The 228,434-nt window shown below is 61.9% G+C and carries 209 protein-coding genes, 11 tRNA genes and 1 pseudogene (2 of these 221 cut by a window edge); 81 read left to right on the top strand and 140 right to left on the bottom strand.

Annotated features, from left to right (window positions below):
- The 3 genes from NQL71_RS04315 to NQL71_RS04305 form a co-directional block, all read right to left on the bottom strand.
- On the bottom strand, positions 1–1,026 hold the 5' portion of the coding sequence (locus NQL71_RS04315) for a TonB-dependent siderophore receptor (RefSeq protein ID WP_274642317.1). Its footprint begins 1,455 nt before the window's first position; only the first 1,026 of its 2,481 coding nucleotides appear in the window; the start codon lies at positions 1,024–1,026; its stop codon lies beyond the left edge, outside the window.
- Positions 1,027–1,121: 95 nt separating this feature from the next.
- Positions 1,122–2,081, bottom strand: coding sequence for a FecR domain-containing protein (locus NQL71_RS04310; RefSeq protein ID WP_274642316.1), 960 nt, complete (start codon positions 2,079–2,081; stop codon positions 1,122–1,124).
- Positions 2,078–2,599, bottom strand: coding sequence for a sigma-70 family RNA polymerase sigma factor (locus tag NQL71_RS04305; protein WP_046817094.1), 522 nt, complete (start codon positions 2,597–2,599; stop codon positions 2,078–2,080). The genes NQL71_RS04310 and NQL71_RS04305 overlap by 4 nt, the downstream gene beginning before the upstream one ends.
- Positions 2,600–2,761: 162 nt before the next feature.
- Here NQL71_RS04305 and NQL71_RS04300 point away from each other — a divergent pair, with 162 nt between their 5' ends.
- Positions 2,762–2,923, top strand: a complete 162-nt coding sequence (locus NQL71_RS04300) for a DUF2986 domain-containing protein (RefSeq protein ID WP_077185950.1) — start codon at positions 2,762–2,764, stop codon at positions 2,921–2,923.
- On the opposite strand, the gene NQL71_RS04295 is transcribed toward NQL71_RS04300, so the two are convergent.
- The 20 genes from NQL71_RS04295 to NQL71_RS04200 all read right to left on the bottom strand — a co-directional run bounded on the left by NQL71_RS04295 (position 2,910) and on the right by NQL71_RS04200 (position 21,929).
- Complete coding sequence (locus tag NQL71_RS04295; RefSeq protein ID WP_179092183.1) at positions 2,910–3,083, bottom strand: hypothetical protein; 174 nt, start codon at positions 3,081–3,083, stop codon at positions 2,910–2,912. The genes NQL71_RS04300 and NQL71_RS04295 overlap by 14 nt on opposite strands.
- An 83-nt stretch (positions 3,084–3,166) precedes the next feature.
- A complete protein-coding gene (locus tag NQL71_RS04290) occupies positions 3,167–4,207 on the bottom strand; it encodes a 3-ketosteroid-9-alpha-monooxygenase, oxygenase component (protein ID WP_046817093.1) in 1,041 nt (346 codons plus the stop codon).
- 175 nt (positions 4,208–4,382) lie between these two features.
- Positions 4,383–5,759, bottom strand: a complete 1,377-nt coding sequence (locus tag NQL71_RS04285) for a DUF1329 domain-containing protein (protein ID WP_248686445.1) — start codon at positions 5,757–5,759, stop codon at positions 4,383–4,385.
- Positions 5,760–5,860: 101 nt separating this feature from the next.
- Positions 5,861–7,063, bottom strand: coding sequence for a helix-turn-helix transcriptional regulator (locus tag NQL71_RS04280; RefSeq protein WP_077185952.1), 1,203 nt, complete (start codon positions 7,061–7,063; stop codon positions 5,861–5,863).
- Positions 7,064–7,138: 75 nt separating this feature from the next.
- The gene (locus NQL71_RS04275; RefSeq protein WP_274642315.1) at positions 7,139–8,347 is read right to left on the bottom strand and encodes an acetyl-CoA C-acyltransferase; all 1,209 of its coding nucleotides are present in this window, start codon (positions 8,345–8,347) and stop codon (positions 7,139–7,141) included.
- 7 nt (positions 8,348–8,354) lie between these two features.
- Positions 8,355–8,825, bottom strand: coding sequence for a MaoC family dehydratase (locus NQL71_RS04270; RefSeq protein ID WP_274642314.1), 471 nt, complete (start codon positions 8,823–8,825; stop codon positions 8,355–8,357).
- A 10-nt stretch (positions 8,826–8,835) separates the two neighbouring features.
- Positions 8,836–9,621, bottom strand: coding sequence for an SDR family oxidoreductase (locus tag NQL71_RS04265; protein ID WP_274642313.1), 786 nt, complete (start codon positions 9,619–9,621; stop codon positions 8,836–8,838).
- A 230-nt stretch (positions 9,622–9,851) separates the two neighbouring features.
- A complete protein-coding gene (locus NQL71_RS04260) occupies positions 9,852–10,730 on the bottom strand; it encodes an SDR family oxidoreductase (RefSeq protein ID WP_046817088.1) in 879 nt (292 codons plus the stop codon).
- 60 nt (positions 10,731–10,790) lie between these two features.
- Positions 10,791–11,942 (bottom strand): acetyl-CoA C-acetyltransferase, encoded by a 1,152-nt coding sequence (locus NQL71_RS04255; protein WP_180204168.1) that lies wholly within the window; start codon positions 11,940–11,942, stop codon positions 10,791–10,793.
- A gap of 3 nt (positions 11,943–11,945) precedes the next feature.
- Positions 11,946–13,004 carry an acyl-CoA dehydrogenase family protein gene (locus NQL71_RS04250; RefSeq protein ID WP_077185954.1) on the bottom strand — a complete coding sequence of 353 codons (1,059 nt, stop codon included), beginning with the start codon at positions 13,002–13,004 and terminating at the stop codon, positions 11,946–11,948.
- Positions 13,005–13,013: 9 nt separating this feature from the next.
- Positions 13,014–14,177, bottom strand: coding sequence for an acyl-CoA dehydrogenase family protein (locus tag NQL71_RS04245; RefSeq protein WP_274642312.1), 1,164 nt, complete (start codon positions 14,175–14,177; stop codon positions 13,014–13,016).
- 9 nt (positions 14,178–14,186) lie between these two features.
- On the bottom strand, positions 14,187–14,939 hold the full coding sequence (locus NQL71_RS04240; protein ID WP_046817084.1) for an enoyl-CoA hydratase family protein: 753 nt from the start codon (positions 14,937–14,939) through the stop codon (positions 14,187–14,189).
- On the bottom strand, positions 14,936–16,048 hold the full coding sequence (locus NQL71_RS04235) for an NAD(P)H-dependent flavin oxidoreductase (RefSeq protein ID WP_046817083.1): 1,113 nt from the start codon (positions 16,046–16,048) through the stop codon (positions 14,936–14,938). The genes NQL71_RS04240 and NQL71_RS04235 overlap by 4 nt, the downstream gene beginning before the upstream one ends.
- On the bottom strand, positions 16,045–16,953 hold the full coding sequence (locus NQL71_RS04230; RefSeq protein WP_077185956.1) for an enoyl-CoA hydratase: 909 nt from the start codon (positions 16,951–16,953) through the stop codon (positions 16,045–16,047). Before NQL71_RS04230 ends, NQL71_RS04235 begins: the two co-directional genes overlap by 4 nt.
- A 16-nt stretch (positions 16,954–16,969) precedes the next feature.
- The gene (locus NQL71_RS04225) at positions 16,970–17,767 is read right to left on the bottom strand and encodes a CoA-transferase subunit beta (protein WP_077185957.1); all 798 of its coding nucleotides are present in this window, start codon (positions 17,765–17,767) and stop codon (positions 16,970–16,972) included.
- A gap of 12 nt (positions 17,768–17,779) precedes the next feature.
- A complete protein-coding gene (locus NQL71_RS04220; RefSeq protein WP_046817130.1) occupies positions 17,780–18,655 on the bottom strand; it encodes a CoA transferase subunit A in 876 nt (291 codons plus the stop codon).
- 12 nt (positions 18,656–18,667) lie between these two features.
- Positions 18,668–19,558: a VOC family protein gene (locus tag NQL71_RS04215; RefSeq protein WP_274642311.1), complete on the bottom strand. Its 891-nt coding sequence runs from the start codon at positions 19,556–19,558 to the stop codon at positions 18,668–18,670.
- Positions 19,559–19,771: 213 nt separating this feature from the next.
- Positions 19,772–20,407 (bottom strand): nuclear transport factor 2 family protein, encoded by a 636-nt coding sequence (locus NQL71_RS04210; protein ID WP_274642310.1) that lies wholly within the window; start codon positions 20,405–20,407, stop codon positions 19,772–19,774.
- Positions 20,407–21,180, bottom strand: coding sequence for an SDR family NAD(P)-dependent oxidoreductase (locus NQL71_RS04205; protein ID WP_046817078.1), 774 nt, complete (start codon positions 21,178–21,180; stop codon positions 20,407–20,409). The genes NQL71_RS04210 and NQL71_RS04205 overlap by 1 nt, the downstream gene beginning before the upstream one ends.
- A 14-nt stretch (positions 21,181–21,194) precedes the next feature.
- Entirely contained in the window at positions 21,195–21,929 is a 735-nt protein-coding gene (locus NQL71_RS04200) for an SDR family NAD(P)-dependent oxidoreductase (protein WP_274642309.1), read from the bottom strand.
- Positions 21,930–22,183: 254 nt separating this feature from the next.
- On the opposite strand from NQL71_RS04200, the gene NQL71_RS04195 reads away from it, so the two are divergent.
- The gene (locus NQL71_RS04195) at positions 22,184–23,017 is read left to right on the top strand and encodes an alpha/beta fold hydrolase (RefSeq protein ID WP_046817075.1); all 834 of its coding nucleotides are present in this window, start codon (positions 22,184–22,186) and stop codon (positions 23,015–23,017) included.
- 200 nt (positions 23,018–23,217) lie between these two features.
- On the opposite strand, the gene NQL71_RS04190 is transcribed toward NQL71_RS04195, so the two are convergent.
- The 5 genes from NQL71_RS04190 to NQL71_RS04170 all read right to left on the bottom strand — a co-directional run bounded on the left by NQL71_RS04190 (position 23,218) and on the right by NQL71_RS04170 (position 30,141).
- Positions 23,218–24,447 (bottom strand): NADH:flavin oxidoreductase, encoded by a 1,230-nt coding sequence (locus NQL71_RS04190; RefSeq protein WP_077185963.1) that lies wholly within the window; start codon positions 24,445–24,447, stop codon positions 23,218–23,220.
- A gap of 74 nt (positions 24,448–24,521) precedes the next feature.
- Complete coding sequence (locus NQL71_RS04185) at positions 24,522–26,168, bottom strand: DUF1302 domain-containing protein (protein ID WP_178134461.1); 1,647 nt, start codon at positions 26,166–26,168, stop codon at positions 24,522–24,524.
- Positions 26,169–26,218: 50 nt separating this feature from the next.
- Complete coding sequence (locus NQL71_RS04180; RefSeq protein ID WP_274642308.1) at positions 26,219–27,835, bottom strand: FadD3 family acyl-CoA ligase; 1,617 nt, start codon at positions 27,833–27,835, stop codon at positions 26,219–26,221.
- Positions 27,836–27,851: 16 nt separating this feature from the next.
- Entirely contained in the window at positions 27,852–28,874 is a 1,023-nt protein-coding gene (locus NQL71_RS04175; RefSeq protein ID WP_248686437.1) for a ferredoxin--NADP reductase, read from the bottom strand.
- 79 nt (positions 28,875–28,953) lie between these two features.
- On the bottom strand, positions 28,954–30,141 hold the full coding sequence (locus NQL71_RS04170) for an acyl-CoA dehydrogenase family protein (RefSeq protein ID WP_046817071.1): 1,188 nt from the start codon (positions 30,139–30,141) through the stop codon (positions 28,954–28,956).
- Positions 30,142–31,040: 899 nt separating this feature from the next.
- Here NQL71_RS04170 and NQL71_RS04165 point away from each other — a divergent pair.
- From NQL71_RS04165 to dmpG, 4 genes are all read left to right on the top strand, one after another.
- A complete protein-coding gene (locus tag NQL71_RS04165; RefSeq protein ID WP_046817070.1) occupies positions 31,041–31,814 on the top strand; it encodes a glucose 1-dehydrogenase in 774 nt (257 codons plus the stop codon).
- Positions 31,815–31,889: 75 nt separating this feature from the next.
- The gene (locus NQL71_RS04160) at positions 31,890–32,681 is read left to right on the top strand and encodes a fumarylacetoacetate hydrolase family protein (RefSeq protein WP_274642307.1); all 792 of its coding nucleotides are present in this window, start codon (positions 31,890–31,892) and stop codon (positions 32,679–32,681) included.
- A 31-nt stretch (positions 32,682–32,712) separates the two neighbouring features.
- Entirely contained in the window at positions 32,713–33,639 is a 927-nt protein-coding gene (locus NQL71_RS04155) for an acetaldehyde dehydrogenase (acetylating) (RefSeq protein WP_077185967.1), read from the top strand.
- A gap of 10 nt (positions 33,640–33,649) precedes the next feature.
- Positions 33,650–34,678, top strand: a complete 1,029-nt coding sequence (dmpG, locus tag NQL71_RS04150; protein WP_046817067.1) for a 4-hydroxy-2-oxovalerate aldolase — start codon at positions 33,650–33,652, stop codon at positions 34,676–34,678.
- Positions 34,679–34,800: 122 nt separating this feature from the next.
- Here dmpG and NQL71_RS04145 read toward each other — a convergent pair whose 3' ends face one another.
- The 11 genes from NQL71_RS04145 to NQL71_RS04095 form a co-directional block, all read right to left on the bottom strand.
- Complete coding sequence (locus NQL71_RS04145; protein ID WP_046817066.1) at positions 34,801–35,634, bottom strand: SDR family NAD(P)-dependent oxidoreductase; 834 nt, start codon at positions 35,632–35,634, stop codon at positions 34,801–34,803.
- Between the two features lie 12 nt (positions 35,635–35,646).
- The gene (locus tag NQL71_RS04140) at positions 35,647–36,414 is read right to left on the bottom strand and encodes an SDR family oxidoreductase (RefSeq protein WP_274642306.1); all 768 of its coding nucleotides are present in this window, start codon (positions 36,412–36,414) and stop codon (positions 35,647–35,649) included.
- 133 nt (positions 36,415–36,547) lie between these two features.
- Positions 36,548–37,783, bottom strand: coding sequence for a helix-turn-helix transcriptional regulator (locus NQL71_RS04135; protein ID WP_046817064.1), 1,236 nt, complete (start codon positions 37,781–37,783; stop codon positions 36,548–36,550).
- 148 nt (positions 37,784–37,931) lie between these two features.
- Positions 37,932–40,364 carry an efflux RND transporter permease subunit gene (locus tag NQL71_RS04130; protein WP_046817063.1) on the bottom strand — a complete coding sequence of 811 codons (2,433 nt, stop codon included), beginning with the start codon at positions 40,362–40,364 and terminating at the stop codon, positions 37,932–37,934.
- Between the two features lie 14 nt (positions 40,365–40,378).
- Positions 40,379–41,365 (bottom strand): WD40/YVTN/BNR-like repeat-containing protein, encoded by a 987-nt coding sequence (locus NQL71_RS04125; protein ID WP_166622040.1) that lies wholly within the window; start codon positions 41,363–41,365, stop codon positions 40,379–40,381.
- Between the two features lie 288 nt (positions 41,366–41,653).
- The gene (locus NQL71_RS04120) at positions 41,654–42,604 is read right to left on the bottom strand and encodes a bifunctional OB-fold nucleic acid binding domain-containing protein/MaoC family dehydratase (RefSeq protein WP_046817061.1); all 951 of its coding nucleotides are present in this window, start codon (positions 42,602–42,604) and stop codon (positions 41,654–41,656) included.
- A 4-nt stretch (positions 42,605–42,608) separates the two neighbouring features.
- Positions 42,609–43,820, bottom strand: coding sequence for a thiolase family protein (locus NQL71_RS04115; protein WP_046817060.1), 1,212 nt, complete (start codon positions 43,818–43,820; stop codon positions 42,609–42,611).
- A 93-nt stretch (positions 43,821–43,913) separates the two neighbouring features.
- The gene (locus tag NQL71_RS04110) at positions 43,914–45,581 is read right to left on the bottom strand and encodes a DUF1302 domain-containing protein (RefSeq protein WP_077185973.1); all 1,668 of its coding nucleotides are present in this window, start codon (positions 45,579–45,581) and stop codon (positions 43,914–43,916) included.
- A 67-nt stretch (positions 45,582–45,648) separates the two neighbouring features.
- Positions 45,649–46,734 carry an MBL fold metallo-hydrolase gene (locus NQL71_RS04105; RefSeq protein ID WP_274642305.1) on the bottom strand — a complete coding sequence of 362 codons (1,086 nt, stop codon included), beginning with the start codon at positions 46,732–46,734 and terminating at the stop codon, positions 45,649–45,651.
- Positions 46,727–48,580, bottom strand: coding sequence for a long-chain-acyl-CoA synthetase (locus tag NQL71_RS04100; protein WP_274642304.1), 1,854 nt, complete (start codon positions 48,578–48,580; stop codon positions 46,727–46,729). The genes NQL71_RS04105 and NQL71_RS04100 overlap by 8 nt, the downstream gene beginning before the upstream one ends.
- Positions 48,577–49,662: an alkene reductase gene (locus tag NQL71_RS04095; protein ID WP_274642303.1), complete on the bottom strand. Its 1,086-nt coding sequence runs from the start codon at positions 49,660–49,662 to the stop codon at positions 48,577–48,579. Before NQL71_RS04095 ends, NQL71_RS04100 begins: the two co-directional genes overlap by 4 nt.
- A gap of 254 nt (positions 49,663–49,916) precedes the next feature.
- Here NQL71_RS04095 and NQL71_RS04090 point away from each other — a divergent pair, with 254 nt between their 5' ends.
- The gene (locus tag NQL71_RS04090; RefSeq protein ID WP_046817055.1) at positions 49,917–51,245 is read left to right on the top strand and encodes a spinster family MFS transporter; all 1,329 of its coding nucleotides are present in this window, start codon (positions 49,917–49,919) and stop codon (positions 51,243–51,245) included.
- Between the two features lie 234 nt (positions 51,246–51,479).
- Positions 51,480–51,914 carry a nuclear transport factor 2 family protein gene (locus tag NQL71_RS04085; RefSeq protein ID WP_274642302.1) on the top strand — a complete coding sequence of 145 codons (435 nt, stop codon included), beginning with the start codon at positions 51,480–51,482 and terminating at the stop codon, positions 51,912–51,914.
- A gap of 71 nt (positions 51,915–51,985) precedes the next feature.
- On the opposite strand, the gene cysQ is transcribed toward NQL71_RS04085, so the two are convergent.
- Positions 51,986–52,750 (bottom strand): 3'(2'),5'-bisphosphate nucleotidase CysQ, encoded by a 765-nt coding sequence (cysQ, locus tag NQL71_RS04080; protein WP_178134575.1) that lies wholly within the window; start codon positions 52,748–52,750, stop codon positions 51,986–51,988.
- Between the two features lie 438 nt (positions 52,751–53,188).
- Here cysQ and cysD point away from each other — a divergent pair, with 438 nt between their 5' ends.
- From cysD to NQL71_RS04040, 8 genes are all read left to right on the top strand, one after another.
- On the top strand, positions 53,189–54,781 hold the full coding sequence (gene cysD / locus NQL71_RS36660; protein WP_343228863.1) for a sulfate adenylyltransferase subunit CysD: 1,593 nt from the start codon (positions 53,189–53,191) through the stop codon (positions 54,779–54,781).
- Positions 54,781–56,694: a sulfate adenylyltransferase subunit CysN gene (gene cysN / locus NQL71_RS04070; RefSeq protein ID WP_046817053.1), complete on the top strand. Its 1,914-nt coding sequence runs from the start codon at positions 54,781–54,783 to the stop codon at positions 56,692–56,694. Before cysD ends, cysN begins: the two co-directional genes overlap by 1 nt.
- Positions 56,695–56,763: 69 nt before the next feature.
- Complete coding sequence (locus NQL71_RS04065; protein WP_274642301.1) at positions 56,764–57,876, top strand: DUF1214 domain-containing protein; 1,113 nt, start codon at positions 56,764–56,766, stop codon at positions 57,874–57,876.
- The gene (locus NQL71_RS04060) at positions 57,873–59,060 is read left to right on the top strand and encodes a sulfotransferase family protein (RefSeq protein ID WP_274642300.1); all 1,188 of its coding nucleotides are present in this window, start codon (positions 57,873–57,875) and stop codon (positions 59,058–59,060) included. The genes NQL71_RS04065 and NQL71_RS04060 overlap by 4 nt, the downstream gene beginning before the upstream one ends.
- A gap of 31 nt (positions 59,061–59,091) precedes the next feature.
- Complete coding sequence (locus tag NQL71_RS04055) at positions 59,092–59,808, top strand: EthD domain-containing protein (RefSeq protein WP_274642299.1); 717 nt, start codon at positions 59,092–59,094, stop codon at positions 59,806–59,808.
- A 21-nt stretch (positions 59,809–59,829) separates the two neighbouring features.
- Positions 59,830–60,285, top strand: a complete 456-nt coding sequence (locus NQL71_RS04050) for a nuclear transport factor 2 family protein (protein ID WP_274642298.1) — start codon at positions 59,830–59,832, stop codon at positions 60,283–60,285.
- Positions 60,286–60,305: 20 nt separating this feature from the next.
- The gene (locus tag NQL71_RS04045) at positions 60,306–60,773 is read left to right on the top strand and encodes an SRPBCC domain-containing protein (RefSeq protein WP_046817048.1); all 468 of its coding nucleotides are present in this window, start codon (positions 60,306–60,308) and stop codon (positions 60,771–60,773) included.
- A 40-nt stretch (positions 60,774–60,813) separates the two neighbouring features.
- Positions 60,814–61,605: an SDR family oxidoreductase gene (locus tag NQL71_RS04040; RefSeq protein ID WP_274642297.1), complete on the top strand. Its 792-nt coding sequence runs from the start codon at positions 60,814–60,816 to the stop codon at positions 61,603–61,605.
- Positions 61,606–61,766: 161 nt separating this feature from the next.
- Here NQL71_RS04040 and NQL71_RS04035 read toward each other — a convergent pair whose 3' ends face one another.
- From NQL71_RS04035 to NQL71_RS03990, 10 genes are all read right to left on the bottom strand, one after another.
- The gene (locus NQL71_RS04035) at positions 61,767–63,149 is read right to left on the bottom strand and encodes a DUF1329 domain-containing protein (RefSeq protein ID WP_178134576.1); all 1,383 of its coding nucleotides are present in this window, start codon (positions 63,147–63,149) and stop codon (positions 61,767–61,769) included.
- Positions 63,150–63,241: 92 nt separating this feature from the next.
- Positions 63,242–64,924 (bottom strand): class I adenylate-forming enzyme family protein, encoded by a 1,683-nt coding sequence (locus tag NQL71_RS04030; RefSeq protein ID WP_274642296.1) that lies wholly within the window; start codon positions 64,922–64,924, stop codon positions 63,242–63,244.
- 284 nt (positions 64,925–65,208) lie between these two features.
- On the bottom strand, positions 65,209–66,351 hold the full coding sequence (locus NQL71_RS04025) for an acyl-CoA dehydrogenase family protein (protein ID WP_274642295.1): 1,143 nt from the start codon (positions 66,349–66,351) through the stop codon (positions 65,209–65,211).
- Complete coding sequence (locus NQL71_RS04020) at positions 66,348–67,553, bottom strand: acyl-CoA dehydrogenase family protein (RefSeq protein ID WP_248686421.1); 1,206 nt, start codon at positions 67,551–67,553, stop codon at positions 66,348–66,350. The genes NQL71_RS04025 and NQL71_RS04020 overlap by 4 nt, the downstream gene beginning before the upstream one ends.
- A gap of 65 nt (positions 67,554–67,618) precedes the next feature.
- Positions 67,619–68,788: an acyl-CoA dehydrogenase family protein gene (locus NQL71_RS04015; protein WP_274642294.1), complete on the bottom strand. Its 1,170-nt coding sequence runs from the start codon at positions 68,786–68,788 to the stop codon at positions 67,619–67,621.
- A gap of 10 nt (positions 68,789–68,798) precedes the next feature.
- Positions 68,799–69,977: a lipid-transfer protein gene (locus tag NQL71_RS04010; RefSeq protein ID WP_046817041.1), complete on the bottom strand. Its 1,179-nt coding sequence runs from the start codon at positions 69,975–69,977 to the stop codon at positions 68,799–68,801.
- Between the two features lie 17 nt (positions 69,978–69,994).
- Positions 69,995–70,414, bottom strand: a complete 420-nt coding sequence (locus tag NQL71_RS04005; RefSeq protein ID WP_046817040.1) for a MaoC family dehydratase — start codon at positions 70,412–70,414, stop codon at positions 69,995–69,997.
- The gene (locus NQL71_RS04000) at positions 70,386–71,519 is read right to left on the bottom strand and encodes an acyl-CoA dehydrogenase family protein (protein ID WP_274642293.1); all 1,134 of its coding nucleotides are present in this window, start codon (positions 71,517–71,519) and stop codon (positions 70,386–70,388) included. Before NQL71_RS04000 ends, NQL71_RS04005 begins: the two co-directional genes overlap by 29 nt.
- Before the next feature lie 9 nt (positions 71,520–71,528).
- Positions 71,529–72,497: a bifunctional MaoC family dehydratase N-terminal/OB-fold nucleic acid binding domain-containing protein gene (locus NQL71_RS03995; RefSeq protein WP_274642292.1), complete on the bottom strand. Its 969-nt coding sequence runs from the start codon at positions 72,495–72,497 to the stop codon at positions 71,529–71,531.
- Between the two features lie 56 nt (positions 72,498–72,553).
- Positions 72,554–73,339, bottom strand: coding sequence for an SDR family oxidoreductase (locus NQL71_RS03990; protein ID WP_046817037.1), 786 nt, complete (start codon positions 73,337–73,339; stop codon positions 72,554–72,556).
- 140 nt (positions 73,340–73,479) lie between these two features.
- Between NQL71_RS03990 and NQL71_RS03985 the strand changes: the two genes are divergently transcribed.
- The gene (locus tag NQL71_RS03985) at positions 73,480–74,265 is read left to right on the top strand and encodes an enoyl-CoA hydratase (RefSeq protein ID WP_046817036.1); all 786 of its coding nucleotides are present in this window, start codon (positions 73,480–73,482) and stop codon (positions 74,263–74,265) included.
- A 162-nt stretch (positions 74,266–74,427) separates the two neighbouring features.
- Here the strand turns inward: NQL71_RS03985 and NQL71_RS03980 are convergent.
- The 7 genes and pseudogenes from NQL71_RS03980 to NQL71_RS03950 form a co-directional block, all read right to left on the bottom strand.
- A pseudogene (locus NQL71_RS03980) lies at positions 74,428–74,664 on the bottom strand (DUF6124 family protein); the annotation flags it as partial.
- 55 nt (positions 74,665–74,719) lie between these two features.
- The gene (locus tag NQL71_RS03975; protein ID WP_248686420.1) at positions 74,720–75,502 is read right to left on the bottom strand and encodes a glucose 1-dehydrogenase; all 783 of its coding nucleotides are present in this window, start codon (positions 75,500–75,502) and stop codon (positions 74,720–74,722) included.
- A complete protein-coding gene (locus tag NQL71_RS03970) occupies positions 75,499–77,199 on the bottom strand; it encodes an FAD-binding protein (RefSeq protein WP_274642291.1) in 1,701 nt (566 codons plus the stop codon). Before NQL71_RS03970 ends, NQL71_RS03975 begins: the two co-directional genes overlap by 4 nt.
- Positions 77,200–77,207: 8 nt before the next feature.
- Complete coding sequence (locus NQL71_RS03965; RefSeq protein ID WP_274642290.1) at positions 77,208–78,917, bottom strand: FAD-binding protein; 1,710 nt, start codon at positions 78,915–78,917, stop codon at positions 77,208–77,210.
- A 2,150-nt stretch (positions 78,918–81,067) separates the two neighbouring features.
- Positions 81,068–82,636: an amidase gene (locus NQL71_RS03960; RefSeq protein WP_274642289.1), complete on the bottom strand. Its 1,569-nt coding sequence runs from the start codon at positions 82,634–82,636 to the stop codon at positions 81,068–81,070.
- Between the two features lie 160 nt (positions 82,637–82,796).
- Positions 82,797–84,449, bottom strand: coding sequence for a methyl-accepting chemotaxis protein (locus NQL71_RS03955; RefSeq protein WP_046818012.1), 1,653 nt, complete (start codon positions 84,447–84,449; stop codon positions 82,797–82,799).
- Between the two features lie 54 nt (positions 84,450–84,503).
- Positions 84,504–86,000, bottom strand: a complete 1,497-nt coding sequence (locus NQL71_RS03950) for a coniferyl aldehyde dehydrogenase (protein ID WP_274642344.1) — start codon at positions 85,998–86,000, stop codon at positions 84,504–84,506.
- Between the two features lie 138 nt (positions 86,001–86,138).
- Between NQL71_RS03950 and NQL71_RS03945 the strand changes: the two genes are divergently transcribed.
- The 5 genes from NQL71_RS03945 to NQL71_RS03925 are packed head-to-tail and all read left to right on the top strand — an operon-like array spanning position 86,139 to position 91,389.
- Positions 86,139–87,122, top strand: a complete 984-nt coding sequence (locus tag NQL71_RS03945) for a flavin reductase family protein (RefSeq protein WP_046818004.1) — start codon at positions 86,139–86,141, stop codon at positions 87,120–87,122.
- Positions 87,119–88,447: a spinster family MFS transporter gene (locus NQL71_RS03940; RefSeq protein ID WP_077185474.1), complete on the top strand. Its 1,329-nt coding sequence runs from the start codon at positions 87,119–87,121 to the stop codon at positions 88,445–88,447. The genes NQL71_RS03945 and NQL71_RS03940 overlap by 4 nt, the downstream gene beginning before the upstream one ends.
- 29 nt (positions 88,448–88,476) lie before the next feature.
- Entirely contained in the window at positions 88,477–89,154 is a 678-nt protein-coding gene (locus NQL71_RS03935) for a TetR/AcrR family transcriptional regulator (RefSeq protein ID WP_077185475.1), read from the top strand.
- Positions 89,155–89,199: 45 nt separating this feature from the next.
- On the top strand, positions 89,200–90,330 hold the full coding sequence (locus tag NQL71_RS03930) for a carbon-nitrogen hydrolase family protein (protein WP_077185476.1): 1,131 nt from the start codon (positions 89,200–89,202) through the stop codon (positions 90,328–90,330).
- A 3-nt stretch (positions 90,331–90,333) separates the two neighbouring features.
- Positions 90,334–91,389: an AraC family transcriptional regulator gene (locus tag NQL71_RS03925; RefSeq protein ID WP_046818000.1), complete on the top strand. Its 1,056-nt coding sequence runs from the start codon at positions 90,334–90,336 to the stop codon at positions 91,387–91,389.
- 347 nt (positions 91,390–91,736) lie between these two features.
- Here the strand turns inward: NQL71_RS03925 and NQL71_RS03920 are convergent, their stop codons facing one another.
- The 11 genes from NQL71_RS03920 to NQL71_RS03870 all read right to left on the bottom strand — a co-directional run bounded on the left by NQL71_RS03920 (position 91,737) and on the right by NQL71_RS03870 (position 102,174).
- A complete protein-coding gene (locus NQL71_RS03920; protein ID WP_046817999.1) occupies positions 91,737–92,576 on the bottom strand; it encodes a DUF2242 domain-containing protein in 840 nt (279 codons plus the stop codon).
- Between the two features lie 201 nt (positions 92,577–92,777).
- Entirely contained in the window at positions 92,778–94,649 is a 1,872-nt protein-coding gene (locus NQL71_RS03915; RefSeq protein WP_274642288.1) for a SurA N-terminal domain-containing protein, read from the bottom strand.
- Between the two features lie 232 nt (positions 94,650–94,881).
- Positions 94,882–95,154, bottom strand: coding sequence for an HU family DNA-binding protein (locus tag NQL71_RS03910; protein ID WP_002552737.1), 273 nt, complete (start codon positions 95,152–95,154; stop codon positions 94,882–94,884).
- Positions 95,155–95,303: 149 nt separating this feature from the next.
- Positions 95,304–97,700 carry an endopeptidase La gene (gene lon / locus NQL71_RS03905; RefSeq protein WP_046817997.1) on the bottom strand — a complete coding sequence of 799 codons (2,397 nt, stop codon included), beginning with the start codon at positions 97,698–97,700 and terminating at the stop codon, positions 95,304–95,306.
- Between the two features lie 161 nt (positions 97,701–97,861).
- Positions 97,862–99,145 carry an ATP-dependent Clp protease ATP-binding subunit ClpX gene (gene clpX / locus NQL71_RS03900; RefSeq protein WP_046817996.1) on the bottom strand — a complete coding sequence of 428 codons (1,284 nt, stop codon included), beginning with the start codon at positions 99,143–99,145 and terminating at the stop codon, positions 97,862–97,864.
- A 112-nt stretch (positions 99,146–99,257) separates the two neighbouring features.
- Positions 99,258–99,893, bottom strand: coding sequence for an ATP-dependent Clp endopeptidase proteolytic subunit ClpP (gene clpP, locus NQL71_RS03895; protein ID WP_007951559.1), 636 nt, complete (start codon positions 99,891–99,893; stop codon positions 99,258–99,260).
- Positions 99,894–99,986: 93 nt separating this feature from the next.
- Positions 99,987–101,297, bottom strand: a complete 1,311-nt coding sequence (tig, locus tag NQL71_RS03890) for a trigger factor (RefSeq protein WP_046817995.1) — start codon at positions 101,295–101,297, stop codon at positions 99,987–99,989.
- Positions 101,298–101,693: 396 nt separating this feature from the next.
- Positions 101,694–101,769: transfer RNA gene (locus tag NQL71_RS03885), tRNA-His, on the bottom strand.
- A 78-nt stretch (positions 101,770–101,847) separates the two neighbouring features.
- Positions 101,848–101,932: transfer RNA gene (locus NQL71_RS03880), tRNA-Leu, on the bottom strand.
- Between the two features lie 57 nt (positions 101,933–101,989).
- A tRNA-His gene (locus NQL71_RS03875) sits at positions 101,990–102,065 on the bottom strand.
- Between the two features lie 32 nt (positions 102,066–102,097).
- Positions 102,098–102,174, bottom strand: a tRNA-Arg gene (locus NQL71_RS03870).
- Positions 102,175–102,449: 275 nt separating this feature from the next.
- On the opposite strand from NQL71_RS03870, the gene folD reads away from it, so the two are divergent.
- Positions 102,450–103,304 (top strand): bifunctional methylenetetrahydrofolate dehydrogenase/methenyltetrahydrofolate cyclohydrolase FolD, encoded by an 855-nt coding sequence (folD, locus tag NQL71_RS03865; RefSeq protein ID WP_046817994.1) that lies wholly within the window; start codon positions 102,450–102,452, stop codon positions 103,302–103,304.
- Between the two features lie 238 nt (positions 103,305–103,542).
- The gene (gene pbpG, locus NQL71_RS03860; RefSeq protein WP_046817993.1) at positions 103,543–104,481 is read left to right on the top strand and encodes a D-alanyl-D-alanine endopeptidase; all 939 of its coding nucleotides are present in this window, start codon (positions 103,543–103,545) and stop codon (positions 104,479–104,481) included.
- Between the two features lie 58 nt (positions 104,482–104,539).
- Here pbpG and NQL71_RS03855 read toward each other — a convergent pair whose 3' ends face one another.
- From NQL71_RS03855 to NQL71_RS03845, 3 genes are all read right to left on the bottom strand, one after another.
- The gene (locus tag NQL71_RS03855; RefSeq protein ID WP_046817992.1) at positions 104,540–104,755 is read right to left on the bottom strand and encodes a hypothetical protein; all 216 of its coding nucleotides are present in this window, start codon (positions 104,753–104,755) and stop codon (positions 104,540–104,542) included.
- Between the two features lie 17 nt (positions 104,756–104,772).
- Positions 104,773–104,979: a DUF6021 family protein gene (locus NQL71_RS03850; RefSeq protein ID WP_274642287.1), complete on the bottom strand. Its 207-nt coding sequence runs from the start codon at positions 104,977–104,979 to the stop codon at positions 104,773–104,775.
- 88 nt (positions 104,980–105,067) lie between these two features.
- Positions 105,068–105,796 carry a peptidase C39 family protein gene (locus NQL71_RS03845; RefSeq protein WP_077185480.1) on the bottom strand — a complete coding sequence of 243 codons (729 nt, stop codon included), beginning with the start codon at positions 105,794–105,796 and terminating at the stop codon, positions 105,068–105,070.
- 167 nt (positions 105,797–105,963) lie between these two features.
- Here NQL71_RS03845 and NQL71_RS03840 point away from each other — a divergent pair, with 167 nt between their 5' ends.
- On the top strand, positions 105,964–106,131 hold the full coding sequence (locus NQL71_RS03840; protein ID WP_274642286.1) for a hypothetical protein: 168 nt from the start codon (positions 105,964–105,966) through the stop codon (positions 106,129–106,131).
- A 71-nt stretch (positions 106,132–106,202) separates the two neighbouring features.
- Here NQL71_RS03840 and NQL71_RS03835 read toward each other — a convergent pair whose 3' ends face one another.
- Positions 106,203–106,952: a TerC family protein gene (locus NQL71_RS03835; protein WP_046817989.1), complete on the bottom strand. Its 750-nt coding sequence runs from the start codon at positions 106,950–106,952 to the stop codon at positions 106,203–106,205.
- Between the two features lie 29 nt (positions 106,953–106,981).
- Positions 106,982–107,224 carry a hypothetical protein gene (locus NQL71_RS03830; RefSeq protein ID WP_046817988.1) on the bottom strand — a complete coding sequence of 81 codons (243 nt, stop codon included), beginning with the start codon at positions 107,222–107,224 and terminating at the stop codon, positions 106,982–106,984.
- Positions 107,225–107,359: 135 nt separating this feature from the next.
- Here NQL71_RS03830 and nhaR point away from each other — a divergent pair, with 135 nt between their 5' ends.
- Positions 107,360–108,259, top strand: coding sequence for a transcriptional activator NhaR (gene nhaR, locus NQL71_RS03825; RefSeq protein WP_046817987.1), 900 nt, complete (start codon positions 107,360–107,362; stop codon positions 108,257–108,259).
- Between the two features lie 4 nt (positions 108,260–108,263).
- Here the strand turns inward: nhaR and NQL71_RS03820 are convergent, their stop codons facing one another.
- Positions 108,264–109,418 carry an MFS transporter gene (locus NQL71_RS03820; protein WP_046817986.1) on the bottom strand — a complete coding sequence of 385 codons (1,155 nt, stop codon included), beginning with the start codon at positions 109,416–109,418 and terminating at the stop codon, positions 108,264–108,266.
- A gap of 314 nt (positions 109,419–109,732) precedes the next feature.
- Between NQL71_RS03820 and sstT the strand changes: the two genes are divergently transcribed.
- Positions 109,733–110,965 (top strand): serine/threonine transporter SstT, encoded by a 1,233-nt coding sequence (sstT, locus tag NQL71_RS03815; protein WP_046817985.1) that lies wholly within the window; start codon positions 109,733–109,735, stop codon positions 110,963–110,965.
- Between the two features lie 126 nt (positions 110,966–111,091).
- On the opposite strand, the gene NQL71_RS03810 is transcribed toward sstT, so the two are convergent.
- From NQL71_RS03810 to NQL71_RS03800, 3 genes are all read right to left on the bottom strand, one after another.
- Positions 111,092–111,601, bottom strand: coding sequence for a DUF1993 domain-containing protein (locus NQL71_RS03810; protein ID WP_046817984.1), 510 nt, complete (start codon positions 111,599–111,601; stop codon positions 111,092–111,094).
- 76 nt (positions 111,602–111,677) lie between these two features.
- Positions 111,678–112,871 (bottom strand): acyl-CoA dehydrogenase family protein, encoded by a 1,194-nt coding sequence (locus NQL71_RS03805; protein WP_274642285.1) that lies wholly within the window; start codon positions 112,869–112,871, stop codon positions 111,678–111,680.
- On the bottom strand, positions 112,868–114,040 hold the full coding sequence (locus NQL71_RS03800; protein WP_046817982.1) for an acyl-CoA dehydrogenase family protein: 1,173 nt from the start codon (positions 114,038–114,040) through the stop codon (positions 112,868–112,870). The genes NQL71_RS03805 and NQL71_RS03800 overlap by 4 nt, the downstream gene beginning before the upstream one ends.
- A gap of 172 nt (positions 114,041–114,212) precedes the next feature.
- Here NQL71_RS03800 and NQL71_RS03795 point away from each other — a divergent pair, with 172 nt between their 5' ends.
- A complete protein-coding gene (locus NQL71_RS03795; protein ID WP_046817981.1) occupies positions 114,213–114,860 on the top strand; it encodes a YceH family protein in 648 nt (215 codons plus the stop codon).
- Between the two features lie 19 nt (positions 114,861–114,879).
- Here NQL71_RS03795 and NQL71_RS03790 read toward each other — a convergent pair whose 3' ends face one another.
- Positions 114,880–115,707, bottom strand: a complete 828-nt coding sequence (locus tag NQL71_RS03790) for a shikimate 5-dehydrogenase (RefSeq protein WP_248686411.1) — start codon at positions 115,705–115,707, stop codon at positions 114,880–114,882.
- A 244-nt stretch (positions 115,708–115,951) separates the two neighbouring features.
- On the opposite strand from NQL71_RS03790, the gene NQL71_RS03785 reads away from it, so the two are divergent.
- The 3 genes from NQL71_RS03785 to NQL71_RS03775 all read left to right on the top strand — a co-directional run bounded on the left by NQL71_RS03785 (position 115,952) and on the right by NQL71_RS03775 (position 117,016).
- Positions 115,952–116,338, top strand: coding sequence for a hypothetical protein (locus tag NQL71_RS03785; protein WP_046817979.1), 387 nt, complete (start codon positions 115,952–115,954; stop codon positions 116,336–116,338).
- Between the two features lie 168 nt (positions 116,339–116,506).
- Complete coding sequence (locus NQL71_RS03780; RefSeq protein ID WP_046817978.1) at positions 116,507–116,701, top strand: hypothetical protein; 195 nt, start codon at positions 116,507–116,509, stop codon at positions 116,699–116,701.
- Positions 116,702–116,824: 123 nt separating this feature from the next.
- The gene (locus NQL71_RS03775; RefSeq protein ID WP_046818011.1) at positions 116,825–117,016 is read left to right on the top strand and encodes a hypothetical protein; all 192 of its coding nucleotides are present in this window, start codon (positions 116,825–116,827) and stop codon (positions 117,014–117,016) included.
- Here the strand turns inward: NQL71_RS03775 and NQL71_RS03770 are convergent.
- The 3 genes from NQL71_RS03770 to NQL71_RS03760 form a co-directional block, all read right to left on the bottom strand.
- Positions 117,013–118,071: an AI-2E family transporter gene (locus NQL71_RS03770; RefSeq protein ID WP_046817977.1), complete on the bottom strand. Its 1,059-nt coding sequence runs from the start codon at positions 118,069–118,071 to the stop codon at positions 117,013–117,015. The genes NQL71_RS03775 and NQL71_RS03770 overlap by 4 nt on opposite strands.
- Before the next feature lie 197 nt (positions 118,072–118,268).
- Entirely contained in the window at positions 118,269–120,077 is a 1,809-nt protein-coding gene (gene oadA, locus NQL71_RS03765) for a sodium-extruding oxaloacetate decarboxylase subunit alpha (RefSeq protein WP_046817976.1), read from the bottom strand.
- Positions 120,078–120,088: 11 nt separating this feature from the next.
- On the bottom strand, positions 120,089–121,504 hold the full coding sequence (locus NQL71_RS03760) for an acetyl-CoA carboxylase biotin carboxylase subunit (RefSeq protein WP_046817975.1): 1,416 nt from the start codon (positions 121,502–121,504) through the stop codon (positions 120,089–120,091).
- 189 nt (positions 121,505–121,693) lie between these two features.
- On the opposite strand from NQL71_RS03760, the gene NQL71_RS03755 reads away from it, so the two are divergent.
- Positions 121,694–122,656 (top strand): LysR family transcriptional regulator, encoded by a 963-nt coding sequence (locus NQL71_RS03755; RefSeq protein ID WP_046817974.1) that lies wholly within the window; start codon positions 121,694–121,696, stop codon positions 122,654–122,656.
- Here NQL71_RS03755 and NQL71_RS03750 read toward each other — a convergent pair.
- From NQL71_RS03750 to uraH, 3 genes are all read right to left on the bottom strand, one after another.
- On the bottom strand, positions 122,598–122,810 hold the full coding sequence (locus NQL71_RS03750) for a PA3496 family putative envelope integrity protein (protein WP_046817973.1): 213 nt from the start codon (positions 122,808–122,810) through the stop codon (positions 122,598–122,600). The two genes, NQL71_RS03755 and NQL71_RS03750, sit on opposite strands and share 59 nt — an antisense overlap.
- A gap of 175 nt (positions 122,811–122,985) precedes the next feature.
- Entirely contained in the window at positions 122,986–123,852 is an 867-nt protein-coding gene (hexR, locus tag NQL71_RS03745) for a transcriptional regulator HexR (RefSeq protein ID WP_008056956.1), read from the bottom strand.
- Positions 123,853–124,118: 266 nt separating this feature from the next.
- Positions 124,119–124,472, bottom strand: a complete 354-nt coding sequence (uraH, locus tag NQL71_RS03740; RefSeq protein ID WP_017339772.1) for a hydroxyisourate hydrolase — start codon at positions 124,470–124,472, stop codon at positions 124,119–124,121.
- Between the two features lie 444 nt (positions 124,473–124,916).
- Between uraH and puuE the strand changes: the two genes are divergently transcribed.
- The 8 genes from puuE (at position 124,917) to NQL71_RS03700 (ending at position 133,038) form a co-directional block, all read left to right on the top strand.
- On the top strand, positions 124,917–125,843 hold the full coding sequence (puuE, locus tag NQL71_RS03735; protein ID WP_046817972.1) for an allantoinase PuuE: 927 nt from the start codon (positions 124,917–124,919) through the stop codon (positions 125,841–125,843).
- Positions 125,840–126,355, top strand: a complete 516-nt coding sequence (gene uraD / locus NQL71_RS03730) for a 2-oxo-4-hydroxy-4-carboxy-5-ureidoimidazoline decarboxylase (RefSeq protein WP_046817971.1) — start codon at positions 125,840–125,842, stop codon at positions 126,353–126,355. Before puuE ends, uraD begins: the two co-directional genes overlap by 4 nt.
- Before the next feature lie 89 nt (positions 126,356–126,444).
- A complete protein-coding gene (gene alc / locus NQL71_RS03725) occupies positions 126,445–127,440 on the top strand; it encodes an allantoicase (RefSeq protein ID WP_046817970.1) in 996 nt (331 codons plus the stop codon).
- A gap of 135 nt (positions 127,441–127,575) precedes the next feature.
- Entirely contained in the window at positions 127,576–128,079 is a 504-nt protein-coding gene (locus tag NQL71_RS03720) for an ureidoglycolate lyase (protein ID WP_007898831.1), read from the top strand.
- A 51-nt stretch (positions 128,080–128,130) separates the two neighbouring features.
- Positions 128,131–129,435 carry a urate hydroxylase PuuD gene (locus NQL71_RS03715; protein WP_077185489.1) on the top strand — a complete coding sequence of 435 codons (1,305 nt, stop codon included), beginning with the start codon at positions 128,131–128,133 and terminating at the stop codon, positions 129,433–129,435.
- A gap of 138 nt (positions 129,436–129,573) precedes the next feature.
- Positions 129,574–130,932, top strand: coding sequence for a nucleobase:cation symporter-2 family protein (locus tag NQL71_RS03710; protein ID WP_274642284.1), 1,359 nt, complete (start codon positions 129,574–129,576; stop codon positions 130,930–130,932).
- Between the two features lie 160 nt (positions 130,933–131,092).
- Complete coding sequence (locus NQL71_RS03705; RefSeq protein ID WP_046817967.1) at positions 131,093–131,878, top strand: outer membrane protein OmpK; 786 nt, start codon at positions 131,093–131,095, stop codon at positions 131,876–131,878.
- Positions 131,879–132,252: 374 nt separating this feature from the next.
- Positions 132,253–133,038 carry an outer membrane protein OmpK gene (locus NQL71_RS03700; protein WP_046817966.1) on the top strand — a complete coding sequence of 262 codons (786 nt, stop codon included), beginning with the start codon at positions 132,253–132,255 and terminating at the stop codon, positions 133,036–133,038.
- An 82-nt stretch (positions 133,039–133,120) separates the two neighbouring features.
- On the opposite strand, the gene NQL71_RS03695 is transcribed toward NQL71_RS03700, so the two are convergent.
- Positions 133,121–134,293 (bottom strand): patatin-like phospholipase family protein, encoded by a 1,173-nt coding sequence (locus NQL71_RS03695; RefSeq protein WP_046817965.1) that lies wholly within the window; start codon positions 134,291–134,293, stop codon positions 133,121–133,123.
- A gap of 35 nt (positions 134,294–134,328) precedes the next feature.
- A complete protein-coding gene (locus NQL71_RS03690; RefSeq protein ID WP_274642283.1) occupies positions 134,329–135,261 on the bottom strand; it encodes a lipid A biosynthesis lauroyl acyltransferase in 933 nt (310 codons plus the stop codon).
- Positions 135,262–135,379: 118 nt separating this feature from the next.
- Between NQL71_RS03690 and minC the strand changes: the two genes are divergently transcribed.
- From minC to NQL71_RS03650, 8 genes are all read left to right on the top strand, one after another.
- Entirely contained in the window at positions 135,380–136,117 is a 738-nt protein-coding gene (minC, locus tag NQL71_RS03685) for a septum site-determining protein MinC (protein ID WP_046818010.1), read from the top strand.
- A gap of 200 nt (positions 136,118–136,317) precedes the next feature.
- Positions 136,318–137,130, top strand: coding sequence for a septum site-determining protein MinD (minD, locus tag NQL71_RS03680; RefSeq protein ID WP_046817963.1), 813 nt, complete (start codon positions 136,318–136,320; stop codon positions 137,128–137,130).
- Between the two features lie 3 nt (positions 137,131–137,133).
- Positions 137,134–137,388, top strand: coding sequence for a cell division topological specificity factor MinE (gene minE, locus NQL71_RS03675; RefSeq protein WP_007974947.1), 255 nt, complete (start codon positions 137,134–137,136; stop codon positions 137,386–137,388).
- A 98-nt stretch (positions 137,389–137,486) separates the two neighbouring features.
- A complete protein-coding gene (locus tag NQL71_RS03670; RefSeq protein WP_020800410.1) occupies positions 137,487–138,122 on the top strand; it encodes an RluA family pseudouridine synthase in 636 nt (211 codons plus the stop codon).
- 143 nt (positions 138,123–138,265) lie between these two features.
- On the top strand, positions 138,266–139,357 hold the full coding sequence (locus NQL71_RS03665) for a hypothetical protein (protein WP_166620358.1): 1,092 nt from the start codon (positions 138,266–138,268) through the stop codon (positions 139,355–139,357).
- 87 nt (positions 139,358–139,444) lie between these two features.
- Entirely contained in the window at positions 139,445–140,734 is a 1,290-nt protein-coding gene (locus NQL71_RS03660; protein WP_046817960.1) for a M18 family aminopeptidase, read from the top strand.
- Between the two features lie 147 nt (positions 140,735–140,881).
- On the top strand, positions 140,882–141,058 hold the full coding sequence (locus tag NQL71_RS03655) for a hypothetical protein (RefSeq protein ID WP_162837837.1): 177 nt from the start codon (positions 140,882–140,884) through the stop codon (positions 141,056–141,058).
- Positions 141,059–141,135: 77 nt separating this feature from the next.
- Entirely contained in the window at positions 141,136–143,292 is a 2,157-nt protein-coding gene (locus tag NQL71_RS03650) for a mechanosensitive ion channel family protein (RefSeq protein ID WP_077185492.1), read from the top strand.
- Between the two features lie 78 nt (positions 143,293–143,370).
- Here the strand turns inward: NQL71_RS03650 and NQL71_RS03645 are convergent, their stop codons facing one another.
- Positions 143,371–145,044: a DEAD/DEAH box helicase gene (locus tag NQL71_RS03645; protein WP_007973525.1), complete on the bottom strand. Its 1,674-nt coding sequence runs from the start codon at positions 145,042–145,044 to the stop codon at positions 143,371–143,373.
- 420 nt (positions 145,045–145,464) lie between these two features.
- Here NQL71_RS03645 and NQL71_RS03640 point away from each other — a divergent pair, with 420 nt between their 5' ends.
- Positions 145,465–146,256, top strand: a complete 792-nt coding sequence (locus NQL71_RS03640; protein ID WP_046817958.1) for a crotonase/enoyl-CoA hydratase family protein — start codon at positions 145,465–145,467, stop codon at positions 146,254–146,256.
- 137 nt (positions 146,257–146,393) lie between these two features.
- Here NQL71_RS03640 and NQL71_RS03635 read toward each other — a convergent pair whose 3' ends face one another.
- Positions 146,394–147,149 carry a spermidine synthase gene (locus tag NQL71_RS03635; RefSeq protein WP_077185493.1) on the bottom strand — a complete coding sequence of 252 codons (756 nt, stop codon included), beginning with the start codon at positions 147,147–147,149 and terminating at the stop codon, positions 146,394–146,396.
- A gap of 160 nt (positions 147,150–147,309) precedes the next feature.
- Here NQL71_RS03635 and NQL71_RS03630 point away from each other — a divergent pair, with 160 nt between their 5' ends.
- Positions 147,310–148,656, top strand: a complete 1,347-nt coding sequence (locus NQL71_RS03630) for a class II 3-deoxy-7-phosphoheptulonate synthase (protein ID WP_046817956.1) — start codon at positions 147,310–147,312, stop codon at positions 148,654–148,656.
- Between the two features lie 80 nt (positions 148,657–148,736).
- Here the strand turns inward: NQL71_RS03630 and NQL71_RS03625 are convergent, their stop codons facing one another.
- The 3 genes from NQL71_RS03625 to NQL71_RS03615 all read right to left on the bottom strand — a co-directional run bounded on the left by NQL71_RS03625 (position 148,737) and on the right by NQL71_RS03615 (position 150,657).
- Positions 148,737–149,966 (bottom strand): winged helix-turn-helix domain-containing protein, encoded by a 1,230-nt coding sequence (locus NQL71_RS03625; protein ID WP_274642282.1) that lies wholly within the window; start codon positions 149,964–149,966, stop codon positions 148,737–148,739.
- A gap of 67 nt (positions 149,967–150,033) precedes the next feature.
- The gene (locus NQL71_RS03620) at positions 150,034–150,273 is read right to left on the bottom strand and encodes a DUF1127 domain-containing protein (RefSeq protein ID WP_046817954.1); all 240 of its coding nucleotides are present in this window, start codon (positions 150,271–150,273) and stop codon (positions 150,034–150,036) included.
- Between the two features lie 162 nt (positions 150,274–150,435).
- Positions 150,436–150,657 (bottom strand): DUF1127 domain-containing protein, encoded by a 222-nt coding sequence (locus tag NQL71_RS03615; protein WP_046817953.1) that lies wholly within the window; start codon positions 150,655–150,657, stop codon positions 150,436–150,438.
- Between the two features lie 95 nt (positions 150,658–150,752).
- On the opposite strand from NQL71_RS03615, the gene NQL71_RS03610 reads away from it, so the two are divergent.
- On the top strand, positions 150,753–151,607 hold the full coding sequence (locus NQL71_RS03610) for a LysR substrate-binding domain-containing protein (protein ID WP_046817952.1): 855 nt from the start codon (positions 150,753–150,755) through the stop codon (positions 151,605–151,607).
- On the opposite strand, the gene NQL71_RS03605 is transcribed toward NQL71_RS03610, so the two are convergent.
- On the bottom strand, positions 151,597–152,346 hold the full coding sequence (locus NQL71_RS03605; RefSeq protein ID WP_166620360.1) for a sulfite exporter TauE/SafE family protein: 750 nt from the start codon (positions 152,344–152,346) through the stop codon (positions 151,597–151,599). The two genes, NQL71_RS03610 and NQL71_RS03605, sit on opposite strands and share 11 nt — an antisense overlap.
- Before the next feature lie 111 nt (positions 152,347–152,457).
- Between NQL71_RS03605 and NQL71_RS03600 the strand changes: the two genes are divergently transcribed.
- From NQL71_RS03600 to NQL71_RS03590, 3 genes are all read left to right on the top strand, one after another.
- Positions 152,458–153,414: a LysR family transcriptional regulator gene (locus NQL71_RS03600; protein ID WP_046817950.1), complete on the top strand. Its 957-nt coding sequence runs from the start codon at positions 152,458–152,460 to the stop codon at positions 153,412–153,414.
- Positions 153,415–153,483: 69 nt separating this feature from the next.
- Positions 153,484–153,945: a MarR family winged helix-turn-helix transcriptional regulator gene (locus tag NQL71_RS03595; RefSeq protein WP_046818009.1), complete on the top strand. Its 462-nt coding sequence runs from the start codon at positions 153,484–153,486 to the stop codon at positions 153,943–153,945.
- Between the two features lie 267 nt (positions 153,946–154,212).
- Positions 154,213–154,632, top strand: coding sequence for an organic hydroperoxide resistance protein (locus NQL71_RS03590; protein WP_046817949.1), 420 nt, complete (start codon positions 154,213–154,215; stop codon positions 154,630–154,632).
- 178 nt (positions 154,633–154,810) lie between these two features.
- Here the strand turns inward: NQL71_RS03590 and efp are convergent, their stop codons facing one another.
- Both efp and earP read right to left on the bottom strand, forming a co-directional pair.
- Positions 154,811–155,380 (bottom strand): elongation factor P, encoded by a 570-nt coding sequence (gene efp / locus NQL71_RS03585; protein WP_008057003.1) that lies wholly within the window; start codon positions 155,378–155,380, stop codon positions 154,811–154,813.
- 48 nt (positions 155,381–155,428) lie between these two features.
- On the bottom strand, positions 155,429–156,571 hold the full coding sequence (gene earP / locus NQL71_RS03580) for an elongation factor P maturation arginine rhamnosyltransferase EarP (RefSeq protein ID WP_077185499.1): 1,143 nt from the start codon (positions 156,569–156,571) through the stop codon (positions 155,429–155,431).
- 125 nt (positions 156,572–156,696) lie between these two features.
- Between earP and NQL71_RS03575 the strand changes: the two genes are divergently transcribed.
- Both NQL71_RS03575 and NQL71_RS03570 read left to right on the top strand, forming a co-directional pair.
- Positions 156,697–157,107: a hypothetical protein gene (locus tag NQL71_RS03575; protein WP_046817947.1), complete on the top strand. Its 411-nt coding sequence runs from the start codon at positions 156,697–156,699 to the stop codon at positions 157,105–157,107.
- Between the two features lie 2 nt (positions 157,108–157,109).
- On the top strand, positions 157,110–157,592 hold the full coding sequence (locus NQL71_RS03570) for a GreA/GreB family elongation factor (protein ID WP_046817946.1): 483 nt from the start codon (positions 157,110–157,112) through the stop codon (positions 157,590–157,592).
- 33 nt (positions 157,593–157,625) lie between these two features.
- Here NQL71_RS03570 and cysB read toward each other — a convergent pair whose 3' ends face one another.
- The 5 genes from cysB to NQL71_RS03545 form a co-directional block, all read right to left on the bottom strand.
- Positions 157,626–158,600, bottom strand: coding sequence for an HTH-type transcriptional regulator CysB (gene cysB, locus NQL71_RS03565; protein WP_008049066.1), 975 nt, complete (start codon positions 158,598–158,600; stop codon positions 157,626–157,628).
- A 116-nt stretch (positions 158,601–158,716) separates the two neighbouring features.
- Positions 158,717–159,220: a universal stress protein gene (locus NQL71_RS03560; RefSeq protein ID WP_274642281.1), complete on the bottom strand. Its 504-nt coding sequence runs from the start codon at positions 159,218–159,220 to the stop codon at positions 158,717–158,719.
- 94 nt (positions 159,221–159,314) lie between these two features.
- The gene (locus NQL71_RS03555) at positions 159,315–160,220 is read right to left on the bottom strand and encodes a 5'-nucleotidase (protein WP_274642280.1); all 906 of its coding nucleotides are present in this window, start codon (positions 160,218–160,220) and stop codon (positions 159,315–159,317) included.
- Positions 160,221–160,245: 25 nt separating this feature from the next.
- Entirely contained in the window at positions 160,246–161,202 is a 957-nt protein-coding gene (locus tag NQL71_RS03550) for a putative 2-dehydropantoate 2-reductase (protein ID WP_274642279.1), read from the bottom strand.
- Positions 161,199–161,585 carry a YbbN family protein gene (locus tag NQL71_RS03545; RefSeq protein ID WP_077185501.1) on the bottom strand — a complete coding sequence of 129 codons (387 nt, stop codon included), beginning with the start codon at positions 161,583–161,585 and terminating at the stop codon, positions 161,199–161,201. Before NQL71_RS03545 ends, NQL71_RS03550 begins: the two co-directional genes overlap by 4 nt.
- On the opposite strand from NQL71_RS03545, the gene NQL71_RS03540 reads away from it, so the two are divergent.
- Positions 161,584–162,027, top strand: coding sequence for a PilZ domain-containing protein (locus NQL71_RS03540; protein ID WP_046817941.1), 444 nt, complete (start codon positions 161,584–161,586; stop codon positions 162,025–162,027). The two genes, NQL71_RS03545 and NQL71_RS03540, sit on opposite strands and share 2 nt — an antisense overlap.
- A gap of 127 nt (positions 162,028–162,154) precedes the next feature.
- Positions 162,155–163,231: a 3-deoxy-7-phosphoheptulonate synthase gene (locus tag NQL71_RS03535; RefSeq protein ID WP_046817940.1), complete on the top strand. Its 1,077-nt coding sequence runs from the start codon at positions 162,155–162,157 to the stop codon at positions 163,229–163,231.
- A gap of 72 nt (positions 163,232–163,303) precedes the next feature.
- Here the strand turns inward: NQL71_RS03535 and NQL71_RS03530 are convergent, their stop codons facing one another.
- Positions 163,304–163,588, bottom strand: coding sequence for a GNAT family N-acetyltransferase (locus NQL71_RS03530; RefSeq protein WP_046817939.1), 285 nt, complete (start codon positions 163,586–163,588; stop codon positions 163,304–163,306).
- A gap of 639 nt (positions 163,589–164,227) precedes the next feature.
- Here NQL71_RS03530 and oprI point away from each other — a divergent pair.
- Entirely contained in the window at positions 164,228–164,479 is a 252-nt protein-coding gene (gene oprI, locus NQL71_RS03525) for an outer membrane lipoprotei OprI (protein ID WP_003183784.1), read from the top strand.
- Positions 164,480–164,602: 123 nt separating this feature from the next.
- Here oprI and NQL71_RS03520 read toward each other — a convergent pair whose 3' ends face one another.
- Positions 164,603–165,574 carry a L,D-transpeptidase family protein gene (locus NQL71_RS03520; protein ID WP_046817938.1) on the bottom strand — a complete coding sequence of 324 codons (972 nt, stop codon included), beginning with the start codon at positions 165,572–165,574 and terminating at the stop codon, positions 164,603–164,605.
- A 217-nt stretch (positions 165,575–165,791) separates the two neighbouring features.
- Between NQL71_RS03520 and NQL71_RS03515 the strand changes: the two genes are divergently transcribed.
- Positions 165,792–166,067, top strand: coding sequence for a hypothetical protein (locus NQL71_RS03515; protein WP_274642346.1), 276 nt, complete (start codon positions 165,792–165,794; stop codon positions 166,065–166,067).
- 510 nt (positions 166,068–166,577) lie between these two features.
- Here the strand turns inward: NQL71_RS03515 and NQL71_RS03510 are convergent.
- Both NQL71_RS03510 and NQL71_RS03505 read right to left on the bottom strand, forming a co-directional pair.
- A complete protein-coding gene (locus tag NQL71_RS03510) occupies positions 166,578–166,871 on the bottom strand; it encodes a hypothetical protein (protein ID WP_008055299.1) in 294 nt (97 codons plus the stop codon).
- 56 nt (positions 166,872–166,927) lie between these two features.
- Entirely contained in the window at positions 166,928–167,533 is a 606-nt protein-coding gene (locus NQL71_RS03505) for an arylesterase (protein WP_046817937.1), read from the bottom strand.
- 10 nt (positions 167,534–167,543) lie between these two features.
- Between NQL71_RS03505 and NQL71_RS03500 the strand changes: the two genes are divergently transcribed.
- From NQL71_RS03500 to greB, 3 genes are read left to right on the top strand one after another with little or no spacing between them, the layout of a single operon-like run.
- Positions 167,544–168,227, top strand: a complete 684-nt coding sequence (locus tag NQL71_RS03500; protein WP_046817936.1) for an ABC transporter ATP-binding protein — start codon at positions 167,544–167,546, stop codon at positions 168,225–168,227.
- Positions 168,227–170,731 carry an ABC transporter permease gene (locus NQL71_RS03495; RefSeq protein WP_166620724.1) on the top strand — a complete coding sequence of 835 codons (2,505 nt, stop codon included), beginning with the start codon at positions 168,227–168,229 and terminating at the stop codon, positions 170,729–170,731. The genes NQL71_RS03500 and NQL71_RS03495 overlap by 1 nt, the downstream gene beginning before the upstream one ends.
- Before the next feature lie 36 nt (positions 170,732–170,767).
- Positions 170,768–171,265 (top strand): transcription elongation factor GreB, encoded by a 498-nt coding sequence (gene greB, locus NQL71_RS03490; RefSeq protein WP_046817934.1) that lies wholly within the window; start codon positions 170,768–170,770, stop codon positions 171,263–171,265.
- A gap of 18 nt (positions 171,266–171,283) precedes the next feature.
- Here greB and NQL71_RS03485 read toward each other — a convergent pair whose 3' ends face one another.
- From NQL71_RS03485 to NQL71_RS03460, 6 genes are all read right to left on the bottom strand, one after another.
- Complete coding sequence (locus NQL71_RS03485) at positions 171,284–171,592, bottom strand: hypothetical protein (RefSeq protein WP_020795467.1); 309 nt, start codon at positions 171,590–171,592, stop codon at positions 171,284–171,286.
- A gap of 272 nt (positions 171,593–171,864) precedes the next feature.
- Positions 171,865–172,836 (bottom strand): XdhC family protein, encoded by a 972-nt coding sequence (locus NQL71_RS03480; RefSeq protein WP_046817932.1) that lies wholly within the window; start codon positions 172,834–172,836, stop codon positions 171,865–171,867.
- A 1-nt stretch (position 172,837) separates the two neighbouring features.
- The gene (locus NQL71_RS03475) at positions 172,838–174,070 is read right to left on the bottom strand and encodes a c-type cytochrome (RefSeq protein ID WP_046817931.1); all 1,233 of its coding nucleotides are present in this window, start codon (positions 174,068–174,070) and stop codon (positions 172,838–172,840) included.
- 2 nt (positions 174,071–174,072) lie between these two features.
- Positions 174,073–174,612, bottom strand: a complete 540-nt coding sequence (locus tag NQL71_RS03470; protein ID WP_046817930.1) for a (2Fe-2S)-binding protein — start codon at positions 174,610–174,612, stop codon at positions 174,073–174,075.
- The gene (locus tag NQL71_RS03465) at positions 174,605–177,436 is read right to left on the bottom strand and encodes a xanthine dehydrogenase family protein molybdopterin-binding subunit (protein ID WP_248686402.1); all 2,832 of its coding nucleotides are present in this window, start codon (positions 177,434–177,436) and stop codon (positions 174,605–174,607) included. The genes NQL71_RS03470 and NQL71_RS03465 overlap by 8 nt, the downstream gene beginning before the upstream one ends.
- A 175-nt stretch (positions 177,437–177,611) precedes the next feature.
- A complete protein-coding gene (locus NQL71_RS03460; protein ID WP_046817928.1) occupies positions 177,612–178,553 on the bottom strand; it encodes a LysR family transcriptional regulator in 942 nt (313 codons plus the stop codon).
- 124 nt (positions 178,554–178,677) lie between these two features.
- On the opposite strand from NQL71_RS03460, the gene NQL71_RS03455 reads away from it, so the two are divergent.
- From NQL71_RS03455 to aldA, 4 genes are read left to right on the top strand one after another with little or no spacing between them, the layout of a single operon-like run.
- Entirely contained in the window at positions 178,678–179,973 is a 1,296-nt protein-coding gene (locus NQL71_RS03455; protein ID WP_046817927.1) for an MFS transporter, read from the top strand.
- 32 nt (positions 179,974–180,005) lie between these two features.
- Positions 180,006–181,190, top strand: coding sequence for an L-rhamnonate dehydratase (rhmD, locus tag NQL71_RS03450; RefSeq protein WP_274642278.1), 1,185 nt, complete (start codon positions 180,006–180,008; stop codon positions 181,188–181,190).
- A 14-nt stretch (positions 181,191–181,204) separates the two neighbouring features.
- A complete protein-coding gene (locus NQL71_RS03445) occupies positions 181,205–182,005 on the top strand; it encodes an aldolase/citrate lyase family protein (RefSeq protein ID WP_274642277.1) in 801 nt (266 codons plus the stop codon).
- 19 nt (positions 182,006–182,024) lie between these two features.
- Positions 182,025–183,458 (top strand): aldehyde dehydrogenase, encoded by a 1,434-nt coding sequence (gene aldA / locus NQL71_RS03440; RefSeq protein ID WP_046817924.1) that lies wholly within the window; start codon positions 182,025–182,027, stop codon positions 183,456–183,458.
- 218 nt (positions 183,459–183,676) lie between these two features.
- On the opposite strand, the gene NQL71_RS03435 is transcribed toward aldA, so the two are convergent.
- The 19 genes from NQL71_RS03435 to leuC all read right to left on the bottom strand — a co-directional run bounded on the left by NQL71_RS03435 (position 183,677) and on the right by leuC (position 202,793).
- Positions 183,677–183,753, bottom strand: a tRNA-Asp gene (locus tag NQL71_RS03435).
- A gap of 92 nt (positions 183,754–183,845) precedes the next feature.
- Positions 183,846–183,922, bottom strand: a tRNA-Asp gene (locus NQL71_RS03430).
- A 53-nt stretch (positions 183,923–183,975) separates the two neighbouring features.
- Positions 183,976–184,051 (bottom strand) — tRNA-Val (locus NQL71_RS03425).
- A gap of 232 nt (positions 184,052–184,283) precedes the next feature.
- Positions 184,284–185,057: an SDR family oxidoreductase gene (locus tag NQL71_RS03420; RefSeq protein ID WP_046817923.1), complete on the bottom strand. Its 774-nt coding sequence runs from the start codon at positions 185,055–185,057 to the stop codon at positions 184,284–184,286.
- Positions 185,054–186,265, bottom strand: coding sequence for an O-succinylhomoserine sulfhydrylase (locus NQL71_RS03415; RefSeq protein WP_077185509.1), 1,212 nt, complete (start codon positions 186,263–186,265; stop codon positions 185,054–185,056). Before NQL71_RS03415 ends, NQL71_RS03420 begins: the two co-directional genes overlap by 4 nt.
- Before the next feature lie 73 nt (positions 186,266–186,338).
- Complete coding sequence (gene purF, locus NQL71_RS03410; protein WP_020795479.1) at positions 186,339–187,844, bottom strand: amidophosphoribosyltransferase; 1,506 nt, start codon at positions 187,842–187,844, stop codon at positions 186,339–186,341.
- A gap of 41 nt (positions 187,845–187,885) precedes the next feature.
- Entirely contained in the window at positions 187,886–188,446 is a 561-nt protein-coding gene (locus NQL71_RS03405) for a CvpA family protein (RefSeq protein WP_046817921.1), read from the bottom strand.
- A gap of 98 nt (positions 188,447–188,544) precedes the next feature.
- Entirely contained in the window at positions 188,545–189,213 is a 669-nt protein-coding gene (locus NQL71_RS03400) for an SPOR domain-containing protein (protein ID WP_077185510.1), read from the bottom strand.
- Positions 189,197–190,504 carry a bifunctional tetrahydrofolate synthase/dihydrofolate synthase gene (gene folC / locus NQL71_RS03395; protein ID WP_046817919.1) on the bottom strand — a complete coding sequence of 436 codons (1,308 nt, stop codon included), beginning with the start codon at positions 190,502–190,504 and terminating at the stop codon, positions 189,197–189,199. Before folC ends, NQL71_RS03400 begins: the two co-directional genes overlap by 17 nt.
- Positions 190,501–191,421 carry an acetyl-CoA carboxylase, carboxyltransferase subunit beta gene (accD, locus tag NQL71_RS03390; RefSeq protein WP_046817918.1) on the bottom strand — a complete coding sequence of 307 codons (921 nt, stop codon included), beginning with the start codon at positions 191,419–191,421 and terminating at the stop codon, positions 190,501–190,503. Before accD ends, folC begins: the two co-directional genes overlap by 4 nt.
- Positions 191,422–191,606: 185 nt before the next feature.
- Positions 191,607–192,233 (bottom strand): phosphoribosylanthranilate isomerase, encoded by a 627-nt coding sequence (locus NQL71_RS03385; protein ID WP_046817917.1) that lies wholly within the window; start codon positions 192,231–192,233, stop codon positions 191,607–191,609.
- Positions 192,234–192,296: 63 nt separating this feature from the next.
- Complete coding sequence (truA, locus tag NQL71_RS03380; protein ID WP_033039317.1) at positions 192,297–193,121, bottom strand: tRNA pseudouridine(38-40) synthase TruA; 825 nt, start codon at positions 193,119–193,121, stop codon at positions 192,297–192,299.
- Positions 193,122–193,421: 300 nt separating this feature from the next.
- Positions 193,422–196,106: a motility hub landmark protein FimV gene (locus NQL71_RS03375; protein ID WP_274642276.1), complete on the bottom strand. Its 2,685-nt coding sequence runs from the start codon at positions 196,104–196,106 to the stop codon at positions 193,422–193,424.
- A gap of 188 nt (positions 196,107–196,294) precedes the next feature.
- Complete coding sequence (locus NQL71_RS03370; RefSeq protein ID WP_077185513.1) at positions 196,295–197,305, bottom strand: aspartate-semialdehyde dehydrogenase; 1,011 nt, start codon at positions 197,303–197,305, stop codon at positions 196,295–196,297.
- Positions 197,306–197,497: 192 nt separating this feature from the next.
- Positions 197,498–198,610 (bottom strand): aspartate-semialdehyde dehydrogenase, encoded by a 1,113-nt coding sequence (asd, locus tag NQL71_RS03365; protein ID WP_007975660.1) that lies wholly within the window; start codon positions 198,608–198,610, stop codon positions 197,498–197,500.
- A gap of 68 nt (positions 198,611–198,678) precedes the next feature.
- Positions 198,679–199,761 (bottom strand): 3-isopropylmalate dehydrogenase, encoded by a 1,083-nt coding sequence (leuB, locus tag NQL71_RS03360; protein ID WP_274642275.1) that lies wholly within the window; start codon positions 199,759–199,761, stop codon positions 198,679–198,681.
- A gap of 52 nt (positions 199,762–199,813) precedes the next feature.
- Positions 199,814–200,581 (bottom strand): class I SAM-dependent methyltransferase, encoded by a 768-nt coding sequence (locus tag NQL71_RS03355; RefSeq protein WP_248686397.1) that lies wholly within the window; start codon positions 200,579–200,581, stop codon positions 199,814–199,816.
- Positions 200,582–200,718: 137 nt separating this feature from the next.
- The gene (leuD, locus tag NQL71_RS03350) at positions 200,719–201,363 is read right to left on the bottom strand and encodes a 3-isopropylmalate dehydratase small subunit (protein WP_077185516.1); all 645 of its coding nucleotides are present in this window, start codon (positions 201,361–201,363) and stop codon (positions 200,719–200,721) included.
- An 11-nt stretch (positions 201,364–201,374) separates the two neighbouring features.
- Positions 201,375–202,793, bottom strand: a complete 1,419-nt coding sequence (gene leuC / locus NQL71_RS03345; protein WP_046817911.1) for a 3-isopropylmalate dehydratase large subunit — start codon at positions 202,791–202,793, stop codon at positions 201,375–201,377.
- A 148-nt stretch (positions 202,794–202,941) separates the two neighbouring features.
- On the opposite strand from leuC, the gene NQL71_RS03340 reads away from it, so the two are divergent.
- From NQL71_RS03340 to NQL71_RS03295, 10 genes are all read left to right on the top strand, one after another.
- Positions 202,942–203,832 (top strand): LysR family transcriptional regulator, encoded by an 891-nt coding sequence (locus tag NQL71_RS03340; protein ID WP_046817910.1) that lies wholly within the window; start codon positions 202,942–202,944, stop codon positions 203,830–203,832.
- A gap of 66 nt (positions 203,833–203,898) precedes the next feature.
- Positions 203,899–207,174 carry a PAS domain S-box protein gene (locus tag NQL71_RS03335; protein ID WP_274642274.1) on the top strand — a complete coding sequence of 1,092 codons (3,276 nt, stop codon included), beginning with the start codon at positions 203,899–203,901 and terminating at the stop codon, positions 207,172–207,174.
- A gap of 162 nt (positions 207,175–207,336) precedes the next feature.
- Complete coding sequence (locus NQL71_RS03330) at positions 207,337–208,800, top strand: PAAR domain-containing protein (protein ID WP_274642273.1); 1,464 nt, start codon at positions 207,337–207,339, stop codon at positions 208,798–208,800.
- Complete coding sequence (locus NQL71_RS03325) at positions 208,797–209,411, top strand: hypothetical protein (protein ID WP_274642272.1); 615 nt, start codon at positions 208,797–208,799, stop codon at positions 209,409–209,411. Before NQL71_RS03330 ends, NQL71_RS03325 begins: the two co-directional genes overlap by 4 nt.
- Before the next feature lie 127 nt (positions 209,412–209,538).
- A complete protein-coding gene (locus NQL71_RS03320) occupies positions 209,539–210,180 on the top strand; it encodes a CDP-alcohol phosphatidyltransferase family protein (RefSeq protein WP_274642271.1) in 642 nt (213 codons plus the stop codon).
- A complete protein-coding gene (locus NQL71_RS03315; RefSeq protein WP_046817895.1) occupies positions 210,173–211,927 on the top strand; it encodes a bifunctional alpha/beta hydrolase/class I SAM-dependent methyltransferase in 1,755 nt (584 codons plus the stop codon). The genes NQL71_RS03320 and NQL71_RS03315 overlap by 8 nt, the downstream gene beginning before the upstream one ends.
- Positions 211,927–213,270: a phosphatase PAP2/dual specificity phosphatase family protein gene (locus NQL71_RS03310; protein ID WP_248686393.1), complete on the top strand. Its 1,344-nt coding sequence runs from the start codon at positions 211,927–211,929 to the stop codon at positions 213,268–213,270. The genes NQL71_RS03315 and NQL71_RS03310 overlap by 1 nt, the downstream gene beginning before the upstream one ends.
- Positions 213,260–213,715 (top strand): hypothetical protein, encoded by a 456-nt coding sequence (locus tag NQL71_RS03305; RefSeq protein ID WP_046817893.1) that lies wholly within the window; start codon positions 213,260–213,262, stop codon positions 213,713–213,715. The genes NQL71_RS03310 and NQL71_RS03305 overlap by 11 nt, the downstream gene beginning before the upstream one ends.
- 9 nt (positions 213,716–213,724) lie before the next feature.
- Positions 213,725–214,345: a lysophospholipid acyltransferase family protein gene (locus NQL71_RS03300; RefSeq protein WP_046817892.1), complete on the top strand. Its 621-nt coding sequence runs from the start codon at positions 213,725–213,727 to the stop codon at positions 214,343–214,345.
- A 1-nt stretch (position 214,346) separates the two neighbouring features.
- Positions 214,347–215,279 carry a phosphatidate cytidylyltransferase gene (locus NQL71_RS03295; RefSeq protein ID WP_077185521.1) on the top strand — a complete coding sequence of 311 codons (933 nt, stop codon included), beginning with the start codon at positions 214,347–214,349 and terminating at the stop codon, positions 215,277–215,279.
- 59 nt (positions 215,280–215,338) lie between these two features.
- Here the strand turns inward: NQL71_RS03295 and NQL71_RS03290 are convergent, their stop codons facing one another.
- The 10 genes from NQL71_RS03290 to gltX all read right to left on the bottom strand — a co-directional run bounded on the left by NQL71_RS03290 (position 215,339) and on the right by gltX (position 221,324).
- The gene (locus NQL71_RS03290; protein ID WP_046817890.1) at positions 215,339–215,785 is read right to left on the bottom strand and encodes an Hsp20 family protein; all 447 of its coding nucleotides are present in this window, start codon (positions 215,783–215,785) and stop codon (positions 215,339–215,341) included.
- A gap of 122 nt (positions 215,786–215,907) precedes the next feature.
- The gene (locus NQL71_RS03285) at positions 215,908–216,867 is read right to left on the bottom strand and encodes a tRNA dihydrouridine synthase (protein ID WP_046817889.1); all 960 of its coding nucleotides are present in this window, start codon (positions 216,865–216,867) and stop codon (positions 215,908–215,910) included.
- A gap of 168 nt (positions 216,868–217,035) precedes the next feature.
- The gene (locus NQL71_RS03280) at positions 217,036–217,485 is read right to left on the bottom strand and encodes an acyl-CoA thioesterase (RefSeq protein WP_046817888.1); all 450 of its coding nucleotides are present in this window, start codon (positions 217,483–217,485) and stop codon (positions 217,036–217,038) included.
- Between the two features lie 49 nt (positions 217,486–217,534).
- On the bottom strand, positions 217,535–218,368 hold the full coding sequence (locus NQL71_RS03275; protein ID WP_274642270.1) for an alpha/beta fold hydrolase: 834 nt from the start codon (positions 218,366–218,368) through the stop codon (positions 217,535–217,537).
- Positions 218,369–218,398: 30 nt separating this feature from the next.
- On the bottom strand, positions 218,399–218,938 hold the full coding sequence (locus NQL71_RS03270) for a TetR/AcrR family transcriptional regulator (protein ID WP_008056330.1): 540 nt from the start codon (positions 218,936–218,938) through the stop codon (positions 218,399–218,401).
- Between the two features lie 184 nt (positions 218,939–219,122).
- Positions 219,123–219,198: transfer RNA gene (locus tag NQL71_RS03265), tRNA-Glu, on the bottom strand.
- A gap of 81 nt (positions 219,199–219,279) precedes the next feature.
- Positions 219,280–219,355 (bottom strand) — tRNA-Ala (locus tag NQL71_RS03260).
- A gap of 53 nt (positions 219,356–219,408) precedes the next feature.
- Positions 219,409–219,484: transfer RNA gene (locus NQL71_RS03255), tRNA-Glu, on the bottom strand.
- Between the two features lie 79 nt (positions 219,485–219,563).
- Positions 219,564–219,639 (bottom strand) — tRNA-Ala (locus NQL71_RS03250).
- Positions 219,640–219,842: 203 nt separating this feature from the next.
- Positions 219,843–221,324 (bottom strand): glutamate--tRNA ligase, encoded by a 1,482-nt coding sequence (gene gltX, locus NQL71_RS03245; RefSeq protein ID WP_274642269.1) that lies wholly within the window; start codon positions 221,322–221,324, stop codon positions 219,843–219,845.
- Positions 221,325–221,566: 242 nt separating this feature from the next.
- Between gltX and NQL71_RS03240 the strand changes: the two genes are divergently transcribed.
- Positions 221,567–222,655 (top strand): HlyD family secretion protein, encoded by a 1,089-nt coding sequence (locus tag NQL71_RS03240; protein WP_248686391.1) that lies wholly within the window; start codon positions 221,567–221,569, stop codon positions 222,653–222,655.
- Positions 222,645–224,195 carry an MDR family MFS transporter gene (locus NQL71_RS03235; RefSeq protein WP_507189788.1) on the top strand — a complete coding sequence of 517 codons (1,551 nt, stop codon included), beginning with the start codon at positions 222,645–222,647 and terminating at the stop codon, positions 224,193–224,195. The genes NQL71_RS03240 and NQL71_RS03235 overlap by 11 nt, the downstream gene beginning before the upstream one ends.
- Positions 224,196–224,303: 108 nt before the next feature.
- Here NQL71_RS03235 and uvrB read toward each other — a convergent pair whose 3' ends face one another.
- Positions 224,304–226,319, bottom strand: coding sequence for an excinuclease ABC subunit UvrB (gene uvrB / locus NQL71_RS03230; protein WP_046817883.1), 2,016 nt, complete (start codon positions 226,317–226,319; stop codon positions 224,304–224,306).
- 353 nt (positions 226,320–226,672) lie between these two features.
- Here uvrB and NQL71_RS03225 point away from each other — a divergent pair, with 353 nt between their 5' ends.
- Together NQL71_RS03225 and NQL71_RS03220 are read left to right on the top strand one after the other, a co-directional pair.
- On the top strand, positions 226,673–227,869 hold the full coding sequence (locus NQL71_RS03225) for an amino acid aminotransferase (protein WP_046817882.1): 1,197 nt from the start codon (positions 226,673–226,675) through the stop codon (positions 227,867–227,869).
- 238 nt (positions 227,870–228,107) lie between these two features.
- The gene (locus NQL71_RS03220; protein ID WP_046817881.1) at positions 228,108–228,311 is read left to right on the top strand and encodes a hypothetical protein; all 204 of its coding nucleotides are present in this window, start codon (positions 228,108–228,110) and stop codon (positions 228,309–228,311) included.
- On the opposite strand, the gene NQL71_RS03215 is transcribed toward NQL71_RS03220, so the two are convergent.
- On the bottom strand, positions 228,308–228,434 hold the 3' portion of the coding sequence (locus tag NQL71_RS03215; RefSeq protein ID WP_046817880.1) for a hypothetical protein. The gene runs 104 nt beyond the window's last position; only the last 127 of its 231 coding nucleotides appear in the window; its start codon lies beyond the right edge, outside the window; it ends in the stop codon at positions 228,308–228,310. The two genes, NQL71_RS03220 and NQL71_RS03215, sit on opposite strands and share 4 nt — an antisense overlap.

The raw sequence follows: 228,434 nt of genomic DNA, 5'->3' as shown, positions 1-228,434 counted from the left end.
GGGGCTCAGGTCAAGGTCGAGCGCGCCGTAATACACCTGGTCCTTGCGACTGGCGTCGTCGACGAAGTAATGCCGGCTCTGTTCGGCGACCACGGCCCGGCCACGCAAGGTGCCGGATTCGTTCAGCGGGCCACCGGTGTCGACCTGTCCGCGATAATTATCCCAGCTGCCCCCGGACAGGGTGATGTCCGTGTGCGCCGAGGTCTGGCCGCGCTTGCGCACGAAGTTCACCCCGCCTGCGGTACCGCCTGCGCCTTTCATCATGCCCGCGGCCCCGCGCAGGATTTCCACCCGGTCGTAATACGCCATGTCCTGGCTGAAACTGTCGGCCTGGACATAAAGGTTGCCCATGTCCAGGGGCACACCGTCGTACTGGTACTGGCCCGACATGCGAAAGCCACGGGAATAGAAATACTTGCCGCCCATGGTCGAGTCGTAGACGGTGATGCCCGGGGTCTTTTCCATGACCTGGTCGATGGTGTTGAGGTTCTGGTCATCGAGCATCTTGCGCGTCATCACCGTGACCGATTGCGGCGTTTCCCGGAGCGAGTGCTCGCCCTTGCCGAGGGTGACTGCACCCGTGGTGTACGAGCCGCTGTATTCGGTGGTCGCGCCCAGCACCTGGCCATTGATGTTGGTCGCACCCAGTTCCAGCGCCGAACCGACAATCGGCACCGGCCGCAGCACATAAGTGCCGTTGGCCTGGGGTTCGGCCTGGAGGCCGCTGCCGCCGAGGATCCGCGCAAAGCCTTCGCTGACAGCAAACGCTCCCCGCAGACCGGGAGACTTCAACCCATCCGTTTGTCGCGCATCGAACGACAGTGCCGCACCCGCCGCACTGGCGAAATGACTGAGGACTTCGGTCAGACTGCCGCCAGCAATATCAAAGGACTTGACCGAGTTGTGCTGTTGCACTGGCGGCTGCGCCGCCAGGGTCACGCTTGACCAGACGCCCACCGTCGTTGCCGCCAATAACCCGACTTTTACTGCGGTCGTCAAACGACCCGGCTTGTACACCCCAAACATGCTTGCCCTCCCCCAAAACAATCGCTAAACACTCATTGAGGGATGAGCCGAACGTTGCGTATGAAAAGTGCAAAGGCAGACAAACTTTTTTCAACTCACGGTGAAAGCGCACCGGCAGGCGCCGACACATCGACCCAATAACGGCTGTAGCGGATGATCCGCAGCGAGAAGCCACTCTCCAGCGCCGCCAGCGCCAGGTCGGTGTCATCGATCGGGAATGCGCCGGATACCTTGAGCTGGGCAATGCGCGGATCGCAGCGCAGCACGCCGCTGCGATAGCGCGAAAGGTCGGCCAGCAACTCGCTCAAGGGACGATTGATGGCAATGATGCTGCCCTGTTGCCAGGCGCCCACCGACGCATCGTTGCGCTGTACTGCCCCCAATGAGCGGCCATCGAAGTCCAGGGACTGACCGGCCTCCAGACGCACCATCGAGCCCGCGGAACGGACCTCCACGGCCTTCTCGAGCACCGCCACCCCACCGCTCTGTTCATGGGCGCGGACGATGAAACGCGTGCCGAGGGCCAGCACCTCGGCATGACGGGTGAGCACCTTGAACGGCCGCTGCAGGGGATCGGCTGCAGTCGTCACCCGGATCTCACCGCGCAACAGTTCGAGCACTCGTTGACGCCCGTCGAAACGCAGGTTGACCGACGTGTCGGTGTTGAGCAGCAACGCGCTGCCATCGGCCAGGCGAAACTCGCGGCGTTCGCCCACGGCGGTGCGAAAATCGGCCAGCAGGTTCTGTGAGGTTTCACTGCGCCAGCCCAGCCAGCCCAGAGTACCGGCTGAAGCGAGCACCAGCACACTGCGCAACACCTGGCGCCGGGAGCGATCGGCGCCGCGCAACGCAGGCGACGCCAGGGAGCCCGGTACGCTCGCCATCTGCTCGCTGACGTCGACCATGCGTTGCCAGGCCTGGCGATGGGCCGGATCGCCGGCCAGCCAGGCGTTCCAGGCGGCCAGGTCGGAATCGCTGGCAATCCCCGAGCGAAGCCGGGCATACCAGCGGGCGGCGTCGCCAATCGCCTGCAACTCAGGGGGCGACAGGCTCATGCCAGTTGCAACTGGATCTGCATCAGGCAGCAATGCTCCATGGCCTTGGCCATGTAGTTGTTGACCGTGCGGGTGCTGATATTCAAGCGCTCGGCAATCTGCGGGTAGGTCAGGCCGTCGAACTGGGACAGGATGAACGCCTGCTTGACCTTGGTCCCCAATCCTTGCAGCAGGCGGTCGATTTCCACCAGCGCTTGCAGCAGGATCGCCTGTTCCTCCAGCGAGGGCTGCTGCCATTCGGGCATGGCGGCCAGGGCTTCGAGGTAGGACTGTTCCAGCGAGCGTCGGCGAAACAGATCGATCAGCAAGCCCTTGGCGATCATCGACAGGTAAGGTCGCGGTTCGCGAATCTCCAGCGCGTTTCGCGCCTTGATCACCCGCACGAAGGTGTCCTGCGCCAGGTCCGCGGCATCGAACGCATTGCCCAGGCGCTGGCGCAGCCAGCCATTGAGCCAACCGTGGTGCTCGCAATACAGATCATTGACGGCGCTGCGCAGGGATAAGTCGTTGGCGGACATGACGATGGAATAATTCGCGAGTGATAATGACTCGCATTGTCAGTCGTGCGCAGGGTAATTTGCAATAGCCACAACGGCCAACCTGCCCCACCCCACCGGAAGGTAGGGCCAGGCAGGGGCTACGCTGATATCATTCAAGTACTTACAAGCCGGGTGGAAAACATGAACCGTCAAAAAAAGCTGCAGCAGCTGTTCAAGGAAAAGGCCAAGAAGGCCAGCGCCAAACTGGCACCGAAAAAGCCGAAATACATCAGCAAGGCTGACCGGTTGAAACTGGCGGCTGAAGCCGGTGACGCCTCGATCACCCCCCCTAGCGAAAATTGATCCAATTCGGCGCACCCGTACTCATCGCCACACAACTCGCGTAATGCTTGCAGGCCTTGACGCTGGCGGGCTCCGGCGGCACCGACAGCAGCACGGTCAACACCAGGAAAAACAGGATCAAAAACGGTACGTAATAGGCGAGATGACTTTTTATTTTCATTGTCAGTACTCTCATGACCTTTGGATTGAAACTGCGCTGGCAACAGGGCGCCTTCGAGTGACCGAAGGCGCCCTGTCACGCTGTCAGCGCTCGTCCACCGTGATGAACTCGCGACGCTCTGCCATGAATGCCGGCACGTCGTCCTCATCGGTGAAGAACTGCTCGTACCACTCGCGCAACTGATAGACCGGACCGTCGGTTTCCGCCAGCACCGGCTTGTCGATGCGGATCTTGTGTTTCCAGATCACCACGTCCTGGTAGAACGAGTCGCGGTTGCCCTGGACGTAGGCCCTGGCCACTTCCTGGTTCTGTTCTTCGGTCCAGCCCGGCACCCGCTTGACCATGCAACCAAAACGCAGGTCGAAGCTGTTCGGTGTCACCGGCACGTGACTGTTGAGCAGGATGGCGTGGATGCGCACGTCGCCGAACATCGAGCTGATGTGGGTGAAGTGGGTCGCCGGCCCGTAGTAGGCCGACGGCGCGATCAGGTCGCCGCCCAGGCGCTCGGAGTCGCCATGGAAAATCTGGTGGCCGATGTGTCCTTCGAAAACGTTGGCGAAGTACTTGGTCGGGGTGCCGTGCACCGGTCCGAAGTGCTGGGCGTCCACCAGGTTATCGACCAGCTCCCGTGGGTTGGTCTCGATGTGCATGGTGTCGATGTTCCAGTCATGCACCCAGTCCGGATCGTCCATCTCGGGCAGGTGTGGAATGACCACGCCCTCCTTTGGCGCACGACCTTCGGGGTTGTTCCAGACGAACAGCAGGTTGTTCTCCTCGCAGGTCAACCAGCTGCGGGTCTTGGCCTTGGGCGGGATGCGCTTGCAGTAAGGGATCTCCACGCATTTGCCGCCGGTGTCGTACTTCCAGTGGTGGAACGGGCACACCAGCCGGTCGTTCTCGATGGTGCCCTGGGACAGGTCCGCGCCCATGTGCGGGCAATAGGCATCGAGGATGCTGATGTTGCCCTGGCTGTCGGCAAAGGCCACCAGGCGGGTGCCGAAGATTTCCAGGGTATGGGGCTTGCCATCACGGTAGTCGCTGGCATTGCCCAGGCAGTGCCAGCCGCGGGCGTAACGGTGGCTGCGCTGGGCGTTCTCGATGTTGATTTCAGCGAGTTTGGTCATTGTTATTGTTCCTCGGTTGCAGACTTGGGCAGGCAATGCCCCCAAGAAATACAGGGTGATCCCATGGCCGACATCATTGGGTAGCCGCGTCGGCAGGTCATCCTTCAGTTGGACTAGATCAAACGCGATCCACTCTCAATGGCGCCCCTGTCACCAGGGGCGCCGCGCTTGACGGTTACTGGCCGAAACGCCGGGCAGCTTCCGGGCCGAAGTCCCGTGGGCTGAAGCCGGGTTTGTTCAACAGGTAGCCGTTGCGCTGCTCGTTGATCAGGTTGAACGCCAGGTAGCTGCCGGCATTGAGGTCGTAGTACAGGCCGACGCCCGCTTGCGGCCGCTGGGTTTCGTAGGCGTAGAAGTAATTGAGCATCGAGGTGCGCCACAGCTCGCCACGGTTGTCATAGTTGTCGGCGAGCATCGGGAACCAGGTGTCCTCGTCGATATACAACTTGCGCTTGCCATACAGGTGGCGATAACCCGGCTTGAGGGTGCCTTCGAGCTCCCACACCCGATGGCGCTCATAACGCATGGCATCGGGATTGATGTGGCCCGGCGTCAGCAGATCGGCGTACTTGAGGTTGGCCGCGTGCAGGCGGTAGGTGTTGTAGGGGATGAACATCTCGCGCTTGCCGACGATCTTCCAGTCGTAACGCTGCCCGGAACCGTTGAACAAGCGCACCTCGTCGACGGTGATCGAGCCACCGCTGCCAGGGAACGACATGTCGAAACCATAGCCCGGCGACTGGCGCACACGCCGGGTGCCCGGATCGTAACGCCAGGCCTGGCGCGGTTCGGTCTTGTCATTCCAGAACTCGGTGCCGGTATTGATCTCGCCCTTGTCGCGTTGCGGCAACAGGGTTTCGTTGAGGTAGAACGACGAGTTGCCGGTGGTCTCGCCAATCTTGCCGGGTTCCAGCGCCGGCGCCAGGTTGCGCGAATGCACGCGGCCCCAGTTGATGTTGCCATCCTTGAGCACGTAGGCGTTGTCGGAGGTGTATTCCTCGGTCCAGGCACGCAGGGTAAAAGCCGAGGCGTTCTTCAACAGTTCCAGGCCGCTGCGCGGTACCGGAAAGGCTGTGCCACCGGTTTTGCCCACCACCCCTTCACCCTCATCCACCAGGCGAGCAATGCTGGCGTTCTCGCGGGTGGCTTTGCAAACCGCGTCGTCGAAGCGGAAATCCCGGTGCGAGGGGTAGATCGGCATCTTGTAGGTGCCCGGGAACAGCTTGAACAGGGCTTTCTGGCCGTCGGACAGGTAGTCGTTGTACTGCGCGATGTTCTGCGCGGTAATCACGAACAGCGGTTTTTCGTCCGCGTACGGGTCGACCGGGTGGTTACCCGTGCCCTTGAAGTCGACGTGGGGTGGCGCGCCCAGCCATTTGCCGCTGAACGCTGGAATGCTGCCGTCGGCGTTGCCGGCTTTTTCCGCGCCCACGCACGTCAAGTCTGTGCCCAGGCGGGAGGCATCTTCGGGTGCGGCATTCACCGTGCCGATGGCACAGCAGCTCAATAACAACGCCAACGCCCAGCCAGGGGACTGATTACTGCCGGTCATTTTTATTCTCCTTAGGTTCGACAACGGTGGCCCAGTATCGACAGCCCGGGAACCCGGCAGCATCGTCCGCACGGACTAACGCATTTTGCCGCGCACCCGCTTCATAGCCGCGCCGTCGCTGGCTGCGGCGCGCCCAGGGCGACCACACTGTTGAGCATGATCCGCACCAGCTCCGTCTGGCGTCGCACACCGGTCTTGGAAAAAATCGAGCGCAGGTGCGCCCGCGCGGTATTGCGGCGGATATTCAGGAATTCCGAGGCTTCCTCCAGCGACAGGCCGTTGGCCAGTTCCAGGGCCAGCGTGGTTTCCGCCGGCGTCAGGTTGTACAGTTGCGACGTCAGCACCGTGCTCACCAGCGACTTGCTCACGGCATCGCGCACATACACCACCACCGTGGGCTTGCCGTTGCCTTCGAGCAGGTCCCCGGACGGAATCAACTCCACCACCACGCCCAGGCTGACCTGCCCCGAAGGGCGGGAAATCGAGGTCGCCTCGGCCACCTGCACACCCCGGCTGGCGCCTTGTCTGGCGCGCTGGAAGGCATTGCGCACCAGGCGCGCCAGCTCGCGATTGTCGCTGGGATAAGTCGCTTCCAGCCGCCCGCCGACCACCTTGAGGCCGTCCTGGCTGTCGAGGATCTCCCGGGCCACGGGATTGAGTTGCACCACGGTGCCGTGCTCATCGAGCACAATGGTCGCCACCGCCAGGCGGCTGATCGTCTGTGAATACAGGCTGCCCAGCGACTCGCTGCGGTCGAGCAGCGAATACATGTGCAAGGCCCGGCGCAGATGGGGCAACAACATGGCGCACATGGCCCGCTCGGCGTCACTGAACCGTGGCTGGGCCCGGGGTCGATTGATCCGGAAACGCACGGTGCCGCCATCCGGCATGCGGATATCGGCACCGAGCATGTGGTAGCAGTCGTAGGGCTGGCAGTACAGCAGGTAAAACGCCGAGCTGGACCATTCGCTGTCGCTGATCAGCTCATCGACGGTGAACACCGTGTCAGTGGGCAGACCATCGAACAGGGTGGATTTGGCGTAGTAGGCGTAATGGTTGATACCGCCCTGCCCCAGTTCGACATCGCCGGCGACCACCATCGGTGACAACAGCGGCTCGTCCTGGACCCGCAGGATCAAGGTGACGAAATTGGCCTTGAACAACGTCCGCACCTCGCGCAACGCGTCGCTCAAGCTGCGGGTATCCATTGCCGAATCGTAGATATTGCCGATAATCCGTTCGTACTCGTCCAGCTCCAGGCCCATGTGCGCCAGGACCTGTGCATTGGGCATACCACTTTGCATAACCATTCCCCAGCAGAGAGGCCCGACCTGCGGGCCCCATGGATTAATCGACAGGTCGGCACTGCCCCGCTCGCCTCATGGCAGCTCGAACAGGCCGGCGGCGCCCATGCCGCCGCCGATGCACATGGCGATCACCACATACCGAACACCGCGCCGCCGCCCTTCGAGCAAGGCGTGGCCGACCATCCGCGCACCGGACATGCCGAACGGGTGACCGATGGCAATCGCCCCGCCGTTGACGTTCAGGCGATCGGCCGGGATCTGCAGCGCATCGCGGCAATGCAGCACCTGGCTGGCGAAGGCCTCGTTGATCTCCCACAGGCCGATATCCTTCACGCCCAGGCCAAAACGCTTGAGCAGCTTGGGAATCGCGATCACCGGGCCGATGCCCATTTCCTCAGGCGCGCAGCCGCCCACGGCAATGCCGCGGTAGATACCCAGTGGCGTCAGCCCGCGGCGCTTGGCCTCGGCTCGACTCATCAGCAAGCTGGCCGCGGCACCGTCGGAGAATTGCGAGGCGTTGCCGGCGGTGACGAACTCGCCGTGCTCGACCCAGGCGCCGTCCTTCCACACCGTTTTCAAGCCCGCCAAGTCTTCCAGGCGCGTATTGGGCCGGTTGCACTCGTCTTTCAGCACCTGCACGCGTTCGTGGCCATTGGGTTGACCATCGGCGGCGAACAGCAGTTTATCCACGCTCAGGCCGACGATTTCATCGTCGAACAGGCCGTCTCGCTGCGCGGCGGCGGTGCGCAACTGGCTGTGCAGCGAATACTCGTCCTGGGCGGCGCGACTGATGCCATAGCGACGCGAGACGATCTCGGCGGTCTCGATCATCGGGATATAGGCGCTGGGCATCACCTGCAGCACGGCTTCGGAACGGGCGCGATAGGCATTCTTGTGCTTGGTCTGGGTCAGCGACAGGGACTCCACGCCACCACCGATGGCAATGTTCATCTCGCCGGTCATGATGCCCTTGGCGGCCATGCCAATGCTCATCAGGCCCGAGGCGCACATGCGATCCACCGCCATGCCCGGCACGCTGTCCGGCAAACCGCCGGTGTAGGCGCAGAGCCGGCCGATGTTGAAGCCCTGGGTGCCCTGCTGCACCGACGCGCCCATGATCACATCCTCGACCTCGGCAGGCTCGATGCCGGCGCGCTCGACCACCGCGCGCACCACATGGCCGCCCAGCACCGGGGCTTCGGTATCGTTGAACGATCCGCGAAACGACTTGGCCAACGCGGTACGGGCGGTGGCGACGATGACGACTTCATTCTGGTCCATGGCTAACTCACTCGGAAATGGGGTTGAAGGTGTAGCGGCTGATGGTGTCGATCACGCAGCCGGGGCGTGCCTGGCCTTCGACTTCCATGGTCATGCGCACCACCAGTTGCACGGCGTCGCCCAGTTGTTCGGCGCGCAGGATCTGGCCGCTGCCGCGCACCCGCGAATCGACCTTGACCGGCGCCGGGAAGCGCACCCGGTCGCTGCCGTAGTTCACGCCCATCGCCATGTTTTCAAGGATCAGCAACTGCGGCATGAACAGGTTGGCCAGTGACTGGGTCAGGTAGCCGTGGGCAATGCAGGCGCCAAACGGGCCGCTGGCGGCGCGCATCGGGTCGACGTGAATCCACTGGTGATCGCTGGTGGCTTCGGCGAACAGATCGATGCGTTGCTGGCTGATGGTCAGCCATTCGGTGTGGCCCAGATCCAGGCCCTCGGCCGCCAGCAACGCCTGGGCACTGTTGAATACGTGGCTCATGTGCACATCCTCAAGCCTGTTGTGAACTGACGGACAGCACTTCGCCGACCATGTAGGAGGCATAATCGCTGGCCAGGAACATCATCACGTTGGCCACCTCCCAGACTTCGGCGGCACGCCCGAACGCCTCGCGCCCGGCCAGGCTGGCGAGCAACTCTTCGCTGGAGGCTTTCTTGAGGAAATCGTGCAGCGCAATCGACGGCGACACCGCGTTGATGCGCACGCCGAACTCGGCGGCTTCCAGGGCACTGCAGCGGGTCAGCGCCATCACCCCGGCCTTGGCGGCGGCGTAATGGGCCTGTTCCTTCTGCGCCCGCCAGCCGAGCACCGAGGCGTTGTTGACGATGGCCCCGGCGCCACGGCGCTGCATGTGCGGCAACATCGCCCGGGTCATGCGGAAGGTGCCGGTCAGGGTCACATCCAGCACCCGCAACCATTCTTCGTCGCTCATATCCACCACGCGTTTCTGGCCACCCAGGCCTGCGTTGTTGATCAGCACATCGACCCCGCCCAACGCTTGCTCGGCTGCTGCCACCAGCGCCTGGACTTCGTTTTCGTCCGTGACATTGCACAGCTGGCCATAAATCGCCTGCAAACCCGTCTCGGCCTTGAGACGCTCCACCGCCTCCTCCAGGCGCCGCGCATGCACATCGGAAATCATCAATGCCCGACAACCTTCCTCGGCACTGCGCCGGGCCGCCGAATAACCGATACCGGCACCGGCCGCCGCGGTAATCAACACCGACTTGCCGGCCAGCAATTGATGCCCGGGAACATAAGGGGGGGCTTGTTTCACAGCGTCTACCTCCGAAGAAATCAATACGCTGCAGTTGTACGGAGGGAGCGATGCGGGCGCATCGTCAAAATGGGGTATGAAGGTGGAGAAACAGCAAGACGGCGGCGGGCACGACGCGCCTCTGCAGGAGCCGGCTTGCTGGCGATGCGATGGTGGCCGTTATGCCGCCATCGCTGGCACGCCAGCTCCTACAGGGGATCGGGTACGGCCGCGAGTGAATGGTCGAGGCTTCAGCTTCCCCAGACTTTCTGTGCCTTGGGTGCTTCGGCGAGGATGGCGTCCACCGCCGCGCCGATCTCTTCGACTTTCCACAACGCGCCCTTGTCGCAGGTCACGCCTGTGCGCCAACCGTCGCCCAGGGAGATGCGTCCGCCCTGGCTTTCGAAGACCTGGCCGCTGACGTGGGCCGAGGCCGGGCTGCCCAGCCAAACCACCAGCGGCGCGACGTTTTCCGCGGCCCAGGCATCAAAGCTGCCGTCCTCGGGTTTTTTCACCACGTCGGGCATGGCGCTCTCGGTCATCGAGGTGCGTGCGGCCGGCGCCAGTGCATTGGCGGTGACGCCATAACGGGCCAGTTCCGCCGCTTGCACCAGGGTCAGCGAGGCGATGCCGCCCTTGGCCGCCGAATAATTGGACTGGCCCACCGAACCTTGCAGCCCGGCGCCGGAGCTGGTGTTGATGATCCGTGCGTCCACCGGCGTGCCGGCCTTGGCCAGGTCGCGCCAGCGGCGGCCGAGGATGTTGGCCAGGCAGTAATGGCCCTTGAGGTGAACGCGCATGACCATGTCCCAGTCTTCTTCACTGAGGCTGATGAACATGCGGTCGCGCAACACGCCGGCGTTGTTGATCAACACATGCACTTCACCGAACGCCGCCAATGCCGCATCGACGATGCGCTGCGCGGTGGCCAGGGTGGTGATGTCGTCGCTGTTGGCGATGGCCTGGCCACCGTTGGCGCGAATCTCCCCCGCCACATCCTCTGCGGCGTCGGCGCGAATATCGTTGACCACCACGTTGGCCCCTTGCGCGGCGAACGCCAGGGCGTAGGCGCGACCGAGTCCGCCGCCGGCCCCGGTGATGATCACGGTGCGGTCTGCACAGATAGCCATGTTTGACTCCTTGAAATGGTGAGTGGCCGCGCGCCCGAAGCGGCGGCCCCGCATGGAAAATTACAAGCGTTCGATGATGGTCACGTTGGCCTGGCCGCCGCCTTCGCACATGGTTTGCAGGCCATAGCGACCGCCGCTGCATTCCAGTTCGTTGAGCAGCGTGGTCATCAACCGTGCGCCAGTAGCGCCCAATGGATGACCCAAGGCAATTGCGCCGCCGTTGACGTTGGTTTGCGCCGGGTCGTAATCCAGCTCCTTGGCCCAGGCCATGACCACCGAGGCGAAGGCTTCGTTGATCTCGACCCGGTCGATGTCGGCCATGCTCAGGCCGCTCTTGGCCAGGGCCCGGCGGGTGGCGGCAATCGGTGCGGTGAGGTGCCAGATCGGATCGTCGCCGAGCACCGTCAGGTGATGAATCCGCGCCCGAGGGGTCAGGTCGTAGCGCTTGAGCGCCGCCTCGGACACCACCAACAACGCCGCCGAGGCGTCGCAGGTCTGGCTGGACACCGCGGCGGTGATCGATGGGAACTGCGGGTCCACCGGTTGCAACTCGGCCATCTTCGCCAGGCTGCTGTGGCGCGGCGTTTCATCCACCGCCAACCCTTGGCAGCTGACGATTTCCCGGGCAAAGCGGCCGCTGGCGATGGCCGCCAGCGCACGTTCGTGGCTCTGCAGGGCAAAGGCTTCCATCTGCTCGCGGCTGATCTGCCAGTGATCGGCAATCCGTTGCGCGGCGTAGAACTGGTTGACCGGCTGCTGGCCAAAACGCGCGCGCCAGCCGACGCTGCCCGAGAACGGATCGGCAAAACCCAGGGGCTGGCCGGCCAGCATCGCCGAAGAAATCGGGATCTGGGTCATGGTCTGCACCCCGCCCACCGCGACCACATCCTGGGTGCCGCTCATCACCGCCTGCGCGGCGAAATGCAGCGCCTGTTGCGACGAACCGCACTGGCGATCCACGGTGGTGCCGGGCACCGTCAGCGGCAAACCGGCGGCCAGCCAACTGGTGCGGGCGATGTCGCCGGCCTGGGAACCGATGGTGTCGACGCAACCGAATATCACGTCGTCGTAGTCCTCGGCGGGGATCACGTTGCGCGCGACCAGGGCCTTGAGCACATGGGCGCCCAGGTCTATCGCGTGGATCTCGCTCAAAGAGCCCTTGCGCTTGCCGGTGGGGCTGCGCAGTGCATCAACAATGTAGGCCTGGGCCATGACTCATTCCTCGAAAGTATGCCCTGGCTCCAGGCCAGTGGCGTCGGCGAACAGGTAGTCGCTGACTCGGGTTTTGTGAAAGCCGCGGTCGCCCCAGGACGCATCGAGGGCCCAGGCGCGCTTCATGAACATCTGCAGGTCCACTTCCCAGGTGTACCCCATCGCCCCGTGCACCTGGATGCCCTTGCGGGCGGCGATCCAGCTGGCCTCGTTCGCCGCCAGGCGCGCTTGCGAGACCCGGACCCCGGCGTTGACGTCGCCCCGGGCCAGGGCGTGGGCGGCGCGATAAAGCACCGGTTTGGCCTGCTCGATGTAACGGGCGACATCGGCCAGGTGATGCTTGACCGCCTGGAAGCTGCCGATCGGCTTTCCGAACTGTTTGCGCTGTGCGACGTAGTCCACCGACAGGTCGAGCATGCGCTGCGCCAACCCCAGCAGTTGCCCGGCCACCGACAGCGCGCCACGGTCCAGCAGGCGTTCCTGCAAGGCCCGGCCCTGTTCGCCACTGGCAATGCAGGTGGCCGCCGACGGCGTCCAGGTCACGTGGCCCAGGCGGCGTGAGGCATCGATGCTCAGGTGGTTGTCCACGTTGACTTCGCAGCGCGGCACCACATGGATCTCATCGCCATGGGTGAGGATCAGCACTTCGGCCAGTTGCGCGTCGCTGACCAGGGCATTGACCGGATGACCGATCGCCATGCGCAAGCTGCCGTCGGCAATCCGTGGCAGCAGGTCGGCACGCGCCGGATGCATCGCAGGCAAGCCGGCGAGCAAGCCGGTGGCGACATAAGCGGTGTCGGCCAATGAGTCGGGAATGGCGTAGTAGCCCAACTCCTGGGTCATCAGTGCCCAGGTCACATCGTCCATGCCCAGACCACCTTCGGCCTCGGGCACCGACAAGGCGGTCAGGCCCTGCCCGGCAATCTTGTTGCGCAAGTCCCGGGAGCGCCCGGCATCGGTCTCCCAGATTTCCCGGAGCATTTCCGGCGCGGCTTCGGTCATCAGGAAACGACTGATGGCTTCGCGGAACGCCAACTGGTCATCGTTAAAAGTGAAGTCCATGGCGGTTCCTTATTTCGGCAAACCGAGCATGCGCTCGGCGATGATGTTGCGCTGGATTTCGTTGGTGCCGGCGTAGATCGGCCCGGACTGGGCAAACAGGAAACCCTCCAGCCAGCCCGCCGCGTCGCCCGCTTGCGCGCCCTTTGCCACCAGCTCGCCGCGTGTGCCGAGAATGCGCATGGCGGTCTCGTGCATCTTCAGGTCGAGCTCCGACCAGATGATCTTGTTGATGCTCGACTCGGCGCCGATCTGCTCGCCGCGGCTCAAGCGCCCTACGGTGTAGTAAGCCGACATCGCATAGGCCTCGGCGCACATCCAGGTCTCCAGCACGGCATCGCGCAGGCCAGGGTCGCGGTCGGCACTGACGCGATAGGCCTTGTACAGTTCAACCAGCTTGCGTGCCGTGGACTGGAAGCGCGCCGGTGAACGCAGCAACAAACCACGCTCGAAGCCGGCGGTGGCCATCGCCACGTGCCAGCCCTGCCCCTGGGTACCGATGAGGTTGTTCACGGGGACCCGAACGTCATCGAAAAACACCTCGGCGAAGGCTTCCTTGCCGTTGAGTGCCTTGATCGGGCGAATGCTCACCCCTGGCGTGTTGAGCGGCACCATGATGAACGACAGGCCGTGATGACGGGTTGATCCCGGCTCGCTGCGGAACAGGCCGAACAGCCAGTCGGCGAAGTTCGCCCGGCTCGACCAGGTCTTCTGCCCGTTGATCACGTAATGGTCGCCGTCGAGTACCGCCTTGCTGGTGATCGCCGCCATGTCGGAACCGGCGTTGGGCTCCGACCAGCCTTGTGCCCACATGTCCAGGCTGGCCGCCATGCGTGGCAAAAAGCGCTGCTTTTGCTCCTGGGTGCCAAACTCCATCAAGGTCGGTCCCAGCAACAGTTGGCCATTCTGGTTGATGCGCATCGGCGCCCCGGCGCCGTAATACTCTTCCTCGAAGATCAGCCACTCGATCAAGTCGCTGCCGCGACCGCCCAGTTCGGCCGGCCACATCACCATCGACCAGCGGCTTTCGAACAGCTTGGCCTCCCAGGCGCGGTGCTGTTCAAAACCTTCGCGACTGTCGTAACTGGCAAAGGGCTCGCGTGGCAGATTGGCCGCCAGCCAGGCCCGTACTTCGGCACGGAAGGCGTTTTGCTTGGGGGTGTAAGTCAGGTCCATGGCGATCTCTCAGAACTTGGCGTCGCGTTTTTCGACGAAGGCCCGGCGCGTTTCCGCGGAGTCCGGGCTGCTGTAGGCCTGCATGGTGAAACCCTGCTCCCAGCGGTATTTGTCTTCCAGGTTGCCGTCTTCGATGCCGTTCAAGGCTTCCTTGGCGATGCGGATCATCGCCGGGCTCTTCTCGGCGATTTTCGCCGCGATGCCCAGGGCGGTTTCGCGCAGCTGGTCCTTGCTGACGACGCGCTCGATAAAGCCGTATTGCAGCGCCTCGGGAGCGCCGATGCTGTCGCCGGTAAAGAACAGGTAGCGAACTTTTTGCACCGGGAACAGACGCTGCAGATGCGCTCCGCCGCCCATGGCGCCGCGGTCGACTTCCGGCAGGGCGAAGGTCGCGCAGTCGGAGGCGACGACGATGTCCGCCGCCCCGGTGATACCGATACCGCCGCCCAGGACGAAGCCATGGACCGCGACAATCACCGGCACCGGGTTGCGGTGCACGGCCTTGAAAGTGGCGTAGTTACCGGCGTTGACCTCGACGATCCGCTCCGGGTATTGGTCCAGCTCCTTGATGTCGACGCCGGCGCAAAAGCCGCGGCCTTCGGCGCGAATCACGATCACCCGCACCTGCGGATTGGCACCAAGGGCTTCGATCTCCCGTGCCAGGGCGAGCCATTGCTGGCTGTCGAGGGCATTGACCGGGGGTTTGGCGATCACCAGTTCCGCGATCCCCTGATTGAGTTGTGTGGTAAATGCCTGGTTCATAGGGGTTCTCCAATGCTGGCGGGACGATTCGATGGGAGGGTCTGGCTGCGGGCCAGGAGTGCGTCCAGGCATTGCTGGGCCTCACTGGCAATGCCTTCGATGACTTCGCGGCAACTGAGCAACTCGCCGATGGCCGCCGCGACCTGGCCGCTGGGCAGGATGCCCTCGTCCGGGGCGCCATCGATCATCGAGCGCTGCAGCAGCACCGGCTGGTTGGCGGCCATCACCACTTGCGACAGCTGCGACGGGTCTTCACGCAACGCACGGATAAAGACAGAAGCCATGTGCCCCAGGCTCATGCCGGTCTGCTGCTTCCACTGCCAGGCGCTGCCCAGGGCAATGCGCAGGCGGCCGAAGGGGCCCGCCTGCTCGAGGTGATTGATGAAGCGGTTTTCGATCATGCGGTGGCGCATGCCATCCACTGCCGTGGTCACGCGCACCAGCTGCGGATCGTTGACCTTCAGGTAGCGTTCCAGTGTCGCGGCCGGGGTCGGCGATTCACGGGTCATGAGAAATCGCGTGCCCATGGCGATGCCGGCGCCACCGGCGGCCAGCACCGAGGCCAGGCCACGGCCGGTGGCAAAGCCGCCGGCCGCAATCACCGGTACCTTGACCGCCGCCAGCACCTGGGGCAGCAGGATCGAGCTGGGCACACCGCCGGTATGACCACCGCCCTCGCCACCCTGGATGGTGATCAGGTCGGCGCCCAGCTCCACCGCCTTGAGCGCATGCTTCAAGGCACCGACGGTGGGAATGCACAGCACCTTGGCCGCCTTGAAACGCGCGATGGTCTGTTTGTCCGGGCCGCGCCCGTAACTGACGGCACGCAGGCGGTACTTGATCGCCAAGTCGACGCACTGGGCGGCGTTGTCCTGGAACATATGGAAGTTGAGACCGAAATTGCTGCCACCGGTGGCGTCAATCACCTTGCAGATTTCGCCTTCCAGTTCAGCCGCCGTAATGGTCGCCCCGGCGAGGAAACCGAAGCCCCCGGCCTGGGTCGAGGCGATCACCAGGTTGGCGTCGGCGACCCAGCCCATGGCGGTCTGTACGATCGGGTAACGGCAACCAAGGGCCTCGGTCAGAGGCGTATCGAGCCAGCGGTTCATTGGCTGTTGTCCTCGGCTTGCTTGTTGGCCCGGGCCATGCCCTTGGCGTCGAAGCCGCCCAGCTTGTCGCCGGACAACAGCTCGTTATGGGCATGGGCAAAGTGGTGCCAGGCGAACACCGCATCCATCGCCGTGCGCTTGCCTTGCAGGTCCTCGACGTGGTTGATCGCCTGCTTGGTCAGGGCCAGGCCCATGCGCGGCTGACGGGCAATGCCCGCGGCCAAGGCATAGGTGGCCTGCTCCAGTTCATCACGGGGCACCAGGCGGTTGACCATGCCCACCTGCCAGGCTCGGCCCGCGCTCATGCGATCGCCGGTGAAAAGGAATTCCTTGGCGATGCGCGGGTTCATTTCATAGGGATGGGCAAAATATTCCACCCCCGGAATGCCCATGCGCACCACCGGGTCCTGGAAGAAGGCGTCGTCACTGGCGACGATCAGGTCGCAGACCCAGGCCAGCATCAGGCCACCTGCGATACACGCGCCATGGACCATGGCGATGGTCGGCTTGGGCAGTTCGCGCCAGCGCCGGCACATGCCCAGGTACACCTCCTGTTCGCGGGCATAGAGTTGCTCGCCACCGGGCTTGTTGGTGTGGTCCCACCACAGGTGCGCGCGTTCGAACGGCTTGTCGATATCGCGCCCGGGGGTGCCGATATCGTGGCCCGCCGAAAAGTGCTTGCCGTTGCCGCGCAGGACGATGACCTTGACGCTGTCGTCGTTCACCGCCTGGCGAAAGCAGGCATCCAGGGCGTAGGTCATCTGCGAGTTTTGCGCGTTATTGAAGGTCGGCCGGTTCAGCGTCAGCGTGGCAATACCCTCGGCCACGCTGTACAGCACCGGGGTGTCCGTCTCGTAGACGGCGTTGTCCTGGCGGACGATGAATTCACTGTCGCTGCTGTGCATGGTCGCTGTCCTTGGCTCAGGCCGTACGGATGCCGGGCGGGTTGCCCTTGATCGCCGTGGCGCGGTAGTCGTGGGGATCGAGTCGGCGGATCAGCGCCAACTGCTCAGGAGTGGGATGCGCGGTTTCGTGCAACTGTGCCGACTTGAGCAACGGGAAGCCGGTGTTGTCCTGGACCTGCTCGAAGCTCACGCCGGGGTGCAACGAACGCACTTGCACCGCACGGTCCGGGCCGTTGAAATCGAGGACGCAGAGGTCGCTGACCACGCAACGGATGTCCATCAGGTCGCGACGCGCGCCTTCGGGCCAGCGCTCGGCCTTGAAGCCGACACCGGAGACCATGTCCACTTCGCCGCTGACGAACACCCGGCTGTTATGGCTGGGCACGAAAAACGAGTTGAGGTGGTTGATGCTGTTGCCCGGCAGGCCGCGCACGCCGAGGATCGCCGTCCTGGGTTTTTGATAGTCGCCGACGCAGGACAGGTTGGTCTGGCCCCAGCGGTCGATCTGGGTCGGCCCGATCATTGCGTGACGGCGCCCGCCCCACACGCATTCGAATACTCGTTCGAACGACATGTAACCCGAATAACGCGCAACGTAGTCGCCACGCGGGCCCAGCGGGATCGGTTCTTCGACGAGGAACGCCTCGCTGTCGGTCATCAACAGTTCCGGGCTGTGGGTCAGTTTGGCCAGGCTGGCGCCCAGGCGCGGGATCACGCCCAGGCCCGAGGCAATCACCTCGCCATTGCCACGCCAGGCCTCGGAGGCGGCGACGATCATCAGTTCAGCCAGGGTGAAATCACAGGTTGCAGACATGCTCGGTAATCCTCAGAACACGGGAAGGGGCAAGGCGCCCATGGAGTCGGCACCGCCGTTCTGTGCCTGATAGGCCTGCTCGCCACCGGCGATCCAGGTCTGCACATAGTCCTGCCAGCCGTTTTCCGCCTGGCTGCTGGCGACATAGCCCTTGAGGTGCTTCATGTCCCAGCCGTAGTCAGGGGCGCAGAGCGTCGGGTGCGCACCGAAAGGTGCATGCACCACACCGCTCACCAGATAGCGCTCGAAGGTATTGAAGCGGGCCTGCTCGGCGGTCAGCGCCAGGCGTTCTTCCAGACGCTCGCACGAGACGAAGCACTGCTGGGCGGCGCGGGCGAACAGGTGGTCGAAATACGGGTCTGGCCCGGTCACCAGGCAGTTGCCAAGGCGGTCGGCGACGTTGACGTGCAGGAACGCCACGTCAAGGTTGAGCGCCGGCATCGCCAGCAGCACCTCGCCATCGGCATAGGGTGACTGGATCGTCTTGAGTGCCGGGTTCAGGCGCGTCACGTCAGTGGCCAGGCCACAACGAGTGGGCAGGAACGGCAGGCGCATGCCGGCGGCGCGCAGGCCCCACTGGAACATGCCTTCGTCGAGTTCCATCAGCTCCAGCTCGCCGGCTTCGCGGGCCTTGCGGTAGTAGGGTTCCAACGGAATGGCATCGAGGGTGGCGAAGCCGAACACCAGTTTCTTGACCTTGCCGGCCGCGCACAGCATGCCCACTTCCGGGCCGCCGTAGGCGACCACGGTGAGGTCCTTGACCGGTGAGCGCAGGATCTCGCGCACGATCGCCATCGGCTTGCGCCGCGGGCCCCAGCCACCGAAACCGATGGTCATGCCATCGCGCAATTGAGCGACCGCATCGGCCGCTGTCAGTTGTTTGTTCATCATGACAATTCCTTAGTGCTGGCCGACCGAAAAGTCGTGCCCCCAAATGCTCACGCGGGTGAACTCGAAGGCCGAATGCTCGGCCCAGTCGACTTGCAACCCGCCAAAGCCGTATTCCAGATCGAAGCCGGACGGTGTCTTCATGTAGAAACTGGTCATGCGGTCGTTGAGGTGCTGGCCGAGGGTGGCCGACAGGTCCACCGCATGGGCGTGCAGACGGTCGTGGGCGCGGCCGACTTCGGTCATCGAATCGACCTCGACCATCACGTGCACGCAACCGGACGGCACCGGGTACTCGGCCAGCGCCAAGCTGTGGTGACGGGCGTTCTGGCAATGCAAAAAGTGAATGCGCACCGGTGCTACGGACGGGTCGGGACGGAAGTTGAAAATGTCCGACAACTCAAAGCCCAGCACATCCTTGGCGAACGCCAGGGTGGCGTCGAAGTTCGGCGCCGGCAGCACCGTGTGGCCCAGGCCCATGTCGCCAGTGATGAAACGCGGCACGCCCTGGGGAGACACGAACGGCAGGCAATCGGAGCGATGGCCCCAGCTCAGTTCATGGCAGTTGCCCGACGGGTCGGTCACCTTGACCAGCGCCTGGACGCCGCGCTGCTCGATCTCGGCGGCGCAGCCTGGCTGCCATTCGATACTGGCAGCGCTCAGGTGCTCGAGGGCGGCCTTGAAGGCCGTCTCGTTGGCCAGCTCCCAGCCAGAGGCCAGGTAACGCGCCTCGCTGCCTTCGACGATCAGCATGCGAAACGGACGCTCGTCCATTTTCACGTACAAGCCACCGCCCGGTGCCGGGTTCACTTGCATGCCCAGCACGTCTTCGGCGTAACGCTGCCAATGACTGAGGTTTTCGATCTGCGAGACGAAATAGCTCAAACCGCGAATGTCGATCATGCCTGGGTCCTCGTTGGCTGAAGGGCTTTTGTGACGAGCATTGTGCAAAGCGCCGACCGAGGCTTCATCGTCCGTTGAGACTAAGCAGGCAAAGGCGTGGGGCAGATGCCACATTGGCGGGCAGGATGGACGCCCACTGTAGGAGCTGGCTTGCCAGCGAAAGCGCCGGGTCAGGCAACCATGAGTTGGCTGGACGGACGCCTTCGCTGCCGTTCAGCGCACGCGAATCTTCGGGTCATCCGCCCCGCGACGCAGGGTCTTGAGGAAGCCCTCCAGCGGTGCGGGTTCGGCGATCTGCGGCAAGGCGTCCTTGTCCGGGCGTTGCGCCCAGAAGGCATCCCAGGACGGAAACAGTTCGTGGAAGCTGCCCGCGTAAGGCTCGCGCCCCGGCCAACGCATTTTCAGGCCGCCGATCGGTGGTTTGTTCAGGTCGGTCGCGTACCAGTAGCACGGCAAGCGGCGACGGAAGCACCAACGCCCGTCGATCCGCTCGTAGTCGTCCCAGTACAGCATCTGCATGATCACCCACTCGGGACCGGTCTCATGCTCGTTCTTCGAATAGACCACGCCGGTGGCGTGATCGGCATCGCTGAACTCGATGATGTGCTGCCCCAGGTGATGGGCGGTGCCATGGAACTGCGTGCGCATGGTTTCGTCCAGCCACGCCTTGAGGTGCGCGCGACCACTCTTGTCACGGCCCACGCGCACGTCCGGGGCGAAGCAGTTGGCCATGGCATCCATGTCGCGCATGTCCAGGGCCAGGGCGTATTTGCCGGCCAGTTGGCGGATCGCGTCCAGCGACTCCAGGCGGTCGATGCGCTCAAGCAATGCGTTGGTTTCGTGGCTCATCAGTCGAGCACCGTGTACAGGTCCGAACCCCGTCCGCCATCCACCGCCAGGCTGGCACCGGTGACATACGAAGCCTCGTCGCTGGCCAGGAACACAATGGCGTTGGCCAGCTCCACTGGCAGGCCGACCCGTTTCATCGGGATGACTTTTTCAGTGTTGCTGCGGGTCTTGGCATCGGCCAGCATGCCGGCCGTGGCCGGGGTGTCGACTACGCCGGGAATGATCACGTTGCAGCGGATGTTGTGCGGTGCGCCTTCGCTGGCCGCCGCCCGGCTGAAGTTGATCACCGCCGCCTTGGCCGCCGAATAACCGGCCATCCACGCCGTGCCGAACAGGCCGCAGATCGACGCGATGTTGACGATCGAACCGCCGCCCTGGGCCTTCATCAACTGCATGGCGGTGCGGGTGCCCCAGAAGGTGCCGTCCACGGTAGTGGCGAAGTTGGCGTGCCAGTCGGCGGTGGTCATGCTGTCGATGCCGCCCCAGGTGTAGGCCATCGCGTTGTTGACCAGGATGTCCAGGCGCCCATGACGTTGCGCGGTGGCTTGCAGTGCACCGACGTAGGCCTGTTCATCGCTGACATCGGCCACGGCGATCTCCGCCTGCCCGCCTTGGGCCTGGATTTTTTCCTGCACGCCTTGCAGCGGCTCGATGCGCCGCCCGCACAGCACCACCGTGGCGCCCTCTTCGGCGAACCGCAGCGCGGTGGCTTCGCCGATGCCGGAACCGGCGCCGGTGACGAAGGCGATTTTTCCTTGTAGACGTTTGCTCATGGGTGACTCCCTGCTCAGATAAAGGCCATGCCGCCGTTGACGGCGATGTTCTGCCCGGTCATGAAACTGGCGTCTTCGCTGGCCAGGAACACCGCGACCCGGGCGATCTCGTCGGTCTCGCACATACGGCCCAGGGGCACGTTTTTCAGCAGCGCCTGCATGTAGTCATCAGGGATGCCGGCCATCATCGGGGTGTTGGTCGGCCCAGGCACCAGAGTGTTGACGCGGATGCCGCTGGCGGCCAGTTCACGGGCGATCGAGCGGGTCAGGCCCATGACACCGGCTTTCGAGGCGCAGTAGTGGCTTGGGCCTTCGCCGGTCAGCGCGGCGGTGCTGGAGAGGTTGATGATCGCGCCCTTGCGGCCACCCTTGACCATCAATTTGGCGCCTTCACGGCAGCACAGGAAGGTGCCGCCCAGGTTCACCCCGATCACCCGCGCCCAGCTCTCGTCCGGGGTTTCGAGGAAGCTGTCCAGCCCGCCCACGCCGGCGTTGTTGACCAGGATGTCGAGGCCACCGAAGTGCTGCTCGGCCTGGCCCATGGCATCGGCCACGGAGGCACCATCACCAACGTTGCAGGCCAGGGCCAGCACCTGGTCGCCCAGGTCTGCCAGGCTCTCGGCCAGGGCCGCCTGGTTCAGGTCGACAGCCACCACCTTGGCGCCTTCGGCGACAAAACCACGCACGATGGCCTGGCCCATGCCCTGGGTGGCACCGGTCACGAAGGCCACTTTATCGAGTAACTTCATAGCAATCTCCAAGTGTGCGAATACGCTGCGGCCCGCTGCAATGGAGCCGTCACTTGCATGATTGGCGGCAAGCCCCCGTGCACACATCGTCCGATAGGACTAGCGCCGCGTGGTCTGAACGGACGATGTGAATGACGGCGTCAGCGCCCAGCATTCGCTTGGCGCGCACCACGCCAGGCGCGGCATTCCCCTTCAATTCGCTGCAGCGCCTGGCGCGGTTGTGCTTCATGAATCCGCCATCAATGGAGAACCCCATGAACCAACCTGTAGACCTGCCCTTGCCCGTTGGCCATTACGCAACCCTGCCCAACGGCCTGCGCCTGCACTATCTGGATGAGGGCGCCGGCCCCGTGGTCCTGTGGCTGCACGGCAGCGGGCCGGGCGCCAGTGGCTTCAGCAACTTCAAGGGCAACTACCCGCAACTGGTCGCCGCCGGCTATCGCAATATCGTGCTGGACCTCCCGGGTTTCGGCCGCTCGGACAAACCCGAGGACGTGCAGTACAACCTGGAGTTCTTCGTCGATTGCGTGGCGGCGTTCTTGGAGTCCGTCGGTGTGCGACGCTGCACGCTGCTGGGTAACTCGCTGGGTGGTGCAATCGCCCTGGGCCTGGCCCTGCGCCTGCCGCAACTGGCCCAGAGCCTGATCCTGCTGGCACCGGGCGGTGTCGAGGAGCGGGAAACCTATTTCAAGATGGAAGGCATCGTGCGCATGGTCAGCCTGTTCAGCGCCGGCCCCATCGGCATGGAGGAAATGCGCAGCATGATGAGCCTGCAGCTGTTCGATGCGTCGATCCTGCCGGAAAGCCTGCTGCAGGAACGCGTGGCGGTGGCGGTGACCCAGCCGAAGAACCTGTTCAGCACGATGATGGTGCCGAACATGGAAGCGCGCCTGGGCGAAATCCAGTGCCCGATCCTCGGGTTCTGGGGCAGCAACGATCACTTCAACCCGATCAGTGGCGCCCAGCGCATCATCGACGGCACACCGAATGCGCGGTTCATCGTGCTCAACCGGTGCGGGCATTGGGTTCAGGTGGAGCACCGCGAATTGTTCAACCGTAGCTGCATTGAGTTTCTGCAGCACGGTTGAACCAGGCGACGCGGTGGCGGCATCCGCTTCGCCACCGCTATCGCCAGCAAGCCGGCACCTACAGATGTGTGTCACGCCACAAACCCCACATACCCCCGCAAACCTGTAGGAGCTGGCTTGCCAGCGATGGCGGCATAACGGCCACCATCGCATCGCCAGCAAGTTTGCTCCTGCAGGCGAACCAAGCGCTGGTGTATCTGTCAGCCCGCCGCCTTCTGGCTGTTCAACACGGCATCGCCGGGCTTACCCAGTACGCAGGAAGTGCCGCCGGGCGTGTACATCATGGCCACGCAGCGGTTGCACGCGGTGCAGATCGAATCGCGGCTGGCGCCGCTGGCGAGTTTGTTGACGTAATCATTTTCGGCCAACAACACCCGCCCCATGGCGACCAGGTCAAAGCCCTCGGCCATGATCTTTTCGATGCTTGCCAGGCTCTTGGCACCGCCCAGATACGCCAACGGCATTTTCACCGCCGCACGCACCTTGCGCGCATGTTCCAGCAGATACAGCTCGCGGAATTCCACGGTCGGCTCCTTGCGACGCTGGATGGCCATGGCCAGGGCGATGATCTTGTTCTTCTGCTGCACGCGGTTTTCCTTGGGGAAGGAAGAGCCGAACATGGTAGTGATCGACTCAGCGTTCATACCGGCGCTGAGCACCAGCAAATGCGCACCCTCCTCTTCGAGCATGCGCGCGATCCGTGCCCCGTCTTCGGCGCTGTTACCGGCGCGCACGCCTTCGGTCACGCTGTATTTGCAGATGACCGCCATCTCCTGGCCGACCGCATCCAGCACCGCCCGCAGCACCCGGCGCGGAAAGCGCAGGCGGTTTTCCAGGCTGCCGCCGTATTGGTCGCGGCGCTTGTTGTACATCGGCGAAATGAACTGGCTGAGCAGGTAGCCGTGGCCCATGTGGATTTCCACCGCGTCGAATCCCGCCTGGCGGGCCAGGCGCGCGCCTTGGGCGAATTCGCGCACCACTTGTTGCATGTCGGCCTCGTTCATCGCCTGCTTGAGGAACATGCCGCTCATCAGGCCGATCTTGTTGAAGCCGCCGCTGGCGGACAGCGGACGCTTGGTCGAGCGCTCGCGGATGAAGGTGAAGCAGCCGCCGTGGGTAATCTGCGCGCTGGCCAGGCCGCCGGCCTGGTGCACGCCGTCGGTCAGGGCCTTGAAGTGCGGCAGGCTGGATTGGCTGAGGGTCAGCTGGTTGGGCAAGGTGCGTCCATCGCTGCTCACCGCGCAATAGGCCACGGTGGTCAGGGCGGTGCCGCCGGCGACCAGGGCCGAGTGCAGCTTGACCAGTTGCTTGGAAGGCACGCCCTGGGCACTCATGCCCTCGTTGGTGGCCGCCTTGATAAATCGGTTTTTCAGGGTCAACGGGCCAATCGCGATAGGGCTGAACGGTGATGGGGTCGGACGAGGATTCATGACAGGCCTCTCTTTATTTTTATCAGGCTAAAAACAAACGACTGCGGCGCTGGATCGCGACGCAGCCATGATCTTCAAAAGGTGTATTTGGCGTTGAATGACAGGTAATCGCGGTCAGCCAGCAACCGGCCCTGGGCGACATCCGGGGAGCTCAGGTAGGCGACATAGGTCATGCCGACCTGGAAGTTGCCCAGGTACTTGAAGTCGCCGCCAACGGTCAGGCGTTTTTCGTCTCGACCCAGGCCCTGATAGGCGCTGCCGTCGACGTTCTGCGTCCAGACCACCTTGGTGCTCAGGTCCAGGCCCGTGGCGATGGACGGGTAATCCATGTAGGCGCCAATGCCCAGCAGGGTCGAGCCTCGGGTCTGGGTCTTCGATTCAAACTGGTCGAAAGTGCCATCCACGCCAGCGCCGCCGCCGGTGATCGTCAGGCTGTCCACCCCGTCGATGTGTTGATGCACCACTTCGCCCATGAAGGTGGTCTGTTGCGCGAGCAGGCTTGGGCCGAGGATGTAGCTGGCGTTGAGGTTGCCTTGCCAGATCTGCCCGGTGGTCGGTGCGCCGTTGTTGAGGTAGACCGAGGCGCCATCGCGGTAGCTCAGGTCACCGGCGTACTGCACCGAATCGCCGACCTTGGAGCTGAAGCTGACACCCGTCAGCTTGACGTCTTCGAAGTAGCCCAGGCGATAGGACGGCGCGGTGCCGTCATGCCCGATACCCTTGAGCGAGGAGTATTGGGTGGTGCCGGTGAAGTCGAAGAACAGCGAGCCGATGCGTTCGTTGTAGCGGTAATGGAACAGCCCCACTTCGGTGTTCTCGGTGATCCGGTAGCGCACACCCAGGCCCCATTGGCCGCTGTCGCTGGCGTCTTTCTCACCGGCGTAACCAACCGCCAGGCCGTTGGGCAGACGGTCGACCTGCCCGGCGCCCAGACGGAAAAACTCGGCACCGGGACCGAAGGTATCGCTGCCGAAATAATCGCCCACCGGGTTGAGCTGGGTCTTTTCCCACTCGTACTGGTAGTAGCCCACCAGCGCCAGGTCTTCATTGAGCGACCACGACCCGGACACCTGCCCCACCGGCAGGTAGGAGTCCTTGGCTTCGGTACCCGGCACGTTGAACTTGGTCGCATCCACCGGGGCCTGGCCCTGACTGATGTTGGCCCAGAACAGGCTCTCGCCCCACGCCACCAGGTGCCGCCCCGCCTTGAGTGACAGGTACTGGGTCTCGCCGAGCTCGAAGTTGCCATACACATAGGCATCGAGCAGGCGCGCCGCGCTGCCGCTCAGGCGACGGGTTTCGTCGCTGAAGCCGTCGTTGTGGCCGGTCTTGTTCACCGTCTGCGGCGAGTCGTTGGCGTTTTTCTGGTTGTAGACGTCATCGTAGAACTGGCTGCCACGCAGCACCGCGCCGAGGTTGTCGTGCCGAAGTTGCAACTCGCCGAACAGGCTCAGGCGGTTGTTGATCAACGAACCGCGCTTGAAGGCGCGCGTGCCGTCGTCGTTGTTCGGATCGTTGAGGTATTGACTGGCCTGCTTGGCGGTGCGCATGGAGGCGGTGTAGTTGACCGTCAGCGACGAATCCAGGGTGGTGTTTTCCCCCAGCTGGATGCTCGGTGCGGCGCTGGCCGTGGCACTGGCAATGGTGATGGCCGTTGCCAACAGGCAGCGGCCACCGCTCAGGTTCCGTGAATGGCGCGCGACAGTGATTCCCGTGAACATGCTCCTCTCCTTTTGTTGTTGTTTTTTTCGTGTTTCGACACCGCTGCGCCTCACGCCGGAACGCTGCTGGCCAGCATCGCGCGCAGTTCGTTCTTCGCTACTTTGCTCGATGGGTTGAGTGGCAAGGCGTTGAAGAAATGCACCCGGCGCGGCACCTTGTAATTGGCCATCTGCTCACGGCTCCAGGCGATCAGTTGTGCTTCGTCAAGTTCGCGCCCTTCACGCAGCACCACACAGGCACAGCCGACTTCGCCCATGCGCTCATCGGCGATACCGATCACCGCCACCTGGGCAATGGCCGGGTGCCTGATCAGCGCCGCTTCGATTTCCGCCGGGTAGCAGTTGAAACCGCCGACGATGTACATGTCCTTCAGGCGGTCGGTAATGATCAGGTTGCCCGCCTCGTCCAGGCGCCCGACATCGCCGGTGTGCAGCCAGCCTTGGGCGTCGATGGCTTCGCGGGTCGCTTCGGGGTTCTGGAAATAGCCCTGCATGATGTGAAAACCGCGCAGGCAGATCTCGCCGGTCTGCCCGGCCTCCAGCGCCTGGTTGTGCGGATCGCGGATGCTCACTTCGGTGCCGGCGATCGGCCGTCCGCTGGTGCCGGCGATCACTGTTGCCGAGTCTTGTGGATCGCAGATCGTCGCCAGCCCGCCGCATTCGGTCAGGCCGTAGGCGGTGGTCACCACGGCGAAACCCAGCTCGGCACGCATGCGCTCGATCAGGCTCGGCGGGATGCTCGCCGAACCGGTCACCGCGATGCGCAGGCTCGACAGGTCGGTCTGCTTGAGCTGCGGATGGGCCAGCAGCGAGAGGTATAGGGTCGGTGCACCTGGCAAGACGCTGATGCGCTCACGGGCGATGCGCTGGAATACGTGTTCGGCGTCGAACACCGCATGGGGCAGGATGGTCGCCCCGCCGATCAGGCAGGTTAGCCAGCCGGCCTTGTAGCCAAAGGCATGGAAGAACGGGTTGACGATCAGGTAGCGGTCTTGCGGCAGCAGGCCGATAACCTTGACGTATTCGGTGAAGGCCCGCAGGTTCTGGCCATGGCCGCTCATCACGCCCTTGGGCTTGCCGGTGGTGCCGGAGGTGAACAACAGGTCGCACATGGCCTCGGGGCCGATCGCCATGGCCCGACGCCTGGCACTGTCGGCATCAATGGTCGCCGCGCCGAGCAGGAACTGGGCAAGGGTCAGGTCCGACGGCAACCCGGGGGTGTCGCCCTCGAGCATCACCAAGTGTTCGAGACTGGCCGGCCGATGGGGCGCGAGCAGCGCCGGGTAGTCGACGTCGAGAAAACGCTGCTGGACAAACAACACTCGGCAGCCGCTGCGCTCCAGCACATCGGCGGCCTCTAGGCCCTTCATGCGCGTGTTGATCGGCACCAGTACTGCGCCGGCGCACTGAATGCCCAGTGCCGCGAGGATCCAGTCACCGCTGTTCGGCGCCCAGATACCGACCCGGTCGCCGGCCTGGATACCCAGCGCCATCAAGCCCCGGGCAAAGCCCATGACGCGCTCGGGCAGCTCGGCGTAGTCGATGCACTGGCCGTTGTCCTCGATGGCGGTGCGCCCGGCAAAACGTTCGGCACTGCTGAAGACCAATTGGGCAAGGGTAACAGGGGCGGCGCTCAGCGGCGCGGCAAGGTTCAGGCTCTGATTCATCGTGGGCTCGGGCTCATCAATCGGGGAAGCGGATACGCAGTTGCGCGCTGGTGGGCACCGCCTGGCAGGCCAGGATCCAGCCTTCGGCCAGGTCGCCCGCGTCCAGTGCATCGTTGTGCAGCAACTCGACCTCGCCGCTTTCGAGGGTGCACATGCACGAGGCGCAGCCACCGACGCGGCAGGCACTGGGTGGGTTGAGGCCGGCACGCTCCATGGCGGCCAGCACGGTCTCGCCACTGTCGCAGGCCAGCTGGTGATCCTCGCCATCGAGGCGCACCGCCAACTGCGCGGCCACGGCCGCCTCACTGCTGCTCACCAGCGCCAGTTCGCCCTCACCGGGCAGGGAGACGAAGCGCTCGACATGCACCCGCCGGTCCGGCATGCCCAGGCCCTTGAGCGCACTGACTGCCGCATCCATGAACGGGCCCGGGCCACAAATGAATGCCTGGGCATCGATGAACGGCCGCGCCAGCTCCGCCAGTTGCCCGATGCCCGGGATGCCCTGCACCGAATCGAGCCAGTGGATGATTTGCAGTCGTTGCGGATGAGCGCTGGCCAAGGCCTTGAGCTCATCCTTGAAAATCACCGAGGACTCATCGCGGTTGGCATAGATCAGCAGGACCCGGCCGGTTCCGGCGAGCAACGCCGAACGCAGGATCGACAGCACGGGGGTCACGCCGCTGCCGCCGCCGAACAACAGCAAGTCGCCGTCAAGGCTGCGCGGCACGAACACCCCGGCCGGTGGCAGCACCTCCAGGGTCTGGCCGGCCTGCAACTCGCCGCACAGCCAGTTCGAGGCGCGGCCCTCGTGCACGCGCTTGACCGTTACCCGCAGCGGCTCATCCAACAACGGCGTGCTGGACAAGGAATAACAACGGGGCAACCAGCCGCCCTCGAAGGGCACGCGCAAGGTCAGGAACTGGCCCGGTTGATAGCGAAAACGTTCGCCCAGATGCTCCGGCACGTCGAAGACCAGGGAACGCGCATCGGCGGTTTCCTCGATCACGCGTGCCACGCGCAGGGCAAGATAATTGTTCATAGGTCAGCTACTCATGACCACCTGGCCGTTGATCACGGACAGGTGTAAACCCAGGGGTGTCGAATCGCTCGCCATGGCCTCAGACGTAAGGGTCCGGGTTGGGCAGGCCGAGCAGCACCGCGCCGTAACTGCGCCCATAGGCCATGTAGTTGTTGGCGATGTGCCCGCGGGCCTGGTGCAGGTCGCGAAACAGCCGCGCCACCGGGTTGGTGTTGTACAGGCCCGAGGCGGCCATGCTGCGCAGCAGGTCGTTGGCCCGTTCGGCGCAGATGTTGGTCACATAGGCCGACTGGTAGCGATACAGCAGGCGGGTCTCGGTGTCCGGGTAATCGCCGGCACGGGCCAGGCTCATCAGGTGTTCGTAGTTGCGCTCGAGCACCAGGCGCAGGCTGTCGACGGTGATCATCGCTTCGGCCACGGCGGTTTGCGCCACCGGATCTTCAGCGGTACGGGCGCCGTGCTTGCCGATGTGCCTGGCGGCGTTGTCGCGGAACTCGTTGATCGCGCCCTGCAGGGCGCCGAGGGCCGAGGTCGAGACGGCACGGGAGAACACCTGGGCGAACGGGATCGCGTAGATCGGGTTGCTGTTGACCAGGCGCCCCGGCGTCGCTTCGAGGGTGCAGTTGTTGGTGCGTTGCACGCGATGGGCCGGGACGAATACATCTTCGACCACGATGTCATGACTGCCGGTGCCGCGCAGGCCCATTACGTCCCAGTTGTGTTCGATCTGATAGTCGCTGCGCGGCAGCAGGAAGGTGCCGTGCTCGGCGGGCATGTCGCCATCGGGCGGCAGGATGCCCCCCAGGAACACCCATTGGCAGTGCTCGCTGCCGCTGGAGAAACCCCAGCGCCCGCTGATGCGGTAACCGCCCTCGACCACCGTGACCCTGGCCGCCGGCATGTAGGTCGAGCAGATCAGTGCGCTGTGGTCATCGGCCCAGACTTCGCGCTGCGCTTCGATCGGGTAACGCGCCAGTTGCCAGGGGTGAACCCCCATCACGCCGTAGATCCAGGCCGTGGACATGCAACCCTCGGCGAGGATGGTCTGGATTTCGAAAAAGGTTCGCGGGTCCACTTCATAACCACCGAACGCCCTTGGCTGCAAGGCCCGCAGCAATCCGGCGGACTGCAACTCGAGGACGCTCTCCACCGGCACCTTCAAATCCTTGTCGGCCTGCGCCGTGCGCGCCTTGAGTGCCGGCACCAGGCTGCGTGCACGTTCAAGCAGATCACGTTCGTCCTGGGTCTTTTCTCGCATGCTGTGCATCACTCAATTCTCCCGATCTCACTGCGCCACTGCGCGAGTTGAGACGGATCATCGGATCGAGCGGGCAATCCTTCATCGTCAAAGCGGACTAGGGGTGGGGGGGGTTAGGTTTATCGGGTACATATCCGTTTCTTCGGTAACGGCCACCTATGGTTCCGCTTTTACAGCGGGTCACTTTTGAAAGAGCCGGAATGCCGGCCCAGCCAAAAGTAACCAAAAGGCTCTTGCCCCACCACTCGGTGCCTCGCCTGGGCTCGGCATGCCCTCACTCCGGCATTGCTCCGTGGGTCGCCGCGATGGGCCATCCATGGCCCAGCGCGGCTAAACCGGCGTCCTGCCGGTTTACCCACTACACAATGCCTGCGTTCGGCCATCGTGGTTTAACGGGGCGCCACGATCAAAAACAAAACGAGGCGGCCTGACAGCCGACCTGTTCCTGGTGAACACGTTCTCCTGTAGGAGAGATGCTTGCTTCTACAATTGGATCGCGGACAGACCTGCAATCAAGTCGGCTGTCAGGCCGCCTCGCTTTTGCTTTGGCTTTTGATTTTCTTGCCCCATCGAGAGGCCGAGTGGAGGTTCTGCGCAGTGGGCAACCCGGCATGGATGCCGGGTTAGCCGCGCTGGGCCAAGGATGGCCCATCGCGGCGGGCCCACGGAGCAGGACCGGAGCGAGGGCATGCCGAGCCACAGCGAGGCACCGAACGCCAGGGGCAAGAGCCCTTGGTTACTTGGGGCTTTTCCAAGTGACTCGCCGTAAGGGCGAAACCATAGGCGGCCGTTACCGCAGAAATGGATATGTACACCCCCCCCCCCGCTAGTCCGTTGAGACGATGCCCAACCCGATCACCGCAGCGATAGTAAACCCATCCAAAGTCGACCCCACGGAGCAAGGGCCCATGAGTATTTTGCAGCGTTTCCAGATGCACGGCAGCGTCGCCATCGTCACCGGCAGCGGCCGGGGTATCGGTCGGGCGATTGCCCTGGCGTATGCCGAAGCCGGCGCCGATGTGGTGTGCTCGGCGCGTTCGCTGGACGAGGTAGAGGCCGTGGCCGAGGAGGTTCGCGCCCTCGGCCGACGCGCCCTGGCCGTCGCCTGTGACGTCAACGATGCCGGGCAACGCCAGGCACTGGTGCGCCAGAGCGTCGAGCACATGGGCCGCCTCACCCATCTGGTGAACAACGTTGGCGGCGGCGGGCCCAACGATCCGCTGGCCATGACCCCTGAGCAGTTCGCCCAAGTGCTGAATTTCAACGTGACCACCAGCTACGACTTCTGCCAGTTGTGCGTGCCGCTGATGCGCGAGGCCGGTGGTGGCAACATCATCAATATCAGCTCGGTGGCCGCGCGTTATGCCCAGCGTCATTTCAGCGCCTACGGCACGGCCAAGGCGGCCCTCAGCCACTTGACCCGCTTGCTGGCCCAGGATTTCGCGCCGCAGATCCGGGTCAACGCCGTCGCCCCCGGCCCGACCCTGACCGAAGCGCTGAACGGCGTGATGCCCGCCGCCATGCGCGAGGCCATGCAAGCCAATACCCCGCTCAAATGCCTGGGCACCCCGCAAGACATCGCCGCCGCCGCCCTCTACCTGGCCAGCCCCGCTTCGGCCTGGGTGACCGGCAAGATCATCGATGTCGATGGCGGCGCCGACTCGTCGGTCTGGCCCGGCTGACCCACTCCTTTGGGCTCGCCCCTGATGATGTCGGGGCGGGCCTTTTTTTTCTCCCACCCCACTGGAGCCCTCGCCATGGACGCCCATTTGATCAACGCGCTCGGTGACGAGCTGTTCAACGCCCTGCGTAGCCGGCAGACGCTGGCCCCCCTGACCCGCCGTTATCCGCAGATCACCCTGGAGCAGGCCTACCGGATTTCCCTGCACTTCCTGCAACGCCGCGAAGCCCTCGGCGAGCAAGTGATTGGCAAGAAAATCGGGGTGACCAGCCGCGCCGTGCAGGAAATGCTCGATGTTCATCAACCGGACTTCGGCTTCCTCACCAATGCCATGCAGGTCGAGGATGGCTGCGATGTCAGCCTGGCCCGCTACAACCTGATCCAGCCGCGGGCCGAAGGCGAAATCGCCTTCATCCTCGGCGAAGACCTGCAAGGCCCGGGCATCAGCGCCGAAGACGTGCTGGCCGCCAGCCAATGGGTCGTGCCGTGCTTCGAGATCGTCGACTCGCGGATTGACGATTGGCAGATCCGCATCCAGGACACCGTGGCCGACAACGCCTCCTGCGGCGTGTTCGCCCTCGGCACCCAGCGCATCGACCCACGCTCGCTGGACCTGGCTGCCGTGCACATGCACATGAGCAAGAACGGCCAACCGGCTGGCTCGGGCCTGGGCTCGGCGGTGCAGGGCCATCCCTGCGCGGCAGTGGCCTGGTTGGCCAATACCCTGGGCGAGCTGGGCATCCCGTTCCGCCGCGGCGAAATCATTCTGTCCGGTGCCCTCGCGCCGCTGGTGCCCGTGGCCGCCGGCGACCATATCAGCCTGTCCATGACCGGACTGGGCGAAACCAGCCTGCGTTTTGTCCCGTGATCGCCCTTCCCTTTCCAGGAGCCAGAAAAACATGAGCAAGAAGATCAAATGCGCGCTGATCGGGCCGGGCAATATCGGCACCGACCTGCTGTACAAACTGATGCGCAGCGAGGTGCTGGAGCCGGTGTGGATGGTCGGCATCGACGCCACCTCCGAAGGCCTTGCGCGAGCGCGTGAGCTGGGCTTGAAGACCACCGCCGACGGCGTCGATGGCCTGCTGCCCCATGTCCTAGAAGACCAGATCCAGATCGCCTTCGACGCCACCTCGGCCTACGTGCACGCGCAGAACTCGCGCAAGCTCAATGCCCTGGGCGTGTTGATGATCGACCTCACGCCGGCGGCCATCGGACCGTACTGCGTGCCACCGGTCAACCTCAAGGCGCAACTGGGCCTGGGCGTGATGAACGTGAACATGGTCACCTGCGGCGGCCAGGCCACCATTCCTCTGGTGGCCGCGGTGTCCAGCGTGCAGCCGGTGGAGTACGCCGAAATCATCGCCACCGCCGCGTCCAAGTCGGTCGGCCCCGGCACCCGCAAGAACATCGACGAATTCACCCGCACCACCTCAAGCGCCGTGGAGAAAGTCGGCGGCGCGAAGAAGGGCAAGGCGATCATCATCATCAACCCCGCCGAGCCGCCGCTGATCATGCGCGACACCGTGCATTGCCTGACCGAGAGCGAACCCGACCAGCCGGCGATCACCGCCGCCATCGAAGCCATGATCGAGCAGGTGCAGCGCTACGTGCCCGGCTACAAGCTGGTCAACGGTCCGGTGTTCGACGGCAACCGAGTGTCGATTTTCATGGAAGTCGAAGGCCTGGGCGACTACCTGCCCAAGTACGCCGGCAACCTCGACATCATGACCGCCGCCGCAGCGCGCACCGCCGAAATGTTCGCCGAGGAAATCCTCAAGGGCGAGCTGGTGCTGCAAGCCACCGCCCAACCCGCCCACGCATAAGGAGCCGACCATGGATCTTCGCGGCAAAAGCATCACCGTTCACGACATGTGCCTGCGCGACGGCATGCACCCCAAGCGTCACCAGATCAGCCTGCAACAGATGAAAGACATCGCCTGCGGCCTCGACGCGGCCGGCGTGCCGCTGATCGAAGTCACCCACGGCGACGGTTTGGGCGGCAGCTCGGTGAACTACGGTTTCCCGGCCCACACCGACGAGGAGTACCTGTCGGCGGTAATCCCGCTGATGAAAAAGGCCAAGGTTTCGGCCCTGCTGCTGCCGGGCATCGGCACTGTCGATCATCTGAAGATGGCCCATGAGCTGGGGGTCAACACCATTCGCGTGGCCACCCATTGCACCGAGGCCGACGTCAGCGAGCAGCACATTTCCCACGCCCGCAACCTGGGCATGGACACCGTCGGCTTCCTGATGATGGCCCACATGAACAGCCCCGAAGGCCTGGTCAAGCAAGGCTTGCTGATGGAGAGCTACGGCGCCAACTGCATCTACCTGACCGACTCGGCGGGCTACCTGCTGCCCCACGACGTCAGCGCCCGCGTGACGGCGATGCGCGCGGCCCTCAAGCCGGAAACCGAGATCGGCTTCCATGGCCACCACAATCTGTCGATGGGCGTGTCCAACTCCATCGCCGCGATTGCCGCCGGGGCCAACCGCATCGACGCCGCCTGCGCGGGCCTCGGTGCCGGCGCCGGCAACACACCGATGGAAGTGCTGGTGGCGGTGTGTGACCGCATGGGCATCGACACCGGCGTCAGCGTGTTTGGCATCCAGGACGTGGCAGAGGACCTGGTGGTGCCGATCATGGACTTCCCGATCCGCAGCGACCGCGATGCCCTGACCATGGGCTACGCCGGGGTCTACGGTTCGTTCCTGCTGTTCGCCAAGCGCGCCGAGAAGAAATACGGCGTGTCGGCCAGGGAGATCCTCGTTGAAATGGGTCGCCGCGGCATGGTCGGCGGCCAGGAAGACATGATCGAAGACACCGCGATGACCCTGGCCCGGCAACGGCAGCAGGCTTAACGCCGCACAGCCCTTGTGGGAGCGAGCCTGCTCGCGAAAGCGATAAACCCGTCAACATCGTTGGCGACTGGTCTACCGCTATCGCGAGCAGGCTCGCTCCCACAGGGGGGGATGGAAAGGGTTTAACGCCAATCGGCGACGATGCCGTGCTCCAGCGCAAACGGCTGTGCCGCAATGGTCCGCCGTTGAAACGCCGGTGCCTGTTCCGCAGTGGCCAGCCACAACATCACCGCCGCCGGTACATGGGGCGGCGCACTGCCCGCACGCAGGGCGATCAGGCCTTTGTCGCCGATGGTTGCCTTGAGCGCCTCGGTGGTGACCACGCCAGGATTGAGGGTATAGGCGCGCACGCCAGCCTCGCCCAGTTCCGTGCTCAGCACCCCGGACAACCGCGACACCGCCGCCTTGCCCGCGCCGTAGGCATAACCCCATCCGCCCTTGCCCGCCGCCACCGGTGGGTCGCTTTCGCCGGCGCCGGACGTGACGTTGATCACCACCCCGCCACCGCGCGTCACCATGTGTTCAGCCACTGCCCGGGTCAACAGGAACGGCGTGAGGATGTAGCCCTGGAACATCCGTTCCAGGGTCTGGGCCTGCAGGTCCATGAATCCGGCATTGAGATCACTGCCCTGGTAGATCGCGTTGTTGATCAGCACGTCGATGCGCCCGTACTCGGCCAGTACCGCCTGACAGGCGTGCAGCGCCGAATCGCTGTCGAGCAGGTCCATCGGTACCACGAGCACTCGGCAACCAAGCTCGCGCAGGGCCTGCGCCGTGCCGTTGAGGCTGCCGGCCAGTGGTGCCCCGGCGGCGTCGCGCAGGGCATGTTCATGGTGTTCGCCCTCATTGAGGGTACGGGCGCTGATCGCCAGGTCGAAACCGGCGCGGGCGAACGCCAGCGCCGCCTCGCGACCGATACCACGGCTGGCGCCGGTGATGAATGCCACCTTGTTCATGCAAGTTCCTTTTTAGAAGCGCGGGGCGCGGACCATGGCGTCCATGCCGCCGTCGACGAACACGACGCTGCCATGGACAAACGATGCCTGCGGCGATTGCAGGAAGGCTACCACTGCGGCGATCTCGTCAGGGTGACCAGCGCGGCCCAGGGGCGCGACGAAATCGCGGGTCGCCTGGCCAAAACGGGCATCGTCCAGTGAGGCCTGGTGCAATGGGGTTGCTACCGCACCCGGCGCCACCACGTTCAAACGCAGGCCCTGCTTGCCCCAGCTCACCGCCAGGCTGCGCACATGCTGGCTGATGGCATATTTGGAGGCGGCATAAGCGACGTGAGGCTGGCCGAGGGTGTCGGCCAATGCCAGCGCCTGGGCCTCATCGCCGGCGATCATCGCTTCGATCTGCGGCTGGCCGTCGGGGCCCGAATGGGTCGCCGCGACAGAACCGATCACCAAAGCCGCCGGTTGTTGGCCCTTGATCAACGCCCCTTGCAGGCCGTCGAGCAACTGGCTGACGCCGAAGTAATTGACCGCCAGGATCAGGCCGCAGTTTGGCGCCGTGACACCGACCCCGGCGCAGCAGACCAGCCCGTCGAGGACCCCGCCACTGAGTTCAAGCACTTGCCCGATGGCAGTGTCACGCCCTGCGGCAGTGGAGAGGTCGGCGATGACTTCGGCGTTGCTGCGATCGATCCCGATGATCTGGTGGCCGGCGGCGCGCAGGGCGGCGGATACGGCGGCGCCGATTCCCGAGGCACTGCCGGTGATGGCTGTAATTGGCATGGTGGTTCTCCGTGATGGGTCCGCCCAGTATCGACAGGGCGATCACGGGACGGCATCGTCCGTGCGGACTAAAAACAAGTGGCGTCAACAACCACGCCGCAGGGCAGGATGGCCCGGCGGCGGGTTTGCAGGATCAGGCCTGGCGATAGATCGGCACGGCCAGTTGCAGGGGCGGCACCTTGATTTTCTCGGTCATTTTCAACGCCAGTTGCGGCTTGCCCAAGGCCACCACGCTGTTGAGCATGATGCGCACCAGTTCGGTCTGGCGTCGCACGCCGGTCTTGGAGAAGATCGAGCGCAAGTGCGCCCGCGCCGTATTACGGCGGATATTCAGGACCTCGGCGGCTTCCTCCAGGGACAAGCCGTTGGCCAGTTCCATGGCCAGGGCGGTTTCGGCCTTGGTCAGGTTGAACAGCTGCTTGGTCACCACTTCGCTGGCCAGGGACTTGCTCGAGGCATCGCGGATGTACACCAGCGCCGCCGGCTGGCCCTTCTCCTCGGCCCAGTCCAGGGACGGGATCGATTCGACTACCACACCAAGGTTGACCAACCCCGAAGGCCGCGTTACTGACATGGCCTCGGCGCTTTTCGGCGCGTCCGGGCAGAACGCGCCGCGAATCAGGCGCTGCAGTTCACGGTTGTCGCTGGGATAGGTGGCTTCCAGGCGCCCACCCACCAGCTTCAGGCCATCGGAGCGGGCCAGGATTTCCTGGGCCACCGGGTTGATCTGCAACACGCTGCCGCTCTCGTCGAGCACCAGGGTCGCCACCGATAGCCGGCTGATGGCCTGGGAGTACAACTCGCTCAGCGATTCGCTGCGGTCCAGCAGGTTATGCAACTGCGAGGCACGCCGCAGGTGTGGCAGGAAACTGGCGCACACCGCCCGGTCATGCGCCGAGAAGTTGGGAGCCCGTTTGGGGCGGGTGATGCGAAAGCGCAGCTTGCCCCCGTCCGGGGTGGAAATGTCGGCCAACATCAGGTGGTACACGTCATGGGGCTCGCAAAACGTCTTGAAGTAGCCGTTCTGCTCCCACTGCGTGGAACTCATGATGTCGTCCACGGTGAATACATGGTCCAGCGGCTGATTGGAGAAAGGCGAATTGGTCTGCGGGTAGGTCATGTAGCAGACATCACCGGCACCTTCGATGTCGCCGACGATGATCATCACACCGACATCGGGTTGATCCGGCACCCGCAGGATCAGGGTGACGAAGTTGGCATCGTAGAGCTTGAGAAAACTCCTGAGGGCCGTGGCCATCAGTTTCGGATCGAGGGCGCCTTCGTAGATTTCGCCCACCAACTGGTTGTAGCGCGTGAGGTCGAGGCCAAGACTGGCCAGGGCTTCATGGGTCAAGTCAGCGTTCTGCATAGTCTTATCTCGCTCGGGTAAGGACTGCGCCCTTCCCTTGTTATTTTTATAATTTCGGCCGGGGGAACCCAGGGTTCCCCCCTCTCGACTGCTACTTGCCTGCCAGTTTTCACCAGCGCCTGCGGACTCCACAAGAGGTCCGGCAGGTTTATTTCTCGTTCGCGGTATCACGCGCTGCCGGGCTGTTTTTCAGGCGGAACTGCCCTTGTGCCGGCGCAGGCTGACGCACCCTTTCGGTCACCAGTGGGCGCCCGCGATTGAACCAGGCGGCCAACGCCGGCAGGAGAAAAATCGCCCCCAACACGTTGACCAGGAACATGAACGACAGCAGCACGCCCATGTCGGCCTGGAACTTCAGCGGGGCGAAGGCCCAGGTGCAGACGCCGATCGACATGGTCACGGCCGTGAACACCGCGGCAGTGCCGCGTTGACACATGGCCTCGTAGAACGCCTCACGCAGGTTGGCGCCGCGCAGCATTTCGTGCTGGATCCGTTCGTACAGGTAAATGCCGTAGTCGACGCCCACGCCCACTCCCAGCGCCATCACCGGCAGGGTTGCGACTTTCAGGCCGATCCCGAGCAAGGTCATCAGGGCGTTGCACAGGATCGCGACAATCGCCAGCGGCACCAGAATGCACAGCACCGCGCGAATCGACAAGAAGGTCAGCCAGCAAAACAATGCCACCGATCCGAATAGCGCCCCGAGCATGATCACTTCAGCGCGCTTGACCGCCTCGTTGGAGGCCGCCATCACCCCGACGTTGCCGCCGGCCAGGAGGAATTCGACTTGCGGCGAGCTGACCTCGGCAATGATCCGCCTGGCTTCGGCGATCGCATGGCTGACGGTGCTGCCTTCGTGATCGGCCAGGAACACCAGGATCTGCATCTGCTGGCAGCCATCGGTGACCAGCCCGTCATCGGGCATATAGGCCCGCGCACCCTGGCTCAGGCCCCGGGGCGAACCCGGAATCGCCGCCCAGCGCGGGTTGCCTTCGTTGTTGCCGGCGATCACCCGCTTGCCCATGTCCGCCACGCTCTGGATCGACTGCACGCCGGTGACCGTGCGCATGCGGAAATCGAACGCTTCCACCGCACGCATCACCGCAGGCGACAGGCAACCTTCTTCGACGCCATTGACCTGGACGAACACCGACATCACATCGAGCCCTATGGAGTAGCTGCTGATGATCCTGGCGTTGTCCTGGTTATAACGCGAATCGGCCCGTAGCTCCGGCGCACCCGCGCCGATATCGCCCACCGCCAGGTCGCGGGCCTTGTAGGCCCCGGCCGCCAGCAGCAGCAGACTGACCACAAACACCCCAAGGGCAGGTCCCGGCTCGGCCAGCGCCGACAGGCGCCACCACAGGCGATGCCTGCCCGCCGGCCGCGATTGCGCCCGACGCAACAGCGCAGGCTCCAGGCGCAGATAGGAAATGATCACCGGCAGCATCAGTTTGTTGGTGATGATCATCAGCATCACGCCGATGCAGGCCGTCACCCCCAGTTCGTGGACGATGGGAATGTCGATCAGCATGATCACCGCGAACCCCAGGGCGTTCATCAGCAAGGCCAGGGAACCGGGGATGAAGATCTTGCAGAACGCCGAACGCGCCGCGTCCTTCGATGTACTGCCAGCCAGCACGTCCTGCTTCCAGGCGTTGGTCATCTGCACCGCATGGGACACGCCGATGGAGAAGATCAGGAACGGCACCAGGATCGACATCGGATCGATGCCCAACCCCAACAGGGGCAACAGCCCCAGCAGCCAGACTACCGGCAGCAACGCCACCAGCAGCGCCACCACCGTCAGGCGCAGGGAGCGCGAATACAGCCACAGCAGCAACCCGGTAATGACGAAGGCCACCACAAAGAAGCCGATCACCGTGTTCAATCCTTCGACCACATCCCCCACCAGCTTGGCGAAACCGACGATGTTGATCTCGATATCCGGGCTGTTGTATTTGGCGCGGATGTCTTCCAGGCGCTTGGCGATCTCGACATAGGACACCGGCTGGCCGGTCTTGGGGTCGATGTCCTGCAGGTCGGCGCGGACCATGGCCGACTTCAGGTCATTGGCCACCAGGCGGCCGACCTGCCCGGAGGCGGCTGTGTTGCTGCGCACCTGCGCCAGGTCCTCGGCGGTACCGCTGAAGCGCGGTGGCACCACCACGTCGCCGAAGAAACCTTCCTCGGTGATTTCGATGTAGCGCACATTGGCGGTGAACAGCGACGTCACGCTGGGGCGGCTGACCCCGGAGATGAAAAACACATCGTCGGTGACCTTGCGCAGGGTCTCCAGGTACTCGGCGTTGTAGATGTCTCCTTCGCCTTTCCAGCGCACGCTGACCAGGAAACGATTGGCGCCGGTGAAGTAGCGGCTGAACTTGAGAAAATTGATCATGTAGTCATGGCGCACCGGGATCTGTTTGTTGAAACCCGGATCCAGTTGCGTGTGGGTGGCGCTGTAGCCCAGGCCCAGCGTCACCAGAACGAATAGCGCCAGCAGTCCCTTGCGCCAGGCCATCAGATGATCCGCACAGGTTTCGACGCAGTGCGTCACCCAATGTTTACCTTGTTTCATTGCCCGCCTCTCATTCACTGGGTGGCCTGTGTGGCCATTTGGGCAGCGACGCTGCCACCTGAACCCTGCAATACGCCGCGCTCGCCTCCGACCAGCAGCCGCGAGCCGACCATCGTCGCCGAGGTCAACGTACCGAGCCCGGCCAGGCGTCCGACGCCGACCAGCGCACCCTGTGCATCCAGGCGCACCACCGAGCTGCCGGCACCGACGATCACCAGGCCCGACTGATCGGGCAGCAGTACATGGCCGTACAGCGGCAGTTGATTGCCGACCTTGACCTGGGTCCAGCTGTCGCCGAAGTCGTGGCTGACGAACACGTGCCCGCGCATGCCATAGGTCACCCAGTTGTTCGCGCTCAGGCGCACGATGCCGAACAGCGAGCCGCTGTAGAACGCCGGCAAGCTCTGCCAGTGTTGGCCGGCGTCGTTGGTGCGCAGCACCAGGCCCTGCTCGCCCACCAGCATGCGACGGCCATCGTCGCCGCCGGCCATGCTGTTGAGGTGGGCGTTGTCGATGTCCAGGGACTGCGGCGTCCAGGTCTTCCCGGCGTCAGCCGATTGATAGAACTTGCCGAAGCTGCCGAACGCCATGACGCTATTGCCATCACTGGTCCAGATGCCCAGCAGCGGTTCGCCCAGGTCGCTGTCGTAGCGCATTTCCTGCCAACTGCTGCCGGCATCCTCGGAGCGCAGGATCCAGCCGTCATGCCCGACGGCCAGCAAGCGCTTGTCATCCAGGGCCACCACGGCGGTCAGGGTGGCGTTGCGCTGGGTGGCGACGGTCGCGGGCTGCCAGCTGACGCCCTGGTCATCGCTGAGCAGGACACTGCCACGCTCGCCCACGGCGACCACGCGCGCGCCAAGATTGAACAGGCCATTGATCTGCACCCGGTCCGGGCGCGTGGCCAGCAATTCCGCTTGTGGGGGGGATTTGGGGGAGAAGGTGTAGCCAATGGTCAAGGCGACCACCAGGCAAACCGCGTAGCCGATCACCGAACGCATGAGTAACGCTCCTGTTCGGGGGTGGCGTGGATAGGGCAAGTCATAGGGCCGATCCTCTTGTTTTTGTCACGCGCCAGGGCATGCGAGGCAATCGAGATGGGCGTTGCCTCTGGGGCAATAGTCGGCGCAAGGGAGGGGGGACACATCGTCCAAATGGCTTATGCAACTGTGGGAGCGAGCCTGCTCGCGATGGCGGTAGACCAGTCGGCATTGATGCCGACAGGAATGGCCTCTTCGCGAGCAGGCTCGCTCCCACAGGAGATCACCGCTCATGGGCTTGCGTGGGGATCAGGCCATGTACAGGATCACCAGGTCGTTGATCACCGAGGGCCGGTCCTGGCCCACCACATGAATGTTGAGTTCCAGGGTCAGCTGGGTTCCCCGGGCGAGGATTTCGACTTTTTTCACCCGGGCTCGCGAATGAATGCGCGAGCCGGCCGGTACCGGCGCCGGGAAGCGCAGGCGATCGGAGCCGTAGTTGATCTGGGTGCTGAAACCGCTGATCTCGAACCCCAGCGCCAGTTTCATTCGCGACTGCAGCACTTGTACCAGCGCACCGTGGGCGATGGTGCCGCCGAACGGACTTTGCAGGCGCGCCCGCTGCGGATCGGTGTGGATCCAGTAATCGTCGCCCGACAATTGGGCAAAGGCATCGATCAGTGCCTGGTCGACCACCACCACGTTGCTCCAGTCGCTGTACTGCTCACTGACCAGGGCCTGCAAGGCCGGCCCATCGTTGAGGTCGACCTGCAGGGCGACGGGTTGCTGCGAGGTCGCAGGCGCCGGTTCGCTGTCCTGTGCAGGGAGCGACTCGAACGCCGCTGCATCCTTGTCCACGCCGGTAAAGCGCAGCAGGCGGTTGCCCTTGGCGTCGACTTCGGCGAACACCGGCTGCAGGGGCATGCCGATACGGATCTCGGTTTCGTCGAGGCCGACCAGGTTGGTGTTGATGCGCACCCCTTCGGCCAGTTCGACCACCGCCAGCTTCTGCGGCATCTCATCCATGAAGTCGGGCAAGGTGGCGATGCGCGTCACGGTGTAGCTGTACAGCGTGGCGGCGCCGTCGACTTCGCGCCAGGCCAGGTCGTGTTCCAGGCACACCGGGCAATGCCGGCGCGGGTAGAAGTTCCAGTGCGCACAGGCGTTGCATTGCTGGATCAACAGGCGGCGAGCCTTCAGGCCCTCCCAGAAGGGCGCGGAGATCGGCGTCGCGACCGGCATCGGTTTGTTGTTGGACATGTGCTTATGCTCCCTGAAGTATCAATGCGCCCTGCTCGCTCATCACGCCGCCAGTGCCGGAGACGTAGACGCTGTCGCAGCGGCCCAGTTGGCGTTCACCGGCGGTGCCGGCGATCTGCGTCACCGCCTCGATCACCTGGCTCATGCCACCGGCCGAGGCCGACTGGCCGAAACTGAGTTGCCCGCCATGGGTGTTCATCGGGAAATCGCCACGCCAGGTCAGGTCGTGTTCGCGCACGAACGCCATGCCCTCGCCCTTGCCACAGAAACCGGCGTCTTCCAGGGTCAGCAAGGTGGTGATGGTGTAGCAGTCGTAGATCTGCGCGGCATCGACATCTGTGGGTTTGAGCCCGGCCATGGCAAAGGCCCGCTGGGACGCCGGACCGATCGGCGTGTGCAGCATGTCTTCTGCATAGGACGGCGACTTGAACGCCAGGTGCTCGCCAAACCCGGTAATGAAGGCTGGACGCTTGCGCGCCCGCGCCGCCACTTCCTTGTTGGTGATGATCAATGCGGCGCCACCGGCCACCGGCATGACGATTTCCAGGACGTGCAGCGGGTCGGCGACCATTTTGCTCGCCAGCACCTGCTCGATGGTCAACGGCTGGCCGTAAAACATCGCTTGCGGGTTGGCCAGGGCATTGGTGCGCTGGTCGACGGCGATCTTGGCCATCGCCCGCTGGTCATAGTCGTACTGCGCGGCATAACGCTGGGCGATCATGGCGTAGCCGGTGTTCTGGCCCATGTGCCCGTAAGGCAAATCGAACTCGGCTTCGGGCGCGCCGAACGCCGTACTGTGACCACCAAAACGCATGGACCGGGCCATCCAGCCAGGATCCTCGTCGGGACCCAACGGCGCCATGCGGGCGGGGATGACGCACAGCACGGCCTGGCACAACCCCAGTTCGATGGCGGCGGCGGCGCGCCAGACCATGCCCACCGACGTACAGCCGCCAAGGTCGACCACTTCGGCGAAGTTCAGCCGCAGGCCCAGGTATTCGGCGGCCATCGCCGGTACGAACACCGAGGCTTCATGAAAATGCGGGCCGTTGATCACCAGCCCGTCGAGGTCCGAAGCCTTGAGCCCGGCATCGCGTAGCGCCTGGGCCGCCAGGTCGGCGACTTGTTCAAGGTGAAACATCTTGGGCGCGGTGGAGTACTTCTCCGGTTTGTACTGTGCGCTGCCAACAATGGCCGCATGCCCTTTGAGCCCCATAGTGCCTCCGTGCCGAAGCGTTACGCCGCGGCTTTTTCCAAGTTGTGTTTAAGGTCCGGGCGCCATCAAGCGCCGCGGAACTCGAGTGGTCGGTCAGAAGGTGTATTTCATCGAGAACGTGGCGTAATCGCGGTCGGCGAACGGACGGTCGATCGCATCGGCCTCACCCAGGTAGGCGATGTATTTCAAACCCAGTTCCAGGTTGCCCAGGTACTTGAAGGTCGTGCCCGCGCTCAGGCGTCGGTCGCCGGCGACGCCGGAGATGCTTCCGGCCATGGGCGTGGAGCCGCTGAAGACGTTGGAGAAGCTGAAGGGGACTTCCAGATCCCAGCCTTGGAAAACGCCCGGATAACTGAACGATGCGCCCACGGTGTAGGCACTGGAAGACTTGGTGCGGTAACCCGCGGCTGTGCTGTAGGTATAGTCATCGGAAGGAGCCACCAGGGGTGCCAGGGAGGGTAATAGGTTGACGCCTTGCAGGTTGGGCGCCGCCGAAGTGGACTCGACGCTGTCGACCTGCACGCGGATGATTTCGGCGGTCAGGCTGGTCTGGCTGGCCCAGGGACGATCCCCCAGGATACGGATCGCCGACAGCTGCATCTGCTGGCCCTTGCCCTTGGCTGGCACCGCGCCAAGGCCGGTATTGACCATCACCGGCGCACCGTCGCGGTACGACCATTCGGCGCCGACCTGGGTGTCGCCGATCTTGGTCGAAGCGCTGATGCCGGTCAGCTTGATGTCTTCGAAGTACTTGATCTCGTAACCATTGCTGACGAAGGCGTTGCGGCCACCGCCCACTGGCAGCGGGTCGTAGCCAACCAGGGCGGTGGCCGGGTTCTTGTCGTGGTAGTTGACGTGAAACAGCGACAGCTCGAGGGCCGGTACCGGGCGGTAGCGCATCTGCACGCCCCACTGACCACCATCACTCGGCTTGTCGGTGCCGCGGTAGGCGATCTTCTGGCCGTTGGCGTAGATAAACTCGCGCCCTGGCCCAACCACGTCGCTGCTGGACAGGTAGCTGCCCACCGGCGGCAGTTCGGTGCCCTTCCATTCGTATTGCACGTAGGCACCGAAGGTCAGCTGGGGGTTCAGTCGGAACGAGCCGGAGAACTGGCCCACCGGCAACAGGACTTCCTTGACCTCGACACCCGGCTGCGACGCTTTTACCGCGTCAGACGGGTTTTGTACGCCGTTCACACCCGGGTAGAACAGACTCTCGCCCCAGGATTCGATGTGTCGCCCGGCCTTGACGTCGAGCATGGTGTCGTTGTCAAAGCGCCAGCCGCTGAACGCATAGACGTCCAGCAGTTTGCTGCGGCCGCCACTGTAGTAGCGGGTGTCACTGGTGAACTCGTCGTTGTCGCCGTTCTTGTTCACGGTGGCAGGCGAGTCGTTATCGTTCTTGCGGTGGTAGACGTCGTCGTAGAAGGTACTGCCGCGCACCACGGCGCCGTAGTTGTCCTTGCGCAGGATCATTTCCGCCAGCGCGCCCACGCGATTGGTGGTCAGGCTGCCCTTGTCGAAGTTGCGGTTGGCATCGTCGGCGTTGACCGTCAGCAAGCGATCGCTCTGACTGCCAGTGCGCACACCGATGCCGTAGCTGGTGGTCACCGACCAATCCATCGTCGCGCCGTTGTCGAACTCGATCGTATCGCCAGCCCACACCGGTGTGGACACCAGCGCAATGGCTGCCGCCAGGCTGGTGAGCTCAAACGCACGCGAACCGATGACCGTGGAGTTATTGTTGTTCTTGTTGATCACACTGACTCTCCTCTATGACAACCGGCTGGCTGCCTGGAATGTTCAACACTGCTGCCGTGCCGCCCGCTCAAAACACCCTGAGCGGGTTAACAGCGCACGCTCCCCTTACAGCACGCCGGTAGCGGTATCGCCCCCGGTCCTCTTCACGCTCCAGCGACCCTTCGGCCACCAGATAGTTGGCATGGGCCAACGTTTCGCCCAGCGCCATCAGTTCGTCGAAACGACCCGACAGTTTGGGAAACAGCAAGGCCATCAGTTCGAGCACGGTGCGCGGCTCGTCACAGGCGGCCAGCATCTGCGCCAGATGCCCTTGGTGATGGGCTTGCAGTTGATCCAGGCGCTCATGCAAATTGAAAAACGGCCGCTCGTGCGCCGGCAGCACCAGTACGCTGTCGGGCAAGCTGCGCAGGTGCTCGATGGAATCGAGCCAGTCGCGCAGTGGGTTGGCCAACGGTTGCGTGGCATGCACGCCGACGGTGGAAGTGATGCGCGGCAACACCTGGTCGCCGGAAATCAGCAAGCCGTCATCGGCGGCATACAGGCAGGCATGCTCCGGCGAGTGCCCGCGGCCGATGACCACCTGCCAGTTGCGGCCACCGATGTGCAGGCAGCTGCCTTCCTGCAGACGGCGGAAATGGTTCAGTGGCGCCGGCAGGAAATGCGCGTTGCTCATCACCGCGAACATCTCGGTGCTGTGCTCGTCAGTCACCCCAGCCTTGCGGTAGAAATCGAGGAAATCCCAGCCCGGTGGCTGGTCGGCGGGAAACCTCACATGCAACGACTGGAACTCACTGGCGGTCATGTACACCGGGCAGTGAAAACGCTCGCTGAGCCAGGCGGCCACCCCGGCATGGTCGGAGTGAAAGTGGGTGCAGACCACTGCCAGCACCGGCAGCCCGCCGCACACTTCGCTGAGCACCCGATCCCAGACCTCACGGGTTTGCGCGGTGTTCATGCCGGTGTCCACCACCACCCAGCCATCGGTGTGGCGCAGCAGATAGAGGTTGATGTGGTCCAGGCGAAACGGCAGCGGCATGCGCAGCCACCACACGCCCGGCGCCACTTCACGCACCTGCCCGGAGTCCGGTGCCTGCGGCCAGGGATACCGCAGGCCGCTGCGCAGTTCGTGACCGTTGGCGTCGAGATCAGCCATGGTCGGCCACCGTGAAGGGCGTCAGGCCAGCCCGCGCCAGGGCTTCTGGCGAGTAGGGCACATAGCTGCGGGCCTGCTCGTCGCGGATGAACAGCGGATCGCTGCATCGAGTCGGGCAATAACCCTGGCGCTGCAGATCGACCTTGCGCAGCTTGTAGCTGGCCGTCAGGTCTGCCGACTGGGTGACCCGCACGAACACCGGGGCCGCATAGCGCGGCAGGCGCGCTTCGGTCAGGGCGTACAGGGCGGCGGGATCGAATGCCTGGCCCGCCTGCATCAGCACCGCGGCCATGCCGGCGCGGCCTTCATGGCCCGGCACCAGGACGCCATAAATGTTGATCAGTTCCAGCCCCGCCAGATCGCCCAGGGCATCGGCCACTTCCAGGGTCGAAACGTTTTCGCTCTTCCAGCGATAGGTATCGCCGATGCGGTCGACGAAGTAGCAGTAACCGTCGGCATCCTCGCGCATCAAGTCGCCGGAGCTCCAGTAGGCATCGCCTTCGCGAAACACATTGCGGCGAATCTTGCTCTCGGTCGCCTCAGCCGAGGTGTAACCCTCGAAGCGTCCGCCACCGATCTCGGGGTGATCGACGATAAAGCCCATGGCCTCGCCCACCTCACCCACTTTGCAGACTTGATAGAAACCGTTTTCGTCCCGCGGATGGCAGTCGTTTTCGATGTCGTAACGCACCAGCCGCAAGTTGGTCTTGTTCCAGTCCGGTATCCGTCCGCAGGAACCGAAATAGTTGTCGACGTTGATCACGGCGGAGTTGGCTTCGGTGGCGCCCCAGCCCTCGAACACCTGGATCGGGCCGAAGCGCTCCAGCCAGCGCTGCCAGGAGTCCGGCGACAGCCCGGCGCCGAGCATGCAGCGCAGGCTGTGCTCGCGCTCGCCGGCGCGCATCGGCTGGTTGAGCAGATAGCGGCAGATCTCGCCGATGTACTGGAAGATGCTGATCTGGTGGCGCGCCACATCGTTCCAGAACTCGCGCACGCTGAACTTGCGGCGCACCACGATGGCGGCACCTGCGCGCAGTGCGGTGGAGGTCACCGAGGTGGCTGCGGCGCCGTGGTACAGCGGCAGGCAGCAATAGAACACATCCTTGCAGGTAGCGTTCAGGGTGACTTCCATCACATCGCCCGAGGACATCCAGCGCATGTGGCTGTAGCGCGCCGCCTTGGGCAAGCCGGTGGTGCCCGAGGTAAAGATCAGCAGCGTCGCGGCCTGCGCTTCGATGTGCGCGCGGATATCCCGGGGAAACGGCGTGCGCGGAGCCTTCTCCAGGCGCGCGGCGAAATGCCCGTCGATGCCCTTGGGCAGCGGGCCGCTCCAGGGATTTTCCGCGTCACGAATCAGCCAGCATGGCAGGTCTGGAAAACCTTCGGTGGCCTGTACATTGGCCAGGCATTCCTCACCAATCACCAACGCCTTGGCATCGGTGGTTTGCAATGCATGCAGCAGCGGGCGGCCGGTGACCTGGGTATTGATGAAGGCCACCACCACCCCGAGCTTGACCAGGCCGAACCAGGTGCAGAAGAACGCCGGACGGTTTTCCATGGCCAGGGCGCAGACATCGCCGGCGCGCAGGCCATTGGCATAAAAGGTGTGAGCCATCTGGTTGGCCCGGGCATCGACCTCGGCGTAGCTCAGGGTCTGCTCGCCGTAGATCAGGAACGTGCGCTCACCCTGCTCGCGCGCCTGATGTTCGAGGCGGTCGGCGAGGGTGTAGCGGTCTTTCGGCTTGATCAGCCCGGCGGCGGCCGCGCGCTGGTCGAGCAGTGCCTGGGTCTGTTCCCGTGGAACCACGCGGGTCGGCAGGCCGTGACTGAGGTCATTCAGGTTCATTGCGCCACCTCCTGGGCATTGGCTTGATAGGCGCTGTAATCCGAGTAGCCCGCCGGGCCCGGCGTATACAGGGTCTTGCGGTTGAAGCCAGTCAAAGGCAGGCCACGCTGCAAGCGCTCCACCAGATCGGGGTTGGCAATAAAGTGACGGCCGAACGACACGGCAGCCCCCTCGCCCGACGCGAGAGCGGCACTGGCCGAAGGGCCGTCGAAACCATCGTTGAGGATCAAGGCGTGGGGGCTGTGCTTACGCGCCAGGGCGAAGGCATCGAGCTCGGCCAGGGGCGAGCGCATGATGTGCAGGTACGCCAGGCTCAACGGCGCCACGGCTTCGCACAGGGTGGCGGCCGTCGCGACCGGGTCCTGATCGTCGATGTCGTTGTAGGGGTTGCCGGGGCATAGGCGAAAGCCGACACGGCCGGCGCCGATGGCACTGGCCATGGCCTCGATCACGTCCTTGGCGAAACGCACTCGCCCGATCACGTCGCCGCCGTAGACATCGCTACGCCGGTTACTGCCGGAGGCCATGAACTGCATCGGCAGATAACCGCTGGTGCAATGCAGTTCGACACCGTCGAAGCCGGCCAGGCGCGCATTCAGTGCGGCCTGGCGATAGTCTTCGATGACCTCGCCGATGCCTTGCAGGGTCAACGCCTGCGGCTCGTCAGTGTCCACCAGCCCGGCAACGTCGCTGAACACCTGGGTACGTGCACGCAGCGCCGAAGGCGCCACCGTGGCCGCGCCTGCCGGCTTGTTGTGGCGACTGGCGGCGCGGCCGACGTGCATCAGCTGCAAAACGATGCGCCCGCCCTCGGCGTGCACCGCCTCGGTGACCCGCCGCCAGCCGACGACCTGCTCGTCGCTGTAGATCGCCGGGGTGCGACAATAGCCCAGGCCGCTGGCGGACGGCGCAGTGCCTTCGGCCACGATCAACCCGGCACTGGCCCGCTGGCGGTAGTATTCGACCATATCGCCGCCGGGAATCGCATCGGCAAGGGCGCGGCTGCGCGTCATGGGAGCCATGACGATGCGGTTGGCCAGTTGAAGCTCGCCCAAGGCGACCGGCTCGAACAAGACGCTCATTTCAATTCCTCAGCTTCTTATTGTTTTCAGGCTGTCGCAGGGCTTGCCACAACGTGGGCAAACGCTGGCATGGCAGCGGATACGGGCTGAATGATTGACGTTGAGCGCGAGCGAAACATCGTCCGACAAGACTAGGTTTGCCAAGGTGCAGGGCGGCTTGCCGGCAAAGCCGAAAATGGTCTGAACGGACGATGAAAAAAACACTGTGCACGTAGAGCATCGCGCCAACTAGAACAAAACCGGGAGCACCCGCAGTGAACCAGTCCACCCCCGTCACATGGCGAACGCACTACGCGCTGTTCGTGCTCGCCAGCATCTATGTGTTCAACTACATCGACCGTCAGTTGATGGCGATCCTGATCGAGCCTGTAAAGCTTGAATTCGGCATTTCCGATACCGGCATCGGCTTGCTGTCGGGGGTGACCTTTGCAGTGTTCTACACCGTGTTCGGCTTTCCGCTGGGGCGCCTGTCGGACCGCATCGGGCGCAAGCCGGTGATCGCCTTCAGCTGCATCGCCTGGAGCCTGATGACCATGCTCTGCGGCATGGCCGGCAACTTCCTGACCCTGGTGCTGGCGCGGATTGGCGTGGCCGTGGGCGAAGCCGGCGGCACGGCGCCGTCGGTGGCGATGGTCTCGGATTTGTATCCGCCCAATCGCCGCTCCACAGCCCTGGCATTCCTGATGCTCGGCTCCAGCCTGGGAGCGGTTGTCGGCCTGGGGCTGGGCGGCTGGATCGCCCAACACCATGGCTGGCGCTACGCCTTCCTGTTGATCGGCGCTCCGGGCATTTTCCTCGGCCTGCTACTGCTGTTGACTGTGCGTACGCCCAAGCGGGTCGTACCGCTGAGCAGCGCCACATTGCAACAAGACGGCTGGCTCAAGACCCTCACTGAGCTGTTTCGCATGCCCTCGTTCCTGTGGCTGGTACTCACCGGTGGCGCGGCGGCGATTGCCGGCTACGCCATTGGCACCTGGAGCCCGAGCTTCCTGATCCGTTCCCACGGTCTCAACATGCAACAGGCCGGATTCCTGGTCGGCGTGGTAGGCGGCGGTGGCGCGGCCATTGGCACCCTGGTCTGCGGCATGCTCACCGACCGCATGGCTCGGCGCGATGTCGGCTGGCAAATCGGCGTGCCGCTGCTGGGCACGCTGATCAGCATTCCCTTCGCTCTGGCGTACTTCCTCTGGCCCCAGGGCACGGCGTTCCATATCGGCAGCACTGCCGTACCGCAGGCGTTCCTGTTCTACAGCGCATTCGCCTTCTTTGGCGTGTGGTGGGCAACACCATGCCTGAGCGCCATTACCCACCTTTTCCCGGCGACCCGCCTGGCCCAGGCCACGGCGATTTTCGTCATGTCCATGACCCTCCTGGGCGTGGGCATCGGGCCGCTCTTCGTTGGCATGCTCAGCGACTTCTTCGTGCCAACCCTGGGCAGCGAGTCGTTGCGCTACGCCCTGGCCTCATCGGTGTCGATGCTGGCGCTGGCCAGCGTGTTCCTGGCCCTGGCGCTGCCACGTTATCGGCAACAGATGAAGAACCCCGCTGCGCCCCTCGCGGCGATCCGGCCAGTGACTGCCTGACCGCTTTCGCACATCACCATGCCGCTGCAACCCTTACCGGGTTGCAGCGGCTTTTTAATGGTTCTTCATGCATTTGCGGGGAAACATGGATGACGCAATTCCTGTAGGAGCCGGCTTGCTGGCGATGCGCTGGCAAGCCAGCTCCCACAGTAGATCGGGTACGGCCGTGGGAGATGGGTTGGCTGTCAGGCCGCCATCGCCAGCAAGCCGGCTCCTACAAAAAAGAGGATCACCATGAGCACCAGCGCCATACAGATCAGCAACCTGCTCTACCGTTACGGCGAATACCTGGACAGCGGCCAACTGATTGAAGCGGCCGAGCTGTTCCGTCATGCCCGCATCAAGCTGCAAAGCCAGGACACCTTCGCCGATCACAGCGCCTTGCTGGGCATCTGGCAGCAACGGATCAAGCGCTACCCCTGCGGCACACCCCGCACCCGGCACATCATCAGCAATCCGATCATCGACCTCGACGAAGCCGCAGGCACCGCGTCGGTTCGTTCCTGCTACACCGTGCTGCAAGCCACCGACACCCTGCCCCTGCAACCCATCGCCAGCGGACGCTACCTCGATGAGTTCGTACGGATGGACGGGGTCTGGCGCTTCAGCTTTCGCGATTACTCGCACCTGGACATGATGGGGGACTTGAGCGCGCATCTGTCGATGTAGATCACGAAATCGCCAACAAAAAGGGCCTGCTTCCATCCCCGGAAACAGGCCCGTGCGCAAGTGTGCAGGGTCTATAACCCGTGAGCGTAGAAATGCGGGTTGTCCAGGCCGGGCTTGCCATAACGCAGCACATCGCCGCCAAGGGTGCGGATCTGTCCACCGGCAGCCACCAGCACCGCATGCCCCGCGGCAATATCCCATTCCATGGTGCGTCCCAGGCGCGGATAAAGGTCTGCCTCTGCGCAAGCGACCAGGCAGATTTTCAGCGACGAGCCGGCGCTTTTCAGTGACCGCACCTGGCGCCCGTCGAGGAATTTATCCAGCGCCTGGGCATCGCCATGGGAGCGACTGGCGACAACGTCCAAGCCTTCTTTCGCCGCTGCCCGGCAGTGGATGGGCTGGCGCTGCCCGGCTTGCTCGATAAAGGCGCCGCAACCACGGGCACCGGCGAACAGTCGCGCAAGCGCGGGCGCGAGCACCACCCCAAGCACCGGTTCAGCGTTATCGATCAGGGCGATATTGACGGTGAACTCGCCATTGCGATTGATGAACTCCTTCGTCCCGTCAAGCGGGTCCACCAGCCAGAAACGCCTGCCGAACTCGGGCACCAAGCCGGCGGCGGCAGCCTCTTCCGATATCACCGGAATCTGCGGCGTGAGCGTCGCCAAGGCTTGAAGTATCAAAGCCTCGGCACGCTCATCAGCTTCGGTCACTGGCGACGCATCGTCCTTGCCGCGCACCTCGAAATCCGAACGGTACACCTCCAGCACCAGCTCACCTGCCTGGCGGGCAATACCGATGACGTCTTCAAGCAGAACAGTCATTGACTCGTTCATGGCAACTCTCCTGTTTTTTGTTCTTCACATGGTCCATTCGGCCTATGCGCGATTTTGCGGATCCGGGAACAGTACAGGCATCCACTCCAACGCCACCGCGCAAATGGATGTTTAACAGGAGCTCCCGTGTCCCACGGCAATCAGCTGTCCGTTGCACAGATCAACACGCTTCGCCTGCGCGCCGTGAAGTTGCGCATCGCCGGCAGCACGCTCAAGGCCATCAGCCAGGACACCGGACTCTCCTCGCCGACCATCATCGCTGCCTACAAGGCGTGGCAAGCCGGCGGCTGGAAGGCGGTGCCCGTGCGCGAACGCGGGCGCAAGCAAGGCGAAGGCCGCAGCCTGTCCGCCGAACAGGAGCAGAACATCTACCAGCTGTTGGTCAGCACGCCGCCGGAACGGCACCAGTTACCGTTCCTGCTCTGGCACCTGGAAGCGATGCAGGCACTGGTCAAGCGCCTGCACGACATCGACTTGCCCGAGCGCACCGCCACCCATTATCTGCAACGCTGGCAGCTCAATGCCGAGCGCCCGGCCAAGCGTGTCGCCCATGCTTGCCTGGCGGTACAGCGCTGGTATCGCAGCACCTACCGGGACATCCTCGAACAGGCGCGTACGCAGAATGGCGAGATCCACTGGATCGATGACTACGGTGCCCGTAACGATCAGGGCAAGCTCAGTCACGGGGTACTGCGCGCGGTCAGCAATCGCGGCAAGGTGCTCTGGCTGCCTTACGAAGACGGCTTGCGCGCGCCCCACCTGCAAGCCTTCTTCGACCGCCTGCATCGCTCGGCCGAACGCAAAGTGTTTGCCCTGCTCTCGGGCATGCACTGGCAACGCGCCGCGACCTTCATCACCTGGGCCGGCGAACGCGCTGAGCGGCTGCAGCTGTTTCATCTGCCCGAAGCCAGCGCAATGCTCAGCGGCGCCCGCGAACTGGCGACCCAGATCGGTCAGCAAGCCGCTCATGTCAGCCCTGACGATGTGCCTGCCGCAGTCGCCACCACCCTGCCCCGCGACCCCATGCTGCAGATGCTGCGCCAGATGTTAAAACATCAAGTCGCGCAAAAGTCCGAATCGCAGCGGTTGTACGTTGATAAACGACAACAACAAAAAGCGAGAGGCAAATCTATGACGCTTACCCATCTGCAACGACTGGAGGCCGAAAGCATCCAGGCAATGCGCGAGGTTGTCGCCGAATCGGACAACCCGGTCATGCTCTACTCCATCGGCAAGGACAGTGCGGTCATGCTGCACCTGGCCATGAAGGCCTTCTACCCGGCCAAGCCGCCCTTCCCTTTGCTGCACGTCGACACCACCTGGAAGTTCCAGGAGATGTATCGCTTCCGCGATCAGATGGTGGCCAAGCTCAACGTCGACCTGCTGACCCACACCAACCCCGAAGGCATTGAAATGGGCATCAGCCCGTTCAAGCACGGGTCGCAGATCCACACCGACATCATGAAGACCGAGGGACTGAAACAGGCGCTCGATCACTACGGTTTCGACGCGGCCTTCGGCGGCGCACGCCGCGACGAAGAAAAATCACGGGCCAAGGAGCGGATTTTCTCCTTCCGCTCCGACCAGCACCGCTGGGACCCGAAGAACCAGCGCCCGGAGCTCTGGCACCTGTACAACACGCGTAAACACAAGGGCGAGTCGATCCGCGTGTTCCCCCTGTCGAACTGGACCGAGCTGGACATCTGGCAATACATCTACCTGGAAAACATCCCGATCGTGCCGCTGTATTTCGCCGCGCCGCGCCCGGTGGTGGAGCGTGACGGGATGCTGATCATGGTCGATGACGCCCGCATGCCGCTGAACCCGGGTGAAGTGCCGATGATGCGCAACGTGCGCTTTCGCACATTGGGTTGCTACCCGCTGACCGGTGCCGTCGAGTCCGAAGCCGACACCCTGCCCAAGATCATTCAGGAAATGCTCCTGACCCGCACGTCCGAGCGTCAGGGGCGAATGATCGACCACGACGCGTCCGCATCGATGGAGAAGAAAAAACAAGAGGGGTATTTCTGATGGCACACGTATCCGACCTGATTGCCGAGGATATCGGGCAATACCTCAAGTCCCACGAGCACAAGAGCCTGCTGCGCTTCATCACCTGCGGCAGCGTCGACGATGGCAAGAGCACGCTGATCGGACGCCTGCTCTACGATTCGAAAATGCTCTTCGAAGACCAGATGGAAGCGCTGGAGGCCGACTCGAAAAAAGACGGCACCCAGGGTGGCGAACTGGACTTCGCGCTGTTGGTGGACGGCCTGGCCGCCGAGCGCGAACAAGGCATCACCATCGACGTGGCCTACCGTTTTTTCTCCACGGAATTGCGCAAGTTCATCGTTGCCGATACCCCGGGCCATGAGCAGTACACCCGCAACATGGTGACCGGGGCCTCCACCGCCGACGTGGCCGTGGTGATGATCGACGCCCGCCGCGGCGTGCTGACCCAGTCCAGGCGTCACAGCTACCTGGCTTCGCTGATCGGCATTCGCAAGGTGGTCCTGGCCGTCAACAAGATGGACTTGATGGACTACTCGGAGAAAGTCTTCAACGCCATCGTCGATGACTACCGCGCCTTCGCCAAACAGATCAATCTTCACGATGTCACCGCGATCCCGATGTCCGCGCTGCGCGGTGAGAACATCACCGAGCAGAGCGAGCACATGCCCTGGTACCGCGGCACCACGCTGATGGGCTACCTGGAAACCGTCGAGATCGACGAGGCGCACCAGCAGAAACTGGCGTTCCGCATGCCGGTGCAGTGGGTCAACCGCCCCAACCTCGATTTCCGTGGATTCACCGGCACCATCGCCAGCGGCATGATTCGTCCCGGCGACCGCGTGCGGGTATTGCCGGCCGGGCAAGAGAGCCGGATCTCGCGCATCGTCACCCTCGATGGCGACCTGCAACAGGCCGTGGCCGGCCAGTCCATCACCCTGACCCTGACCGACGAAGTCGATTGCAGCCGTGGTGATGTCCTGTCCACCGCAGAAGAGCCGGCCAGCGTCGCTGACCAGTTCCAGGTCAGCCTGATCTGGATGCACGAGCAGGCCATGCTCGCCGGCCGCCCCTACCTGATGAAGATCGGCGGCAAGACGTTGCCGGTCACCCTGGCGGTGCCCAAGTACAAGATCAACGTCAACACCATGGAACACCTGGCGGCCAAGGAACTGGCGCTGAACGAGATCGGCGTGTGCAACCTCTTCACCAGCCAGCCGATCGCGTTCGATCCCTACAAGGACAACCGCGAAACCGGCAGCTTCATCCTCATCGACCGCCTGACCAACGCCACCGTCGGCGCCGGCCTGATCGAGTTCTCCCTGCGCCGTTCGCAGAACATCCATATGCAGCACGTGGACGTGAACAAGAAGGCACGCGCCGAACAGATGGGCCAGCAGCCGGTGCTGCTGTGGTTCACCGGGTTGTCGGGCGCCGGCAAGTCGGCCATCGCCAACCTGCTGGAAACCCGCCTGTATGCCCGCGGCCGCCATACCTACCTGCTCGACGGCGACAATGTGCGTCACGGCTTGAACCGCGACCTGGGCTTCACCGACGCCGACCGGGTCGAGAACATCCGCCGGGTGGCCGAGGTGTCCAAGTTGTTCGTCGATGCCGGGATGATCGTGCTGACCGCCTTCATTTCGCCGTTCCGCTCCGAGCGCGAGATGGCGCGCGGGCTGCTGCAGGAAGGCGAGTTCATCGAGATCTTCGTCGACACGCCGCTGGCCGTGGCCGAGGAACGCGACCCCAAGGGCCTGTACAAGAAAGTCCGCCGCGGCGAGTTGAAAAACTTCACCGGCATCGACTCGCCTTATGAGGTGCCGACCAGGCCGGACATCCATATCCAGACCAGCAAGCTGACGCCGGAAGGTGCCGTGGACCGGATCATCGAGGTGCTGACCGAGCGCGGTTTCATCGGCCAGGAACGCTAGCCCCGACGCCCGGCTCACGCCTCTGCGCCGGCGCTCGAGCCGGGCTCACCCCATCAAGAGAGTCCAACAATGACAATTAGCTCTATTGACGAACAACAGCTGTCGAGTGGCCAGACCTGGGCCACGTTCTGCGATCACCTCAAGCGCTGCGGGGAGCAGATTCTGCGTCCCGAAGCACCCGCGGATACGGCCACCCGCGCCGAAGGTTTCCGCTACCTCACACGCCTGCTGCGCATCGGCCTAGAAATGCACATCGAATTTGCCGACCCGGCGTTTCCCAGTTTCTTCAAGACCTCCCACGAGACCGCAAAGATCGGTGCCGACAACCCGGACAACCTCTACGAGTACTCGCGCCTGGACGGCTCGCTGGACTATCGCATCAAAGGCCAGCGCGGCAGCGTCGCCTACCTGAGCTTTGGCACCCAGAAAGGCGGTTATGAAACCGACGGCACCCTGATCCAGACCGGGTTCATCGACGCCAGCGAGCTACAAATCGATGACCAGGGCAATTTCGACATCATCCTCAGCCGCGAACCGCAAGCGGGCAACTGGCTGAAAATGGAAGGCGCGACCAACGCCTTGATCGTGCGCCAGACCTTTCTTGACCGGCGCTGCGAAGTGCCGGCCAAGTTGAGCATCGAGCGAATCGGCACCGATGCCAAGCCACAGCCCCTTGACCCGGCGACCTTCCAGCAAGGCCTGGCGCGGGTCGCAAGTTTCGTCGAGAACACCGCCCGGCTGTTCGCCGACTGGAGCCAAAGCTACCTGCCCCACAGCAATCAGTTGCCCCCCGCCAACCAGGCACTCTGCCAATCGGTGGGCGGCGATCCGAATATTTTCTACTACCACTCGCACTGGGCGCTCGCCGAGGACGAGGCGCTGGTGATTCACATCGATAAGGTGCCGGACTGCGACTTCTGGAACTTGCAGATCAACAATTACTGGATGGAGTCGCTGGACTACCGCTACCACCAGATCTGCTTGAACAAGCACCAGGCCCGCTACGACGACAACGGCGGCGTGACGCTGGTACTCAGTGAGCGGGACCCCGGGGTGAGCAACTGGCTGCAAACCGCCGGCGTCCGCCAAGGCACGCTCTGCCTGCGCTGGGTCGGTGCCCAGGAGCAATGCCACCCCACCACTCACGTGGTTAACGTCGCTGCCGTCGTGGAGGCCCTATGAACGCGCCCACCCGAATTGAAAACCTGACCGTCGACAATCTGTTGGCCAGCGCCGTCGCGCGCACCCACGGCCTGAGCTATTTTGGCGATGATAATTACCGTGCGTCCCTGCAGGCGCTGCTGGATGCCCTGGCCAGCGAAGCCGGGCTGTCGCAGACCGGCCTGCACCTGCTGGAAGAAAGGCTGGTCGGGCAACTGGTCAACCGCCTGGTGATGGAAGATTACCTGAGCCGTTATCCGGAAATAACCCGGATACCCATCGACGATCCGCTGGTCATCGTCGGCCTGCCGCGTACCGGCACCACCATGCTGCAGCGCACGCTGGCGGTCGACCCACGTTTCTACTCCGCCGCCTGGTGGGAGACCCGCTTTCCGGCACCGCTGACGGGTGAAACCCTGGCCGCGCCGGCCAAGCGCATCGCCCAGGCCAAGGCAGAGGTCGATCTGATGGCCGAGGTGATCCCGCAGATCCTCGCGATCCACCCGCTCGATGCCCTGCTCTGCGACGAAGAGTTCATGCTCATGGAGCATTCCTTCATGTGTGCCATGGACGCCTACGTCAACGTGCCCAGCTACACCCGTTGGCTGGATCAACAAGACCAGCGGCCGGTCTATACCCAACTGAAAAAAATGCTGCAGTTCTTGCAGTGGCAGAAGCAACAACGGGGTGTGCCGGCGGGCCAACGCTGGCTGCTCAAGGCGCCACAACACCTGCACACCCTGGATCTGCTGCTGGATGTCTTCCCCGGCGCGCAAGTGATCCTGACCCACCGTGAACCGGCCCAGACCATCCCGTCGATGGCCAGCATGGCCCACACCCTGTGGCAGATGTACAGCGACAACCCGGACCCGAAAGCCGCGGGTGAGCAGTGGAACCACCGCATGGCGCGTGGCATCCGGCACACCATGCAGGTGCGCGAGCAGCATGCGCCCGAGCGTTTTCTCGACATCCACTTCGCCGACACCGTGAAGCAGCCGCTGCAAGTACTGGAGAAGGTCTACGCCTTCGCCATGCTGCCGTTTACCGATAAAGCCCGCGCCGACGCACAGGGCTGGCTGGCGCAAAACAGCCGGGAAAAACGTGCCAGCCACGACTACAGCCTCGAACGTTTCGGCCTGAACGAGGCGCAGATGACCGAGGACTACAGCGAGTACCGCGCCCGTCACCTGGGCGTCAATCACTGAGCGTCAATACTGAACACGTGCTGGAAAACTCATGGAAAAAATCATCTTGACCCTGTGGAAACCGGCGCAACTCAACGCCGGGCAATGGCGTGCGGATTTGCTCGGCCTGCGCGACGCCCTGGTTGCCGCCGGTGCAAAAAACATCCGCGTCATGCTGGTCGATGAGGCGGTGGCCGCCGCATCCGCGCAACGCATCACCAATAGCGCAGCACCCCTGGACGGGATGCTCTCGTTGTGGCTGGACAGTGCCTCGCAGTGGCCCGCGATCAAGACCCTCGTGGCGCCGTTGACCAGCCGCCTGGAGGCGTATCTGGTGGTGGAATCCGAGCCCTACCCCGAGGAACGCCAGGCCCGCTCAGCCCTGTACCAGGTGCCGGTCGGCCAGCGCACACCCGGCATGAACCAGGTGGCGCTGCTGCACAAGCCAGATCGTATGAGCTACGAGCATTGGCACGACACCTGGCGCAACGGGCACGGGCCTAATGCCTATCCACTGCAATCGATCTTCGGCTACCGGCAGAACACCGTGGTACGGGCGCTGACCTTCGGTGCACCGGTGCTGCACGCCATCGTCGAAGAGAACTTCCCGCCCGAGGCCATCGGCAATCCGCAAGGTTTTTTCGCCGCCCTGGGCGACCCGGAAAAATGCGCGCAGCGCCAGCAGGCCATGTACGAATCGACCAGCAGGTTCATCGACTTCGAGAAGATCGACTGCATCCTCACCAGCGAGTACCAGCTCAGTGCCTGAATGGCCCCAAGGAGGCTTCACATGTTGGACCTGCAAGCAATCGAGCTGATCAAACAGCTCAAGGCGCGTTATTTCCGCGCCATCGACACCTGCAACATCGAGATGCTCCAGGGCATGCTCACCGAGGACGTCGCCCTGTCGTTCAAGAGCCCTGCCTACGAGTTCCACGTCAACGGCCTGGGCGATGCGCTGGACTTCTACCGCAGCTCATTCACCAAGACCCGCCTGGCCAGCCACAACGGTCACACCCCGGAAATCGAAGTCGCTGGCGACCAGGCCACAGCCCTCTGGTACCTGAGCTACGTGTTCATCAACCTCGAGGACAACACCCACATGCACGGCAGCGCGATCTACCAGGATCGCTACGTCAAGCGCGACGAGCGCTGGATGATCGCCGAAACGGGCTACGAAACCCTGCTCGAGACTCTCCAGCCCTTGAGCGAACAGCTGCAGATCACCTCCAGACCCATCAACTGAATGCACAACAGGAGACTGTCATGGCCAGAGCAGAAAACATAGTGACCTCCCACACGGTGGAAATCGATGCCCCCGCCCGGGTGGTCTGGGAGGTGCTCATCGATCTGGACAATTACCACCAGTGGAACAGCTTCTGTCCGCACATTCGCTGCGGCCTGCAGATCGGTGACGAGGTGCATATGCAGGTGCTTTCCCCCGAGACCGGCGAAACCGTTCCGGTGTTCGAATACCTCGTGGCCTGCGACCCCGAGCAACTGTTGTCCTGGGAGCAACGCCCCGTCCCGGAGAACATGGACGCCGCCCGCCGCGACCAGTACATCACGGCCATCGATGCCAACCGTTGCCGCTATTTCACCACGGATATTTTCCTGGGCCTGAACCAGGACACGATCATGCGCGAGCACGGTGCCTGGGTAAAAACCGGCTTCGACCAGATGGCCCTGGACCTGAAACGACGTGCCGAAGCACTGCACGCCAGTCGCACCTGAACGACCCATTCCCTACCAGAACAATAAGAAGGTGATCACCATGTTGCTCAAAGATAAAGTCGTCATCATTTCCGGTATCGGCCCAGGCCTTGGCATCAAGCTGGCCGTGCGTGCCGCGGAGTATCAGGCCAAGGCCGTGGTGTTGGCCGCACGCACCCCGGCCAAGCTGGATCAGGCCGAGCAAGCGGTCCGCGACGCGGGCTACAGCACCCCGATCCTTAAAGTCCCCACCGACATTTCCCTGGTCGAGCAATGCCAGGCGCTCGCCGACCTGACGATCGAGCACTTCGGCCAGATCGATGTACTGATCAACTCCGCCTACGCCCACGGCGCCTGGGGCAGTTCCTCAGAATCGTCAATGGCCGACTGGCGTAACGCGATGGACGTCAACCTGTTCGGCACCATGCACATGACCCAGGCCGTGCTGCCGCAGATGAAGAAACAGAAGTCGGGCAGCATCGTCATGATCAACACCATGGCCACTCGCACCCCCAACCAGCTGGAATCCGGTTATGCCGTTTCCAAAGGCGCGTTGAAAACCGCCGTGCAGTACCTGGCCCAGGATCTCGGCCCGTTCGGCATCCGCGTCAACTCCACCTTCATGGGCTGGATGTGGGGCGCACCGGTGATCGGCTACTTCGAGAGCGAAGCCAAGCGCCTGGGCGTCCCGATGGAGTCGCTGGTCGAGCAGGTCGCGCAACAGATTCCACTGCGCAAGATTCCGCAAGACAGCGACTGCGCCATGGCCGCCCTGTACCTGGCCAGCGACTTCGCCAAGGTCATTACCGGCGCGCAACTGGACGTCAACGGCGGCCACTACCTGCCCTGCTAAGCCCTTCAAGTCGACAAACCTGCGTACCGGCTACAAACGGCTGCTGGAGATGATCGGCCACGGGACCCCCAATGGTCGATCACCTCTGCGCCGATTAACTGAAGCAAAAAAAAGCCCCATCGGATACCGATGGGGCTTTTTTCATTGCAACGACCCGGCGCTTACCGCCCGATCGCCCGCGCCGCATCCGCGGTGTATTGGTCCGGGGTGAACTTGCCTTCGTTTAGGATCGGCCCCTTCTTCGCTTCGTTGGTCATGCCGTAGCCGGTGTACTGGCCGGAGTTCAAGTCCATGAAAAACTGCGAACCGGCCTGCCAGCCGCTCATGTCAGGGTGGTAGTAGTAGTTGATCATGGCGTGCTTCCACAGCTGCCCACGGGCGTCGTAGTTGTCGGCCAGGACCGCGTTCCAGGTGTCTTCGTCGATGAACAGCACGCGCTTGCCATAGACATGGCGATAGCCTTCCTTCAAGTCCGCTTCCAACACCCACACGCGACGTAATTCATAACGCATCAAATCGGGATTGGGATGGTTGGGGGTCAGCATGTCGGCGTGCTTGACGGTGCCGGCGTTGGGCTTGAAGGCGTTGGCCGGCGTGTAGATCTCGCGCTTGCCGATCAGCTTCCAGGTGAACCGCTCTGGCGAGCCGTTGAACAAACGGTCTTCGTCGATGGTCATGGTGCCGTTGGTGCCGATCATCGGCTGATCGAAACCGTAGCCCGGCAGTTGCCGTACGCGCCGGGTCGATGGGCTGTAGGTCCAGGCCTGGCGCGCATCGGTGCCGAAGTTGTAGGGTTCATGGGAAATACTGATGGTGCCGTTGTCCCGGGCCGGCTTGAGGGTCATGTTGTTGCTCATGGCCGCAATCTTGTCTTCGGTCTTGGAGTCGGCGGCCGGTGAGTTCCCCAGTGCCAGGTTTCGCGCGTAGGCTCGCCCCCAGCCAATGCTGCCGTTGGGCAGGACCGAGGCCAGGTCGGAGGTTTTTTCCTCGGTGTAGGCACGTGCCGGCAGTTGGTGATTCCACAGCAGTTCCATGCCGTTCTTGGGGATCGGGAACGGCACCTGGCCGATCCCGGTGAAACCGGCACCGTCGTTGACCAACTGAGCGTGCAGCGCATTGTCCATCACCCGACGGCAGACGTAATCGGGGTAGCGGAAGTCCCGGTGGCCGGGGTAGATGTTCATCTTGTAGGTGGTCGGGTACTTCTTCAGCAGGGCCTTCTGCCCTTCGGTCAGGTGCGCCTCGTACTGGCTCATGTTCTGCGCGGTGATCACCAGGATCGGCTTCTCCGCCGCATAGGGATCCACCGGCTGGTCGCCGGAGAATTTCACATGATTCCAGCCCGGTACTTCACCCAGGTATTTGCCGGTGTACGGCGGAATGGTGCCCTCGGCGTTGCCAGCCTGCTCGGCGCCGACACAGGTCAGCTCCTTGCCCAGCTTGGCCGCTTCCTGGGGTGACACCGCCGCGTGCGCATAACCCATCAGCCCGCTATTGGCTGTGACTGCGACCGCGAGCATGAGACCTGTTCTTGTTATTTTCATGTGATGCCTCCTACGCTGATAAGGCTGTGTGGAATGGACCCATTGTTCGTGTTCTGCCGGCCCGGACATCGTCCGGAAAGACTAAGGCGGTGTTACGCGCCCAACTTTTCTTGCAGCTGTGCCTTGAGCACCTTGCCGGTGGCATTGCGGGGCAAGGGTTCGCGAACCCGAAAGACCTGCGCCGGCACTTTGTAAGCGGCCAGGCGCTCGGCGATGAATGCGCAGATCTGCGCCTCCTGGGGCAGTGTCGAGGCCTGGCCATGCACGGCCAGCCCTACCGTCTCGCCCAGCAGCGGGTCGGCAATGGCGAACGCCGCCGCCTCCAGGACTCCGGGCATATCGAGGACGCAGGTTTCGATTTCCGCGGCGGAAATCTTCTCGCCACCGCGGTTGATCAACTCCTTGACCCGGCCGGTGATGTGGAGGAATTGCTCTTGGTCGAGGTAACCGATATCGCCAGTGTCCAGCCAACCGTCGCGCAGGCTTTGCGCAGTGGCTTCGGGCAGGTTCCAGTAGGCGCTCATCAAGGTTGGGGAACGCAACCAGATCACCCCGCGAGTGCCCGCCGCCTGGGGCTGATCAGGGCTGTCACCGATACGGATATCGACGATCGGCAGTGCCCAACCCGCTGCCTGCGGCTTGTACACGAACGGATCGCCACCGATGGCCGCGCCGATGCCATTGCTTTCGGTCAGGCCATACCCGGCACCGCCGATGACGTCAGGCTTGAGCTTGAGCATGTCGTCCAGTACCCCGGCGGACGACGCTGCGCCGCCCAGTCCGAGACCGAACAGGCTAACGGTTTGCTCGCCGCCAAAACGGGGTGACGCCAGCAGTTGCTGCATCATCACCGGCGCCCCATTGAACTGGGTACAGCGCTCATCGCGAATGAGGTCGATGGCACGTTCGACATCCCACTTGTACATCAGCATCAAGCGCCGACCGCCGCGTAATGCCGACAAAAACTGCGCATGCAAGCCGCTGACATGGAACAGCGGCACAGCCGCCAGCGTGGTGGGTGGATAGCCGCTGTTGAGCACCACACCGATACGCTCGGGCGAGCTCATGGCGCAAAACGCGCCTTGGAAATCCAGGGCAAACAGCGCCTGGCAAATGGCCCGGTGACTCGACACGGCGCCCTTGGCGCGGCTGGTGGTGCCCGAGGTGTAGAGGATCAGAGCCGGCGCGTCAGGATCGATTTCAAGAGTGGGTACCGGTAGTGCCGGAGCGCTGATCAAGTCCTCGAAACGCAGGCAGTACTCGGGCAACGTTGCTTCCTCGGCCCCGACGACGATGGTGGCGCGCTGCTCGCGGGCCAGGTCTTCGTGCAGGGTTTTCAGACGCGCTTCGTCGCACAACAACAGGCGCGAACCGCTGTCCTGCAACGCATACTGCAACTCGTCGCGCAGGCCCCAACTGTTGAGCGGCACACACACCGCGCCACAGCGCACGATCGCGGCGAAGGCCACCAGCCACGCCGGCTGGTTGCGCATGGCAATCGCCACCCGCTCGCCCGGTTGCAGGGTAAAACGGGCGACCATCTGCCCGGCCAGGCGGTCGACCTGATCGAAGAACTGGTTGAAGGTCAGGCGCTGTGACTGCCAGACCAGAAATTCACGGTCACCGTGAACCCGACCGGCGTCGAACACCTGCAGCAAGTCGTGCGCGGCGTGACGAAAGTAACGTGGAGCGCCGTCATCGGGCGTTACCACTTCAAACGGAGCACCGGGGGCGATCAGTTCGCGCCACGCGGTTTGCCAGCGTTCAATGCTCATTTTTGTTTTCTCCAGGACAGCCGAAAAACCTGTGGGAGTGGGCGCCTGACACTCAGCTATCGCGAGCAGGCTCGCTCCCACAGGGGTGTTGCGTCGTACTCAAATGCCGGGTACCCCTCCGATTCCATGTGGGAGCGAGCCTGCTCGCGAAGAGGCCGGCACATTCAACATCCTCGTTGCCTGACACCCCGCTTTCGCGAGCAAGCCCGCTCCCACAGGGTGGTGAGTCGTACTCACCTGTTGGGGACACCAGCAACCCTTGTGGGAGCGGGCAAGCCAGGCTCCTACGCGTTAGTGGCGTAGCGTTCGCAATGGAAATCCCGGTCGCCCAGGCAGCTCTGCGCCACGCGCACGCGCTTGAGGTACAGGCCGACATCCAGTTCATCGGTGACGCCAATGCCGCCGTGCATCTGCACCGCTTCGTTGGCGACCTTGATCGCCGTGTCACCGGCTTTCCATTTCGCCAGGCTGACCAGGCGAGCGCGGGCCCCGGCATCGAGGCTGGCGTCGTCCAGGGTCGCCAGCGCGGCCATCAGGGCGCTGCGGCTGAGCGCCAGGTCGACGTACAGTTGCGCGGCGCGGTGTTGCAGGACCTGGAAGGTGCCAATCGGCGTGTCGAACTGCACGCGGGTCTTGAGGTACTCCAGGGTGGTTTCGAACAGTTGCTCGGCCATGCCCAACAGCTCTGCGGCCAGACAGGTGCGACCTCGGTCCAGGACGGTTTCCAGCGCAGCCCAGCCCTCACCCAAAGTACCCAGCAGCGCATCGCTGCCCAGTTGCACGCCGTCCAGTTGCAGGCGCGCGCAGTTGCGCGAATCGATCAGCGCCAGCGCGCTGACGGTCAAACCCTTCGTATCGGCCGGCACCAGGAACAGACTGATGCCCTGGGTCTCACCCGGCTGACCGGAGGTGCGCGCCGCCACCACATAGGCGTCGGCACCGAGGCCGTCGACCACCCAGAACTTGTCGCCGTGCAAGCGATAGCCCTGCCCTTCGGCCTTGGCCTCAAGGGCAATGCGACGCGGGTCATGGCGCGACTGTTCGTCAACGGCCAGGGCCAGGCGCTGTTCGCCACCGATCAGCGCTGGCAACCACTGCGCCTGCTGCGCCGAATTGCCTGCCAGCTGCACCAGCGAACCGCCCAGTACCACGCTGGACAACAGTGGCGTGGCCGACAGATTACGGCCCATGGATTCGAAGATCGGCCCAAGGCCCTTGCAACCGAAATCCAGGCCACCGAACGCTTCGGGAAAGGCGATCGCACTCCAGCCCAGCCCCACCGCGTCACGCCACAGTTGCGGGTCGAAACCCAGGGCTACCGCCTCATCGCGCAGTCGACGCTGGGCACTCACTGGGCTGCGGGCGGCGAGAAAGTCCCGGGCGCTGTCGGCCAGCAGGCGCTGGTCATCGTTATAACGCAGGCTCATGGGGTGACTCCTTTTTTTGCGTCGGGCAAGCCCAGCACACGCTTGGCGATGACGTTCAACTGGACCTCCGAAGACCCACCGGAAATGGTCAGCGCATAGCTGTTCAACCAGGAGCGGGTCACCGCCAGTTGCTGCTCGCTGAACGTCGCACTTTCCCAACCGAAGGCATGCCCGGACATGGCATCGAGCAGCACTTCGAACTTGTCGCGCTCCTGTTCGGTGTGCGTAAGCTTCATGATCGACATCAGGCCGCCGATGTCATCGCCGGCCCGCGCCTCTTCACCCATGCGCTGTACAGTCAGGTTGTAGGCCTGCTCGTTCATCGCACAGGCCGTGGCCCGCGCCTGCAAAGCGTGCTCGCTCTGACTCTGTGGCGCCGGCACGTACTCGCGCATCAGGGCCAGCAGGTCGAAGTGCGACGGCAGGCTGAATTCGCCGAATTTCGACATCGCCTTGCGTTCGTGCTGCAGCAGGTACTTGGCCAGGTTCCAGCCACCGTTCAACGGCCCGATCAACTGGCTCTTGGGCACCTTCACGCTGTCGAAGAACACCTGGCAAAACGCCGACTTGCCGCTGATCAGATCGATCGGTTGCGGCTTGACGCCGGGGCTGCGCATGTCCAGCACGATCAGGCTGATGCCCTCGTGTTTTGGTGCGCTGAAGTCGGTGCGCACCAGGGCATACATCCAGTCGGATTTGTCGCCGTAGGAGGTCCAGATCTTGCTGCCATCCACCACAAAGTGGTCACCGGCATCGCGGGCGGCCATTTTCAGGCTGGCCAGGTCGGAGCCGGCGTTCGGCTCGGAGAAGCCCTGGCACCAGCGCACTTCACCGCGGGCAATTGGCGGCAGCAGGTCGCGTTTCTGTTGCTCGCTGCCGTAGGCCAACAACACCGGGCCGAGCATCCAGATGCCCAGGTTGATCTGCGGCGGCCGGCACTTGAGGCGGCGCATCTCGCTTTCCAGCACCGCCAGTTGTTCATCGCTCAGGCCCGCGCCGCCATATTCCTCGGGCCACTCGGGGCAGAACCAGCGCTTGTCACGCATGCGTTCGAACCACAGGCGCGCGTCTTCACAGGGAAACTGCGGGTTCTGGCTGCCCCACACCACATCGCCTTCAGCCATGCCGGTGCGCATCGACGGCGGGCAGTTGGCCTCCAGCCAGGCACGGGTGTCCTGGCGAAATTGCTCGATAGTGCTCATGAAAGTCCCCTTCGACCCGCCCCGGAGCCGGGGCGAGTACGGTTCTTGTTGTTGATGGACGAGCGTCAGCGTTGGGTGCGCGGCATGCCGAGGCCAAACTGGGCGATCAGTTCGCGCTGGATCTCATTGGTGCCGCCGCCAAAGGTCAGGGTCGTTGCAGAGCGCAACTCATACTCCAGGTCACCCTCCAACAGCGTCGCCGCCGAACCGCTGCGCATCGAGCCATTGGCACCGACGATCGCCGCCAGCTTGCGCAGGATCTCGATGGCCGACTCCGAGCCGAACACCTTGGTGGTCGAACTCAGCGCGACGCTCATGCGGTCGAGCTCGAGGTCGGCGGCGATGCGCATGTTGATCAGGCGCATCGCCTCCAGGCGCGCATAACACTCGGCCAGCGAGCTGCGCACCCAGGCCTTGTCCATCGCCCGACGGCCCTGTTCATCGCGGGCCCGCGCCCACAGGTAGACCCGGCGAAACAGCGCCACCACCTTGTCCGACCAGGTACCCAGGCCCAGGCGTTCGTGGTTCAACTGCGAGGTGATGAGTTTCCAGCCACCGTGCAACTCGCCCACCAGCATCTCGTTGGGCACCCGCACGTTGTCGTAGTAAGTGGCCGCCGTCGGATTGCCGACGGTGTGGATCAGGGTGTGGGAGAAACCCGGCGTCGTGGTATCGACGATCAGCAGCGAAATGCCTTTGTGCCGCGCCTGGGTCGGATCGGTACGGGCCGCCAGCCAGACGAAATCGGCCGATTCGGCGCCCGAGGTCCACAGCTTGTTGCCATTGACCAAAAAGCCTTCTTCGTCCTGGCGAGCGCTGGTTTTCAGCACCGCCAGATCGCTGCCGGCGTCGGGTTCGGAGTAACCGATGGCGAACATGATTTCGCCCGCGGCGATCCCGGGCAGGAAACGCTCTTTCTGCAGCTCGCTGCCATGGGCCATCAAGGCAGGGCCCACGGTACTGATGGTCACGAACGGCAGCGGTGCACCGGCGATGTTGGCTTCTTCGAAGAAAATCAACTGTTCGGTGGCGGCGTAGCCCTGGCCGCCATGGGCCTTGGGCCAGCCGACCGCGAGCCAGCCGTCGCGGCCCATCTGGCGGATGGTCTGGCGATACAGCTCGCCGCCTTCCTTGCCGCGCAACTGCTCGCGCATGTCCTTGGTCATCAGGGCCTGGAAATAGTCCCGCACCTTGTGGCGCAGGGCATGTTGTTCGGGAGTGAGGTCGACGAACATCTGCTGCTCCTTAGGCTGCGCCGAGAATCAGGCCGCTGGTGGGTACGCCGGTACCGGCGGTGACCAGCACGTTCTGCACATCTGCCACCTGGTTGACGGCCGTGCCACGCACTTGGCGCACCGCTTCGGCGATGCCGTTCATGCCGTGGATGTAGGCTTCGCCCAGTTGCCCGCCGTGGGTGTTGATCGGCAGTTTGCCGCCACGGGCATGGTGCCCGGCGCGGATGAATTCCTTGGCCTCACCGCGTTTGACGAAGCCGAACTCTTCGAGCTGCGGCAGCACGAACGGGGTGAAGTGGTCGTAGATCACCGCGGTCTGGAACGATTCAGGGCCCAGGCCCGACTGGCGATACAGCTCGCGGGCGACCACGCCCATTTCCGGCAGCCCGGTGATGTCGTCGCGGTAGAATGAAGTCATGCTCTGCTGGCCGTGGCTGATGCCTTGGGAACCGGCCTTGATGCTCACCGGTTTCTGCCGCAGGTCACGGGCGCGTTCGGCCGAGGTGATGACCATCGCCACGGCGCCATCAGACTCCTGGCAGCAATCAAGCAGGTGCAGCGGTTCGCAGATCCAGCGCGAGGCCTGGTGTTCTTCCAGGGTGATCGGCTTGCCGTGGAAAAACGCCTGGGGGTTGGTCGCGGCGAAATCCCGCGCAGCCACCGCGATCCGGCCGAAGTCTTCGCTGGTGGCACCATAGGTGTGCATGTAGCGCTGGGCGAACATGCCGACCCAGGCGGCCGGTGTATGGAAGCCGTGGGGCATGTACCAGCCGTAGTTGACGTTGTCGAAGATCGGCGACGCCGCGAAGCCGTAGTTGCCGGTGCCGAAGCGATACCAGGAACGCTCGTTCATGGCCCGGTAGACCACCACCACTTTCGCCACCCCGGTGGCCACCGCCATCGCCGCGTGCATCACCGGCCCGCAGGCCGCGCCACCGCCATGGGGTACCTGGGAGAAGAACTTGACGTCCTTGCAGCCGAGTAAACGGGCGATTTCGTACTCCGGGACCTTGTCCACCGAGTAGGAGCTGAAGCCCTCGACCTCGGACGGGTCGATGCCGGCATCCTTGAGCGCACTCAAGGTGGCCTCCATGGCCAGGCGCAGTTCGGTGCGTCCGGAGTTCTTGGAAAATTCGGTCGCGCCCAGGCCAACGATCGCGGCGCGCCCGGAAATCGATGAATCAGTCATCTGTGTCTCTCCGGCTGTCAGGGCAGGACCAGCGCGACCGTGCCGGTCACGTGGTTGCCCATGGAATTTTTGCCGCTCAAGGTGATTTCCACCGAGCGGGTATCGGCGTCGAGTGCGCTGACGCTGCCGTTGAAGGTCATGCAGTCGCCGGGATAATTCGGCGCGCCGAGCTTGATTTTCAGCGCGGTGAACTGCGCCAGCGGCCCGGCCCACTGCTCGATGAACCGCTGCACCAACCCGTTGGTGGTGAGGATGTTCATGAACACGTGGGGCGAACCCAGGGCACGGGCCGCCTCGGCGTCGTGGTGACCGGGGAAGTAGTCACGGGTGGCAATCGCGCCGCCGTTGATCAGGGTCACCGTGATTGGCACCGCGAGCTCCGGCAGTGCTTCGCCGGGGCGCACGTCTTCAAAGCGCTTGGTGTTCTTCGAGGTCATATTTCCATCCCAGCTTGTCGTTATCGTTGAGCCAGTCGCCCAGGCGTTCCAGGTTTGCCGCCGAGCCACCCAAGGCAAGGGACAGGCCGCGACTCCAGTAGAGAAAACGGTGGATCGGGTACGTCAGGTCGACGCCGATGCCGCCATGCACGTGCTGCGCGATATGGCCGATGCGGTGCCCCGCTTCACAGGCCAGCCAGGCCGTGGCCAGTGCTTCACTGGGCGCCGGCAAGTCGGCATCGATGCGGTAGGCCAATTGCCACAGCGTGGTGCGCAAGGCTTCGACGGCGATATGGGTGTCGGCCATGCTCATCTGCACCGCCTGGAAGCTGCCGATGACGCGCTCGAACTGCCGGCGCTCGCTGACATAGGCCACGGTGCGACGAATCTGCTCTTCGCTAACCCCCAGTTGCAGGGCTGCCAATGCCGCTGTGCAACGCAGCTCCAGCCAGGCGACGGCCTCGACCGGCAACAACGCGGTGGCGTTCACGGTCAAGCCTTCGATGTGCAGGTCCGCGGCGGCTTCGCCATGGGTCAGCACCGCCGACACCCGTCGAATCTCAGGGGCCGCCAGGTCGAGCAACAGCAGGCGCGGCTGCCCTTCGGCCTGTACCAGCACCAGTGCAGCGCTGGCCTGGTCACCCAGGGACAAGGCCGCGACCCGGCCATCGATCGACCAGCCCCCGGGGTTCGCCTGCGCCTGCAACTCAATGCCCCGAGCACTGCTCAAGCCATCCACGGACAGGCTCAGCAGCGCCTCGCCGGACGCCGCCTTGGCCACCCACCCGGCACTGTCGCCCGCGCCGAAACGGGCCAGGGTCGCGGCCGCCAATTGATGGCGCCACAACGGCACCTGGGCCAGGGCCTTGCCCTGAGCCTGCAGTACCAGCATCAGCTCGGTCATGCCCAGGCCGCTGCCGCCGTGCTCTTCGGGAATGGCCAGGGCGTGCAGCCCGGTCTCGATGCACAGCGCCCACAGAGGCGCCATCATCGATTCGCCGCTGGTGTCCCACTGGCGCATGTACTCGTCATGGCAATGGTCGACAAACAGGCCGTCGGCCATCTGCGCAATGGCGCGCTGGTCTTCGCTCAATTCGAAATCCATGGATGGCTCCTATGCCTCTACCGGCCGGAACATCGGCAGGGTCTGTTGGTCATCGAAGGTCTGGAACTCGACCTGCAAACGCTGGCCGATCTGCAGTTGGTCACGCTCGACACCGACCAGACCGGCGATCAGGCGCACGCCCTCCGCAAGCTCGATCAGGCCGATCGGGTTGGGGTAATCGAACGGCGGCACTTCGGGGTAGTGCATCACCACGAACGAATACAAGGTGGCGCGGCCGCTGGCCTCGAGGGTGTCCCAGTCAAAGCTGTGGCACTGGATGCACACGGGGGCCGGTGGATGGCGCAGGGTCTGGCAGGCGGTGCAGCGCTGGATCAGCAACTGACCCTTCGCGCAGCCTTCCCAGAAGAACCGGGTGTCGTCGCTGATGCCCGGCAGCGGGCGCTTGGCCTTGGCCGGCGCCGCTTCAACCTTGGCCGGTGCCTGGGCATTGGCCGCGCGGAACTTGAATACACGAAACAGCAGCTCGCCCACCGGCTCGTCGCCGCCGGCTTTTTCGACGAAGTGGCTCATCACCAGGGTGACGAAAAAGCCAGTGCCCAGGGCGGTGGTTTTCTCGTCGCCCACCGAATCCAGGCGCGTGGTGTAGTAAAGCTTTTCCCCCAGGCGCAGCGGGCGGGTGAAGCTCAGCTCGGAGTTCACCGCCACCGTGGAGGCGTAGCCGTAGGCTTCCATTTCCTTGAGCACCTCGTAAGGGTTCTCGTCGGTGGAGCCAGGCGGATAGTTGTTGGCGTGCAGGCCTTCCATGGTCCACACCTGCAGCATCGCAGGCGGCGCGATCAGGTCCTCATGTTGGGTGCCCAGGGCAAAACCTGCGTCGGTGTACAGCGGGTTGTCCACGCCCATGACTTCGCACCACTGGCGAATCATCGGGGCATTGACCTCGTCCCAGGCGTACACGCGGCCGTACTCGCGCCCCACCAGGGCGCGCACATTGGATAGCAATTGTGGATCAGCCAAAGTCGTCTCCTTCACATTGAAGGCGGCCACCGAACCCGGTCGCCGCAATAGGTCGATCAGGTGGGCAGCACCTGCGCGGCGCCGAGAAATGCCGGGCGTTCACCACCGCCATGCAGCAACAGGTTGCAACCGCTGGCGTAACCGGCCAGCGGTGATGCGATGTAGAGGCAGGCGTTGGCAATGTCTTCGGCCACCGCCATGCGCCCGGCCGGAATGCCGGCAGCGACGGCGGCGATGCCGGCTTCGGAGCCGTAGTGCAGATGTGCCTGATCGGTCAGCACCAGTCCCGGGCTGACCGTGACCACCCGCACCTTGGGCCCCCACTCCACCGCCAGCGATTGCACCAGCGCCAGCACCCCGGCCTTGGCCGCGCCGTAGGCGGCGGTGCCTGGTGAGGAACGCAGGGCACTGATGCTGCCGATGAAGACGATGCAACCGCCCTGCGTCTGCGCCTGCATCAGCCGGTTGGCGTGCTGGGCGACATTGAGCGGCGCGATCAGGTTCAGGCCGATGATGCTTTCGTGAAACCGCGGCGAGGCCGTGGCCGCGTCGGTGGCAGGGCTGCCGCCGGCGTTGTTGATCACCACGTCGAGGCGGCCAAAGTCGCGTTCGATGGTGGCGAACAGGCGTTGCAGGGAATCGTGGTCGCGCACATCAGTGGCAATGAAGGTTGCGCGCTTGCCACCCACTGTCGGCACCTGCTCAGGTTCGCGCCGGGCACAGACGATCACCCGTGCGTTCGCAGCGAGAAATCCCAGCGCGATACCGGCGCCGATGCCTTTGGTGCCACCGGTGATCAGCACCACCTTGCCGCTGTAATCAAGACCCGAATGCAGCTCCATCATGTGCTCCTTTTCTACTGACAAGAGCCACTCTAGGGACGAACCTGGGGCTAAACTACGTCTGAACGGACGATGAAAATTCAGCGCCGTGAACAGGACACTGGCGCCATTCACACCTTGCCTGGTCTTCGAAGATGCCCATGTCCGACTCATCCGCTGCACCGGTTCTGCTCGAACGTCCCCTGCCCGGCGTGGCCCTGCTGCGGCTCAACCGCCCGCAAGCGACCAATGCCTTGAGCCTGGAATTGCAGGCGCTGCTGTCGCGGTATTTCAGTGAGCTGGCGATCGACCCCGACGTGCGCTGCATCGTCCTGACCGGCGGTGACAAGGTGTTCGCCGCCGGTGGCGACATCAACAGCATGGCCGGGGTCGGTGCCATCGATATCTACAAGCGCCACACCGAACGGGTCTGGGGGCCGATCCAGCACTGCCCGAAACCGGTGATCGCGGCGGTCTGCGGCTACGCCTACGGCGGCGGTTGCGAGCTGGCGATGCACGCCGACCTGATCGTCGCCGGGCGCAGCGCACGCTTCTGCCAACCGGAAATCCGCATCGGCATCATGCCCGGCATCGGCGGCACCCAACGCCTGGTGCGCGCGGTGGGCAAGGTCAAGGCCATGCGCATGGCACTCACCGGGCAACCGATCAGCGCCGAGGACGCCTGGGTCGCCGGCTTGGTCAGCGACCTGGTGGACGATGACCAGGTCCAGGCCCACGCCCTGGAACTGGCGCGCGTCATCGCCGCGATGCCGGCCCTGGCTGCCGAACAGATCAAGGAAGTGATCCTGGCTGGCATGGATGCGCCGCTGGAGGCTGGTTTGGCTTTGGAGCGCAAGGCTAATGCGCTGCTGTTTGCGTCACGGGATCAGAAGGAAGGCATGCAGGCGTTTATCGAAAAACGTCCGGCGCGGTTTGAGGGGTACTAGCAAAAAACCTGTGGGAGCCGAGCCTGCTCGCGACGGGGCCAGCCATTCAACTTCTCTGTTGGCTGACCCACCGCCATCGCGAGCAGGCTCGCTCCCACAGGGGTTTCTGCAGGTTTTGCGTTCCCCTGCAGGAGCTAGCGCAGGCTGCGATCTTTTGATCTTCTAGACAGCCCGATCAATCCGATCCAGCGCCCGATTCACCGCCAGTTCCCCCAGCATGATGACCTGGGCAATCCCCAGCAGGGAATTGCGACTGGTCCCTGCCATATGATCCGCCAGATCCAGCGTCATGACATTGGCCGAAGCCAGCGACTCACAGGCGTGGGCCAGCAAGGTTTCGGTATCGAGCTCCGGGTTGACGATGAACATGGTGCAAAGCTTGCGAGGTTTGACTGTGACACCGCGTCATCGTTCTTCGCCGGCAAGCCTGGCTCCCACGGGGCCACCTAAGCCGCTAGATACTCATCACCATCTGCCCACTATCAACACGCAATTCAACACCATTGATCGCCCGAGCCTCATCGCTGGCCAGGAACAACACGCTGGCCGCCACGTCTTCGGGGCGGCACATGCGGTTCATTGGGTCGCTGTCGATAGTCAGGCGGTTGGGGTCGACGCCTTCGGGGAAGCCGCCGCGGGTCATGTCGGTGAGTACGCCGTCGGGGTGCAGGGTGTTGCAGCGGATGCGGTATTTGCGCCGCCGGCACATCACCGCCACCGAGCGCGACAATGCCGCCACCGCCCCTTTCGAAGCGCTGTAGGCCAGGTAATCGTCGCGCCCGGCCAGGGCCGCGATGGACGACAGGTTGATGATCGAACCTCCGCTGTCCTTCATCAACGCGATGCCTTCACGGCAGCCCAGGAACACGCTGTCGGCGTTCACGCGCATTACTTTGTGCCAATCCGCCAGGCTGGTTTCCTCGATCGAGCCGGCGATCAGGATGCCGGCGTTGTTGACCAGGATATCCAGGCGACCGTAGCGCTCGCGCACATGGTCGATGACCTGGCGCCACTGGTCTTCGCTGCTGACGTCGTGGCGGATGAAGGCGGCCGTCGGTCCGATTTCAGCCGCCAGGTCCTGGCCGGCCTCGACGTCCAGGTCGCTGATCAGCACCTGGGCACCTTCGGCGGCCAGCAGGCGCGCGCTGGCAGCGCCGATACCCCTGGCGCCGCCGGTGACCAGTGCAACCTTGCCGTGGACCCGTCCGTTCTTGTTGGTTTGATCGAGGGTCATCATGTTATCTCGTGTGCGTGGGTGGTTTGCGGTTGCTGGTTGTGCGCGCGGGCGACGGCGGCACCGGCTCGACGGCCGGAGAACACGCAGTCGGCCAGGGACAGGCCACTGATGTACAGGTGCGAAGGGATGCCCAGGGCGCTGCGACCGGCCGCGTACAGGCCACTGATGGCCTGGCCTTGCGAGTCCAGCACCGCGCCGCTGCGCTCATCCACGCGCAAGCCGCCCAGGGTCAGGGCGCCCAGGGGGAATACCGGATTGGTCACCGAGATATCGCAGGCATAGAACGGCCCCTGTTCAAGCACCTGGCGCCCGCCCTCGGACTTGCCGAACGGCTCCGGCGCCTCGCCACGGGCGGCGGCGTTGGCGGCCAGTACCGAGTCGCGCAGCACGGCGGGGTCCATGGACGTCGCACTGGCCAGCTCGGTCAGGCTCTTGCCCTTGCGCACCTTGAACAGCATCAGCGCCAGGGCCGGGAAACTCTGGAACCACCAGTAGCCGCCGAACAGCGCTTCGCGGATGGCTTTCTTGCGCAGCGGTGCATCCAGCACCAGCCACGCCTTGCCGCCCTGCTCTTCCATCAAGGGTTGGCCGAGGGTGGCGCCGTAGACTTCTTCATTGCAGAAGCGCCGGCCCTCGCGATTGACCACAATGCCTTTGTGCCAACTGTATGGCGGGTTGATGAAGCGCCATGCCGATACCCGCTCAAGCCCGCGGCCCTGGCCGCCTACACTGGCGCCCAGGCGCAAGCCGCTGCCATCGCAGCCGGTGGCGCCGACCTTGAAATTGCGCCGGAACTTCGGCGCGTGCTGTTCGAGCAACTGGCGATTGAAGATGAAACCGCCGGTGCTGAGGATCACCCCCTGGCGCGCCCGCACCCGGCGAGGCTGGGCGAAATCCCGTTCCAGTTGGCAGACCTTCTGGCGCAGTTTGTTGCAATAGCCGGGGGCGAAGTTCTGCAAGCGTTCGGCGCGGGTAGCCAGTCGCGCATGCAGCTGTGCTTCCTTGCTGGCTTCGGGCATGCACCAGAACTCGGCGCCCAGTACCCGCCCCTGGGCATCGGTCACCAGTCGTCGCGCCGCCGCCTGCAACAGCGTCTTCGCTCCGGCCTTCAGGCACGCGGCCTTGAGATGGGCAAACAGCACCGCGCCGCCCTGCCCCTTGCCCACGGTGCGATGCCCTCGTGGTGCAGGCGGCAAGGGACCGCCGTGGTCGGGCACCAATTCATTACCCGAGTAATAGAGGAAGTAGCCGTCGGGCGGGTATGAGGTCTTGCCCCCACCGGGTGGCATCTGGTGGGCGTAGGGTGCGCCGTGGCTTTCCAGCCACTGCAGGTTGCTCACGCTGTCGGCACAGAAGCGCCACAGGGTATCGTCACTGACCACACCCCGGGTTTCGTGCTTGAGGTAATCGAACATGGCTTCGGGGCTGTCGTTGAAACCCGCCGCCTGTTGATGACGCGTGCCGCCACCGGCGTACACCACCCCGCCGCTCTTGGCGCTGGCGCCGCCGCCGGTGAAACGGTCGGCGATCAGTACGTCGGCACCCTGGGCGCGAGCCTCCAAGGCGGCGCAGGCACCGGCCGCACCCCAGCCGACGACCAGCACGTCGCATTGTTCATCCCAGGTCACACTGTCGCCATCGGCCACTTGCAACGGCGGCAACACGTCGGTGCTGGGGAGGTTATCGGACATTGACATGCTCCCTCCTATCGCTGGCTGGCCAGGTGGTTGGCGGCGACATAAGCGAAGGTCATCGCCGGCCCCAGGGTGCCACCGGCGCCCGGATAGCTGGTGCCCATCACCGACGCCGAGCAGTTGCCGATGGCGTACAGGCCGGCGATGGTCGAGCCGTCATCGCGCACCACCTGGGCATGTTCGTTGGTCAACAGGCCGCCCTTGGTGCCGATGTCCCCGGCGTCCAGGCGCATGGCGTAATACGGGCCTTTGCGCAGCGGCGCCAGGCATGGATTGGGCTTGATGTTGCAGTCGCCGTAATAGCGGTCGAAGACGTTGCCGCCACGGGCGAAGTCGAGGTCCACGCCGCTCTCGGCATAGCCGTTGACCTTGTTGACGGTGGCCTCCAGGCCAGCGCTGTCGACGCCGATCTGCCGGGCCAGGCCGACCAGGGTGTCAGCCTTCCAGTACAGGTTGTTGAGCCACTCTTTGCGCAGGCGGCTGTCGGGCATGATCTGGCCCGGCATCAACGGACCCATGGCGTAGTTGAAGCGGAAATGCGCGTCGAAGATCACCCAGGCCGGCACCGACTTGCCGCCGGTTTTCTGGTTGTCCTGGTGCATGGCGTCGACGAATTCGAGGTACGGCGCCGCTTCGTTGACAAAGCGTTGGCCCAGACCGTTGACCACGATGGCGCCGGGGAACGCACGTTCGGCGAAGATCCCCCGGGGTTTGTCTTCTCCCGGCACGGCAATGGTCGGTGCCCACCAGGCCCAATCCATCAACGCGGTGGCCGCGCCCTGGGCGATGCCGGCTTCCAGGGCCGCGCCTGTGTTATTGCCCGGCGGCGTCGCGCTCCAGGCCCTGCGGGTCGGCTTGGGCAGGTACTGGTCACGCAGGACCTGGTTTTGCTCAAAGCCACCGGAGGCCAGGATCACCCCCAGGCGCGCCTGCAGTTGCAACTCGGCGTCGTCACGCCGCACGGTGACGCCGCTGACCCGACCGTTATCGGTGACCAGGCCGCAGAAATCGGTGTTAAGCCACAGCGGTACGTCGCGGTCCATCAGCGAGCGGCGCAACGAAGCCACCAGCGAACTGCCCAGGGATGCCCGGCGATCCATCTTGCTCTTGCGCCGCCATTTGAAGTCCAGCTTGTAGCGCAGCATCAGTTTCATGATCAAAAGGCGCCAGCCAAAACTGCGGGCCATGGCCTTGTGCGCATCGCGTGCGGTCCAGGCGATGCACCCCATCAGCAGGGTTGAAGGCGACGGCTTGCGCAGGTTCGCCAGTTCCTCACCCAACAGGCTGGTGTCGAACAGCTCCGGGTCGAGGGTCCGCCCACCGGGCAGCGCCCCCGGCAGGTGCGGATAATAATCAGGGTATTTCGCCGCCACCGCGTAGCGCACCCGGCTGATTCGGGTGAGCTGTTCGATCATCTTCGGCGCGTTGTCCAGGTAGGCTCGCAAGCGCGTTTCATCGACATGCTCGCCTGCCGCGGCCTTGAGATAGGTCAGCGCCGTGGCGTAGCTGTCGTTGCCACGCTGGCGAGCGAAGTAGTGATTGTTGGGGATCCAGATACCGCCCCCGGAGATCGCCGAGGTGCCGCCGTATTGGTCGCTTTTCTCCACCACCAGCACGCGCATACTCTGGTCGGCGAGGAACACCGCCGAAGTCATCGCACCTGCGCCCGAACCGACGACGATCACGTCGTAGTGGGTCTGAGACTGAACTTGAGCCGTCATTGTTGTTATGCCATTAGCTGAGGTCAGGAAGAAACCGCCGACCACGCAGGGTGCGCTGGCGGAGTGCAGCCCATGATCGGGGCTGCGGGGGGACGGGCTCATCGTCAAAGTGGACTAGGGGGTGGGTGGTCGTGCACACCCTGTCAATCATGCGCTCCGCTGTGGAAGCGGGCTTGCCCGCGAAAGCCAACATCTCCCACGCCTGACCTCCCAGTAAACCTGTAGGAGCTGGCTTGCCAGCGATGAGGCCGACACAGCCAACATCTCCATCGCCTGACCCACCGCCTTCGCCGGCAAGCCGGCTCCTACAGAGGATTAGGCCAGACGCAAATTCCGCCAGCGCCCAGTAAACCTGTAGGAGCTGGCTTGCCAGCGATAAGGCCGGCACAGCCAACATTTCCATCGCCTGACCCACCGCCTTCGCCGGCAAGCCGGCTCCTACAGAGGATTAGGCCAGACGCAAATTCCGCCAGTGCCCAGTAAACCTGTAGGAGCTGGCTTGCCAGCGATAATGCCGGCACCGCCAACATCTCCATCGCCTGACCCACCGCCTTCGCCGGCAAGCCGGCTCCTACAGAGGATTAGGCCCGGCGCAAATTCCGCTAGCGCCCAGTAAACCTGTAGGAGCTGGCTTGCCAGCGAAGAGGCCGGCACAGCCAACATCTCCATCGCCTGACCCACCGCCTTCGCCGGCAAGCCGGCTCCTACAGAGGATTAGGCCCGGCGCAAATTCCGGCAACCTGTAGGAGCTGGCTTGCCAGCGATGAGGCCGGCACAACCAACATCTCCATCGCCTGACACACCGCCTTCGCCGGCAAGCCGGCTCCTACGAGGATTAGGCCAGGCGCAAATTCCGGCAGCGCCCCGGAAACCTGTAGGCGCTGGCTTGCCAGCGATGAGGCCGGCACAGCCAACATTTCCATCGCCTGACCCACCGCCTTCGCCGGCAAGCCGGCTCCTACAGAGGATTAGGCCAGACGCAAATTCCGCCAGCGCCCAGTAAACCTGTAGGCGCTGGCTTGCCAGCGATGAGGCCGGCACAACCAAGATCTCCATCGCCTGACCCACCGCCTTCGCCGGCAAGCCGGCTCCTACAGAGGATTAGGCCAGACGCAAATTCCGCTAGCGCCCAGTAAACCTGTAGGAGCTGGCTTGCCAGCGAAGAGGCCGGCACAGCCAGCATCTCCATCGCCTGACACACCGCCTTCGCCGGCAAGCCGGCTCCTACAGAGGATTAGGCCCGGCGCAAATTCCGCTAGCGCCCAGTAAACCTGTAGGCGCTGGCTTGCCAGCGATGAGGTCGGCACAGCCAACATCTCCATCGCCTGACCCACAGCCTTCGCCGGCAAGCCGGCTCCTACAGAGGATTAGGCCAGACGCAAATTCCGCCAGCGCCCAGTAAACCTGTAGGAGCTGGCTTGCCTGCGAAGAGGCCGACACAGCCAACATCTCCATCGCCTGACCCACTGCCATCGCCGGCAAGCCGGCTCCTACAGAGGATTAGGCCAGGCGCAAATTCCGGCAGCGCCCCGTAAACCTGTAGGCGCTGGCTTGCCAGCGATGAGGCCGGCACAGCCAACATTTCCATCGCCTGACCCACCGCCTTCGCCGGCAAGCCGGCTCCTACGAGGATTAGGCCAGACGCAAATCCCGGCAGCGCCCAGTAAACTTGTAGGCGCTGGCTTGCCAGCGATGAGGTCGGCACAGCCAACATCTCCATCGCCTGACCCTCCGCCTTCGCCGGCAAGCCGGCTCCTACAGTGGATTAGGCCAGGCGCAAATCCCGGCAGCGCCCCGTAAACCTGTAGGAGCTGGCTTGCCAGCGAAGAGGTCGGCACAGCCAACATTTACATCGCCTGACCCACCGCCTTCGCCGGCAAGCCGGCTCCTACAGTGGATTAGGCCCGGCGCAAATTCCGCCAGCGACCAGTAAACCTGTAGGAGCTGGCTTGCCAGCGATGAGTCCGGCACAGCCAACATCTCCATCGCCTGACACACCGCCTTCGCCGGCAAGCCGGCTCCTACAGAGGATTAGGCCAGACGCAAATTCCGCCAGCGACCAGTAAACCTGTAGGCGCTGGCTTGCCAGCGATAAGGCCGACACAGCCAGCATCTCCCTCGCCTGACACACCGCCAAGTTCGGGGGTGGGTTAAAGCGTGGCGCGTCTGGCGGCCCACGGGTGAGCCTGCTCAAGCTGGCTGGCCAGGCGCAGCAGGACGTCTTCGCCGCCCAGGCGCGCGGTGAACATCATGCCCATCGGCAGGCCGTCGTCGCTCTGGCCCAGGGGTAGCGAGATGGCCGGCTGGCCGCTGACGTTGGCTATCACGGTGAAACCGGCGCTGCCCATGGCCTGGTGGGCGTAGCTGTCCCAGGGCTGGTCAAGCGACAACAGACCCAGCTTCGGGGTCAGGCTGCTCGTGACCGGGGACAGGATCACGTCGTAACGTTCGAAGTGCTGCTCCATCGTCGCGCCAATACTCTCGAACGCTTGACGCGCGCGGTAGAGGTCTTCGCCGCTGGTCGCTTTCGAGCGTTCGAGATTGACCAAGGTGATCTTCTCCAGATCCTCAACCGTGGCAGCCCGCCCCAGCACCTGCTCGCGGTCACGGATCTGCACACGCAACGCCATGCCGAGCGCAGTGCCATGGGCACCGAACAACTGGCGCGGATCGATGCCCAGCGTCAATTCGTCGAGTTGATGCCCAAGGCCCAACAGTTGCTGGATGGTCTGTTCCAGCGTGGCGGCAATCGCCGGGTCCAACGGGGCGCCGGTCAGCGATTGGCGTACCACGGCCACGCGCAATTTGCCCGGATCACGTTGCAACTCTTCCACATAAGGCCGAATCAACGGTGGGCACCAATAGGCACTGCCCGCCTCATGACCCTGGCCAGCATCGAGGAACAGCGCGGTATCGCGCACCGTGCGCGACACCACATTGGCTGCGCTGGCGCCAAACGAACCTTCGAAATGCAGCGGCCCACTGGGGGTGCGATAGCGCGTCGGCTTGAGCCCGACCACGCCGCAGTACGAAGAGGGAATGCGGATCGAACCGCCGCCATCCGTGGCATGGGCCACCGGAACGATCCCCGCCGCCACCGCAGCGGCCGAGCCACCGGAAGAACCGCCTGCGCTCATGGCCAGGTTCCACGGATTACGAGTCTGGCCCCAGGCCAGGGATTCGGTGGTGGTGGTCAGGCCGAACTCGGGAGATGAGGTCTTGCCGAACGGCACCGCACCGGCCTGCTCGTAGCGGGCGATCAGGGTACTGGTGCGGGCAGCGGGCGGTGAATCCTTGAACATCCGGCTACCGTTACTGGTGATCGTACCTTGTAGCGTGGTGTTCAGGTCCTTGAACAGCAGCGGCACACCGGCCAGGGTGCCCTGGTTGTAGGTGCCGGCGGCGCGGCGCTGGGTGAGCAAGGTCCGCGCGTAGGTTTCATGCAGCATGTTCACCGCATTGACCCTGGGGTTGACCTCGTTGTAGCGGGCCAGCGCCGCCGCCAACAGGTCCTCGGCACTCAGTTCGCCGCTGCGGATCGCCTGGCTCATGGCCCAGGCGTCCATGGCCTGATAGTCGCTGGCCGACAGTCCCACCGCGCGAGCGTCGGCAAAACGCCCCAGAAGCCCGACGCCGACCGCCACGGCACCGGCCTTGAGCACGCTGCGGCGCGGCCAGCCGGTGGTGGAGTTGAGTGGTGCGTTTTCGTGGTTATCCATGGTAGTGATCGCGCCCTGTTTGTGGGTTTTTAAAGTGTTCAGGTCTTACGCCCTGTGGGAGCGAGCCTGCTCGCGAAAGCGATGGATCAGTCAACATTGATGTTGATTGTGGTGACCTCATCGCGAGCAGGCTCGCTCCCACAGTGAATGCGGTGTCTTTTCAAGCAACATTGAAACGTGCCGACAACTGATCCAGAGCCCGCGCCAGTTGCTCCAGGTCCGCGGCGGCCACCGCGCTGCGCCCGGCATTGGCCGACAGCGCACCGGTACCGCTGGAAACGCTCTCGACCCTGATGACCATTTCCCGTGTAACCCGCACCTGTTCGGTGATCACCGTAGCGATGGTGTCCACACTGCGGATCACATCATCGGTGCCGCTGCGAATCTGCGCCATCGAATCGCCGGCCTCATGGGCCAGGTTGACGCCGTCACGCACCCGGCTGACCACCCGCCCCATGCCGTCGACCACCGCCAGCGTGCCTTCCTGGATGCGCTGCACGGTGAGGTCGATTTCGCCAATCGAGCTGGCGGTGCGCTGGGCCAACAGGCGAACCTCGTCGGCGACCACGGCGAACCCACGTCCCGCCTCCCCTGCCCGCGCGGCCTCGATGGCGGCGTTCAGCGCCAGCAGGTTGGTCTGCTCGGCAATGCTGCGGATCACCTTGAGCACATGACTGATCTCTCCGGAGAATCCTTCAAGCTGGCGGATATGCACGGCAGTGTCGCTGATCACATCGCTGATGCGGTTCATCTCCTGGGCCATGTCGCGAATAAATTCCTCGCTCTTGCCCGAGCGCCGCGCCGAATGCTGGGTGATGTCGCGGGACACGCCGACATGATTTTCCACTTCGCTGATCGACCCCGACAGGTCCTCCACCGCCCGGGAAATCCCGCGCACCGCGTCCGCCTGCTGTTGGGTGGCCGTGGAAGCCGACTCCGCCGATTCGGCCATGTGCGCCGCTTCGCGGCTGACCCGCTGCACCAGACCGCGCATTTGCGAAATGAGCCCGTGCAAACCGTCACGCATCAACGCAATGTCACGCAGCATCAGCGCGAATTCGTCGCCGCCCTTGATCTCGATTGGCTGCGCCAGATCGCCACTGGCGATGGCCCGCACGCAGGCACCGGCCTGGGCGAAGGCACGCTTGAGCCGGCGCAGAGTGGAAAACGCAGTCAGGCTGCCCACCAGCCCGCCCACCACCGCCAGCGCCAGGTAAGCCAGCAACGTCGAGCGATAGCGATACTGCGCCGACTCGTAGGCCTGCGCTGCGCGAACCTTCTGCAGTGCCTGCAGCTTGCTCAGCTCGGCCACGGCGGCATCGCCCTGAGGCTCAGCCATGCGCAGAAAGGACAAGATGCCCGGCAGGCGAAAATCGCCGACGCGAAAGGACTCCAGAAGAATACCCAGCTCGTCCTGCCACGCCTGGTAATGCCGCTCGAACGCATCAGCCGCCTGCTGCTCTTCCCCCCTCAATGAGCGTTGACGATAGCTCGCCCAGATCTGCGCCAGTGCCACATTGTTACTTTCGATGGCACTCAGGGTGGCTTCCACCGGACGGTCGAACGCCGCCACCAGCGGGCCTTCCGGGTCTTGCTGGATCGCCAGCAAAACCTGGCGACGACTTTCACCGAGGCGATGTTCGATGTCACCAAACATCAGCAAAGTCGCCAAGTTGTCCTCGTTGATGGCCCGCAGGCTGTCGCGCGCCTGCTGCAGACCATAAGCGCCCAACAGCACCGCCAGGGCAAACAACAAAGTGGCCAACAGCGCCCAGAGCCAGAGGCGCTGGGCAATAGTAATTGCCTTGAACATGATCAATGGCCTGTCTCATGCAGCGGATGGGGCGCGAGGCACCCCACGCTGGATTTAGTCGCGAGTGACCCCGGCCAGCATCGCCGCCAGATAGTGCTCGCCATAAGGTGGCAACAGGCCCCATTCACGGCGCGGGTCGTGGGCCGAGGCCTTGAACACCGTGCGCAGGTGACTGAATTCGAGAAAGCCTTCGCGGCCATGGTAATGGCCCATGCCCGAGGCCCCGATACCACCGAACGGCGCATCGTGCAGGGCGGCATGCATCATCACATCGTTGAGGGTGACCCCGCCGGACAGCGTGTGCTCCAGTACATGACGCTGCTCCTGCGCATCCTCGCCGAAGTAGTAAAGCGCCAGCGGACGTGGCCTCGCGTTGATCTGCGCGATGACCTGATCAAGGGCGTCATAGCCCAGCACGACCATGGCCGGACCGAAGATTTCCTCGTGCATGATCAGGCTGTCCGGCGCCGGATCGACCACCACCCGCAACGGACGACGACGGTCTTGGGCATCCACGGCCAGGGGTTCGGGCAGGCACTCGATGCGCGCACCGCGTAATTGCGCGTCCTCGACCAGACCCTCGACCCGCTCAAGATGGCGCTGGTTGACCACTGCCACCACATCCGGGTTGCCGGCCACCGTCGGGTTGAGGTCACGATAGGCACTGCGCAGCGCATCGAGGAAGGATTCGAGACGGGCCTTGGGCACATACACAAGGTCCGGGGTGATACAAATCTGCCCGCCATTGCCGGCCTTGCCTACGGCGATGCTGAAGGCGGCCTTGTTCAGGTCAGCGCTGGACGAGACGATCACTGGCGATTTGCCGCCCAGCTCCAGGGTCACCGGCACCAGGTTCTTCGCGGCATTGCCCATCACCCGCCGGCCAATCGCCGTGCTGCCGGTGAATACCAGGTGATCAAAAGGCTGGCTGCTGAACGCCTCGCCCAGCTCCGGGCCGCCATTGACCACCGCCACCACCAGCGGGTCGAGGTGTTCGGCGCACAGGCGCGCTACACATTCAGCGGTGCGCGGCACCACTTCCGACGGTTTGAGGATGGCCCGGTTGCCCGCCGCGAGCGCAGAGGCCAGGGGGCTGAACAACGTGTACAGCGGCGCGTTCCAGGTGCCCAGGATGCCTACCGTACCTTTGGGCTGGTGCATGACCCAGGCCCTGGCGCCAAGCTGGTCATAGGGGGCAAACATCTCGCGCGGTTCGTCCTGCATCCACCCTTGCAGATGGTCGCGGGCATATTTGAGCGAAGCCAGGGCGCCGAGCACGTCATTCATCAGGGAAAAGCCGGCAGGCCGTCCGCCAAAGTCCTGGTCGATCGCCGTGGTCAATGCTTCATGGTTGTCGACCAACAGGTCGATCACTTGCTGCAGGCGCTGGCGACGGGTGTCGGCGCTGACTCCGCCGGCGCCGGCAAAGGCTTCTTTCTGGCGTGCCAGCAGGCTGGAAAGGTCGCGGACCGAAGACGTGGCTGAACTCATTGTTATCCCCTTTGCAGGTTGGCTCGATGGCCGGTGAGCGCCCGATGCGCCTGGCGCCACCCTAGCCTCGCGCACGCCTGTGCCGCCTCGTCCAATCGGACGAGGCCGTGCATTAGCGTTAGTCCGTTGAGACGATGTTCAAGGCCTGCAAACGCCCAATACTGGCCATACGAAAACCTCCACCCCATGAGGCCAGTCATGGCAACGCAAAATATCAGCTTCGATCCCCAGGCATTCCGCGCCGCACTCGGCACGTTCACCACCGGGGTGACGATCATCACCACCCAGACCGAAGACGGCTCGCCCGTGGGCATCACCGCCAACAGCTTCAACTCGGTGTCGCTCAACCCGCCGCTGGTGCTCTGGAGCCTGTCCAAGCAAGCGCGCAGCCTGCCGGTGTTCAGCAGTGGCAAGCACTGGAACGTGCACGTACTGTCCACGGAGCAGGAGACCCTGTCAGGGCGTTTCGCCACCCAGGGCGAGGACAAGTTCGCCGAGATCGAACTGGACAATGGCATCAGCGAGGCACCGCTGCTGCAGGATTGCACGGCGCGCTTCCAGTGCCGCACCGCGTTCCAGTACGAAGGCGGCGACCATGTGATTTTCGTCGGCGAAGTCCTCGCCTTCGATCACAGCGACCGCGCACCGCTGGCGTTCCAGAGCGGCCAATATGCCCTCGCCACGCGCAAACCCCGTAGCGAGCTGCGCCTGGCCACCACGCCGCCGCCACCCGAGTGCAGCTACACCGAGGACTTGCTCGGCTACCTGCTGGGGCGTGGCCATTACCAGGCACTCAATGCCCTGCGCCAACTGCTGAACAGCCAGCAGCTGGACGAACAGACGTTCTTCGTGTTGTCGATCCTGTGTATTCGGGACAACATGACACTCGAGGAAATCAACACCTTCGTCACCTACACCGGCCGCGAAGTGACGCTGGCCAGCATGCGTTTTCTCGAACGCCAGCGCCTGGTGGCCTTCGAGGGTCCGGCACAAGCACCACGATTTGTCCTCACGGCTCAAGGTCGCGAAGTTTCATTGCATCAACTGGCGCTGGCCAAGGCCGTGGAAGAAGACCTGTCGGCCAAGCTCGGCGCTGCCGATGCACAAGCCTTGAAGGTGTTGCTCAAGCGTCTGATTCACGTGAGCGACCCGGGCTTGCCCGACCTGTGGGCTCCGCGATGACCGCTCGCGCGGGTGCGTTGCCGGCGGCCACGGTCGGCTGGGGCAGCCATGGCCTGCTATTGCTGCTGGCCATGGTGTTTGCCGATAACTTCGTCGGGCGCCAGATACTCGCGGTCATGGTCGAACCGATCAAGGCCGAATTCGGTGTCAGCGACACGGCCATCGGCTTGATCTCGGGCCTGGCGTTCGCGGCCGTCTATGCCCTCATGGGCCTGCCCGCCGGGCGACTGGTGGATCGCATGCCGCGTATCCGCCTGCTGGCGATGTCCTGCCTGCTCTGGGCCGTGGCCACCATGGCGTGCGGGCTGGCGGGCAGTTTCCTGGCGCTGGCCATTGCACGAATGCTGGTGGCCATCAGCGAATCACCGACCACTTCGGCCTCGCTGTCGCTGATCGCTGACCTGTATCCACCCCAACGACGCTCATTCGCCATCAGTTGTTTTACCGCGGCGCCGACCTTTTCCTCAATCATCGGCTTGAGTATCGGCGCCTGGGTGGTCGAGCAGTATGGCTGGCGCAGTGCGTTCATCGCGCTGGGTTTGCCGGCCCTGGTGTTTTGCACCCTGCTGGCCTTTTTCGTGCGCGAGCCGCAACGCGGACGCTGGGACCTCACGCCCCACTCCCACACACCGCCTGCGCTGCTTGGCATGGGCGCCGAAGCCCGCAAGCTCTGGGCGCTGCCGGCCTACCGGTGCCTGATCCTCGCGGGCGGCCTGACCACGCTCAGCTCCTATGCCATTGCCATGTGGAACACCAGTTTCCTGGTGCGCTCCCACGGCTTGTCACTGCAACACGCCGGCTTGCTGGCGGGGGTGATCTGCGGGACCTCGGCCGGGATCGGTGGCCTGTTCAGTGGCTGGTTGAGTGATCGCCTGTGCCGCCGCAATCCGCATTGGCAGGTGTCCATTCCCATCGTCGGACACCTGGCGGCGACTTGCGCGCTGGTCCCCTACCTGCTGTGGTCCGACGCCCTGCTGATGCGACTGGGCGATGTGCCGATCCCGAGCGCCATGCTCTGGTGTGCGCTCTATTCCTTCTTCGCCGTATGGTGGGTCGCGCCCTCCTACAACCTCGTCACGCAACTGGTGCCTGCGGGAAGACGCGGTACCGCCATGGCGCTGCAAACTATCGTCAGCACGCTGCTCGGGATTGGCGTCGGCCCATTGTTGACCGGCTTGTGCAGTGACATGTTGCTACCGCTGTTTGGCCAGGAGTCATTGCGCTATGCATTGCTGCTGGTGAATCTGCCGGTGATTTGCGCGGTGCTGCTGCTGATGCGCACGGCGCACCATGCGCGCAGGACAGATTATCGCCACGCGGGATAGATCTATTTTTCCAGTCGACGGGACCTCCCATGCCAAGCAACAGCGCATCAGCCAATCCAGTACACAGCGCCCGCGATCGCCTGCTCGACGCGGCGCTCGAACTCTTCGCCACGCATGGCTACCAGGCCATCGGCTTGCGAGACCTGGCGAGCTACCTGGGACTGCATGCCGGATCGCTCTATCACCACATCGAAAACAAGCAGGCCCTGCTGTTCGAGCTCATCGAGTCGGCCTTGTCGGACCTGCTGCTGGACACGCAGCGACGATTGAAAGGCGCACGCAACCCACGCGGACGTCTTCGCCTGTTCATCCAGGCCTTCGTCGCTTTCAACGCCGATGAAAAATACAAACTGACCCTGGTCACCCGTGAATTCACCAATCTGAACGAAGAACAGAAGCAGCAGGTTGTCCAGCTGAAAAATCGCTACGCCGCGCTTTTGAACGCCATCATTACTGACCGCTACGGCGAGAAAGGCGCCCTCAGTGGCGACATGTGCCCGACCACCAGTGCGGTCATTGCCATGCTGTTTGGCCAGTCACAGTGGTACAGCCTCCAGACCAGCGCATCACAGCTGACAGAAACACTGACAGACATCGTGACATGCATTATCGCCAACCACCTGCAGGCCAAGGCACCTGCGACGCGGCCAATTACGCAGCGCGCTGTCAATTTTCCCCACCCACCGCCTGATTCGCTTTATCCTTGACGCAAACCGATGACAAGCCTGTAGAGGGCTACTGACTGTTCCCCCATGCGCAAACTTTTGTACCTGACGTTCTCCATGGCGCTGATCGCCGCCCTTACGACCTACGCAATGTGGGCCGCGGATCGCCCGACGGGGCTTTACCTTTCCGATCTGCGGATTGATGTCGCCGTCGACCAGGGCACGCCCGCGGACCGCGGCAATTTGCTGGGTATCCAGCCCGAGCTGTTCCCCACCGACTACCAAAGCCCCGGGCGCTTGCACCGCAAGCTCGCCGCCTACCTGCAGAAAGCCCGGGACCAAGGGCTGCTGAATGAAAAAACCATCGTCGTCTTGCCGGAGCATGTGGGCACCTGGTTGATGGTCAGCGGCGAAAAGGACGAGTTGTACCAGGCCACCACTTTCAAGGAAGCCATGAACTGGCTGGCCGTGAGCAACCCCCTGAAGTTCGTCCGCGCGCTGATTGGCGCCGAGGGCGAGAGCCGTGTCGACGACGCGCACCTGCGCATGAAAGCCAAGGCCATGGCCAAGGATTACCAGGCGTTGTTCGGGGGGCTGGCCAAGGAATTCCATGTCACCCTGGTGGCGGGCACCATCGTGCTGCCTGAACCCAGCGTCATCGACGGCACGCTGAAAATCGGCCGTGGCCCGCTGTTCAACAGCAGCGTGGTGTTCGGCCGCGATGGCCTGCCCATCGGCCAGCCCCAGCGCCAGATGTATCCAGTGTTTGAACAGCAGGAGGCGATCAAGGCCAACGGCGAGCACACCCTCAACGTCGTCGACACCCCGGCCGGGCGCCTGGGCGTGCTGATCGGCAGTGACAGTTGGTACCCGGACAACTACCGCAAACTCGATACCCAACAGGTCCAGCTGGTCGCCGTTCCGGCGTTTGTTGCCGGCCGCGGTACCTGGGACCAGCCGTGGCGTGGTTACAAGGACTCGTCGATACCCCGCTCCGCCAGCCTCAAGGCCGGGGAAGTCAGCGAAGGCCAGGCTTGGCAGCGGCTGAACCTGAGCACCCAAGTTCCCGCCAGCCGGGCCATCGCCGGCATGAGCGTATTCCTGCGCGGACAGTTCTGGGATCAGGGCAGCGCCGGGCAGAGCTTTCTCAGCAGCAACGGTCAGCATTTCGTCGATGGCAAGGCCCGCGGTGCGCGCCTGCTGAACCTTTGGCTGTAGGCCATGAAACCCACGCCCATGCGCCTGGGAGATCTGTCGGTGGGCTTCGTTCACAGCCTGGCCGACGCCGTGCGTAGCCACGGCTCAGACCCGTTGCCACTGCTCGAGCAATACGGCCTTGACGCCGCCCGACTGGGTGAAGCCGGTGCTCGTCTCTCCATCCCGCGCTACATGCGCCTGGGCCACGCAGCCATCCAGTTGACCGGCAACCCGGCGCTCGGGCTACAGATGGGCCAGCTCAGCCGCCTGAGTCAGGCCGGCCTGGCCGGCGTCACTGCCGCCCAGGCACCGACGGTGCGGGAGGCAGCGCGCTGCCTGATTCGATTCGAAGCCTTGTATGGCTCCAACTATCGCGGTCAATCGAGTTTCCACGAGGATGCTCAGGGTGCCTGGCTGCGCTTCTACTCCATCAGCCCCTACAACGGTTACAACCGTTTCGTGGTGGATTCGATCATCGGCGGCTGGTTGCACCAATTGTCCAGTCTCAGCCCCGCCCCGTTGCGCGCCGAACGCATCGACATCGAGTTCGAAGATCCCGGTTACCGCGCAGCCTACGCCGTGCTCGGCGACTGCCCGATACAATTTGGCGCCGAACACAATCAATTGCGCCTGAGCCTGACCAGCCTTGCCCAGCGCAACCCAGAGCATTGCCCCAGCACCTGGCGCCACTTGTTGAAGTTGTGTGAGCGGGAGCTGGAGCAACTGACACGCACCCGCAGCCTGGGTGAACGCATCACCCGGTTGCTGGGGCCGTTGCTCAGTGGTGGCCGGGAACCCGACCTGGAAGAAGTGGCGGCACGCCTGAAGCTGCCCGTGTGGACCTTGCGCCGCAAGCTCGCCGAGGAAGGCACGCAATTTCGCGCGATCCTCAACGACACCCGTCGCGATCTGGCCATGACCTACATTCGCGATACGGAACTGGTGTTTGGAGAAATCGCCTATCTGTTGGGCTTTGCCTCAGCCGAAGCCTTTCAACGGGCCTTCAAGCGCTGGACCGGGCAGACACCCGGCGAGTTTCGCCGGAGTCGCAGAGAGGCAGCCATAAGCAGCAAATTTTAAGCTGCAAGCTAAAGCTCGGTCGCGTCTTCGGCCGGTTCCAGTGGGTCCAGTTCAAACGCCTGATACTCGAGCAGTTCTTCTTGATAATCGTCCATTTTCGAATCCCCCACAGCTCATTGAAAAAACGTCTGAATAAATGACCAGCGCCTTGAGCCTAAAGTGCCCGCGTGAAAGAAAAATGACGCGGACACGACAGTTCGTCGCCTACAGATAAAACGTAGCAGGCAGAAAGGAATTTATCACAGGATTTTTTTGCTGCAGACCGCAGGACGGCGGTCTGGTTGACGCGGATCAAGTTTTTCCGCGGTGACGGGGCCGGTGCGATATCGCCTGGCCCCGTGGCGCCATCACTGGCCTGAGATGGGCATCGCCGGGATCGGTTCCGAAGGTGGCGCCATGTCGCTCGGGTTGGCCGGGGGCGTGATCGTTTCTGCGGAAGGCGCTGGCTCAGTGCTTGGGGTCGAGCTAATCGGTGCGGCCTCAGGCGGCGGAGCCACTGGCTCGGAAGCGGCTGGAGCAACCTCGGCCGCCTTGGCTGCCTCTGGTGCAGGGGCAGGCTCTGCCGACGATTCCGGGGTCAACGGTGCCGGCGCCGCCTTGGGCTCGGGCACCCCCAGGTCGGTTTTCGGCTTGTCGGGGATGTGCGCCGCGGCTTTCACTTCCTTGGGCAGGAATAGTTCGACCAGGGCGAAGAAACGCTCGTAGAACTTGGCCGATGTAACGGTTTCGCTCGCGACCTTGACCATCGAGTCGTCCGAGGAGCCGATCGGCATCGATACCGAGCCCAGCACGCCAACACCGAGACTGGCCGAGTTGTTGGTTTTCTTCAGCGCGTACTTGTCCTGCAGGGCGTTGGCGAACACGGTGGCATGGTGCGCCGTAGTGCCGTCTTCGGTGCAGACCACGCTGAAACTGATTTCCATGTGGTTTTCGCCGGTCTGCTGGAAGCTCTTGTGCCCACTGACCAACTTCGGATCGCTGCTGGTGATGATATAGCCCTGGCTCAGCAAGGCTCGACGAGCCGCTTCACAGGAAGCCGAATCGGTCACCGGATAGTTGCGGGAAAACGTTCCGGAATCATCGAAGTTCTCATGCTCGTAGATGGCGGCTTTCTTCGACGAACAACCGGCAGCAGTGGCCAGCACCAAGGCCAGCCCGACAACCCGCATGGGAATAGATTTAAACATTGAACATCCTGAGAGAAACGGTTCGGGGCGTATTGTGCAACAGATCGATGCTTAGCGGCGTACCGATTGTGTCTTAAAACAGTTACAGGGGTGTTGACCCGATGGTCGGGAGAAAATTGCCGCCATTTCGCAATGAAGACGAAAAAAAACCCCGGCCTTGCGGCCGGGGTCTTCATTTCACGCAGAAAACACGGACAGGGTTCAGAATCGCTTGATCTCGGCCTGGCTTTCCAGCTGCTTGCGGTAAGCCGCGAAGTCTTGCTGGCCAACGCGCGAAGCGAGGAAGCGACGGTATTGAGCCTTCTCTTCTTCGGTCGGCGTTGCGGCCTCGTTCACGCCGTTCAGGCGCACGATCATCAGGCTGCCATCAGGCAAGGTGACGCTGCTGAAAGTCGGCTTGTCCTTGGCCGCAGGCTTGGGCATGCGGAACAGCGCCTGCAGCACAGTCGGGTCTATGCCTTCCTGAGCGCGGGTCGCGGCTTCGGTAACCTTCCAGCTCTGACCGTCGACCGGCTTGTCCAGAGGGGTCTTGCCATCGCGCAGGCCGGCAATCAGCTCATCAGCGCGGGTCTTGGCGGCAGCACTGGCGTGCTCCTTGGCCAATTGCAGGCGGATCGGGCCTTCGACCTTTTCCAGTGGCAGTTGCGCTGGCTTGAGGTGTTCTTTGGCACGCAATACGACCACAGTATCGGGGTCGAGCTCGATGGCGGTGCTGTTGGCACTCTCATCCAGCACTTCCGGACTGAACGCTGCGGTGATCACGGCACGGTTGGCCGCGATGCCTTCGCCCCCTTCACGGCCGAATGGCGCGGAAGTATGAACGGTCAGATTCAGGTCTTGCGCCGGCTGGACCAGATCGGACGCTTCGAACGCAGCGTCTTCCAGTTGCTTGGTCGCTTCGACGAAACGCTGCTCGACCTGCTGGGCCTTCAAATCGCGGGTCAGCTTGTCTTTCAGGCTGGCCAACGTCGGCACTTCAGGCGCTTCCACGCCCAACAGCTTGATCAGGTGGAAACCGAAGTCGGTGCGAATCGGCTCGGAAACCTGATCCTGGGCCAATGCATACAGGGCTTTCTCGAACGCCGGGTCATAGACGCCAGGACCTGCGTAGCCCAGGTCGCCGCCATTGTTCGCCGAACCCGGGTCCTGGGAGAACTCCTTGGCCATGGCTTCGAACTTCTCACCCTTGTCCAGGCGGGCCTGGATCTCTTCGATCTTGGCCTTGGCCTGTGCTTCGGTGGTCTTGTCGTTCACTTCGATCAGAATGTGCGCAGCCCGGCGTTGTTCGGCCAGGTTCGCGGTTTCTTTCTGATACGCCGCTTGCAGGTCCTCGTCCTTGACGCTGACCTGATCAAAGAAGGAAGCCTTCTTCAACTCCAGGTAATCGATGACCACCTGGTCCGGCGTCATGAATTCCTTGGCGTGCTCGTCGTAATAGGCCTTGACCTCTTCGTCGGTCACCTTCACGGATGACGGGTCGACCTTGATGTTCAGGGAAGCGAAATCGCGGGTCTGTTTTTCCAGACGGGCAAAAGCCAGGACCTGTGCATCGGTGACGAAACCGCTACCCGCCAAACCGGCGCGCAGTTGTCCGATCAGCATTTCCTGGGCCAGCATCTGGCGGAACTGCATGCGGCTGTAGCCGAGTTGACGAATCACCTGATCGAAGCGCTCAGGGCTGAACTTGCCATCCACCTGGAATTCGGGTGTTTGCAGGATGACCTGGTCCAGCGCCGCTTCGGAGAAAGCGAATTTGGAGTTTTCTGCGCCTTGCAGCAGCAGCTTGCGGTCGATCAGGCCTTTGAGGGCCGATTCGCGCAGCATTTTTTCGTCGAGCAAGGAGGCATCGAAATCCTTGCCCAGCTGTTGCATGAGTTGACGGCGTTGCATATCGACCGCCTGGCTCAGCTCGTTCTGGCTGATTTCTTCACCATTGACCTTCGCCGCTTCGTTCTTGCTCGTCGTGGCCTGGAAAATGGCGTCGAAACCGGTCAAGGCCATCAGTGCAACGATGACCCCGATAATGGTCTTGGCAATCCAGCCTTGTGAATTGTCCCTGATATTTTGCAGCATGCGTCCCCCATAAACGGTTGAACTTCAAATTAGGCAACCGTGGAGCGTGGGTAGAATCCGGATAGAAGAAAGGCGCATCCGAGGATGCGCCTTCTCGTAACTGGCGGAGCGGACCGATGACTCGACTGTGCGAGCCTCGGCGTCTCGGACCGGCAAACTGCCGACTGGACTACCGCTCCGCTGCCAGGTCAGGCATGACCCCGACCCGGATAGGCAAAAACCTGAATGGAACTTAGTTGACAGCTTCTTTCAGTGCTTTACCGGCTTTGAAACCTGGTTTTTTGGCAGCTGCGATTTCCAGCGTCTTGCCGGTCTGTGGGTTACGACCGATGCGAGCTGGACGATCAGTTACGGAGAAAGTACCGAAACCAACCAGAACCACGGAGTCGCCGGCCTTGAGAGCGCCAGTGACGGATTCGATTACAGCGTCCAGCGCACGGCCAGCAGCAGCTTTCGGGATATCAGCGGATGCAGCGATAGCATCAATCAGTTCCGACTTGTTCACTCTAAGTCCCCTTATATCTATTTGAGTATGATTCTAAGTTTTTTTGGTGAAAGCAAAAACGAGTGCTGAATGGCCTACAGACACTTAAGAGCCGCTTTATAACAAGGGCTCTAAAAAGCTGTCAAGGAAGCCCCCCAGGCAAATACGTACTAATGCGTGCTAATTCTTTCCTTAGAATCTGCGTCACGTTTCTCATCCTTCGCGACTATCTCCGGAGCCACATCCGGTAAGGGCTCCGGGGCGTATTGCAGCGCAATTTGCAGGACCTCGTCAATCCATTTAACTGGTTTAATCTGAAGATCTTGCTTGATATTGTCCGGAATTTCCTTCAAATCGCGAACATTCTCTTCAGGAATGATCACGGTCTTGATTCCGCCACGATGCGCAGCAAGCAGTTTTTCCTTCAAGCCACCAATCGCCAATACCTGGCCACGCAGGGTAATTTCACCCGTCATGGCGACATCCGCACGCACAGGGATGCCGGTCAATGCCGAGACCAATGCCGTGCACATGCCCACGCCAGCGCTAGGGCCGTCCTTGGGGGTCGCCCCTTCCGGCATGTGGATGTGCGTGTCGCGCTTCTCGTGGAAGTCCAGGGGAATGCCCAGGCTCTTCGCCCGGCTGCGCACAACGGTCAGGGCCGCGGTGATCGATTCGACCATCACGTCACCCAGGGAACCGGTCTTGATCAACTGGCCTTTGCCCGGAACGACAGCGGCTTCGATGGTCAGCAATTCACCGCCCACCTGGGTCCACGCCAAGCCGGTTACCTGACCGATCTGGTCCTGTTGCTCTGCCAGGCCGTAGCGGAATTTACGCACGCCCAGGAAGTGTTCCAGATCGTCCGCAGTGACCTTGACGGAGAAGCGTTTTTCCAGCGCATGCTCTTTGACCGCCTTGCGGCAAACCTTGGCAATCTGGCGCTCCAGGCCCCGTACACCGGCTTCGCGTGTGTAATAGCGGATGATATCGCGGATCGCTTCGGCGTCGAATTCCAGCTCGCCTTTCTTCAGGCCGTTGGCCGTGATCTGCTTGGGCGAGAGGTACTTGACGGCGATGTTGATCTTCTCGTCTTCGGTGTAGCCGGGCAGACGAATCACTTCCATCCGGTCCAGCAGTGCCGGTGGAATGTTCATGGAGTTGGAGGTGCACAGGAACATCACATCTGACAGGTCGTAATCGACTTCCAGATAGTGATCGTTGAAGTTGTGGTTTTGCTCGGGATCGAGCACCTCCAGCAACGCCGACGCTGGATCGCCACGCATGTCGCTGCCCATCTTGTCGATTTCATCGAGCAGGAACAGCGGGTTGCGCACACCCACTTTTGTCATTTTTTGAATCAATCTTCCTGGCATCGAACCGATATAAGTACGGCGATGACCACGAATTTCCGCTTCATCGCGCACGCCACCGAGGGCCATTCGCACGAATTTACGGTTGGTGGCGTGTGCAATGGACTCCGCCAGCGAGGTTTTACCCACCCCTGGAGGACCTACCAGGCACAAGACCGGACCACGAATCTTCTTCACGCGCTTCTGCACGGCGAGGTATTCGAGAATGCGTTCCTTGACCTCTTCGAGGCCATAGTGATCGGCGTCGAGAATGTCTTCTGCGCGGGCCAGATCAAGGCGTACCTTGCTCTGGGCCTTCCACGGCACCTGGACCAGCCAGTCGATGTAGGAACGAACCACTGTCGCTTCGGCAGACATCGGCGACATCTGCTTGAGCTTGTTCAGCTCGGCAGTGGCCTTGGCGAGCGCGTCTTTCGGCAGGCCGGCGGCATCGATGCGCTTTTTCAGCTCTTCGACTTCGTTATGCCCTTCGTCGCTGTCACCGAGTTCTTTCTGAATGGCCTTCATCTGCTCATTCAGGTAGTACTCGCGCTGACTGCGCTCCATTTGCTTTTTGACACGACCGCGAATGCGCTTTTCGACCTGCAGCAGATCGATCTCGGCATCCAGCAGGGCCAGGACGTGCTCAACACGGGCCGACAGGTCGATGATTTCGAGAATTTCCTGCTTCTGCTCGATTTTCAGCGCCATGTGCGCGGCCATGGTGTCGACCAGGCGACCTGGTTCGTCGATGCTGTTGAGCGACGACAGGACCTCAGCCGGGACTTTCTTGCCCAACTGCACATATTGTTCGAACTGCGACAGCAGGCTGCGAACGAACACTTCCGACTCGCGCTCCGGCGCGTCGACCTCGTCGATCAACGACACTTCGGCACGGCAGTGGCCGTCCACTTCGCTGAAGCGCTCCACGGCGCCGCGCTGCTCGCCTTCGACCAGAACCTTGACCGTGCCGTCAGGCAGCTTGAGCAGCTGCAGAACGGTCGCAATCGTACCTACACGGTAAAGTGCGTCTTCGCCGGGATCGTCGTCTGCAGGGTTTCTCTGGGCCAGCAGAAGGATCTGCTTGTCGCCCGTCATCGCGGCCTCGAGGGCTTCGATGGATTTCTCGCGCCCCACGAACAGCGGGATAACCATGTGCGGATAAACCACGACATCACGCAATGGCAGGAGAGGCAATTCGATGGTTGTCTTCATGATTTCGCCTCTACGGCGGCCATAAGGCCGGAAACAGATGGATGTAAGCTTGAAACCAAGATGGGGGCTGCCTTCAAAAAAAACAAGCACTAAGACAGTGTTAAAAAGCGCAAAAAGCAAAGGGGCCCGAAGGCCCCTTCTTTGTACCGGCGGCGTGACGCTTAGGCGTCTGGCGCGGCCTTGGCAGCAGGCTCACTGTTTTCGTAGATATACAGTGGCTTGGACTTGCCTTCTATAACGCTTTCATCGATCACTACTTTACTCACCTCGGACTGCGAGGGGATTTCATACATAGTGTCGAGCAACACACCTTCAAGAATCGACCGCAGTCCACGAGCGCCGGTCTTGCGTTCCAGCGCGCGTTTTGCGACCGATTTCAGTGCGTCGGCCCGGAATTCCAGGTCCACGCCTTCCATCTCGAACAGCTTGGCGTATTGCTTGGTGAGCGCATTTTTCGGCTCGGTGAGGATCTGCATCAGCGCAGCCTCATCAAGCTCGTCCAGCGTGGCCAGGACCGGCAGACGTCCGACGAATTCCGGGATCAGACCGAACTTGACCAGATCGTCAGGCTCGACTTCACGCAGGGATTCACCGACTTTCTTGCCTTCTTCCTTGCTGCGCACTTCCGCGCCGAAACCGATGCCGCCCTTGGTGGAACGGTTTTGAATAACCTTTTCCAGACCGGAGAACGCACCACCGCAGATGAACAGGATGTTACGGGTGTCGACCTGAAGGAATTCCTGCTGCGGATGCTTGCGACCACCTTGAGGAGGAACGCTAGCGACCGTGCCTTCGATCAGTTTGAGCAAGGCCTGCTGCACGCCTTCACCGGAAACGTCCCGGGTGATCGACGGGTTGTCGGATTTACGCGAGATCTTGTCGATCTCATCGATGTAGACAATGCCCATCTGGGCCTTTTCCACGTCGTAATCGCACTTCTGCAACAGCTTCTGAATGATGTTCTCGACATCTTCACCCACGTAACCCGCCTCGGTGAGGGTGGTTGCGTCGGCAATCGTGAACGGAACGTTCAGCAAGCGCGCCAATGTTTCGGCAAGCAGGGTTTTACCCGAGCCTGTCGGGCCGATCAGCAAGATGTTGCTCTTGCCGAGTTCGACATCGTCGCTCTTTTTGTCACGCTGGTTAAGACGCTTGTAGTGGTTGTACACCGCTACGGCCAGAACCTTTTTCGCACGCTCCTGACCAATCACATACTGATCAAGGATGCCGCTGATTTCTTTGGGCGAAGGCAATTTATGCGCGCTGCTCTCGGCCTGGGCTTCCTGCACCTCCTCACGGATGATGTCATTGCACAGGTCGACGCACTCGTCGCAGATAAAGACCGAGGGGCCGGCAATCAATTTGCGTACTTCATGCTGGCTTTTGCCACAGAAGGAGCAATAGAGCAGCTTGCCGTTGTCCTCGCCGTTGCGGGTGTCAGTCATTCGTTCGATCCAAATCCGATAGGCTTGCAACACAAGATGAAGGCTATTGCGGGCTTTTTCAAGCCCGCTGGTGATCGGACCCGCCGACCACCCCTATTTTGAGCTGCTTATTTTACGCGGGGCGTTGGTTGATCACTTCGTCGATCAAGCCATATTCCTTCGCAGCTTCTGCACTCATGAAGTTGTCGCGGTTGGTATCGCGCTCGATTTCTTCAAGGGTACGGCCGCTGTGCTTGGCCATCAGCGTGTTGAGACGCTCGCGAATGAAGAGGATTTCCTTGGCATGGATTTCGATATCCGAAGCCTGGCCCTGGAAACCGCCCAGCGGCTGGTGAATCATCACGCGCGAGTTCGGCAGGCAGAAACGCTTGCCTGGGGCGCCGGCCGTCAGCAAAAACGCGCCCATGCTGCACGCCTGACCAATACAGGTGGTGGACACATTGGGTTTGATGAACTGCATGGTGTCGTAGATCGACATGCCCGCCGTCACCGAACCGCCCGGGGAGTTGATATAGAGATGGATGTCCTTGTCCGGGTTTTCCGCTTCAAGGAACAGCAGTTGCGCACAGATCAGGTTGGCCATGTAGTCCTCTACCGGACCCACCAGAAAGATCACTCGCTCCTTGAGGAGACGCGAGTAGATGTCGTAGGCGCGCTCGCCGCGAGCGGACTGCTCGACAACCATCGGGACCAGGCCGCCTGCGGCCTGGATATCAGAGTTCTGCTGAATATACGAATTACGGAACATGCTCTGCAGTCACTCCCAAATAGTTATGTCTTGAATACGCATAAGCCAGCTCGAGAGCTGGCTTATGGTGTGTGCTTCTTAGCGCAAAAATGATCAGTCGGCTTGTGGAGCTTCTACCGGCTTGACCGCTTCTTCGTAAGAGACCGATTTGTCGGTCACGCTAGCTTTCTGCAGAACAGTATCCACAACTTGCTCTTCCAGCACAACAGAACGAACTTCGTTCAGTTGCTGGTCGTTCTTGTAGTACCAGGACACAACTTGCTCAGGTTCCTGGTAGGCCGAAGCCATTTCCTGAATCATCTCGCGAACGCGGGCTTCGTCAGGCTTCAGGTCGAATTGCTTGACCACTTCAGCCACGATCAGGCCCAGGACAACACGGCGCTTGGCTTGCTCTTCGAACAGCTCGGCCGGCAGTTGGTCTGGCTTGATGTTGCCGCCAAACTGTTGAACAGCCTGCACGCGCAGACGGTCAACTTCGTTGGACAGCAGGGCCTTTGGCACTTCGATCGGGTTGGTAGCCAGCAGACCGTCCATGACCTGGTTCTTGACCTTGGATTTGATCGCCTGACGCAGTTCGCGCTCCATGTTCTTGCGAACTTCGGTGCGGAAACCGTCGATGCCGCTTTCCTTGATGCCGAATTGAGCGAAGAACTCTTCGTTCAGCTCTGGCAGTTTTGGCTCGGAAACGGTGTTGACGGTCACGGTGAACTCGGCGGTTTTGCCAGCCAGGTCCAGGTTCTGATAGTCCTCAGGGAAGGTCAGGTTCAGAACGCGCTCTTCGCCAGCTTTAGCGCCGACCAGGCCGTCTTCGAAGCCAGGGATCATGCGGCCGGAGCCCAGTACCAGCTGGGTGCCCTTGGCGGAACCGCCAGCGAACACTTCACCGTCGACCTTGCCAACGAAATCAATGTTCAGTTGGTCTTCGTTCTGGGCAGCACGTTCGGCCACTTCGAAACGGGTGTTCTGCTTGCGCAGGATGTCCAGCATCTTGTCCAGGTCGGCATCTGCCACGTCAGCGCTCAGGCGCTCTACGGTGATACCTTCGAAACCGGCAACGGTGAACTCAGGGAACACTTCGAATACGGCTACGTATTCCAGGTCCTTGCCCGCTTCCAGGGACTTTGGCTCGATCGACGGCGAACCCGCCGGGTTCAGCTTCTGCTCAACCACAGCTTCGTAGAAAGAAGACTGGATGACGTCGCCTACCGCTTCCTGGCGAGCTTCAGCGCCGAAACGACGCTTGATTTCGCTCATTGGCACTTTGCCTGGACGGAAGCCAGCAATCTTGGCCTTTTGGGCAGTCTGCTGCAGACGCTTGTTGACCTGAGTCTCGATGCGCTCAGCCGGCACGGTGATGCTCATGCGGCGCTCAAGAGCAGAAGTATTTTCAACAGAAACTTGCATGGATATTCCTCGTTGCACAGACGTTAGCCGGCCGTTTCCGACCCCAGAATCAAGGGCATGCATTCTAGTGGGTCAAACTCAAGAAGTCACCCTACTGAAAACGGGTAAAAACGCAGCAGGCAATTTATAGGTGCGAATGCACGAGTGCACCTCGCCCCGGTGGCAAATACAGCCAATCACGCCAAGGCTCTGCGCCAACCCTTCCTTATATAGAAGAGGTTGCCGATCATCTCCCTGACAGCCGATCTTGCAAGCAAGGCCGGCGGGCAGCACGGCATCATCGCGAAACATAAATACGACGAAACGCCCTGCCCCTGCGACCCAGAACCTGCAGCCGCTGAAATCGCTGAAACAAAAAAAGGCGCCAGACTATTAATCTGGCGCCTTTTCGAAATATGGGGTGGACGATGGGGATCGAACCCACGACAACGGGAGTCACAATCCCGTGCTCTACCAACTGAGCTACGCCCACCATATTGCGTAACAAAGAAGCCAAATCACTTCTTTGTCGAACTCCAACCAAGCCAGGCGGCATGGCTGAAGTCTTGTTTGGTGCGGATGAAGAGACTCGAACTCTTACGCCTCGCGGCGCTGGAACCTAAATCCAGTGTGTCTACCAATTCCACCACATCCGCGGGATGAAGCCTTTAAAGCAAAGGCGCCAGACTGTTAATCTGGCGCCCTTCGAAATATGGGGTGGACGATGGGGATCGAACCCACGACAACGGGAGTCACAATCCCGTGCTCTACCAACTGAGCTACGCCCACCATATCGCGTTACTTGTGCCAAAGCTGCCTAATGGCGCACCCGGCAGGACTCGAACCTGCGACCATCCGCTTAGAAGGCGGATGCTCTATCCAGCTGAGCTACGGGCGCCTTGTTAATCTGTACTCTTGGAGGACTACAAACTAAGTGCTTTTCAGTCTTGCAGAACCGTAATCCCGCTTAACCTTCTCAACCAGTGCTAGGCTGTGCCCGACAAGTGCGACGAATAGTATAGAGCCCCCCGCAGGTCGTCAAATCCTTTTTAAAAAAAATTCATTTAATTAAAGGGGTTAGCGGAATTTGCAGACCAAGCGCCTTTGCCCTCACCGCATGACATGCGAGAATACGCTCTCTTTTTTTCCCCTCTCGATGGTTAATCACGCGCAATGACTGCACAACTTATCGACGGCAAATCGATCGCCGCCAGCCTGCGCCAGCAGATCGCCCAACGCGTCAACGAGCGTCGCCAGCAAGGTCTGCGCACGCCGGGCCTCGCGGTGATCCTGGTCGGCAGCGATCCTGCCTCTCAGGTTTATGTCTCGCACAAGCGTAAAGACTGTGAAGAGGTCGGCTTCCTGTCCCAGGCCTATGACCTGCCTTCCGACACCACTCAACAAGCGCTGGCCGATCTGATCGATCGCCTCAATGACGATCCGGCAATTGACGGCGTACTGCTTCAGCTTCCTCTTCCGGAACATCTGGATGCCTCGAAATTGCTGGAACGCATTCGTCCAGATAAAGACGTCGATGGTTTCCATCCTTATAACGTCGGGCGCCTGGCTCAACGCATCCCGTTGCTGCGCCCCTGCACACCGAAAGGCATCATGACCCTGCTGGAAAGCACCGGCGCCGATCTCTACGGGATGAACGCGGTGGTGGTCGGCGCTTCCAACATCGTCGGACGCCCGATGGCGATGGAACTGTTGCTGGCCGGTTGCACCGTGACCGTCACCCACCGTTTCACCAAGGACCTGGCCGGTCACGTCGGACGCGCCGACCTGGTGGTCGTCGCCGCCGGCAAGCCGGGCCTGGTAAAAGGTGAGTGGATCAAGGAAGGCGCGATCGTGATCGACGTCGGCATCAACCGCCAGGAAGACGGCAAGCTGGTGGGTGACGTGATCTACGAAACCGCCCTGCCCCGTGCCGGCTGGATCACGCCAGTGCCGGGTGGCGTTGGACCGATGACCCGTGCCTGCCTGCTGGAAAACACCCTGTACGCCGCTGAAACCCTGCACAGCTGAGGCTGAAGGCAAAGGTAGTCAGCGACACAAGGAACCCCGCCCATGGCGGGGTTCTTTTTTGCCTGTAGAACAGGATGACCATCCGCCGGAAAATGACGTTTTTTTTATCTTTCGAAGGTCTTTCGCACCGCCCTCGAACAACCATCGACAGTTATTCAGCCATACTCCAGAATGTCGCGCTTTTTGGGAAATAGCCCGTTACAAAACGGCTTATCAACACTTTATTGAGTCTGCCAGCGTGAAAATCCGTCTTTCCATCCTGAGCCTATTTTTTGCAGTTACAGGGACTTTCATCACGCCCATTGCCAACGCTGGCGAAACCACCGCAGCGCCTCGCGATACTTCGCAACTCAAGCTTGCTTCCGGCAGCTCCTTGCTACTGGATATGCAGACCAACAAAGTCATCTTTGCCAGCAATCCGGACGTCGTCGTCCCCATCGCTTCGGTCAGCAAACTGATGACCGGCCTGGTCGTGGTTGAAGCCCGGCAGAACATGGACGAATTCATCAACATCGACATCAGCGACACGCCAGAAATGAAAGGCGTGTACTCCCGGGTAAAACTCAGGAGCGAACTGCCACGCCGGGAAATGCTGCTGATTGCCCTGATGTCCTCGGAAAATCGCGCCGCCGCCAGCCTCGCCCACCACTATCCAGGCGGCTATGCCGCGTTCATTGCTGCGATGAACGCCAAGGCCCGGGCCCTGGGCATGACCAATACGCATTTCGTCGAACCGACCGGTCTGTCCGCGCGAAACGTATCGACTGCGCGTGACCTGAGCAAACTGTTGATCGCCGCGCACAAATACCCGCTGCTGACCGAGCTGAGCACCACCAAAGAGAAAACCGTCACCTTCCGCAAACCCGTCTACAGCCTGGGTTTTCGCAATACCGACCATTTGGTTCGCAAGCCGGACTGGGACATCCAGCTGACCAAGACCGGTTTCACCAACGCAGCTGGGCATTGCCTGGTACTGGTGACCCGGATGAGCAACCGTCCGGTTGCCCTGGTGCTGCTTGACGCTTATGGCAAATATACCCACTTTGCCGATGCCGCGCGTATTCGCAACTGGGTCGAAACCGGCAAGAGCGCCGCCGTGGCTTCCGCCGCCTTGCAGTACAAATCGGACAAGAACCTCAAGCAGCGCCAGAGCGGCGTGTTAGAAGCTTCGAAGTAAGCAGAACCGCTGCAACAGGCAAGAGCCCCGATTATCCGGGGCTTTTTTTTGTCAGTGGTTAATCGTTCGGCAGCGGCATCTGGTCATCATCGGGAATGCCATCGCCTTTGCTTGGGTCGTGCCAGCCCTTCGGATGCTCGGTGGGCACCACCGTGGGCCGCGCCAGTGGATCGCGCATCGGACTGTCCGGATCCATCACCGGGTCCGTGTCCTGCTCGGGCGTGGTCGGTACGGTTTCCGGACGTTTGTCGTTGAAACTCGAATCGGTAGACATGCGCACCTCCATGGGAGCTAGGGCTTGAGATCGCCCAGTGGATCGTAGGGTTTCGCCGGAACCTTGGAATCGTCATCCGGTTTCACATCCCTGGGTGCCTTGGCCGGCCCGATAGGATCGACCGCAGGGTCAGAAAGGTCCGGGGAGTCGGGATCGAACCCCAGCTCATCGCCAGACGAATGCTCGGACGAGTGAGGGCCGTCGGGGGTATTGGAATGGGCCATGGCGCCTCCTGGGGGGCCGGGAAAATCCGCGCCCTTTCATATAAGAGGCTGGCGATGAGCACAGGTGCCCGGCGGGTGACGAACGGGCTTACTGCGCACCCAGCGCTTTCTTCGCCTTGGCGGCAGCCTGTTCCTGGCCTGACTGGGCGAGATCGTTAGCTGCCTTCAGCCAACGTTGCTGATCGACCTGAGCGGGCAACTGGGTCGGGTTCTGGATCAACACCGCCCATCCACCGGCATCCTTGAACGCCGACTCGAACGAGCCGAAGCTCATCATCAAGCGCTGATCCATGCCCGCGCGCAGCAAAACAGTCTGCTTCTGCCGGTTGTAGCCGGTCAGGATCGCGTAACGTGGTTCGGACCACAGCGCCGAGCCTTCGGTGAAGCGCACCATAACCGGGTAGCCGGCCGCGACCTGGGTCAGCAAGGCGGGCAGATTGCTGTCGAGGGGATAGACCACCATGCCGTATTCGCGGGCGAGGTTTTGCATGTTCTGTTGCAATTGGGCTTCGGCGCCCGGCAAACGCAGCGGTTTGTCGAGGAGCCCCGGGGTAATCACGATGCCCTGCTGCGATAGCATGCTCGCCAGGACCTGCGGCCCGCTTTGATTCGCTACGCCCTTGTAGAACCGACCGCTGAGTTCGACCCGTTCCGGCAGGCGCTTGATCTGCGGCGATACGCTCCCCGCGCAGCCCGCCAGACTGGCGACGCACCCCACGATCAGCGCCGCCGATAGAATTCGAGACATTACTCGTACCATCATCACTCTCATGTTCAGTTGCCAGGCAATCGCATTCCCGGCTTGGCCGTCGATCATAGGACGCCGCGCCGCGGCGGTATAGCCTTAACCGGCAGTCGTTTGCATTCGATAGAGCAAACTGGTTGATGACAGGCGACCTTTGGTCAATAGCTTGAAACACGCCAGCGGCTAGACTGTCACTTGAATAGCGTGTGTGCCCGCTGCAGGGCAAAGAGGAGGCCTCGATGAGCCTGGCTATGACAATCGTAATGCTGATTTCCGGCTGGCTGGCGGTAGCCGCCGCCATGCTGTGGGGCGTCCTGCGCATTACCCGCCGGCACCATCACCCTGCCCAGCCGGCCCCCCTGGCTAAAACCGACAAAGGTGCTGCTCAACACGCAAACGCCCACTGAACGAACGCTTTGGGTCATGCATAAAAAAACGGCCGCCTGGACTCCAGGCGGCCGTTTCGTTTCAGCGAGGATCAAGCTTCAGCAGCAACCCGCTTCTGCCTTGCCCGCCGGGACATCATGTTCAACACCTCGATCGCTGCCGAGAACGCCATCGCGGCATAAACGTAGCCCTTCGGTACGTGGGCGCCAAACCCTTCGGCGATCAGCGTCATGCCGATCATGATCAGGAAGCCCAGGGCCAACATCACGACCGTCGGGTTGTCATTGATGAACTTGGCCAGGGGATCCGCCGCCAGCAACATCACCAGCACCGACACCACCACGGCAATGATCATGATCGGCAAATGTTCGGTCATGCCGACAGCAGTAATGATGCTGTCGATGGAGAACACCATGTCCAGCATCAGGATCTGGCCGATCGCCGCGGCAAAGCCCAGGGTCACGGTCGAAGTCGCCGACTTCGGATCTTCCGGCGCCGGATCCATGCTGTGATGGATCTCGGTGGTGGCTTTCCACAACAGGAACAGGCCGCCGGCGACCAGGATCATGTCCTTCCAGGAAAACGCATGGCCAAGAATCTCGATCACCGGCGCCGTCAACTGAACGATGAACGCGATGGTGCTGAGCAAGCCCAAGCGCAGGATCAGCGCCATGCCGATACCGATGCGCCGCGCCTTCTGCCGATGCTGCTCGGGCAGTTTGTTGGTCAGGATCGAAATGAAGATGAGGTTATCGATGCCGAGCACGATTTCCATCACTACCAGGGTGGCCAGGGCGACCCAGGCGGTGGGGCTGGCGGCTAGCTGTAAAAGGTATTCCATGGGTCAGTCCTGACTCGCTGTAAGACGGTTTAGATTTCCTGGGAGGAAGATGCGGATTTTTCCGCCTCTTTTTCCGATGATTCTTTTTTGCTGATCAGTCCGCCGGTGGCATCGCTGAGCGCTTGCTCGGCGGCTTTGTGAGTGTCGTCGATTGCCTGTTTCGCGCTTTCGGCCGCCTTGCCCATCAACTGCTGGGCGCTTTTTTCGGCCTGGTCACAACCGGCCAGAATCAGTAAAGACGTGATCAGCAGTGCCGTCGCTTTAAGCTTCATGTGATTTTCCTCGATATAACAAACGCGGCCGAAACGATGGCCCGTTGATAGCGAGGGATTCTAGGGAAATGAACACTTCAGGAAAATTCGTTTTTTTAGCGGTTATACTTCGGTTTTAACGAACTGTTGATTCCCATGCTCAACTATCGACAATTGCATTACTTCTGGGTGGTGGCCAAGACAGGCAGCATCGTGCGCGCCTGCGAGCAACTGAACCTGACACCCCAAACCATCAGCGGGCAGATATCGCTGCTCGAACAAACCTATGGCATTGAGTTGTTCCGCCGGGTTGGCCGGCAGCTTGAGCTGACGGAGGCCGGGCGGCAAACACTGCCCTACGCCGAGCAAATGTTTCAGTTGGGAGGTGAACTGGAATTGATGTTGCGGGCTCAGCCCAACGAACAACAGATCCTCTTTCGCGTAGGCGTGGCCGACGTGGTGCCCAAGTCCATCGTCTATCGCCTGATCGCGCCGACCATGGAATTGAATGAGCCACTGCGCATCACCTGCCGCGAAGACAAGCTTGAGCGGTTGCTGGCCGACCTGGCCATCCAGCGTCTGGACCTGGTGATATCCGACAGCCCGATGCCCTCGCACCTGGACATCAAGGGCTATAGCCAGAAACTCGGCGAATGCGGGATCAGTTTCTTTGCCACCGCCGAACTTGCCGCGCGTTACGGCCAGGACTTCCCCCGCAGCCTGCACGGCGCACCCTTGCTGATTCCCGGACCGGAGACCGTGGTGCGTAGCCGTCTGCAACGCTGGTTCGCCGAGCAGCAGATCCAGCCGCAGATCGTCGGTGAATTCGACGACAGCGCCTTGATGCAGGCTTTCGGCCAATCCGGCAGCGGGATTTTCATCGGCCCGAGCGTGATCGCCGACGAAGTGAAACGCCAATACGGCGTGCAAGTGATTGGCCAGACCGACGCGGTGAGCGAGTCGTTCTACGCCATTTCGGTGGAGCGCAAGGTCAAGCACCCTGGCATTGTCGCCATTACCGAAGGTGCCCGACGCGAGTTGTTTACCGAACTGTGAAGCCTCAGGCGCAGATTTCCCGGGGCTTGAACGTCATCAGGGCAATCGCCAGCAGGACCGAGGCGAGGATAAGCGCGGCCGCCGCGAAGCCAAGACCCTGCAGCCCTACGCTGTCGATCACCGAACCGCCGATCATCGCACCCAGGCCAATACCCAGGTTGGCGCCGGCAATGTTCAGCGAAGCGGCGAACGCTGGCGCTTCCGGCGCGGCTTTCATCAAGCGCACGTGACTGACCAGGAACATCGCCGCCTGGGTCACGCCCCAGATGCCCATCGCCGCCGCCAGGCCGAGGGGCGAGTGGATGTTTGGCACCAGGGCCACCAGTCCGGCAATCATCAACGCACAGAACATCATTGACGCCATCAGCGGGTGACGATCCACCGCACGCCCGCCCAGCGAGTTGCCGATCAAGCCGACCGCACCGAAGCCCATCAGGCACCAGCCGACCACGGTGCCGTTGAACCCGGCCAGGCGCTCGAGGATGTCGGCCAGGTAGGTGTAGGCCGTGAACATGCCGCTGAACACCACCACCGACAGCAGCACATGCCCCAGCATCAGCGGGCTGCGCAGGATCTTGAACTGCGAAAGGAAGCTCACTTGATGCTGGTGCAGGTTGGTTTTCGGCAGGTAGATAAACAGCAGCAGCGCCTTGGCAAAGGCAATGACCGCCAGGATGGCGAACGCACTGCGCCAGCCGAATGCGTCGGAAATCAACGTACCCACGGGAATGCCGAACACCGTGGCACAGACAATGCCGAAGCCGATCTTGGCGATGGCGCGGCCGGCGTACTCCGGCCCGACGATGTCCACTGCGGTCTCGCTGGCCAGCGCCCAGAACACCGGCAACCCCAGCGCCGGGATCAACCGGGCAAACGCCATCACCCAGATGTTCGGCGCCAGCGCCGCCAGGGTATTGGCCAGGCCGAACAGGATCAGTACCGAGATAAACAGCTTGCGTCGCTCGAAGCGGGCGAAATACGCCGTGAGGAACGGCCCGAAGGCGGCAACGGTGAAGGCGAACAGGGTAACCAGCAGGCCGGCTTGCGGGATGCTGACGTCCAGATCACGGGCGATGGCCGGCAACAGGCCGACGATGACGAATTCCGTGGTCAGCACCGTGAACCCGGCGGCAGACAACAGAAGAATGGGCAACAGCATGCACAACTCCAGAAAACGACGACGCCAGCGATAGCCCGAAGGCCCACTGGCAGACATGAAAATGAGGATGGCGAATATTAACAGAGTGATAACGGATGCGGTTGCACGAACCTGCATATCGGGTTGAACAGCCGGGCGGCAGTTCGTCACAGGCCTGAAGGATCCTGCCTACGCTGTGATAAAGTCCGCGCCCTGAAAAATGTACACCCAATTGCTCGACAAGACTTGCCCTCCCGGTTTCCCGACTGCAGCCTGCCTCGCTTGTTGCTGCAACCGGGAATCCATGCACTTATAAAAATCCGAGATGCCGTTTTATGACTGCTTCATCCCCTTCTCTCTTGCAACGCCTGAAACGCCTGAGCCTGGTCACGCAAATCGTGATCGGCCTGATTGCCGGTATTGCCCTGGCCTTGATCGCGCCTGAAACTGCCAAGTCCACGGCGTTTATCGGCAAAGTCTTCGTCAGCGCCCTGAAAGCAGTGGCGCCGATCCTCGTGTTCGTGCTGGTCATGGCATCGATCGCCAACCACAAGCACGGCCAGGAAACCCACATCCGGCCGATTCTGTTCCTGTACCTGCTAGGGACTTTCGCCGCCGCCGTGGTCGCTGTGGTTGCCAGCATGATGTTCCCGTCCAGCCTGGTGCTGTCGACCCAGGACGTGGCGGTGACCGCACCGGGCGGTATCGGTGAAGTGCTGCAAAGCCTGCTGCTGAGCGTGGTCGACAACCCGGTCAGCGCACTGATGAACGCCAACTTCATCGGCATCCTGGCGTGGGCCATCGGCATGGGTATCGCCATTCGCCATGCCGGCAATACCACCCGTGAAGTGCTGGGCGACCTGTCCAATGGCGTGACCGTGATCGTGCGGCTGGTGATCAGCTTCGCGCCACTGGGGATCTTTGGCCTGGTGGCCTCGACCCTGGCCACCTCCGGCTTCGGCGCCTTGATCGGCTATGCGCATCTGCTGGCCGTGCTGCTGGGCTGCATGCTGTTCGTCGCGCTGGTGATGAACCCACTCATCGTGTTCTGGAAACTGCGCCGCAATCCGTATCCACTGGTACTGACCTGCCTGCGCGAGAGCGGCATCACCGCGTTCTTCACCCGCAGTTCGGCGGCGAACATTCCGGTCAACCTGGAACTGAGCAAGCGCCTGGGCCTGCACGAAGACACCTACTCGGTGTCGATCCCGCTGGGTGCCACCATCAACATGGCCGGTGCGGCGATCACCATCACCGTGCTGACCCTGGCGGCCGTTCACACCCTGGGCATCGCCGTGGACATTCCGACCGCCATTCTGCTGAGCGTCGTTGCTGCCATCTGCGCCTGTGGCGCTTCGGGCGTGGCCGGTGGTTCGCTGTTGCTGATCCCGCTGGCGTGCAGCCTGTTCGGCATTCCGAGCGAAATCGCCATGCAGGTGGTGGCGGTCGGTTTCATCATCGGCGTGTTGCAGGACTCGGCGGAAACCGCGCTGAATTCGTCCACCGATGTGCTGTTCACCGCGGCGGCTTGCCTGGGTGAAGAAGAAAAAGCAGCACGATTGGCCTAATCCAAATCCCCTGTGGGAGCGAGCCTGCTCGCTCCCACAGGGGGCCGCGGTGAAAATGAAAAATGCGTACATATGAAAAAGCCTCCGCAACCCAAGGCTGCGGAGGCTTTTTTGTACCTGGACGGTTTAGAACGCGCCCATGTAGTCGCGCTTGCCCACTTCCACGCCGTTGTGACGCAGCAGCGCGTAGGCGGTGGTGACGTGGAAGAAGAACTGCGGCAGGCCGTAGGTCAGCAGGTAAGCCTGGCCGGAGAAGCGCTTCTCTTTCGGCGTGCCTGGACGGGTCACGATCTCGATGCCTTCCTTGCCGTTGATCTGTTCAGGGGTGAACTCGCCGATGTAGGCCAACACCTTGGCGATCAGCGCTTGCAACTCGGCGAAGGTGGTTTCGGTGTCGTCGTATTTCGGCAATTCAACTTCAGCCAGGCGGGAAGTAACGCCCTTGGCGAAATCAACGGCGATCTGCACCTGGCGCACCAGCGGGAACATGTCCGGGTACAGGCGCGCTTGCAGGAAAGCGTTCGGGTCGATGTTTTTCTCGGTGGCGTGGGCCTCAGCCTTTTTCAGCACACCGCTCAGGGCGTTGAGCATTTGCTGGAAAACAGGCACGGAAGCGTCGTACAGGGAAATAGTCATGGCAGTCTCATGTGATGACAGGAGGAAAACGTCGGCCGATTATAGCCGTGCGCAGCCCTCCCGGGACCGCTCTTTTTTAACGGCTCCAACGCGGTTCCCTGGGCATGCCCAAGGCACGCTCGGCGATGATGTTGCGCTGGATTTCGTTGCTGCCGCCGTAGAGGGTGTCGGCGCGGCTGAACAGGTACAGCGACTGCAGGCGGGTCAGTTGATAAGGCGCGGCGTCGAGCAATTCCGCCTCGGCGCCGAGCACGTCCATCGCCAACTTGCCGAGGCTGGCATGCCAGGTCGACCAGAACAGCTTGTAGATGGTCGCCTCCTTGCGCAGCGAACCGTCCTGGCTCCCCGAGAGCATGCGCAGCGAGTTGTAGCGCATGATCCGCAGCCCACTCCAGGCCTCGGCCAGGCGTTGGCGCAGGATCGGATCGCGGGCGGCGCCATTGGCCTTGGCGATGGCGATGATTTCGTTGAGTTCGTTCTGGAACTGCATCTGCTGGCCGAGGGTCGACACGCCCCGCTCGAAACCCAGCAGCGCCATGGCGATCTTCCAGCCTTCGCCTGGCGCACCGATGATGTTGGCGGCGTCGGTGCGGGCATCGTCAAAGAACACTTCGTTGAATTCCGAGGTGCCAGTGAGTTGCTCGATGGGCCGTACGGTTATTTCTGCCTGCGCCATGGGCACCAGCAGGAACGACAAACCGCGATGGCCGACGCTGCCCGGTTCGGTGCGAGCGATCACAAAGCACCAGTCCGACTCATGGGCCAGCGAGGTCCAGACTTTCTGGCCGTTGATCACCCAACTGCCGCTGGCTTCGTCCAACGTCGCGCGGGTCTTGACGTTGGCCAGGTCGGAACCGGCGCCCGGCTCGGAATAGCCCTGGCACCAGAAACTCGTGCCACTGACGATCCCCGGCAGAAAACGCTGTTGCTGCTCAAGCGTGCCAAATGCGGCGATGGTCGGCCCGGCGAGGCCTTCGCCGATATGCCCCATACGCCCAGGGCCACCGGCGCGGGCGTATTCTTCGTTGAAGATCACCTGTTGGGTGATCGACAGGCCGCGCCCGCCATGCTGCGGCGCCCAGCCGACGCAGGTCCAGCCGCCTTCGGCGAGCTTGCGCTCCCAGGCTTTGCGCTCTTCGGGAAACATGTGCTCATCGCCCGGGCCACCGCGAAAACGCAGCGGCTCGAATTCCCCGCAGAGGTTGTTGCTCATCCAGTCGGCGACTTCCTGGCGAAAGCGCTCGTCCTGCTCGCTGAAACTGATTTTCATGGCTGCTCTCCGAGGATCACCGAAGCAATGCGCTCGCGATGCCAGGCCGGTAGCCCGAGGAAGCTCTCGCTGGCACGGGCGCGCTTGAAGTAGAGGTGCGGGTCGTATTCCCAGGTGAAACCGACACCGCCGTGCAACTGGATCGATTCGGATGCACAGTGGAAAAAGGTTTCCGAGCACTGCGCCTTGGCCAACGCTGCCGCCAGTGGCAGTTCGGACGCGACCTGCGGATCGCCCTGCGGATCGAGGACTTCCTGGGCCACGCACGCCGCGTAATAGCTGGCGGACCGCGCGCATTCGACTTGCAGCATCATGTCGGCGGCGCGGTGCTTGAGTGCCTGGAAACTGGCAATGGGGCGGCCGAACTGCTGACGCTCCTGCATGTAGGCCACGCTGAGGTCGAGCACCTGCTGCGCGCCGCCGGTCTGCTCGGCTGCCAGGCCGATGCAGGCCAGTTGCAGGACCCGCTCCAGGTGCCGCCAGCCGTTGCCGAGCTCTCCCAGCAGGCAGTCGGCTTCGAGGTACAGGCCCTTGAGTTCGATGCGTGCCTGGCGCCGGGTCTGGTCCATGGTCGCCAGCAGGTGCCGCTCGATACCTGCCCGCACGGCATCAACGGCGAACAGGCTGATGCCCGCTTCGCCGGCCGTTCCGGGCTGCCGTGCGGCAATGATCAACAGGTCGGCGCCGTGCCCATCGAGTACATGCTTGAGGGTGCCGTCGAGGACAAAGCCATCGCCTTCGACCACTACCGTTGCCTGTACATCGTCGGCTGACCAGCCGTTGGCGCTGCTGAAGCCCAGGGTCGCGGTCACGCTGCCGTCGGCGATCGACGGCAGCCAGCGCTGCTTCTGCTCATCATTGGCGGCCAGCAACAGTGCAGGCGTGGCCATGCAGGTGGTGGCGAAAAAAGGCGAGCACAGCAAACGCCGGCCCATTTGCTCCAGCAAGATTGCCAGCTCGACAAAGCCGAGGCCCAAGCCTCCATAGGTTTCGGGAATATGAATGGCCGGCCAGTACATTTCCTGGCACAGACGCTGCCAGAGGGCCTCATCGAACCCCCGTTCGCTGACCATTGCCGCGCGCACGGCGGCCGAATCCGATACATCGGCGAGGAAACCCTCGGCCGACTCGCGGATCATTTCCTGTTCGTCGCTGAATGCAAACTCCATCGCGGCGCCTTCTGCTCGTTTGGCGGGGCGCGCGTGGCGCAACACCCCTTTGAGCATGAAGTTTGGCGCCGCCCGGACGCGACTGAATCGTCAGCCTTGCCTAGTCCGAACGGGCGATGTCAAAGTGCACCTACGCAAGTGAAAAACATGAATCGGCTAAGGATGCAGAACCATGAGCACTGAGCAAGAGACGACTTTCGACGAGCCGCGGCTCAACAGTACGGAAATCCGCATTCTGGGTTCGTTGATCGAGAAACAGGCCACCAGCCCGGAAACCTATCCCCTGACCCTCAATGCCCTGGTGATTGCCTGCAACCAGAAAACCAGCCGCGAGCCGGTAATGAACCTCACCCAGGGCCAGGTCGGCCAAAGCCTGCGCGCCCTCGAAGGACGCGGATTCACCCGACTGGTGATGGGCAGCCGTGCCGATCGCTGGGAGCACAAGGTCGACAAGGCACTGGAACTGGTGCCCGCGCAGGTGATCCTGACCGGCCTGTTGTTTTTAAGGGGACCGCAGACGGTCAACGAACTGCTGACCCGCAGCGGGCGCATGCATGATTTCGAGGATGCCGAGCAGGTGGTGCATCAGCTCGAACGCCTGATTGCCCGCGGCCTGGCAGTGCTGATTGCGCGCCAGGCCGGCCAGCGTGAAGATCGTTATACCCACGCGCTGGGTGATCCGGCGGATATCGAAGCGATTCTCGCTGCCCGTCAGAATGCGCCGGAGCGTGGTGCTGGCGGCGCGGTGTCGGTTGAGCGAATCGAAGAGCTGGAAGCCCGGATTGCCGCGTTGGAAGAGCGCTTGGCGCGTCTCGAATAAAAGCCGGGCGGCCTTTGCATCAGTAGACAAGGCTGCTGCGAGCAAACTCCACGGCCTTTTGAAACTGCTCATCGGTCGGGCGCACGCCGGTATAGAGCACAAACTGCTCCAGTGCCTGGATCGCGATCACTTCGAGCCCGGTGATGACATGTTTGCCCTCGGCACGAGCGCGCAGGATCAGCGGGGTTTCCGAAGGAACCGCGACCACATCGAAGACGATATCCGCAGCCTCGATGGCTTTGGCGTCGAACGCCAGCTGGTCGGCTTGCGGACCGGTCATGCCGATGGGCGTGACGTTGATGAGCATTTGCGGGCGCCGGTCGCCCAGCTCGGCTTGCCAGGAGTAGCCCAGTGACTTGGCCAACGCCTGGCCGGTTCGCTCGTTGCGGGCCACGATCAGGCCGTTGTGGTATCCGCCATCGCGCAAGGCGCTGGCCACGGCCTTGGCCATGCCGCCACTGCCCAGCAGGGCAAACGTGGTGTCCCTGGACACCTGGTGGGTCTGCAGCAACTGGGCAATGGCGATGTAGTCGGTGTTGAACGCCTTGAGATGCCCGTCGGTATTGACGATGGTGTTGATCGACTGGATGGCCGCGGCGGAAGGGTCCAGCTCATCGACCAAGGCAATGCAGGCTTCCTTGAACGGCATCGATACGCCGCAACCGCGAATACCCAGGGCGCGGATGCCGCCGACGGCCCCCGGCAAATCCTGGCTGGAAAACGCCTTGTAGTAGAAATTCAGCCCCAGTTGCTCATACAGATGATTGTGAAATCGCAGGCCAAAGTTCCCGGGCCGTCCGGAGAGGGACATGCACAGCTGGGTGTCTCTGTTGGGGTTCATCTGCATGTGAATCTCCTTGTATTGCATTTTCGGATGGACGGGATTAGCCGGTCCATCGAGTTCTGATCAATCATGGTCGCATGCCTTGGTCGACGCCGCGCGAGCGTAAGTTCGCCGACACAGACCTTACACAAAATTTACCTGGTGGCTGTGCTGATTTTCAAAAAAAAGCTGTCTTAGGAGTATCCCCGCGACATTCCTTGAGTCTATTGCAGACGCAAGCGCCGGGGCGAAGAACCGAGGAGTCATCATGATCCGTAGAATCCCCACAGTGGCCTTGCTGATCGGCGCCCTGGCTGTCGCAGGGCAAGCAGAGGCACATGGCGGCGGTGGCGGCTGGGAAGGTCCGGCGGTATTTGGCGCAATCGTCGGCTCGGCCATCGTTGGCTCGGCAATCATCAACAGTAACCGGCCCGTATATGTGACGCCGCAACCGGTCTACGCCCAGCCGGTTTACGCCCAACCGCAGCCGGTATACATGGCGCCACCGCCACCGGTTTACTACCAGCCAGCACCGGTGTATGTGGGCCAACCCATCTACTATCGCCCGGCGCCGGTCTATTACGGCCCACCCCGTGGCTACTACGGCCCGCCTCGCGGCTATTACGGCCCTCCCCACGGACACGGCCGCTGGTAATCGAAGATTCGCAGGCGCTCGTTCGCGCCTGCGAACTGCCGTTCGTCGTCGCAGGTCTGGAAAAATCCTGTCAGTGTCGCTATCGGGACAGTGTCGACGGTCGATGTTGGCAAGATTAAGTGCGAACCTGTCCAACAACAGCAGGTCGATAACAACAAGGACGAGCTTATGCCCACGCAAAACCCGCATCGCATCAATGGCCTGTGCACTTCCAGCAAGGTCTACAACGCCCTGACCGAACTCAAGCACCTGGAAGGCCATCGCAGCGCCAAGTTCCTTTCGCTGCTGGCGCAGAACCTGGTGCGCAAAGGCCTGCTCAACGAGCAGGAAGTGGTCCATATGCTCGATCAGGTGGTCGACTGAGCGCCAGCCGGCCAGCCGGCCAGCTGACCTCACTGGCATCAATGACCACTATTGAAAGCGTTGATTGTTCCTCGAAGCGCCCGGACCGTAAGGTGACTCCACAGATTGATGGAGGTCCTTATGATGTCTCAAGTACAAATCATGTCCGTTATCGGCAGCGCCGTTCCCGCACCGCTCAGGGCGCTTGGCTTGCTCGCCTGCTGGTACCTGGTCCAGGACGGCGAACAGATCAGCGGCCCGCTCACCTCGCTGCCCGACGCCCAGGCGCTGTCCCAGCGACTCGGCATGGGACAGGCTGGCAAGCTCAGCGCCTAAGGCAGCTGGACCCGCGGTTTGGTCTCGATGAAAATGGCCCAGCTCGACATGAACAGGGCCGCGATCAACGGGCCGATGACAAAACCGTTGAGCCCGAACATCGCCAGGCCACCCAGAGTCGAGATCAGGATCATGTAGTCCGGCATCTTCGTGTCCTTGCCCACCAGGATCGGTCGCAGCACGTTATCCACCAGGCCAATCACGAATATCCCGAACAACCCCAGTACCACGCCCTGCCAGATAGCGCCGGTGAGCAGGAAAAATGCCGCTACGGGCGCCCAGACAATTCCCGCCCCGACCGCCGGCAACAGCGACAGAAACGCCATCAACACCGCCCAGACCAGTGCGCTGGGAATGTCCAGGAACCAGAAGATCAAACCGCCTAATGCACCCTGGGTCATCGCCACGAGCAGATTGCCCTTCACCGTGGCCCGCACCACGCGGTTGAACTTGAGCTGCAGACGGCGCTTCTGGTGTTCCTCCAGCGGCACGGCCATGCGCACCTTGCGCGCCAGTTCGGCTCCGTCGCGCAGGAAGAAAAACAGCAGGTAGAGCATGATGAAAAAGCTGACGACGAACTCGAACGTGCCCTGGCCAAGAATGAACACCCGATTCGTCACCTCGCCACCCGCCATCGCGCTCTTGACGATCTTCTCCCGCAGCCCATTCAGCTCACCCACGCCGAACCGGTCGAGCAAATGCTGGAAATATGGCGGCAGGTTGTGCTTGAACCGCGTCACATAGCCGGCAATGTCCAACTCACCGCTTTCGACGCTCTTGTACAGCGCCGCGCCTTCCTGAACCAGCAGCATGCTGATGATGATCACGGGCAGGATCGCGATCACCAGGCAGATGCTCAAGGTACACAGCGAAGTCAGGTTGCGCTGCCAGCCGAACTTGAGTTGCAACCGGCGCTGCATCGGCGCAAAGACAATCCCCAGGATCACCGCCCAGAACACCGCACCGTAGAACGGCAGCAGGATCCAGATGAACGCAATGCTCACCAACACCAGCAAAACCGCCAGCGATTTATCTTTCAGCGTCTCTTCGTTCATGTCCGATCCAGGTCAGTCCACCGGCACGCAACGTTGCGCCCTGATGGTTAGGCCACTACGGCGCGCGCGAGTGCCGTGCGCTTGGTGAAAAAGCATGGCAAGGGAGGTGTCGAAGAGATCAGTCGTCAAATTCCAGGCAAAAAAAAGGGGAGCACATGCCCCCCCGAGGTTTAAAGCGTTGTATCGCGGCTGTTAACTCAGCCTTCGATCTCGATCAGGATCTCGCCCGGGTTCACCCGGTCGCCCTTGGCCACATGGATGGCGGTGACTTTGCCGGCGATGGCCGCCTGGACTTCGGTTTCCATCTTCATCGCTTCGGTGATCAACACAGCCTGGCCCGCCTTGACGGTGTCGCCCTCCTTGACCAGCACATCAACGATGTTGCCTGGCATGGTGGTGCTGACGTGGCCCGGGGCCGACGCCTGCTTGCGTTTGCTGCTGCCACCGCCGACGAATTCATTGAGCGGTTCGAACACCACTTCTTCCGGCATGCCGTCGATGGACAGGTAGAAGTGACGCTTGCCTTCGGCCTTGACGCCGACACCGGTGATGTCGACGCGGTAGGTTTCGCCGTGGACGTCGATGACGAACTCGGTTGGCACGCCTTCACCGCCGGCCGAGGCGACGCCACCGGCTTCAGGAATCGGCAACAGCACTTCAGGGGTCAAGGTGCCCGCTGCGCGCTCTTCGAGGAACTTGCGCCCGATGTCCGGGAACATGGCGTAGGTCAGCACGTCTTCTTCAGACTTGGCCAGGGCACCGATATCGGCACGCAGCTTGGCCATTTCCGGCTTGAGCAGGTCGGCTGGACGAACGTCGATCACTTCTTCGCTGCCAATGGCCTGGCGACGCAGTTGCTCGTTCACAGGCGCCGGCGCCTTGCCGTAGCCGCCTTGCAGGTACAGCTTCACTTCGTTGGTGATGGTCTTGTAGCGCTCGCCGGCCAACACGTTGAAGAACGCCTGGGTGCCGACGATCTGCGAAGTCGGGGTCACCAGTGGCGGGAAACCGAGGTCTTCGCGAACGCGCGGAATCTCTGCCAGCACTTCGCTCATGCGGTTCAGGGCGCCCTGCTCTTTCAACTGGTTGGCCAGGTTGGAAATCATCCCGCCCGGTACCTGGTTGACTTGAACACGGGTGTCGACGGCGGTGAATTCGCTTTCGAACTGGTGGTACTTCTTGCGCACGGCGTAGAAGTACAGGCCGATCTCTTGCAGCAGTTCCAGGTTCAGGCCAGTGTCGAACTCGGTGCCCTTGAGCGCAGCAACCATCGACTCGGTGCCCGGGTGGCTGGTGCCCGAGGCGAAGCTGGAGATCGCGGTGTCGATGTGGTCGGCGCCGTTTTCGATAGCCTTGAGCTGGCACATGGTGGCCAGACCGGCGGTGTCATGGGAGTGAATGAACACAGGCAGCGACTGTTCGGCTTTCAACGCCCGCACCAGTTCGCCGGTGGCGTACGGGGTCAACAGGCCGGCCATGTCCTTGATCGCCACCGAGTCGCAACCCATGGCTTCCATTTGCTTGGCTTGGGCCACGAACGCGTCGATGGTGTGCACCGGGCTGGTGGTGTAGGCGATGGTGCCCTGGGCATGCTTGCCGGCAGCTTTCACCGCTTCGATGGCCACGCGCAGGTTACGCACGTCGTTCATGGCGTCGAAGATGCGGAACACGTCGATGCCGTTGACCGCGGCCTTGGCGACAAAGGCCTTGACCACGTCGTCGCTGTAGTGGCGGTAGCCCAGCAGGTTCTGGCCGCGCAGGAGCATTTGCAGGCGTGTGTTAGGCAGTGCGGCGCGCAGTTGGCGCAGACGCTCCCACGGGTCTTCCTTGAGGAAACGTACGCAGGCGTCGAACGTCGCGCCGCCCCAGCATTCCAGCGACCAGTAGCCAACCTTGTCGAGCTTGTCGCAGATCGGCAGCATGTCTTCGGTGCGCATGCGGGTCGCGAGCAGCGATTGGTGGGCGTCGCGCAGGATGGTGTCGGTTACATGAATCTTCTTGCTCATTGTTCTATTCCTCACAGGCCTGCGTGGGCGGCGATGGCGGCGGCGATGGCCAGGGCCAGCTCTTCGGGTTTGCGCTTGATCGAGTAGTTGGTCAGTTCAGGGTGGCTTTCGACGAAGCTGGTGTTGAACTGGCCGCTACGGAATTCCGGGTTACGCAGGATTTCCTGGTAGTACGCGGCAGTGGTCTTGACGCCTTGCACACGCATGTCGTCCAGTGCGCGCAAGCCACGGTCCATCGCTTCTTCCCAGGTCAGCGCCCAGACCACCAGTTTCAGGCACATGGAGTCGTAGAACGGTGGAATGGTGTAGCCGGTGTAGATCGCCGTGTCGGTCCGCACGCCCGGACCGCCGGGTGCGTAGTAACGGGTGATCTTGCCAAAGCTGGGCAGGAAGTTGTTTTTCGGGTCTTCGGCGTTGATCCGGAATTGCAGCGCGAAACCGCGGTGCTGGATGTCTTCCTGCTTCACCGAGAGCGGCAGGCCGGACGCAATGCGGATCTGCTCGCGGACGATGTCGATGCCGGTGATTTCCTCGGTGATGGTGTGTTCCACCTGCACCCGGGTGTTCATTTCCATGAAGTACACCTCGCCCTCGGCGAGCAGGAACTCCACGGTACCGGCGTTCTCGTAACCCACGGCCTTGGCTGCACGCACCGACAGGTCGCCGATGTAGGCGCGCTGTTCCGGGGTCAGTTGCGGGCTCGGGGCGATTTCGATGAGCTTCTGGTTGCGGCGCTGGATCGAGCAATCACGCTCGAACAGGTGCACCACGTTGCCAAAGCTGTCACCGAGGATCTGCGCTTCGATGTGCTTGGGGTTGACGATGCACTTTTCCAGGAACACTTCCGCGGAACCGAACGCCTTGGTGGCTTCGGAAATGACGCGCGGGAATGCCTGTTCAAGTTCTTCACGGCTGTTGCAGCGACGGATACCGCGACCGCCACCACCGGAAGTGGCCTTGAGCATGACCGGGTAACCAATGCGGTCGCCTTCGGTCAGCGCTTCTTCGATACCGGCGACGTTGCCTTCGGTTCCCGGGGTGACCGGAACACCTGCCTTGATCATGCTGCGGCGGGCTTCGGTCTTGTCGCCCATGCGGCGAATGACTTCAGCCGATGGACCGATGAATTTGATCCCGCGTTCGGCGCAGATATCTGCCAGTTCGGCGTTTTCCGACAGGAAACCGTAGCCTGGGTGCAAGGCATCGCAACCGGTTTCCACAGCCAGGTTCACCAACTTGCGCGGGTTCAGGTAACCGGCCAGTGGCTCGGCACCAATACTGTGGGCCTCATCCGCACGCTTGACATGCAGGGCATGGCGATCGGCGTCGGAATAGATCGCGACCGAGCGAATGCCCATTTCGGCACAAGCGCGTACGATTCGTACGGCAATCTCACCACGGTTGGCGATCAGGATCTTTTTTATCACTTGGAGTTTCCCTTGATCCGGTGGTACCCACGACCTGCTTGACAGGTCGACGCGTGACCAAATGTTTCTGTTTGGTCGCAACGCCACACTAGCGCTCACAAGGGATTAACAAAAATGAATAATTATTGGGTCGTGCATAAGTAAAGACTTATAGTTGACACACCAGCCCGTGGCCAGAGTGTCCAGATAATGCGTAAGTCCTTGATGCGTATGACATTGCGTCAATTGCAAATCTTCAACGAAGTCTGCGACCTGAGGTCCTACAGCCGCGCAGCCGACGAAATGTCTCTCACGCAACCGGCCGTCAGCCTACAGATTCGTCAACTTGAGGAGCTGGTGGGCCAGCCACTGTTCGATTATGTCGGCAAGAAACTCTACATGACCGAAGCGGCGGAAGCCCTGCAACGCGCGAGCCGGGACATCTTCGGACGGTTGGAAAACCTCGACATGCAACTGTCGGACATGCAGGGCTCACTGCAGGGCCAACTGAAACTGGCGGTGGAATCCAGCGCCAAGTATTTCGTACCGCATCTATTTGCCGCCTTCAAGCGCCAGCATCCGGAAGTCAACCTGCAACTGACGGTGGTCAATCGCGCCCAGGTGATTCGGCGACTGTCGGACAACCGCGATGACCTGGTGATCATGTCCATGGTGCCCCAGGACATGGGGCTGGAGTTCCTGCCGTTCCTGAACAATCCGATCGTTGCGGTCGCACCGCCCGACCACCCGCTGTGCCATATGGGACCATTGCGCCTGCAGGATCTTGAGCCCTACACCTTGCTGATGCGCGAGGTGGGGTCGGGAACGCGTCTGGCCTGCGAAGAGTACTTCAAGGAAAAGCGCGTGCACTTCAACCAGACCCAGGAGGTCTCTTCGGCCGAAGCCCAGCGTGAATGCGTGCTGGCGGGTCTGGGCGTAGCACTGTTGACGCGCCACGCCCTGAACCTTGAATTGGCCACCGGCGGTTTGATCGAGTTGCCGATCGACGAACTGCCGCTCTACCGCAGCTGGTGTCTGGTACAGGCCAAGGCCAAACGCCTGTCACCGGTGGCTCACGCCTTCCTTGCGTTCATTCGTAGCGAAAGAATTCAGATCAGCGCGCTGGTTGAGCGCTTCGACGGGAAGCTGTCGGCGCCGCCTGCCAGTAATTGAGTTCCAGGTCGCCAGTAAAATCGGCAATCTCGGCGAGAAGCTGGCGTTGTTCGCAGCGATCTTCGATTGCACGACGAAACGCCATGCGGCGCTGGTCTTCCTGCTGACGACGGGTTTTGACGGCGCTGTTGCGTTCTTCGTAGGGCTGGGCCATTTCGAGTCTCCCAAGTCGAGTACGGGAGTTTCAAGATAAGCGCGGGGGATGACGGTTTGGCGGCAGGTCGGTTACAGACAGATGAACCCTGTAGGAGCTGGCTTGCCAGCGAGGCGCCCTAAAGACAAACACATGCCTCAAGGACGCCTTCGCCGGCAAGCCGGGCGCCCACAAGTCAGTCGTCCAGGGCTTTTACCGATTTTGGCGACAGGCGCAAGCTGCGCAGGCTGCGCTTGACGCTCTTGAGATGGTTGACCAGGCTCGGCCCGCGGGCCATGGCCACGCCCATGGCCAACACATCGATGACCACCAGGTGGGCGATACGCGAGGTCAGCGGCGTGTAGATTTCGGTGTCTTCGTGAACGTCGATGGCCAGGTTGACGGTCGACAGCTCGGCCAGAGGCGTCTGGCTCGGGCACAAGGTGATCAAGGAGGCGCCGCTCTCACGCACCAGGTTGGCGGTGATCAGCAAATCCTTGGAGCGACCGGACTGCGAGATGCAGATCGCCACGTCACTCGGCTTCAGGGTGACCGCCGACATCGCCTGCATATGCGGATCGGAATACGCCGCCGCCGTGAGCAGCAAACGGAAGAATTTGTGTTGCGCATCCGCCGCCACTGCTCCGGAAGCGCCGAAACCATAGAACTCCACGCGCTGGGCCTGGGACATGAGCGTCACCGCCCGCTGCAATTCCAGCGGATCGAGCTTTTCGCGGACCTCCATCAGCGTGTGCAGCGTGGTATCGAAAATCTTCAGGCTGTAGTCGGCGACCGAATCGTCCTCATGGATCGCGAACTGCCCAAAACTGGCCCCTGCCGCCAGGCTCTGGGCCAGCTTGAGCTTCAAGTCCTGGAAACCCGAGCAACCGATGGCGCGGCAAAAGCGCACGATGGTCGGCTCACTGATACCCACGCTGTGGGCCAGGTCGGCCATGGAACTGTGCATCACGGCCGCAGGATCAAGCAGAACGTGATCGGCAACCTTGAGTTCCGACTTGCGTAACAGGTGGCGAGACTGGGCGATGTGTTGCAGCAGATTCAAAGGGCTGGACTCTTTTTTATTTGGCAGGCGCCGGGGATGTAGCACGCTTGTAGTTATACTACATGAATCGTCTTTTTGCCTGCTGAATAAGTAACTGAATTGTCTTTGTCACACCCTGTTTTAGCGGTATGAGCCTTATGTAGCAGTAAATCCGGCCTTTGCCGCCAAGGATTTTTCGCGAAAAAAAAGCCCGCAGTGTGAGCGGGCGAAAGACCAAAGAAGCTATATGCGCAGTCGCTTCATTGATGAGCAAGCCGCTTGGGGGATCAGCTTCCTCGGTACGTTGAATAGCTGTAGGGCGAAATCAACAGCGGAACATGGTAGTGATCCTGCTCGGCAGAGATGCCAAAACGCAGCACCACTACATCCAGGAACGCAGGCGTAGGCAACTGCACGCCACGCGCGCGGTAGTAATCGCCTGCATGAAACTGCACCTGATAGACCCCGGTGCGGTAGTCATCGCCCTGCAGCAGCGGTGCATCGACACGGCCATCGCTGTTGGTTATCGCGCTGGCGACCAATTCCAGCTGCGAGCCTTCAACGCGGTACAACTCGACCTTGATCGAGCTGCCCGGGCAACCGTGTGCAGCGTCCAAAACGTGTGTAGTCAAACGTCCCATTGATTCTGCGCGCCTGCCTGCATGGAAGCAGCCAGACCTCGCGCCTCCCGAAGTCAGTTGAAAAGGAGACCGCACCGATTCGGAGCACGAAAAGCTGCGGCGAGCGACTGATTAAGACATTTTTCAAAAAAATTGTACACAATAAAAACGACATTTCGTCCGACACCGCCAGCCCACAGGCTTTTGCCGTCGATTTTCCAGCGATCCTTGCGCTTGCGCTGCTTTCAAGCCGTTAGTTGACCAATCAGGCAAATTTCTTGCACGGGACGGGTAAGAGCCCGGAAACCGCAAGTCAGATGACCGCTGATGAAAAATGCAAAAAATCAGGCTTACAAAATCAATATAAAGTTGTATACAATCACTCCATCGCTGTGACGCCACCCTGCCATTGCACCCTCGGGCGCGCCACACCACCTGTCAACACGAACAAGAAGGAAGACTGCAGTGAGCGCTGACTACCCTCGCGACCTGATCGGTTACGGCAGTAACCCTCCGCACCCACACTGGCCGGGCAATGCCCGCATCGCCCTGTCTTTCGTACTCAATTACGAAGAAGGCGGCGAGCGCAACATCCTGCACGGCGACAAAGAGTCTGAAGCGTTCCTTTCGGAAATGGTCTCGGCGCAACCGCTGCAAGGCGCGCGCAACATGAGCATGGAATCGCTTTACGAGTATGGCAGCCGCGCTGGCGTCTGGCGGATCCTGAAACTGTTCAAGGAATTCGACATTCCGCTGACCGTGTTCGCCGTGGCCATGGCCGCCCAGCGTCACCCGGATGTGATCCACGCCATGGTCGAGGCCGGCCACGAGATCTGCAGCCACGGCTACCGCTGGATCGACTACCAGTACATGGACGAAGCCCAGGAACGCGAGCACATGCTCGAGGCGATCCGCATCCTCACCGAAATCACCGGCGAACGCCCGTTGGGCTGGTACACCGGCCGTACGGGTCCGAACACGCGCAAGCTGGTGATGGAAGAAGGCGGTTTCCTCTACGACAGCGACACCTACGACGACGACCTGCCCTACTGGGAACCGAACAACCCGACCGGCAAGCCGCACCTGGTGATCCCGTACACCCTGGACACCAACGACATGCGCTTCACCCAGGTCCAGGGTTTCAACAAGGGCGACGACTTCTTCGAATACCTCAAGGATGCGTTCGACGTGCTGTACGCCGAAGGCGCCGAAGCACCGAAGATGCTGTCTATCGGCCTGCACTGCCGGCTGATTGGCCGTCCGGCGCGCCTGGCTTCGCTCAAGCGCTTTATCGAATACGCTAAAAGTCATGAACAGGTGTGGTTCAGCCGTCGCGTCGACATCGCGCGCCACTGGCAGGAAACCCACCCGTACCAAGGGGCCGCGAAATGAGCGCCTTTCAAACCTTGAAACCCTCGACCTTGAGCCGCGACGCTTTCGTCAAAGCCTTCGCCGACATCTACGAACATTCGCCATGGGTGGCCGAAAAGGCCTTCGACCTGGGCCAGGACGCTTCGATCGACCAGATCGAAACCCTGCACCAGCGCATGAGCGACATCCTGTTGAGCGCCGATCACGCCAGCCAGCTGGCTTTGATCAACGCTCACCCAGACCTGGCCGGCAAAGCCGCCGTCCAGGGCCAACTCACCGAAGCCAGCACCCATGAACAGGCTGGCGCCGGTATTCACCAATGCACGGCCGAAGAGTTCCAGCGCTTCACCGAGCTGAACGACGCCTACAAGGCCAAGTTCAAGTTTCCCTTCATCATGGCGGTAAAAGGCAGCAACCGGCATCAGATCCTCGCGGCGTTCGAAACGCGCATCCACAACCCGCAAGATACCGAGTTCAAGTGCGCGCTGGCGGAGATCAACAAGATCGCCCTGTTCCGATTACTGACCCTATAAGCAAGCCTGGCCCGGGTGCTGTTAAACGCGAAAAGTACCCTGGGCCCTGCAAGCATCCCAAGCCAACTTATTAAAGGCAGACAAGAAGAATGAAAGCTTACGCCGTACCTTTCGAGAAGTTCGTCAACCTGGCCGACGCCCGCCTGGGCACCAAAATCATCTCGGTCACCGATGACTGGTTCGCAGACGCCAACCGTCTGTTCCAACCGACCCCGGCCGTGTGGAAGGAGGGCGTGTTCGATGACAACGGCAAGTGGATGGACGGCTGGGAGTCGCGCCGCAAGCGCTTCGAAGGCTACGACAGCGCGGTGATCCGCCTGGGTGTGCCTGGCTCGATCAAGGGCGTGGACATCGATACTTCATTCTTCACCGGCAACTTCCCACCGTCGGCCTCCCTGGAAGCCTGCTTCCTGGCCTCGGGCGAGCCGGATGCAAACACCCAGTGGACTGAAGTACTGTCCGCCGTCGAGCTGCAAGGCAACAGCCACCACTACCACGAAATCAGCAACGACCAGGCCTTCAGCCATCTGCGCTTCAACATCTACCCGGACGGCGGTGTAGCCCGCCTGCGCGTCTACGGCATTCCGTTCCGCGACTGGTCGGCTGTGGGCGACAACGAGCAAGTCGACCTGGCCGCAGCCCTCAACGGTGGCCGCGCCCTCGCCTGCTCCGACGAACACTTCGGCCGCATGAGCAACATCCTCAACCCGGGCCGTGGCATCAACATGGGCGACGGCTGGGAAACCGCGCGTCGTCGCACACCGGGCAATGACTGGGTAATCGTCGCCCTGGGTCACCCGGGCGAGATCGAGAAAATCATCGTCGATACCCTGCACTTCAAGGGCAACTACCCGGACAGCTGCTCGATCCAGGGCGCGTTCGTGAAAGGCGGTACCGACAGCCAGATCGAAACCCAGTCGCTGTTCTGGCGCGAACTGCTGCCAAGCCAGAAGCTGGAAATGCACGCCGAACACACCTTCGCCGAGCAGATCAAGGCCCTGGGCCCGATCACCCACATCCGCTTGAACGTGTTCCCGGACGGTGGCGTGAGCCGCCTGCGCGTTCTCGGCAAGGTTGCGAAGTAACACCCGATCGTTCCCACGCTCTGCGTGGGAATGCATACCGTGACGCTCCGCGTCACAGTGGACGCGGAGCGTCCATGGCGGCGTTCCCACGCAGAGCGTGGGAACGATCAAACACAGAATTCGGATAAGAACAGCATGCGCACACTGACGATTGAACCGCTGACCAAAGAAGCCTTCGCCCCTTTCGGTGACGTGATCGAAACCGACGGCAGCGATCACTTCATGATCAACAACGGTTCGACCATGCGCTTTCACAAACTGGCGACGGTGGAAACCGCAACGCCAGAGGACAAGGCGATCATCAGCATTTTCCGCGCCGACGCGCAGGACATGCCGCTGACCGTCTGCATGCTGGAGCGTCATCCGCTGGGCAGCCAGGCTTTCATTCCGCTGCTCGGCAACCCCTTTCTGATCGTGGTCGCGCCACTTGGCGATGAACCTGTATCAGGCTTGGTCCGCGCCTTCGTCACCAACGGCAGGCAGGGCATCAATTACCATCGCGGCGTCTGGCACCACCCGGTGCTGACGATCGAAAAGCGGGATGACTTCCTGGTGGTTGATCGCAGTGGCACAGGCAATAACTGCGATGAGCATTTTTTCAAAGAGGATGAGCGTTTGATCCTCGCCCCCCACCAATAAGAGAAGGTCTGATCACTCGACAACAAGAGTGACAGGCGAGAGGTAAAGACTGTGGAAGCACATCTGTTGGAATGGCTGAACCTGAGCGTGCGCTGGGTTCACATGATTACCGGCGTGGCCTGGATCGGCGCATCGTTCTACTTCGTCTGGCTGGAAAACAACCTCAATCGGGTCAACCCGAAAAGCGGTCTGGCCGGTGATCTGTGGGCGATCCACGGCGGCGGTATCTATCACCTGGAAAAATACAAACTGGCTCCGCCGACCATGCCGGACAACCTGCACTGGTTCAAATGGGAAGCCTACTTCACCTGGCTGTCGGGTATCGCGCTGCTGTGCGTGGTGTTCTACTCCAATCCGACGCTCTACCTGCTGGCTCCGGGCAGCACCCTGAGCGGCCCTGAAGGCGTGGCCATCGGTATCGGCTCGCTGTTCATCGGCTGGTTCGTCTACTCCTTCCTCTGCGACTCGGCCCTGGGCAAGCGCCCTGCCCTGCTCGGTTTCATCCTGTTCGTGCTGATCATCGGCGCGGCCTATGGCTTCAGCAAGGTGTTCAGCGGTCGTGGTGCGTACCTGCACGTCGGCGCGATCATCGGCACCATCATGGTCGGCAACGTGTTCCGCATCATCATGCCGGCGCAACGCGCACTGGTGGCGGCGATTGCCGAGAACCGCACGCCGGATCCGGCGCTGCCGGCCAAAGGCCTGCTGCGTTCGCGTCACAACAACTACTTCACCTTGCCGGTGCTGTTCATCATGATCAGCAACCACTTCCCGAGCACCTATGGCAGCCAGTACAACTGGTTGATCCTGGCCGGGATCGCGGTGCTGGCGGTGTTGGTGCGTCACTACTTCAACACCCGCCACGACAGCCACAAGTTTGCCTGGACCCTGCCAGTGGCAGCGGTGGGCATGATTTGCCTGGCCTACGTGTCCGGGCCGAAGCCGATGTCCAGCGCCCCTGAAGTGGCCAAGGCACCTGCTGCGATCGAGTACCAGCCACTGCCGGAAACAGCAGTGGGCGGTGGCTTGAAACCGGCCGAAGCCAAACCTGCACAAGCGCCTGCCGCCGCCCCGGCGCAAGCGTCCAATGCCGGTCCTGGTTTCGACAAGGTCCACAGCGTGATTCAGGAACGCTGCACGGTTTGCCACTCGTCCAAACCGACCAGCCCGCTGTTCAGCGCAGCCCCGGCCGGCGTGATGCTCGACACCCCCGAGCAGATCCGCCAGAACGCCGCGCGGATCCAGGCTCAAGCCGTCGCCAGCCAGATCATGCCACTGGGCAACATCACCCAGATGACCCAGCAGGAACGTGACCTGATCGGCGCCTGGATTGTTCAGGGTGCTCCGACCAATTAATCGTTGAAAAGCTTCGCTGGCAAGCCAGCTCCTACAGGGTTTCGCATGACCTGTAGGAGCTGGCTTGCCAGCGATTGGCCGCGACGCGGTCCACCTGATGCACAAAATCACAAGAATAAAAATGATCCGAGGTGTTGCATGTCCGAGCTCTCCCAAGCACGCATCCCCGACGCACCCGCCATTCAGCGTTTGCCTCTCTTGCAACTGATCCTGGTCGGTTTGCAACATGTTCTGCTGATGTACGGTGGCGCCATCGCGGTGCCGCTGATCATCGGACAGGCCGCTGGCCTGAGTCGTGAAGAAATCGCCTTCCTGATCAATGCCGACCTGCTGGTCGCCGGCATCGCCACCTTCGTCCAGTCACTCGGTATCGGTCCCATGGGCATTCGCATGCCGGTGATGATGGGCGCCAGTTTCGCCGCCGTCGGCAGCATGGTCGCCATGGCCGGCATGCCCGGCATCGGCCTGCAGGGGATCTTCGGCGCGACAATCGCCGCCGGATTCTTCGGCATGCTCATCGCGCCGTTCATGTCCAAGGTCGTGCGCTTCTTCCCCCCTCTGGTGACCGGCACGGTCATCACCTCGATCGGTCTTTCGCTGTTCCCCGTGGCCGTGAACTGGGCCGGCGGCGGCGCGGCTGCCGCTCAATTCGGTTCGCCGATCTACCTGACCATCGCCGCGCTGGTACTGGGCACCATCCTGCTGGTGCATCGCTTCATGCGCGGTTTCTGGGTCAATATTTCGGTGCTGATCGGCATGTGCCTGGGCTACGTGCTCTGCGGCGTGCTCGGCATGGTTGACCTCAGCGGCATGGCTCAGGCGCCATGGCTGCAGTTCGTCACCCCGCTGCATTTCGGCATGCCGAAATTCGAGCTCGCGCCAATCCTCTCGATGTGCCTGGTGGTGGTGATCATTTTCGTCGAATCCACCGGCATGTTCCTCGCCCTGGGCAAGATCACCGGCCAGGAAGTCTGCCCGCGAATGCTGCGCCGTGGCCTGCTGTGTGACGCCGGCGCTTCATTCTTCGCCGGTTTCTTCAACACCTTCACCCACTCCTCCTTCGCGCAGAACATCGGCCTGGTGCAGATGACCGGCGTGCGCTGCCGTTCGGTGACCATTGTCGCCGGTGGCTTGCTGATCGTCCTGAGCCTGCTGCCCAAGGCCGCATTCCTCGTGGCCTCGATTCCCCCGGCGGTGCTGGGCGGCGCGGCGATTGCGATGTTCGGCATGGTCGCCGCCACCGGGATCAAGATCCTGCAGGAAGCCGACATCGGCGACCGGCGCAATCAGTTGCTGGTGGCGGTGAGCATCGGCATGGGCCTGATCCCGGTGGTGCGTCCGGAGTTTTTCGCCCACCTGCCCCTGTGGATGAGCCCGATCACCCACAGCGGTATCGCGATGGCCACGCTCAGTGCGCTAACGCTGAACCTGCTGTTCAACATCCTTGGCGGCGCTGAACGCGCGGCCATCAACGACTGCCACGCCCACACCCACTAAGTCAGAAGCACACACCCCCTGCAGGAGCCGGTTTGCCGGCGAAAGCGGAGTATCAGGCGAGATTGATTCTGGATCTGCTGGCCTCTTCGCTGGCAAGCCAGCTCCTACAGGGGGTAGGGGTTTCCTGCGCCTTGAAAATAAGAAAAAGAGGGAGCAACAGATGATTCGTACACAGACAAACCTGTTGTTGGCAGGCGGTCTTTTGGCCGCCACTCAAGCCATGGCCGGCGATTTGCTGCTGTGGCAAACCAACAGCCTGAGCTACCTGTACGGCAAGGATTTCGCGGTCAACCCGTCGATCCAGCAGACGGTAACCTTCGAGCACGCCGATCGCTGGAAGTACGGCGACAACTTCATGTTCATCGACAGCACCTACTACAACGGCGAGAAAGACCGCAACAAGGGTGTTCACGCCTATTACGGCGAGTTCAGCCCGCGCCTCTCCCTGGGCAAGATCCTCGACCGCCGTTTCGAATTCGGCCCGATCAAGGACGTGCTGCTGGCCATGACCTACGAGAACGGCGAAGACGACACCGAGGCCTACCTGATCGGCCCCGGTTTCGACCTTGCCATACCAGGCTTCAACTATTTCACCTTGAACTTCTATAACCGCCAGACAGAAGGCTCGCGTCCCGGCGATGATGTCTGGCAGGTCAGCCCGGCCTGGTCCTACACCGTTCCACTGGGCAACTCGAGCGTGCTGATCGACGGCTACCTGGACTGGGTGGTGGACAACGACCAGAACTCCCACGGCACCTATCACGCCAACGTGCACTTCAACCCGCAGATCAAGTACGACTTGGGCAAAACCCTTGGCTGGCGGGAAAAACAGGTGTACGTCGGCGTCGAATACAGCTACTGGAAAGACAAGTACGGCATCGAAAACAACGGCAATCTCGACACCAATGAAAACACCACCAGCCTGCTGGTGAAGGTGCATTTCTAAGATGACCCGCAACCGTGCCCCACACCTGTCGTCGGTGCGCTGTTGCGGGGCACTTGAGACCTGGCCAAGGAGTCAGTATTCTCCGCGGCCGCCTGAATCCGCTTTAAAAAAAAGCCCGGATTTAATTCCTGACCAGAAAGCCAACTTATCCCGGCTCTGGACGGTACCAAGGCATCCCCAAACCACTCTCAATCGACTGTTTTTGAGCAGCCGAGCGGGAGTTTTTTTGTTTTCTGAAAGCCTTGGCGCAGCTCTTGCTTACAGCACTAAAGCTGACCGATTGGATGACTTTTTGCAGCTACGGAAAAGACGCCACACCAGAGCGTCGACCTTAAAAAAATAACGTGAAACCACTACTTTTTGGGAGCAACCGAATGAAACGTACGTGCACTAGCCTGATGCTGGCGGGATCATTGCTGGCGGGGGGTCAGGCCATGGCCGGCGACTTGCTGCAATGGCAGAACAACAGCCTGACCTACCTGTATGGCAAGGACTTCCAGGTCAACCCGCGCATCCAGCAGACCGTGACCTTCGAACACGCCGACGGCTGGAAATACGGCGACAACTTCTTCTTCATCGACAAGATCTTCTACAACGGCAAGGAAGACTCTTTCGCGGGTGAAAACACTCACTACGGCGAATTCAGCCCGCGCCTGTCGTTCAACAAGATCTTCGATCAGAAGCTGGAGTTCGGCCCGATCAAGGACGTGCTGCTGGCCATGACCTACGAGTTCGGCGAAGACGACACCGAGTCGTACCTGATTGGTCCGGGCTTCGACCTGGCCATCCCCGGCTTCGACTACTTCCAGCTGAACTTCTACAACCGTCACACGGAAGGCGACCGCCCGGGTGACGATGTCTGGCAGATCACTCCGGCATGGTCCTACACCATCCCGGTGGGCGACTCGGACGTGCTGATCGACGGCTTCATGGACTGGGTAGTCGACAACGACGTCAACGACAAAGGCGAATACCACGCCAACCTGCACTTCAACCCGCAGGTCAAGTACGACCTGGGCAAGGCGCTGAACCTGGGTGCCAAGCAACTGTACGTCGGTGTCGAGTATGACTACTGGAAAAACAAGTACGGTATCGAAGACAGCCAGGGCTTCAAGACGGATCAGAGCGTGACCAGCTTCCTGGTCAAGGTTCACTTCTGATTTAAAACTTCGCGAGCAGGCTCGCTCCCACACGCGATCAACTGTGGGAGCGAGCCTGCTCGCGACGGCTTCACCTCCGATCTCAGGCCGGATCCACCGGCTGCGCCAACCCCAAAAATCGGCACAACTCATCGCGCTTGGCCAACGCATCCCGCCGCCCCAGATCGATCAACTCGCTGCAATACCCCGCCTCGAACAGCAGATAACTCAACACCCCTGCCCCGCTGGTCTTGGTCGCCCCCGGTCCACGCAAGAACAGGCGCAGCGCCGCTGGCAGCTCCTGACGGTGCCTTGCGGCAATCTCGTCGATCGGTTGACTCGGTGAAATCACCAGCACTTCCACCGGTGCCACGCCCAGCGTTCGGACCGGGGTGCCATCGGGCATGAGGTGACTGAACTGATTCAAGCGCTGCAACAGCTCGATATCGCTTTCCAGGCTGTCGATGAACGTACTGTTGAGCATGTGCCCGCCAATCTGCGCCAGGGTCGGTTGTTGCCCGGAATAGGCGCGCTGCAGCGGCTGCTCGGGATCGATGCCGCGCGGGTTGCCACTGACACCCACCACCAGCACTCGACTGGCGCCCAGGTGCAACGCCGGGCTGATGGGCGCCGATTGGCGCACCGCGCCATCGCCGAAATATTCCTCGCCGATTTTCACCGGAGCGAACAGCAGCGGAATGGCGGAGCTGGCGAGCAAATGGTCAACGGACAATAGCGTGGGAATGCCGATCCGGCGATGGCGCAACCAGGCGTCGATGGTGCCGCCGCTCTGATAGAAGGTGACCGCCTGGCCGGACTCATAACCGAAGGCGGTGACGGCGACCGCGTGCAACTGCCTTTGGGCGATGGCGTCGGCGATGCCGCTCATCTGTAGTTTGTCATCGAGCAACCCGCGCAACGGCGAGCTGTCGAGCAACGCCACCGGCACCTGCGCGCCGAGGCCCAGCAAGCTGTGACTGACGAACCGGGTGGCCTGGCTGATCACCCCCGGCCAGTCGCTGCGCAACACCAGGTGACTGCGAAAGCCCTGCCAGAACGCCGTCAGGCGCTCGATGGCCGCGCGAAAATCCATTGCCCCGCTGGCCAGGCTGACCGCATTGATCGCCCCGGCGGACGTGCCCACAATCACCGGAAAAGGATTGTCCGCGCCCAAGGGCAGCAACTCGGCAATCGCCGCCAGTACGCCCACCTGATACGCTGCCCGAGCCCCGCCGCCGGAAAGAATCAACCCTGTGACCGGTTCAGCAGGACTCATCGCAACGCTCCATGGTGCATGTCGGGATCGGCCGTTCAGCCGCGTTTTGCGTACAGCTTCGGCTCACCGGGCGGGCGGCTCTTGAAGCGGCGATGGGCCCAGAGGTATTGCTCTGGACAGTCACGCAACACGCCTTCGATCCACTGATTGATGCGCAAGCAGTCGGCTTCCTCGGTTTCACCGGGAAAGCCTTCGAGCGGCGCGTGGATCACCAGGCGATAACCACTGCCGTCCGCGAGACGCTCCTGGGTGAACGGCACCACCAGCGCCTTGCCCAGCCTGGCGAATTTGCTGGTGGCGGTGACGGTGGCGGCCTGGATGCCGAACAACGGCACGAAAATGCTTTGCTTGGCGCCATAATCCTGGTCCGGTGCATACCAGATCGCCCGGCCGGCCCGCAGCAACTTGAGCATGCCGCGCACGTCCTCGCGCTCGATCGCCAGGGAATCGAGGTTGTGCCGCTCCCGCCCGCGACGCTGTACATAGTCGAACAACGGGTTCTTGTGTTCGCGGTACATACCGTCGATGGTGTGCTGCTGGCCGAGCAGCGCGGCACCAATTTCCAGCGTGGTGAAGTGGACAGCCATCAGGATCACGCCCTTGCCGTCACGCTGGGCATTCTTCAGGTGCTCCAGACCCTCGACATGGGCCAGTTTCGTCAGCCGTTCGCGCGACCACCACCAGCTCATGGCCATTTCAAAGAAGGCGATTCCGGTGGAAGCGAAGTTTTCCTTGAGCAGTCGCTTGCGCTCGGCCGCGGATTTTTCCGGGAAGCACAGCTCGAGATTGCGCTTGGCAATGCGCCGCCGGTCGGCCGCCGCTCGATACATCACGGCACCCAGGACCCGACCGATCCACAGCAACGCCGGATACGGCAGCTGGACAATCAGCCATAACAACCCCAGGCCGCACCAGAGCGGCCAGAAACGTGGCATCAGAAAAGTTGTTCGAAAACGCGGGCGATCCATTAATGGTTCCGAAAAGACGATGGCCGCGCATTCTACATCGTTCGACCCGGCTTGCGGCTTGCGGGCGTTCTCGTTATAAGTCTGGGCACTTTTAGTGACAAGTCGTTGTATGCCGAACATGAGCCAAACCGAACCGCTAGACCAAGATCCCGTGTTCCAGCTGAAGGGCAGCATGCTCGCCATAACGGTGCTGGAACTGGCCCGTAATGACCTTGAAAGCCTCGATCGGCAACTGGCTGCCAAGGTCGCCCAGGCGCCGAACTTCTTCAGCAACGCGCCGCTGGTACTGGCCCTGGACAAACTCCCGGCCAACGGTGGCGCAGTCGATCTGCCCGGCCTGATGCGCGTCTGTCGCCAGCACGGCCTGCGCACCCTGGCTATCCGCGCCAGCCGTATCGAAGACATCGCGGCCGCCATCGCGGTCGACCTGCCGGTGCTGCCGCCGTCCGGTGCCCGTGAGCGAGCGCTGGACCTGAACGAAGGGGTCGTTGCGAAAAAGCCGGAAAAACCAGCGGAACCGACGATCAAGCCAACGAAAATCATCACCTCGCCAGTACGTGGTGGCCAGCAGATCTATGCCCAGGGCAGCGATCTGGTTGTGATCTCCTCGGTAAGCCCGGGGGCGGAACTTCTCGCCGATGGGAACATCCATGTATACGGCCCGATGCGCGGTCGTGTGCTGGCGGGCGTCAAGGGCGATACCAAGGCACGGATTTTCTGCCAGCAAATGAGCGCTGAACTGATCTCCATCGCCGGTCATTACAAGGTTTCCGAAGATCTGCGCCGCGACCCGTTGTGGGGCTCGGGCGTCCAGGTCAGCCTGTCAGGCGACGTGTTGAACATCATTCGGCTTTAACGGATACTGCCGCATTTTCCAAGCATCTCTAAAACGTAGCGAAAACGGCTCAAACGAAGTAGGAAACAGGCTACAGACAGTGTTTACCGGGGGTAAATGCCGTCTGCGGCCACATTCCAGCCAAGGCTGTCCAACTGCTGTAGTTTTCAAGAGATGTTTTTCAGGGGCTAAAAGTCCTTTTTCCTTAGGGGTGAAACACCTTGGCCAAGATTCTCGTGGTTACATCCGGCAAGGGTGGTGTGGGTAAGACCACCACCAGCGCCGCTATCGGTACCGGCCTCGCTCTGCGCGGTCACAAAACAGTCATCGTCGACTTCGACGTCGGTTTGCGTAACCTCGACCTGATCATGGGTTGCGAGCGCCGCGTGGTATATGACTTCGTCAACGTGGTCAACGGCGAAGCCAACCTGCAGCAGGCCCTGATCAAAGACAAGCGCCTGGAAAACCTCTACGTGCTGGCGGCCAGCCAGACCCGCGACAAAGACGCGCTGACGGTCGAAGGCGTGGAAAAAGTCCTGATGCAACTCAAGGAAGACTTTGAGTTCGTGGTCTGCGACTCCCCGGCGGGTATCGAAAAAGGCGCTCACCTGGCCATGTACTTCGCTGACGAAGCGATCGTCGTGACCAACCCGGAAGTGTCCTCGGTACGTGACTCCGACCGCATGCTCGGCCTGCTGGCCAGCAAGTCGCGCCGCGCCGAACGCGGCGAAGACCCGATCAAGGAACACCTGCTGATTACCCGTTACCATCCAGAGCGCGTGAGCAAGGGCGAAATGCTCGGCGTCGAAGACGTCAAGGAAATCCTCTCGGTGACCCTGCTCGGCGTGATCCCTGAATCCCAGGCGGTGCTCAAGGCATCCAACCAGGGCGTTCCGGTGATTCTCGACGACCAGAGCGATGCCGGGCAGGCCTACAGCGACACCGTCGACCGCCTGCTGGGCAAAACCGTGGAACATCGTTTCCTCGATGTACAGAAGAAGGGATTCTTCGAGCGCCTGTTTGGAGGCAATTAAACAATGAACCTTTTTGACTTCTTTCGTGCCAACAAAAAGCAAAGCACCGCGTCGGTAGCGAAAGAGCGTCTACAGATCATCGTGGCGCACGAACGCGGCCAACGCAGTACCCCGGACTACCTGCCAGCCTTGCAGAAGGAATTGGTCGAGGTGATTCGCAAGTACGTCAATATCGGGTCCGATGATGTGCACGTCGCACTGGAAAGCCAGGGCAGCTGCTCGATTCTGGAACTCAATATCACCCTGCCAGATCGCTGAGTCGATCCGGCTGGAGCCACGGCGGCTCAGAACCCTCGCTCCTTTACTAGGGACCGAGGGTTCTGAGTCGCCGTTGGCGTTTGTTACGAGGCTGTTTTATGCCGCTGTCCAATATCCACATCATCCATGAGGACGCCGCTGTCCTGGTGGTCAACAAACCCACCCTGTTGCTCTCCGTGCCCGGTCGGGCCGACGATAACAAGGACTGCCTGATCACCCGCCTGCAGGAAAACGGTTACCCGGAAGCGCGAATCGTCCATCGCCTGGATTGGGAAACATCCGGCATCATCCTGCTGGCCCGGGATCCCGACACGCACCGCGAACTGTCCCGACAGTTTCACGACCGCGAAACGGAAAAAGCCTACACCGCCCTGTGCTGGGGCCAGCCCGAGCTCGACAGTGGCAGCATCGACCTGCCGCTGCGCTACGACCCGCCAACCAAGCCACGCCACGTGGTGGACCATGAATTCGGCAAACACGCCCTGACCTTCTGGCGTGTACTGGAGCGCTGTGGCGACTGGTGCCGCGTCGAACTCACGCCGATCACCGGACGCTCGCACCAATTGCGCGTGCACATGCTGTCGATCGGTCACCCACTGCTGGGCGACGGACTCTACGCCCATGAGCAAGCCCTGGCCGCCTGGCCACGACTCTGCCTGCATGCCAGCATGCTCAGCTTCACGCACCCACAAAGCGGTGAGCGACTGCGCTTCGAGTGCCCTGCACCTTTTTGAGCCAATAACCGCGCAAGCCCTTGAAAACGCCCTTGCACTCAAGGGCGTTCTTCATTTCTTGTTACAACATGTCAAACAGCCGTGCACCTGCATTGCCCCAGGCCAATACGGTAAACTTGCGCCTCTGTTGCCTGGAGCTACCTATGCGCGAAGCGCTGCCCCCCCTGGAAAAAACACCGCATCAGTTGCTCTACCTCATTTATGGCAACCAGGATGTTTACCGGCGCGAAGCCAAGTTCAGCATGCTCACCGCCCTGGCACAGCTCAAACGGGGTGAGTCGCTGTGTATCAGGGTCATGACCGATCGCCCCCAGGATTATGCTGGCTGGCCGGTCGACACCATCGCCCTGAGCGAGCAGACCCTGGCCCAATGGCAGGGCGAAAACGGCTATCACCACCGACGCAAGGCCTGCGCCATCGCCCAGGGGCTGAAGCTTGCGCACAAGACCCTGTTCGTCGACACCGATACGCTGTTTCTCGAATCACCCCATCGCGTCTTCGAAAAGATCGGTCCCGGGCGCTATGTCATGGACCGTTTCGAGTACGACTGGAGCTACGTCTGTGAACGCCCGGACTACGTCAAGCTCGGGCGTTGCCTGCAAGCCCACGGCATCTCGTCCAACAACAGTTTCAAGCTGTATAACAGCGGTCTGTGCGGTGTCACCGACGGTGATACGCCCCTGCTCGAAGAGTCGATCCGCCTGATCGATGAATGGACCCAGGGCTCATTCGACATCCACACCATCGAGCAGATCGCCCTGTCGTTCGCGATGCGCAACCAGCCCGTCCAGCAAGCAAAGAAGTTCGTTTATCACTACTTCGCTGAAAAACGCTTCTTCCACGCCATGCAGAAGCATTTTTTCAGCCGTCATGGCGAGCCGTTCCGCCCCGAGCTGCCGACCCTGTGCACCGAAGTCCCACGCTGCAAACCCGTGCCTTCGCCGTGGCAGCGCCTGCGCATCAAGTGGAAACTGCGCAACAAGCACAAGAGCGTGAAAAAGGTCGGTCGCGACTTGCTGTATGGCAGCGCGGCGCCGGATCATCCGTATTACGAAGTGTGCCGCCATGAGTGGTGGGAGTCCGCCTCCCGGGAAATCCTGCGCTGGGAAGAAGACAAACAGAAAAGGTTCTTCGGCGCGGACAAGGGTCGCTGGCCAAAACACCTGCCCCGGCCGGCGAAATCCTCGGACGAGCAAACCATTATCGCTTATCTGCGCGAGCGGATGGCCGATTGACCGCCTGGCAAGCCCTGCGCTGAAAGCTCTTGCCCAATGCGCCGGGCCAATACGTTAAACTGGCGCCATTGCTGTCTGGAGCTACTTATGCGCGAAGAGTTGAACCAAGGCCTGATTGATTTTCTCAAGGCCTCCCCTACCCCGTTCCACGCCACCGCCAGCCTTGTTCAGCGACTGGAAGCGGCCGGGTTCCAACGCCTGGACGAACGCGAGCCGTGGAACACCGAAGCCAACGGTCGCTACTACGTTACCCGTAACGACTCCTCGATCGTCGCGATCAAGATGGGCCGGCACTCGCCGCTGCACGGTGGCATTCGCCTGGTTGGCGCCCATACCGACAGCCCGTGCCTGCGGGTAAAGCCTCAGCCAGAATTGCAGCGCCAGGGTTTCTGGCAATTGGGCGTCGAAGTCTATGGCGGCGCCCTGCTGGCCCCCTGGTTCGACCGCGACCTGTCCCTCGCCGGCCGCGTCACCTTCCGACGTGACGGCAAGGTCGAAAGCCAGTTGATCGACTTCAAGGCGCCGATCGCGATCATTCCCAACCTGGCCATTCACCTTAATCGTGAAGCCAACATGGGCTGGGCCATCAATGCCCAGACCGAGCTGCCACCCGTACTTGCGCAATTCGCCGGTGACGAGCGCGTGGACTTCCGCGCGGTGCTCACCGACCAGTTGGCCCGCGAACACGGCCTGAACGCCGATGTCGTGCTGGATTACGAACTGAGCTTCTACGACACCCAAAGCGCCGCCGTCATTGGTCTGCATGGGGACTTCATCGCCGGTGCGCGCCTGGACAACCTGCTGTCCTGTTACGCCGGCCTGCAAGCGTTGCTGACCACCGACACCGACGAAACCTGCGTATTGGTGTGCAATGACCACGAGGAAGTCGGCTCCTGCTCGGCCTGTGGCGCCGACGGCCCGATGCTGGAACAGACGTTGCGCCGCCTGCTGCCGGAAGGTGACGAGTTCGTGCGCACCATCCAGAAATCCCTGCTGGTCTCGGCCGACAACGCCCACGGCGTGCACCCCAACTACGCCGACAAGCACGACGCCAATCACGGCCCGAAACTCAACGCCGGCCCCGTGATCAAGGTCAACAGCAACCAGCGCTACGCCACCAACAGCGAAACCGCCGGGTTCTTCCGCCACCTGTGCATGGCCGAAGAAGTACCGGTCCAGAGCTTCGTGGTGCGTAGCGACATGGGTTGCGGCTCGACCATCGGGCCGATCACCGCCAGCCACCTGGGCGTGCGCACCGTGGACATCGGCCTGCCGACCTTCGCCATGCATTCGATCCGTGAACTGTGCGGCAGCCATGACCTGGCGCACCTGGTGAAGGTGCTCAGCGCGTTTTACGCCTGCCGCGAATTACCGTAATACTCTCGGTTGCCGGCAAACCAGGCGACGCGGTGTGTCAATCACACCGCTTTCGCTGGCAAGTCGGATCGCCGCACCGTAGCGCCTACAAGGTTTTACTCAAAAGCCACCTAGACTTAAATTATCCCTTTCGACAAGGCAGTCGCCATGATCACGATGTCCTCGTTCCACGCCATGCTGATCCCTATTCTTATCGGAATGATCATGCTGGCAGTCGGTTTCAACTTTCGCGACAAGAACGCTGGCGTGCTTGCCATGTGGCTCGGCATGTTGCTGATCCTGGCCACGGTGATCTACAAGATCCTCGCCAAACTCAACGAATAAATCCCCGCCTCGGCTCGCATTGGTTTTGACGGGCTCGTACACTCGGTCGATCTGCCCATTTCGAGGTTGACCGCCTAGTGTTCGCTCGTCTATTTGCCCTGCCGTGTCTTTTTCTTATCTGCCTGATGACGCTGATGCCGTCAGCGCCCGCCCAGGCCGTCGGGCTGCCGAGCCTGCTTGGCAGCCAGGCAAAACCCCAACCCGAAGCGCAGGAACCCCTCGGGCAATCCCTTGATGAAGTGATCAAGTCGCTGGAGAACGATCAGCAGCGCAGCAAGCTGCTGGCGGATCTGAAGAAGCTGCGCGACGCCACAAAAAAAGCCCAACCGGTCGCCGAGGAAGGTGTTCTGGGCCTGATTGGCGGAACACTGGCCAGTTTCGAAAAGCAGTTTTCCGGCGCCGACAGCCCGATCACTCGCTGGTCCAACGAGTTCGACCTGGCCAAGGATGAATTGACGGCGCTGGTGCTGCCGGCCAACGAGTGGCTGCCGATCATCTTCGCCTTTGCGATGATCCTGATGGTCTGGAGCCTGCTGGCGGCGGCGCTGATATGGGTCAGTCACCGGGTGCGCATGCGCTTCGGCCTGACCGAAGAACTGCCGCAACACCCCAGGGCCCTGGACATGCTGCGTTTCGCCCTGCGCAAGCTGGGCCCGTGGCTGATTGCCCTGGTCATCACGGTCTACATGAGCTACGCCCTGCCGTCGTCACTCGGCAAAAGCCTGGCCATGGTGCTGGCGTATGCGCTGGTGGTCGGCACCTGCTTCTCGGCGATTTGCGTGATTGCCTTTTCCCTGCTCGACGGCCCGCACCGCCACCGAGCCTTGTATATCCTGCGGCACCAGGCCTTCCGCCCGCTGTGGTTGATTGGCAGTTTCGCCGCTTTCGGTGAAGCCCTGAGCGATCCACGCCTGATTGAAAGCCTTGGTGTGCACCTGGCGCATACCGCGGCGACGGTGGCCAACGTGCTGGCAGCATTGTCCACGGGGTTGTTCATCCTGCGCTTCCGTCGCCCGATTGCCCACTTGATCCGCAACCAGCCACTGTCCCGGCGCCTGACCCGCCGTGCCCTCAGCGACACCATCGATATTCTCGGCACTTTCTGGTACGTACCGGCGCTGGTGCTGGTGGGGATCTCCCTTTTCGCCACCTTCGTCTCCGCCGGCGACACCAGCACCGCGCTGCGCCAGTCGCTGATCTGCACCGTGCTGCTGGTGTTGTGCATGGTCATCAATGGCCTGGTGCGCCGTCATGCCCTAAAGCCGCAACGCGGGGCAAAGCGTCACGCACTGTATTCGGAACGCCTGAAAAACTTCTTCTATACCCTGGCCCATCTGTTGGTATGGCTGGCCTTCATTGAACTGGGCCTGCGGGTCTGGGGCATGTCGCTGATCGGCTTCACGGAAGGCGAAGGCCATGAGGTCAGCGTCAAGCTGTTCAGCCTGGTCGGCACGCTGATCTTTGCCTGGCTGATCTGGATTCTCAGCGACACCGCCGTGCACCATGCCCTCACCCGCTCGCGCAAAGGCCTGGCCAACGCCCGCGCGCAGACCATGATGCCGCTGATCCGCAACGTGCTGTTCGTGGCGATTTTCATCGTCGCGCTGATTGTCGCCCTGGCGAACATGGGCATGAACGTCACGCCACTGCTGGCGGGTGCCGGTGTGATCGGCCTGGCCATCGGTTTTGGCGCACAATCGCTGGTGGCCGACCTGATCACCGGGCTGTTCATCATCATCGAAGACTCCCTGGCCATCGACGACTACGTGGACGTCGGCGGGCATCTGGGCACCGTCGAGGGCCTGACCATTCGTACCGTGCGCCTGCGGGACATCGACGGCATCGTCCACACCATTCCGTTCAGCGAAATCAAGAGCATCAAGAACTATTCCCGGGAGTTCGGCTACGCGATCTTCCGTGTCGCGGTGCCTGCCAACATGGACATCGACAACGCGATCAAGCTCATGCGCGACGTCGGCCAGAAAATGCGCACTGACCCGCTTCAACGGCGCAATATCTGGTCGCCGCTGGAGTTTCAGGGCGTGGAAAGCTTCGAGTCCGGCAATGCGATCCTGCGGGCCCGGTTCAAGACAGCCCCGATCAAGCAGTGGGAAGTTTCACGGGCATTCAACCTGTCGCTCAAACGACATCTGGACGAAGCCGGGCTGGACCTGGCAACACCGCGCATGAGCATCCAGGTGGTGACGGCGGGCGGCGGTGAAGAAAAGGGCTAAACCCCTAAACGCAGAACAAAAAAAATCCCCGAACCAGTCGGGGATTTTTTATGTTCGATCAATCAGCCCGGGGGCGGATCAATCTTCGCGGTAGCGACGCAGCTTCAACTGCTTACCGGCAACGCGAGTGTCCTTCAGCTTGGTCAGCAGCTTCTCCAGACCATCTTCCGGCAGCTCGACGAGGCTGAAGCTGTCACGCACCTGGATGCGACCGATGGCTTCACGCGCCAGGCCACCCTCATTGAGGATAGCGCCCAGCAGGTTCTTGGCAGCGATACCATCACGCGCACCCAGCGCGGTACGGCAACGAGCACGGCCTTCGCCCAGCGGCATTGGTGCGCGACGCTCGCGATCACCACGCTCTGGACGATCACCGGAACGCTCTGGACGATCGCCACGCGGTGCGTTGTTCGGCACCAGTGGACGTTCTTTCTCGATAGCGGCCAGGTTCAGCGCTTGACCGTTGGTAGCCTTGCGCAGCAGGGCTGCGGCCAGGGCACGCGGGCTGCAACCGATGTCGGCGGTCAGGCGATCGAGCAGATCACCGTGGGTCGATTCGGCTTCAGCCACCAGCGGCGACAGACTGTTGGTCAGTTTCTTGATGCGCGCATCCAGAACGGCTTGAGCGTCTGGCAGGCGAACTTCAGCAACCTTTTGACCGGTTACACGCTCGATCACTTGCAGCATGCGGCGCTCACGCGGAGTCACCAGCAACAGCGCACGACCTTCGCGACCGGCACGGCCGGTACGGCCGATACGGTGAACGTAGGACTCCGGATCGTACGGCATGTCAACGTTGAACACGTGAGTGATGCGCGGAACGTCCAGGCCACGAGCAGCAACGTCGGTCGCCACAACGATGTCCAGACGGCCATCCTTGAGGGAGTCGATCACGCGCTCACGCTGGTTCTGGGCGATGTCACCGTTCAGCGCAGCGGCTTTGTAGCCTTTGGCTTCCAGGGCACTGGCCAGGTCCAGGGTCGCTTGCTTGGTACGCACGAACATGATCAGGGCGTCGAAGTCTTCCACTTCCAGCAAGCTGAGAACGGCAGAAGTCTTCTGGTCAGCGTGAACCAGCAGGTGGGCCTGCTCGATCGCGGTAACGGTCTGGGTCTTGCTCTGGATCTTCACGTGCTTCGGATCGCGCAGGTGGCGCTCAGCGATGGCACGGATCGACTGCGGCAAGGTGGCCGAGAACAATACGGTCTGACGGGTTTCCGGCATGGCCTTGAAGATGACTTCCAGGTCGTCCATGAAGCCCAGCTTGAGCATTTCGTCGGCTTCGTCGAGAACCAGGTGGTTCACGGTCGCCAATACTTTTTCGTCGCGACGCAGGTGGTCGCACAGACGGCCCGGAGTGGCGACAACGATCTGTGCGCCATTACGGATTGCTTTCAATTGTGGGCCCATCGGCGCGCCGCCGTAGACAGCCACAACAGTTACGCCCGGCATTTGCTTGGCGTAGGTTTCGAAAGCGGTTGCAACTTGTAGCGCCAACTCACGAGTTGGGGCCAGGATCAGAGCTTGCGGCTCGCGCTTGGACGGATCAATGCGGTGCAGGATAGGCAGGGCAAAGGCAGCGGTTTTACCGGTACCGGTTTGCGCCTGGCCAATCATATCGTGACCGGCGAGAATGATCGGGATCGACTGCTGCTGAATGGCCGAAGGCTCTTCATAGCCGGTAGCGACTACTGCAGCGACAATATTAGGGTGAAGTTCAAGAGCGGCGAAGCCGCCGATTTCCTGGGTCATGGGTCTGCCTCTAAGTGCATCCGCAAAGACCCATGCTCCAAAGCTGCGCATGCCGTGTTGAGACTCAAGAGTCGCCCTGGCAGCTTTGTCGGCGGGGATTTGCGAAAACGAATGAATGAAAGAATCGTTTAGGAAGAGTTCGCTGGGCGAACGTGCAACCGAATATGACTTCGGGGAATTGCGCCACCTAAACGCGGCCCGGCTAAAGGCCGGCGCGCACTATACCGGAATTTGCTGAAAAAGGGAGCTTTTTTTATCGCAAAACTGCCGCGTACGGCGTTCTGTCACAGGCTTTGCAGAGAATCGCACGAGCGACTACTTTTCAAAGGCCCCGTCCCGCGGGCGTTAGCGCTAAAACGGTTCACCCATCCGCCACGGACCTTGGGTCTGCGCGCCCTCTCCCGCTCGAGGAAATGTTGCATGAAAGAGCTCAATACCAGCCGCGTGAGCCGTGAAAAGCACGGTCATGTCCTGATGATCGGACTGGACCGGGTCGCCAAGCGCAACGCCTTTGATCTGCACCTGCTCAATGAATTGAGCCTGGCCTACGGTGAGTTCGAGGCCGACAGCGAAGCACGGGTGGCCGTGGTCTTCGGTCATGGCGAACATTTCACCGCCGGCCTGGACCTGGTCAATGCCAGCGCGGCACTGAGCGAAGGCTGGCAAGCCCCGCCCGGCGGCTGCGACCCGTGGGGAGTGTTTGCCGGGCCCCGGGTCAGCAAGCCGGTGATCGTCGCCGCCCAGGGTTACTGCCTCACCATCGGTATCGAGTTGATGTTGGCCGCCGATATCAACCTGTGCGCCAGCAACACCCGCTTCGCGCAAATGGAAGTGCAGCGCGGCATCTTCCCCTTCGGTGGCGCCACATTGCGCCTGCATCAAGTGGCCGGCTGGGGTAACGCGATGCGCTGGATGCTCACCGGCGACGAGTTCGATGCCCATGACGCCCTGCACCTGGGGCTGGTCCAGGAAGTCATGGCCAGCGAGGATCTGATGCCGCGGGCGATTGAACTGGCCGAACGGATAGCTCGACAGGCGCCGCTGGGAGTGCAGGCAACGCTGCTATCTGCCCGGCAGGCCCGCTACGAGGGCGAAACCGCCGCTGCGCAGGGGTTGCCGGCGCTGGTGAAGAAGTTGTTGGCCAGCGAGGATGCGCAGGAAGGGGTGAGATCGCTGGTTGAGCGGCGGCCCGGGGTTTTCAAGGGGCTTTAATTTTGTGTTGTCCTTGATGGACTCTTCGCGGGCAAGCCCGCTCCCACAGTGACCGGAGTTGCCCACAAATCTTGTGTGCAAACTCAATACCTGTGGGAGCGGGCTTGCCCGCGAAGAGGCCGGGACAGTCAGCGCAGTTACGTCGCCGGACGAATGCAGTTGATCAACGACTGCAACGAATACCCCAACCGTGGCGCCAATGCTTCGGCCCGGGCGGTCAGGCCCTCCATGTCCAGTACCTGATCCAGTTCCGACGGCACGATCAGGATCACGTTGCCTTCCTTCACCGGCAGCTCCCAGTAATGCCGATGATAAAGCCCGCGCAGCAAAGCCGCGCCCAGCGGCTTGCCATCGTCGGTGGCCCATTGGTTGATCACCAGCCAGCCCCCCGGATTCAGGCGTTTCTGGCAGTTTTCCAGGAACGACCAGGCCAGGTGCCCGACACCCGGACCGACGTCGGTATACAGGTCGACGAAAATCAGGTCGGCAGGTTCAGCGGTGTCGAGCAGCTCCAGGGCATCGCCCACGCGGATATACAGGCGCGGATCATCGTCCAGCCCCAGGTATTCGATCGCCAGGCGCGGCACATCCGGGCGCAGCTCGATGGCTTCGACATCTTCCAGCGGCAGGAACTTGAGGCAGGCCTGGGTCAGCGTACCGGCACCAAGCCCCAGGAACAGCGCGCTTTCCGGTTGTTCATGGCACAGCGCGCCAATCAGCATCGCCCGGGTATAGTCATACTCGAGCCAGCTCGGATCGGCCGTGAACACGCAACTTTGCTCGATGGCATCGCCGAATTCGAGAAAACGGTAATCGGCCACTTCCAGCACGCGAATCACGCCAAACTCGTCCTGCACCTCGGCGAGCAGATGCTCGACGCGCTCCTCAGTCATTTCGTCTCCTGATCGTTGCCGGGCCTTCTTGGGCAATCCGCAACGCGATAAACCGCAGCATGAAGCGGCAAAAGCGCGATTGTCCGCGAAGCGACGGGAACAGGTCACGCACTAATTGCTGATAACATGGACGCCCGAGCGTAAAACACTAGAGATCATGATGAGCCAACCCTGGAGCCCTGACAGCTGGCGCGCCCTGCCGATCCAGCAACAACCCCAATACCCCGACGCCGCTCATCTGCAGCACGTCGAGCAAACCCTGGCCAGCTACCCGCCGCTGGTGTTTGCCGGGGAAGCCCGGGAATTGCGCCGTCAGTTTGCCGAAGTGACCCAGGGGCGCGCGTTTTTGCTGCAGGGTGGCGATTGCGCCGAAAGTTTCGCCGAGTTTTCCGCCGCGAAAATCCGCGACACCTTCAAGGTGCTACTGCAAATGGCCATTGTCATGACGTTCGCGGCCGGTTGCCCGGTGGTGAAGGTCGGACGCATGGCCGGACAATTCGCCAAACCTCGCTCGGCCAACGACGAGACCATCGATGGCGTGACACTGCCGGCCTACCGCGGTGATATCGTCAACGGTATCGGTTTCGATGAGAAAAGCCGCGTACCGGATCCGGAACGCCTCCTGCAGTCGTACCACCAGTCCACCGCGACGCTCAACCTGCTGCGCGCATTCGCCCAGGGCGGGTTTGCCGACCTGCACCAGGTGCACAAGTGGAACCTCGATTTCATCGCCAACTCGGCCCTGGCGGAAAAGTACAGCCATCTGGCCGACCGCATCGATGAAACCCTGGCATTCATGCGCGCCTGTGGCATGGACAGCTCGCCGCAACTGCGCGAAACCAGTTTTTTCACCGCCCACGAAGCGCTGCTGCTCAATTATGAGGAAGCCTTCGTTCGTCGTGACAGCCTGACCAACGACTATTACGACTGTTCGGCGCACATGCTGTGGATCGGCGACCGCACCCGGCAACTCGATGGCGCACATGTCGAATTCCTGCGCGGGGTGAACAATCCGATCGGGGTCAAGGTCGGCCCGAGCATGAACCCCGAGGACCTGATCCGCCTGATCGACGTACTCAACCCCGAAAACGATCCGGGTCGCCTGAACCTGATCGCACGGATGGGCGCGAACAAGGTCGGTGATCATTTGCCACAGCTGATCCGCGCCGTGCAGCGAGAAGGCAGGCAAGTGCTGTGGAGCTCCGATCCGATGCACGGCAACACCATCAAGGCCAGCAGTGGCTACAAGACGCGCGACTTCGCGCAGATCCTTGGCGAAGTGAAGCAGTTCTTCCAGGTCCACGAAGCCGAAGGCAGTTACGCCGGCGGCATCCATATCGAGATGACAGGGCAGAACGTCACCGAGTGCATAGGCGGTGCGCGGCCGATTACCGAAGACGGATTGTCGGATCGCTACCACACCCATTGCGACCCGCGCATGAATGCCGACCAGTCGTTGGAGCTGGCGTTCCTGATTGCCGAGACCCTCAAGCAAGTCAGGCGGTGAGCCAGTAACCTTTTTGCTGCCTGAAAGGCCGCCTTCGTCGGATCGCTTGCCCCGGGCGGCGATCCGACGAAGGCGTCAGGTCAGGCACCACCGACCTGAGCCAATGCCACACGCAACCTGTCCGCACTCGCCCGTGGACAATTCAACTGAACCTGCGCCAGTCCTAGCCAATCCGCCATACGTCGCAGATTAATAGCCAACGCCAGCATCCCCTCGTCATCCAGCCCCGTCTCTTCCTCATGCACCGCATGCACGGCCAACCGCCCGGTAGCCCGTTCGGCGCGCAGGTCGACCCGCGCGGCAATCCGTTCGTTGTGCAGGAACGGCAGCACGTAGTAGCCATAAACACGTTTGTCCGGCGGCGTGTAGATCTCCAGCCGGTAGCGAAAATCAAACAGGCGCTCGGTACGGCTGCGCTCCCAGACCAGCGAATCAAAAGGTGAAAGCAGCGCGCTGGCCTCAGTCTTGCGCGGCACCCTGGGCTCGGGTAGGCAATAGGCCGGTTGCTTCCAGCCCTGGACTTCGCAGATGAGCAACTCGCCCGCCTCGACCAACTCAGCCAGCCGCGGACGACTGTCGCCAGGATTCAGACGGAAGTAGTCGCGTAAATCCTTCTCGGTACCCACGCCCAAGGCTGACGCGGCATGCAGCAGCAAACCACGCTGGGCCTCGGCTTCATTGAGCAGCGGCTGCGTCAGAACCTGCGAAGGGATGACCCGCTCCGGCAAGTCATAGAGCCGTTCGAAGCCACGCCTGGCGGCCACTGTCACTTCACCGGCGGCGAACAGCCATTCCAGTGCATGCTTTTCCGCGCTCCAGTCCCACCAGGGCCCTGCCCGTTCCTGGCGAGTCGACAGGCTGCCGGCACCCAACGCACCCCGCTCTTGAACGCAGGCCAGCACCCGGCGAACCGTGTCTTGCTGCTCTCGACCGAAATGCGCCAGTTGCTGATAGATGTCTTCGCCGCGGCTTGCCCGCCGCATTCGCCAGCGCATCAACGGGTAAAGCGACAGGGGCAGCAAGGATGCTTCATGACCCCAGTATTCGAACAGGGTACGGTGTCGCCCCTGGCTCCAGGCAGCCTGATCAAGCAAGTCGGCCGAATAATGGCCAAGCCTTGAAAAAAGCGGCAGGTAGTGTGAACGCACCAATGCATTGACCGAGTCGATCTGCAAAATGCCCAGGCGCTCGATCAATCGATTGATCCCGGCAGGCTTGACTGGCGCTGGCGAAGGGCGCCCGGTAAAACCCTGGGCGGTCAGCGCCAGACGCCTGGCTTGCTTCAAGGAAAAAGACAGGGATGCAGGCATCTGGCGGCTCATCAACAAGGGTCTCCCCACCTTAGCGTCAGGCAGGAAAAACGCCAATGCCTATGCCTCATCGCTTGAGCGGATCATCCCAGAAGGAGCGGGTTGACTCCCGTCGGACATCGGCTCGACTCAAGCCAATATCGCGCAAGCAGTCATCGCTCAGTCGCGCCAGCTCGGTGCGATCCCTGCTCAGTTGGCGCCAGCGCTGCAGTTGCGTGACCGCCGCCAAAACCGGCTGTCGAAACCTGTGCAGTGCATCGCGCACGCCATGCCTCGCGCCCCTTCCTTCAATGCCTCGTCGTTCCATGACACCACTCCTCAATGTTGGGGGAGAGGATCTTCTGTCAGTGCGCAAACGGGTTCCAGCAAAGCTCCATGACCAGCTGTTTCGGGCACACGCCTACCCCATCAGCCCGGGCTTCTGCTGGGATGACGGGGTAGTGACAGGACATTTCCATAGGACATCAAGCTACTTTCCATTGCCCATCGGGTCTTGCCAGAAGTGCAGTTCCGCTTCGTGGGCGACGTCGGCACGACTCAAGCCGATGTCCTTCAGTGCTTCGTCACTCATGCTCGCCAGCATTTCGCGCTCACGGTGCAACTCGTACCAGCGGCTGACCTTGTGCAACAGATCAGATATCAAGTGGATCGAATGTTTTTCAGCGCCATGAAACTCATGTTGACCTTTCATCTTGTTGCCCTCCGTTTGGATGGCTCAAGTCTCTGCCCGGGGCTAAGATCAATCCAACGAATGTTTCTGATGGTAACCATCTCGGAGATTGATGCATGTCGGCCTACCCGAGTATCGATACCGAAGTGCTGCGCACTTTCGTCGCCATTGCCGACCAGGGTGGCTTTACCCGCGCCGGTGAGTTGGTCCATCGCACCCAGTCAGCTGTCAGCATGCAGATGAAGCGCCTGGAAGAAGACGTGCTGCAGCGCCAGTTGTTCCAGCGTGATGGACGCCAGGTACGGCTCACGGCCGAAGGCCAGGTTCTGCTGGGTTATGCACGGCGAATCCTCAAGCTGCACAGCGAGGTGTTCAACACCTTGCGAGAGCCGCACATGGTCGGCACGGTGCGCATCGGCACACCGGATGACTACGTGATGCGTTTCCTGCCGGGGATCCTGCGCCAGTTTGCACAGTCCTACCCGCTTATCCAGATCGAAGTGCACTGCGAATCGTCAAAACAACTGCTGATGCGCCAGGACCTGGACCTGTCCATTGTTACCCGTGAGCCGGGCAGTGAAATCGGCCAGTTGTTGCGCAAGGAACGTTTTGTCTGGGCCGAGGCGCAGTGCTACAGCGCCCACGAGCAGACGCCGTTGCCCCTGGCGATGTTCAACAGCGATTGTTTCTGTCGGATCTGGGCCTGCAATGCCCTTGATGCCCAAGGGCGCGATTATCGAGTGGCGTACAACAGCGACAGCCTGTCGGCAATCATGGCGGTGGTCAGTGCTGGCCTGGCGGTCACTGCGCAACTGGAAAGCCTGATCACCGCGGACATGCGCATCCTCGGTGCAGCCGAGGATCTGCCAGTACTGCCAGAGGCCAGCATCATGCTGGTGCGCAACCTGCATAATCCGTCACCGATCACCGAGTGCCTGGCCGAACATATCGTCGAAGGCTTCATGCTTTGAAGGCAAGCATGACTGCACAGAAAAGCAGAAAGCCGCAAAACAAGGCGCGCAACAAACGTTCCGGCAGGCTGTGGGCGATCTTCACGCCCCAACTGATGCTCATCAATCCGCCGATTGCCAGTGGCACGCCGATCATCCAGTTCACCTGGTGATGCAACCCATAGGTGATCAGCGTAACGCCAGTGCTCGGCAGTGCCAATGCCAGTGACAAGCCCTGGGCAACGACCTGGGTGGTGCCGAATACGCTGGTCAATACTGGTGTCGCCACCACTGCCCCACCCACGCCAAACAAACCGCCCATGGTGCCGGAGGCGGCACCGAGCACGCCCAGCCATGGCCATGAATAGTTCATCTGCGCAGACGGCGGTGTGCTGGCCATGAACATCCGCGCCAGGTTGTAGGCGCAAAGCGCGATCAAAAACACGACAAATCCGATACGCATGGTCTGCGCATCGACCCCCACCGCCCAGATCGATCCAAGCCAGGCGAAGCAGAATCCCATCACGGCAAGCGGCAGCGCGTGGCGTAATTCGATCCTGTTGCGCTGATGGTAGCGCCACAGCGCCAGCATCACGTTCGGCACCACCATCACCAAAGCGGTGCCTTGGGCAATCTGTTGATCGAGACCGCACAGTACGCCCAGCAACGGAATGGCGATCAATCCCCCGCCGATGCCGAACAGGCCGCCAAGGGTCCCCAGGGCCGCACCGAAAACCAGGTACATCAGAAACTCGAGCACAGCGTATCTCTCCCATAGCCAGGGGATTCATCCTACGCAACTGGCTCTAGCGTGGAAACGCACAGCCACGCACAATGGCTATGCCAAACTCGCACAAGCATCGAGCCCTTCATGAATCCCAATCTACTGACCGAGCAACTGGGCCTGTTTCTCGACGTATTGGAAAGCGGCAGCTTTTCTGCAGCGTCCCGCCGTCATCCACTGACGCCTTCGGCGGTGGCGCGGCGCATCGACAGCCTGGAGAGCGCCGTTGGCAGCCAGTTGTTCATTCGCAGCACTCATGCGGTGCGCGCTACGCCGGCAGGGCTGGCATTCGCCGAACGCGCACGGAGAATTGTCGCCGAATTGCGCCTGGCCCGGGCAGAAGCGGTGTCCCTGAGCAGTGCGCCGGAAGGCCTGATTCGCATTGATGCTCCGGCCGCCTTCGGACGGCGCCACCTGGCACCGGTGATTGCCGATTTTCTGCTGCTCTATCCCGGCCTCGACGTGCAACTGCAACTGATCGACAGCTTCGTCGATATGCAGGGCCTGAACCTGGGCAAGGTCGATCTGGTATTGCGTGCCGGGCAGTTGGCCGATACCCGGTTGGTGGCCACGCCGCTGGCGAGCATGGTGCGCATTGCCTGCGCCAGCCCCGACTACTTGCAGCGCCGCGGCGTGCCGAATGATCCGGCGCAACTGGTCGAGCATGACGGTCTCGACTGGGCGGGCCTGGCCCCACCTTTCGCGTGGCGCTTCGAACGGGATGGCCAGATGCAATTGCATCGGCCAACGCGCGTACGCATGAGCGCCAACAATGCCGAAGCGCTGATCTGCAGCGCACTGGCCGGCCTGGGCATCGCCCACCTGCCGACCTGGCTCGTCAGTGAATACCTGTTACGTGGCGAACTGCTGCCTTTGTTCTGCGAGAACGGCCTGCCGAAACCGGAAAGCTCCGGGATCTACGCGTTGCGCCTGCAGCAGCAGCCGAACTCCCGCAGTCGCCTGCTGCTGGAATACCTGAAAACCCGGTTCAGCCCCATTCCGCCATGGGACCTGGTACTGCAAACCAAACTGGGCCGGCACTAGTCAAGAATTATCTGGCGCGTTAAAGATTTGCCCGCTAGATTCATGAAGATCACTGATCAAGGCTTCCAAATGACCACCAAGCGCGACACACCGGATAACTGCGACGCCCTGCTGCTGGACAATCAGGCCTGCTTCGCCCTGCACTCCACTTCGCTGATGATGACCAAGGTCTACAAACCCCTGCTGCAGGCGTTGGGCCTGACCTACCCGCAATACCTGGCGATGATGGTGCTGTGGGAACAGGACGGTTTGACCGTAGGTGAAATCAGCGCTCGCCTGTTGACCGACCCTGGCTCGCTAACGCCGCTGCTCAAGCGCCTGGAGGCCGAAGGTGTGCTCAGCCGCACCCGCAGCCGTGAGGACGAGCGCGTGGTGATCGTCGAACTCACGGAACAGGGCCGAGCCTTGCGTGACAAGGCCCGGAACATCCCTCAATGCATCCTCGGCGCCAGCGGGATGACCCTGGAGCGACTGCAAAAGCTTCAGGCGGAGCTGCAAGAACTGAGGCGTCATCTACAAGAAAACCTCTGATTTTCAAACCCCCGAAAGCCCCCTGCGGGAGCGAGCCTGCTCGCGATGGCAGTGTCACATTCAACAGACATGTTGACTGACGCACCGCCATCGCGAGCAGGCTCGCTCCCACAGTTGTTCTGCGCTTGGGTTGAAAATTCAAATGATCCGCATTTTTTTCAGAAATTTATCTTGCGCGCTAAACATTAGCGCGATACATTCATCTCGCACTTACTTAGCGCGCAAACATTTAGCGCAAAAACACACAACCCGAACGAGGCTTTCACCATGCAGACTCTCTACACCGCAATCGCAACTTCCACCGGTGGCCGTGACGGTCGTGCGATCTCCAGCGACAACATTCTCGACGTCAAGCTCGCCACCCCTAAAGAGCTCGGCGGTGCTGGCGGAGCGGCGACCAACCCGGAGCAACTGTTCGCCGCCGGCTACTCCGCCTGCTTTATCGGCGCATTGAAATTCGTCGCCAGCCAGACCAAGCGCAAGATCCCCGACGACGCGTCGATCACCGCCCACGTCGGCATCGGCCAGATCCCTGGCGGCTTTGGCCTGGATATCGACCTGCACATCAGCCTGCCAGGCCTTGAGCTTGCCGACGCGCAAACCCTGGTCGAGGCGGCCCATCAGGTCTGCCCGTACTCCAACGCCACCCGTGGCAACGTTGATGTACGGCTGCACGTCACCGTCTAACCCCGGTACGCTACAACGCCTCAACGTGCTGAGCCTGGTACCGGAAATTGTGTTCGTTCGATAATTTGCGGATGTACAGAATCCCCTGTGGGAGCTGCCGCAGGCTGCGATCTTTTGATCTTGCAGGCACAAAAAAGCCCGACTCGATGGTCGGGCTTTTTCATTCCTCAAGCAGTGCTTATTTAGCACGGCCTTTGTAGGAACCGCCTTCGCGGGTATCGATCTCGATCATGTCGCCGATTTCGATGAAGTCAGCAACCGACAGTTCGGTACCGTTCTTCAGTTTGGCAGGCTTCATCACCTTGCCGGAAGTGTCACCACGAGCGGACCCTTCGGTGTAGTCAACCTGACGCACGATGGTGGTCGGCAGCTCTACGGAAACCAGACGGCCTTCGAAGAACACGGCTTCGCAAACGTCGGTCATGCCTTCTTCGATGAACGGCAGAACGCTTTCGATGTCTTCGGCGTTCAGTTCGTACATGGTGTAGTCGGTGGTGTCCATGAACGTGTAGCTGTCACCGCTGATGAAGGACAGGGTCGCTTCTTTGCGGTCCAGGATCACGTCGTCCAGCTTGTCGTCGGCGCTGTAGACGGTTTCGGTCTTGTAACCGGTCAGCAGGTTTTTCAGCTTGGTCTTCATGATCGCGCTGTTACGGCCCGACTTGGTGAATTCAGCTTTCTGAACCAGCCAAGGATCGTTGTCGATACGGATCACGGTACCGGGTTTGAGTTCTTTACCAGTTTTCATTGCGAATATCCGAATTTGGATGGGATTTACAAAAATCTAGGCCGCGTATCATATCCAATTTACATAAAACTGTACCAGCGCTGCGGCAAGATCGGTATGCGAGGCCTGTTCCAGACACCACGACTCGGCATGTTTTTGCAGCTGTGGCCAGTGTTTGCGAGTCAATTGCCAGTGGTCGGTCATTGTCTCACCGGCATTCCAGGCCCGCCAGAGACCGCTGATCGCTTCGCCAGCCGCAGCTGGAAGGTCCTTGACGTAAAGCGCAAGGAAGGCCTCGAGCTTGTCCAGGTGAACGTCCTCCTCCTGCTGGTAGATGTGCCACAGCAAAGGTCGACCTGCCCACTGCGCTCGCACAAAGGAATCTTCGCCGCGTACGGCGTTGAAATCACAGCACCACAGCAACGGGTCGTACTGGTCCTGTCGGACGAACGGCAATACCTGCACGGTCAAGGCATCGCGCACATGCAGCGCCCCGGCCTGCAGGCCCTGCACATTCAGCCAACGTTCGACGTCTCCCAGGATCCGTCCTTGCGGCACCAGCAAATGAGTGGGTGTCGAATCGCTGGCCAAGGTGTCCAGCCAACTGGCCAGCCCGGCATTTTCATAGGCAAACAGTGAAATCAGCAGTGCACCGGGTGCGCGGTCGACTCCCAGGCCTGCCAGGAAGGTGCGCTGCGCCTCGGGACTCTGCTGGAACTGCCGACGCCGTTCGAGCAATCCGCTTTCACGCAGCAGGCCACCGGTACCTTTGTGGAACCCCGGGAAGAAAAAGTGCTTCTGTACGTGTTTGTATTTTACCGACGGCAAGCCGTGGCAGCCGATCACCCAGTCCTCGGCGCTCAGGTAGTCGAGGTTCATCCACAGCGGTGTCTTATCCCGCAGGGCCATGGCGTCCATATAGGCGCCTGGCAACTGACAGGCGAACGCGGCGATCACCACATCCGCCGCCTCTACCGGTTGCCACTCAGCAGACCAGTGACATACCTCGACACCCTGCTGCCATTGCCGGCCAGCTTGAGTGTCGATCTCTGGGCACAGGCGCTCGAAGGCACGCAGATCGTCGACCCACAAACGCACCGCTACCCCATGCTCGGCCACCAGTTGCCGCGACAGTCGCCAGGTCACGCCGATGTCGCCAAAGTTGTCGACCACGGTGCAAAAAATATCCCAGCGGGTTTTCAAATCAGGCATTCCAGGCTCCCGTTGGCAAAGGCACCGATTGTCCGCATAAATCAACCCGCGCAGAAGAGCCGACGACGATAATTCTTCGTGCGACAATCGTCACTCGCCCGCGACCCCTTCGCCAGGAGGCAACCATGCCCTACCGCCCTACACCGCGCCGATCCGTTTCGATTCAACTCAATGCCCTGCAACTGACCGGCAGTATCGCCCTTGGCATGTGGCTGGGGTTCATGGCCATTGTGTTGACCGCCTGGCTGGTGTCCCGGCTGTTTTTCAACGAACAGCTGGCACCGGTCGCGACAGCGCTGGAGCAACTGGCCAAACCACCGGCGGCGGCTCGACCGGTGCCGGACATTCCACCACAGAGCCCGTTGTTCGAGCAGTATGAAGAAAACCTGCGCAAGAACGAGCAGGCCCAACGACTCGATCAGGCACGCAGCAGCAATCGCAACCTGTCGAACCCCAAATGCCAGTTCTGGTTGCAACAGGACCAGACGGCACCGAGCGAAAAAAGCCGCGCCAATGTCCTGCAATTCTGCGATTGATCATGAATAAAAACACGGTACACCAACTGATTCTCGACAAGCTGCGGATCGATCTCGACATTGCCGAGCGTGCCGCGCAAACCGCTTACGAAACCGCGACCCACGAAGAAAACATCGCCGAAAACAAGTACGACACACTGGGTCTGGAGGCCTCCTACCTGGCCGCCGGGCAGGCCAGGCGGGTCGAAGAGATTCGCCAGTCACTGGCGCTTTGCCAGAACCTGGCATTGCGCCCGTACGACGAGCGACGGGGCATCGAGGTAGGGGCACTGCTCGGCCTGGAAGACGAAAAGGGCCGCGAGCAGTGGCTATTCCTGGCGCCGGATGCGGCGGGCCTGAAGGTTGACCTGGTGGGGCAACTGATCACCGTCATCACCCCCCGCTCACCGCTGGGCAAGAGCCTGCTGGGCAAGTTCGAAGGCGACGAGGTGGAGATTCTGGTGGCGGGCGCTCGGCAACAGTTTGCTGTCACCGAGGTGGTTTGACCGGCTGTCCTGCCTGCGAGGCAGGACGCGTTATCAGTGAACGGGCAGTTCGACGCCGTCGAACAGCTCTTCCAGCTCCTGCTTGTTGTGGCACTGGATGGCCTTGGCCATGACTTCGCGGGTCAGGTGCGGGGCGAACTTCTCGATGAAGTCGCACATGAAGCCGCGCAGGAAGGTGCCACGACGGAAACCGATCTTGGTCACGCTGGACTCGAACAATTCGCTGGCATCGAGCACCACCAGGTCGCTGTCGAGCTTGGTATCGACCGCCATCTTCGCCACGATGCCAACACCCAGGCCCAGGCGCACGTAGGTCTTGATCACATCGGCGTCAGCGGCGGTGAACACCACCTTGGGCGTCAGGCCGCGATGGCTGAAGGCTTCGTCGAGCTTGGAACGGCCGGTGAAACCGAAGACGTAGGTCACGATAGGGTATTCAGCCAGGGCTTCGAGGGTCAGCTTCGAGAGCTTGGTCAGCGGGTGCCCCTGAGGCACGACCACGCAGCGGTTCCAGCGATAGCAAGGCATCATCACCAGGTCGCCGAACAGCTCGAGGGCTTCGGTGGCAATGGCGAAATCCACGGTGCCATCGGCGGCCATCTCGGCGATCTGCATCGGCGATCCCTGGTGCATGTGCAGGGCAACATCCGGGTACTGCTTGATGAAATTGCTGATCACCGGCGGCAAGGCGTAGCGCGCCTGGGTGTGGGTGGTGGCGATCGACAGGGTGCCTTTCTTCTCGTTGGAGAACTCCTGGGCGATCTGCTTGATGCTTTCGACCTTGCGCAGGATCTCGCCAGCGGTGGTGATGATGCGCTCACCGGCTGGCGTGACGCGGGTCAGGTGCTTGCCGCTGCGGGCGAACACTTCGACGCCCAATTCGTCTTCCAGCAAGCGGATCTGTTTACTGATGCCCGGCTGAGAGGTGTAGAGACTTTGGGCTGTAGCGGAAACGTTGAGGTCGTGGTGCGCCACTTCCCAGATGTAGCGCAATTGTTGAAGCTTCATATGAATCCCTCAAAGCTGGTAGACGCCACGGGCATCAGCGACGGTATATAACTATATTAATGGTTTGAAGAATAAATCTAGAACTTTTTATCAAAATGCCATTATTCGCTCGCGCTCTAGCGATCCCCTTGACGACGACGTTGCACCAGCGGCACCAGGTAGACCGGTACCTTGGCCAGTTGCAACACCCGCGCTGCGGTCCGGCCCAACGGTGTTTCAGCACCCGCACCATGGCTGTGGCTGCCTACGATCAGCAAATCCACCGAGAGTTTCTGCGCCTGGTCGAGAATCACCTGCGACGGATCTCCCTGCAGCACCCGTACCGCCTTGATCCGCTTGAGGTCCTGCTCCCCCTCGTCCCCCAGCTCTTCGCGAAAATTGTCGAGCACCCGCTGCTCGATGCCGGCAATCACTGTGTTAAGACCCTGGCTATGAAATTCGTTCAACGCCTGCTCATCGAGATAACTTTGCAGCACCGATTCGGCGAACAGCCCCATGGGTTCGACGGCGTGCACAACATACAGGTCGGCATTGAATGTTCGCGCCAATTCCAAGGCATGCTGCATCACCACAGGCGCGTACAACCCGAGGTCAGTGGCGTACAGCATCGAATGAATCATAGGACCTCCTCACGTGCCAATATGGCGGAGATTGATTCAGCTTAGCAGTGCCTTGGCGAGTACGACGTCCGGCGTAACACGTTGAACCGCGGGCTTAAACCTTTTGCTCGTTGCTTATGCCATGTGGCACATGGCCGGTGGCGACCACTTCACGGGCCAGCTCGCAATGGCCGGCCTGATCGTCGAAAAACACGTCCGCGGCAAAGGCTTCAAGGAAGGCAGACTTGGTAAGGCCTCCGAGGAACAGCGACTCATCCAGGCGAATATCCCACTCGCGCAACGTGCGAATCACTCGCTCATGGGCCGGCGCCGAGCGCGCCGTGACCAGTGCCGTGCGAATCGGACAAGCGTCATCCGGGAACTCGCGCTGCAGCAGATTGAGGGCGGCGAGGAAGCCCTTGAACGGCCCACCACGCAAGGGCTCGCGTGCCGCTTCGCGCTCGCTGGCCTGAAACGCTTCCAGGCCTCCAGCCTGATAAACGCGCTCGGACTCGTCGGAAAACAGCACGGCATCGCCGTCAAAGGCAATGCGCAGTTCATCGCTGGCCGCACGGCTGGCGCCACCGGACAGAATGGTCGCCGCGGCGAACCCGGCATCCAGCGCACTGCGAACGTCTTCGGCGTGGGTCGAAAGAAACAGATCGCAGCCAAAGGCCTTGAGGTAGGGATACGGACTGCGCCCACCGACAAACGCCGCACGGGAAATCGCCAGGCCATAGTGGTGGATCGAGTTGAACACGCGCAGGCCGGTGTCGGCGCTGTTACGCGACACCAGGATGACCTCGACCCGGGCGCGGCCAAGGTGGGCGTTGAGGTTGAGGAGTTTCTGCACCAGCGGGAAAGCGTCACCGGGCTCGAGGATTTCGTCTTCGTGTTCGATCTGATATTGCCGGTAAGCCTCGACGCCACTCGACAGGTAGACCTTGTGGCTTTCGCTCAGGTCGAACAACGCCCGCGAAGAAATCGCCAGCACCAGCTTCTCGTCTATGGACTTCGGCATCCGCTTCCCCCTCCGATTGATCGACTCAGGTATTACGTCGATCGATGAAACTCAAACTGCGATACATCGCCTCGATGCGGGGCATTTCACAACCGCCAGCCTTCGCCGCAGCCAGTGGCCGGGCGTAGATGGCCTCCAGCTCCAGCGGCCGCTTGTGCAGAAAGTCGTGGTACATGCTGGGCCAGTAGTCGGGCATCCGCTGCGTCACCTGCAAGAGCTGCTCGGCATAGCTGGCTGGGACGTCGTGACCGCAAGCGTTCGCGCCCTCGATCACTTCAGCCATCAGTGACCTGATCAACTCGTGGCTGTCGGCATCAGCCATCAGCGGTGTAGTACTGGCTCCGAGCAAAACCGACAGGCCGTTGTACGGGATATTCCAGACCAGTTTCTGCCAGCGCGCCTGGTGAAGGTTCGCCATCGCCTGGGCGTCGATCCCGGCCTCACGGAACAGCCCGACCCCCTCCTCGACTATGGCCGCGCGCGCAGGCTGATCGGACGTCGGCCCGCTGTGATAGCCGACATGCACCGCCCCCAGCGCCTGGTGGGCAATGACCCCGGGGCCCTGGCGATGGACGCAGATATAGCAGAGCCCGCCCAGCACATGCAGGGCGTCGGGAAGAACCTCACGCAGACTGTCTTCGACGTCCAGGCCATTTTGCAATAGCAAGACCCTGGCATTCGGTGCGGCCGCTTGCACGATAGCGGGCGCGAGATCGCGGTTACTGGTGGTTTTGGCGCCGACCAGCAACCAGTCGCAGGGTGGCATGTCTTCGGCTGCCGAATAGGCCTGCACCGGATTCAGCGTCAGCGCACCATGGACCGCGCTGTGGAGCTGCAAACCACGCTCGGCCACCGCGCTAAACTCGCTGCGCAACAGAAAATGCACATCGAAACCGGCCTGCGCCAGCATCATCCCGTAGAACCCGCCGATCGCGCCGGTTCCGATAATGCCGATTCTCGGCTTGGCGACTGCATCCGTCATGGCAACTCCTCTGCTGTTCTATTTAGCGCCAGCCCCAAGGCCGTGTTGAGTTCGGCGCGAGTCAGGCGCGATCTCAGTGCCCCGAAGAATTCGCCGTCGCGTACGACAAACAGCGCCGGCAAGTGAAAGACCTGATAGCGCTCGACCACCCCACCATTGTTGCCGGCATCGATCCAGCACAATCGATCGACATCCAGATCGAGCGCAGGCAACTGCTCGCGGGCAAAACGGCAACTGGCGCAGCCGACACTGGTGAAAACAACCAGCGATACACCGCTCATCCCCAGCAGCCGTTGGTCGGCGTCAAAATCGGTCAGTTCCAATTCGACCACTATACTGGGGGAAACAATGTCAGATGGCCGACACATGGAGTCCGTGCTCATGGGACGTTTTCTTCCTCATCCTGACGATATACCTGTCGAGTTGACGTTGCTCAAACCAGAGTGCATTTCGCGCCAACAGCTGCACACTATCAGCCTCGGGGGCATGGCTTGCAATTATCACCGCGCCTGGCGCCACGGTACGGCGCTGAAAGTGCGCATGCCGAGCCTCAACCCGGACTTGTGCTTTCTAGGTTACGTGGCGTGGTGCCTGCGACGAAAGCGAGGCTACCTGGTCGGTATTGCCTTCGTCGACGAACAGACGCTTTTCAGTGCCCGCATGGGCGAGCAGGTGTGCCAGATCGAGCGATACTGTCGCCAGCATGATGCCCACAACGACCTGCAGGGTATCCAGGCCCTGGCGCTTGAGTGGGTCCAGCAACATGCCGACGAGTTCTCCCACGACACGGTTCGCAAGGCTTTTGCACAGGCAGTGCTGGATTAAACCGGGCCAGCCCATTGTCGAGCCACGGTGTAACGCGCTAAGGTTCCGCTCCCCGACGCGCTTAATTTGCTGTGCTCCGCCGCGCGGGTTCGCTGGCGGCCGGCACCCGTGACCTGACGAGTAAACGATGGCTGATTTACCGATCAACGACCTAAACGTCGCCTCCAACGAGACGCTGATCACTCCCGACCAGCTCAAGCGTGATATTCCCCTGAGTGATGCCGCCCTGCGCACCGTCACCAAGGGCCGCGAAGTCATTCGCAACATTCTGGATGGCAACGACCATCGCCTGTTCGTGGTCATCGGGCCTTGCTCGATCCACGACATCAAGGCGGCCCACGAGTACGCCGAGCGCCTGAAGGTTCTCGCGGCGGAAGTGTCCGATACCCTGTATCTGGTCATGCGCGTGTATTTCGAGAAGCCACGCACCACCGTTGGCTGGAAAGGCTTGATCAACGACCCGTACCTGGACGACTCGTTCAAGATCCAGGATGGCTTGCACATCGGTCGCCAGCTGTTGCTGGACCTGGCTGAAATGGGCTTGCCAACCGCTACCGAGGCGCTCGACCCGATCTCCCCGCAATACCTGCAGGACCTGATCAGCTGGTCGGCCATCGGCGCGCGCACCACCGAATCCCAGACTCACCGGGAAATGGCCTCCGGCCTGTCCTCGGCCGTCGGCTTCAAGAACGGTACCGATGGCGGCCTGACCGTAGCGATCAACGCCCTGCAATCGGTTTCCAGCCCACACCGCTTCCTGGGCATCAACCAGGAAGGTGGCGTGTCGATCGTCACCACCAAGGGCAATGCCTACGGTCACGTGGTATTGCGCGGCGGTAACGGCAAGCCGAACTACGATTCGGTCAGCGTCGCTCTGTGCGAGCAGGCACTGAACAAGGCGAAGATCAAGCCAAACATCATGGTCGATTGCAGCCACGCCAACTCCAACAAGGACCCGGCCCTGCAACCGCTGGTGATGGAGAACGTCGCCAACCAGATCCTCGAAGGCAACCAGTCGATCATCGGCCTGATGGTCGAAAGCCACCTGAACTGGGGCTGCCAGGCCATCCCGAAAGACCTCGCCGACCTGCAATACGGCGTGTCGATCACCGATGCCTGCATCGACTGGACGGCGACCGAGACCACCTTGCGCAGCATGCATGCCAAGCTCAAGGACGTGCTGCCGAAACGCGAGCGCACCTGATCGGCGTTTGCCGCAGACAAAAAAACGCCGGGCTCAACCCGGCGTTTTTTTATGCATCCGTTTCGTTGCAGGTCACTGGCTCAGCTTGGCATGGCGCTGGTGACGCTCCATGTAGCGCTCGACATAGGAGCACGAGGGAATGACGGTATAGCCCATTTCCTCGGCGTACTGCAGCGCCTGTTCGGTCAGGGCCGCGGCAATGCCGCGACCGCGCAATGCGTTGGGCACAAACGTGCGATAGATATCCAGGGTCTGTTTCCCCAGATCCATATAGGTCAGGTAGGCACGATGACCGTCCACATTGGTCTCGAATTGATGACCAGCCTGGTCATGGTGGATGGACAACGCCTCGCTCATCACTACTCCTCGCGGGTCTGGATTTCTGACCCCTACCTTACCGATGTTTTTCCGGCGAAGGAACAACTACGCCACCCCGTGCCTGAATCGACACCGAGAAAAGCCACACCGATCTCGCGCAACCGAGCACGTACAAATAGTAGGCGCCATTGGCAGAAATGCTCAAGGTTCTCTCGTCATCATGCTGGGTTGGCGGGTGCCGCTGTGGATAACGCAGGAACAGCTCGACCAAGGGTCTTGCAGCGGTCGCTAGCCTGAACATTGCCGGATGTTGAGACATAAGACGAACGCCGTCCGTTAAAGTCACCTGAACATGGAGAAAGATATGAGAAATGCCGCGCAAATCCCGAACAGAAGTGTAGACAAATCCATCTAGACGGACTTTAGCCAAGACAGCGAAAAGAGCCTTGGGCGTGGGGAACTTTTCTTTGGCGGCTCGCTCATCTCGGGCCTTCTAGCTGGATATTTTTTATACAACGCAGTTAAAAGTTGCTCGAAAAAGAATCAACGCCTACAATTTTTTTTGCTTCTTGCTTCACGTCAGTTTACTTACGACAAGTAATGGGTAGTATGTACGCCGGCTATTTCCTCAATCGGAGGAGACAGCCACTTAATAGAAAGTCCTTGAAGGGGAACACGATGAACAACGTTCTGAAATTCTCTGCTCTGGCTCTGGCCGCAGTTCTGGCTACCGGTTGCAGCAGCGCATCGAAAGAAACCGAAGCACGTCTGACCGCTACTGAAGACGCAGCAGCTCGCTCCCAGGCTCGTGCAGACGAAGCTTACCGTAAAGCTGATGAAGCTCTGGCTGCTGCTCAAAAAGCACAACAGACTGCTGACGAAGCTAACGAGCGTGCTCTGCGCATGCTGGAAAAAGCTAGCCGCAAGTAATAGTCCTTCGGGATTATTATCAAGCCGACCCATTTTTTGGGTCGGCTTTTTTATTGCCTGCTGTTTCCTGCAGCCAATAAAAAACCCGCCGATGCAGCCTGCATCGGCGGGTTTCTTCAAGCATTACTGCAGCGGGTCGATCGGTGCACTCGACACCATCGGTGCGGTCGTGTTCGGCACGCCGATTTCCACCGGCAGGCCATCTTCGGCCGCGACTACATCACGCACCACATCCCAGTTCATGCGCAGGTTGTTGGTAATGTCTTCACGCTTGAGCATCGCGTTGATCACGGCGGTGTGCTTGTCGACCACCGAAGGGTTGCCTTTGTCATCCAGAGGCGTGTGCGCTTCCAGATAAACCTTGCCACCGCTCACGCCGAACTTGTAGGAGTCGTTGATGATCCGCACGGACGTGCCGACCGGCACCATGCCCGCCATTTCCAGTACGTTATTGTTGAACATGCGGAAGCAGCCGTGGCTGGTGCGCATGCCAATGCCGAACTTCTTGTTCGAGCCGTGGATCAGGTAGCCCGGAGTTCCCAGCGTGAATTTGAACGGCCCCAGAGGGTTGTCCGGGCCGGCCGGCACCACGTTGGGCAGCGGATCACCATCGGCGGCGTGCTCGGCCTTGATCGACGCTGGAGGCGTCCAGGTCGGGTTCGGCGTCTTGGCGATGATGCTGGTGTGGGCAATCGGCGAGCCCCAGCCTTCACGACCGATACCCAGCGGGAAGGTGTAGACCACGTTCCGGCCTTTCGGGAAGTAGTAGAGGCGGTATTCGGCCAGGTTGATAACGATGCCTTCACGCGGGCCAGGCGGCAGGATGAAGCGGGTTGGCAACACGATTTCAGTTCCGGCGCCAGGCAGCCATGGATCGACGCCAGGGTTGGCCGCCACCATTTCCGAATAGCCCAGATCGTAGGTCGTGCCCAAGTCGGCGAAGGTATCTTCGTACTTGGCCTTGATCACCTGTACCTGACCGACGATGTCTTCACCAGGCGGTGGCAGGGGTAGCTCCAATGCTGCGACGGGACCCGCTACGAAGAGAGCGGCAAGTGTCAGGCAGCGGGTGACGGCAGGAAAGCGCGGCAACATCCGGAAAATCCTTTGCATGATCGACAGAGGGTATAAGAACGCGATTGTACACCGCTGGCCGTTATTTCGGGGAGGTCGCGGGTCGTGCAGGCGATGCAAGGCATTTCCTGTCGGCCGCTCTTACAGCGGATCACTCTGAAGAGCGGAACGCCGCCAGGGGGCAAGAAAATCAAAAGCCAAAGCGAGGCAGCCTACGGGCCGACCTGATCGAGAGTTCGTGCACAATTCACTGTGTAGGAGCTGGCTTGCCAGCGAAGCTATTGACCTTGCCGTTGCTTTGGCTCTGGCTTTTGATCTTGCCGTTGCTTTGGCTCTGGCTTTTGATCTTGCCGTTGCTTTGGCTCTGGCTTTTGATCTTGCCGTTGCTTTGGCTCTGGCTTTTGATCTTGCCGTTGCTTTGGCTCTGGCTTTTGATCTTGATCTACCTGCCCCATTTCCAGAGGCCGAACGCAGGCGTTGCGCAGTGGGCATCCCGGCATGGATGCCGGGATAGCCGCCCTCGGCCATGGATGGCCGATGGCGGCGGGCCCACGGAGCAATGCCGGAGTGAGGGCATGCCGAGCCTCAGCGAGGCACCGAATGGTGGGGCAAGCCTTTTTGGTTCCTTTTGTGGTGTTTGACAAAAGGGACTCGCCGTAAGGGCGAAACCATAAGTGGCCGTTACCGCAGGAATGGATATGTACTCCATCAACAAATACTAGGTCGGCTATAAGGCCGCCTTCGCCGGCAAGCCGGCTCCTACAGTTCGATCGGAGTACATCTGTGGGAGATGGGTCGGCTATAAGGCCGCCTTCGCCGGCAAGCCGGCTCCTACAGTTCGATCGGAGTACATCTGTGGGAGATGGGTCGGCTATAAGGCCGCCTTCGCCGGCAAGCCGGCTCCTACAGTTCGGTCGGAGTACATCTGTGGGAGATGGGGCGGTTATCAGGACGCCATCGCCAGCAAGCCAGCTCCCACAGGATTCTCACCCGACATCCAAGCCGACCGTTACCGCGGAAGGGATCAAAGCTCGAAGCGCAGCTCCGGCCAGATCGGCGACGTGCCGCGCTTCTGCGATTCAAGAATGGCCCGGCACAACGAGCACAGCCGCTGGTCCTGGAATACTCGCCGATCGACGTTCGACCAGCGCGGCTGGGCCGGCAGCAGGCTGCCGCACAGGGTCCGGTCCGCCGAGCCACCCAGCTCCAGTTGTCGGGTCACCAGGTGTACCCGCACTTCCTGGCAGGCGAACAGATCCAGCTGTTCGTCAGGCTCGATCAGTTGATAGGCATAAAGTGACCAGGCAGAACGCGGCATCGGGGGCTCCAAATCGGGGGCGCCACCTTAGCCGAAAGCCTGCTCCTAGAAAAGTGTCATAACAGCGGTTTTAGCGTAGGCCAGACATTTTCCAGCAACTTGTCCTGGGCCCCGGCTGTCGGGTGTATGCCATCGGCCTGCATCAAGTCCGGATGACCGCCCACACCGTCGAGGAAAAATGGCACCAACGGGATCTTTTTCTCGTCAGCCAGGTTGCTGTAGACCTCAGTGAAGGCCTTGGTATATCGAGCGCCGTAATTGGGCGGCAATTGCATGCCCAGCAGCAGCACCTTGGCCCCCGCCTGCTGCGACTGCTGAATCATCGACGCAAGATTTTGTTGCAATTGTGATGGAAGCAATCCGCGCAGGCCGTCATTGCCGCCCAATTCGAGGATCACCAGGTCAGGCTTATGCTCTGCAAGCAGCGCCGGCAGGCGTGCCTGGCCTCCGGCACTGGTGTCGCCGCTGATGGACGCGTTGACCACCTTATCGTCGAAACCTTCGTGCTTGAGCCGCTGTTCAAGCAGCGACACCCACCCTGACCGGGTATCCAGCCCGAAACCGGCGCTGATACTATCGCCAACGATCAGGACTGTACCCGCCGCTGCGTTCTGGGCCATGCACATCAAGGCCAGGGCAGCACTCAAAAACCACACACGCATCGGATTCTCCATGGGCGCAAGCATACTCACCGCGAAGAACCTCAGCAAAGTGGTCCCCAGCGCGGAAGGTGAACTGACTATCCTGCACGAACTCAGCCTGGAACTGAACAAGGGCGACAGCCTGGCCATCGTCGGCGCCTCCGGTTCAGGCAAATCCACCCTCCTCGGCCTGCTCGCCGGGCTTGACCTGCCGAGCAGCGGTGAAGTCACCCTGGCAGGACAAGGCCTGAGCAACCTGGACGAAGACCAGCGCGCACGCATCCGTGCCGAACACGTGGGCTTCGTCTTCCAGTCGTTCCAGCTGCTCGACAGCCTCAACGCCCTGGAAAACGTCATGCTGCCGCTGGAGCTCGATGGCCGCCAGGATGCCCGGGCCCGCGCCACCGAGCTGTTGCAGCGGGTCGGTCTTGGGCAACGCCTGACCCACTCGCCGCGCCAACTCTCCGGCGGTGAACAGCAGCGCGTGGCGATTGCCCGGGCGTTTGCTGCCGAACCCGATGTGCTGTTCGCCGACGAGCCCACCGGCAACCTCGACAGCCACACTGGCGAGCGCATCAGCGACCTGCTGTTCGAACTCAACCAGGAGCGCGGCACGACCCTGGTGCTGGTGACCCATGATGAACGCCTGGCACACCGCTGCCGGCGCCTGATCCGTCTTGAAGCCGGCCTGCTGGTCGCCCCCCTGGAGCCTTGATGGCACGTTTGCCGCTGTTGCGCCTGTTCAGTCTCGCCGTCCGCCAGTTGCTGCGCGATGCCCGCGCCGGTGAACTGCGCGTGCTGTTCTTCGCCCTGGTCGTGGCCGTGGCGGCGAGTACCGCCATCGGTTACTTCGGCGCCCGCCTCAATGGCGCGATGATGCTGCGTGCCACCGAGTTTCTCGGCGCCGATTTGCTGCTCGAAGGCAGTTCGCCGGCGCGATCCGAACAGATCAGGAGCGGCACCGAGCTGGGTCTGCAGCATGCGCAAGTGGTGGAGTTCTCCAGCGTCATCGCCACCGACAACGGCATCCAGCTCTCCAGCATCAAGGCGGCCGACGACGTCTACCCCCTGCGCGGCGAGCTGAAAAGCACCCCCGCGCCTTTCGCCCCGGAAGAATCTGGTGGCGGGCCGAAACCCGGTGAAGCCTGGGTCGAGGCACGGCTGTTGACGGCGCTGGACCTGAAGATCGGCGACAGCATCGACGTCGGCATGAAAACCCTGAAGCTGGCTCGAGTGCTGACCTACGAGCCCGACCGCGCCGGCAACTTCTACAGCCTGACGCCGCGGGTGTTGATCAACCTCAGCGACCTGCAGGAAACGGGCGTGGTGCAACCCGGCAGTCGGGTCAGCTACCGCGAACTCTGGCGCGGCGATGCCTCGGCACTGGAAACCTATCGCCAACTGATCAAGCCCGGCCTGGCGGCCAACCAGCGTATCCAGGATGCCCGCGATGGCAACCGGCAGATTGGCGGCGCCCTGGGCAAGGCCGAGCGTTACCTGAACATGGCCAGCCTGGTGGCGGTATTGCTGGCCGGGGTGGCCGTGGCGTTGTCGGCGACTCGCTTCGCCACCCGCCGCTTCGATGCCAGTGCGCTGTTGCGATGCCTTGGCCTGTCCCGTCGGGAAACCATGATCCTGTTCAGCCTGCAACTGGCAGTGCTCGGCCTGCTTGCCAGCCTCAGTGGCGCCGTCATCGGCTGGCTGGCGCAATTGGGGCTGTTTGCCCTGCTGCATGACTTGCTACCGACCGATGTTCCACCCGGAGGCCTGTTCCCGGCCATCGCCGGAATCGGCACCGGACTGGTGGCCCTGGCCGGGTTCGCCCTGCCGCCACTGGCCGCACTGGGGCGGGTTCCACCCTTGCGCGTGCTGCGCCGGGACCTGCTGCCGATTCCCTCCAGCACCTGGATGGTCTACGGCGCCGCATTGGGCGCCCTCGGCCTGATCATGTGGCGCCTGAGCCTGGACCTGGTACTGACCTTCGCCCTGCTCGGCGGCGGCGTGGTCGCGGCGCTGGTACTGGGCGGCCTGCTGTTGCTGCTGTTGAAAAGCCTGCGACGCCTGCTGGCCCGTGCCTCCCTGCCCTGGCGCCTGGGGCTGGGCCAATTGCTGCGCCATCCGCTGGCAGCCGCAGGGCAGGCCCTGGCATTTGGCCTGATCCTGCTGTCGATGGCATTGATCGCCCTGCTTCGCGGCGAGTTGCTGGACACCTGGCAGAACCAGCTGCCGAAGAACGCACCGAACTATTTTGCCCTGAACATCCTGCCCGCGGACAAACAGGCGTTCACCGATCGCCTGATCTCGTTGTCGGCGAAATCGGCGCCTCTGTATCCGGTGGTCCCGGGGCGGCTGATCAGCATCAATGGCGAACCGGTGCAGCAGATCGTCACCAAGGAATCGGCGGGTGACCGGGCGATCCAGCGTGACCTGAGCCTGACCTGGGCGGCCAACCTGCCCGAGGGCAACAAGATCACCGCCGGCAACTGGTGGCCGCAGCAACCGCCGGATGAAATCCCCGGCGTGTCGGTGGAAGGCAAGGTTGCCGAAAGCCTGAAGCTCAAGCTCGGCGACCATCTGGTGTTTACCGTGGGCGGGGCCAATCGCGAGGCGAAAGTCACCAGCCTGCGGGAGATCAACTGGGACAACTTCCAACCGAACTTCTTCATGATCTTCCAGCCCGGCACCTTGAAGGATCTGCCGGCCACCTACCTGACCAGCTTCTATCTGGCGGCGGGGCATGACCAGCAGATCGTCGACCTGTCGCGCAGTTTTCCGGCGGTGACCATCCTGCAAGTCGAGGCGTTGCTGGCGCAACTGCGCAGCATCCTCGCCCAGGTCACCCTGGCGGTGGAATACGTATTGCTGTTCGTGTTGGCGGCAGGCATGGCGGTACTGTTCTCCGGCCTGCAAGCGACCCTGGACGAACGCATCCGCCAAGGCGCATTGCTGCGGGCACTGGGGGCCGAGCGGCAATTGCTGGTGAAGGCACGACGAATCGAATTCGGCTTGCTGGGTGCGGTCAGCGGCTTGCTGGCGGCGCTGGGTTCGGAAGTCGTCAGCCTGGTGCTCTACCGTTACGCCTTTGACCTGCCCTGGCACCCGCATCCGTGGCTGCTGGTGTTGCCATTGATCGGCGCCGTGCTGATCGGCGGCGCCGGCGTGTTCGGCACCCGGCGCGCCTTGAACGCCAGCCCCCTGACAGTCCTGCGCGAGGGTTGATAGACTCAAGCGCTCCTGATTCGAAGAAAAGTTGCCATGAGCCGTTATCGCCCTCCCCGTTCTGCCGGCACCGCGCTGATCACCCCCGAAGGTGAGGCGCGGATGCGCGCCGAGTTTCATGAACTGTGGCACGTACGCCGCCCCCAAGTAACGCAGGCAGTCAGCGAAGCGGCAGCCCAGGGCGATCGCTCGGAAAACGCCGAGTACACCTACGGCAAAAAGATGCTCCGCGAGATCGACAGCCGCGTGCGCTTTCTTACCAAGCGCCTGGAGGCGCTCAAGGTCGTCAGTGAAAAGCCCAGCGACCCGAACAAGGTTTATTTCGGCGCCTGGGTCACGATCGAGGACGAGGATGGCAAGGAGTCGCGCTACCGCATTGTCGGGCCGGACGAGTTGGACTTGAAACAGGGCCTGATCAGCATCGACTCGCCATTGGCCCGCGCGCTCATTGGCAAGGCACTGGACGCCGAAGTACGGGTCCAGACACCAACGGGTGAGCAGTGTGTGTATATCGTGGCGGTCGACTATCCATAAGCCGTTGCGCCATGGGTCTCAGCGACGGGTAATCAGCCCTTGCCGGGCAACGCGGGTCAGTTGCCGGATCATTTCAGGGGCGTCTTCGACGCTTGGCGATTGAATCACCGCCAGATCGAAACTGTCCGCGGCAAAGCGCGCCAGGGACTCGCCGTCTTCGACGAACTGGATCAGGAACGCTGCGGGCCCACCGGTACGCCGCGGCCAGCCATCGAGGTAACGCAGGAGCGTCGGCTGATGTTTGCCGCCAAGCAGGATTTTTGGATTGCGCTGGGTGAGATGTGCCGTGATCGGCGCAGGACGTACAACGGGGCTTAGTGCATTCATCGAGTCGTGTCTCTGCCTCAAAAAGTCTGCATGGCAGGTGAGAGGCAACACCGAACCAGCGCTTTAGCGGTATTTCGAAGCCTGTTTCAAGCTTCTGTCGGCAACTGGATGAGTCACCTGGCGCCCCGCAAGTAGCTGTTTAAATCGGCGCATGGGCAGCATCCTAGAGAAGCTGACCGGACAGTGTCAAGAATGACGCCCAACAAAAAAGGCTCGTCCAATCCAGCGACGAGCCTCGTTCCAAACCAGCCTTGCCCCTGACAGGGCCTGCATCAGAGGCGATCGCGAGCGATCCCGCTGCGAATTCGCAGGATATCGGCGAGCACTGCCAAGGCGATTTCCGCTGGCGTCTTGCTGCCCAGGTTCAGCCCGATGGGCGCATGGATCCGCGCCAGTTCCGCCTCCCCCAATCCACCAATGCGCCGCAACCGCTCGAAGCGTTTTTGCGAGGTCTGCAGGGAACCCATCACGCCGATGTAGAACGCGTCGGTGCGCACCGCCTCCATCATCGCCAGGTCATCGATGCGCGGGTCGTGGGTCAGCGCCACCACCGCCGTGTCGCTGTGGCAGCCGCCGTCGGCGATGAACACCGACGGCAGTTGACGACGAATCTCAACGTCCTCCAGCACCACGCCTTCCAGCACTTCATCCCGCGGGTCGCAAAGAATCACCTCGAAACCCAGGCCCACGGCAAACTCCGCGCAGGCCTGGGCCACACTGGAATACCCGGCCAGCAACAGGCGCTGCGCTGCGCCGATACGCAGCCTGACGCGATCGATCTCGCGCTCGACGCGCACACCTTGCTCGCGATCATCCAGCAGACTTCGCGCGCCGCTGGCCAGGTCGACCTCTCGGATCAGCCGACGCCGACCCAACAGCGCCGATTCCAGCTCTCGCAGATGCGCCTGCACCTCACAGACGGGCTCCAGCTTCTCCACCAGCACCTCAAGCACGCCGCCGCAGGGCAGGCTGACTCGCGAGCGCGGGTCATCGCCTTCGCCGTAGCGCACGACGCTGACCGCTTGCTCAAAAGCACCTTCGGCGACGCGCTCGAGGAAGTCCTCCTCGACACAGCCTCCGGATAGCGAGCCGATCCACTGCCCTTCTGCATTCACCGCCAGCAACGAACCCGGCGCACGAGGCGCCGAGCCATAAGTGGCAAGCACGGTGCACAGCCAGACACGCCGCCCGCCCGTCGACCACGCCAGCGCCCGCCGCACCACCTGCAGATCCAGATGCTGCATGTCAGTGTGCCTTGTGCTCGAGCGGCGCATCGGCACGCAGCTTCTGCACATCGCTCAAGGCCAGGTCACCCGGTTGACCGCCCCAGCCCTGGCGCAGGTAATTCAGCAGATCGGTCAGCTGCTCGTCGCCAAGTTTCTGCGCGAAACCCGGCATGGGTTGCATGTGCTCGAAGCCTGCGAACTTCTGCTCGCCGATGCCATCGTCGATCACCCGCACCAGGTTGCGCGGGTCTTCCAGACGCAAGGTGGTGTTGCCACGCATGGCCACGGCGATGTGCGGCTTGCCTTCGCCCCCTGGCGCGTGGCAACCGGCACACACGTTCAGGTAGTCCTGACGGCCGCGCTGGGCACTGGCACTGAGCTGGTCCATTGGCACGTCGGTCAATACTTTCGCCGCCGGTGGCTGATCACCGAGCAGGAAGGTTGCCATTGCCGCCAGATCAGGGTCGTTGAGGCCTTGGGTGCTGTTATGGAACACCGGGAACATCTCGTTGAACATGGTGCCCTGGGCACTCATGCCGTGCTTGAGGAACGAACTCAGGTCCTGCTGATTCCAGCCGCGCGCTGCCAGGTCAGTGGCCAGCAGGCTCGGGGCCAGATAGCCGTTGAGAATGCCACCGGTCATGCGCTTGTCCTGCTGCATCGCGCCAGGCAAACCGCGCGGGGTGTGGCATTCGCCGCAGTGGCCGAGCACGTCGACCATGTACTGGCCACGCTTCCAGGCTTCGCTCTTGCCTTCAGCCGATTCCAGCTTCACGTCCTTGCCGTACATCATGTTCCAGCCCATCAGGCCCAGGCGCACGTTGAACGGAAAGCTGAGGCTGGTGACCGGCGCGGCACGTTCGATCGGCGCGACGGTTTTCAGGTAGGCGTGAATCGCGTCGGAATCCTCACGCGGCATCAGGTGATACGAGGTGTACGGCATCGCCGGATACAGGTTGGCGCCGTCACGCCGCTTGCCTTCGGTGAGCGCCGCGAAGAATTCGTCATCGTTGTACAGGCCGATGCCGTGCTCTTTGCTCGGGGTGATGTTGGTGCCGTAGATCGTGCCGAATGGCGAGACGATCGGCAGGCCGCCGGCATAGGGCGCGCCACCCGGTGCGGTGTGGCAGGCCATGCAGTCGGCGGCGCGGGCCAGGTAAGCCCCGCGAACCACTTGATCGTCCGCCTGCGCCAGCAACACAGGCGCGGCCAGGCCCACCGCCAGCGTCAGACGGGTCAGTAGATGCTTCATGCTCAACCCTCCTTGACCAGGCCGAGATCAGTCAGCACGTTGCGCGTGGCGCTGTAGTAGCGCACGTATCCGGTGCAACGGCAGATGTGATGACCGAGGCTGTCCTCAATGACCTTTTCCAGCTGGCTCTTGACGATCGGCTGACGCTGCAGCTTTTCCACCAGCACCGTCGCGGCATTCACGAAACCCGGTGCGCAATAGCTGCACTGGAAGGCGAATTCGTCGACGAAGCGTTGCTGGATCGGGTTCAGCTCGGTGACCTTGCCCTGCTCGTCGCGGCTTGCATGACCTTCGATGGTCCGCACTTTCTTGCCCTCGAAATAGTGAGCGCCAGTGATGCAGGTGCGCACTTCCTCGCTGGTGCCGTCGGGGTTGTCGACGATCACCACGCAGGCATGGCAGATGCCCTGGCCGCAGCCCAGGCGCGAACCGGTGAGGTTCTTGTATTCGTGCAGATAGTCGATCATCGGCAGGTCATCAGGGATGTCCACCGGGCCGACGGATTGACCGTTGAGGGTCAGTTGAAGCGGACGGTTAGCCATTGAGGGCCTCCTTGATGCGTGCAGAAGTGATAGGCAGGTCGCGAACGCGCTTGCCGATGGCGTGGGCCACGGCGTTGCCGATGGCGCCGACCACCGGGATCATCACCACCTCGGCGATGCCCTTGGACGGGTCGCTTGGCGACAGCGGCGGGAGGATTTCCGCGGTCTGTTTCCACACCGCCACGTGCCGCGCCATCGGCAGGCGGTAACGGTTGAAGTTCCAGTCGCCCTCCCCCGGCCCGCCTTCGTACAGCGGCATTTCTTCCATCAAGGCATGCCCGATGCCCATGGCGATGCCGCCTTCAACCTGGCCCTTGACCAGTTCCGGCACCAGCACCCGGCCGCACTCGACCCACGAGTGGTGATTGAGCACCGACACTTCGTTGGAACCCTTATTGACCTTCACTTCCACCAGCGTCGCCACCGGGCTGTAGTAGGTTACCGCCGCGTTGTTCAACTGGGTCGCCGGGTAGGCGATGTTCTGCCGATCCAGCAGATGGAAACCGGCGCTGCTCATCTGCGCTTTCTTCGCCTTCGGCGCACCGTCGCCGTATTTGACCGCCAGGCCATCGAGCGGCAGGCGTTCACGCACGCCATCGATGCTGAACTCGGCCTCGGCCCAGCTCCAGCGGTTGAAGCCGTGCACCGTGGCACCGGTGACCAGGCCGCGCTCGTGGGCACGTTTGGCCAACACTTCGAAGGGCAGCGGTTCCATGCCGTTGGCGGTAAGTTTGCCGTCGACCCAATGAGCGTCTTCACGGCGCACCACGTATGGGTTGGCCTGGCCGCCGTACGGGCCTTGTCGCCAGATCTCCAGCGCCGCCGGCCACAGGCCGTGGTTGAACAGCACGCGCGCCGCTTCACGGGTGGCGTGGCTGAAGTAGTAGGCGGAGTTGGTCGCCGACGAGGCCGACGCGACCTTGCCGACCCAGCGCGGGTTGCGCAGGAAGTTATCCTGCTCGGCCTGGCTCATGATGTACGGGTTGCCACCGCTGATCAGTTGCAGCTCATTCCATTCGGTTTCGCCGGTCTTCACTTCGTGCGCCGGGCTGCCGAGGAAATCGGCCACCACCATCGCCTGGGAGGTGGACATGCCGGTACCGATTTCGATACCGATGTGGCGCAGGGTGATGCGACCGTCAACGGTGTATTCGATGCTGGCCATCGGCGCTTCGGAACCGGTGCCGAAGTCTTTCTGGCAAATGGCGAAACCGACGCCGTACCAGTTATCAGGGTCGGCAGCCTCGCGCTGTTGCTTGATCGCGTTGCGGTTTTTCCAGACTTCGTGAACCGCGGCTTTGTCGAGAATTTCGTGCAGGCGCAAGGCACCGGCCGGCACCGCGCCCTGGGTGTTTTTCATGCCCGAACGCAGGGCGTTCTTGCGGCGCAATTCGATGGCATCGACGCCCAGGCGATCGGCGATTTCGTCGACCATCATCTCGGTCGACGCCATGCTCTGCAGGGTGCCGTAGCCACGCATCGACCCGGCTTCCACCGCGCGTGAATGGTAGGCGGTGACCTGCAGGTCGTTCTGCGGCATGTAGTAGATCGACTGCGCCGCCGTGGCGCCTACTGCCGCCACGGACGGGCTGTAGTTGACCCGGCCGCCACCGTCGACGCTCATCTCGGCGCGGAAGATCTTGAAGCTGTGATCGGTCTTGTCCACGGCCAGTTGGTAACGGATATCGAACGGGTGACGCTTGATGCCGCTCTGGAACTGCTCGTAGCGATCGTTGGCCAGGCGCACCGGCACACCGGCGCCATACAACGCCGCCAAGGCTGCGTAGTAGACGAAAATGTTGTGGTCTTTCGAGCCGTAACCGACGGTGTAACCCGGGTGCATGTTCAAGTTGGCCAAGCCGAAACGCGACGGCGCGATCATCTTCGCAGTCTCGGTCGCGGTTTCCAGCGGGCACTGTGTCGCCACGACAAAGTGTAGGGTCTTGGTCGCCGGGTCGTACCAGCCGTTGCCGTTGTCCGGCTCCATCGCTGCCGGCTCGATCGACGGGGTCTTGTAGCGCTCGTCGAACACCAGCCAGTTGTCCGGCGGCGTATCGATTTGCTGCTTCATGCGGTCGGCATAGAACAGGCCACGCTCGGTCAGGTTGCCGTGCAGGTTCGGCTGGGAATTCCACACCGGGCGACGGTTTTTCAGCATCGGAAACAGGATCGAGTCCTTGAGGCTGGCGAATTCGTCTTCGTCCGCCGAGGTCGGCCCGCCCACGCGCACATAGCGGAAGCTGCCGTAGGGATCGCCTTCGTAGTACGGCACTTGGGCACCGTAACGAATCGCCTTGTCATTGAACTTGAGCTGGGCCTTGGCCTGGCGGAAACGCTCGAAGTCGTTCCAGATCAGGATTGCCACCGGATGACCGATGAACATCGGTACCTTGCCCTCTGGCAACAGCGGATCCGGCGCGTGCTCTTCCGGGAAGACGATGCCGTCTTTCTCCAGGTCGGCGGCGGTGACGATGCGGTCAGGCTGCAATTGGGCGCCGAGCCACGACAGGTCATAGCCTGCGTAGATGCGGTCGGCCTTGATGGTTTTCAGTAGCATGGCGTGACCTTGCTGCTGCGGCCACCCCGGCATGTCCTTGGCACGGATGTCGCGGGCAAAGACCTTGCTGCCGCAGACCTTGGACAAGGCATCGTTACGGGCGCGCGCCTTGCCGTTGTTGCCGAGCCACTGCTCGGACGGCACGGTCACACTGTTTTCCATCAAGGCTGCCAGCGCCTGGCTGCTAAGCGGTGTAAGCGTCACGCTCACACCCGCCACCAGCCCGCCCTGGAGGAACGAGCGCCGGGATATTTCACGGTTGGACATGGATCATCCTATGGGCGGTCATGGGGTCCGCCCTTCTGGTTATGTACTGGAAATCTCGAGTCTTGCAGAAGCCCTCTTTGACGAAGCAAAGGGCTGTGATGACAGTGCAAAGCTGACCGAAAGGTTAACTTTAAAGGTTTATGCGCTCGCGGAAAACAAAAAACTGACCAGAAAATCAAAAAACCGCGGCTTTTCGACGCAGCAGATTGATGAACAGGCCCAACTCCCGACTGATGTGTTCGCCCTTGCGCAACAACAATCCGAAAGGTGCCAATTGCACATCCAGCTCAACCGGCAACGCCACTACCAAACCCATTTTAAGGTAGTCACGCAATGCGGTTTCCGACAGGACCATGATCGCATCGGTCAGTTGAATCAATTGCTGCATCGAATACACCGAGCTGCATTCGATGATGTCCGCCGGCAGCGGCAAGGCCAGGCGCTGCAAGGCCTGATCCAGGCCAATGCGCGCTGGGCTGGTTTCCGGCTGCAGGATCCACGGCCAGCCATTGACCAGTTCGGCCATCTCCAGTGTCTCGCGCCGGGCCAGCGGGTGGCCGGCGTGCACCACAACCAGCAGGCGCTCGTTGCCCAGTTGTTCGAATTCGTAGTGCTCGCTGTCGGTGGCGGCATTGCGTCGGGCGATGGCCAGGTCGATGCGGCCCTGCTCCAGCAACTGGATCACCTGGTCACTGGTGTCGCCCATGATGCGAATCCGCAGCTGCGGGTTGAGCGCCTTGATCTCGGCAATAGAATCCATCACCAGGTCCGGCGCCGCGCCCATGATGGTGCCGATCGAGAGATAACCGTAACCGCCCTGTTGCCGCGCTATCAGGTCCTCGGCACAGCGGTCGAGGCCACTGATGGCCGACTCGGCAAAGCGAATCAGCTCCTGACCCAGCGCCGTCGGTCGCATGCCCCGGGGTAAACGCTCGAACAGGTCGCAGCCAAACATGTCTTCGATTTCATGGAGCATGCGGGTGGCGGCCGGTTGCGACATGTTCAGGCTTTGCGAAGCGCGGTGCAGGTTCTGGCTCGAATTGAGCGTCACCAGCATGTGCAGATGCTTGTAGCGCAGGCGGTTGAGCAGGCTGCGGGAGATAATGGGCGTGGTCATGGCGGGCCTTGTTATCGATACCCTGAAGGTATCAGTTGTTAGCTAGATTCGATTTGTAACGCATCGATCAGCGGCCGTACAGTCTTCCCCATAAGAACAAATGCCCTACCAAAGGAAAACCGCGATGAAGACTCTACCCGCGCCCCTGCTCGCCAAGATTTCCTGGCGGCTGCTCCCGTTTCTCCTGCTGATGTACATCATGGCCTTCCTCGACCGCGCCAACGTCGGGTTCGCCAAGCAAGCCTTCCAGGCCGACACCAATATCAGCGATGCCGCCTTCGCCTTCGGCGCCGGGGTGTTCTTCGTCGGCTACGCGCTGCTCGAAGTGCCGAGCAACCTGATCCTGCACCGCGTCGGCGCGCGTCTGTGGATGTGCCGGATCATGGTCACCTGGGGCCTGGTCTCTGCGGCCATGGTGTTCGCCCACACCGAAACCAGCTTCTACATCCTGCGCTTTCTGCTGGGCGTGGCCGAAGCCGGATTTTTCCCCGGCGTGATCCTTTACCTCACCTACTGGTTCCCCAGCGCCGTGCGCGGCAAGGCGATGGGTTTCTTCTACTTCGGCGCGCCGCTGGCGTTCATCTTCGGCAGCCCGTTGTCCGGCCTGCTGCTGGAGCTGGATGGTTTTGTCGGCTTCCACGGCTGGCAGTGGCTGTTCGCCGTTGAAGGCCTGATGGCCACGGCGGTAGGCATCTGGGCTTACTTCTACCTGGACAACCGCCCGGCCGATGCCAAGTGGCTGACCGTCGAAGAGCGCCAGCAAGTGCAAAGCCTGCTCGACCAGGAAGACAGCCACAAACAGAACCACGGTCGCAGCCTGCTCAACGTGATCTGCCAGCCCTCGGTGCTGTACCTGTGCCTGATCTACCTGTTGATCCAGGCCAGCGTCTACGGCGTGGTGTTCTACCTGCCCACCCAGGTCGGCGGTTTGCTGGGCACCAAGGTCGGGCTGATGGTCGGACTGGTCACGGCGATCCCATGGATTTGCGCGCTGGTGGCCGCTTATCTGATTCCCGGCTACAGCGACCGCACCGGCGAACGCCGCCGCACCGCCAGCCTGACCCTGCTGATGGCCGCCGCCGGTATTGCCTGCTCGGTGACCTTTAGCAGTCCGTTCCTGGGCATCGTCGCCCTGTGCTTCGCCGCATCCGGCTTCATCGCCGTGCAACCGGTGTTCTGGACCTTCCCTTCCAGCTACCTGGCCGGCAGCGCCGCGGCAGCCGGTATTGCCCTGATCAATTCGTTCGGCGCCCTCGGCGGCTTTATCGCCCCGGTACTGAAGAACTGGGCCGAAGGCGCCTTCCATTCTCCGGCAGCCGGCCTGTACCTGCTGTCCGCCACCACTGTCATCGCCGCGTTGCTGATCCTGGGCGTCCGCGCTCCCGGGCATAAAGCTTCGAACAAACCGGCTACCGTTTAAACCTGACCGCCGTTAAAAAAAGGAATCACACCATGGGCATTCCAACCATCAAGCACGTCCGCGCCTTTACCCTGCGAGGCGGCGGCGCGGATTATCACGACCAGGCGGACGGCCACTGGATCGACGATCACATTGCCACGCCGATGAGCAAATACCCGGAGTACCGCCAGAGCCGCCGCACCTTCGGCATCAACGTGCTGGGCACGCTGGTGGTGGAGATCGAAGCCAGTGACGGCACTATCGGCTTCGCCGTGACCACGGGCGGCGAGCCGGCGGCCTACATCGCCGAGAAACACCTGGCACGGTTCCTCGAAGGCGCGAAAGTCACCGACATCGAAAAGATCTGGGACCAGATGTATCAATCGACCCTGTATTACGGGCGCAAAGGCATCGTGATCAACACGATTTCCGGGGTCGACCTGGCGCTGTGGGACTTGCTCGGCAAGATCCGCCAGGAACCGGTGCACCAGTTGCTCGGCGGTGCCGTGCGTGATGAATTGCAGTTCTACGCCACCGGCGCCCGCCCGGACCTGGCACAGAAAATGGGTTTCATCGGCGGCAAGATGCCGTTGCACCATGGCCCGGCTGAGGGCGAGGAAGGCCTGCGCAAGAACCTCGAAGAACTGGCGACCATGCGCGAGCGTGTCGGCCCGGATTTCTGGCTGATGCTCGATTGCTGGATGAGCCTGGACCTCAACTACGCTACCAAACTGGCGGTCGGCGCCCACGAACATGGCTTGAAGTGGATCGAAGAAGCCCTGCCACCGGACGATTACTGGGGCTACGCGGCGCTTCGCAACAACGTGCCCAAAGGCATGCTGGTGACCACCGGCGAACACGAAGCCACCCGCTGGGGCTTCCGCATGCTGCTGGAGATGGGTTGTTGCGACATCATCCAGCCGGATGTCGGCTGGTGCGGCGGCCTCACCGAACTGGTGAAGATCTCGGCCCTGGCCGACGCCCACAACGCCCTGGTCATTCCCCACGGCTCGTCGGTGTACAGCTATCACTTCGTGGCCACCCGGCATAACAGCCCGTTCGCCGAATTCCTGATGATGGCGCCGAAGGCCGACGAAGTGGTGCCGATGTTCCACCCGCAATTGCTCGGCGAACCGGTACCGGTCAACGGCCGCATGCGCTTGTCGGCCCTCGACCAGCCGGGATTCGGCGTGACCCTCAACCCGGAATGCCAACTGCATCGGCCCTATAGCCGCTGAGCCAGGAGTTCGTGATGAACATGCCGCACAACGTTTTCAAGGCCGCCCTGAAAAAACCCGCGCCGCAATACGGCATATGGGCCGGGTTCACCACCGGCTACGCCGCCGAGATCGTCGCCACCACCGGTTATGACTGGATGCTGATCGACGGTGAACACGCGCCAAACACCGTACCTGGCGTACTCGCGCAATTGCAGGCCGTGGCGCCCTACCCCACCGCACCCATCGTGCGCGCCGTGAATGGCGACGCCAATCTGATCAAGCAGCTGCTGGACATCGGCGCGCAGACACTGATGATCCCCATGGTCGAAACCGCCGAACAGGCCCAGGCCCTGGTGCGCGCCATGCGTTACCCACCCCACGGCATCCGTGGCGTCGGTGGCGGCCTGACCCGCGCCACACGCTGGGACGGGGTGGCGGATTATCTGGACACCGCCCATGAACAGCTGTGCCTGATCGTGCAGGTGGAATCGCGGCTCGGCGTCGAAAACGTCGCAGCGATCGCCGCCGTCGAAGGCGTCGATGCGGTGTTTATCGGGCCTGCGGATCTGTCCATCGGCCTGGGCCATGCCGGCAACCCCGGTCACCCGCAAGTTCAGGAACAAATTCAATACGCAGTCAATGCAACGCTGGCGGCCGGTAAGGCCTGCGGCATCCTCGCACCGAATGAAGAAGACGCGCGGCGTTATCAGGGCTGGGGCTGTCAGTTCATCGCAGTGGCGATCGATATCAGCCTGTTGCGCCAGAGCGCCATGGCCACCCTCGCCCGCTACCGTACACCGGCCACCGAACAAGCGCCGTCGCGCACCTACTGATCAGTCCAGGAGTCGTTCCATGTCATCCGTGCCTGTTTACGAAAACTTCATCAACGGCCAGTTCGTGGCCAGCGCTGACCATCTCGACGTGATCAACCCGGCCACCGGCGCCCTGCTGTCGAAGGTGCCGGCATCGAATGCCGAAGACGTTGATCGGGCCCTCGCCGTCGCGCGCACCGCACAAAAGGATTGGGCGCGCAAACCGGCGAATGATCGCGCCGGCTACCTGCGCAGGATCGCTGCCAAACTCCGCGAAAACGTTGCGCACCTGGCGCGCACCATCACTCTGGAACAAGGCAAGGTCAGCAGCCTGGCCGCGGTCGAAGTCAATTTCACCGCCGACTACCTCGACTACATGGCCGAGTGGGCGCGGCGCATCGAAGGTGAAATCATCACCAGCGACCGCCAGGACGAAAACATCTTCCTGTTCCGCAAACCGCTGGGCGTGGTGGCCGGGATCCTGCCGTGGAATTTCCCGTTCTTCCTGATCGCCCGCAAAATGGCCCCGGCATTGCTGACCGGCAACACCATCGTCATCAAGCCCAGCGAAGAAACGCCGAACAACTGCTTCGAGTTCGCCCGACTGGTCGCGGAAACCGACCTGCCGCCCGGCGTGTTCAACGTGGTCTGCGGTGACGGCCGCGTCGGTGCGGCGTTGAGTGCGCACAAGGGCGTGGACATGATCAGCTTCACCGGCAGCGTCGCCACGGGCTCACGGATCATGGCCGCCGCCGCGCCGAACATCACCAAACTCAATCTGGAACTCGGTGGCAAGGCGCCGGCCATCGTGCTGGCGGATGCCGACCTGGACCTGGCGGTGAAGGCCATTCGCGATTCGCGGATCATCAATAGCGGCCAGGTGTGTAACTGCGCCGAGCGGGTGTATGTCGAACGCAAGGTGGCGGATCAATTCATCGAGCGTATCGCGGCCGCGATGACGGCTACGCGCTACGGCGATCCTATCGCCCAACCGGATGTGGAGATGGGCCCGCTGATCAATCGCCAAGGCCTGGACAGCGTCAATCAAAAGGTCCGCACGGCATTGAGCCAGGGCGCAAGCCTGATCAGCGGCGGGCAAATTGCCGACCTGCCGAACGGCTTCCATTTTCAGCCCACCGTCCTGGCCGGCTGCCGCGCCGACATGGAGATCATGCGCGAGGAGATCTTCGGTCCCGTGCTGCCGATCCAGATCATCGATGACCTGGATGAAGCCATCGCCCTGGCCAACGACTGCGACTATGGACTGACCTCGTCGATCTATACCCGCGACCTCAGCAAGACCCTACACGCCATGCGCGAGCTGGATTTTGGCGAAACCTACGTCAACCGCGAGAACTTCGAAGCGATGCAGGGGTTCCATGCCGGGGTGCGTAAATCGGGAATTGGCGGGGCGGATGGCAAGCATGGGTTGTATGAGTACACCCATACCCATGCGGTGTATCTGCAGGGCTGAGTGTTGCGGTATTGCTGATGCCGCCGTCGCGGCGGCACTCAGTGCTTCATGCAGCGGATGCGTAGGAAGAGTTGACGGCAAGCGTCGTCGAGGAGAAAAAAGCCAAATTCCAGATACAAAAAACCCCGGTCTTTCGACCAGGGTCTTTGCTATCGACTCGAAGTAGCCAGTGGCTTTCCTCGTAGCTCCAAGGCGTTCAGTGGGCCTCGGGGCAGATATGGCGCAGCGGACGGGACTCGAACCCGCGACCCCCGGCGTGACAGGCCGGTATTCTAACCGACTGAACTACCGCTGCGTATCGCTGTGGACTTGCGTCCAGGTAACTCGTCTGATTGAAAACTCAGTAGCTTTTCAATCTCGAACCAGATGAATCTGACTCGGAAAATATGGCGCAGCGGACGGGACTCGAACCCGCGACCCCCGGCGTGACAGGCCGGTATTCTAACCGACTGAACTACCGCTGCGCGTCGGTGGAGGCATTTCAGCCTACCTCTTGCTTTCGCAAGTATCTCGGGAGTGGTGGGTGATGACGGGATCGAACCGCCGACATTCTGCTTGTAAGGCAGACGCTCTCCCAGCTGAGCTAATCACCCGTTTGCATCTCCGAGGCCGCGAAATTTACGCAGGTAGCGAACCTAAGTCAATAGCAGGATTGAAGTTTTTCTGAAAAAGACAAAATCGAGTCAATCGCAACAGCATCAGCGACAGCCAAACTGCTTTCGCGAGCAAGCCCGCTCCCACAGTGGATCGCATTTCAATGTGGGAGCGGGCTTGCTCGCGAAGACGGCGGTGCATTCAATATCAACGCCTGAGGAAAGAACCGATCTACTCGCTGTAGATCATCTTCTTGGTCATGCCACCATCAACCACGAACTCCTGCCCCGTGACAAATCCGGCGTTCCTCGACAACAGCCAGGCCACCATCGCGGCGACGTCCTCGACCGTCCCTACCCTGCCCGCCGGATGCTGGGCATGATCGGCATCGGTCAGCGGTTCGGCACGACGTACCGAAGGGTCGCGCGCGTCGATCCAGCCAGGACTGACGGCATTGACCCGAATTTCCGGGCCGAGGCTGATGGCCAATGCGTGAGTCAGGGCCAACAGACCGCCCTTGCTCGCCGCATAGGCCTCGGTGTCGGGTTCCGACTGCGCGGCGCGGGTCGAGGCCAGGTTGACGATGGCCCCGCTGTGGGCCCGCAGGTAAGGCGCACAGTGCTTGGCCAACAACATCGGCCCACTGAGGTTCACCGCCAGCACCCGATTCCAATACGCCAGGTCGAGGCTTTCCAGAGTGATGTTGTGCGGATCGGCAACCGCCGCGTTGCACACCAGCGCATCAAGGCGTCCGAACTGTCCCAGCACCTCGGCAACACCCAAGGCCACCTGCCCTTCGTTCGAGACGTCCATGGCGATGAACCAGGCGTTGTCGCCGAGCACCTTCGCCACCTTCGAACCACGCTCGCGATCCAGGTCCGTCAGCACCACTTGCCAGCCTTCGCTGATCAACCAGGCCGCAATACCCAGGCCAATGCCCCGCGCCGCACCGGTCACCAGTGCAACGCGGCCATTGGAGCCCGGCGGAGTGGACAACTCGATCACAAGGCAGCCAACCCGCGCGCCAGGTCGGCTTGCAGGTCTGCCACGTCTTCCAGGCCGATGGCAATGCGGATCAGGCTGTCGCGAATGCCCGCAGCTTCACGCTCCGCCGGCGCCAGACGGCCATGGGAGGTGGTGCTTGGGTGGGTGATGGTGGTCTTGCTGTCGCCCAGGTTCGCCGTGATGGAAATCAGGCGGGTTGCATCGATAAAGCGCCAGGCGCCTTCTTTGCCGCCCTTGACCTCGAAACTCACCACGGCACCGAAGCCCTTCTGCTGCCGCCGGGCCAGTTCGTGCTGCGGATGGCTCTTGAGACCGGCGTAGTGGACTTTCTCGATGCCGTCCTGCTGCTCCAGCCACTCGGCCAGCTCCTGGGCGTTGGCGCAATGGGCCTTCATCCGCAGGTTGAGGGTTTCCAGGCCCTTGAGGAAGATCCACGCGTTGAATGGGCTCAGGGTTGGCCCGGCGGTGCGCAGGAAGCCGACCACTTCTTTCATCTGCTCACTGCGCCCAGCCACGACACCGCCCATGCAACGACCCTGGCCGTCGATGAACTTGGTCGCCGAGTGCACGACGATGTCCGCGCCGAGTTTCAGCGGCTGTTGCAGCGCCGGCGTGCAGAAGCAGTTGTCGACCACCAGCATCGCGCCCTTGGCGTGAGCGATGTTTGCCAGCTCGGCGATATCGACCAATTCCGCCAGCGGGTTGGACGGCGATTCGACGAACAGCAGCTTGGTATTAGCCTTGATAGCCGTATCCCAGCCGGACAAGTCCGCCAGGGGCACGTAGTCGACTTCGACGCCGAAGCGCTTGAAGTACTTCTCGAACAGGCTGATGGTCGAGCCGAATACGCTGCGCGACACCAGCACGTGGTCGCCGGCACTGCACAGGCTCATCACCACCGCCATGATCGCCGCCATGCCGGTGGCGGTGGCCACGGCTTGCTCGGCGCTTTCCAGGGCGGCAATGCGCTCTTCGAAGGCGCGTACGGTGGGGTTGGTGTAGCGCGAGTAGACGTTGCCAGGCACTTCACCGGAAAAACGCGCGGCGGCGTCGCCGGCAGTGCGGAATACGTAGCTGGAAGTGAAGAACATCGGATCACCGTGTTCGCCTTCCGGCGTACGGTGCTGACCGGCACGTACGGCCAGGGTATCGAACGCTACGCCTTCGAGGTCGCTGTCCAACCGACCGGCATCCCAATCCTGACTCATGCTGTCACTCCTTGCCCTGTTCTCGTAAATTAATTATCAGATACAAAACCGGCCCCTCAGGGCCGGTAGTCAATCAATTGTTGTACAGATCGATGATCGCGCTGACCGCCTGGGTCTTGACCTTGGAGGCATCGTTGCGTGCCTGCTCGATCTTGTTCAGGTATGCCTCGTCGACGTCGCCGGTGACGTACTGGCCGTCGAACACCGCGCAATCGAACTTGTCGATCTTGATCTTGCCGCCACCGACCGCTTCGATCAAGTCAGGCAGGTCCTGATAGATCAGCCAGTCGGCACCGATCAGGTCCGCAACGTCCTGGGTCGAACGGTTGTGGGCGATCAGCTCGTGGGCGCTCGGCATGTCGATGCCATAGACGTTCGGGAAGCGCACGGCCGGGGCTGCGGAGCAGAAATAGACGTTCTTGGCGCCCGCTTCGCGAGCCATCTGGATGATCTGCTTGCAGGTGGTGCCGCGCACGATCGAGTCGTCCACCAGCATCACGTTCTTGCCGCGGAATTCCAGCTCGATGGCATTGAGCTTCTGGCGTACGGATTTTTTCCGCGCAGCCTGGCCCGGCATGATGAAGGTCCGGCCGATGTAGCGGTTCTTCACGAAACCTTCGCGGAACTTCACGCCCAGGTGGTTCGCCAGCTCCAGGGCCGCGGTGCGGCTGGTGTCCGGGATCGGGATGACCACGTCGATGTCGTGATCCGGACGCTCGCGCAGGATCTTCTCGGCGAGCTTCTCGCCCATGCGCAGGCGGGCCTTGTACACCGACACGCCGTCGATGATCGAGTCCGGACGCGCCAGGTAGACGTGTTCGAAGATGCACGGGGTCAGCGACGGGTTGGTCGCGCACTGGCGGGTGTGCAGCTTGCCGTCTTCAGTGATGTAGACCGCTTCGCCCGGTGCCAGGTCGCGGATCAGGGTGAACCCGAGCACGTCCAGGGACACGCTCTCGGAGGCGATCATGTACTCGACGCCTTCGTCGGTGTGACGCTGGCCGAACACGATCGGGCGGATGCCGTGCGGGTCACGGAAACCAACGATGCCGTAGCCGGTCACCATGGCCACCACCGCGTAGCCACCGACGCAACGGTTGTGCACGTCGGTGACGGCAGCGAACACGTCTTCTTCGGTCGGCTGCAGCTTGCCGCGCTGGGCCAGCTCGTGTGCGAACACGTTGAGCAGCACTTCCGAATCGGAGCTGGTGTTGACGTGGCGCAGGTCAGATTCGTAAATCTCCTTGGCCAGTTGTTCAACGTTGGTCAGGTTTCCGTTGTGCGCCAGGGTGATGCCGTAAGGCGAGTTGACGTAAAACGGTTGAGCTTCGGCCGAGGTCGAGCTGCCCGCGGTCGGGTAGCGCACATGGCCAATGCCCATGTGGCCGACCAGGCGCTGCATGTGACGCTGATGGAACACGTCACGCACCAGGCCGTTGTCCTTGCGCAGGAATAACCGGCCATCATGGCTGGTCACGATACCGGCAGCGTCCTGGCCGCGGTGCTGGAGGACGGTTAGCGCGTCATACAGCGCCTGATTGACGTTCGACTTACCGACGATACCGACGATGCCACACATGCGACGCAACCCCTACTTAATGGATCTGAACTGAACAACACTCACTGAGGCGTTTTGGCCATCGGCAAGAGCTGCTCCTTGAACGGTATATCAGCGGGTACGCTGATACCGCTGGCAAGCCACTGACTGCTCCACCCGAGAATCAGGTTCTTGGACCAATCGGCGACCAATAAAAATTTTGGCACGAGCTGGGACTCTTTCCACCACCCGTCCTGCTGTACCGGCCCCAGGCTCAACAGCCCGACCGCCACGACCACCAGCAACACGCCACGCGCTGCGCCGAAAGCCATGCCGAGGAATCGATCGGTCCCGGACAACCCGGTGACACGAACCAATTCGCCGATGAGATAATTGATCATTGCGCCTACGATCAGCGTGGCGACAAACATGATGGCACAGCCCGTGATTATACGAGCCGATGGGGTCTGGATGTATCCGGCGAGGTACTCGGACAATGAGCCACCAAACATCCAGGCAACGGCTCCTGCGATGATCCAGGTCACGAGCGACAGTGCTTCCTTGACGAAGCCGCGGCTCAGACTGATCAATGCGGAGATGGCGACGATTGCAACGATCGCCCAGTCAACCCAGGTAAATGGCACAGTGCAGCCTACAGACGGATAAGGCGGCGCATTTTAGCAGAGCCCATGCTTATCGGTAAGCTGCGATTGTCAGTGCATTTCATATCGGGGCGATAGTTTTAGCCACGCTCCGGCTGAAAGCGCACGACAAACCCCTTGAGGTTCTGCTGGCGGTTCAGCAAGTCGCGCAGGCGATCGGCCTCTGCACGCTCGATCAGTGGTCCGACGAACACCCGATTCTTGCCGTCGGCCGTACGAATGTAGGCATTGTAACCCTGGCTGCGCAGGGTTTTCTGCAGCTTTTCAGCGCTTTCACGATTGGCCAGACTGGCCAGTTGCACCGACCAGCTGACCGACAGGCCATTGGCGTCGACACGGCTTTGCGTGGTGTCCGGCTTGCCCGGTGCGGCGCTGATCGGTTGCGACGGCGCCGTGGCAGGCTTGGCAGCCAGTGCCGGGACAGGGGCCGGTGCAGGGGGCGGCGTGACCGGCTTGGTGGCAGGTGCCGGAGCGACAGGCGCAACGGGCGCAACGGGCGCTTCCTGCTGGGCGATTTCTTCGTCGCTCGGCACGGGCTCCTGCGGCAGGGCCTGGGGTTCAGGCACCACCACGGGCTCCACCTGCACCTGCGGCATCGCTGGCGCTTGCGGCGCGGCCGGGGCCTGGACCGTCACTTGGCGCTGTTCATCCTGGCGGGAAAACAGCATCGGCAGGAAAATCACAGCCAGCGCGACCAGAACCAGGGCGCCGACCATGCGTTGCTTGTAAGCCTTATCCAGCAATGCCATTTGCCGCTTCCTCCGTGGAGCGCCGGGCCAGCCACTCAAGGGCCTCGGCAACACAATAGAATGATCCGAACAACACAATCTCGTCGTCGCTCGTCGCCTGCCCACACTGCCCTTCCAGGGCGGCGGCCACGCTGTCATAGGACGTCACCGAAGCACCGCGCTTTTGCAGCGCCTCGCGCAAGTCGGCCACCGGTCGCGCCCGAGGCGAATCCAGCGGCGCGACGGCCCAGTGATCGACACTAGCACTCAATTCGCCAATAACACCATCCAGATCCTTGTCCGACAGCAATCCGAAGACCGCCAGGCGCTTGCCGGCGGGTGGCTGGCTGGCCAGGCGACGGGCCAGATACTCGGCGGCGTGGGGGTTATGCCCCACATCCAGCAACAGGTTGAGGCGCTTGCCCTGCCAGTCGACCTGCCGGCGATCGAGACGACCGACCATCCGCGTCGCTTGCAGCGCCTGGACAATCTGCGCTTCTACCCAAGGTAAACCGAGCAATAGATAGGCCTGCAACGCCAGCGCGGCGTTTTCCATCGGCAGATCGAGCAACGGCAGGTCGCGCAACTCGACCACTTGTCCCCTGGCATCGACACCGCGCCACTGCCAGTGCTGATCGGTGACGCCCAGGTCGAAATCGCGTCCACGCAGGAGAAACCGGCAATTGAGCTCGCGCGCCTTGTCCAGCAGGGGCTGCGGGGGATTCAAGTCACCGCAGAGCGCGGGCGCGCCCTGGCGGAAGATCCCGGCCTTCTCGAAGGCCACGGACTCCCGGGTATCGCCCAGGTAATCCGCATGATCGACGCCAATGCTGGTGACCAGCGCCATGTCGGCGTCCACCACGTTGACCGTGTCCAGGCGCCCGCCCAGGCCGACTTCCAGCACCACGGCGTCGAGCCCGGCCTGCTGAAACAGCCAGAACGCCGCCAGGGTGCCCATCTCGAAGTACGTCAGGGACGTGTCACCACGACCGGCCTCGACCGCCGCGAAAGCTTGGCAGAGCTCGGCGTCAGTGGCTTGGACGCCATTGACCTGCACCCGCTCGTTGTAACGCAGCAGGTGCGGAGAACTGTAGACACCGACGTTCAGGCCCTGCGCTCGCAGCAATGACGCCACGAAGGCACAGGTCGAGCCTTTGCCATTGGTGCCGGTGACCGTGATCACCCGAGGCGCCGGCTTGCCCAGTCCCATGCGGGACGCTACCTGCTGCGAGCGCTCAAGGCCCATGTCGATGGCCGAAGGGTGCAACTGCTCAAGGTAGGCGAGCCACTCGCCAAGGGTACGTTCGGTCATAGGTTGGCAGGTACCGGTGGAACCACGATTGGCTCGATTGGCGCAGCGACGAATTTTGGCGTCGGCAGGCCCATCATTTGCGCGAGCAGGTTACCCAGGCGCGGGCGCAGTTCCTGACGGTGAATGATCATGTCGATCGCGCCGTGCTCCAGCAAAAACTCGCTGCGCTGGAAGCCTTCCGGCAGTTTTTCGCGCACGGTCTGCTCGATAACGCGCGGACCGGCAAAGCCGATCAGGGCTTTCGGCTCGCCGACGATCACGTCACCCAGCATCGCCAGACTGGCGGAAACACCACCGTAGACCGGGTCGGTCAGCACGGAGATGAACGGAATGCCTTCTTCACGCAGACGCGCCAGCACCGCGGAGGTCTTGGCCATTTGCATCAGGGAGATCAGCGCTTCCTGCATCCGCGCACCACCGGAGGCGGAGAAGCAGATCATCGGGCAGCGCTTTTCCAGCGCGTAGTTGGCGGCGCGCACGAAGCGCTCACCGACGATGGCGCCCATCGAACCACCCATGAAGGAGAATTCGAACGCCGACACCACTACCGGCATGCCCAGCAGGGTACCGCTCATGGAGATCAGCGCGTCTTTTTCGCCGGTCTGCTTCTGCGCCGCAGTCAGGCGGTCCTTGTACTTCTTGCCGTCGCGGAATTTCAGGCGGTCAACCGGCTCCAGGTCGGCACCCAGCTCGGTACGACCTTCGGCATCGAGGAAAATGTCGATGCGCGCGCGTGCGCCGATACGCATGTGGTGGTTGCACTTGGGGCAAACGTCCAGGGTTTTTTCCAGCTCTGGACGATACAGCACAGCCTCGCAAGACGGGCATTTGTGCCAAAGACCTTCAGGCACCGAGCTCTTCTTGACCTCGGAACGCATGATCGAAGGGATCAGTTTGTCTACTAACCAGTTGCTCATGCTTTCTTTCTCCAGTACCGGCGGCCCGAACGCTCTGGTTCGCAGCCCCGCGTATGCCCTTGAGCTAAATTCATGTGTGCGGCGATGTTCGATGGGTGCCGGGTCAGTGAAGCGTGACCTGCGTACAACCCATCAATCCTCAGCCGTTTTGTACAGTGCAGTGGACGGCGGCAGTCTGCCAGCCGTCACATCAGGCTGCCACGGACTGCCTTGATGAACGCCTGAACCTTTGCATGATCCTTGATGCCCTTGCTCGCCTCCACCCCGCCGCTGACATCCACGGCATAGGGTCGAACCCGCGCCACCGCTTCGGCGACGTTATCCGGGGTCAGGCCGCCCGCCAGGATGATCGGCTTGCTCAAGCCTTGCGGTATCAATGACCAGTCGAACGCCTGACCGGTTCCACCGGGAACACCTTCGACGTAGGCATCGAGCAAAATGCCACTGGCACTCGGGTAGGCGTCGCAAGCCGCCGCGATATCGTCCCCGGCCTTGACCCGCAGCGCCTTGATGTACGGGCGATGCCAGCCTTCGCAGTCCGCAGCACTTTCATCACCATGGAACTGCAACAGGTCGAGCGGCACCGCGTCGAGGATTTCTCCCAGCTCGCAACGGCTGGCGTTGACGAACAGGCCCACAGTGGTGACGAACGGCGGCAATGCCTTGATGATTGCGCGCGCCTGCTGGACCGTCACGCCCCGCGGGCTCTTGGCGTAGAACACAAAGCCGATGGCATCGGCCCCGGCTTCGACCGCCGCCAGCGCATCTTCTATGCGGGTAATCCCGCAAATCTTGCTGCGAACGGCTGACATGTCGATATATCCCCACGGCAAATCCGAGAAAGTCCCGGATGGTAACAAAAGCGTTCGAAGGCGTCAGCCGTCAAGTTCGCTGAATCCGGTGAGGAAATGTGGGCCGATGTAACGCTCAGGCAACTGGAACTCGTCGCGGTACTCGACCTGCACCAGATACAGTCCGAACGGATGTGCTGTCACCCCGCCGGAACGGCGAATGCGGCTCTCCAACACTTCCTTCATCCATTCAACCGGACGCTCACCGGCGCCGATGGTCATCAGCACACCGGCAATATTGCGCACCATGTGGTGCAGGAAGGCGCTGGCGCGGATATCCAGCACGATCATCTTGCCGTGGCGCGTGACGCGCAGGTGATGGAGCTCCTTGATCGGCGACTTGGCCTGGCACTGGCCGGCACGGAAGGCGCTGAAATCATGGGTGCCCACCAGGTACCGGGCCGCTTCGGCCATGCGCTCGACATCCAGCGGGCGGTGGTTCCAGGTGATTTCTTCGTTCAGGTGCGCCGGACGGATCTGGTCGTTATAGATCACGTAGCGATAGCGCCGGGCAATGGCCTTGAACCGCGCATGGAAATGTGCGGGCATGACCTTGGCCCAACTGACGCTGACATCGTGGGGCAAATTGATATTAGCGCCCATGACCCAGGCCTTCATCGAACGCTCGACCTGGGTGTCGAAGTGCACCACCTGGCCACAGGCGTGCACGCCGGCATCGGTGCGCCCGGCGCACAGCAGCGAAACGGGAGAGTCGGCCACCTTGGACAAGGCATTCTCGAGGGTTTCCTGCACCGTGAGCACGCCGGAGGCCTGGCGCTGCCAGCCGCGATAACGCGAGCCCTTGTATTCAACGCCCAATGCGATCCGGAAAAAGCCGTCGGCCGCCATTTCGGCGGCCGGGTTATCTATGTTTGCCAAGGAGTGACAGCCTGCTGATGTACGCAAAGGGGGGCATTATAAGGCCGCAGGACGAGGACGCCAGTACAACAGACGGTACCGCGGCGAATGGGATACCCCCTTCGCGAGCAAGCCCGCTCCCACAGGGGACCGCGTTTATTCAGGCACAACGCGGTCAAATGTGGGAGCGGGCTTGCTCGCGAAGGCGTCCTGATAGCCACCATTGCATCCCCCGCAAACAAAAACGGCAGCCTCACCGGGCTGCCGCTTTATCTACCACCGCTCAATCACTCAAACCAGACGCGCCAGCATCTCCCGGGCTTCGCTCTTCTGGCCGTCGTCGCCTTCGGTCACCACCTCGTTGAGGATGTCGCGGGCACCATCGTTGTCGCCCATGTCGATGTAGGCCTGGGCCAGGTCGAGCTTGGTGGCGACTTCATCGGTACCGGACAGGAAATCGAATTCCGGCTCGTCATCCACGGTTGCCAGGGCATCATCCACCGTGAAGCTTGGCTCGCTGATGCTCCGGGACAGGTCGTCCAGTTCGGCGCTGACGTCATCCAACTCAGTGGTAAACGCCTGCGCAGGCGCCGTTTCGTCCATTTCATCAGCCAGCGACAAATCGAAGTCGGCCGGCAAGTCCAGATCGTCCAGCGTCACTTGTGGCACGTCCGGCACTGGCGTGGCCGGCTGGTCCTTGACGTCTTCATCCAGGCTCAGCAGGAAATCGTCCTCGGCCAGGATCGCCGGCGAAGGTTCGCCGCCGAGGTCCATGTCCAGGTCGAACTCCGACAGGTCATCGAGGTTTTCCTTGATTTCTGTCTGTTGCTGCAACACCGACTCGAAACTCAGGTCATCGTCCAGCGGAAAATCTTCCAGATCGGCCAGGGTTGCTTCCGGCTCAGGCTCAGGCTCAGGCGCTGGTGCTGGTACTGGTGTTGGCGCTACCGTTACCGGCGTGACATTTTCCAGGTCATCCAGGCTCAGGTCGAAAGCGCTGTCGAAATCGTCATCGGCCGCAGCCGGGGCTTGTGGCTCGTCCAGCAGAAGGTCCTTGACGTATTGTGCATCCAGTTCGGCGGCAGCGGCGGCAGCGGCAATACCGCCGACAGCAACCAGCGCCATGGCCGGGAAGCGGCTCTTGAGTTTTTCGACCTGGGCATAGTTGTCGCCGTTGGCCACCAACTGCCGCTCCTGGACCACGAACGCATCGCGATCACCTTGCAAACCGTAGACTTCCATCAGCTTGAGGCGCAAATCGCTGCGTTGCGGCTCCTGCTTGACGCCCTCCTCCAACAGCGCGGCAGCCTGATTCAGGCGGCCGCCGTTGATGTGCGACTGCGCTCGACCCAACACGTCGTCGGAATGCTCGGCGGCGGGCGATACCAGCGGCGCGGCAATCGGCGGCGTGACCACGACCGGGGCAATAACCGGGGCAGGTGCGGGTGCGGGTGCGGGTGCTGGAGCAGGTGCCGTGGCCAGCTTCGGGGTTGGCGGCTCGACGTCCAGGTCCTCGAAGATGCCTTTTGACAGGTCAAGCTCGCTGGAAAATTCCTGTTCTTCGGCCAGGGCACGGGCCATGCGCAGATGTTTCTCGGCTTCCTGCTGGGCTTTGCGGCGACGGGCCAACAACAGCAGCAGCAAAAGCACCACCACTGCCCCGCCACCCGCCAGACCCAAGAGCAGCGGGTTGGTCAGCAGCTCATTGAATTTCTGATCGTTGGAGACCGCAGGTGTCGGTTCGATCGGCGTTTCGGCTGGAGCTGGAGTCGCTTCAGGTGCCGCGGGGGTGGACGCTGTCGCTTCAGCCGGGGTTTGGGCTGGCGCCGGCGTTTCGACAGGGGTTGCCGCAGGATCGGTCGGCAGCTCTGCCGGAATCGCCGCAGCGGTCGCAGTCTCCATTGGGGTTCCCGCCGCACCATCGGCCTGCAATTTGGCCAGCTGGTTGTTCTTCAGCTCAATGAGGCGCTGCAGCTTGTCCATCTGGCTTTGCAGATCGGTCATGCGGCTTTTCAGTTCAGCGCTGTCACGGCGCTTGGTATCGAGGCTTTCCTGGGTCACCGCCAGTTGGTTGTTCAAAGCCTTGGCATCGCCTGCAGGGCCCTTGCCCCCAGCCTTGCCAGTTTCGGCGGATACCAGGCTCAGCTTGTCCTGTGCGGCTTGCGCAGAAGGTGCATCACCGCGACCACGATTGGTCGCATCGAGCTGCTGCTGGCCTGTACCCGGCTTGGCGACATAACGACGCCCCTGGCGCCAGGCGGTGTTTTGCGCAGCCACTTCGGCAATGGCCTTGGCTTGCGGCAGGCTGGTTGTCTGTGCCTGATCCGGCAGGCGCAACACCTGGCCGGTCTTGAGCCGGTTGATGTTGCCATCGATGAAGGCATCCGGGTTCAACGCCTGGATGGCCAGCATGGTTTGTTGAATCGAACCGCCATTTCGCGCCTTCGCGGCGATTTCCCACAGGGTATCGCGCCGCGTGGTGGTGTATTCGGACGGCTTGGTCGCACCGGTGACGGGCGTGGTACCGGTTTGAACAGGTGCAGATTGCGCAGCCGCGTCAGCGGTTTGCGGCGAGAATTTGGATGGATCGAGCAGCACGCTGTAATCGCGCAACAGACGACCATTGGGCCACATCACCTGAACCAGGAATTTCACCATCGGTTCGCTCAGGGGCTTGCTGGAGGTCACGCGCAGGATGCTTTTACCGCTGGCGTTGAGCACGGGGGTAAAGGTCAGGTCGTTGAGAAACGCCTGGCGGTCGACACCGGCCTTGGCGAAATCTTCAGGTGAAGCCAGGCTCGGCACCACTTCGGCAGCGGTGAGTTCCTTGACGTCGAGCAACTCGATTTCCGCCACCAGCGGCTGGTTCAGCGTCGATTTCAGGGTCAGTTCCCCGAGCCCGAGGGCATGCGCCATACCGGAGGACAGCGCCGAGGCGGCCGCTATTGCTAACACCAGTTTGCGAACTTGAACCATAGCTTATCCTTAGTTTTTACATTCCTCGGCCAGCGAGGTAGATAGCCGCTGCCGTAAGGCATTGCACGCGGGCGAAGGTCGCCGCGCGCGATCGTTTCATGCATGCCCTGCAGGGTGGCTCGCCTTCAGCGATTGCGGCCAGGCATGGCGCTCGCCCGGACCCCTTCGATATTGTTGCCAAGTATCTTTTACAGCAGGTCTTTTATCAACAACTCGGCCAGTTGCACTGCGTTGAGGGCCGCACCTTTGCGTACGTTATCTGACGTCAGCCACAAATTAAGTTCCGACGGTTCGTCGATACCCAGACGTACCCGACCAACGTAGACCACATCCTGCCCCACCGCATCCCCGACCGCTGTCGGGTAGTCGCCGGCTTCCACCAACTCGATGCCGGGCGCGTCTTCAAGCGCGGCGTTGACCTTGGCCAGGTCGATGTCGCTCGCGGACTGCAAGGTCACGCTATAGCTATCGCCAAAAAACACCGGGGCTTGAATGCAAGTGACGGAAATCTTCAGCGAAGGCAGTGCCATGACTTGACGCAGCTCGCGTACCAGGCGCTTTTCCAGCAGTGTATGGCCCTGCTCGTCCGGCTTGCCGACCTGGGCCAGCAGGTTGAATGCCATCTGCCGGTCAAAGAAAGTTGGCTCCAGTGGGCGCACATTCAGCAGTTCGGCGGTTTGCCGGGCCAGCTCGGTCACCGCTTCGCGGCCCTGGGCCGACACCGCCAGGCTGGCGGTCAGGTTGATGCGCTGCAAATCGAGCAAACCCAGCAAGGGTGCGAGCACCACCGCCAGGGTGGTGGCCGACGGGCTCGGGCTGCTGATCTGGAATGGCTTTTTCAGGCCGGTCAGTACTTGCGCATTCGCCTCCGGGACCACTTGTGGTGCCTGGTCGGCCGACAAGGCACCGGAAAGGTCGATCAGCGAGCACCCGGCGGCGGTGGCACGGGCGCAGTAGCTCAATGTCACGGCGGGACCGGCGGCAAAGAACACCAGCTGGACCTTGCTGAAATCGAACTCATCGACTTCACGCACCCGCACGTTCTTGCCGCGATACGGCACCGAACTGCCGGCGGATTCGCTGCTGGCCAGCAAATGCAGGGTACCGATCGGGAAATCGCGCTCTTCGAGAATCTGCACCAGCGTTTCGCCGACAGTACCGGTGGCGCCGATCACGGCAATATCAATGGTCTGGCTCATGGGTTTTACCTCTGGCGAAACGGGGGGAGCGGCACTTTACCGGGTGGTGGATGTACAGGCAATTCGGGCGGGATCTTCGGCGCCTGTTATGGACCCTTCGCTGCGACGGGGCCAGACCAGACGACCGAGAACCCCAGGGATAAAAAAACCCGCGCCTCTCGCAAGGCGCGGGTTTTTCAGTGCATCAACCGATCAACGCTCGAGCAGGATCCGCAGCATGCGACGCAGCGGTTCGGCCGCGCCCCACAGCAACTGGTCGCCGACGGTGAACGCACCGACGAACTGCGAGCCCATGTTCAGTTTGCGCAGACGGCCAACCGGGATGTTCAGGGTGCCGGTGACCTTGTTCGGGCTCAGCTCCTGAATGCTGGTTTCGCGGCTGTTCGGCACCAGCTTGACCCAAGGGTTGTGCTGGCTGATCAGCCCTTCGATATCGGCGATCGGCACGTCCTTGTTCAATTTGATGGTCAGCGCCTGGCTGTGGCAGCGCATGGCGCCGATGCGCACGCAGATGCCATCCACCGGGATCGGGCTCTTGAAGCGACCGAGGATCTTGTTGGTTTCGGCCTGGGCCTTCCACTCTTCACGGCTCTGACCGTTCGGCAGTTCCTTGTCGATCCACGGGATCAGGCTGCCGGCCAACGGTACGCCGAAGTTTTCGGTCGGGTACGCGTCGCTGCGCATGGCTTCGGCCACACGACGGTCGATGTCGAGGATGGCGCTGGCCGGGTCAGCCAGTTGATCGGCGACAGCGGCATGGGTCGCGCCCATCTGCTTGATCAGTTCACGCATGTTCTGCGCGCCGGCACCGGAAGCCGCCTGATAGGTCATGGCGCTCATCCACTCCACCAGGCCGGCCTCGAACAGGCCGCCCAGGCCCATCAGCATCAGGCTGACGGTGCAGTTGCCGCCGATGTAGTTCTTGGTGCCCGCGTCCAGCTGCTGGTCGATAACCTTGCGGTTGACCGGGTCCAGCACGATGACCGCGTCATCCTGCATACGCAGGCTGGAAGCGGCGTCGATCCAGTAACCCTGCCAGCCGGCTTCGCGCAGCTTCGGGAACACTTCGCTGGTGTAGTCGCCACCCTGGCAGGTCAGGATCACGTCGAGGGTTTTCAGCTCTTCAATGCTGTAAGCGTCCTTGAGCGGAGCAATGTCCTTGCCCACGGACGGGCCTTGGCCACCGACATTGGAAGTGGTGAAAAACACCGGCTCGATAAGATCGAAATCCTGCTCTTCCAGCATCCGCTGCATGAGCACGGAACCGACCATACCGCGCCAACCGATCAGACCTACACGTTTCATCGCAACTACACCTTCTTGAAAAGTGGACCGCTGCTTACGGGGGTAAAAGTGGCAGCGGGCCCGAGAGATTACAGATTCCGCAGCGCGGCGACTACTGCGTCGCCCATTTCCTGCGTACCGACTTTAGTGCAACCGGTCGACCAGATGTCACCGGTGCGCAAGCCCTGATCCAGCACCAGGCTGACGGCTTTCTCGATGGCATCGGCGGCAGTCTGCTGATTGAAGCTGTAACGCAGCATCATCGAGACCGACAAAATGGTCGCCAACGGGTTGGCAATGCCCTTGCCCGCGATGTCCGGCGCCGAACCGTGGCAAGGCTCGTACATGCCCTTGTTGTTGGTGTCCAGGGACGCCGACGGCAGCATGCCGATAGAACCGGTGAGCATCGATGCCTGGTCGGACAGGATATCGCCGAACATGTTGTCGGTGACGATCACGTCGAACTGCTTCGGTGCCCGTACCAGTTGCATGGCGGCGTTGTCGACGTACATGTGGCTCAGTTCGACCTGCGGGTAGTCCTTGGCCACTTCCTCGACGATTTCACGCCACAGCTGGCTGGAGGCCAGTACGTTGGCCTTGTCCACCGAGCAGAGCTTCTTGCCGCGAACCATGGCCATGTCGAAACCGACACGGGCGATACGACGGATTTCGCTTTCGCTGTATGGCAGGGTGTCGTAGGACTGACGCTCGCCGTTTTCCAGGGTGCGGGTGCCGCGTGGTGCGCCGAAGTAGATACCGCCGGTCAGCTCACGAACGATCAGGATGTCCAGGCCGGCAACGATTTCCGGCTTCAGGCTGGAGGCCTCGGCCAGTTGCGGGTACAGGATCGCCGGGCGCAGGTTGCCGAACAAGCCGAGTTGTGCACGAATTTTCAACAGGCCGCGCTCAGGGCGGATATCACGCTCGATGGTGTCCCATTTCGGGCCGCCGACGGCGCCCAGCAGCACGGCATCGGCTGCGCGGGCACGTTCCAGGGTTTCATCGGCCAAAGGCACGCCGTGCTTGTCGATGGCGGCGCCACCGATCACGTCGTGGCTCAGTTCGAAGCCCAGGGAGAACTTGTCACTGGCCAATTCCAGCACCTTGACCGCTTCGGCCATGATTTCCGGGCCAATACCGTCACCTGGGAGAATCAGAATCTGCTTGCTCATGCGTTCCTCATGTCATCAGTCGGTGCGCCTCTTGGGCACACCCGGAAAAATTCTATCGCTCAGCCATCAGAACCAGTACATCGGTACTGAACGAGCCATCAGCCTCAATCTCAAAATATTCGCGCACTTCATTACCCATCGACTGCTGCAACTCGCGGATCGCCGCGCGCATCACCTCTGGCGTGCGCATGCGCTCGACCCAGGAGGTGTATTCCAGACGCAGCCGCTGGCGAGTGGTGCTGCGGGTATGCAGCCCGGCCTCGCTGACCTGGCGCAGCCACTCGCCGGCGCTATAGTCGCGCACATGGCTGGTGTCGCGCAGCACTTCCACGCTTTGCAGGTAAGTGTCGAGCAATGGACTGCCCGGTGACAACACATCGATGAACACCGCGACACCGCCCGGCTTCAACACCCGACGCACTTCGCGCAGTGCCAGGCCGAGATCGCTCCAGTGATGCGCCGAATAACGGCTGAAGACGAAATCGAACTCGCCATCGACGAACGGCAGCCGCTCGGCGGCACCGTTGACCGTGGTGACATTGCTCAGGCCCCGATCGGCAGCGGCAGCGGCCACCACATCAAGCATCTGTTGCGACAGGTCGTAGGCGACCACTTGCTTGACCAGCGATGCCACCTGAAAACTCACGTGACCGGCGCCACAGCCCAGGTCCAGGACCCGGGCCTCGCCCTGCCCTGCCAGTTCGGCCTGTAGCAGCGCGAATTCGGTGCCTTGAGCGTGTACGGCGCTGCTCAGGTAGGCCGCCGCCTGTTCACCGAACTGCTTCTGGACGACCTGGCTGTGCTGGGCGGTGCTGGTCATGGGGGCTTCCTTTTTCAGGGTTTGGTCTTGTGATGCTTATGCGGGCCTCTTCGTTGGCAAGCCAGCTCCTACAGGTATTGCGCTGCCCTTGTAGGAGCTGGCTTGCCAGCGAAGGCGGCATCACGCCTTAGACAAAATCACGCGTCGCGAAACAACCACGGTTGGCTAGCCCGATGCTTGGCTTCAAACGCCGCAATCGCATCGCCGTCCTGCAAGGTCAGGCCGATATCGTCCAGGCCGTTGAGCAGGCAGTGCTTGCGGAAAGCATCGATTTCAAAGTTCAAGACCTTGCCGTCCGGGCGGGTCACGGTCTGTGCCTGCAGGTCGATCTGCAACTGGTAGCCCGGATTGGCCTCGACCTGCTGGAACAACTCATCGACTTCGGCATCGCTCAAGATGATCGGCAGCAAGCCGTTCTTGAAGCTGTTGTTGAAGAAGATGTCGGCATAGCTCGGCGCGATGATGCTGCGGAAACCGTATTCTTCCAGCGCCCACGGCGCGTGTTCACGGCTGGAGCCGCAACCGAAGTTCTCGCGGGCCAGCAACACGCTGGCGCCTTGGTAACGCTCAGCGTTGAGGACGAAGTCCTGGTTCAGCGGACGCTTGGAGTTGTCTTGATACGGCTGGCCCACATCCAGGTAGCGCCACTCATCGAACAGATTCGGACCGAAACCGGTGCGCTTGATCGACTTCAAGAATTGCTTCGGGATGATCTGGTCGGTGTCGACGTTGGCACGATCCAGAGGCGCGACAAGTCCAGTGTGCTGGGTAAAAGCTTTCATGCTGCGCTCCTTTAGATCAATTCACGGACGTCGACGAAACGACCGTTCACAGCGGCGGCCGCGGCCATGGCCGGGCTGACGAGGTGGGTACGGCCACCGGCGCCCTGACGACCTTCGAAGTTGCGGTTGGACGTGGATGCGCAATGCTCGCCGGACTCCAAACGGTCCGGGTTCATCGCCAGGCACATCGAGCAACCCGGCTCACGCCATTCGAATCCGGCCTCGAGGAAAATCTTGTCCAGGCCTTCCGATTCAGCCTGCGCCTTCACCAGCCCCGAACCCGGCACCACGATCGCCTGCTTGATGGTCGAGGCCACTTTGCGACCCTTGGCGATCACCGCCGCAGCGCGCAAATCTTCGATCCGCGAGTTGGTGCAGGAACCGATGAATACGCGGTCCAGCTGAATGTCGGTGATCGCCTGATTGGCGGTCAAACCCATGTACTTCAAGGCGCGCTCGATGGAACCGCGCTTGACCAGGTCCATCTCCTTGGCCGGATCCGGCACGTTCTGATCCACCGCCAGCACCATCTCGGGCGAAGTGCCCCAGCTGACTTGCGGCTTGATCTGGGTCGCGTCGAGTTCAACGATGGTGTCGAACTTGGCGTCTTTATCGGAAACCAGGTCTTTCCAGGCTTCGACAGCCAGGTCCCATTCCGCGCCTTTCGGGGCAAATGGACGGCCCTTGACGTAAGCCACGGTTTTTTCGTCAGCGGCGACCAGGCCAACGCGGGCACCGGCCTCGATGGACATGTTGCAGATGGTCATGCGGCCTTCGACGGACAGGTCACGAATCGCGCTGCCGGCGAACTCGATGGCGTGGCCGTTACCGCCGGCGGTGCCGATCTTGCCGATCACGGCGAGCACGATGTCCTTGGCGGTCACGCCGAACGGCAGTTGGCCTTCGACGGAAACCAGCATGTTCTTCATTTTCTTGGCGACCAGGCACTGGGTGGCGAGCACGTGCTCGACCTCGGAAGTGCCGATACCGTGGGCCAGGGCACCGAACGCGCCGTGGGTCGAGGTATGGGAGTCGCCGCAGACCACGGTCATGCCCGGCAAGGTGGCGCCCTGCTCCGGGCCAATGACGTGGACGATGCCTTGGCGGACGTCATTCATCTTGAATTCGACGATGCCGTATTCATCGCAGTTATCGTCGAGGGTCTGGACCTGCAAACGCGAAACCTCGTCGGCAATGGCCGCGATGCCGCCCTTGCGCTCAGGGGTGGTCGGTACGTTGTGGTCCGGGGTCGCGATGTTGGCATCGATGCGCCATGGCTTGCGCCCGGCCAGACGCAAGCCTTCGAAGGCTTGTGGCGAGGTCACTTCATGGATGATGTGACGATCGATGTAGATCAGCGCCGAACCATCGTCGCGCTGCTTGACCAAATGCGAATCCCAGAGCTTGTCGTAGAGCGTTTTGCCGGCCATCAGACGGTTTCCTCATCAGCTTGTTTCTATGCCCCGGGCTTTGAGATTTTCAATAACCCTTTGGCTTGTGAGGCTGATCCTATGGGGTTACATTAAATAACTCAAATTCATATTTTTTATGCTTTGGATAACCAACTGGAATACAGACATGGACCTGGCCAACCTGAATGCTTTTATTGCCATCGCCGAGACGGGAAGCTTCTCCGGCGCGGGCGAACGGTTGCACCTGACCCAGCCCGCAATCAGCAAGCGCATCGCCGGGCTGGAGCAGCAACTGAAGGTGCGGCTGTTCGATCGACTGGGTCGCGAAGTCGGCCTGACCGAGGCCGGCCGCGCCCTGCTGCCGCGGGCTTATCAGATTCTGAACGTCCTCGATGATACGCGCCGCGCCTTGACCAACCTCACCGGAGAGGTGACCGGCCGTCTGACCCTGGCCACCAGTCACCACATCGGCCTGCACCGTTTGCCGCCTCTATTAAGAGAGTTCACCCGGCGTTATCCCGAGGTGGCGCTGGATATCCAGTTTCTCGATTCGGAAGTGGCTTACGAAGAAATCCTCCATGGCCGGGCGGAACTCGCGGTCATCACCCTGGCCCCGGAACCCCACGCCCTGGTCAAGGCCACGCCGGTGTGGGACGACCCGTTGGACTTCGTGGTCGCCCCCGAGCATTCGCTGATCAACAATGGCAAGGTCAGCCTCGCGGACATCGCCCGCCACCCGGCGGTGTTCCCCGGCGGCAATACCTTTACCCACCACATCGTCCAGCGCCTGTTCGAAGCCCAGGGCCTGACGCCGAATATCGCCATGAGTACCAACTACCTGGAAACCATCAAGATGATGGTGTCGATCGGCCTGGCCTGGAGCGTCCTGCCACGCACCATGCTCGATGACCAGGTTGCGCGGATACCTTTACCGGGCATACAACTGACTCGCCAGCTAGGCTATATCCTGCACACTGAAAGGACGCTATCGAACGCAGCACGGGCCTTCATGGCCTTGCTGGATGCCCAGATCGATCTGCCAGGGACTCAAGGCTAACTTGTGCTACTCCTATAGAGCCGCGAATTCCTGTACCCGAGACCCAATTCAGCCCAAGGCTTGCCAATGCCGAAATCTGTTGACCGTATTCCGCCGATGCCGCGCATCCAGGCGCTCGACCCCAAAAGCTCCGAACAGAGCTGGGAGAGTGCCTCGCAACTGCTGGCCGCGCTCAACGGCGCGCGCCTGGGTGCCTGGTATTGGGACATCGAGCGCGGGCAGATCAGTTGGTCCCGGGGCACCCAGGCGCTGTTTGGTTTCGATCCCCGGCAACCGTTGCCGGCCGACCTGGAATACCTTGACTTGCTGCCTGTGGAAGATCGGGCCAAGACCCTTCGCGCCTTCCATGCCGTGATCGGCGGTGCGCCGCTAGAACAAGCGATGCACCACCGCGTGCGCTGGCCCGACGGCAGCCTGCATTGGCTGGAGATCAGCGGCAGCCTGCTGCCGGACAAGCACGGCCGTCCACGCATGATTGGCGTGATCCGCGAAATCACCCACCAACGCCAGCGCGAACAGGCGCTGAGCAGCTCGGAGAAACGCTTCGCCACGCTGTTTCACCTGTGCCCGAACATGGTCCTGCTGACGCGCCAGGAAGACGGCCTGATCACCGAAGCCAACCAGTATTTCGAAAGCCTGTTCGGCTGGCCGGTCCAGGATGCGATCGGCCGCACCACACTGGAACTGGGCCTGTGGGTGCACCCCGAACAACGCGCGCAACTGGTCACGGCCACCAAGGCCAAAGGCGAGCTGACCAGCATGGAAGTGCAGTTTCGCGCCAGCAACGGGCAGATCCACGATGGCATCCTCAGCGCGCAAAAGGTCGAACTCGAAGGCCAGCCCTTCCTGCTGAGCACCTTTCTCGACACCACTGAACGCAAGGCCGCCGAGCACGCCCTCAAGGACAGCCAGGAGCGCCTCGACCTGGCCCTGGACTCGGCGCAACTGGGCACCTGGGACTGGCACATTCCCAGCGGCATGTTGTATGGCTCGGCCCGCGCCGCGCAGTTGCACGGCATGGAGGCCATGCCTTTTCATGAATCCTTCGACGAGTTTTTCGAAGGCGTGCCCGGCGAAGAGCGCGACACCATGCGCGATGCCTACCGCAGCCTGCGCGAAGGCCCGGCCGGCAACTATCAGCTGACCTATCGGGTGCAGATGCCGGATGGCAGCTCACGCTACCTGGAAAGCCGTGCGCGCCTCTACCGCGATGAAAACGGCGTGCCCTTGCGCATGGCCGGTACCCTGCTCGACATCACCGACCAGGTCGAGCGCGAACAACGCCTGGTGGCCTCCGAAGAGAAATTCGCCACCCTGTTCCAGGTCAGCCCGGACCCGATCTGCGTGACGCGCCAGGACACCGGGCAGTTCATCGAGATCAACTCCAGCTTCACCCAGACCTTCGGCTGGAGCGCCGCCGATGTGATCGGGCGCAGCGCCGACGAAATCGGCCTGTGGGACGCCTCGGCAAAAAGCCTGCAGCGAATCGAACAGGTGATCCGCGAGCAAGGCCTGAACAATGTCGCGATCCTCGTCCAGCACAAGGACGGGCAGTCGCTGACTTGCGTGATTTCCAGCCGCCAGATCAGCGTCAGCGAGCAGCCGTGCGTCGTCACCACCTTGCGCGACATCACCCAGCAGCAACGCTCGGAAGCGGCGCTCAAGGCCAGCGAAGAGAAATTCGCCAAGGCCTTCCACTCAAGCCCCGACGCCATCACCATCACTGAACGCGATACCGGGCGTTACCTGGAGGTCAACGACGGTTTCTGCCGCCTGACCGGCTACCGCGCCGACGAAGTGATCGGTCGTACCGTGTACCAGGTGGGGATCTGGGCCGAAGAAAAACAACGCTCGACCTTGCTCGCCGAGCTGCAGATCAAGGGCCGGGTGCATCACCAGGAAATGCTCGGGCGCAACAAGCGCGGCGAGTTGCTGACGGTAGAGGTCTCGGTAGAACCGATCACCCTCAACGAAACCGCGTGCCTGCTGCTGACCGCCCGGGACGTCAGCCTGCTGAAGAACGCCGAGGCGCAGATCCGTCACCTGGCCTACCACGACCCGCTGACCAACCTGCCCAACCGCGCGCTGCTGATGGATCGCCTGAGCCAGCAGATCGCCCTGCTCAAGCGCCATAACCTGCGCGGCGCGTTGATGTTCCTCGACCTCGACCACTTCAAGCACATCAACGATTCCCTCGGTCATCCGGTGGGCGATACGGTGCTGAAGATCATCACCGCGCGCCTGGAAGCCAGCGTGCGCATGGAAGACACCGTCGCGCGCCTGGGCGGTGATGAATTCGTGGTGTTGCTCAGTGGCCTCGAAGGCTCGCGCAACGAGGTCAGCGATCAGGTCCGCGAGCTGGCCGATACCATTCGTGAGCTGCTGTCCGAGCCGATGTTCCTCGACGGCCAGCGCCTGCAGGTGACGCCGAGTATCGGTATTGCCTTGATTCCCGACCACGGCTCGACGCCAACCGACTTGCTCAAGCGCGCCGACATCGCCCTTTATCGCGCCAAGGATTCGGGACGCAATACCGCGCAGATGTACCACAACACCATGCAGAAGGCCGCGAGCGAGCGCCTGCGCATGGAAACCGACCTGCGCCTGGCACTTTCGCGCGGTGAGTTTCGCGTGCATTACCAACCCCAGGTGGACGCCCGGGATAACCGCATCGTCGGCGCCGAAGCGCTGGTGCGCTGGAACCATCCGGAGCTGGGCGCGCAGTCGCCCACCGAGTTCATCAAGGTCCTGGAAGACAGCGGGCTGATCCTGGAGGTCGGCACGTGGATCGTCGACGAAGCCTGCCAGGCCTTCAGGCAACTGATCGCCGATGGCCTGGTGGACCCCGCGCAATTCAGCCTGTGCGTCAACATCAGCCCACGCCAGTTCCGCCAGAACGACTTCGTCGAGCGCATCGAAAACAGCCTCGCCACCTATGGCCTGCCCTTCTCGCTGCTGAAACTGGAAATCACCGAAGGCATCGTCATCCAGAACCTGGAAGACACCATCAACAAGATGCTGCGCCTGAAAAAGCTGGGCGTGAGCTTTGCCATGGACGATTTCGGCACCGGTTACTCCTCGCTGACCTACCTCAAGCGCCTGCCGGTCGACACCCTGAAAATCGACCAGTCGTTCATTCGCGACGCCACCACCGACCCCAACGACGCCGAAATCATCCGCGCCATCGTCGCCATGGCCCGCAGCCTGGAACTGAAGATCATCGCCGAAGGAGTGGAGACCTCGGAGCAACTGGAGTTCCTGCAAGGCCTGGGCTGCCATCTCTATCAGGGCTACCTGCATAGCCGGCCGCTGCCGGTGGAGGATCTGCAGAAGCTCCTGTAGGAACGAACTTACTGGTTGAATACCACTTTCATACGCGCATTCCGGAAACGTCCGATTTACGCCTGACCGCCCCATATAGAACCCTTGCGCTGCACTTTGCCCTGCCTCCAATCCTTCGGAGGCAGGCGCAATTTGATCATCAACAGACAAGGAGTTGCAGCCATGGCCAAGGGATATTTCATTCGCAAGGGCGAGAAGACCAGTTGCGGTGGCGAGGTGCTCGAGGCCGATACCCGCGTGATGATGTTTGGCATCGCCCACGCTCGCGCAGGGGATCGGGTTTCCTGTGGCAAAAACGACGAAACCTACCAAATCGTCGGTGGCATCTCGTACATGGACAGTCACGGCAGACTGGTATCTGGCTCGCTGGATAGCCGCAGCAGCTGCCCCTGCAAGGCCAGTCTCCTCCACTCCTTCACCAACGCCACCTATGAGTCCAAACAAGGTGGTGCGCCGCAATCCGTGAGGAGTGTCCCTCAACAGGAAGCGGCGCTAGTTGCGCCCAGCAACCCGGTCGCCCCGCGACAGTCCGGCTCCACTTCAGCGCGGGCGCCCACACCCACGCTCAGCGAACGGCCAGGGACAGTCTGTGAAAACCTTTGGCGCGATTACCAGCTTCGGGTCGAGAACGTCGCGGCACCGGGCGGCAAACTGATCGCCGATCCGAAGACACGCAACAAGGCAATCAATGCGGCCTACGCGCAGCTCTGGCGCCTCGATCCGCGATTCCAGTGGGCAGGTCTTGCGGCCTTCGCCTCGAAACAGGTGGGTTGTGGACTACTGCACGCGGCCGACACGCTTGAGAAGATGCAGGCGGAAGAGCAGGCGATACAGCAACTGAGGGACAGTGCCAGACGAGGACTGGGTGGTTTGTTCAGCAGCAGCGAGCGGGAAAAACGCGCAAAAATTCGCGAGTTCGAGCAGCGCCAGCACGAGTACGAACAGGCCAACCGTGACAACCCGGTGTGGGGCTTCACTCACTGGGGTGCCGACATGCCCTTGTCGTACTCGCAACGGATGTACCGGTTTGTTTACGAGATGCTGGCGATGGGCAATACCACGCTGTTTTTGGATGTGTATCCGTTGCATGTGTTCTACAGGGAACGTGGGTTGGAGGCGCTTAAAGATTGCCTGCCTGCACGGAAAAACATTTATGGCAGCGGTCAGCATCCGGTGCTATGGCCAGTCGGGCAGGAAAAGCTGAGATTCGGGACTGACCATAAGGAAGTCCTGCAAGCCTTTGAGGCAATTGAGGCGGGTAACATCGCCGAGAGTGTCGCGTTTCTTGCAACGCACGAACAAGTCAACATCCTGCAGCCAGCGATGTACAACGAAAAAGGCCTGCAATGGTTGCTGCACGGTAACCATGCCTCCTACGTCATCGGTTTTCCGTCAGGTGTCGCTGAGGCAGTCGAACTGACCCTGGCCAGTCAGTGCCGCCGTATCGATGATGGACGCACCATTGGTTTCAGCAACAACCCCGTTGCCGACCTCTCCGAGGTCAACCAACGTATGGCCTTCGTTTTAAGGGCGGCGGAGCAGTTTGATGATCTGCTGCACAGCGACCAACGCAAGCAGCTGGAGGAATCGATTCGGGATATCGCCTGGGGTGGAGGCGTGCGATGAGCCTCATGCGGCGCCTGGGCTGGCGACGGGGCATGCTGACACTGGCTGTCGCGGCCCTCCTGACATTAGCCGCTATTCAAGTGGTGTCGGAAGAGCCGGAAATCGCCCTGTTGATTGGCGAGCCGTACGAGGCTATGCGCCAGCGCTCCAGTGCTGCCATCGATCCGGCCATTCAAGGACATGTCTCATTTAGTATCCCGAAGTCCGATGCCCGCCTGCGCTTCATAGATCCCGAGTACAGCTTCGTGACTCCACAAGCCCGATTCTTCGCGATTATTTACAACAAAGACTTGATCAACAGTGTCCGCATGTCCCCACAAATCGAGCCGCTTTTGCTCGACGACACCCTCAAGGTCGTGCTGGATTTGCAAGACCAATTGCGCAAGGCCGGTTGGACGCCCATCCGCATCAAGGAAGATCCACCGTTCGCCGACACACCAGAATGGCGGGCCCGATTGCGCGACGTGAACAAGGGCGGCACTTCCTATTGGCATGCGGGCGACAAGTACCAGGTGATGCTGGTGGTTGGGCGTTTCAGGGACGAGAAGCGTCCCACAGAGGAGCGCTACCTCATCACCCTGTCACTGGCCAAACCATGGACGAATCCCTGACTTTTCTTCATCGCGACAAGACCACGCTTTCAGCATTAAACCCACACACCAGGCGCCGTCGCCAAATCCATCCCAAGATGCCATCTACACTCAGTAACCATATCGCCTCCCCCGAGACCTCATCAACGTGCCCAGCATCTACCAGATCAAACCCGCCTTCCAAAACCTCCTGCGCCCCCTGGTCCAGCGCCTGTTCGACAAGGGCACCACTGCCAACCAGGTCACCCTGATCGCAGGCATCGGCTCAATCCTGGTGGGCGTAATGATCGCAAGCTTCGTGCATCACCCCTGGATCTTTGCACTGGTACCGATCTGGATGATCGTGCGCATGGCGCTCAACGCCATCGACGGCATGTTGGCTCGGGAATTCAACCAGCAGTCGCGCCTGGGGGCCTATCTCAATGAGCTGTGCGACATCACCGCCGACTGCGCCCTGATCCTGCCCTTTGCCCTGCTGCCCGGTGTCAGCCTGTGGCTGGTGCTGCTGGTGGCCCTGCTCGCCTTGTTCAGCGAGTACAGCGGCGTGCTGGGGCCGATGGTCGGCGCTTCGCGGCGCTATGACGGGCCCATGGGCAAAAGTGACCGGGCTTTTGTCCTGGGGATCGTGGCCGCTGGCATCGTACCGGGCTGGATCAGCCCCTTCTGGGTCAACACGGTGTTCGCGATCATCGCGATGCTACTGGTCTACACCCTGGTCAACCGGGTCCGCCAGGGCCTCAGGGAAGCACAAATCGACAGCTCTTCAGCCGAAGGAAATGGCAATGCGTGAAGCACAGCAACAGACATTCACCACCCACGACGACGTGCAATTGTTCTATCGACACTGGCCAGGCACCACAGAACCTGGTGAACCGCGCAAGGCCGTGCTGCTGTTTCACCGCGGCCACGAACACTCCGGACGCATTGCCCATCTGGTGGATGAACTGGACCTGCCCGGTTTTGACTTCTTTGCCTGGGATGCCCGGGGCCATGGCCTCTCGCCAGGCGCCCGCGGCGACAGCCCCGGCTTCGCCACCAGCGTGCGGGACGTGCAGACCTTTTGCGAGCACCTGAGCGCGACCTACCAGATCGACGAACAGAATATCGCGGTGATCGCGCAAAGCGTCGGCGCGGTGATCGTCGCCACCTGGGCCCACGATTACGCGCCGCGCATCCGTGCGCTGGTGCTGGCGTCCCCGGCGTTCAAGGTCAAGCTCTATGTGCCCTTCGCCCGCCAGGGGTTGGCGCTGATGCGCCGGTGGCGCGGCAACTTTTTCGTCAACAGCTACGTCAAGGCGCGCTTTCTCAGCCACGACCCGCAGCGCGTCGCCAGCTACGACAGCGATCCGCTGATCACCAAGGCCATTTCAGTGAATGTCCTGCTCGGTCTCTACGAGGCCGCCGAACGGGTCGTGGCCGATGCCCAGGCCATCACGATACCCACCCAGTTATTGATCTCCGGTGCCGACTTCGTCGTGCATCGCCAGCCCCAGGAACACTTCTTCGAGCGCCTGGGCAGCCTGCGCAAGGAAAAACATGTGCTGCCGGGGTTCTTTCACGACACCCTGGGCGAAAAGAACCGCGGGCACGCCGTCGCCAGCGCACGTCGCTTCATCCTGCAGAACTTCGCACAACCCGGCGAACGTCCCAGCCTGCTGGACGCCGATCGCCTGGGCCTGACCTGCGCCGAATCCGAATCACTGGCCGCGCCGCTGCCGCACAACTCCCTGCGCGACCTGTATTGGCGTATGACCCGTGCCAGCATGCGCCTGGGCAGCCGGCTGTCGTCCGGGATCAAGCTGGGGTTCGACACCGGGTTCGACTCCGGGAGCACCCTGGACTACGTCTATCGCAACACCCCCACGGGCAAGTCAGGCGTCGGCCGCCTGATCGACCGCAATTACCTCGACTCCATCGGCTGGCGCGGCATTCGCCAACGCAAGCTGCACGTCGAAGAACTGCTGCGCCTGGCGATGCAGCAACTACGCGACCAAGGCCGCGAAGTGCGCATCGTCGACATCGCCGCCGGCCACGGACGCTACATTCTTGAAGCCCTGCAGGGTGTCAGCCCGTTACCCGAGTCGATCCTGTTGCGCGACTACAGTGACATCAACGTGCGCGACGGCAGCGCGCTGATCCGCGAAAAAGGCCTGGAAGGGATCGCACAATTCGTCAAGGGCGACGCCTTCGACCGTGCCGACCTGGCCGCGCTGGAACCCAAGCCGACCCTGGCGGTGGTCTCCGGTTTGTACGAGCTGTTCGCCAACAACCAAATGGTCGCGGGCTCCCTCGCCGGCCTGGCCGAAGCCGTGGAGCCTGGCGGTTATCTGGTCTACACCGGTCAACCCTGGCACCCGCAGCTGGAACTGATCGCCCGCGCCTTGACCAGCCACCGTGAAGGCCAGGCCTGGGTCATGCGCCGGCGCACCCAGGTGGAAATGGACCAATTGGTGGAGGCCGCTGGCTTTCGCAAAGTCAGCATGCGCGTCGACGAGTGGGGTATTTTCAGCGTGGCTCTCGCGCAACGGGTGTCTTGATGCTGCGCAACACAACGACGGCGCGCGAGCCCGGCTTGCTCAAACCGGCGGTGCTCTGGTTGCTGCTGCTGGCGCCGTTGTTCTTCGGCACCTACGGCTTCGCCACCTGGTACACCACCCAGCGCGACGATGTCGGCAGCCTGGTGTTCGACTGGGAAAACCACATGCCGTTCTCGGCCTGGACCATCGTCCCCTACTGGTCCATCGACTTACTGTACGGGTTGTCCCTGCTGCTACCCGACAGTCGCCAGGAACTCAAGCGCCACGCCTTGCGCCTGCTGACCGCGCAACTCATCGCAGTCAGTTGTTTCCTGATCTGGCCGTTGCGTTTCACCTTCGCCCGCCCGGAACTGGACGGCGTATTCGGCTGGCTGTTCGATGTCCTGGCGGGCTTCGACAAGCCGTTCAATCAGGCGCCATCGCTGCACATTGCGTTGCTGGTGATCTTGTGGACTTGCTATCACAGGCATTTGCAGGGCCTCTGGCGCGGATTGATGCATGCCTGGTTTGCCCTGATCGGGATTTCGGTACTGACTACCTATCAGCACCACTTCATCGATCTGCCGACCGGAGTACTGCTTGGCTGGCTATGTGTCTGGCTGTGGCCGCTGGAGGGGCCCAGCCCGCTGCAGGGTGCCAGGCTGGCAAGCGGAAAAAAACGCTGGCAACTGGGGCTGTATTACCTGGTGGGCGCTGCTGCTTTCGCGGGTCCGGCCTTTTGCTTCGGCGGCACCTGGCTGTGGCTGACCTGGCCGGCAGCGGCCATGCTGCTGGTGGCGCTCAATTACGCGGTGCTGGGCGCAGGCGGTTTTCAGAAGCGCGCCGATGGACGCTTGTCCCCTGCCGCTCGCTGGCTGCTGGCGCCCTACCTGGCGGCTGCCTGGCTCAACTCGCGCCTGTGGACGCGCAACAATCCGCTGCCGGACGAGGTACTCGATGACGTCTGGCTCGGGCGCATACCGACTGGCCGGGAACTCGAGGGCAGCCCTTTCAGCGCCGTGTTCGACCTGTGTGCCGAACTGTCGATCGATCCCGGCAGCGTCGCGTATCGCACGCTGCCGGTGCTGGACCTGACCGCCCCCACCCCCTCGCAATGCCAGGAAGCCGCGCTGGCCATCGAAAGCCTGCGCCAGCACGGGCCGCTACTGGTCTGCTGCGCCTTGGGTTATTCGCGCAGCGCCACTGCCGTCGCCGCCTGGCTGTTGCACACCGGGCGGGCCAACAGCGTCGCCGAAGCCTTTTTGGTGATCCAGCGCGCACGCCCGGGGATTGTTTTGGGACTTCTGCATCGAGAGGCTCTGGAGCCACTGGCGATTAACAGGGAGGAGAGCGATGTCCATTGATATGCAATTGCAGGCGACCGCCAACCTGTTGCGCCGTGGCGACTCACTGGATCGACTGTCCACCGGTCTGACCCTGCTCGGCGCCTTGCTCGGCCTGAGCCAGTACCTGGTGCCCGGCACGGGACTGTGGAGCCTGGTCTGCAGCGGCGGGTTGCTGGTGCTCGGTCTGTGGCAAAAGTATTGGGCACTGCGGGTAGGCTTCGACGCCGATCTGTTCCGCCATCTGGCCGACCGTGCCGAAGACTTGCCCCAGCGCACCCAAGACCTGGACCAGGCGCTGACGGCCCTGGGCATGCAACCTGCCGAACGCGGCGGCCGCCCCTGGAGCGAACGTATCACCGGCGCCCTGAAGCTGTTACGCCGCCAGGCGCTGCTGGTGGTGGCGCAGGTGCTATTGACCCTGTTTTTCATCCTGGCCAGCCCTTGGCTGAACGTTGCCGGATAAGGAGTTCTCATGCTGGAACCCGTAGTTGCCACCCTCATCACCTCGGCCGCGCGCCTGCTCACCGGGGCGCGCAGCCTTTGGCTCGGTTGTGCGCCACAACCGGTACAGCGCATCTATTTCGCCAACCACAGCAGTCATGGCGATTTCGTGCTGTTGTGGGCCTCCCTGCCGCCGAGCTTGCGCCGTATCACGCGACCCGTTGCTGGCGCGGATTATTGGCTCAAGAGTCCCCTGCGCCGCTACATCATCAACCGCGTGTTCAACGGCGTGCTGATCGATCGCGAGCGCAATGAAAGCACCGACAATCCCTTGCAGCCGATGCTCGACGCCCTGGAGCGCGGCGATTCGCTGATCCTCTTTCCCGAAGGCACCCGCAATCCCGAAGACGGCCTGCTGCCCTTCAAGAGTGGGTTGTATCACCTGGCAAAACAATATCCCCAGGCGCAGGTGATCCCGGTGTGGATCGCCAACCTCAACCGCGTGATGCCCAAGGGGCGCGTGCTGCCGCTGCCGCTGTTATGCACTATTAGCTTTGGTGCCGCGCTGGCCATCGACGAAGACGAAAGCAAGGCGCAGTTCCTCGAACGCAGCCGCGAAGCGCTGCTGAGCCTGGCCGGGGAGCATGCCTGACATGGACAGACAGACCTTGATGTTGTTTGCCGGGATTGGCGCGTTCCTGCTGCTGGCCTCGATCATCGGCCTGGTGCTCAAGCGCCGCACCCACGGCACCCCCAACCCGGTGATCGACAACCTCAACGCGCGGATCAACGCCTGGTGGGTGATGGTGCTGGTGATCGGGATCGCCTTCTGGCTTGGCACCGGCGCGGTGATCCTGCTCTTCTACACCGTGTCGTTCTATGCGCTGCGCGAATTCCTCACCCTCACGCCCACCCGCCGCAGCGACTACCCGGCCTTGGTCGCGGCCTTCTACCTGGCGCTGCCGCTGCAATACCTGTTGATCTATTACGACTGGTACGGGCTGTTTTCGATCTTCATTCCGGTCTACGTGTTCCTGCTCCTGCCCATCCTGGCGTCCCTGGGCGGCGACAGCACGCACTTCCTCGAGCGCGCCTCGAAAGTCCAATGGGGCCTGATGATCGCGGTGTTCTGCGTCTCCCATGTCCCCGCCCTGCTGACCCTGGACATCGCAGGTTATGAGGGGCGAAACCTGCTGTTGATCGCCTACCTGGTGATCGTGGTGCAGATGTCGGATGTGCTGCAGTACGTGTGCGGCAAACTGTTCGGTAAACGCAAGATCGCGCCGAACCTGTCGCCCTCCAAGACCCTGGAAGGCTTTATCGGAGGCATTGTGCTGGCCTCGCTGATCGGCTGTGCCTTGTGGTGGATCACCCCGTTCAGCGTCTGGCAGTCACTGCTCATTGCCCTGCTGATCAACTTGCTGGGGTTCGCTGGCGGCATCGTCATGTCGGCGATCAAGCGCGACCGTGGTGTAAAGGACTGGGGGCACATGATTGAAGGCCACGGCGGCATGCTCGATCGACTGGACTCGGTGTGCTTCGCCGCGCCGATCTTCTTTCATCTGGTGCGTTACGGCTGGACTTGATTCCGCCTGACCTCACCCATAAAAAAGGGCGCCGGATGGCGCCCTTTTTCTGCTCTGGCTTAGTGTTGCAGAGCCGGTTTTTGCGTCCCGTTGATCGGGATGCGCTTGGCTTTCGCCTCTTCCGGAACCACCCGCAACAGGTCGATGCTCAACAGCCCGTTGCGCAGGTCCGCGGCCTTGATCTCGATATGATCGGCCAGGCGGAACGACAGCTTGAACGCACGCTGGGCGATGCCCTGGTGCAGGAAGGTCACGCCTTCATTGGCGTCGCGTTTGCCACCACTGATGGTCAGCACCCCCTTCTCGACTTGCAGATCCAGGTCTTCTTCCTGGAAGCCGGCCGCCGCCACGACGATACGGTATTGATCGTCGCCGTGTTTTTCAACGTTGTAGGGTGGGTAGGTGCTGCCCGGCTCGTTGCGCAGCGCGGTTTCGAAAAGGTCATTGAAACGGTCGAAACCAACAGAGGAACGGAACAGTGGAGCCAGGGAAAATGCAGTACTCATGGTTCAAATCTCCTGAAAACAATCAGCAAGGTTTTTTGTCTCCGCGACCCGAATTCGGCATCGCGTAACCCTTAGATAGGGACCGCTGATTGCTTTTCAAGAGCTTTTTTTCAAGATTTTTTTCAGGCCGCTTCAGCCACCGGCAAGCCCAACAGATGTGAAACCTGATCCAGTTCGGTCTCACGACGCAGCACGCTGAACAGCTCGACCGCCTCGGGATAATTGCGGGTCAGCATGGCCAGCCACTGCTTCAGGCGACCCGGCGATTGACGTGCGGTCATCTGCGCCTTGGCTTGCAGCCAGAAATCCTGGATCAGCGGCAGCAGCTCGGCCCAGGTCATCTCGACGACCTCTTCGCCAGCCTTGGCCGCGACAATTTGCCGGGCCAGGTCGGGACGCGATACCAGCCCGCGACCAAGCATGATGTCTTCCACACCACTGATTTCCCGGCAACGGCGCCAGTCTTCGACGCTCCAGATATCGCCATTGGCGAACACCGGCACCTTGACCACTTCCTGGACGCGCGGGATCCACTCCCAGTGCGCCGGCGGCTTGTAGCCATCGACCTTGGTCCGGGCATGCACCACGATATGCTCGGCGCCGCCCTCGGCCAGCGCCGTGGCGCAGACCAGCGAACCGTCCGGGCTGTCGAAGCCCAGGCGCATCTTGGCGGTCACCGGAATGTGCGCGGGCACGGCGCGACGCACGTGCTCGACGATCTGGTTGAGCAGCTCTGGCTCCTTGAGCAACACCGCGCCGCCACGGGACTTGTTCACGGTCTTGGCCGGGCAGCCGAAGTTCAGGTCGATCACTTCAGAGCCCAGTTCGCAGGCCAGCGCGGCGTTTTCCGCCAGGCACACCGGATCGGAACCCAACAGCTGCACGCGCAAAGGCACGCCGGAAGCTGTCCGGGCACCGTTGAGCAATTCCGGACCGAACTTGTGGAAATAGGCCGGCGTGAGCAACTGGTCGTTGACCCGAATGAACTCGGTCACGCACCAGTCGATGCCACCCACTCGGGTCAATACGTCGCGCAGGATGTCGTCGACCAGCCCCTCCATGGGCGCCAGGGCAATTTGCATGGGGAAAACACTACTCAAGGAAAAAACGTGCGGCAGTTTACTGGGTTTCGGAGGAATCTGCAGAACATCGCAGATCCATTGTGGGAGCGGGCTTGCTCGCGAAGGCGGTGCCTCAGCGAAATGAATGTTGAATGACACGACGCCTTCGCGAGCAAGCCCGCTCCCACATTAGATTCCCGCAGGTTCTGATCTCTGGATGGCGGGGCCATAGCCTTCGATGAACTCGGCCGGCATGCGCTTGGGTTTGCCGGTGGACAGCTCGATGCAGACGAAGGTGGTCTGGGCGCGCAACAAGGTGGCGTTGTCGCTGGGGCGCTTCAACTGGAAATGACGGGTCATTCTCAGGCGCTGGTCCCAATCGACGATCCAGGTCGCCAATTGCAACTCGTCGCCTTCATAGGCGGCCGCCAGGTAATCAATCTCGTGCCGCACCACCGCCATCGCCCGGTCCAGGCGCCGATACTCGACAAGATCCAGCCCCAAGCGTTGGGAGTGGCGCCACGCGCAGCGTTCAAGCCAGGTCACGTACACCGCGTTATTGGCGTGCCCCAACCCGTCGATGTCCTCGGCGCCCACTTGCAGATCAATGATAAACGGCGTTGCCCGATCCCAGCCCATGCCCCACTCCCCGGTCAGATTGATTCGACCGGGGCAGTGTAACGGATGCTCAGGCCGATTGGCGCGATTGCAGGCTGCGACCGGCCAGCAGTGATAACACGCCATCAATCACCCGCGGGTCGGCCAGCACCCGCTGATGGCCGCCTTCCTGCAGGCGCAGCAGACGACTGTCGAACCAGGCTTCGTGAATCAGTTGCGACTCCTTGACCGGGACATGGGTGTCGTCTTCGGCATGCACGATCAGGCCAGGCATGTCGAGCTGGTAGTGCGCGACATCCAGCATCGCAGCGCGCATGCCGACGTCGTTCTCGACCTGACGAATGAACGCCGAACGGGCTTTCGGCGGCAACCCTACATAGCGGGCGAAACCGCGTAGCACGCCGAGGATCCGCGCCGGGGCGGCAATGCTGACCAGGGTTTCGGTGCGCAGGCCCAGTTGCACGGCAAGCATCGCACTGGCGCCGCCCATGGAGTGGCCGATGACGGCTTGCAGCGGGGGCAACTCGGCGGCGGCTTCGAGCATGGCACGGGCGAACAGCACTACATTCGCCTCGCGCCCGGGTGAGCGACCATGGGCCGGGCCGTCCAGGGCGACAACCGAATAACCAGCATCGACCAGCGCCGAGATCAGGCTGGCGAACTGCGTGGGCCGACCTTCCCAGCCGTGCATCAGCAATACCGCCGGACCCTGCCCCCAGCGCAGTGCCGAGAGGCCGAAGCGCAAGGTGATGCGTTCCGATTTTGCCAACAGTGGCAGCTCCCAGTCACGGGGCGGGAAGTCGCGCGGCGTCATGAACGCCAGGCGCATCTTGCTCGCCACCAGCTTTGGGGCGAACCAGCCCAAGGCGCCATTAACGCCACGAACCCACTTCAACGTGCTCATCGCATTCTCCCCAGGCCGCAGGCCTTCAGGTCAACGCACCGCCGACTTGGCCGCGCGCAGCAATCGATCGGATAAATCACCCGGGCCCAGTGCCCGTGCCAGCGCCAGGCCGCCCACCATCAAGGCAAGGTCGGCCAGGGCTTTGTCGGTGTCTTCAGGACTGGCCGCCAACTGCGCGACCATCAGCTCCATGTGTTCATTCAGTGCGATCCGAAACGCCTCGGGCAGGCGTCCGAGTTCCCCGATCGAAGCCGGGATCGGACACGCCGACTCGCTGGAATCTCGGTGTTTGCGTGACAGATAAAACGCGGCGACCAGGGCGCGACGCTCTTCACCCGTCAATTGGGCATCCATGTCGGCAATCAGGTCACGGCGGTGACCCAGCAATTGCTTGAACGCTTCGAGCATCATGGCGTCCTTGCTTTCGAAGTGCGCATAAAAACCGCCGACCGTCAGGCCGGCTGCGCCCATCACTTCGCCAACGCTCGGCTCGGCCGGACCACGCTGGATCAGCGCGGCGCTGGCAGCCTTGAGGATGCGTTCGCGGGTTTGAGCTTTTTTATCGTTCATCGTTGCCTCCGAATATTACGACTAGAATATTATTCTCATAATAATATTCTGCAAGTCATGAATGTGACCGCTGGTCTGAAGAACAGTTTGAGAGAAAGAGGGAGATTTGGCCAAACGCCAGACAAACAAAAGGGCCATTCAATAATTGAATGACCCTTATAAAATCCCGCAGAGCGGGTAATCGTGGCGTCCCCTAGGGGACTCGAACCCCTGTTACCGCCGTGAAAGGGCGGTGTCCTAGGCCACTAGACGAAGGGGACACAAACCCTTCTATACAACTGATCAGTGCTGAGAGCTGATCGATTCAAGGCCGGTGTGGCCAGACCTTGAACTTGTAAAATTGGTGGAGCTAAGCGGGATCGAACCGCTGACCTCCTGCATGCCATGCAGGCGCTCTCCCAGCTGAGCTATAGCCCCGGATTTTTCGCCTCGCGGCGGAACGACATCTTGCAACATCGTTTCTGTAAAACTGGCGTCCCCTAGGGGACTCGAACCCCTGTTACCGCCGTGAAAGGGCGGTGTCCTAGGCCACTAGACGAAGGGGACGCAAACCCTTCTATACAACAGATCAACGCTGAGTGTTGATCGCTTCAAGGCCGGTGTGGCCAGACCTCGAAGTGTAAATTGGTGGAGCTAGACGGGATCGAACCGTCGACCTCTTGCATGCCATGCAAGCGCTCTCCCAGCTGAGCTATAGCCCCTCATCGTTGATGTCATCGCTGAGGACGGGGCGAATCTTAAGGGCGTATCGAAAGTCTGTCAAACTTATTTTTCAAAAAAATTAAAATTTTTTGCCGACATAACAACCACTTACCGCCCTCGCCCCGAAAAATCGGGGGTCTGAGGACCACTGCGCGCCCATCAACGGGCACACACAATGGCCATCAGCCCTTCATCAAGCGTGTCAGGCGATCGCGCCCAACAGCTTTTCCCACTCCTTGTTTTCTTTCTTCGACACGCCGCCCAGCAGGTCGATCGCCTGGCGCAGACGGAAACGGGTCAGGTCCGGCCCGAGGATTTCCATCGCATCGAGCACCGACACAGAACTAGCTTGTCCTGTGATCGCGGCGAACATCAGCGGCATGGCGTCACGCAGCTTCAGTTCCAGGGATTCAACCACCGCCTGGATGGTCGCGGTAATGCTGTCCTTTTCCCACTGGCGCAGGCTCTCGAGTTTCCACAGGATCAACTGCATCAGCTGGCGAACCTGATCACCCGACAGCTTCTTCGATTCGAACAGCTTGGCATCGGGGTTCACGCCACCGGCAAAGAAGAACCCGGCCAGGGGGGCAACCTGGCTGAAAGTCTCGACGCGGCCCTGCACGTGCGGCGCGATCTTCATCATGTAATCGGAATTGAACGCCCACTTCTGCACGCGCGCAGCGAACTCTTCCACCGGCAGGTCGCGCAGCCACTGGCCGTTGAGCCACGACAGCTTCTCGATGTCAAAAATCGGCCCGCCGAGGGAAACACGACTGAGGTCGAAGTTGTCGACCATTTCCTGCAGCGAAAACTTCTCGCGCTCGTCCGGCATCGACCAGCCCATGCGGCCCAGGTAATTGAGCATGGCTTCGGGCATGAAGCCCATGCGCTCGTAGAAGGTCACCGACGTCGGGTTCTTGCGCTTGGACAGCTTGCTCTTGTCCGGGTTACGCAGCAGCGGCATGTAGCACAGCTCGGGTTGTTCCCAGCCGAAGTATTCGTACAGGAGGATCAGTTTCGGTGCCGACGGCAGCCACTCTTCGCCGCGCAATACGTGAGTGATGCCCATCAGGTGGTCGTCGACCACGTTGGCCAGGAAGTACGTCGGCAGCCCGTCGGTCTTCATCAGGACTTGCATGTCCATGCGGTCCCATGGGATTTCCACGTCGCCACGGAGCATGTCCGGCACCACGCAGACGCCTTCGCTCGGCACCTTCATGCGGATCACGTGCGGTTCGCCAGCGGCCAGGCGGCGCGCCACTTCTTCCTTGGACAGCAACAGGGCACGACCATCGTAACGCGGGGTTTCGCCACGAGCCATTTGCTCGGCGCGCATCTGGTCCAGCTCTTCGGCGGTACAGAAGCACGGGAAGGCATGGCCCATTTCAACCAGCTGCTGGCAATACTTCTGGTAGATATCGCCGCGCTCGCTTTGCCGGTACGGACCGTGTGGGCCGCCGACGTCCGGGCCTTCGCTCCAGTCGATGCCCAGCCAGCGCAGGGCGTCGAAAATCTGCTGCTCCGACTCGCGGGTCGAGCGCAGCTGGTCGGTGTCTTCGATCCGCAGGATGAACTCACCGCCGTGCTGCTTGGCAAAGCAGTAGTTGAACAATGCGATGTAAGCGGTACCTACGTGGGGGTCCCCGGTAGGCGATGGCGCGATGCGCGTGCGGACGGTGGTCATGGCGAGTCTCGAAAAGAATAAAAGCGAAGATCAAGGCGAACTTCAAACAAGAGCCGAATGGTAACAGGCGACGTACGCCATGCTCCAGTGAACAGGGCATTTAAGCCAAGGTTGCGTCTACAACGCCCGCATGGCGTGGTGAATGGCCGAATATCAGCCACCGGCATTTACCGCTTATCGGCTGTATGACAGATTCACCTGCTGATAACTTTCCTTACATATTCTCGACTACAGTTTGCCCCATGCCTGCACAACTCAAGCGTCGCCTGTCCATCTTCCTGTTGATTGTCCTGCTGATCGCCGGGGGCTTCTTTGCCCATTGGTTTTTCACCGGGCGCTTCTATGAAAGCACCGACAACGCCTATGTCCAGGGCGAGATCACCCGCGTGTCGAGCCAGTTGGGTGCGCGCATCGACCAGGTGCTGGTGCAGGACAACCAGCACGTCGAGAAAGGCCAGCTGCTGATCCGCCTCGAAGGCGACGATTTCCGCCTCGCCGTCGACCGCGCCAACGCGACCCTCGCCACCCGCCAGGCCGAACGCCTGCAAGCCCAGAGCAAACTGACCCAGCAGGCCAGCCTGATTGCCGCCAGCGACGCGCAAGTGGCGTCCAGCCAGGCGAGCCTGGGCCGCTCGCAGATTGACCTGAACCGCGCCGAAACCTTGCGCAAGCCCGGTTATGTCTCCGAAGAGCGCGTGACCACCCTTTCCGCCGACAACCACATTGCCCGCTCGCAACTGACCAAGGCTCAGGCGGATGCCCAGGGACAACGCCAGCAAGTCAACGCATTGACCGCTGAAATCAAACGCCTCGACGCGCAGATCGCCAATGCCAGGGCTGATTTGGCCCAGGCCGAGCTGAACCTAACCCGCAGTGAAATCCACGCACCGATTAGCGGCCTGATCGGTCAGCGCGCCGCCCGAGAAGGCCAGTATGTGCAGGCCGGCGCCTACCTGCTGTCGGTGGTGCCCGATGAAGACATCTGGATCCAGGCCAACTTCAAGGAAACCCAGATTGGCCACATGCAGCCCGGTCAGAAGGCCGAGCTGACCTTCGATGCCTACGGCGACACCCCCATTGAAGCGCGGGTCGACAGCCTGTTCGCCGCCTCGGGCGCGCAGTTCAGCCTATTGCCGCCGGACAATGCCACCGGCAACTTCACCAAGGTCGTGCAACGCATTCCGGTGAAATTGACTTTCGCCGCCGACAACCCGCTGCGCGGCAAGATCCGCCCGGGCATGTCAGTCACCGCCAAAGTGAATATCAAGGACGCACCGGAAAACGTCAGCGCCAGATTGAGCAGCAAAGACGCCGCTGACGATGGCCGGTGACCAACTGATCCGCCCGGTCGGCGAGCCGACCCGGCGGGACTGGATCGCGGTGATGAGCGTGATGCTCGGCGCCTTCATGGCGGTGCTCGACATCCAGATCACCAACTCCTCGCTCAAGGACATCCAGGGCGCGCTGTCGGCAACCCTGGAAGAAGGCTCGTGGATCTCCACCTCGTACCTGGTGGCGGAAATCATCATGATCCCGCTCACCGCGTGGCTGGTGCAGCTGCTGTCGGCACGTCGGCTGGCGGTCTGGGTGTCACTGGGGTTTCTCGTCGCTTCGCTGCTGTGCTCCATGGCCTGGAGCCTGGAAAGCATGATTGTCTTTCGCGCCCTCCAGGGTTTTACCGGCGGCGCGCTGATTCCGCTGGCGTTCACCCTGACCCTGATCAAACTCCCTGAGCATCACCGCGCCAAAGGCATGGCCATGTTTGCCATGACCGCCACCTTCGCGCCTTCCATCGGCCCGACGCTGGGCGGCTGGCTGACTGAAAACTGGGGCTGGGAATACATCTTCTACATCAACATTCCGCCCGGCCTGATCATGATCGCCGGCCTGATGTACGGTCTGGAGAAGAAAGAAGCGCACTGGGAACTGCTGAAGAGCACCGATTATGCCGGCATTGTGACCCTGGGCGTGGGCCTGGGCTGTTTGCAGGTGTTTCTCGAAGAAGGCCATCGCAAGGACTGGCTGGAGTCGAATCTGATCGTGACCCTGGGCAGCATCGCCCTGATCAGCCTGATCACCTTCGTGATCGTACAGTTCTCCAAACCCAATCCGCTGATCAACCTCGGCATCCTGGGTAATCGCAACTTCGGTCTGTCGAGCATTTCCAGCATCGGGATGGGGGTTGGCCTGTACGGCTCGATCTACTTGTTACCGTTGTACCTGGCGCAGATCCAGAACTACAACGCCCTGCAGATCGGCGAAGTGATCATGTGGATGGGCGTGCCGCAGCTGTTCCTGATTCCGCTGGTCCCCAAGCTGATGAAGTATGTCTCGCCGAAATGGCTGTGCACGGTCGGTTTCGGACTGTTCGGGTTGGCGAGTTTTTCTTCGGGCGTACTGAACCCGGACTTCGCCGGGCCGCAGTTCAATCAGATCCAGATCATTCGCGCCCTGGGCCAGCCGTTGATCATGGTCACCATTTCCCTGATCGCTACGGCATACATCCTGCCTCAGGACGCGGGGTCGGCGTCGAGCCTGTTCAACATCCTGCGCAACCTCGGCGGTGCCATCGGTATCGCCCTGCTCGCCACGCTGCTGGATGCGCGGACCAAGACTTACTACGATTATTTGCGCGAAGCGATCGTGCCGACCAACCCCCAGGTGGCGGAGCGGATGGCGTCACTGGCGGATCGCTTTGGCAGTGAAAACGCAGCCCTGGGCAAACTCAGCGAGATCGCCCACCAGCAGGCGTCGATCATAGCCTACAACGATGCCTTTCATTTTGTCGGGATAGCGCTGGGGATCAGCATGCTGGCGGTGTTGCTGACCCGGAAATTGCCGGCTGGACTCAAGGCTGGTGAAGCTCACTGAGACGCTGCAATCCCTGTAGGAGCTGGCTTGCCAGCGAAGGTGGCATCAGGGCCACCATCGATTCGCTGGCAAGCCAGCTCCTACAGGTCAACGTTGCCCCCTGCTCTTTCAGACGGTGATCAAGCGCTCGCGCAACTTGGCAATCTCGTCGCGCATCTGCGCCGCCGCTTCGAACTCCAGGTCACGTGCCAGCTGGTACATCTTCTCTTCCAGCGCCTTGATGCGCTTGGCGATCTCGCCCGGTGAGCGCAATTCGGCTTCGTATTTGGCGTTTTCCTCGGCCGCCTTGGCCATACCTTTACGCTTCTTGCTGCGCGAACCCGGCACGGTAGCGCCTTCCATGATGTCGGCAACGTCCTTGAACACGCCCTTGGGCGTGATGCCGTTGGCCAGGTTGAAGGCGATCTGCTTGTCGCGGCGACGCTCGGTCTCGCCGATCGCCCGCTCCATGGAGCCGGTGATCCGGTCGGCATACAAAATCGCCCGACCATTGAGGTTACGCGCCGCCCGGCCGATGGTCTGGATCAGCGAACGCTCGGAACGCAGGAATCCTTCCTTGTCGGCATCGAGGATCGCCACCAGCGACACTTCCGGCATGTCCAGGCCCTCGCGCAGCAGGTTGATCCCCACCAGCACATCGAAGGTGCCCAGGCGCAAATCGCGGATGATTTCCACCCGTTCCACGGTGTCGATGTCCGAGTGCAGGTAGCGTACGCGCACGCCGTGGTCGGCCAAATAATCGGTCAAGTCTTCAGCCATGCGCTTGGTCAGCGTCGTGACCAACACTCGCTCTTCCAGCGCGACGCGCTTGGTGATTTCCGACAGCAAGTCGTCGACCTGGGTCAGTGCCGGGCGGATCTCGATTTGCGGGTCCACCAGCCCGGTCGGACGCACCACCATGTCAATGACGCGCCCGGCGTGCTCGGCTTCATAGTTGCCCGGTGTCGCCGAGACGAAAATCGTCTGCGGGCTGATGCTTTCCCACTCGTCGAAACGCATCGGCCGGTTGTCCAGCGCCGACGGCAGGCGGAAGCCGTACTCCACCAGCGTTTCCTTGCGCGAACGGTCGCCCTTGTACATCGCCCCAACTTGCGGAACGCTGACGTGGGATTCGTCGATCACCAGCAAGGCGTCGGCCGGCAGGTAATCGTACAGGGTAGGAGGCGGCGCCCCGGCTTCGCGGCCGGACAGGTAGCGCGAGTAGTTCTCGATGCCGTTGCAATAGCCCAGCTCAAGAATCATCTCCAGGTCAAATCGGGTGCGCTGCTCCAGACGCTGGGCTTCCACCAGCTTGTTGTTGGAACGCAGGTATTCCAGGCGCTCCTGCAACTCGACCTTGATCCCTTCGACGGCACCCATCAGGGTTTCCCGGGGCGTCACGTAGTGGCTTTTCGGGTAGAAAGTGAAGCGCGGTAGCTTGCGGAGCACTTCACCGGTCAGTGGATCGAACGCCGACAGACTTTCCACTTCATCATCGAAGAGTTCGATGCGGATCGCTTCGAAATCCGATTCCGCCGGGTGGATATCAATCACGTCGCCGCGCACACGGAAGGTCGCACGGGCAAATTCCATGTCATTGCGGGTGTATTGCAGGTCGGCCAGGCGCCTCAGCAATTCACGTTGGTCGAGCTTGTCACCGCGATCCACGTGCAGAACCATCTTCAGATAGGTTTCCGGACTGCCTAGACCGTAGATGCACGACACTGTGGTGACGATGATCGCGTCCTTGCGCTCGAGCAATGCCTTGGTCGCAGAAAGGCGCATCTGTTCGATGTGGTCGTTGATCGAGGCGTCTTTCTCGATGAAGGTGTCCGAGGACGGCACGTAGGCTTCGGGCTGGTAGTAGTCGTAGTAGGAAACGAAATATTCCACGGCGTTGTTCGGGAAGAACGCCTTGAACTCGCCGTACAACTGCGCGGCCAGGGTCTTGTTCGGCGCCAGCACCAGGGTCGGACGCTGCACCTGGGCAATCACGTTGGCGATGCTGAAGGTCTTGCCCGAGCCGGTTACACCGAGCAACGTCTGGTGCGCAAGCCCGGCTTCGATGCCCTCGACCATCAGGCGGATGGCTTCCGGTTGATCGCCGGCGGGCTCGAAACGGGTGACTAGCTGGAATTCAGACATGAACTACCTCTCGGTTCTCGGAGCAGGGATATCGCACCTGCACGGTAAAATCGGCAGAAACGAGAAAGGCCGCAAACGACGCAGGTCGCCCGAAGAAAATACTGGATTGTGCTCAATGTGGAGCCGATTGCCCGCGCTTTCAAGGCAAACGTCCTACATCCCTTGAAGTCTTTGACGCAGGCATTCGACTAACGGTCGAAAAATAATCGGAAAAACTTACCGTAAAAGCCGATTCGTCTGTCGCCATCACTCGCGGATGGCCTCTATACTAGCTCCCCGTTTGTGCACCGCTCTAGTGCATTCGGCTGGAGCGCGACACGTCCCTCCACTCTCCATTCAGAGCCGCCGCAAAAATGAGCCTGTTCTCCGCTGTCGAAATGGCACCACGCGATCCAATCCTGGGCCTCAACGAAGCATTCAACGCCGATACCCGTACCAACAAGGTCAACCTGGGCGTCGGTGTTTATTGCAACGAGGAGGGGAAAATCCCACTCCTGCGCGCCGTTGTCGAAGCCGAAACCATTCGCGTCGCTCAACACGCTTCCCGTGGCTACCTGCCAATCGACGGCATCGCCGCCTACGACCAGGCCGTGCAAAAACTGCTGTTCGGCAATGATTCGCCGCTGATCGCCGCTGGCCGCGTCATTACTACCCAGGCCGTTGGTGGCACGGGTGCACTGAAAATCGGTGCCGACTTCCTCAAGCAACTGCTGCCAAACGCCGTCGTGGCGATCAGCGACCCGAGCTGGGAAAACCACCGCGCGCTGTTCGAAACCGCCGGCTTCCCAGTGCAGAACTATCGCTACTACGATGCCGCCACCCATGACGTGAACCGCGTCGGCCTGCTGGAAGACCTGAACGCCCTGCCGTCCGGCTCGATCATTGTCCTGCACGCCTGCTGCCACAACCCGACCGGCGTGGACCTTAGCCCGGCGGACTGGAACAACGTCCTGGACGTGGTGAAAGCCAAAGGGCACGTGCCGTTCCTCGACATGGCCTATCAAGGTTTCGGCGATGGCATCGACGAAGACGCCGCTGCCGTGCGCCTGTTCGCCGAATCGGGCCTGACCTTCTTCGTCTCCAGCTCGTTCTCCAAGTCGTTCTCGCTGTACGGCGAGCGCGTAGGCGCCCTGTCGATCGTCAGCGAATCGAAAGAAGAAAGCGCGCGCGTACTGTCGCAAGTCAAACGCGTCATCCGCACCAACTACTCCAACCCGCCGACCCACGGCGCAAGCATCGTCGCTGCCGTGCTCAACAGCCCGGAATTGCGTGCCCAGTGGGAAGCCGAGCTGGCTGAAATGCGCCTGCGCATTCGTGGCATGCGCACCCAGATGGTCGACACCCTGGCGAAAAACGCGCCGCAACGCGATTTCAGCTTCGTCGGCCGTCAGCGCGGCATGTTCTCCTACTCCGGCCTGTCCGTTGAACAAGTGCATCGCCTGCGCAACGAGTTCGGCATCTACGCCCTGGACACCGGCCGTATCTGCGTGGCTGCGTTGAACCAGAGCAACATCAAGGTTGTGACGGATGCGATTGTCCAGGTGATCTGACGTTCGCGTGGTACGAAAAACGGGAAGCCTTTGGGCTTCCCGTTTTTTATTTGTCGCAGATAATTCTCAAAGCCTAGACCTACCCCTCTAAACTGCACACATCTATCCACTGTGGGAGCGAGCCTGCTCGCGATAGCGATTGTCCTGCCAACAACAATGTTGAATGTGATGCCCTCATCGCGAGCAGGCTCGCTCCCACAGGTTTCGTGTACACCCGGGATTTTTTATGAGAGCCGATATGAAAAACGATAACCTGCGCGCCGACCGCGACGACCTGGATGACTTCATCCCCCGCGCCCCGGCCAAACAACGCGGCAACAACCTGGTGATGCAAGTCGCTGCCGGCGTGTTTCTCGGCGGCCTGGCCCTGTGGCTGGTGCAGCTGGGTGCTACGGCGCTCTACGCCAAACTGATGCTTGGCACCATCACTTTCGGCGGTTAGGCCAGTTCGGTCGCGCGCTGGCTGGCAGCGTCGTCATAGGCGACATACAGCGATTCAGCGACCTGGCTCTTGATCGCCTTGGTGCTTTCCAGGCCGAGGACAAAACCTTCGGCCTTACCCCCC

The sequence above is a fragment of the Pseudomonas serbica genome, assembly GCF_028823535.1.
GTDB classification, from domain to species: domain Bacteria; phylum Pseudomonadota; class Gammaproteobacteria; order Pseudomonadales; family Pseudomonadaceae; genus Aquipseudomonas; species Aquipseudomonas serbica.
Note: the sequence above shows the minus strand (reverse complement) of the source record. Positions and strands in the feature narration are given on the sequence as shown.

Excerpts from the sequence above, each read along its gene's own strand:
- efp (WP_008057003.1), bottom strand. The coding sequence starts at position 155,380 with ATGAAAACTGGTAAAGAACTCAAACCCGGTACCGTGATCCGTATCGAC.
- NQL71_RS03540 (WP_046817941.1), top strand. The coding sequence starts at position 161,584 with ATGGGACGTTTTCTTCCTCATCCTGACGATATACCTGTCGAGTTGACG.
- asd (WP_007975660.1), bottom strand. The coding sequence starts at position 198,610 with ATGAAACGTGTAGGTCTGATCGGTTGGCGCGGTATGGTCGGTTCCGTG.
- NQL71_RS04160 (WP_274642307.1), top strand. The coding sequence starts at position 31,890 with ATGGACGCCCATTTGATCAACGCGCTCGGTGACGAGCTGTTCAACGCC.
- minE (WP_007974947.1), top strand. The coding sequence starts at position 137,134 with ATGAACCTTTTTGACTTCTTTCGTGCCAACAAAAAGCAAAGCACCGCG.
- NQL71_RS03945 (WP_046818004.1), top strand. The coding sequence starts at position 86,139 with ATGGCAACGCAAAATATCAGCTTCGATCCCCAGGCATTCCGCGCCGCA.
- NQL71_RS03590 (WP_046817949.1), top strand. The coding sequence starts at position 154,213 with ATGCAGACTCTCTACACCGCAATCGCAACTTCCACCGGTGGCCGTGAC.
- accD (WP_046817918.1), bottom strand. The coding sequence starts at position 191,421 with ATGAGCAACTGGTTAGTAGACAAACTGATCCCTTCGATCATGCGTTCC.
- NQL71_RS04100 (WP_274642304.1), bottom strand. The coding sequence starts at position 48,580 with ATGAACCTGAATGACCTCAGTCACGGCCTGCCGACCCGCGTGGTTCCA.
- NQL71_RS04200 (WP_274642309.1), bottom strand. The coding sequence starts at position 21,929 with ATGAAGTTACTCGATAAAGTGGCCTTCGTGACCGGTGCCACCCAGGGC.
- NQL71_RS04095 (WP_274642303.1), bottom strand. The coding sequence starts at position 49,662 with ATGAGCGTCTTGTTCGAGCCGGTCGCCTTGGGCGAGCTTCAACTGGCC.
- NQL71_RS03935 (WP_077185475.1), top strand. The coding sequence starts at position 88,477 with ATGCCAAGCAACAGCGCATCAGCCAATCCAGTACACAGCGCCCGCGAT.
- NQL71_RS04050 (WP_274642298.1), top strand. The coding sequence starts at position 59,830 with ATGTTGGACCTGCAAGCAATCGAGCTGATCAAACAGCTCAAGGCGCGT.
- NQL71_RS04015 (WP_274642294.1), bottom strand. The coding sequence starts at position 68,788 with ATGTTCGTCGACCTCACTCCCGAACAACATGCCCTGCGCCACAAGGTG.
- NQL71_RS04020 (WP_248686421.1), bottom strand. The coding sequence starts at position 67,553 with ATGAGCACTATCGAGCAATTTCGCCAGGACACCCGTGCCTGGCTGGAG.
- NQL71_RS03695 (WP_046817965.1), bottom strand. The coding sequence starts at position 134,293 with ATGAGTCCTGCTGAACCGGTCACAGGGTTGATTCTTTCCGGCGGCGGG.
- NQL71_RS03455 (WP_046817927.1), top strand. The coding sequence starts at position 178,678 with ATGAAGACTCTACCCGCGCCCCTGCTCGCCAAGATTTCCTGGCGGCTG.
- greB (WP_046817934.1), top strand. The coding sequence starts at position 170,768 with ATGAGCCGTTATCGCCCTCCCCGTTCTGCCGGCACCGCGCTGATCACC.
- cysN (WP_046817053.1), top strand. The coding sequence starts at position 54,781 with ATGGCACACGTATCCGACCTGATTGCCGAGGATATCGGGCAATACCTC.
- NQL71_RS03610 (WP_046817952.1), top strand. The coding sequence starts at position 150,753 with ATGTCGGCCTACCCGAGTATCGATACCGAAGTGCTGCGCACTTTCGTC.
- NQL71_RS03630 (WP_046817956.1), top strand. The coding sequence starts at position 147,310 with ATGAGCCAACCCTGGAGCCCTGACAGCTGGCGCGCCCTGCCGATCCAG.
- NQL71_RS03915 (WP_274642288.1), bottom strand. The coding sequence starts at position 94,649 with ATGCTGCAAAATATCAGGGACAATTCACAAGGCTGGATTGCCAAGACC.
- NQL71_RS03620 (WP_046817954.1), bottom strand. The coding sequence starts at position 150,273 with ATGGAACGACGAGGCATTGAAGGAAGGGGCGCGAGGCATGGCGTGCGC.
- NQL71_RS03475 (WP_046817931.1), bottom strand. The coding sequence starts at position 174,070 with ATGAAGCATCTACTGACCCGTCTGACGCTGGCGGTGGGCCTGGCCGCG.
- NQL71_RS03965 (WP_274642290.1), bottom strand. The coding sequence starts at position 78,917 with ATGACGGCTCAAGTTCAGTCTCAGACCCACTACGACGTGATCGTCGTC.
- NQL71_RS04225 (WP_077185957.1), bottom strand. The coding sequence starts at position 17,767 with ATGTCTGCAACCTGTGATTTCACCCTGGCTGAACTGATGATCGTCGCC.
- NQL71_RS03225 (WP_046817882.1), top strand. The coding sequence starts at position 226,673 with ATGAGCCTGTTCTCCGCTGTCGAAATGGCACCACGCGATCCAATCCTG.
- NQL71_RS03975 (WP_248686420.1), bottom strand. The coding sequence starts at position 75,502 with ATGATGACCCTCGATCAAACCAACAAGAACGGACGGGTCCACGGCAAG.
- NQL71_RS03835 (WP_046817989.1), bottom strand. The coding sequence starts at position 106,952 with ATGGAATACCTTTTACAGCTAGCCGCCAGCCCCACCGCCTGGGTCGCC.
- NQL71_RS03335 (WP_274642274.1), top strand. The coding sequence starts at position 203,899 with ATGCCGAAATCTGTTGACCGTATTCCGCCGATGCCGCGCATCCAGGCG.
- NQL71_RS03300 (WP_046817892.1), top strand. The coding sequence starts at position 213,725 with ATGCTGGAACCCGTAGTTGCCACCCTCATCACCTCGGCCGCGCGCCTG.
- NQL71_RS03555 (WP_274642280.1), bottom strand. The coding sequence starts at position 160,220 with ATGCCGAAGTCCATAGACGAGAAGCTGGTGCTGGCGATTTCTTCGCGG.
- NQL71_RS04185 (WP_178134461.1), bottom strand. The coding sequence starts at position 26,168 with ATGTTCACGGGAATCACTGTCGCGCGCCATTCACGGAACCTGAGCGGT.
- leuB (WP_274642275.1), bottom strand. The coding sequence starts at position 199,761 with ATGAGCAAGCAGATTCTGATTCTCCCAGGTGACGGTATTGGCCCGGAA.
- NQL71_RS03385 (WP_046817917.1), bottom strand. The coding sequence starts at position 192,233 with ATGTCAGCCGTTCGCAGCAAGATTTGCGGGATTACCCGCATAGAAGAT.
- gltX (WP_274642269.1), bottom strand. The coding sequence starts at position 221,324 with ATGACCACCGTCCGCACGCGCATCGCGCCATCGCCTACCGGGGACCCC.
- NQL71_RS03480 (WP_046817932.1), bottom strand. The coding sequence starts at position 172,836 with ATGCAGCATCTGGATCTGCAGGTGGTGCGGCGGGCGCTGGCGTGGTCG.
- nhaR (WP_046817987.1), top strand. The coding sequence starts at position 107,360 with ATGCTCAACTATCGACAATTGCATTACTTCTGGGTGGTGGCCAAGACA.
- NQL71_RS04170 (WP_046817071.1), bottom strand. The coding sequence starts at position 30,141 with ATGCACAGCATGCGAGAAAAGACCCAGGACGAACGTGATCTGCTTGAA.
- NQL71_RS03845 (WP_077185480.1), bottom strand. The coding sequence starts at position 105,796 with ATGATCGACGGCCAAGCCGGGAATGCGATTGCCTGGCAACTGAACATG.
- oadA (WP_046817976.1), bottom strand. The coding sequence starts at position 120,077 with ATGAGCAAGAAGATTCATGTAACCGACACCATCCTGCGCGACGCCCAC.
- NQL71_RS04145 (WP_046817066.1), bottom strand. The coding sequence starts at position 35,634 with ATGAACAAGGTGGCATTCATCACCGGCGCCAGCCGTGGTATCGGTCGC.
- oprI (WP_003183784.1), top strand. The coding sequence starts at position 164,228 with ATGAACAACGTTCTGAAATTCTCTGCTCTGGCTCTGGCCGCAGTTCTG.
- NQL71_RS03985 (WP_046817036.1), top strand. The coding sequence starts at position 73,480 with ATGTCCGACTCATCCGCTGCACCGGTTCTGCTCGAACGTCCCCTGCCC.
- NQL71_RS03290 (WP_046817890.1), bottom strand. The coding sequence starts at position 215,785 with ATGAGTACTGCATTTTCCCTGGCTCCACTGTTCCGTTCCTCTGTTGGT.
- NQL71_RS04235 (WP_046817083.1), bottom strand. The coding sequence starts at position 16,048 with ATGAACCGCTGGCTCGATACGCCTCTGACCGAGGCCCTTGGTTGCCGT.
- NQL71_RS03270 (WP_008056330.1), bottom strand. The coding sequence starts at position 218,938 with ATGAACGATAAAAAAGCTCAAACCCGCGAACGCATCCTCAAGGCTGCC.
- NQL71_RS03690 (WP_274642283.1), bottom strand. The coding sequence starts at position 135,261 with ATGGATCGCCCGCGTTTTCGAACAACTTTTCTGATGCCACGTTTCTGG.
- NQL71_RS03710 (WP_274642284.1), top strand. The coding sequence starts at position 129,574 with ATGTCCGAGCTCTCCCAAGCACGCATCCCCGACGCACCCGCCATTCAG.
- NQL71_RS03665 (WP_166620358.1), top strand. The coding sequence starts at position 138,266 with ATGCGCGAAGCGCTGCCCCCCCTGGAAAAAACACCGCATCAGTTGCTC.
- NQL71_RS04190 (WP_077185963.1), bottom strand. The coding sequence starts at position 24,447 with ATGAATCCTCGTCCGACCCCATCACCGTTCAGCCCTATCGCGATTGGC.
- sstT (WP_046817985.1), top strand. The coding sequence starts at position 109,733 with ATGACTGCTTCATCCCCTTCTCTCTTGCAACGCCTGAAACGCCTGAGC.
- uraH (WP_017339772.1), bottom strand. The coding sequence starts at position 124,472 with ATGGGACGTTTGACTACACACGTTTTGGACGCTGCACACGGTTGCCCG.
- NQL71_RS03840 (WP_274642286.1), top strand. The coding sequence starts at position 105,964 with ATGAGCCTGGCTATGACAATCGTAATGCTGATTTCCGGCTGGCTGGCG.
- NQL71_RS04215 (WP_274642311.1), bottom strand. The coding sequence starts at position 19,558 with ATGATCGACATTCGCGGTTTGAGCTATTTCGTCTCGCAGATCGAAAAC.
- NQL71_RS03940 (WP_077185474.1), top strand. The coding sequence starts at position 87,119 with ATGACCGCTCGCGCGGGTGCGTTGCCGGCGGCCACGGTCGGCTGGGGC.
- NQL71_RS03500 (WP_046817936.1), top strand. The coding sequence starts at position 167,544 with ATGGGCGCAAGCATACTCACCGCGAAGAACCTCAGCAAAGTGGTCCCC.
- NQL71_RS03465 (WP_248686402.1), bottom strand. The coding sequence starts at position 177,436 with ATGTCCAACCGTGAAATATCCCGGCGCTCGTTCCTCCAGGGCGGGCTG.
- NQL71_RS04210 (WP_274642310.1), bottom strand. The coding sequence starts at position 20,407 with ATGAGCCACGAAACCAACGCATTGCTTGAGCGCATCGACCGCCTGGAG.
- alc (WP_046817970.1), top strand. The coding sequence starts at position 126,445 with ATGAAAGCTTACGCCGTACCTTTCGAGAAGTTCGTCAACCTGGCCGAC.
- NQL71_RS03920 (WP_046817999.1), bottom strand. The coding sequence starts at position 92,576 with ATGTTTAAATCTATTCCCATGCGGGTTGTCGGGCTGGCCTTGGTGCTG.
- rhmD (WP_274642278.1), top strand. The coding sequence starts at position 180,006 with ATGGGCATTCCAACCATCAAGCACGTCCGCGCCTTTACCCTGCGAGGC.
- leuC (WP_046817911.1), bottom strand. The coding sequence starts at position 202,793 with ATGGCCGGCAAAACGCTCTACGACAAGCTCTGGGATTCGCATTTGGTC.
- NQL71_RS03240 (WP_248686391.1), top strand. The coding sequence starts at position 221,567 with ATGCCTGCACAACTCAAGCGTCGCCTGTCCATCTTCCTGTTGATTGTC.
- NQL71_RS04295 (WP_179092183.1), bottom strand. The coding sequence starts at position 3,083 with ATGAAAATAAAAAGTCATCTCGCCTATTACGTACCGTTTTTGATCCTG.
- NQL71_RS03235 (WP_507189788.1), top strand. The coding sequence starts at position 222,645 with ATGGCCGGTGACCAACTGATCCGCCCGGTCGGCGAGCCGACCCGGCGG.
- NQL71_RS03340 (WP_046817910.1), top strand. The coding sequence starts at position 202,942 with ATGGACCTGGCCAACCTGAATGCTTTTATTGCCATCGCCGAGACGGGA.
- NQL71_RS04245 (WP_274642312.1), bottom strand. The coding sequence starts at position 14,177 with ATGGACCTGACTTACACCCCCAAGCAAAACGCCTTCCGTGCCGAAGTA.
- NQL71_RS03530 (WP_046817939.1), bottom strand. The coding sequence starts at position 163,588 with ATGAGCGAGGCGTTGTCCATCCACCATGACCAGGCTGGTCATCAATTC.
- NQL71_RS03305 (WP_046817893.1), top strand. The coding sequence starts at position 213,260 with ATGTCCATTGATATGCAATTGCAGGCGACCGCCAACCTGTTGCGCCGT.
- NQL71_RS03970 (WP_274642291.1), bottom strand. The coding sequence starts at position 77,199 with ATGTCAATGTCCGATAACCTCCCCAGCACCGACGTGTTGCCGCCGTTG.
- NQL71_RS03330 (WP_274642273.1), top strand. The coding sequence starts at position 207,337 with ATGGCCAAGGGATATTTCATTCGCAAGGGCGAGAAGACCAGTTGCGGT.
- NQL71_RS04065 (WP_274642301.1), top strand. The coding sequence starts at position 56,764 with ATGACAATTAGCTCTATTGACGAACAACAGCTGTCGAGTGGCCAGACC.
- NQL71_RS04165 (WP_046817070.1), top strand. The coding sequence starts at position 31,041 with ATGAGTATTTTGCAGCGTTTCCAGATGCACGGCAGCGTCGCCATCGTC.
- truA (WP_033039317.1), bottom strand. The coding sequence starts at position 193,121 with ATGGCGGCCGACGGCTTTTTCCGGATCGCATTGGGCGTTGAATACAAG.
- NQL71_RS04005 (WP_046817040.1), bottom strand. The coding sequence starts at position 70,414 with ATGACCTCGAAGAACACCAAGCGCTTTGAAGACGTGCGCCCCGGCGAA.
- NQL71_RS03310 (WP_248686393.1), top strand. The coding sequence starts at position 211,927 with ATGCTGCGCAACACAACGACGGCGCGCGAGCCCGGCTTGCTCAAACCG.
- NQL71_RS03780 (WP_046817978.1), top strand. The coding sequence starts at position 116,507 with ATGCCCACGCAAAACCCGCATCGCATCAATGGCCTGTGCACTTCCAGC.
- NQL71_RS04125 (WP_166622040.1), bottom strand. The coding sequence starts at position 41,365 with ATGCGTTCGGTGATCGGCTACGCGGTTTGCCTGGTGGTCGCCTTGACC.
- folC (WP_046817919.1), bottom strand. The coding sequence starts at position 190,504 with ATGACCGAACGTACCCTTGGCGAGTGGCTCGCCTACCTTGAGCAGTTG.
- purF (WP_020795479.1), bottom strand. The coding sequence starts at position 187,844 with ATGTGTGGCATCGTCGGTATCGTCGGTAAGTCGAACGTCAATCAGGCG.
- NQL71_RS03615 (WP_046817953.1), bottom strand. The coding sequence starts at position 150,657 with ATGAAAGGTCAACATGAGTTTCATGGCGCTGAAAAACATTCGATCCAC.
- NQL71_RS03640 (WP_046817958.1), top strand. The coding sequence starts at position 145,465 with ATGAAAGAGCTCAATACCAGCCGCGTGAGCCGTGAAAAGCACGGTCAT.
- NQL71_RS03800 (WP_046817982.1), bottom strand. The coding sequence starts at position 114,040 with ATGGAGTTTGCATTCAGCGACGAACAGGAAATGATCCGCGAGTCGGCC.
- cysB (WP_008049066.1), bottom strand. The coding sequence starts at position 158,600 with ATGAAGCTTCAACAATTGCGCTACATCTGGGAAGTGGCGCACCACGAC.
- clpX (WP_046817996.1), bottom strand. The coding sequence starts at position 99,145 with ATGACTGACACCCGCAACGGCGAGGACAACGGCAAGCTGCTCTATTGC.
- NQL71_RS03285 (WP_046817889.1), bottom strand. The coding sequence starts at position 216,867 with ATGCAAATTGCCCTGGCGCCCATGGAGGGGCTGGTCGACGACATCCTG.
- NQL71_RS03700 (WP_046817966.1), top strand. The coding sequence starts at position 132,253 with ATGAAACGTACGTGCACTAGCCTGATGCTGGCGGGATCATTGCTGGCG.
- NQL71_RS04255 (WP_180204168.1), bottom strand. The coding sequence starts at position 11,942 with ATGGCCCAGGCCTACATTGTTGATGCACTGCGCAGCCCCACCGGCAAG.
- lon (WP_046817997.1), bottom strand. The coding sequence starts at position 97,700 with ATGAAGACAACCATCGAATTGCCTCTCCTGCCATTGCGTGATGTCGTG.
- NQL71_RS03510 (WP_008055299.1), bottom strand. The coding sequence starts at position 166,871 with ATGCCGCGTTCTGCCTGGTCACTTTATGCCTATCAACTGATCGAGCCT.
- NQL71_RS03375 (WP_274642276.1), bottom strand. The coding sequence starts at position 196,106 with ATGGTTCAAGTTCGCAAACTGGTGTTAGCAATAGCGGCCGCCTCGGCG.
- NQL71_RS03470 (WP_046817930.1), bottom strand. The coding sequence starts at position 174,612 with ATGGCTAACCGTCCGCTTCAACTGACCCTCAACGGTCAATCCGTCGGC.
- NQL71_RS04130 (WP_046817063.1), bottom strand. The coding sequence starts at position 40,364 with ATGAAACAAGGTAAACATTGGGTGACGCACTGCGTCGAAACCTGTGCG.
- NQL71_RS04055 (WP_274642299.1), top strand. The coding sequence starts at position 59,092 with ATGGAAAAAATCATCTTGACCCTGTGGAAACCGGCGCAACTCAACGCC.
- clpP (WP_007951559.1), bottom strand. The coding sequence starts at position 99,893 with ATGTTCCGTAATTCGTATATTCAGCAGAACTCTGATATCCAGGCCGCA.
- earP (WP_077185499.1), bottom strand. The coding sequence starts at position 156,571 with ATGCCTGATTTGAAAACCCGCTGGGATATTTTTTGCACCGTGGTCGAC.
- NQL71_RS03795 (WP_046817981.1), top strand. The coding sequence starts at position 114,213 with ATGAGCACTGAGCAAGAGACGACTTTCGACGAGCCGCGGCTCAACAGT.
- NQL71_RS03600 (WP_046817950.1), top strand. The coding sequence starts at position 152,458 with ATGAATCCCAATCTACTGACCGAGCAACTGGGCCTGTTTCTCGACGTA.
- NQL71_RS04260 (WP_046817088.1), bottom strand. The coding sequence starts at position 10,730 with ATGGCTATCTGTGCAGACCGCACCGTGATCATCACCGGGGCCGGCGGC.
- NQL71_RS04045 (WP_046817048.1), top strand. The coding sequence starts at position 60,306 with ATGGCCAGAGCAGAAAACATAGTGACCTCCCACACGGTGGAAATCGAT.
- cysD (WP_343228863.1), top strand. The coding sequence starts at position 53,189 with ATGCAGGCACTGGTCAAGCGCCTGCACGACATCGACTTGCCCGAGCGC.
- NQL71_RS03560 (WP_274642281.1), bottom strand. The coding sequence starts at position 159,220 with ATGATTCATTCGATGCTGTACGCCACTGACCTCGGGTTGTACGCGCCT.
- NQL71_RS04025 (WP_274642295.1), bottom strand. The coding sequence starts at position 66,351 with ATGAGCCTGCGTTATAACGATGACCAGCGCCTGCTGGCCGACAGCGCC.
- NQL71_RS03460 (WP_046817928.1), bottom strand. The coding sequence starts at position 178,553 with ATGACCACGCCCATTATCTCCCGCAGCCTGCTCAACCGCCTGCGCTAC.
- NQL71_RS03785 (WP_046817979.1), top strand. The coding sequence starts at position 115,952 with ATGATCCGTAGAATCCCCACAGTGGCCTTGCTGATCGGCGCCCTGGCT.
- NQL71_RS03445 (WP_274642277.1), top strand. The coding sequence starts at position 181,205 with ATGAACATGCCGCACAACGTTTTCAAGGCCGCCCTGAAAAAACCCGCG.
- NQL71_RS04155 (WP_077185967.1), top strand. The coding sequence starts at position 32,713 with ATGAGCAAGAAGATCAAATGCGCGCTGATCGGGCCGGGCAATATCGGC.
- NQL71_RS03855 (WP_046817992.1), bottom strand. The coding sequence starts at position 104,755 with ATGTCTACCGATTCGAGTTTCAACGACAAACGTCCGGAAACCGTACCG.
- NQL71_RS03960 (WP_274642289.1), bottom strand. The coding sequence starts at position 82,636 with ATGGATAACCACGAAAACGCACCACTCAACTCCACCACCGGCTGGCCG.
- NQL71_RS03850 (WP_274642287.1), bottom strand. The coding sequence starts at position 104,979 with ATGGCCCATTCCAATACCCCCGACGGCCCTCACTCGTCCGAGCATTCG.
- NQL71_RS04180 (WP_274642308.1), bottom strand. The coding sequence starts at position 27,835 with ATGAATCAGAGCCTGAACCTTGCCGCGCCGCTGAGCGCCGCCCCTGTT.
- cysQ (WP_178134575.1), bottom strand. The coding sequence starts at position 52,750 with ATGAACGAGTCAATGACTGTTCTGCTTGAAGACGTCATCGGTATTGCC.
- NQL71_RS04105 (WP_274642305.1), bottom strand. The coding sequence starts at position 46,734 with ATGGCTGATCTCGACGCCAACGGTCACGAACTGCGCAGCGGCCTGCGG.
- NQL71_RS03355 (WP_248686397.1), bottom strand. The coding sequence starts at position 200,581 with ATGACCAGCACCGCCCAGCACAGCCAGGTCGTCCAGAAGCAGTTCGGT.
- NQL71_RS04300 (WP_077185950.1), top strand. The coding sequence starts at position 2,762 with ATGAACCGTCAAAAAAAGCTGCAGCAGCTGTTCAAGGAAAAGGCCAAG.
- NQL71_RS03280 (WP_046817888.1), bottom strand. The coding sequence starts at position 217,485 with ATGGGCTGGGATCGGGCAACGCCGTTTATCATTGATCTGCAAGTGGGC.
- NQL71_RS03775 (WP_046818011.1), top strand. The coding sequence starts at position 116,825 with ATGTCTCAAGTACAAATCATGTCCGTTATCGGCAGCGCCGTTCCCGCA.
- NQL71_RS04270 (WP_274642314.1), bottom strand. The coding sequence starts at position 8,825 with ATGAGCCACGTATTCAACAGTGCCCAGGCGTTGCTGGCGGCCGAGGGC.
- aldA (WP_046817924.1), top strand. The coding sequence starts at position 182,025 with ATGTCATCCGTGCCTGTTTACGAAAACTTCATCAACGGCCAGTTCGTG.
- NQL71_RS03635 (WP_077185493.1), bottom strand. The coding sequence starts at position 147,149 with ATGACTGAGGAGCGCGTCGAGCATCTGCTCGCCGAGGTGCAGGACGAG.
- tig (WP_046817995.1), bottom strand. The coding sequence starts at position 101,297 with ATGCAAGTTTCTGTTGAAAATACTTCTGCTCTTGAGCGCCGCATGAGC.
- NQL71_RS03625 (WP_274642282.1), bottom strand. The coding sequence starts at position 149,966 with ATGCCTGCATCCCTGTCTTTTTCCTTGAAGCAAGCCAGGCGTCTGGCG.
- NQL71_RS03655 (WP_162837837.1), top strand. The coding sequence starts at position 140,882 with ATGATCACGATGTCCTCGTTCCACGCCATGCTGATCCCTATTCTTATC.
- folD (WP_046817994.1), top strand. The coding sequence starts at position 102,450 with ATGACTGCACAACTTATCGACGGCAAATCGATCGCCGCCAGCCTGCGC.
- NQL71_RS03370 (WP_077185513.1), bottom strand. The coding sequence starts at position 197,305 with ATGAGCCAGACCATTGATATTGCCGTGATCGGCGCCACCGGTACTGTC.
- NQL71_RS03550 (WP_274642279.1), bottom strand. The coding sequence starts at position 161,202 with ATGACGGATGCAGTCGCCAAGCCGAGAATCGGCATTATCGGAACCGGC.
- NQL71_RS04220 (WP_046817130.1), bottom strand. The coding sequence starts at position 18,655 with ATGAACAAACAACTGACAGCGGCCGATGCGGTCGCTCAATTGCGCGAT.
- NQL71_RS03790 (WP_248686411.1), bottom strand. The coding sequence starts at position 115,707 with ATGCAGATGAACCCCAACAGAGACACCCAGCTGTGCATGTCCCTCTCC.
- NQL71_RS04195 (WP_046817075.1), top strand. The coding sequence starts at position 22,184 with ATGAACCAACCTGTAGACCTGCCCTTGCCCGTTGGCCATTACGCAACC.
- NQL71_RS03535 (WP_046817940.1), top strand. The coding sequence starts at position 162,155 with ATGGCTGATTTACCGATCAACGACCTAAACGTCGCCTCCAACGAGACG.
- NQL71_RS03570 (WP_046817946.1), top strand. The coding sequence starts at position 157,110 with ATGAATAAAAACACGGTACACCAACTGATTCTCGACAAGCTGCGGATC.
- NQL71_RS03720 (WP_007898831.1), top strand. The coding sequence starts at position 127,576 with ATGCGCACACTGACGATTGAACCGCTGACCAAAGAAGCCTTCGCCCCT.
- leuD (WP_077185516.1), bottom strand. The coding sequence starts at position 201,363 with ATGAAAGCTTTTACCCAGCACACTGGACTTGTCGCGCCTCTGGATCGT.
- NQL71_RS04115 (WP_046817060.1), bottom strand. The coding sequence starts at position 43,820 with ATGGGGCTCAAAGGGCATGCGGCCATTGTTGGCAGCGCACAGTACAAA.
- NQL71_RS04285 (WP_248686445.1), bottom strand. The coding sequence starts at position 5,759 with ATGACCGGCAGTAATCAGTCCCCTGGCTGGGCGTTGGCGTTGTTATTG.
- NQL71_RS04085 (WP_274642302.1), top strand. The coding sequence starts at position 51,480 with ATGAGCACCAGCGCCATACAGATCAGCAACCTGCTCTACCGTTACGGC.
- NQL71_RS03930 (WP_077185476.1), top strand. The coding sequence starts at position 89,200 with ATGCGCAAACTTTTGTACCTGACGTTCTCCATGGCGCTGATCGCCGCC.
- NQL71_RS04310 (WP_274642316.1), bottom strand. The coding sequence starts at position 2,081 with ATGAGCCTGTCGCCCCCTGAGTTGCAGGCGATTGGCGACGCCGCCCGC.
- NQL71_RS03805 (WP_274642285.1), bottom strand. The coding sequence starts at position 112,871 with ATGAAAATCAGTTTCAGCGAGCAGGACGAGCGCTTTCGCCAGGAAGTC.
- NQL71_RS03705 (WP_046817967.1), top strand. The coding sequence starts at position 131,093 with ATGATTCGTACACAGACAAACCTGTTGTTGGCAGGCGGTCTTTTGGCC.
- uraD (WP_046817971.1), top strand. The coding sequence starts at position 125,840 with ATGAGCGCCTTTCAAACCTTGAAACCCTCGACCTTGAGCCGCGACGCT.
- NQL71_RS04030 (WP_274642296.1), bottom strand. The coding sequence starts at position 64,924 with ATGAGCATTGAACGCTGGCAAACCGCGTGGCGCGAACTGATCGCCCCC.
- NQL71_RS04060 (WP_274642300.1), top strand. The coding sequence starts at position 57,873 with ATGAACGCGCCCACCCGAATTGAAAACCTGACCGTCGACAATCTGTTG.
- NQL71_RS04250 (WP_077185954.1), bottom strand. The coding sequence starts at position 13,004 with ATGGACTTCACTTTTAACGATGACCAGTTGGCGTTCCGCGAAGCCATC.
- minC (WP_046818010.1), top strand. The coding sequence starts at position 135,380 with ATGAGCCAAACCGAACCGCTAGACCAAGATCCCGTGTTCCAGCTGAAG.
- NQL71_RS03275 (WP_274642270.1), bottom strand. The coding sequence starts at position 218,368 with ATGAGCACGTTGAAGTGGGTTCGTGGCGTTAATGGCGCCTTGGGCTGG.
- NQL71_RS04240 (WP_046817084.1), bottom strand. The coding sequence starts at position 14,939 with ATGAACCAGGCATTTACCACACAACTCAATCAGGGGATCGCGGAACTG.
- NQL71_RS04135 (WP_046817064.1), bottom strand. The coding sequence starts at position 37,783 with ATGCAGAACGCTGACTTGACCCATGAAGCCCTGGCCAGTCTTGGCCTC.
- NQL71_RS04205 (WP_046817078.1), bottom strand. The coding sequence starts at position 21,180 with ATGAGCAAACGTCTACAAGGAAAAATCGCCTTCGTCACCGGCGCCGGT.
- NQL71_RS03295 (WP_077185521.1), top strand. The coding sequence starts at position 214,347 with ATGGACAGACAGACCTTGATGTTGTTTGCCGGGATTGGCGCGTTCCTG.
- NQL71_RS03400 (WP_077185510.1), bottom strand. The coding sequence starts at position 189,213 with ATGGCATTGCTGGATAAGGCTTACAAGCAACGCATGGTCGGCGCCCTG.
- NQL71_RS03595 (WP_046818009.1), top strand. The coding sequence starts at position 153,484 with ATGACCACCAAGCGCGACACACCGGATAACTGCGACGCCCTGCTGCTG.
- NQL71_RS03750 (WP_046817973.1), bottom strand. The coding sequence starts at position 122,810 with ATGGCCCAGCCCTACGAAGAACGCAACAGCGCCGTCAAAACCCGTCGT.
- NQL71_RS03670 (WP_020800410.1), top strand. The coding sequence starts at position 137,487 with ATGCCGCTGTCCAATATCCACATCATCCATGAGGACGCCGCTGTCCTG.
- NQL71_RS03925 (WP_046818000.1), top strand. The coding sequence starts at position 90,334 with ATGAAACCCACGCCCATGCGCCTGGGAGATCTGTCGGTGGGCTTCGTT.
- NQL71_RS03485 (WP_020795467.1), bottom strand. The coding sequence starts at position 171,592 with ATGAATGCACTAAGCCCCGTTGTACGTCCTGCGCCGATCACGGCACAT.
- NQL71_RS04120 (WP_046817061.1), bottom strand. The coding sequence starts at position 42,604 with ATGTCCAACAACAAACCGATGCCGGTCGCGACGCCGATCTCCGCGCCC.
- NQL71_RS04230 (WP_077185956.1), bottom strand. The coding sequence starts at position 16,953 with ATGCACAGCAGCGACAGTGAATTCATCGTCCGCCAGGACAACGCCGTC.
- NQL71_RS04010 (WP_046817041.1), bottom strand. The coding sequence starts at position 69,977 with ATGACTGATTCATCGATTTCCGGGCGCGCCGCGATCGTTGGCCTGGGC.
- NQL71_RS04280 (WP_077185952.1), bottom strand. The coding sequence starts at position 7,063 with ATGCAAAGTGGTATGCCCAATGCACAGGTCCTGGCGCACATGGGCCTG.
- NQL71_RS03575 (WP_046817947.1), top strand. The coding sequence starts at position 156,697 with ATGCCCTACCGCCCTACACCGCGCCGATCCGTTTCGATTCAACTCAAT.
- NQL71_RS03545 (WP_077185501.1), bottom strand. The coding sequence starts at position 161,585 with ATGAGCACGGACTCCATGTGTCGGCCATCTGACATTGTTTCCCCCAGT.
- NQL71_RS03830 (WP_046817988.1), bottom strand. The coding sequence starts at position 107,224 with ATGAAGCTTAAAGCGACGGCACTGCTGATCACGTCTTTACTGATTCTG.
- NQL71_RS04175 (WP_248686437.1), bottom strand. The coding sequence starts at position 28,874 with ATGAACAATTATCTTGCCCTGCGCGTGGCACGCGTGATCGAGGAAACC.
- NQL71_RS03820 (WP_046817986.1), bottom strand. The coding sequence starts at position 109,418 with ATGCTGTTGCCCATTCTTCTGTTGTCTGCCGCCGGGTTCACGGTGCTG.
- NQL71_RS04000 (WP_274642293.1), bottom strand. The coding sequence starts at position 71,519 with ATGGATTTCGAATTGAGCGAAGACCAGCGCGCCATTGCGCAGATGGCC.
- NQL71_RS04035 (WP_178134576.1), bottom strand. The coding sequence starts at position 63,149 with ATGAAAATAACAAGAACAGGTCTCATGCTCGCGGTCGCAGTCACAGCC.
- NQL71_RS04305 (WP_046817094.1), bottom strand. The coding sequence starts at position 2,599 with ATGTCCGCCAACGACTTATCCCTGCGCAGCGCCGTCAATGATCTGTAT.
- NQL71_RS04140 (WP_274642306.1), bottom strand. The coding sequence starts at position 36,414 with ATGCCAATTACAGCCATCACCGGCAGTGCCTCGGGAATCGGCGCCGCC.
- NQL71_RS03415 (WP_077185509.1), bottom strand. The coding sequence starts at position 186,265 with ATGAGTCAGGATTGGGATGCCGGTCGGTTGGACAGCGACCTCGAAGGC.
- NQL71_RS03955 (WP_046818012.1), bottom strand. The coding sequence starts at position 84,449 with ATGTTCAAGGCAATTACTATTGCCCAGCGCCTCTGGCTCTGGGCGCTG.
- NQL71_RS03770 (WP_046817977.1), bottom strand. The coding sequence starts at position 118,071 with ATGAACGAAGAGACGCTGAAAGATAAATCGCTGGCGGTTTTGCTGGTG.
- NQL71_RS03810 (WP_046817984.1), bottom strand. The coding sequence starts at position 111,601 with ATGACTATTTCCCTGTACGACGCTTCCGTGCCTGTTTTCCAGCAAATG.
- NQL71_RS03315 (WP_046817895.1), top strand. The coding sequence starts at position 210,173 with ATGCGTGAAGCACAGCAACAGACATTCACCACCCACGACGACGTGCAA.
- NQL71_RS04275 (WP_274642315.1), bottom strand. The coding sequence starts at position 8,347 with ATGGACCAGAATGAAGTCGTCATCGTCGCCACCGCCCGTACCGCGTTG.
- NQL71_RS03660 (WP_046817960.1), top strand. The coding sequence starts at position 139,445 with ATGCGCGAAGAGTTGAACCAAGGCCTGATTGATTTTCTCAAGGCCTCC.
- NQL71_RS03990 (WP_046817037.1), bottom strand. The coding sequence starts at position 73,339 with ATGGAGCTGCATTCGGGTCTTGATTACAGCGGCAAGGTGGTGCTGATC.
- NQL71_RS03325 (WP_274642272.1), top strand. The coding sequence starts at position 208,797 with ATGAGCCTCATGCGGCGCCTGGGCTGGCGACGGGGCATGCTGACACTG.
- NQL71_RS03505 (WP_046817937.1), bottom strand. The coding sequence starts at position 167,533 with ATGCGTGTGTGGTTTTTGAGTGCTGCCCTGGCCTTGATGTGCATGGCC.
- uvrB (WP_046817883.1), bottom strand. The coding sequence starts at position 226,319 with ATGTCTGAATTCCAGCTAGTCACCCGTTTCGAGCCCGCCGGCGATCAA.
- NQL71_RS03645 (WP_007973525.1), bottom strand. The coding sequence starts at position 145,044 with ATGACCCAGGAAATCGGCGGCTTCGCCGCTCTTGAACTTCACCCTAAT.
- NQL71_RS03495 (WP_166620724.1), top strand. The coding sequence starts at position 168,227 with ATGGCACGTTTGCCGCTGTTGCGCCTGTTCAGTCTCGCCGTCCGCCAG.
- NQL71_RS04040 (WP_274642297.1), top strand. The coding sequence starts at position 60,814 with ATGTTGCTCAAAGATAAAGTCGTCATCATTTCCGGTATCGGCCCAGGC.
- NQL71_RS04290 (WP_046817093.1), bottom strand. The coding sequence starts at position 4,207 with ATGACCAAACTCGCTGAAATCAACATCGAGAACGCCCAGCGCAGCCAC.
- NQL71_RS03755 (WP_046817974.1), top strand. The coding sequence starts at position 121,694 with ATGCGTAAGTCCTTGATGCGTATGACATTGCGTCAATTGCAAATCTTC.
- NQL71_RS03220 (WP_046817881.1), top strand. The coding sequence starts at position 228,108 with ATGAAAAACGATAACCTGCGCGCCGACCGCGACGACCTGGATGACTTC.
- dmpG (WP_046817067.1), top strand. The coding sequence starts at position 33,650 with ATGGATCTTCGCGGCAAAAGCATCACCGTTCACGACATGTGCCTGCGC.
- NQL71_RS03520 (WP_046817938.1), bottom strand. The coding sequence starts at position 165,574 with ATGTTGCCGCGCTTTCCTGCCGTCACCCGCTGCCTGACACTTGCCGCT.